This is a genomic window from Streptomyces sp. NPDC056628, assembly GCF_042792555.1.
In the GTDB taxonomy this organism is placed as follows: domain Bacteria; phylum Actinomycetota; class Actinomycetes; order Streptomycetales; family Streptomycetaceae; genus Streptomyces.
Genome location: NZ_JBHTWG010000010.1, coordinates 1 through 195,994, shown reverse-complemented (window position 1 = coordinate 195,994; position 195,994 = coordinate 1). Strand labels below are relative to the sequence as shown.

The window sequence follows — 195,994 nt, the reverse complement described above, 5'->3', positions numbered from 1 at the left end:
CCCCGCGGATCATCCGCGGGGCGCCCCACCCCGTCGCTCTGCTGTCCCTAGGCGTCGCCCCCGGCCGCTCCCGGGTCCGCCGCCGTCACGTCGAGCAGCTGGTACCGGTCGATGGCCTGCTTCAGGGCCGAGCGGTCCACCTTGCCCTCCTTGGCCAGCTCGGTGAGCACCGCCAGCACGATCGACTGCGCGTCGATGTGGAAGAACCGCCGCGCCGCGCCCCGCGTGTCCGAGAAGCCGAAGCCGTCGGCACCCAGGGACTGGTACGTGCCCGGCACCCAGCGGGCGATCTGGTCCGGCACCGACCGCATCCAGTCGGAGACGGCCACGAACGGCCCCTCGGCACCGCTCAGCTTGCGCGTCACGTAGGGCACGCGCTGCTCCTCCTCCGGGTGCAGCAGGTTGTGCTCCTCGCAGGCCACCGCCTCGCGCCGCAGCTCGTTCCAGGAGGTCGCCGACCAGATGTCCGCCTTGACGTTCCACTCCTCGGCGAGGATCTTCTGCGCCTCCAGGGCCCACGGCACGGCCACACCGGACGCCATGATCTGCGCCGGCACCGAGCCGGCGGTGCCCTCGCTCAGCCGGTACACGCCCTTGAGGATGCCCTCGACGTCGACGTCCGCGGGCTCGGCCGGGTGCTGGATCGGCTCGTTGTAGACGGTCAGGTAGTAGAAGACGTCCTCGCCGTGGGGGTGCTCGGCGTCGCCTCCGTACATCCGGCGCAGACCGTCCTGGACGATGTGCGCGATCTCGTAGCCGTACGCCGGGTCGTAGGCGACACAAGCCGGGTTGGTCGAGGCGAGCAGCTGCGAGTGCCCGTCGGCGTGCTGCAGTCCCTCACCGGTCAGGGTCGTACGCCCGGCGGTGGCGCCCAGGGCGAAACCGCGCGCCATCTGGTCCGCCATCTGCCAGAACTGGTCACCGGTGCGCTGGAAACCGAACATCGAGTAGAAGACGTACACCGGGATCAGCGGCTCGCCGTGCGTGGCGTACGCCGAGCCCGCCGCGATCAGCGAGGCGGTGCAGCCCGCCTCCGAGATGCCGTCGTGCAGCATCTGGCCCTGCGGGGACTCCTTGTAGGCGAGCAGCAGGTCCCGGTCGACCGCCTCGTACTGCTGCCCGAGCGGGTTGTAGATCTTCGCGCTCGGGAAGAACGAGTCCATGCCGAAGGTGCGGTACTCGTCCGGCGCGATCAGCACGAACCGCCTGCCGATCTCCTTGTCCCGCATGAGGTCCTTCAGGAGGCGGACGAACGCCATGGTCGTGGCGATCGACTGCTGACCCGAGCCCTTCTTCACGGTCGCGTACGTCTTGTCGTCCGGCAGGGCCAGCGGCTTCGACCGCACGACACGGGTGGGCACATAACCGCCGAGGCCCTTGCGGCGGTCGTGCATGTACTGGATCTCCTCGGAGTCGCGCCCCGGGTGGTAGTACGGCGGGAGGCCGCTCTCCAGCTCCTTGTCGGCGATCGGCAGGTGCAGCCGGTCGCGGAAGCGCTTGAGGTCGTCGACCGTCAGCTTCTTCATCTGGTGCGTGGCGTTGCGGCCCTCGAAGTTCGGGCCGAGGGTCCAGCCCTTGACCGTCTTGGCGAGGATCACCGTCGGCTGGCCCTTGTGCTCCTTGGCCGCCGAGAACGCCGCGTAGATCTTGCGGTGGTCGTGACCGCCGCGGCCCAGGTGCAGGATCTGGTCGTCGGTCATGCCCTCGACCATGGCCCGCAGCCGCTGGTCGTCGCCGAAGAAGTGATCGCGGATGTACGCGCCGGTCTCGGTTGCGTACGTCTGGAACTGCCCGTCCGGCGTGGTGTTCATCCGGTTGACCAGCAGACCGTCGCGGTCCTGCGCGAGCAGCGGGTCCCAGGAACGGTCCCAGATCAGCTTGATCACGTTCCAGCCGGCGCCGCGGAAGATCGACTCCAGCTCCTGGATCACCTTGCCGTTGCCCCGGACGGGGCCGTCCAGGCGCTGCAGATTGCAGTTCACCACGAACGTCAGGTTGTCCAGACCCTCGCGCGCGGCGATGGACAGCTGGCCCAGCGACTCCGGCTCGTCCATCTCGCCGTCGCCGAGGAACGCCCACACGTGCGACTTGGAGGTGTCCGCGATGCCGCGGGCCTCCATGTAGCGGTTCATCCGCGCCTGGTAGATCGCGCCGATCGGGCCGAGGCCCATGGAGACGGTCGGGAACTCCCAGAAGTCCGGCATCAGCCGCGGGTGCGGGTACGAGGACAGGCCGTACGGCGCCTTGGACTTCTCCTGGCGGAAGGCGTCCAGGTTCTGCTCGCTGAGGCGGTCCAGCAGGAACGCGCGCGCGTAGATGCCCGGCGAGGCGTGCCCCTGGAAGAAGACCTGGTCGCCGCCGTCGCCCTCGTCCTTGCCGCGGAAGAAGTGGTTGAAGCCCACGTCGTACAGGGAGGCGGAGGAGGCGAACGTGGCGATGTGGCCGCCGACGCCGATGCCGGGGCGCTGGGCCCGGGACACCATGACCGCGGCGTTCCACCGGGTCGCGTTCAGGATCTTGCGCTCGATCTCCTCGTTGCCCGGGAAGAACGGCTCGTCCTTGGTGGCGATCGTGTTGACGTAGTCCGTGCTGCGCATCTCGGGCACCGCGACGCGCCTCGCGCGGGCCCGCTCGATCAGGCGCAGCATCAGATAGCGGGCCCGCTCCCGGCCGCGCTCGTCCACGGCGGCGTCGAGGGAGTCGAGCCACTCCTGGGTTTCCTCGGGATCGAAGTCAGGAACCTGACTCGGAAGGCCGCCAATGATGATCGGGTTGCGATCTGAACCGGAAGCCACGCTGGTCCTTACCTGTCAGAGGGCCGTGTTTCTGGAGTTTCTGGGTGCGCTGCACCGCTCCCCATCGTGTACCTCGGGGGACCGGACGTCATCTCTACTGCTGGGTAATCGGGGTCTGGACAACGGTCGAGTGCCTCTGAAGGGTTCCCAAACTCACAAAGGGGGCACATTGGTGTGGTGCACGTCACCACGGAGCCAAGTTCGTGTGCCAGGAGTTGCGGTGACACGTTCCGGATCGTCACCGTTTCGGCGGTCCGGACGGCCGGGTACTTGCGCGATCCGCCCCGCCCGTGTGGACTACGGCCAATGCTTCGCGCACGCGCGTGGCTGAGTTATTCCCAAGACATGATCAGGAGGCAACCCGTGAGCGCGACCGCGGACCACGCGGAGGAGCGGACGAGCCCTGCCGTCAGGCTGGGGTTCCAGCCCGAGCAGGTGGTCCAGGAGATCGGCTTCGACGACGACGTCGACCAGGAGCTCCGCGAGGCCATCGAGGAAGTCATCGGCAGCGAGCTGGTGGACGAGGAGTACGACGACGTCGCCGACGCCGTGGTGCTGTGGTTCCGCGACGAGGACGGCGACCTGACGGATGCGCTGGTGGACGCCACCACGTACATCGAGGAGGGTGGCTCGATCCTTCTCCTGACGCCGAAGACGGGCCGTGACGGCTACGTGGAGCCCAGCGACATCTCTGAAGCCGCGACCACGGCGGGTCTGTCGGCGTCCAAGAGCGTCAGCGTCGGCAAGGACTGGAGTGGCAGCCGGCTGGTGACGCCCAAGGCCGCGAAGTCCAAGAAGTAACCGGTGGCTGAGCCGGGCCGGACCCCAGGGCCCGGCCCGGCCTTCTGCGCGGTCCCCGGTGGATGCTGCGTAGGGTGGACACCACCCGGACAGCCCACCGAAGGGACACGACGACGATGGCGATCCAGGTCGGCGACAAGGCCCCGGACTTCGCGCTCAAGGACAACCACGGCCGCACCGTACGGCTCTCCGACTTCCGCGGCGAGCAGAACGTCGTCCTGCTCTTCTACCCCTTCGCCTTCACCGGCGTCTGCACCGGCGAGCTCTGTGCCGTACGGGACAACCTGCCGCGGTTCACCGACCGCGACACCCAGATCCTCGCCGTGTCCAACGACTCCATCCACACCCTGCGCGTCTTCGGCGAGCAGGAGGGGCTGGAGTACCCGCTGCTCAGCGACTTCTGGCCGCACGGCGAGGCCAGCCGCGCCTACGGGGTCTTCGCCGAGGACAAGGGCTGCGCGGTGCGCGGCACCTTCGTCATCGACAAGGAGGGCGTCGTCCGCTGGACCGTCGTCAACGCCCTGCCGGACGCACGCGACCTCGAGGAGTACGTCGAGGCGCTCGACGCGCTCTGATCCCCTTGCGTCACCGACTCGGCACCGATACCCGCGATCGGTGGGTACAACCCCTGCGAGCGACGGGAACCCGTCACTAGGATCGAGTCGTTGATCCGATATCGAACGCACGGCGGGGCTCCCAGCCCCCGGACATCAATGGAGGACTCGTGGGAGTCAGCCTCAGCAAGGGCGGCAACGTATCACTGACCAAGGAGGCCCCCGGCCTCACCGCGGTCATCGTCGGTCTGGGGTGGGACGTCCGCACCACGACCGGCACCGACTTCGACCTCGACGCCAGCGCTCTGCTGCTGAACAACACGGGCAAGGTCGCCAACGACCAGAACTTCGTGTTCTTCAACAACCTCAAGAGCCCCGACGGCTCCGTGGAGCACACCGGTGACAACCTGACCGGTGAGGGCGAGGGCGACGACGAGCAGATCAAGGTCAACCTGGCGGGCGTCCCGGCCGACATCGAGAAGATCGTCTTCCCGGTCTCGATCTACGACGCCGAGAACCGTCAGCAGTCCTTCGGCCAGGTGCGCAACGCCTTCATCCGCGTGGTCAACCAGGCCGGCGGCGCCGAGATCGCCCGCTACGACCTCTCGGAGGACGCGTCCACCGAGACGGCGATGGTCTTCGGCGAGCTGTACCGCCACGGCGCGGAGTGGAAGTTCCGCGCCATCGGCCAGGGCTACGCGTCGGGTCTTCGCGGGATCGCGCAGGACTTCGGGGTCAACGTCTGACATCACCGGGCGGGTCCGTCCAGGACACGTCCGGCCGATTCCGGCGCCGTACCGTTTCGGTGCGGCGCCGGACGCGCAGAACAACCGAGAAGCACCACCTGGGGAGGACCAGCATCATGGGCGTCACGCTCGCCAAGGGAGGAAACGTCTCCCTGTCCAAGGCCGCACCGAATCTCACCCAGGTGATGATCGGGCTCGGCTGGGACGCGCGTTCCACCACCGGAGCACCCTTCGACCTCGACGCCAGCGCCCTGGTGTGCAGCGGCGGCCGGGTCATGGGCGACGAGTGGTTCGTCTTCTACAACCAGCTCAAGAGCCCCGACGGCTCGGTGGAGCACACCGGTGACAACCTGACCGGTGAGGGCGAGGGTGACGACGAGTCGATCCTGGTCGACCTGTCCAAGGTGCCCGCCCAGTGCGACAAGATCGTCTTCCCGGTCTCCATCCATATGGCCGACGAGCGCGGCCAGACCTTCGGCCAGGTCGCCAACGCCTTCATCCGGGTCGTCAACCAGGCCGACGGCCAGGAACTCGCCCGCTACGACCTCAGCGAGGACGCCTCCACCGAGACGGCGATGATTTTCGGCGAGGTCTACCGATACCAGGGCGAGTGGAAGTTCCGCGCGGTCGGACAGGGGTACGCGTCGGGTTTGCGCGGCATCGCTTTGGACTTCGGGGTCGACGTCTCCTGACGCGATATGGGCAAAACCCGGGTCCGGGTGGGGCGGGCCACGACGCCGACATAGACTCCGGGTTCAAAGTTTCGTAAAGCCGAGTACGGCGCGGCGGAGCCCCGTACACACAGGATTGGGTAGCCAGTGGTTCTGAAAACCTTCGGCTGGTCGTTCGCGGTCACCGCGCTCGGCTTGGTCGCAGCGGTCCTCTTCGGGGGGTGGACCGCCCTCGGCATCGTGGCGATCCTCTCGGTCCTGGAGATCTCGCTGTCCTTCGACAACGCGGTGGTCAACGCCGGGATCCTGAAGAAGATGAATGCCTTCTGGCAGAGGATCTTCCTCACCATCGGCATCCTGATCGCCGTGTTCGGCATGCGGCTGGTCTTCCCCGTCGTGATCGTGGCGATCAGCGCCCAGCTCGGACCGATCGAGGCCGTCGACCTCGCGCTCAGCGACAAGGACCGCTACCAGGAGCTCGTCACCGACGCCCACCCGGCGATCGCCGCGTTCGGTGGCATGTTCCTGCTGATGATCTTCCTGGACTTCATCTTCGAGGACCGGGACATCAAGTGGCTGGCCTGGCTGGAGCGGCCGCTGGCCAAGCTCGGCAAGGTCGACATGCTGTCGGTCTGCATCGCGCTCATCGTCCTGCTGATCTCCGCGCTGGCCTTCGCGACCCACGCCCACCAGCACGGCGGCGCCCACGTCGACAAGGCCGAGACGGTCCTGCTGTCCGGTATCGCCGGTCTGATCACCTACATGATCGTGGGCGGTCTGTCCGGGTTCTTCGAGGACCGCCTCGAGGAAGAGGAGGAGCGCGAGCACGAGGCCGAGGAGGAGGCCGAGCGCAGCGGCAAACCCCGCTCCGCCGTCGCCCTGGCCGGCAAGGCCGCCTTCTTCATGTTCCTGTACCTGGAGGTCCTGGACGCCTCGTTCTCGTTCGACGGCGTGATCGGCGCCTTCGCGATCACCAACGACATCGTCCTCATGGCGCTCGGCCTCGGCATCGGCGCGATGTACGTCCGGTCGCTCACGGTCTACCTGGTCCGCCAGGGCACCCTCGACGACTACGTGTACCTGGAGCACGGCGCCCACTACGCCATCGGCGCCCTCGCCATGATCCTGCTGGTCACCATCCAGTACCAGATCAACGAGATCATCACCGGCCTGGTCGGCGTCGTGCTGATCGGCGCCTCCTTCTGGTCCTCGGTCCGCCGCAACCGCGCCCTGGCGGCGGCGGAGGGAAAAGCGGGGACCCCGGACAAGACTGAGGTGTCGTCCGGGGTGTGACACCCCCGAGGGTGAGGAACGCTCTGAGCGGGGCGGCCGGACGTCCGGCCGCCCCGCCGGTTTGTGCAGGGACACGAACGTCCTGCGGGACGTGGGGGGCGGACATGGGCTTCTTGGACGGGCTCTGGCGTGGACGGGCGGCCGAGTTCGACTCGGGCAGCGCGTCGTCGAACGCGATCGAGCTGACGAAACGGCACGACCGGGTCTCGCTCACCCGGCAGGGAGCGGCCACCGGCCATCTGCGGATCAACCTGACCTGGCGCATGCGGACCTCCGACATCGGGGGGTCCCAGCGGGACAGCCTGCTGCGGCACCCCTTCAAGGCGCTGCGGCCCCCGGAGGTCCTCGGGCACAGCCAGAGCATGGTCAACGTCGACCTCGACCTCGGCTGCCTGTACGAGCTGGCCGACGGCACCAAGGGCGTCGTCCAGCCGCTCGGTGGCTTCCTCGGCGACGTCAACGCGCCGCCGTACGTCAAGCTCAGCGGCGACGACCGGTTCGGCTCGGCGTCCGGCGAGACGATCTACGTCAACCTCGACCACCGGGAGGCCATCAAACGGCTGCTGGTGTTCGTCTACATCTACGACCAGACACCGGCCTTCGACCGCACCCACGCCATCGTCACGCTCTACCCCAGCAACGGGCCCCGCATCGAGATCGGCCTGGACGAACGGCACCCGCAGGCCCGGTCCTGCGCGGTGGTGACCATCGAGAACGTCAAGGGCGAACTGTGGGTCCGCCGCGAGGTGAAGTTCGTCTACGGCTTCCAGGCCGAGCTGGACCGCCTCTTCGGCTGGGGCCTGCAGTGGGGCCGCGGCTACAAGACCAAGGCCGAGCACTAGACGCCGGAGGACGGCGCCTGATCAGCGCCCGATGAACTGCGGGCCCTGCGGAGGCAGGCGCACCTCCGGCACCAGGCCGGGCGCGGTCGCCGGGGGCGGATAGCCGTACCCCGCGGCGGCGGCCGTCCCGGCCGGCTGGGGATAGCCGTACGCGGACTGGGTCGGCGGGGGCTGCTGCGGATAGCCGTACGACGGCTGGGGCGGCACCACCGTCGTGGGCTGCTCCGGAGGCAGGGGCTGGGACGCCTCGGGGGCCGGGGCCGCCGGCGGCTCCTGCGCGGCCGCCTCCGACTCGTCCACCGAGATCCCGAAGTCCGTGGCCAGCCCCTTCAGGCCGTCCGAGTAGCCCTCGCCCAGGGCGCGGAACTTCCAGCCCTCACCCCGGCGGTACAGCTCGCCGCAGATCAGCGCGGTCTCCTCGCCGGTCTCCGGCTTGATGTCGAAAGAGGCCAGCGGCTCGCCCTCGGCCGCCGAGGCGTCGTACAGCGTGATACGCAGGTCCCGTACGCGGTCGAACGGGACACCGTCCGCCGACGCGACGAGCAGAATCTGGCCGACGGCGGACTCGACAGCGGTCAGGTCCGTCTGGATGGTGTCGGTGAGGCCCTCGGCGCCTTGTTTCTTGCCGAGCCGCCATACCGTCCCCGAGGGGTGCCGGGGCTGGTTGTAGAAGACGAAGTCCTCGTCGGAGCGCACACGACCGTCGGGGCCGAGGAGCAGAGCAGAGGCATCGACGTCGGGGACCCCCTGCCCGGGCGTCCAGCGCAGCACGGCGCGTACCGTGGTGGCCTCCAGCGGGATGTTCGACCCCTTCAGCATCGCGTGCGTCATACGGTCATCCTGCCCTCTCCGTCCTGGTCACGACAACGCGGGGTGCACGGTGTGCGCGCAGATGTGTAGGTCCGCGTTACCAGAAATTCATGCCCGTCGGGAACCCCCGACATGGGTACCTACGTACTATTACCGGCCACCTGTGAACAGGTCACAGGGGCCCACTGAGTCACCGCGGGGGAGCTCCATGCGTCATTTCGGGCACATCGCCCCGGAGGTGCGTCAGCGCCTCTTCCACCAGGAGCCGGGCGCTTTCACCGCCGACTCCCCGGCCCGGCTGCTCTCCGCCGCCCTGGGGGCCACGCTCTACAGCCCCGCCACCCGGCCGCGCCTGACCGACGACATCGTCAAGCAGAGCGGCCGGGGCGTGGTCTCGATGGTGCTGTGCCTGGAGGACTCCATCGGCGACGAGGACGTGACGGCCGGCGAGGAGAACCTCGTCGCCCAGCTCACCAAGCTCGCGGACCGGCCCGACGCCGACGATCCTCCACTGCTCTTCATCCGCGTCCGCACCCCCGAGCAGATACCCGACCTCGTGCGCCGCCTCGGCTCCGCCGTCCGGCTGCTGTCCGGTTTCGTCCTGCCGAAGTTCACCGGGGAACGCGGCATGCCGTTCCTGGAGGCCCTCTCGAGCGCCGAGACCGACAGCGGACGCCGGCTGTTCGCCATGCCCGTCCTGGAGTCGCCCGAGCTGCTCTACCGCGAGTCCCGCGTCGAGACCCTGGAGGGCATCTTCCGGGCCGTCGACAAGTACCGCGACCGGGTCCTCGCGCTGCGCCTCGGCGTCACCGACTTCTGCTCCTCGTACGGACTGCGCCGCGCCCCCGACATGACCGCCTACGACGTCCAGGTCGTCGCCTCCGTCATCTCCGACGTGGTCAACATGCTCGGCCGCGCCGACGGCACCGGCTTCACCGTCACCGGGCCGGTCTGGGAGTACTTCCGCGTACAGGAACGCATGTTCAAGCCGCAGCTGCGCCGCAGCCCCTTCCTCGAAGGCCAGGCGGAGAACCTGCGCGAGGCCCTCCTCGAGCACGCCATGGACGGCCTGCTGCGCGAGATCACCCTCGACCACGCCAACGGCCTGCTCGGCAAGACCTGCATCCACCCCTCCCACGTCCTGCCCGTGCACGCGCTGTCCGTCGTCAGCCATGAGGAGTTCAGCGACGCCCAGGACATCCTGAAGCCCGAGCGTGGCGGCGGGGGTGTACTGAGGTCGCAGTACACGAACAAGATGAACGAGGTGAAACCGCACCGCGCCTGGGCCGAGCGCACCCTCCTGCGCGCCGAGGTCTTCGGCGTGGCCCACGAGGACACCGGCTTCGTGGAACTGCTCGCCGCCGGCATACCGGCCTGACCGGACCGGCATCCGCACGGCCGGGCCCCACGCCGGGACGCCCGGCCCCTCGATCCAAGGGACGCATGAACAACGCAGTGAACAACGGGGTCTGGTCCGGAAGCTGGGTCGCCGAACGGCTCGGGGTCCAGCTCGTGGGCGACGACACGCTCACCTCCCTGCTGGGCCTCGCCCTGCGCCGCAACCCGAAACGAGCCCACCTGCTCGTCTCGAACGTGCTCGGCAAGCACGTACCCCAGTCACCGACCGTGGTCCACGGCGTCGGCCACGGCCTCGGCCGCCGCGTCCGCGACCTGCTGGGCGACGAGGACGCCGCCGCCGCGGTCGTCCTCGGCTACGCCGAGACCGCCACCGGCCTCGGCCACTGCGTCGCCGACGGCCTCGGCCTCGCGCCCTACCTGCACTCCACCCGCCGCCCCGTCCCCGGTGTCGCCCGCGCCGGCGGCTTCGAGGAGTCCCACTCCCACGCCACCTCCCACCTGCTGCTCCCCGAGGACCCCGCCCTCCTCGTCGGTGACGGACCCCTCGTCCTCGTCGACGACGAGTTCTCCACCGGCAACACGGTGCTGAACACCATCCGCGAACTCCACGAGCGCTACCCGCGCCGCCGCTACGTCGTCGTCGCCCTCGTCGACATGCGGTCCCCGGCCGATGCCGGCCGGCTGGACGACCTCGCCCGCGACATCGGCGCCCGCGTCGACCTCGTCACCGCCGCCACCGGCACCGTACGGCTCCCCGACGGAGTGCTGGAGAAGGGCCAGGAACTCGTCGCACGCCACGAGACCGCGCCCCCGGCCCCCACCGGCGCCGGCGCCCCCCGGCCCACCCGCGTCGACCTGCACTGGCCCGCGGGCCTCCCCGACGGCGGCCGGCACGGCTTCACCCCCGCCCACCGCGCCCGGCTGGAGAACGCCCTGCCCGCCATGGCCGCCCGCCTGGCCCAGGCCCTCCCGGCCGGCGCGCGCCGCGTCCTCGTCCTCGGCTTCGAGGAACTCATGTACGCACCCCTCCGGCTCGCCCGCGAACTGGAGCGGACCACAGGCGTCGAGGTCCGCTACTCGACCACCACCCGCTCACCCGTCCTCGCCGTCGACGACCCCGGCTACGCGATACGCACCCGCCTCCTCTTCCCCGCCCACGACGACCCCGCCGACGGCCCCGGCGAGCGCTACGCCTACAACGTCGCAGGCGCCGGCTTCGACGCCGTCGTCACCGTCGTCGACTCCGTCGCCGACACCCCCGCCCTGCACGCCCCTGACGGACTCCTCGCCCAACTCGCCGCCCAGACCCCGCACGTCCTGCTGGCCGTCGTCCCCTCGTACGTCCCCGGACCCCTCGCCCTGCCCGAAAGGCCCCCGATGCTGCCCGAGCCCCTGCGCGGCCCCGCCTTCTCCTCGTACGCGCCCGAGGAGGTCGGCTGGCTGCTCCAGGACCTCTCGGACGTCACCCTGGAGGCACCCACCGAGGAACGCGAGGAGGCCATCCAGAGCGGCGGCGCGCACTACGCCGAATCCCTGCCCGTCGAGTACCAGCCCAGCGAGCAGTACCAGGCGATCTTCCACAGCGCCCTAGAGGAGTCCGCCGCCCGCCTCGCCCAGGCGGTCGGCGCGGTCACCGAGATCGTCCTCGCCGAGCGCTCGCCCCGCCCGGTGCTCGTCTCCCTCGCCCGCGCCGGCACCCCCGTCGGCGTCCTCATGCGCCGCTGGGCCCAGTTCCGGCACGGCCTCGAACTGCCCCACTACGCCGTGTCCATCGTGCGCGGCCGCGGCCTCGACGCCAACGCCCTGCGCTGGCTCGCCCGCCACCACGACCCCCGCGACGTCGTCTTCGTCGACGGCTGGACCGGCAAGGGCGCCATCACCCGCGAACTCGCCAGCGCGATACGCGAGTTCGAGGCGACCGACGGCATCACCGGCTTCGACCCGGAGATCGCCGTGCTCGCGGACCCCGGCTCCTGCGTCCGCACCTACGGCACTCGCGACGACTACCTCATCCCGTCCGCCTGCCTCAACTCCACCGTCTCCGGCCTGATCTCCCGCACGGTGCTGCGCGCCGACCTCGTCGGCCCGCACGACTTCCACGGCGCCAAGCACTACCGCGAACTCGCCGGATCGGACGTCTCCGTCGCCTTCCTCGACGCCGTCTCCGCCCGCTTCCCGGAGGTCACCGACGCCGTCGACGCCACCGCCAAGGAACTCCTCTCCGCCGACCGCACCCCCACCTGGGAAGGCTGGGCCGCCGTCGAACGCATCAGCGAGGAGTACGGCATCCACGACGTGAACCTCGTCAAGCCCGGCGTCGGCGAGACCACCCGCGTCCTGCTGCGCCGCGTGCCCTGGAAGATCCTCGCCCGCGCCGGAGCCGGCGCCGACCTCGACCACGTCCGCCTGCTCGCCGAACAGCGCGGCGTACCCGTCGAGGAGGTCCCCGACCTCCCCTACACCTGCGTCGGCCTGATCCACCCCAAGTACACCCGGGGCGCCACCGGCGCCGACGGCCGGGCGGTGAACCTCTGATGCCCGTCCTCGTCGCCAGCGACCTCGACCGGACCCTGATCTACTCCTCCGCCGCGCTCGCGCTCACCATGCCCGACGCCCGTGCGCCGCGCCTGCTCTGCGTCGAGGTGCACGAGAGCAGACCGCTGTCCTACATGACGGAGACGGCCGCCCACCTGCTCACCGACCTCGGCGACCGCGCCCTCTTCGTCCCCACCACGACCCGCACCCGCAAGCAGTACCAGCGCATCAACCTGCCCGGGCCGCCCCCCACCTACGCCATCTGCGCCAACGGCGGCCACCTCCTCGTCGACGGCGTCTCCGACCCCGACTGGCACGCCCAGGTCACCGCCCGCCTCGCCGAGCGGTGCGCACCCCTCGCCGAGGTCCAGGACCACCTGATGGCCACCGCCTCCCCGGCCTGGGTGCGCAAGCACCGCGTCGCCGAGGACCTCTTCGCCTATCTGGTCGTCGAACGCGAACTGCTGCCCGAGGAATGGGTGAAGGAACTCGCCGTCTGGGCCGAGAACCGCGGCTGGACCGTCTCCCTCCAGGGCCGCAAGATCTACGCCGTCCCCAAACCGCTCACCAAGAGCGCCGCCCTGCGCGAACTCGCCCGTCGCACCGGCGCCGAACTCACCCTCGCCGCAGGCGACTCCCTGCTCGACGCGGACCTGCTGCTCGCCGCCGACCGGGGCTGGCGCCCCGGCCACGGCGAACTCGCCGACACCGACTTCACCGCCCCCGCGGTCACCGCCCTGCCCGAACGAGGCGTCCTCGCGGGCGAACGCATCCTGCGGGAGTTTTTGAAGGCGGCCCGCACCACGACGGCCCCCGGAACGGAACGACAGGGCTAGCCGCAGCAGCCCCCACCGCAGCAGCCGCCACCGCCCCCGCCGGACGCCCTGGGCGCCGCGGGGGCGCTCGCCGTCCCGCCGACGGCCACCGTCGACAACAGCTTCACCGTGTCGTCGTGCCCGGCCGGGCAACTCGCCGGAGCGGACGACTCCGCCATCGGCCGGCTCAGTTCGAACGTGTCGCCGCAACTGCGGCAGCGGTACTCGTAGCGAGGCATGAGCACAGGTTAGCCCGGCCCGTGACCGCCGCCCCGCTCCTCACGGATCTGCGCGACCACCCGCGCCACCGACCGCCGCACCGCCTCCGTCTCCGACAGGAAGTGCCAGTAGTCCGGATGCCGGCCCTCCAGCGTGCCGACCGCCCGCTCCAGCCGCGCCACCGACTCGTCCAGCGGACGCGCGTGCCGCGGATCCGGCGTGTTCCGCCCCGCCATCGCCAGCCGCTGCGCGTCCCGGATCGCGAAACGCGTCCGGTCGATCTCCTGCTGCGGATCCTTCTGCACCGCGTTCAGCCGGCGCAGCCGGTCGCCTGCCGCCGACACCGACTCGTCCGTCGCGTTCAGCAGCGCCCGCACCGTGGACAGCAACGCCGTCGCGTCCGGCCAGCGCTGCTCGTCCCGCGCCGCCCGCGCCTCCCGCAGCTTCGCCTCGGCCTGCCGCACGTTCTCCGCGGCCACCTCGGGCACCCCCTGCAGGTCCTGCCAGCACGCCACCGTGAACCGCCGCCGCAACTCGCTCAGCACCGGCTCCACCTGCTCGGCCCGCGTCGTCAGCGCCTCGGCCCGCGTCCGCAGCGACACCAGCCGGTGATCGATCTCCGCCGCCCGCTCCGGCAGCCGCTCCGCCTCCGCCCGGATCGCCCCGGCACTCCGCGCGACCCGCTCCGCCCGCTCCAGCGTCTGCGGCACACCATGCCGGCCCGCGCCCTCGTTCAGCAGCGTCAGCTCCGGCCCCAGAGCCGCCAGCCGCGCCGCCAGATCGTCCGCCCGCAGGCCCGAATCCCGCACCGCGTCCAGCGCGTTCGACGCCGCGAGCAGCCCCTGCCGGGCCCGCTCCACCGCCGGCGCCAGCCGCGCCAGCTGCGTCTCCGCCTTCCCCAGCAGCGGCCCCAGCCCGTCCTCGAACCGCTCCAGCTCCCGCCGTACGCCGTCGAGATCGTCCTTCGCCCGGCTCAGCTCGGCACGGGCCCGGCCCGCCGCCGCGGCCTCCAGGTCGTCACGGTCCAGATCGTGCGCGTCGACGGCCTGGATATAGCGGTGGCTCGCCTCGTCGATCCGCCGGCCCAGCGCGTCGAAGTCGTCGATCGCCCGCCGGGCCGCCGGCGAGTCGTCCACGGCCGCGATCGTCTCTATCGAGATCCGCAGATCCCGCTGCGCGGTGTCCAACTCGTAGAAGGCGGCCGCGGCGGCGTCCTTCGCGGCCTGCGCCTCCGCCCGCTGGTTCTCCGCCCGCCCGCCGAACCAGCGCCGGGTCCCCCCGCCCGCGAACGCGGCGGGCAGCGCGAGGACGGCGACGACGGGAAGGGCGACGGCCAGCACCAGCTGGTCCAGCAGTGGAAGCGCTCCGGGCCTGGCCCGGCGCTCAGGACGGTGCCGCCGGCTCACGGGCGGCACGGACGGCGAGTTCGGCTGCGGAGGTGTCGCCGTCACATCCCTCTCCCGTGCTGTCATTCACCCTGCCGGTGTCATTCTCCCACCGGTGAAGGACGAACACACGGGCCGGTCAGTTCGCCGTTCGCACCGTGATGCTCCCGTCGCCGCTGCGGGCACTGATCCGGCGGGAGCTGGAGGGGTCCCGCGGCACGGACACGTCGACCGCACCGTCCCCGGCCTTCGCCTCCACCCGGTAGCCGGCCCGCGGGACCTCGACGGTCACGGAACCGTCCCCGCTGCGGGTCTCCACCAGGTCCGGGACGCTCCCGAGCGACAGGCGCACCGAACCGTCGCCCGACGTCGCCCGCACCTCACGCGACGAGACGTCGAACACCCGCACGGAACCGTCCCCCGTCTCCAGGTCCAGGGGCCCACTGGACTCGCTGACCTGCACCGAACCGTCCCCGGTACGGATGTGCAACGGGTCCTCGAACCCCCTCGCCCGCACACTCCCGTCCCCGTCCAGCACCCGCACGGTGACCCCGCGCGGCACCTCGATCCGGTGCCTGGCCGAGCAGTCGGCGACCACTCCGGAGCACTTCTCCCGCAGCACCAGCCGGTCGTCCTTCATCGCCCAGGTCACCTTCGGGCCGTCGCCGAACACCACCGAGCCCTCGAACCACCGCGTCACCTCGACCGACCCCGCCTCGTGCCCCTCGGCGGCGACGATCTCCAGCGCCGAGTCGTCCGAGTCCACGGTCAGCGTCCGCCCCCCGAGCGCGAACGACCGGTGCTCCGGCTGCTCGTCGTCCCCGGCGGACGCCCCGCACGCGCTCACCCCCGCGACCAGCGCCACGAGCACTCCGGCGACGGCGATCCGAGCGGGAACGGTACGGGCCATGACGATCTCCCCCAGAGCTGATCCGGACCCTTCGCGGCCCGCTGTGCGACGACGCTCCGACCGTACGGACCAAAGGCCCCCGAGAGGATCCGGCCCACCACCGGACCGGGGGTGGGGGTAGCCCCCGGATTCCCCGCCGGTGGACGCCTGCGGACCCGGATATGGGTTTGCGGCTCGGCGCCCGGGACAATGTAGGCTGTCGACTCGTTCTCGGGTGCGTAGCTCAGGGGTAGAGCGCCTGCCTTACAAGCAGGATGTCGGCGGTTCGAAACCGTCCGCGCCCACACGTGGGAAGGACCCCGGTCGGATGACCGGGGTCCTTCCGCGTGTCAGGGCGTCTCCTCCGGGGTCCCGCGCGCGTGCTTGAGCTTCATCCGGGCGTCGACCCGGGCCGCCCCGTCGAGCTGCGACCAGAAGCGGTGGCCGCTGACGAACACCGCGAGTTCGTGTTCGCGGCGGCGCAGCTTCTCCACCTCGGCCTGTTCGTCCTCCGTCCAGCCCGGGGAGGCCGGGCGCTCGATCTTGCGCCAGCCGTTGTCGTCGCTGAAGCCGTCCAGGGGCACGACCGACCAGGGCAGCCGTCTCAGCAGGGCCGACAGCTCGGCCCGGACCTGATGCAGCTCCTCCTGACCGGCGCGAAGGTCACTCGGAAAGTCATAGGGCGTAGCCACGGCTCAATGCTACGCCTGTTCGATTTTGGGTGGCGAGTCGCTTCGGGAGGTTCATGCGAACGGGTGTGTGGCAGTCGCTCCTCAACGCGGAAATCCAGTGGTCGGGCCGTGGCCCCCGCGCCTACGTTCGGGCGCATGGTGGACGACTGCTTCGGGCATCCGCGGCTCGCCGCGGTCTACGACCCGCTCGACCCCGACCGCAGTGATCTCGACGCCTACGTCGCGATCGCCGAGGAGTCCGGGGCGCGGCGTGTGCTGGACCTCGGCTGTGGCACGGGGGTGTTCGCCCTGCTGCTGGCCGATCGGGGGATCGAGGTCGTCGGCGTCGATCCCGCCCGGGCGTCCGTCGACGTGGCCCGGGCCAAACCGGGCGCGGACCGGGTGCGCTGGATCCACGGTGACGCGACGGCGCTTCCGCCGCTGCGGGTGGACCTCGTGACGATGACGGCGAACGTGGCGCAGGCCATCGTCGAACCGGCCGCCTGGCGGGGGACGTTGCGGGGAGCCCACGACGCGCTGCGGCCGGGCGGGCGGCTGGTGTTCGAGACCCGTGATCCGGCCCGGCGCGCCTGGGAGGAGTGGACGCGTGAGCGGTCCCGTCAGGTGACGGAGGTTCCGGAGACCGGGCCGGTCGAGACGTGGTTCGAGGTGCTGGAGGTGCGTCTGCCGCTGGTGTCCTTCCGCACGACCTTCGTGTTCGCCGCGGACGGGCAGGTGCTGACCTCGGACTCGACGCTGCGGTTCCGGGAGCGCGGCGAGGTGGAGGCGGATCTGGTCGCGCGGGGGTTCGTGGTCGAGGAGGTGCGGGACGCGCCCGACCGGCCGGGTCGGGAGTTCGTCTTCCTCGCGCGGCGTCCGTGAGCGGGCCCGGTCCGCGCGGTTCACGGGCCGGGCCGGTTCGGGGGAGACTGGGCGCATGTGCCGCAGCATCAAGACGCTCCGTCCGCCCGTGTTGCCCGAGGAGGCGACGGAGGACGAGATCCGCGCCGCCGCGCTCCAGTACGTGCGCAAGGTGTCGGGTTTCCGTGCCCCCGCCGCGCACAACCGCGAGGTCTTCGACCGCGCCGTCGACGTGATCGCGCAGGCCACGGCCGAGCTGCTCGACGGCCTGGAGGTCAGAGGGCAGGCCGCCCGGCAGGCGGGCTGAGCCGGCTCGGCGTCAGTAGCGCTGGGCCTTGGCGATCTCGGCGGTCGGACGGGGCTCGGGGGGCTTGCGGCTGATGGCGACGGGTTCGGCGCGTTCGCCGGGTTCGAGGTCCTCGGCGCCGACGAACCGGGACTCGACGACCTTGCCGTCCGGGTCGCGGAAGTCGACCTGCACGGCGTAGGACGCGGTGTCGTCCGTGCGGTTGGTGATGGCCACGACGACGGCCGGCAGGTTGCCGGTGTCGGCACGGGGCTTGCCCGTGAGGGAGACGTCGGCGGTGGCGTTGCCGCGCCCCTCGACGTGCTTGAGCCGCTCCCGCGCCGCGTCGTTGGCCCGTTTGATCTCCGCCGACACCGATGCCTCGAACTCGGAGGCGCGGGCGGAGGCCGAGGAGGCGGCGGCCGAGGCGCGTTCGCGGGCGGACGCCTCCAGGGAGGACAGGCCGGGCGCCGGTGAGCCGGAGAAGGAGGCCGTGACGGGGGGTGCCGGGGACGCGGCGCCGCCGCCGTCGTCGCCGCCGCACGCGACGAGCCCCGTCGCGCTCAGCGCTATGAGGAGGAGTGCGGCCAGGGTGGTGCGTGCGCGGGGCCGGCGGGGTGATGTCCTCGCCTTCGGCGCGCGAGCGCTCATGGGAGTCCCTTTCGGACGCGAACACATCGGCCGGGCCAGGCGGCCTTTCGATGTCACTTATCGTGCACGCACGGGCATCTCCCGGCCACTCAGGGTCACGGACGGGGCTGCCCGAACGCGTCCTGGGGGTGTGTGCCGATCAGGCCGACGCCGGGAGCCCGGCGTGATCGGCGAGAGACCCCCTAGGCGGGGTTGCGGCGCATCAGGAACGTGGCCACGGCACCGGCGCCGAAGAGTGCCGCCACGGAGACGAGCGCGGCCACCCAGGTGGCGCCCAGCCACTGGGCGCCGAGGTAGCCGAGGGCGACGCTGTAGACGGCCCAGGCGAGGCCGGCGACGGCGGACCAGGGCAGGAAGTCGCGGGGGCTGCGACGGGTGGCGCCGGCGCCGAAGGAGACCAGGGAGCGGCCGGCCGGTGCGAAGCGGGCGAGGACGACGAGTGCGCCGCCGCCGCGGGACAGTGCGGCGCCGAGACGTTCCTGCGCGGAGGCGAGCCGGCGGGAGCGGGCGAGGGCGCGGTCCAGCCGGGGTCCGCCGCGCCAGGCGAGCCGGTAGGCGACGAGGTCGCCGAGGACGGAGGCCGTGGCGGCGCACAGGATGAGGGCGAGGATGTCGGGGACGTCGTCGGGGACCTGCCCGGTCGCGGCGCCGGAGCCGGCGGCCGCCGCCGTGGCCGCGGTGATGACGAGGACGCCGCTGGGCAGGACCGGCAGGAACACGTCCAGCAGGACCGACAGCCCGACGGCCGCGTAGATCCATGGGGCCGCCGTCAGCGATCCCACGTCCCCGAGACTTTCGAGCACCGCAACTCCCCGGTTCGCCCCCGTGGCCAACCGTGCCGCGGTGTCGCGGGGGAGCGGCAGGAGCGGCCTGTGTCAGCCATACAGCGTACGCGGCTGGTGTGACATCCGGTTCATCGGGGGCTTGCGTGTTCCACGTGGCGTGTTCACCGTCGTCGGACCGGCGGGGTCAGCGGGTGAGGTCCGTTTCCATGACCGTCCGCAGCTGTGCCGGGGCGCGGCGTCTCGCCCGGGCCTGGTCGAGCCGCAGCCGTGCCGTGCGTCCGCTGAGTGTCAGGGTCATCAGCTGGTTGCCGAACCAGGGGCCGCCGGTGCGCCGCCACTTGATCCTGGGACGCCGGGAGCGGCCGTGCCCGGCGATCCAGCCCCCGAGGCCGCGCGCGAGTCCGCTCCAGCCGAAGCGGAAGCCGAACCGGATGGCCGCGGGGACCGCGTTGTGCACGGGGGAGCAGGTGAGCTGGAGGATCCTGGCGCGGGGGCCGTCGCCGCCGGGCCAGGTGGGTTCGGCGACGTAGGCGTGGTGGACGTCGCCGGACAGGACGCACACGGTCGCCGGGGCGTCCGGGCCGGACCCGGCCTCGGCCAGGAGGTCGGCCAGGGCGTCGAAGGACTCCGGGAAGGCCGCCCAGTGCTCCAGGTCGCCCGCGCGGCGCAGCTTCTCCCCGAATCGGGCCCAGCGCTCCCCGCGGGCGCCCCGGCACAGCGCGGCGTCCCACGCCTCGACGTCGTGCACGAGGTGCGGCAGGAGCCAGGGCAGCGAGGTGCCGATCAGCAGGTGGTCGCAGGTCTCGGGCGCGTCGAGCGCCTGCTCGCGCAGCCAGCGCGCCTCGCCGGGGTCGAGCATCGAGCGGGCCTGTTCGTCGAGGACGCGGGCGGCCCTGCTGTCCACCATGAGCAGGCGTACGCGGCCGAAGTCGCGCCGGTAGCTCCAGCGCACGGAGGCCGGGTCGGTGTCCGCCACGCAGGCGAAGTCGCGCAGCAGCTCGGTGCCGTCGGGGACCTCTCGGACGGCGGCGTAGAGGGGGTCGGCGGCGAGTTCGCCGGGGGGCAGGTTCCCGAGGTGCTGGTACACCCAGTACGACATGAGGCCGCCGAGCAGGCGTTCGCGCCACCACGCGGTGGCCCGCATGTCGGCGAGCCACGCGGCGGAGGTGTTCCAGTCGTCGATGACGTCGTGATCGTCGAAGATCATGCAGCTGGGCACGGTGGACAGCAGCCAGCGCACCTCGGGGTCGAGCCAGGACTCGTAGTAGAGGTAGGTGTACTCCTCGTAGTCCGCGACCTGGGCGCCGGGCGGGTCGTCCAGGTCGCGGCGGGCGGCGAGCAGGCGCTGGGTCGCCTTGGAGGTCTCGTCGGCGTACACCTGGTCGCCGACGAGGACCAGGACGTCGGGGCGTTCGCCGTGGGACCCGGCGGCGATGCGGGCGGCCAGGGTGTCCAGCGCGTCGGGGCCGACGGGGTCCTTCTCGCCGACGGGGGCGGCGGCCCAGCGGCAGGAGCCGAAGGCGAGGCGGACGGGGTCGCCGGGCGCGGGCGTGCGGATGACGGAGGGCGGGAACGGGGAGCCGGGCAGCGGCCATACGGGGGTGTCGCCGAGGAGCACCTCGTAGGGGTGGTCGGTGCCGGGGGCGAGTCCGGTCACGGGGATCAGCGCGTAGTGGTGGCCGGCGATCTGGAAGGTGTGCGCGGTGCCGGCGGACCGGCCGGCGACCCGTACCTCCGCGGTGCAGGGGCGGCTCGCCTCGACCCATACGGTCGCGGCCGAGCCGTCGGCGTACCTCAGCAGTGGACCCAGGCGCAGTTCCGCCACGTGATGCCTCCTCCGTCGCTCCGTACGGTACGGAACGACGGAGGGGGACGGACAGGCCCCCGGGATCACGGTTTCACCGGGGCCGTCGAGCGGCGGGTGCGTCAGCAGTTCGCGAGGTACGACGTGAGGGCGGACTTCTCGGCCGAGTCGACGGAGAGGTCGTAGTAGTACTTCACCTGCACCCAGGCGCGGACGTAGGTGCAGCGGTAGGCGGTGCGGGAGGGCATCCAGGTGGCGGGGTCCTGGTCGCCCTTGGCCTGGTTGACGTTGTCGGTGACGGCGATGAGCTGGGGCTGGGTCAGGTCGTTGGCGAACGCCTGGCGCAGGGAGGTGGTCCAGGAGCCGGCGCCGGAGTCCCAGGCCTCGGCGAGCGGGACGACGTGGTCGATGTCGAGGTCGGAGGCGGCGGTCCAGGTGGCGCCGTCGTAGGGGGAGTACCAGCTGCCGCTGGTGGCGGCGCAGGAGGAGTCGGTGACGACGCCCGAGCCGTCGCGCTTGAGGACGGTCTCGCGGGTGTTGCAGGCGCCGGACTGGGTGATCCAGTGCGGGAAGAGGTCGCGGTCGTAGCCGGTGCGGTTCTCGGTGGCGACGGTGAGCTGGGAGAGGTAGCTGCGCGCGGTGGCGGCGCTGACCGGGGTGGGGAGGGCGGCGGAGGCCGACGGGCCGGTGAAGAGTCCGACGGAGGCGATGACGCCGGTCAGCGCCGCGAGTATGCTGACGCGTCGACGCGCGTAGAACGTGGGCATGCGAACTCCTGTGTGGGCTGGGGGTGTTGGCGTCCGGGCACGGGAATGCTCGCGACGCCGTGTTGCGGGGAGGTGTGCGCGCGGTAAGAAGTTAGTGGCGCGTACATGACATAACAAGGTTTACGACGAAACGTTTCGCGTATGATGGGGACAGCAGAAGGGGAGTAGCTCTTCGCCGGACCGTCGACATACTGCTCAGCTCGTCTGAGCCGGCGCCCGGAGGCGGACCTCGGTCACGGGGTCGGCCAGCGAGACCTTCGGCAAGCAGTGCACGTCCGTGCCTCCGGTGCGGGCGCCCCGTGCGCTGCCGTGCCGAGGTGTCGCAGCGCAGAGCGCGTTCTCGGTGGGGCAGCCCCGACCGATTGAGGACCCTTGATCAGCCTGACCGTGATGGCCGTCGTCTTCGGCGTCGTCTTCCTCGCCGAACTGCCCGACAAGACCGCGCTCGCCGGACTCGTGCTCGGCACCCGCTACCGCGCCTCGTACGTCTTCGCCGGTGTCGCCGCCGCCTTCACCGTGCACGTCGTGCTCGCCGTGGCGGCCGGCAGTGTCCTCACCCTGCTGCCTCAGCAGATCGTGCACGCCCTGACCGGCGTCCTCTTCCTGGGTGGCGCCGCCGTGCTGCTGCTGAGGAAGGACGAGGGCGAGGAGGAGGTCCGCAAGCCGGAGAACCAGTCCTTCTGGAAGGTGTCCGGCGCGGGCTTCATGCTCATCCTGGTCGCCGAGTTCGGGGACCTGACCCAGATCATGACCGCCAACCTCGCCGCCCGCTACGACGACCCGATCTCCGTCGGCCTCGGCGCCGTGCTGGCGCTGTGGAGCGTGGCCGCCCTCGGGATCGTCGGCGGCAAGGCGCTGATGCGCCGCGTGCCGCTGAAGCTGATCACCAGGATCGCGGCGTTGCTGATGCTGGGCCTGGGCGTGTGGAGCCTCTACGAGGCGATCGCCTGAGCCCCGGCGGGTACGCGTGACCCCGGCGGGGTGAGCTGAACGGCCGGTGAACGTTCCCGGATGTGGTGGCGCGATCGGCCCTCGGTTTTGTACCGTAGAAAAACAAAGTGGCTCCGCCCGTTTTCCCTGACCGGCGGGCGGATCCACCTTGTCCTCCCGGGGGCCGTCCCGGCGCCCCCACGCCGCACCCCCCGCTTGGAGTCGCCGATGCCGGCCGCCACCCTTCCCACCGTGCTCACCGCCCGTGCCCTCCTGCTCGACATGGACGGCACCCTCGTCAACTCCGACGCCGTGGTGGAACGCATCTGGCGCCGCTGGGCCGACCGGCACGGGCTGGACGGCGACGAGGTGATGAAGGTCGTGCACGGACGGCAGGGCCACGCCTCGATGGCCCTGCTGCTGCCCGGCCGCCCCATGGAGCAGAACCACGCGGACAACGCGCGGATGCTCGCCGAGGAGACCGCCGACATGGACGGCGTGGTGCCGGTGCCCGGGGCGTCCGCGTTCCTGGCCTCCCTGCGCGGGCTGCCGCACGCCCTGGTCACGTCGGCCGACGTCGCGCTGTCCACCGCGCGGATGGCCGCCGCCGGTCTCGGGCTGCCGGACGTGCGGGTGACCGCCGAGTCCGTCGGCGCCAGCAAGCCCGACCCCGAGGGCTTCCTCAAGGGCGCCGCGGAACTCGGTGCCGCCCCCGCCGACTGCGTCGTCTTCGAGGACTCCGGCGCCGGCATCCAGGCCGGGCGCGCGGCTGGGATGCGGGTCGTCGGCGTCGGGCCGCGCGCCGGACTCCACCGGCCCGACGTGCTCGTCCAGGACCTGCGGCAGGTGCGCGTGGAGGCCGCCGGGGGCGGAGCGATCCGGCTCGTCGTCGGCTGACCGCGCGCGGGCCCGCCGCGCGGCGTCACGGCTCGCTCGTCTCCGACTCCAGCCGCTGCCGCGTCTTCAGGTCGTACACGCCCCACTCCTCCGGCGAGATGCCCCGCGCCCACTGGTACCGGGAGACCGCGTCCTGCAGATGCTGGTCGTAGGTCCCCCGGGCGGGCCGCGTGTACAGGCGCAGCTGGGTCAGGCGCAGTTCCAGCTCGACCACCTCCGGGCCCTGTGAGCCCCGGCTGAGCACGGGCGGCTCCGGGTCGGCGGCGAGGTCCCCGTCCGCGGGCGCGCTGCTCGCGGCCGTGCTGGGGCTCCGCGACGGCTCCGCCGAGGGCGACGGCGTCGGGGAGGCGCCCGACGCGGAGGGCGACGGCGACTCCGTCGGGCTGCCGGACGGGGACGCGGACACCGACGCCGACGCCGGCGGAGCGGCGCTGCTCGCACCCGGCGCCCGCGTCGTCTCCGGGGTGCCGGCCGACGGGGCCGGCACGCCCGCTCTGACGTCCTTCGGCTGCGCCTCGTCCCGTGACGGGGCGTCGTACGCGAACAACCCGCTCGCCAGGCCCGCCGCCGCGACCACGGCGACGACCGCGCCGCCCGCGCCGAGCAGGACCGTACGCCGGTGCCGCCCGCCCGCCGCCGTCCCCCGGGTGCCGTCGTCCACCACCCGGAGGGTGGCGGTGGCCGGGTCGAACAGGCTCAGGTCCTGGGCGCTCGGCGCGCTCGCCCCGGGCGCCAGCGGTGTGGGCAGCGTGGAGGCCGGCGCGGCAGGCGCCGACACCGCGCGCAGCGCCATCGTCTCCCCGACGTCCGGCGGTCCCGCGCCCTCCAACTCCACGTATGGGCGTATGCGCAGCGGATCGAAGTCCTCCGCCGCCGCGGCCTCGGCCGTACGCGCCTCACGCAGCGCGTCCGACACGTCCTGGGCGCAGTCGCACGCCGGGGTGCGGTCGGCCGCCCTCGCCGTCCCGCACCGCGGGCACGCCCGGCCGTCCGGGTGCTGTGTGCCCCCGGCCCCCTCGGTTCCCCTCGGCTCCGTCACGCGTCGGTCCCTCCCCTCGCGAGCTCCCCAGATTATGCAGACGCTCTCCACGGCTTCTTCGCATACCCCCGGAAGACCGGTTCCGCGGAGAACTCAACAGGCCATAACGGGATACAGCGATCACGATGGAGGGGATGACGAGACGGTCGGGAGGTCTTCATGGCCGGGGATGCGCACGGCGGAGCGGGGGATGTGCGTGACACGCAGCCCTCGACGAGGCGGGCCGAGCCGCACGAGAACGTGTCGGGCAACGTCCTCGTCTCCATCGGCGCGCTGCTCCTCGGCATGCTGCTCGCCGCGCTCGACCAGACCATCGTGTCGACCGCCCTGCCGACCATCGTCAGCGACCTCGGCGGTCTGGAGCACCTGTCCTGGGTCGTGACGGCGTATCTGCTGGCGTCCACGGCCGCCACCCCGCTGTGGGGAAAGCTCGGCGACCAGTACGGGCGCAAACGGCTGTACCAGATCGCGATCGTCATCTTCCTCGTCGGCTCCGCTCTGTGCGGCATGGCGCAGGACATGATCCAGCTCATCGCCTTCCGCGCCCTGCAGGGCCTGGGCGGCGGCGGCCTGATCGTGCTGTCCATGGCGATCGTCGGGGACGTCGTCCCGCCCCGCGAACGCGGCCGCTACCAGGGGTGGTTCGGGGCGGTCTTCGGCGCCACCAGCGTCCTCGGGCCGCTGCTCGGCGGCGTGTTCACCGAGCATCTGAGCTGGCGGTGGGTGTTCTACGTCAACCTCCCCGTCGGCGTCGTCGCGCTCGTCGTCATCGCCCTCGTGCTGCACATCCCGCGCCGGAGGACCAAGCACGTCATCGACTACCTCGGCACCCTCCTGATCGCCGCCGTCGCCACCGGCCTGGTGCTGGTGGCGTCCCTCGGCGGGACGACCTGGGCGTGGGGCTCGGCGCAGATCGTGGGGCTCGCGGTGGCCTCCGTCGTGCTCGGGTTCGTCTTCGTCGCCGTCGAGCGGGCGGCCGCCGAACCCGTGCTGCCGCTCAAGCTGTTCCGGGTGCGCACGTTCACGCTGTCCGCCGTCATCAGCTTCATCGTCGGCTTCGCCATGTTCGGCGCGATGACCTACCTGCCGACGTTCCTCCAGGTCGTTCAAGGCATCAGCCCCACCCTGTCCGGGGTCCACATGCTCCCGATGGTCGCCGGCATGCTGCTGTCGTCCACCGGGTCCGGGCAGATCGTCAGCCGCACCGGCCGCTGGAAGGTCTTCCCGATCGCCGGCACCGGGGTCACCGCCCTCGGGCTGCTGCTCCTGCACCAGCTCGACACCGGCACCTCCACCGCCGTGATGAGCGTGTACTTCTTCGTCTTCGGGCTCGGCCTCGGCCTGGTGATGCAGGTCCTCGTGCTGATCGTGCAGAACGCCGTCCCCTACGAGGACCTCGGCGTCGCCACCTCGGGCGCCACGTTCTTCCGCTCCATCGGCGCCTCGTTCGGCGTGGCCATCTTCGGGACCGTCTTCGCGAACCGGCTCGACGACCTCCTCGTGGACGCCTTCCGCGGCGTGGAACTGCCGCCCGGCGCCTCCCTCGAAGGTCTGGAGGCCGACCCGCGCGGCATCGCCGAACTGCCCGCCGCCCTGCGCCCGGCGGCGCTCGACGCGTACGCGACGGCCATCACCGACGTGTTCCTGTACGCCGTCCCGGTGGCCCTGCTGGGCTTCGTGCTGGCCTGGTTCCTGCGCGAGGACACGCTGCGCGGATCGGTGACCGCCCCCGACGTCACCGAGACACTGGCGAGCAACCCGGTGGAGCGCTCCTCGTACGACGAGGTGTGCCGGGCGCTGTCGGTGCTCGGCACCCGTGAGGGCCGCCGGCGGATCTACGTGACCATCACCGAGCGGGCCGGGTACGACCTGCTGCCCGCGGCGAGCTGGCTGCTGCTGCGGATCAAGCGGTACGGCTGGGTCGAGCCGGCCGTCCTCACCGACCGCGCCTCCGTGCCGTTGCGGGTCATCCTGGACGCCGCCCGGCAGGTGGAGGGACGCGGGCTGGCCGTCCGCGAAGGGGTGGACCTCGTGCTCACCGACCGGGGCCGCGAGGTCGCCGAGCACCTGGCCCGCGTCCGGGAGGAGTCGCTGGCCGTGCTGCTGGGGGACTGGTGGGGCCCCGACCGGCCCACCGACCTCGTGCAGCTGGTGAAGGAGCTCAACGACGAGCTGTGCGGCTGCGACCGGGAGCAGCCGCACAACGGGGCGCGGCCCGCCGAGGCGTGAGGCGCGCCGGACGTCAGGCCAGCGCCTTGGCGAACCAGTGCTCGGCGTACTGGTCGTCGTTGTGCGGGGCGCTCTCCGCGTAGCCGAGCCGGGCGTACAGGGCGCGGGCCTCCACCAGGTCGTGCCGGGTGTCGAGGACCACGCGGGCGGCCCCCAGGGCCCGCGCCGCGTCCTCGGCGGCCCGCACCAGCACCGGTCCGCCGCCCCGGCCGCGCAGCGCGTCGCGGACGAACACCCGCGTCAGCTCGGCCGTCCCGGCGTCCAGGAGCCGCACACCCGCCGTGCCGGACGGCTCGCCCGCCCACCGGGACACCAGCAACGTGCCGCGCGGGGGCCGCAGTTCGTCCCAGGTGGGTGCGGCGATCTCCCGCTCCAGCTCCGCCGGGTCGGTACGCCGCCCCTCGTGCAGCAGGTACCAGCGGTCGCTGACCTCCGTGTAGTACGCCCGCCAGAGCGCCATGGCGGCGGGGGAGCCGGGGGGTTCGGGGGCGACGGTCCAGGACATGGCCGCCATCGTGACACCGGGGACCGGGCGGTGGCACCTGGTTTGTGCGGGGCCGACGGCTTCCGGGAGCGTGTGGATGAACGCCGCCCAGCGTGAACTTCCGTACGCCGTATGCACCGTAGCCGTTTGAGACGCCTTTTACCGGCAACACGACGTCCATGTCAACTGGCGTGATCATTCTGATCGTGATTGCGGTCGTCGTCGTCCTCGGCGTGGCCGCCCTGGCCCTGCGCACCCGTGGTGCCCAGGGCAGCCGGGGCCTGAAGCGGCGCTTCGGGCCCGAATACGAACGGGCCGTGGCCCGCCACGACGGGGACACCAAGGCGGCCGAGCACGAGCTCGCCCAACTCGTCGAGCGGCACGGCGGGCTGAAGAAGCGCGCCCTGGACCCGGCCGACGCCGAGCGCTTCGAGACGCGCTGGGCGGCGGCCCAGGAGCACTTCGTCGACGCGCCCCGCGAGGCGGTCGCGGAGGCCGAGCGGCTGCTCGCCGAGGCGGCGGCGGCCCGCGGCTTCCCGGCCGGCGACCGGTACGAGGAGCAGCTGGAGGCGCTCGCCGTCCACCACGCTCCCCATGTGCAGGGCTACCGGCATCTGCACCACGTCGCCCGCAACGGGTCCGACACGGAGGAGATGCGCGCGGCCCTGCTGGAGGGGCGCAGCCTGTTCGAGGAACTCGTCGGAGGGTCCCGCCGGTCCTCCGAGCGCACGCACGCGGGGAGGAGCTGAGGCAGATGAAGGACGTCACCGACAACACCGACGCACGCGAGGACGCCCGGACCGGGACCGGCCCGGACCGGTGGCCCACCACCTCTGAGGACGGACGGACCGGCCCGCACGACGGCACCGCGGCCGAGGCCGCCGGCCTGCGCGACGCCCGCGAGACCGGCACCCCGGGCACCGGTTCCCCCGACGGGACGGCACGCGGGACCGACGGCACGCACGAAAGCCGCGGCACGCACGAAACGCAGGGCACCCACGAAACGCACGGCACGCACGAAACGCACGAAACGCACGGCATCCACGGGACTCACGGCACCACCGGCCACGGCACCGGTGGCGCGGCCTCCCCGCACACCGCCCTCCTGCCGCACGACGAGCGCGACCGGCTGGAGCTGCGCGTGCGGGACGCCGTGACCCACTTCGTCGACCGGCCGCAGGCCGCCGTCGAGGAGGCCGACGGCGCCGTCGAGGACCTGCTCGGCCGGCTCACCGAGGCCCTGACCGAGCGACGCCGCACCCTGCGCAGGTCCTGGCAGGACTCCGACGGGGCCGCCGACACCGAGCAGCTGCGTCTGGCGCTGCGCGACTACCGCGAGCTGGCCGAACGGCTCCTACACGTCTGACGCACCCGTCCCGTCCGCCGCCCGGCGTCCCTCCCGGCGCAGCCGCCACTCCCGTACGACCTCGTCGACGTCGTACGGCCGGCGGCCCAGGGGAGGGCCGGGCGGCGGCTTCAGCAGCATGTCCCGGATCTTGACGTTCACGTCCGTGATGATCTTCCGGGCGGCGCGCTCCGTGGGCGCCGCGTACGCCGCGGCCAGCGCGTCCTCGGCCTCCTTGCGCAGCGCCAGCGCCGGGGGCAGCACCGACAGGCCCTCGCGGGCCATCTTCCGCTTCACCCACCACAGTTCGTCGTACGGCGCCTCCAGGTCGCGCGGCAGCGGCCGGCCGGCGCCGGGCAGACGGTCGAAGTCGCCGCGCCCCTGCGCCTCGCTGATCTGGTGGTCGACCCAGGACTCGAACGGCACACCGGGAGGCTTTCGCTCGGTCATGAGTTCATTGTGCCGGACACGACCGCGCCGGGCGATTTATCATGCGGCGTCGATGGTCGAACCGGCCGTCGGGCAAGGACGTTTCAGAAGGAGCGCACGTGCTCGAACTCACCATGGCCGCCGTGTCCGCGGCGGACGAGGGCGCCACGGCCGGCATGCTCATGGCCGACGCGCCCAGCGAGCCGGGCGCCGTGCTCCGGGTCGGCCGGGACCGGTCCGTGTGCCGGCTGGCGACCCCCGACGACTGGCTGTTCGTCTCGCGCGTCCACCTGGAGTTCCAGTGCGCCGCCGACGGCAGCTGGCACGTGACCTGGCTGCGCGGCTCGCAGGCCGACCCGTCCTCCGAGGTGCGGCTGACCGTCGCCGGCCAGGTCCAGCCCATCGGGTACGGCCAGACGGTGTCGCTGCCCAGGGGCGGCAGCGGTGAGATCGTCGTCCACGACCGCACCGCCCCGCGCAGCGTCAACGTCGGCTTCTACCACGAGGGCTGAACCGGCCCGGCCCGGTCACGCCCGCACCCGGGCCAGCAGGAACCCGTCGTAGCCCTTGGCGCCCACCGTCTGCACCGCCGTGCCGCTCAACCGGGGGTGCCGGCCGATCAGTTCCACCGCGGCGCGGGTGCCCCGTACGTCCGGCGCGTCGCTGTCCGCGTCCAGGACGGCGCCGCCCCGCACCACGTTGTCGACGACGATCAGGCTGCCCGTGCTGGTGAGCCGCAGCGCCCACTCCACGTAGTGCGGGTTGTTGGCCTTGTCGGCGTCGATGAACACCAGGTCGAAGGGCGCGGGGTTCTCGTCGGCCAGCTTGGGCAGCGACTCCAGGGCCGGGCCGACCCGCACCTGCACGATCCGGTCCAGGCCCGCCCGCGCCAGGTTGCGGGTGGCGACCTCGGCGTGCCGGGCGTCGTACTCCAGCGTGACCAGCCGGCCGTCGGCGGGCAGCGCGCGGGCCAGCCAGATCGTGGAGTACCCGCCGAGGGTGCCGATCTCCAGGATGTTGCGGGCGCCCTGGATCTCGGCGAGGAGCCGCAGCAGCTTCCCCTGGGGCGCGGTGACATTGATGCTCGGCAGACCCGCCGCGTCGCTCTCGCGCCGGGCCGCCTCCAGGGCGTCGTCCTCCCGGGCGAGCTGTTCGGTGAAGTACGCGTCGACATCGCCCCAGAGCTGAGACTCGCTCATCGCATCGCCTTTCGGACAGCCGGCCGGGTGTTCCGGCCGGATCGCGGCTGACGTTCCAGGATCCCCCGGTGAGGCGGCGGCCGGGGCCCGCCCGCCCGCCGCGTCACCGGAGGCGAACGGGCGGACCGCCGACTATGGTCACGGAAAAAGGCGAAGATGTCAGGCGAAATGGGCTGTGCCTGCGTTTCCCCGGAGGACGGTCCGAGCCGTCCTGCGTTTCGAAGATTCCCCGTCGGACACGCGGGGCGCATCGGGGCGGGAGGCCGACGAGGCGTGGCGAAGGCGGAGCACCGAGGGCGACCGGCCGAGGCAGCCGGAGCCACGGCGGCCGGAACCGTCCACGCACGCGTGCGGGTCCTCCGGCTCGGCCTGTGGCTGATCGCCGCGTCCCTCGGCGTCCGCCAGGTGGCCGCCGTCCTCGCCACCCCGCGCGGCGAGCGGCTGACCGACCTGGAGATCTGGGTCGGCCCGGCCGGCGTCCTGCACCTCAAGGGCTCGCTGTACGACTCCGAGCGGTTCACCGGCACCCCGTTCGGCGGACTCGCCCTCAAGCCGCTGACCCGTGCCGCCGAGGAGGCGCTCGGCTGGGGCTGGACCTTCGGCACCCTCCTGCTCGTCGTCGCCCTCGGACTGGTGGCCGCCCGCGCCCTGCCACCGCCGGTCGGCCGGCGCACCTCGGTGCTGGCCGCGCCCGTCGCGATCAGCCTGCTGACGGTGTCGCTGCCGGTGCGCAACGCCCTCCACCTGGGCCAGACCAGCATCATCCCGGTCCTGCTCGTCCTCCTCGGGTGCTTCGCCGTGCGCGGGGAGCGGTTCAGCGGGGTCCTCATCGGTCTCGCGGCCGCCCTCCAGCCGACCCTGCTGCTGTTCACGCCCCTGCTGTGGTGCACCGGCCGGCGGCGGGCCGCCCTGTCCACCGGGGCCGTGTTCACCGGGTGCACGCTGCTGGCCTGGGCGGCGATGCCCCGTGACTCGGCCACCTACTGGGTCCGCCATACCGCCGGCCTCGGTCTGGGCGGGCCCGCCGACGGCCTCGCCAACCAGTCCCTGCACGGCGCCCTGCTCCGGTTCGGCCTGTCCGGGCCCCTCGAGATCGCCCTCCTGCTGGTCCTCGGCGCCGCCGTCGCCGTGCTCGCGCTGCGCCGCGCCGTGCGCTACGCCCGCGACGGTCAGCTCCTGCTCGCCGTCGCCGTCACCGGCTGCGCGGTGATCGCCGTGTCGCCCACCGCCTGGCAGCACCAGCTGCTGTGGGTGCTGCTCACGGTCGTCGGCCGCGTCGGCCGGCGGGCCGGCGACCGGTACGCGTGGCCGGTCGCGATCGTGCTGGTCATGACGCTGCCGGCGGACACGCTGGTGCCGGACAAGGTGGTCCTCCAGCCGCTGCGCGCCGACCTCGTGCTGTGCGCCGCGCTCGCCACGGCCGTCGTCGTGCCGTTCCTGCCGCGCACCCCGCCGTACTGGCGGACGCCGGTGCCGACGCGGTACGCGGACCCGGTCCCGTCCCGGTTCCGGCACATTCCGCTCGTGTCCTTCCCGCGCCGGGCGGTCAGCCGGCCCAACCTGCTCTTCGAGCTCGTGCTGATCCGGGTCACCTACTCCGCCTACGCGCAGATCCGCCTCGCCATGGCAGGCCCCTCCTCCGGGTCGGGCCGGGCCACCGCCGAGGGGAACGGGGCGCGGATCCTCTCCGTGGAACGCGCGCTGGGCATCGACATCGAGCGCTGGGCCAACCACGCCGTCGTCGCGGCCGGCGGCCTGCGGGACTTCTTCGACTTCTACTACGAGTCGTTCCACTTCGGCGTGCCGCTGGTGATCCTGGGCCTGCTGTACTGGCGGCGGCCCGTCGACTACCGCTGGGCCCGCACCGCGATCGGCTTCGCGACACTCTTCGCCCTGGTCGGCTTCTGGCTCTACCCGCTCGCGCCGCCCCGGCTGATGCCGGGCCTCGGCGTCGTCGACACGGTCAACGGCCCGCAGGACTTCACGCAGCCCGACTACGGCACGCTCACCGAGCTCACCAACCAGTACGCGGCGATGCCGTCCCTGCACTTCGGCTGGTCGCTGTGGTGCGGTGTGGTCGTCGCCGTGCTCGCCGCGAGACGGTGGACGAAGGCGCTCGGGCTGCTGCACCCACTGCTCACGGCGACCGCGATCGTCGTCACCGGCAACCACTGGGTGCTGGACGCGGTGGGCGGCGCGCTGGTCGTGGCGGCGGGCTTCGGGGTGACGTACGTGTTCCAGGGCCCGCGCGCGCGGAGCGTCACTTCGGGGGAGAGGCGGCCCCGCAGCGATCCGCGGGCCGCGGTGAGGGACCGTACTCCGAGCTGATCCGGTACTCGCCGGGCGCGGAGACCGTCAGCCGGGTGAACTCGCCGCTCGGCGCCAGGCATCCGGCGCCGTCGACCCGCAGCCACGGCGAGTGGGCGACGCGCACGGTGGCGCCGCCCGCCCGCGGCATCCGTACGACGAGGTCGGCGCCGGACGTGGAGACGACCCGTCCGGGCGCGGAGACCAGCGGCACGGCGTCCCGCACCCGGAACACCCGCCAGTGCGCGTCCCGCCACACCGGCTCCAGCCAGTCGGGCCGGTCCTCGCGTATCAGGCGGGCCTCGTCCTCGGCGTAGCCGTCCGGCTTGCCCAGCGGCAGCACCACGAAGCCGACGGCCCAGTGGTCCAGCCAGGCCCGGTAGGTGCCGGCCGAGAAGGAGCCGTCGTAGAACAGCCGGGCCCGCTCCATGTCGAGCTGCCGGTTCCAGCCGCGGGCCATGTTGACGTACGGGGCGAGCCCGCTGGCCTCGCGGTGGTTGCGGGCCGGCACGACCTCGACGCGGGTGCGGCCGGCGCCCAGGTCCTCCAGCGCCCGCACCACCCCGTGCGTCTCGGCGGCCCAGGCGGGCACCCTCGTCGACACGTACAGGTCGTCGCCGGTCTTCTTGCCGACCCAGCCGACGGACAGCACCAGCAGGCCGACCAGGGTCCTGCGGCGCCACCCGGCGAGCTCGGGGCGGGCCAGCAGCACGGCGAGCAGCGCGGCGGGCGCGAACAGCTCGGCGAACCGCTCGACGTTCGTGCCGACCGGCGAGGGGACGAGATACGTCACGACGGTCCCGGCGGCGTACACGGCACCGCTCCGGCGGGCGACCCGCCAGTCGCGCGGCGCGAACGCGGTGACGGCCAGGCCCAGCAGGAACGGCGGCCATATCCGGTCGGCGAACATCAGCTGCTCGCCCTGGAAGGGGAACAGCAGGGTCGTCGCCCCCACGGTGACGGCGGGCGGAAGCAGCAGCGCGAGGGCGCGCGGACGGTCCCGGGCGAGCAGGAAGCCGGCGCCGACGACGGCCAGGAAGAGCCCGGCCACGGGGCTCGCCATCGTCGCGAGCGCGGCGAGGACGGCGGCGAGGACGACCCGCCGTCGCCCGGTCAGCAGCAGGCAGGCGCCGAGCCCGAAGGCCACGCCCAGCGCGAACGTGGTGCGGCCGGAGGCCACGTTGCACCACAGGGCGAACGCCGCGAGGAGGGCCGGGCCCTCCTCGCGGCGCAGGCCCTCGACCCGGGTGAGCAGCACCGCGGCCAGCCAGGTCGCCACGACCCCGGAGACGACCGTGACGGCCCGGACGCCGACCGCGGACATCAGGTACGGGGAGATGAGGCTGTAGTTGGCGGTGTGGGTGCCGCCGTACCAGAACAGGTTGTAGGCCGACCCGGCGTGCCGGGCCGTGAACCCGGCCCAGGCGTACTGGGCGGCCAGGTCCCCGCCGCCGGTGGCGAGGAAGCCCCACCACAGCGCGTAGAGCGGGAGGACGGGCAGGGTGGCGGTCAGCGGGACGCGGTGACGGTCCCGGAACCGGAACAGCCACGGCGGGAGGGCGGGGGGTGCCGGCGCGGGGCCGGCGGGACGCGTGCGGCTGCTGACGAGTTCGGTCTCGGGCACGTGTTCGTAGACGCCGGACCGGGTGAGAACGTTCACCGGCGGCCCGGCGTGGGCCGCCGGGACGGGGTGCCTACAGGCGCTGGATGATGGTGCCGGTGGCCAGGCCGCCGCCCGCGCACATCGTGATCAGGGCGAACTCCTTGTCCGCGCGCTCCAGTTCGTGCAGGGCGGTGGTGATCAGGCGGGCCCCGGTGGCGCCCACGGGGTGGCCGAGCGCGATCCCGCCGCCGTTGACGTTGACCTTCTCCAGGTCCTGCTCGAAGACCCGCGTCCAGCTCAGCACCACCGACGCGAACGCCTCGTTGATCTCGACGAGGTCGATGTCCTTCAGCGTCATCCCGGCCCTGCCCAGCACGGCCCGGGTGGCGTCGATCGGCCCGTCGAGGTGGAAGTGCGGGTCGGAGCCCACCAGCGCCTGTGCCACGATCCGGGCCCGGGGCCGCAGCTTCAGGGCGCGGGCCATCCGCCTGGACGCCCACAGCAGCGCCGCCGCGCCGTCGCTGATCTGCGAGGAGTTGCCCGCGGTGTGGATCGCCCGCGGCATGACCGGCTTGAGCCGGGACAGCGCCTCCGGGGACGTGTCGCGCAGCCCCTCGTCCCGGTCGACGAGCCGCCACATGCCCTGGCCGGTGTGCTGCTCCTCCTCGGTCGTCGGGACCTGCACGGCGAACGTCTCCCGCTTGAAGCGCTCCTCCGCCCAGGCCGTGGCGGCCCGTTGCTGCGACAGCAGGCCGAGCGCGTCGACGTCCCGCCGGGTCAGCCCGCGGTGCCGGGCGATGCGCTCGGCCGCCTCGAACTGGTTGGGCAGGTCGACGTTCCACTCGTCGGGGAACGGCTTGCCCGGCCCGTGCTTGGAGCCCGACCCCAGTGGCACCCGCGACATGGCCTCCACGCCGCAGCTGATCCCGACGTCGATGACCCCGGCGGCGATCATGTTCGCCGTCAGGTGGGCCGCCTGCTGCGAGGACCCGCACTGGCAGTCGACGGTCGTCGCCGCCGTCTCGTACGGCAGGCCCATGGTCAGCCAGGCCGTGCGCGCGGGGTTCATGGACTGCTCGCCGGCGTGGGTCACGGTGCCGCCGACGATCTGCTCGACGCAGTCGGCGGGGATACGGGTACGGCCCAGGAGTTCGCGGTAGGTCTCGCCCAGCAGATAGGCGGGGTGGAGGTTGGCGAGCGCGCCGCCGCGCTTGCCGATGGGGGTGCGCACTGCTTCGACGATGACGGGTTCGGCAGCCATGGGTGCGGGTCCTCTCGGCTCTCCTCCGGAACTGGTACGTGTTCTAGTTCTCCCCGCAGTCTGCTGACGCGCGGTCCGTCACCGCAAGGGTCTTGCAGCCTCCGAAGTCGTGATCCGCGCGGATTCCGGCCCGGATTCGGCCTGTCGTGCCCCTTGCCTCTTGTAGAACCCGTTACTACCTTCGCCGCGACCATGTTCTGATGAACCGTCAGATGGCTGGAGCCGCCGATGCCCTGTCCAGCGCTTCCCGACGGGTTCGACTTCACCGATCCCGATGTGCTGCACCACCGCGTGCCCCTCCCGGAGTTCGCCGCGCTGCGCCGGGCCGAACCGGTCCGCTGGATCGCGCAGCGGGGGAACGTCGCCGGGTTCCAGGACGACGGCTACTGGGCCGTGACCCGGCACGCCGACGTGAAGTACGTGTCGACGCACCCCGAGCTGTTCTCCTCGTCCGTCAACACCGCGATCATCCGCTTCAACGAGCACATCGAGCGCGACGCCATCGACGCCCAGCGGCTGATCCTCCTCAACATGGACCCGCCCGAGCACACCCGGGTCCGCCAGATCGTGCAGCGGATGTTCACCCCGCGCGCCATCCGCGCCCTGGAGGACCGCCTGCGCGACCGGGCCCGGGCCATCGCCGCCGGCGCCCGCGGGCACGCCGGCACCTTCGACTTCGTCACCGAGGTCGCCTGCGAACTGCCCCTGCAGGCCATCGCCGAGCTCATCGGCGTCCCGCAGGAGGACCGGACGAAGATCTTCGACTGGTCCAACAAGATGATCGCCTACGACGACCCCGAGTACGCCATCACCGAGGAGGTCGGGCAGGAGTCGGCCACCGAGATCATCGCCTACGCGATGAACATGGCCGCCGACCGCAAGCGGTGCCCGGCGAAGGACCTCGTCACCACGCTGGTGGCGGCCGAGGACGAGGGGAGCCTGCGCCCCGACGAGTTCGGCTTCTTCGTGCTGATGCTCGCCGTCGCGGGCAACGAGACCACCCGCAACGCCATCACCCACGGCATGCACGCCTTCCTCACCCACCCCGCGCAGTGGGAGCTGTTCAAACGGGAGCGCCCGACCACGGCCGCCGAGGAGATCGTCCGCTGGGCGACCCCGGTGGTGGCCTTCCAGCGCACCGCCACCCAGGACACCGAGCTGGGCGGCCGGCGGGTGCGCAAGGGGGAGCGGGTCGGCCTCTTCTACTCCTCGGCCAACCACGACCCCGAGGTCTTCGACGACCCGGACGTCTTCGACATCACCCGCGACCCCAACCCCCACCTCGGCTTCGGCGGCGGCGGACCGCACTACTGCCTGGGCAAGTCCCTGGCGGTCCTGGAGATCGACCTGATCTTCGACGCGGTGGCCGACGCGATGCCCGGCCTCACCCTCGCCGGGGACCCGCGCCGGCTGCGCTCGGCGTGGATCAACGGGGTGAAGGAGCTGCGGGTCGGCGTCGGCTGACGGGCGAAAGCGGCGACCCGGGGATCGGGGGTCGCCGCTTTCGGTACGTGGGCCGGCCGGATCAGTACCAGCCGTTGGACTGCCAGAAGCCCCAGGCGCCGCACGGGCTGCCGTAGCGGTCCTTCATGTAGTCGAGGCCCCACTTGATCTGGGTGGCCGGGTTGGTCTTCCAGTCCGAGCCCGCCTCGGCCATCTTGTTGCCCGGCAGCGCCTGGACGAGGCCGTAGGCGCCGGAGGAGGAGTTGGTGGCGCGCGGGTTCCAGTCGCTCTCGTGGTCGACGATCTTGGAGAAGCACCGGAACTGCGCCGAGTCCGCGATCATCTTCTGCGCGACCCGCCGGGCCGAGGAGGCGTCGCTCGTCGCGGCCTGGGCGGGCGCCGAGGCGAGCAGGGTGCCGGCCGCGGCGGCTGCCAGGACCGTACCGGCGAGGGCCTTCTTCGGGGCGGAGAGGCGGCGGAAGGGGGAGACGGCGGACACGGAGGACCTTTCGTTCGGGGACGGGGGGCCGCGGGCGTGCCGGACGCGGGGGTGCCGGCCTGGCATGCGTCGGCGCCGAGGCCCTGAGGGCACGTCGGCGCCGTGCGACGTCCTCCACGAAAACAGGCGCGGAGGATGTCCGCAATGAGCACATTTGCTAGTTGTGGCCGTATGCCGGGGATGGGGTGTCCCTGTGACGGGGATCTCAATGTGCAGGTCAAAGGCCCTTTTGGTGCAGCCATGACAGTCCTGCGGTCCACTAGGGCGCTTCGTAGGTGACGGGCGTCATGTGGGGCGGTTCACCGCGGCGCTGACGCCCGGCGCACGAGCGCTCACGGTCCGGGTGCGTCGAACGTGACCGGGCTCTCGAAGGCCGCCCGCCGTGTCGCCCGGCGCAGCGCCTTCAGCACCGCCGGACCCAGCACGACCGTGAGCACCACGGTCACGATCGCCCGCCCGAGGTCCCAGCCGAGCGAGGTGGCCACGCAGTAGGCGGCGAACCGGGCCAGATTGGCGAGGGGGCCCAGCTCCGGCGCCGGGGAGATCGTCGAGGTGTCCCGCGGCAGATAGGGCCAGCCCGCCATGTTCATCACCGTGCCGTAGGCGAAGGCGGCGAGGAAGCCGTACCCCGCCAGCAGCGCCACCTCCGCGCGGCCCCGCAGCCGCTCCGCACCCGGCAGCAGCCCCGCCCCCATGGTGAACCAGCCCATCGACAGCATCTGGAACGGCAGCCACGGCCCCACCCCGCCCGTGAGCAGGGCCGACGCGAACATCGTCACCGCGCCCAGGACGAAGCCGAAGCCCGGTCCCAGCACCCGTCCGCTGAGCACCATCAGGAAGAACATCGGCTCCAGCCCGGCCGTCCCCGCGCCGATCGGGCGCAGCGCGGCACCCGTCGCCGCGAGCACGCCGAGCATCGCCACCGCCTTCGGGCCGAGCCCGGACTCCGAGATCGTCGCCGCCACGACCGCGACCAGAAGCATCAGCAGCCCCGTGAACAGCCACGGCGCGTCCTGCGCGTGGGCGTTCACCTGGGAGGCGGGCACGGCGAGGAACGGCCAGCCGAGCGCGGCGGCCCCCACCGCGCCGACCAGCACGAGCGCCGCCACGGACCGGGGTCCCAGCCGGACGGGGCGGGTCCGCCGCCCGGTGCCGCTCACGACAGGGCCTTTCGGACCTGGGCGACGGTGAGCCACCGCCGCGGGGCGAGGATCTTGGTGACCTGCGGGGCGAAGGACGGGGAGGAGACGACCACCTCGGCGGTGGGACCGTCGGCGATCACCTCGCCCTCCGCGAGCAGCACCACCCGGTGGGCCAGCTCCGCCGCCAGCTCCACGTCGTGCGTGGCCAGCACGATGGCGTGCCCCTGCCCGGCGAGATCCCGCAGCAGGGCGACGAGGTGGGCCTTCGCCGCGTAGTCCAGCCCCCGGGTCGGCTCGTCCAGCAGGAGCAGCGGCGGACGGGCCGTGAGGACGACGGCCAGCGCGAGCGTCAGCCGCTGGCCCTCGGACAGGTCCCGGGGGTGGATGTCGTCGGGGACGTTCGGCAGCAGCGTGGACAGCAGCGCCCGGCAGGTGCCCGCCTCGGCCCCCGCGTCGGCGTCGGCGGCCGCGCACTCGCCGGCGACCGTGTCCGCGTACAGCAGGTCGCGGGGTTCCTGCGGGACGAGGCCGACGCGGCGGACCAGGTCGCGCGGCGGTGTGCGGTGCGGCGCGGACCCGCCGGTCAGCACGGTCCCGGACGACGGCGTCACGAGGCCCACCAGGGCGTTGAGCAGGGTGGACTTCCCGGCGCCGTTGCGGCCCATGAGGGCGACCGTCTCACCGGGGGAGACCGTGAGGTCCACCCGCCGCAGCGCCCGGACCCGGTCCCGGGTCACGGCGAGTGCCCTCACCTCGGCCGCGTACGGGGAGGCGGGGGCCGCCTCCGCCGCGGCGCGGGAGCGGCCGAACCAGCGGCGGGCTGGGGTAGGGGCCGTGGTAGGGGCCGGCGGCGGGGCCTGGACCTCGGAGCGCGCGGGTCCGGGCAGGGCGTCGTGGTCGCCGAGGCGCCGGCGCAGGTCGGCCGCCCGGCGCCGGGCGTCCCGGACCGTCAGCGGGAGCGGGGTCCAGCCCGCCAGCCGGCCCAGGGCCACCACCGGCGGGTACACCGGGGACTTCGCCATGATCTCCGCCGGGTCGCCGAGGACCGGCGGTTCGCCCGGCGCGGGGAGCAGGGCGACACGGTCCGCGTACTGCACGACGCGTTCCAGCCGGTGCTCGGCCATCAGGACCGTCGTGCCGAGGTCGTGGACCAGACGCTGCAGGACGGCCAGGACCTCCTCGGCGGCGGCCGGGTCCAGCGCCGACGTCGGCTCGTCCAGCACCAGCACCCTCGGGTGCGGGGTGAGGACCGAGCCGATCGCGACGCGCTGCCGCTGCCCGCCGGACAGGGTGGCGATGGACCGGTCGCGCAGATCGGCCAGGCCCAGCAGGTCCAGCGTCTCCTCGACCCGGCGGCGCATGACGTCCGGGGCCAGGCCCAGCGACTCCATGCCGTAGGCGAGCTCCTCCTCGACGGTGTCGGTCACGAAGTGGGAGAGCGGGTCCTGGCCCACCGTGCCCACCACGTCGGCGAGTTCACGCGGCTTGTGGGTGCGGGTGTCCCGCCCGGCCACCGTGACCCGGCCGCGCAGGGTGCCGCCGGTGAAGTGCGGCACGAGCCCGCTGACCGCGTTCAGCACGGTCGACTTGCCGACCCCCGACGGCCCGACGAGCAGCACCAGTTCACCCTCGGGCACCTCGAAGTCCACCCCGTTCACGGTGGGTCCGGCGGCGCCGTCGTAGGTCACGGAGACGTTCTCGAAGCGGATCACGACGGCTCCTTGCGGGCGGCACCGCGCGGCGCCGGCTTCCTCGGTGCGGGGCTGACGAAGGCCGGGAGCAGCCCGAGCAGGACGGCGGCCGCCGGCCACAGCGGAAGGGTGGGCGCGACCAGCGGCACCACACCCGGGTTCAGGGCCGCCGGCTCACGGCTGGCGGCCAGGGTCAGCAGGGCGGCGACCGCCGCGCCCGAACCGGCGACCAGCCAGGCGCGCGGACCCCAGCGGTCGGGCCGGTACCGGGTGCGCGGGGAGCGGCGCCCGCCCAGGCGCAGCCCCGCCAGCGCCGCCACCAGACCGGCGAGCAGCACCGGCAGTCCGTAGGTGCCGCCCGCGGCGGTCAGCAGCCCGTACGTGCCCGCGCACACGCCCAGCAGTCCGCCCAGGGTGAGCGCGGCGGTCGTGCGCCGCACCCGGTCCGGGACGTCGGCGGTCCGGCCGTAGCCGCGCGCGTCCATCGCGGCGGCCAGCGCGACCGAGCGCTCCAGCGCGCCCTCCAGTACGGGCAGTCCGACCTGGACCAGGCCGCGCAGGCCCCGGTCGGGCCGTCCGCGCAGCCGGCGGGCGGCCCGCAGACGCTGCACGTCGGCGATCAGATGGGGGGCGTAGGTCAGGGCCACCACCACCGCGACGCCCATCTCGTACAGGGCGCCGGGCAGGGACTTCAGCAGGCGGGCGGGGTTGGCGAGGGAGTTCGCCGCGCCCACGCAGATGAGCAGGGTGGCCAGCTTCAGACCCTCGTACAGGGCTCTGACGAGGGTCTCCGCGGTGACCGGTCCGCCCAGGCGGATGCCCTGCGCCCACTCGGGCAGGGCCACCTCGGGCAGGGTGACGAGCACATGGGTGCCGGGGATGGGGGAGCCGAGGGCCACCGCGAAGAACAGCCGGATCACGAGGACGGCCAGGGCGAGCTTGACGAAGGCGCCGTAGGAACGGGCCCAGGGGGCGTCGGGGCGGCAGGTCGCCACCACATAGGCGGACGTCGCGGTCAGCAGGGCGAGCAGCAGCGGGTTGGTGGTGCGGGTCGCCGCGGTGCCCAGCGCCAGCGCCCAGACCCACCAGGCGCCGGGGTGGAGAGGGTCGCGAACGGCCCGCGCCGTGTCCGGCTCGGCCGGGCCGGGGGCGATCGCCCCCTCCGGGCCGCCCCCGCTCCGCGTACCGCTGCGCCCGCCTGCCATCAGCCGCGCCGCCGTCGGGCCTGCCAGACCGCCGCACCCGCCAGGACCACGACCGCCGCGACCCCCGCCACCAGGCCGACCGAGGGGCCGCCCTCCGCGTCGTCCTCGGGCGCGGCCGCCGCCGCGCTCCCGGTGGCCGCGGGCTTCTCGCCCTGCGCGACCTGCTCGCCGCAGCCCTTGCGCGGGTAGCCGTCGATCGCGCACAGCAGGGCGTTGGAGTCGTACCGCAGCGGACCGGCGACGGCCGCGAGGGCGTCCGCGGTCGTCGCGTCCGGGTCCACGCGCGCGCAGACCGTGCGCCGCACCGGCGGCGTCTCGCCCGACGGGGCGTCGGCGGCCGTACCGAAGTCCAGGACCAGCGCGACCCGCTTCCTGCCCTCCTGCGCGGGCGTACGGGCGCAGATCACGGAGAACTCGGCCGCGCCCCGGGGCCGCGTGGCGTCCTGGGAGTCCTCGCTGACGGCGAAGCGGAAGCCCTGCACGGCCCCGTCGTCGGGACGGGACAGCGAGGGGCCGACGGAGGCGTACGACCAGGAGCCGCCGTCGCGCTCCCAGAACGACCAGTAGCGGTACCCGGCGGCCTGGGCGGCCTGGGCCGCGCCGGCCGTCAGGACCAGCGCGGCCACCAGGACCGCGAGGGCGCGCCGGATCACGCCCGCCCGCCCTTGGTGCGGCGGCTCAGCAGGAAGCCGATGCCGACGCCCACCACGAGGAAGACACCGACGTACCACCAGACGCCGAACGGGCTGTCGTCGTCCTTCTCCTCCTGGGCGTCCGCGCTCGGCTCGGCCGCCTTCTGCGGCGCCGGGCCCGTCGCGTTCAGCTTCGCGACCAGGTCGGTGCCGCCGAAGTCCCGCGGGTCGGTGCCGGTGGCGTGCGCGGCGAAGACCAGCTGGGCGTAGGCGGCGGGGCCGTTCTGCTCCGCCCACGCGCCGGCGTTGCCCTCCAGCCAGCGCAGGGGCTTCGCGGCCGCGCCGGCCCCGCCCCGCGCGGCGAGCGCGACGACCGCGTCGGCCGTGTTGCCGTAGTCCGGCTGGTCGTCGGCGCCGGGCAGCGCGGAGACCAGGTGACCGTCCTCGGCGAGCACCCGCGTCAGATAGGCGGCGCCGTTGGCGGCGGCCTGCTCCGGGGAGCCGGCCTTCGCACAGGTGGCCTCCGCCTTCGCGCCGGGTCCCGCGACCAGGCCCTTGCCGAGCGCGCCGATCACACCGGCCGCGGTCGCGTCGGCGTTGGCGGCCAACTTGCCCTTCTTGTCCGGCTGGTAGGCGAACGCGCCCGCGTCGTCGCCCTCGCACGGCAACGCGAGGGAGAGCAGGGCGTCGTAGGGCGACCTGCCGTCCTTGGTGACCTCGGCCGGCTTCTCGCCCGCGGCGGCCAGCGCGCCGACGACGACCGACGTCGAGTTGGTGTCGCTGGCCCCGCCCGGCGTGTAGCCCCAGCCGCCGTCCTTGTTCTGGACGGACTTCAGCCAGGTCACGGCCTTGCCGGTGACGGCGTCGTGGCCGCCGAGCGCCGTCAGGGCCTGCACGGCGGCGGCGGTGCTGTTGCTGTCGACCATCACCTTGGCGTCACACGCCTCGGCGGTGTCGGCGCGGTACGCGGCGAACGCCCCGTTCGGGCACTGCTGCCCGGTCAGCCAGTCCACGGCCGACGCGGCGGGCCGCACCTTCGCGGTGTGCTGGGCGAGCAGGGCGAGGGACTGGCGCCAGACCCCGTCGTACGTCGGATCGGTGGTGCCGTACAGCCCCTTGGGAAGGGCCGCCGACGGCGACGGGGACGGTGAGTCGGCGGCCATGGCGGGCGCGGTCGCGCCGAGCACGACAGTGGCGGCCAGGGCCGCGGCGCTGCGGCGGACGTTCATGATCGGGGGGTGCCCTCTCCCTTGGGGAGCCGGACAGCACGGGAGGACCCCCGGGCGGCTCGGCTCCGTATACCTCGACGGTGCCGTGCTCCGGCAGGCTGCCGGGACACGTGAGCCGGTCACGATCCGTCCAGGGCGGTCCGGCTCACCGGCCTCGGACCGTCCGCCACGGGAGGCGGGGATGCGGGACCGGTTCACGGTTGCGGGTCAGCGCCGGAGTTGCACCGGCTTTCCCCCGAACGGGTGTGTGATGACGACCGGGCCACTCTACCCGCCCGTAACCCGGGCCCTCCGGGGCACCTCGCACCGGGTACCGTCCTGCCGACACGAGGGGGGCCGGACAGTGGGGCGACTGATCGGTTCGGGGCGGACCGCCGACGTGTACGAGATCGACCGGCACTGGGTGCTGCGCCGGGACCGGGAGGGACACGGCGACGCGCTCGCCGACGGCGAGGTGACGGCGCACGTCCGCGGCCACGGCTACCCGGCGCCCCGGGTCCGCCCCGACGGCTCCTCGCGGACCGAGCTGGTGAGGGAGCGCCTGACGGGACCGACGATGCCGGGCGCGCTCATCGAGGGCACGCTCACCCCGGACGAGGCGGGTGCGGAGCTCGCCCGCCCGCTGCGCCGGCTGCACGGCCTGCCCGGGCACCGGCCGGAGACCCGTGTCCTCCACCCGGACCTGCACCCCGACAACGTGATCCTCACCCGCGACGGGCCGTTCGTCATCGACTGGAGCAACGCCCGCGACGGCGACCCCGGCCTCGACTGGGGCTCCTCCGCGGTGATCCTCGCGCAGGCCGCGGTCGGTGACGGAAGTCTCGCCGAGGCCGCACGCGCTCCTGGCCGCCCTGCCGGCCGACCCCTCGGACCGCACCGAGGCCGGCCTCGGTCAGGCCCTGCGCGACCGGGCGGCCAACCCGACGATGACCGAGCGGGAGACCGGGCTCCTCGGCGCCGCCGAGAAGCTGATCCGCACGGTGGTGCCCGCCTAGGTCTCAGACCGCCACGTACGCCACCGGTTCGCTCCCCGCCATCGCCTCCGCCCGGCCCAGCTTCACCAGGCGGCGCAGATGCGCCTCCGCCTCCGCGACCGCGATGGTGCGCGAGCCCGGCGGGATCTGCTCCCAGGGGCGGTTCCACTCCATGCGCTCGGCGAGCTGCCACGGCGTCAGCGGGGTGGTGAGCAGCGCCAGCAGACCGGTCAGCCGCGCCTCGTGGTGGGCGAGCAGGTCCCGTACGCGCGCGGGCGCGTCGGTGAACGCGTGCTGGTGCGCGGGCAGCACCTCGGCGGGGCGGAGGGCGGCGACGCGCTCCAGGGAGGCCAGGTAGTCGCCTAGGGGATCGGTGGCCGTGGTGTCGTCGGGGTCCTCGTACAGGCCGATGTGCGGGGTGATCCCGGGCAGCAGGTGGTCGCCGGAGAACAGCCGGCCGTGGCCGGGCAGCCCGGCCGGGTGGTCCTCCTCCAGGTGCAGGCAGACATGGCCCGGGGTGTGGCCCGGCGTCCAGACCGCGCGCAGCCGGCGGCCCGGCAGGTCCAGCAGGTCGCCGGGGACGATCTCCCGGTCGGGGTCGGCGGGGGAGAAGCCCGGCAGCGAGCCGGGGCGGCGGGCGCCGCGCAGAGGGGCCACGTGCTCCTCGGGGGCGCCGGCCGCCGCGAGCTTGTCGGCCATGTACGCGCGCCACGTCTCGGGGCGCGTCGACCGGGTGCGCCGGACGATCGCCGCGTCCGCCGCGTGCATCGCGATCCAGGCGCCGGACGCCTCGCGCACCCGGCCGGACAGGCCGTGGTGGTCCGGGTGGTGATGGGTGATCACCACCCCGTGGATCTCACCGGGCGCGGTGCCGCAGACCGCGAGGCCGTCGGTGAGGGTGTCCCAGGAGTCCGGGTCGTCCCAGCCGGTGTCGACGAGCACGGGACCGCGGTCGGTGTCGACGACGTGCACGAGGGTGTGGCCGAGGGGGTTGTCCGGGATCGGCACCCGGAGGGACCGCACCCCGCCGCCGTGGTCGTACACCTGCGTCATGGGCTCCCCCATCGCCGCGACCGTCGCGCGGCACGGACCGGCCGCCCGGCCATGATAACTAGAACGAGTTCCGATGGGAGCCCGAGTCATCCACCGGGCCCGCAGGTGACGGGGAAGGCGCGTGCGCCGGGGGGCGGCCGGTCGTGCACGCTCCGTGGACTCCTCGGGGTGGAACTGGTATCAGTTCCCTGTATCTGATGGGCCGTCAGGGCCGGTGGGCCGGGCCGTCAGTGCGTCAGGCGCGTCCAGGTGCGGCTCCGGGGAGGCAGTCGGTCATGACCGAACTCGTGGAACACGGACGGCTGTTCATCGGCGGGCAGTGGGCCGACCCGCTGGGCGGGGACGTCATCGAGGTGGTCTCGCCGCACACGGAGGAGGTCATCGGCCGGGTGCCGCACGCCTCCCGGGCCGATGTGGACCGGGCCGTCGGCGCGGCGCGCCGGGCCTTCGACGACGGGCCATGGCCCCGGACGAGCCTCGAGGAGCGCATCGAGGTCGTCAGCCGCATCAAGGACGGGATCGCCGCCCGGCACGACGAGATCGCCCGCGTCATCTCCGCCCAGAACGGCTCCCCGTACTCCTGGAGTGTCCTCGCCCAGGCCCTCGGCGCGATGATGGTGTGGGACGCGGCGATCACCGTCGCACGCGGCTTCCCCTACGAGGAGCCGCGCGACGGCGTCCTCGGCCGGATCCTCGTGCGCCGCGAGCCGGTCGGGGTCGTGGCGGCCGTCGTCCCCTGGAACGTCCCGCAGTTCGTCGCCGCCGCCAAGCTCGCGCCCGCCCTGCTCGCCGGCTGCGCGGTCGTCCTCAAGCCGTCCCCCGAGTCCCCGCTCGACGCCTATCTGCTGGCCGAGATCGCGGCCGAGGCCGGGCTGCCCGAGGGCGTGCTGTCCATCCTGCCCGCCGACCGCGAGGTCGGTGAGCACCTGGTCGGGCACCCCGGCGTCGACAAGGTCTCCTTCACCGGCTCCGTCGCCGCCGGCAAGCGCGTCATGGAGGTCGCCGCCCGCAACCTCACCCGCGTCACCCTGGAACTCGGCGGCAAGTCGGCGGCCGTGGTCCTGCCCGACGCGGACGTCGAGGCGACGGTGGCGGGAGTGGTCCCGGCCGCCTGGATGAACAACGGCCAGGCGTGCGTGGCCCAGACGCGCATCCTGCTCCCGCGCTCCCGCTACGACGAGTTCGCCGAGGCGTTCGCCGCCGCGGCCGGCGCCCTCGTGGTCGGCGACCCGCTGGACCCCGCGACCCAGGTCGGGCCGCTGGTGGCGCGGCGCCAGCAGCGGCGCAGCCTCGACTACATACGCGTCGGGCAGGAGGAGGGCGCGAAGATCCTCACCGGCGGTGGACGCCCCGCGGGCCTGGAGAAGGGCTGGTACGTCGAGCCGACCCTCTTCGGCGACGTCGACAACTCCATGCGCGTCGCCCGCGAGGAGATCTTCGGCCCGGTCATCTGCCTGCTGCCCTACGGCGACCAGGACGAGGCCGTCACGATCGCCAACGACTCGGACTACGGGCTGTCCGGAAGCGTGTGGACCGGCGACGTCGAGCGCGGCATCGAGGTCGCCCGGCAGGTGCGCACCGGGACCTACTCCGTCAACACCTTCAGCCTGGACATGCTGGGCCCCTTCGGCGGTTACAAGAACTCCGGGCTGGGGCGGGAGTTCGGGCCCGAGGGGTTCGGCGCGTACCTGGAGCACAAGATGATCCACCTGCCCGCCGGCGGGGAGGCCTGAGGATGGGCGACCGCTGGCACGTCGAGGTCGACCGGTCGCTGTGCGTCGGCTCCGCCCAGTGCCTCCACCACGCCCCCGGCGCCTTCCGGCTCGACGGCGCCCGCCAGTCCCATCCGGCCGACCCCGAGACCGACGCCGACGAGTCGGTCCTCGCGGCGGCCGAGAGCTGCCCCGTGGAGGCCATCGCGATCACCCTGCTGGGCACCGGGGAGCCCGTCTTCCCGCCCGAGGAGTAGCTCAGCGGCGCCGCGGCTCCTCGGGGGCCGTCAGGTCGATCAGCCGGCACACCGTCTCGATGTCGATCTTCACCTGGGCGATCGAGGCACGCCCCGACAGCCAGGTGATCAGGGCCGAGTGCCAGGTGTGCTCGATGACGCGGACGGCGGACAACTGCTGCGGCGTCGGGTCCTCCAGACCCATCGCGTCCAGGATGATCATCGTGGTCTGGCGGGAGACCTGGTCGACCTCGGGGGACACGCTGCGGTCCGCGAACGTCAGCGCCCGCACCATCGCGTCCGCCAGATGCGGCTCGCGCTGGAGGGCGCGGAACGCCCGCATCAGGGTCTCCGCGACCCGTTCGGCCGCCGTCGCGCCCTGCGGCGGCTTCTTGCGCAGCGTGCCGTGCATGTGCTCCAACTGCGCCTGCATCGTGGCGACCAGCAGATGCACCTTGGACGGGAAGTAGCGGTACAGCGTGCCGAGCGCCACCTGGGAGGACTCCGCGACCTCGCGCATCTGCACGGCGTCGAAGCCGCCCCGGCTCGCGAGCTGCGCGCTGGCGTGCAGGATGCGTCGGCGGCGGGCCTCCTGCCGCTCGGTGAGAGGCGGTGAGGAGGGGTTCGCGCTACTGACTTCCGCAGGCATGGATCCCGTTCCGTGACAGTCGGTGAGGGTGGGTGACCGGACAGAGCATGCCAGGGGTCCGCCGTGGCGTGAATCACCTGATCCATCGCTCACAGCGGCTCTACCTGCCGGTAGATTCAGAGCCTCCTGAACGATCAAGTCTGAAACTTGTTCTAGATTAGCGTCCCGGCGTAACCTCGCGGGGCAGAGCAGGGAGAAGGGGGCCCGGAGTGACCGCTGAGGCCAGGGAGGCCGGGTCTCCGACGGACCTTGCCGCCGACGGCGGGCGACCGCTCGACATCGCGCTCCTCACCTACAAGGGGAACCCGTTCTGCGGTGGCCAGGGCGTCTACGTCCGGCACCTCTCCCGCGAACTCGCCCGCCTCGGCCACCGCGTCGAGGTCATCGGCTCCCAGCCCTACCCCGTGCTCGACGAGCACGAGGACTACGCGGGCCGCCTCACCCTCACCGAGCTGCCCAGCCTCGACCTCTACCGCCAGCCGGACCCCTTCCGCACGCCGAAGCGCGGCGAGTACCGCGACTGGGTCGACGCGCTGGAGGTGGCGACCATGTGGACCGGCGGTTTCCCCGAGCCGCTGACGTTCTCGCTGCGCGCCCGCCGCCTGCTGCGCGCCCGCCGCGGCGACTTCGACGTCGTGCACGACAACCAGACCCTCGGCTACGGCCTCCTCGGCGACGTCGGCGCCCCCCTCGTCACCACCATCCACCATCCCATCACCGTGGACCGCCGGCTGGAGCTGGAGGCCGCCACGACCTGGCAGCGGCGGATGTCGGTACGCCGGTGGTACGCCTTCACCCGGATGCAGAAGCGGGTCGCGCGCTGCCTGCCGTCCGTCCTCACCGTCTCCGGCACCTCCCGCCGCGAGATCGTCGACGACCTCGGCGTACGGCAGGACCGCGTCCACGTCGTCCACATCGGCGCCGACACCGGCCTGTTCTCACCGGACCCGTCGGTGCGCCGGGTGCCCGGCCGGATCGTGACGACGTCCAGCGCCGACGTCCCGCTGAAGGGCCTGGTGTTCCTCGTCGAGGCGCTCGCCAAGGTCCGCACCGAACACCCCGACGCCCATCTCGTCGTCGTCGGCAAGCGCCCCGAGGAGGGCCCGGTCGCCCGGGCCGTCGAGCGCTACGGCCTCGAAGGCGCCGTCGACTTCGTCAAGGGCATCTCCGACGCCGAACTCGTCGACCTGGTCCGCTCGGCGGAGGTGGCCTGCGTGCCGTCGCTGTACGAGGGCTTCTCGCTGCCCGCCGCCGAGGCCATGGCCACCGGCACCCCCCTGGTCGCCACGACCGGCGGGGCGATCCCCGAGGTCGCCGGACGCGACGGCGAGACCTGCCTCGCGGTGCCGCCCGGCGACTCCGGCGCGCTGGCCGCCGGCCTGACCCGGCTGCTGGGCGACGCCGGCCTGCGCGACCGGCTCGGAGCGGCCGGACGCGAGCGGGTGCTCGAGCACTTCACCTGGGCCAAGGCCGCCGAGGGCACGGTGGCCCGGTACCGCGAGGCGATCGCCGCCGGCCGGCGCCCCCGCGCCACGGCCGCGGACACCGTCCCGGCCGCCCCTCTCCGCTCCACGACCCCACCCGTCACCGCCACGACCTCCCCCCTCGTCGAGGGCGCCGACACCGAAAGCAGGGCCACGTGCTGACCGTCGACTTCTCCCGGTTCCCGCTCGCCCCGGGCGACCGTGTTCTGGACCTCGGCTGCGGTGCCGGACGGCACGCGTTCGAGTGCTACCGGCGCGGCGCCCAGGTCGTCGCGCTGGACCAGAACGGCGAGGAGATCCGCGAGGTCGCGAAGTGGTTCGCGGCGATGAAGGAGGCCGGCGAGGCCCCCGAGGGCGCCACCGCCACCGCCATGGAGGGCGACGCCCTCGCGCTGCCCTTCCCGGACGAGTCCTTCGACGTCGTGATCATCTCCGAGGTCATGGAGCACATCCCCGACGACAAGGGCGTCCTCGCCGAGATGGTCCGGGTCCTCAAGCCCGGCGGGCGCATCGCCGTCACCGTCCCGCGCTACGGCCCCGAGAAGGTCTGCTGGGCGCTGTCCGACGCCTACCACGAGGTCGAGGGCGGCCACATCCGCATCTACAAGGCGGACGAACTGCTCGCGAAGATCCGCGAGGCGGGCCTGAGGCCGTACGGCACCCACCACGCCCACGCGCTGCACTCCCCCTACTGGTGGCTGAAGTGCGCGTTCGGCGTGGACAACGACAAGGCGCTGCCGGTGAAGGCGTACCACAAGCTCCTCGTCTGGGACATCATGAAGAAGCCGCTGGCCACCCGGGTCGCCGAGCAGGCGCTGAACCCGCTGATAGGCAAGAGCTTCGTGGCGTACGCGACCAAGCCGCACCTGCCCCGGGTGGACGCGCGGTGACCACTCCCCGGACAGAACACCTCGTCCTGACCGGGGTCCTCACCGCCGAGCAGGCCGCCGCGACCGTGGCCGGCATCCTCGCGGTACAGCGGGAGGACGGGGCGATCCCGTGGTTCCGCGGACACCACCTGGACCCGTGGGACCACGTCGAGGCCGCCATGGCGCTGGACGCCGCCGGGGAACACACCGCCGCCGAGCGGGCGTACACCTGGCTGGCCACCCACCAGAACGACGACGGCTCCTGGTACGCCGCCTACCGCGACGGCGCCCACGACGACGTCACCGACTCCGGGCGCGAGACCAACTTCGTCGCCTACGTGGCGGTGGGCGTCTGGCACCACTACCTGTCCACGGGCGACGACACGTTCCTGGACCGCATGTGGCCCAGCGTGTACGCGGCGATCGAGTTCGTGCTGCGGCTCCAGCAGCCGGGCGGGGAGATCGGCTGGCGGCGCGACGACGACGGCACCCCCACCGAGGACGCCCTGCTCACCGGCTCCTCCTCGATCCACCACGCGCTGCGGTGCGCGCTGGCCATCGCCGAGCAGCGGGAGGAGCCCCAGCCGGACTGGGAGCTCGCGGCGGGCGCGCTGCGCCACGCCATCCGCCGGCACCCCGAGCGGTTCCTGGACAAGAACCGCTACTCGATGGACTGGTACTACCCGGTGCTCGGCGGGGCGCTCACCGGCGCCGCGGCCGAGGCCCGGATGCGCGAGGGCTGGGGCCGGTTCGTCGTGCCCGGCCTCGGGGTGCGGTGCGTCGTGCCCAACCCGTGGGTCACCGGCGGCGAGTCCGCCGAACTCGCCCTCGCGCTGTGGGCGATGGGCGAGTCCGACCGTGCGCTGGAGATCCTCCAGTCCATCCAGCATCTGCGGGACGCCGAGAGCGGCCTGTACTGGACGGGGTACGTCTTCGAGGACGACGCCATCTGGCCGCGTGAACTCACCACGTGGACAGCGGGATCCGTCCTGCTGGCCGTCGCCGCGCTCGGCGGCCACGAGGCCACCTGCGCGGTGTTCGGCGGGGACCGCCTGCCGGCCGGCCTGGACCCGGACTGCTGCGCCTGACCGCCGGAGCCGGGTGTCAGTGCCGGTGCACCCGGCCGGCGATGGCGTGCCCGACGAACAGGTAGACCACGGCGGCCAGGCCGTACCCGGCGACCACGCGGGCCCACTCCTCGTCGAAGGTGAACAGATCGTGCGACCAGCCCGCCAGCCAGCGGGCGGCGTCGTGGACGAACTGCACGAAGTCGTTGCCGGGGTTGGCCCCCAGCAGGTACATGAGGATCCACAGGCCCAGGATGAGGGCCATGACATCGGCGACGATCGCAATGACCGTGCCGGCCTGGTTCGCACCGTTGCGATATCTAGGGGACATGCTCCTCGCTTGACCCCTGAACCCGGCTTGAAACCCGGCCCGTGCCTATGAGTTGATTTCGGCCAGCACCCGCAGGGTGTGCGGGTCCGGGGCCAGCGCCAGCAGATCCGTCACCGGTCCCGCACGCCACAACTCCAGGCGTTCCCTGATCCGTTCCCGCGGACCGACCAGGGAGATCTCGTCGGCGAAGGCGTCGGGCACCGCCCGCACGGCCTCCTCCCTGCGCCCCTCCAGGAACAGGCGCTGGACGCGCCGGGACTCCTCCTCGTACCCCATGCGCGCCATGAGGTCGGCGTGGAAGTTGCGGGCCGCGTGGCCCATGCCGCCGATGTAGAACCCGAGCATGGCCTTCACCGGGAGCAGTCCCTCGGCCACGTCGTCGCAGACCCGCACCTGGGCCAGCGGGGCGATCCGGAACCCGGGCGGGAGGTCGCGCACCGCGTCCCCGTACACCCCGGGCCTGCTCGGCGACCAGTACAGCGGCAGCCACCCGTCCGCGATCCGCACCGTCTGCGCCACGTTCTTCGGCCCCTCGGCGCCGAGCAGGACGGGCAGATCGGCACGGAGCGGGTGGGTGATCGGCTTCAGGGCCCTGCCGAGGCCGGTGGCGTCCGGACCGCGGTACGGGTGCGCGTGGAACCGCCCGTCGAGTTCCACCGGAGCCTCGCGCCGCAGCACCTGCCGTACGACGTCGACGTACTCGCGGGTCGCGGTCAGCGGCGAGGCGGGGAACGGCCGCCCGTACCACCCCTCCACCACCTGCGGCCCCGACAGCCCGAGCCCCAGCAGCACCCGTCCGCCCGAGAGGTGATCCAGGGTCAGGGCGTGCATCGCGGTGGCCGTGGGGGAGCGGGCGGCCATCTGCGCGACGGCCGTCCCCAGCCCGATCCTCGACGTGCGCGCGGCGATCCAGGTCAGCGGCGTGAAGGCGTCGGACCCCCAGGACTCCGCCGTCCACACCGTGGCATAACCAAGGCGCTCGGCCTCCACGGCGAGCGGCACGTGGCCGGCGGAGGGGCCGCGGCCCCAGTATCCGAGAGCGAGCCCGAGCCGCATACCAGCCTCCTGACGGTCCGTCAGCCAAGGGGCGAGGGTACGGCAACGGCCCCCCACCCGGAAGGGCGAGGGGCCGTCGTACGGCGTCGGGGCTCAGCCGCGCTGGATGCCGCTCGTGTCCTGGAGGACACCGCGGCGGCCGTCCTGCGTCTGCGCGACCAGGGCCGCGCCGCGCTGCTCGACGGCCAGGTACCAGGTGCCCGGCGCCAGTTCGGCGATCGGGTTGGGCGAGCCGTCCTCCGGGAAGAGGGGGCGCGCCACCGGTACGGCGAACCAGAACGGGGAGAAGTCACCGGCCGGCGCGGGCGCCTGCGGCTGACCGCCCCCGAACGGCGGCTGCTGCTGCCCCGGCGCACCCGGGTAGCCGTAACCGGCCTGCGGCTGCCCGCCGTAGGGCTGCGGCGCGGCCGGACGCGGCGCCGGCACGAGCGCGGCCTGCAGCGCCGGCACGAGCGGCGTCGCGACGGCGGCGGCGGCGAGGATCAGGGCGGCGAGGAAGCCGAGGATGAGACCGGCGCCGGCCTTGTCGGCGTCGATCAGGTACCACAGAAGGACCCACGCCGAGGAGATGCTGAGGGCGACACCGACCTGCCCGAGGTCGAGGCCGGCGACCTTCCGGGGCTGAGGCAGCAGCCGACCGACCACGACGAGGCCGGCGCCGATCACGCCGCCCAAGTAGGTGCCGATACCGAGCCCGAGGTTGTCCCAGGAGTTGGGAAGCTCGACGGAACTGCAAAAGCTGCCACTGCAGCCGACAATATCGAGGAACGACGCGATGAACAGCAATACCGCTGCTCCGATCACCACGCCGTCGCCTCGAGTGAGGGAGCGGATATTCACTTCAGGTCCTTCGTCAGTCGTCTCAACATCGGCATCGTTGGAGGCGCCGCTGTCACCATGTCGCCGTCTGGCCGCGGTGTGAAGCGCGGGGGTGGCCCCTCATCGTAAGGACGACCTTATCGTCCGTCCGACGAGGCTGTCCGCCGGGATCAACCCCAAGACCCCTACCCTCGCAGGAAACTCACGATTCCCTCAGAGATTCCCTGCGCCGCCTTCTGGCGCCAGGCGCCGCTGGTGAGCAGTGCCGCGTCCTTGCTATCGCGCATGTTGCCGCACTCGATGAACACCTTGGGAACCGTTGACAGATTGAGACCGCCGAGGTCCTGACGCGTGACGAGACCGGTGCCGTCGCCGACGTAGTTGGAGGGCGCGCTTCCGGTCACGCGGACGAACGCGCCCGCGACGCGCTCGCCGAGGGCCCGCGACGGGGCGACGATCGGGCCGGTGTTCGCGTCGCCCTTGGACACCTTGCCGGGCAGGATGACGTGGAAGCCGCGCTGCCCGGCGCCCGCGCCGTCCGCGTGGATCGAGACGACGGCGTCCGCGTGCGCCTTGTTGCCGATCCGGGCCCGCTCGTCCACGCAGGGGCCCCACGGCCGGTCGCCGTCCTGGGTGAACTTCACCGTTGCGCCCTGCTTCTCCAGCAGCGTGCGCATCCGGCGCGCGACGTCGAGCGTGAACTCGGCCTCCGCGTAACCCGCGTTGGTGGCCGTCCCCGTCGTGTCGCACTCCTTGCGGTTCGTGCCGATGTCCACCTGGCGGTTGATCTCGGCCGTGTGGCGGAAGTTGCCGGGGTTGTGGCCCGGGTCGACGACGACGACCTTGCCCGCGAGCGGGCCGGTGCCCGGGGCGGATGGGGCCGGGCCCGGCTTCTCGTCGTCGTGCGTGGAGGAGGCCGCCGGCCGGGTGTTCGCGGGCGACGGACGTACCGCCGCCTCACCGGAACCGCCTCCGCCGTCGCCCACCGTCGCGTACACCAGCCACCCGAGCAGGGCCCCCGGGACGAGGGCGGCGGCGGCCACGGTCAGGGCGCGGCGACGGCCGCGGCGGGGCTGCGGAGGATCGAAGTCCGGACCTAGGTACGACACGCCTGCCACCTTACGGGCCGGGTCCGGGCCGTGCCGTCGCGGCGCATCAGAGGCCGTCACCCGTCCGTCGCAGCACCCGCAGCGAGTCGGTCGCCGACACCTCCGTGAAGGCGCCTGAGGCGAGGGCCCGCAGGTAGACGCGGTACGGCGCCTGGCCGGTGAACTCGTCGGCCGGGTCCGGGAACACGTCGTGGATGACGAGCAGGCCGCCCTCGGCCACATGCGGGGCCCAGCCCTCGTAGTCGGCGTTCGCGTGCTCGTCGGTGTGACCGCCGTCGATGAAGACCAGGCCGAGGGGCGTGCCCCAGACCTTCGCGACCTGCGGGGAGCGGCCCACCAGTGCGACCACGTGGTCCTCCAGGCCCGCCCGGTGCAGGGTGCGGCGGAACGTCGGCAGGGTGTCCATCAGGCCGAGTTCGGGGTCGACGGTCTCCGGGTCGTGGTACTCCCAGCCGGGCTGCTGCTCCTCGCTGCCGCGGTGGTGGTCGACCGTGAGGGCCGTCACCCCGGCCGCGCGGGCCGCGTCGGCGAGCAGGATCGTGGAGCGCCCGCAGTACGTGCCGACCTCCAGCAGGGGGAGCCCCAGCCGTCCGGACTCGACGGCCGCCGCGTACAGGGCCAGGCCCTCACCCGTGGGCATGAAGCCCTTCGCGGCCTCGAAGGCGGCCAGGATGTCGGGCTGGGGGGCGGGGGCCATGGGGGTCCTCTCCGTCGTACGACCGTATGGGCGCCCATGGTGCACCACACCCCCCGCCACCTGGGCGACGGGGGGTGCGGGCGGGCCGGGGAGGCGGGTGTCAGGCGGTGACGGCCTCGCCCGGCAGCGCCAGGTCGACGTCCACCGCGCCGTCCTCGCCGGGATGCGTGGCCGACGAGGCGAGCGGCGCGTGCCCCTCGGCGCGGGCGGCCAGGACGTAGGCGCCCCGGTTGGGGACGGTGAGGGCGTAGCTGCCGTCCTCTGCGGAGAGCGCGGCGCCCGCCTGCCGGCCGCGGCGGTCGATCAGGGTGACCTTGGCGCGGGCCACCGGGGTTCCGGCCGCGTCCAGGACGCGCCCGCGGAAGCCGCGCAGGGCCTCCTCGGCGCGCTCCAGGTTGGCGTCCTCCTCGCTGCTGGCGCGCAGCTGCGGGTGGCCGGAGGGGCGCTGCCGGGGCAGGAGCAGGGCGAACGCGAGGCCGAGGACGACGGCGCCGGTCGCGATGAGGAAGGACAGCCGGAAGCCGTGCAGGGAGGGCACCGCCACCCCGCCGGCGTCGTTCGCGGTGTTCGCCAGCACCATGCCGATGACGGCGCTGGACACGGACGTGCCGATGGACCGCATCAGGGTGTTCAGGCCGTTCGCCGCGCCCGTCTCCGAGGCCGGCACCGCGCCGACGATCAGCGCGGGCAGCGAGGAGTACGCGAGCCCGATGCCCGCGCCGAGCACCACCGAGATCACCAGGCTCTGCCACGCCGCGCTCATCAGGCCGAGACCGGCGCCGTAGCCGATCGCGATGATCAGCATGCCGAGGATGAGGGTGGTCTTGGGGCCGTACCGCGCGGACAGACGGGCGTAGACCGGGGCGGTGACCATCATGGTCAGGCCGAGCGGGGCGACGAGCAGGCCCGCCACGACCATCGACTGGCCGAGGCCGTAGCCGGTCGCCGTCGGCAGCTGGAGCAGCTGGGGGAGGACCAGCGAGACGACGTAGAAGCTGACGCCGACCATGATCGACGTGAGGTTGGTGAACAGGACGGCCGGGCGGGCGGTGGTGCGCAGGTCGACCAGCGGCGCCTTGATGCGCAGCTCGTACACGCCCCACAGGAGCAGGACGGCCGCCGCGGCGCCGAACAGCCCGAGTGTCATGCCGGACGTCCAGCCCCAGTCGCTGCCCTTGGTGATGGGCAGCAGGAACAGTACGAGACCCGCGGAGAGGCCGAGCGCCCCCGGGAGGTCGAAGGTGCCCGCCGCGCGGGCCTCGGACTCGGGGACGACGAGGAGGGTCAGGCCGATGGAGAGGACGCCGAGGGCGGCGGCGCCGTAGAAGAGGGCGTGCCAGCTGGCGTGCTGGGCGACCAGGGCCGCGGCCGGCAGGGCCAGACCGCCGCCGACGCCGATCGAGGAGCTCATCAGGGCCATCGCCGAGCCGAGCCGCTCGCGGGGCAGCATGTCCCGCATCAGGCCGATGCCGAGCGGGATGGCGCCCATCGCGAAGCCCTGGAGGGTACGGCCGACGATCATGGGGAGCAGGGCGCTGGTGACGGCGCTGAGCAGGGCGCCGGCCACCATCACGGAGAGGCTGGCTATCAGCATGCGCCGCTTGCCGAAGAGGTCGCCGAGACGGCCCATGATCGGGGTGGCGACGGCGCCGGAGAGCAGGGTCGAGGTCAGTACCCAGGTGGCGTTGCCGGGCGTCGTGTCCAGTAGCTGCGGCAGGTCCTTGATGATCGGGACGAGCAGCGTCTGCATCACCGCGACCACGATGCCCGCGAAGGCCAGGACGGGGACCACGGCTCCGGAGGTCGCTCTGCCGGCGGGCCGTTCGATGCTCGTTCGTGTCATGTGTACGTCGAACTCCGTCTGCCCGGGCAACTATTCCGATGCTTTGGCACACTAACGAAATCTTGACCTTCTCTTGAGAGAGGGGGCTGCCAAAATCCGTGCGGGCCGGGAGGCAACGGTTCCAGGGGCTCATGGACTCCTTCGGACATCAAGGAGGTGCCCATGGGGGATCGCAAGGCGGTCCGGGACGCGGAGTTCCAGAGATTCGTCACCAGCCGCTGGCCACGCCTGCTGCGGACGGCCTTTCTCCTCACCGGCGAGCAGCACGCCGCGGAGGACCTGACACAGACGACGCTGGAACAGGCCTACGTGGCCTGGCGCAGGGTGGGGACGGCCGACGACCCGGAAGCCTATGTACGGCGCGTGATGATCAACGCGCACGCGCGCAGACACCGGCGGCGGCTCAGGGAGTTCCTGGCGCCGAAGGACGACTCGGGCCTGGCCCGCGAGGTGCCGGACAGCGGTGACCGCATCGCCCAGGCCGACGACCGCGGCGCCCTGCTGGCGGCGCTGGCCCAACTGCCGCCCCGGCAGCGGGAGGCCGTCGTGCTGCGTTACTGGGAGGACCTGACCGAGACACAGACGGCCGAGGCGATGGGCTGCTCCGTCGGCACCGTGAAGAGCAATGCGGCCAAGGGCATCGCGAAACTCCGCGCCCTGCCGGGACTGGCGGAGACGGTCACGCAGGGAGGGCGGAGCCGATGAGCGCGAAGCGGGAGACGAACCACCACATGACGATCCACGGCCTGACCGTCCACGACCCGGCGGACTCCGGCCTCACCCCCTCCGACATCGCACTGCTGCTCGCCGGCGCCACGGACGGCGTCGACGTCGGTGCCGCCCCGTATGCGGCGGTCCTGCGGGGCGGACGCCGCCGCAAGGCCCGCCGCTGGGCGGCGGCGACGGCGACCGCCCTGGCCCTGGCCGCCTCGGCCGGCACCCTCGCGGTGGCCGGGCTGCCCGCGGCGGACGGCTCCGGGGACTCCTCGGTGGCCGCCGGCCCGGCCACCCCGCCCCCGCCCCCCGGCCCGGACGTGCGCACGCCCTCGCGGACCCTGCTCGCGAGCGGGACCGACCACGGCACGAAGTGGCGGGTCCTCCTCGACCTCTGGGACGCCCCGCGCACCGAGCGCCAGGCCGCCGCCGAGCTCGCCGCGATGCGCTCCTTCGGGCAGCGGCCGGCGGACGTGGACGACGCCGCCGACCTCGTCGGCAGGAGCTCCTACTTCGTGCTGCGCGAGTACGGCGAGCCGGGCACGGCACGCGTCGTCAGCGAGGGCGCGTTCACCGACGGGGACCGCTCGTCCGGCGACGACGTCGAGGCCGTCGCGCTGCCGCTGAAGCCCGGCGCGAAGGGCGCCGGCGGCGCCCAACGGCTCGTCGTCGGCAAGGTCGCCCTGGACGCCCGGAAGGTCACCTGCACCTGGAAGGACGGTACGACGACCGAGGTGCCGTCGTTCCTCGAGGCGGCCGGCGGGCCCACCCCCACGAAGTCGGTCGACATGGGCGGCGCCGACCCGCTGATCCGGGTGGTGGAGGGCTCACCGGCGGCCTGGTTCACGTGTCTGGCCCCCCCGGGCACGGCGTTCGGGTCCGTGGCGGTCACCGAGTAGCGGCGGGCGGTTGCGGGGGCACGGCGGCCCGGTCACAGCCACCCCTGCTGCCGTGCCTCGCGCAGCGCCTCCGTCCGGTTGCGCGTGCCCGTCTTGCCGATGGCCGAGGACAGGTAGTTGCGGACCGTCGACTCCGACAGATGGAGCCGGGCGGAGACGTCGGCGACCGTGGCGCCGTCCGACGAGGCGTTCAGCACGTCGCGCTCCCGTGCGGTGAGCGGGTTGGGACCCGCGCTGAGGGCGGCCGCGGCGAGGGCCGGATCGATCACCGTCTCGCCGGTCAGCACCCGGCGGACGGCGACCGCCAGATCCTCCACGGGCCCGTCCTTGACCAGGAAGCCGGCGGCACCGGCCTCCATGGCCCGCCGCAGATAGCCGGGGCGGCCGAACGTCGTCAGGATCAGCACCCGGCACCCGGGTACCTGGTCGCGCAGCTCGGCGGCGGCGTCCAGGCCGCTCAGGCCCGGCAGTTCGATGTCGAGGAGGGCCACGTCGGGCCGGTGCGTGAGGGCGGCGTCCACGATCGTGTCACCGGCCGACACCTGCGCCACCACCTCGATGTCCGGCTCCATCCCGAGGAGCAGGGCGAGCGCCCCGCGCATCATGCCCTGGTCCTCGGCGAGCAGCACCCGGATGTGTTTCCCGGGCCGGCGATCCCGCGGCATCTCGTTCACGGCCCCAGCGTAGGAGGGCGGGCGGCCGAAGGCACCGGCCGTGACGGGGGAGAGCGGGCCGGGGGCGGCAGCGTGAGGAATGGGGCCCGCGCCGCCTCCGCGCCCGTCACGGTCACTCCCCGGCACCGGTTCAGTGGGCCCGGGGGTAGGCGGTGACCGGAGTGTCGCCCGCGTCGGTGGCGCCTGTCGGCCGGACCGTGTGCCCCGGCTCGTCGCGTCCCCGGGAAGTCCGGCGGTCCCCGCGACGCCCCCGCGCCCGGCTTCCGTCACCGGTTGAGCGTCCCGGCGGCGACCGGAGCGTCACCCGCGTCCGTGGCGTCCGTGGGCCGGACCGTGTGCCCCGGCTCGTCCGGGTTCGCGGGAAGTTCCGCCGTCACCACGAACCCGTCGCGCTCCGCCCCGGCCGTCAGCGTGCCCCCGGCGGTCGCCAGGCGCTCGGCGAGCCCCCGCAGGCCCGTGCCTCCGGCGGTCCGAGGGCGGTCGCCGCCGCGGCCGTCGTCCGTCACCGTCAGCCGCGCGCGCTCACCGTCACCGCTCACGGCGATCTCGCAGCGGTTCGCGGCGCTGTGCCGGACGACGTTCGTGGCCGCCTCCCGCACCACCCAACCCAGCAGGGCCTCCGTCTGCGGGGCGAGCGGCGGCCCCGAGCGGCGTACGACCGGGTCGACGCCGGCCGCCCGCAGCGCCGAGACCGCGCCGTCGATCTCCCGGCTCAGGCTGCCCTGCCGGTAGCCGGTCACGGCCTCGCGGATCTCCGTGAGCGCCTGCCGGCCGACCGACTCGATGTCGGCGAGCTGCGCCTGTGCCGCGTCCACGTCCCGGGTGGTCAGCCGCCGGGCCGCCTCGGCCTTCACCACGATCACCGACAGCGTGTGCCCGAGGAGGTCGTGCAGATCGCGGGAGAAGCGCAGCCGCTCCTGCTCGACGGCCCGGTGCGCCAGCTCCTCGCGGGCGGCCCGCAGCTGCCGTACGGCGTCCGAGAGCGACAGGATCGCCGCCGTCACCATGGTCGAGATCCAGGTGGCGTAGGCGATGCCGAGTCCGCCCCAGCCGTCGCGGGAGACGGCCACCGCACCGGCCAGCACACCCAGGGCCACCCCGGTCAGGCGCAGGTGCGGGAAGCGCACGGCCGCGCCGGTGGCCAGCCCGAGCAGGGGGAAGAACAGCAGCCAGGTGCCGCCGTAGGCCAGCGCCAGGGCACAGGTCACCCCGGTCATGAGCACCAGGGCCACCCTGGTCGAGAGCGCCTCCCGGGTCTCCTTCACGAAGGAGCGGAACGCGACGTAGACGTACAGCGAGTTGAACGTCAGCAGCCCCAGCCCGCCGATCAAGGGGTCCGCGGTCTCGCCCTGGAAGAGGTTGGAGAGGGAGCCCAGGCCCATGAGCAGCCACGGCAGCAGGCTGTAGCCGTTCGGCGCGCGCGTCTCCTCCCGGGCGGGCGCGCACGAGGTCCCATGGTGCTTGAACAACCAGGCCATGTCCGTGTCCCCTGCCGCCGACGTCCGATGTCCTCGACGGTACGGACTCGGGCGGCCGTCCGGCAGGGGCGGGTGTCCGGCGTCCGGCAGGACGAATGTCCCGGGTGCCGGTCCACGGCGGCGACGCACCCGTCTGACGCGACGTCAGGAGTCTTCACAAGTGGCGGGGCCTCGGCTATACAGAGGGCGCCGCACTGGAACGCGTTCTAGAACCGGCGGGTTCCGCGGCCCCGTGACGACCTCGGTGCGGCCGACGGTGCGGACGGCCGTACCGGGGTCTCGACCCGCCCCGCACGACCCCGCGCGCGGTCCGCCGCCCCCGCCGGCCGTCACTGTCAGGAGCCGTATGCCCATCGACGCAGCCAAGGCCCTCGCCGCCGGACCCCGGACCGGCGGGATCTCCTGGAACTCCAAGGACGTCCAGCTCTACCACCTCGGCATCGGCGCCGGTGTCCCCGCCACCGACCCCGGCGAACTGCGCTACACCCTGGAGTCGAGGCTGCACGTGCTGCCCAGCTTCGCCACCGTCGCCGGGTCCGGGGCGCCCGGCGTCATCGGCGGACTGTCCATGCCCGGCATCGAGGTCGACCTCGCCCGCGTCCTGCACGGCGGCCAGCACCTCACCGTCCACCGCCCCCTCCCGGCCGAGGGCACGGCCACCGCCGTCCACCGGATCGCCGGCCTCTACGACAAGGGGAAGGCGGCCGTCCTGGTGCTGCGCACCGACGTGGCGGACGCCGACGGGCCGCTGTGGACCAACGACGCCGAGATCTTCATCCGCGGGGAGGGCGGCTTCGGCGGCGACCGCGGCCCCTCGGCCCGCCCCGAGCCGCCCACCGGGGAGCCGGACCGCGTCCTGGAACGGCCGCTCCGCGAGGACCAGGCGCTGCTCTACCGCCTCTCCGGCGACTGGAACCCGCTGCACGCCGACCCGGACTTCGCCAAGCGCGCCGGGTTCGACCGGCCCATCCTGCACGGGCTGTGCACCTACGGCATCACGCTCAAGGCGGTCGTCGACACCCTGCTCGACGGCGACGTGACCCGTGTGCGCTCCTACCGCACCCGTTTCGCCGGGGTCGCCTACCCGGGCGAGACCCTGCGCATCCGCGCCTGGTCCGGGGAGGGCTCCGTGCGCGTCGCCGTGAGCGCGGCCGACCGGAACGACGCACCCGTCCTCACCGACACGACCGTGGACCACACCTGACCCGTCCCAGCCACGCCAGCCCGCCCGAGGGGAGCCGCACGATGCGCGCAGCCGTCCTGCACGAGACCGGCCAGGACAAGCTCGAGGTCCTCGACGACGTCGAGGCGGTGGGCTTCGGCCCCGGCAAGGTGAGGGTCCGGGTCCGGGCCACCGGGCTGTGCCACTCGGACCTGTCCGCGATGTCCGGGGTACTGCCCCAGCCGGCGCCCTTCGTCCCCGGGCACGAGGGCGCCGGGGAGATCCTCGACGTCGGGGAGGGCGTCCGCGGCCTGCGGCCCGGCGACCGGGTCGTCCTGTGCTGGCTGCCCGCCTGCGGCGCCTGCCCGGCGTGCCGGCGCGGCCAGACCGAGCTGTGCCTGGCCGGGTTCATGAACGCGGGCACCCCCAACTTCCGGCGGCCCGGCGGCGACGTGTTCGGCTTCGCCGGCACCGGCACCGGCACCTTCGCCGAGGAGGTCGTCGTCGACGCCGGCTGCGCGGTGCCCATCCCCGACGACGTGCCCTTCGACATCGCCGCGCTGATCGGCTGCGGCGTCACCACCGGGCTCGGCGCGGCCCTCAACACGGCCGACCTGCAGGCCGGTTCGTCGGTCGCCGTGATCGGCTGCGGAGGCGTCGGCGTCTCCGCGATCCAGGGCGCGCGGCTGAAGGGCGCCGCCGAGATCGTCGCCGTGGACCCGGTCGCCGCCCGCCGTGAGGCCGCGCTGCGGTTCGGGGCCACCCGGGCCGTGGCCCCCGACCAACTGGCGGACGCCAAGCAGCAGATCACGGCGGGCGAGGGATTCGACTACGTCTTCGAGGTCGTCGGCAGGTCGGCCACGGCCCGCACGGCGTACGAGTCGACACGGCGCGGCGGCACGCTGGTGATCGTCGGCGCCGGGGCCATGGACGACGTCCTCCAGCTCACCATGTTCGAGCTGTTCTTCGACGAGAAGCGCATCCTGCCGTCCCTGTACGGCGGCGGTGACGTCCTGCGCTCGTACGAACGGGCCATCGCGCTGTGGCGGGCGGGCCGCATCGACCTCGCGGGCCTGATCACCCACCGGGTGCCGCTGTCCGAGATCAACGAGGCGCTGGACCACATGCGGACCGGCAGCGCGCTGCGCACCTGCATCGAGATCTGAACCCACCGGCCGTGGAAGGGGCGCCGATGTCACTGCCACTGGAGGGGCGCACGGCGATCGTCACGGGCGCGGGCCGCGGCCTGGGCCGCGCCGAGGCACGGGAGCTGGCCCGGCTGGGCGCGGCCGTCGTCGTCAACGACCACGGGCAGCCCGGCCGGGACGGCACCGGCGCCGCGTCGGCCGGGCCCGCCGAGGAGGTGGCCGCCGAGATCCGCGCGGCGGGCGGCCGGGCCGTCGCCCACACCGGGGACGTCGCCGATTTCGAGCAGGCGGGCGGGCTGGTCACCACGGCGATCGCCGAGTTCGGGTCGCTGGACGTACTGGTGAACAACGCGGGCATCCTGCGCGACCGCATGGTCTTCTCCATGGCGGAGGAGGAGTGGGACGCGGTGGTCCGGGTCCACCTCAAGGGCCACTTCAACACGGTCCGGCATGCCGCCGCCCACTGGCGGGAGCGGGCCAAGGCGACCGGCACACCGGTGTACGGGCGGATCGTGAACACGTCCTCGGAGGCGTTCCTCGCCGGGTCCGCCGGGCAGCCCAACTACGCGGCGGCCAAGGGCGGGATCGTCGGGCTCACCACGTCCACCGCGCTCGCGCTCGGCAAGTACGGCGTCACCGTCAACGCCATCTGCCCGCGCGCCCGCACCCGGATGACCGAGGACGTCTTCGCCGGGCTCGCCCCGCCCGAGGAGGGGCTCGACCCGCTCGCGCCCGAGCATGTGGCCCCGCTCGTCGGGTATCTGGCGTCCCCGGCCGCAGCCCACATCACCGGGCAACTCCTCGTCGTCCACGGCGGCATGGTGGCGGTCGTGGAACGGCCCAGGGTGGCGGCCAAGTTCGACAGCAAGCAGGAGGCGTTCACCCACGACGAGCTGGACGCCCTGCTCACCGGGTACTTCGCGGGCCGGCCGGCCGGCGAGACGTTCGCGGCGGCCGAGGTGCTGGGCCTGCGGCGCGGCTAGCGCACGTCAGGGGACGTCCGGACAGGGGTACGGCCCCGGTCCTCCGGGAGGACCGGGGCCGTACGCTGTGGCCGGTGCGGCGTCAGGCCGCCGTCCCGTTCTCCTCGACCGGCTTGCGGTGACGGCCGCGGGGGGCCGCCTGGTGGTCGATCGCCGAGACGTCACTGGCCGAGACCGGGCCCCGGTGCCGGCCGTGACCGGCGGCCTCCTGGACCTCGGACGACGGCTGGGTCGTGGTGGCGTTGCTCATCGGTAAGGTTCACCCCGTAAACATGATCTTTCCAACAGCCGGGTGAGTCTAACCAACCCCGCTAGGGCCCGATCCACGCGTCGCGCCGACCGGCACTACTTCGTTACAAGACCGCCCAAGGGCGCTTGCTGCAGGGGCACGGGACGCGCCACGACAGGGCCTGGAGCGTCCGTTTCGGCGGCCGGTGACGGCTCCGGTTCCGGCTCCGGGCGAGGGTCCCCGTCCGCCTCCACCGGGGCGGCCGGCGCCTCCACCCGGGCCACCCCGCACGGGACGTCCGCGGTGGCGTACGGCAGCCGCAGCTCGCCCTCCCGGGTCCACACCCCGGTACCCGTCAACCAGCCCACGGGAGACGCGAAGTGACGGACGGTCCGCTCGGCGGGCCGCCACACCCCGACCCAACAGGCCACCGGCCCGTCGACGCGCAGCGCCACCCCGCAGCTCTCCGGCGTCAGCACCTGGCCCGGCTGGATCGCGAACGGCGTGAGCTCGCAGTCCGGCATCCGCAGCGATTCCGGGAAGCGCACCGGCAGGGTGCTGCCGAGGACGCCCCAGCCGAGCCTCGGCCGCCCCGGAGAGGGGGCGTCCGAGCGGATCAGCAGCAGCCCGCTGTCCGGGTCGGCGAGCAGGAGCCGGTCGTCGCTGTCCGTCGTGATCTGCAGCAGCGGCGACACCTCGCCGTCCCGCTCCAGATCCACCACGACGGCCTTCGTCCGCCCGCCGGACTCCCGGTCGAGGGCGAGCATCCGCCCCTCCCGGTCCAGCCACACCCCGCCCGAACAGCGCCCCGGGATCTGCGCGAGCCGCTCCGGCCCGAAGGCGCCGCCCGCCACCCGCCACACCGTGCTGGAGCGCCGCCCCACCGCCAGCGCGTACGCCCGCTCACCGCCCGGGGCCGGCGGCAGCATCCGCAGCCGGGTCCCGTCGTCCGGGCACTCGACCGCGCCCAGCAGCAGCTCTCCGGTGCCGGGGCCGGTGGGGTACAGCAGGGAGAAGACATGGCGTCCGTCGGTCGGGCGGCGGACGAGGACCCGCCCGTCGCCCATCGGCTGCACCTCCGTGCCCGGCTCCTCCGGCTGATGGCCGGGCAGGGGCACGGCGTAGGGCTCGGGGCCGTCCAGGGTCCAGCGCTCCGGGAACCAGCAGTCGCCGTCCAGCGCGAGGCGGGCGGCGTAGGAGCCGTCCGCGGTGATGACGCACTCCGCCCGAGGCGTGTCGCCGTTGTCGGACTCCGCGGACTCGATCGCACAGGCCGTCATGGTCCGGTCACCTCCGGTCACGACGCTAGTTTTCGCCCGCACAGACGAGGCGCGGGCCGGGTTGCGCTTCACACAAAGGGGTGGCACAGGAACGATTCGCCTGAGGAAACGGGGACCGGTGTGCTGGACGGCGCCGCCCGCGGCGGGGGAGGACCCGCGCGACCGGCCCGAATGGCGGGCGCGGACGCCGTACCGGCCGCCCCGGAGCCGGTACGCCCCCCGACAACGGCCAGGTAGCCTGTCCTTCGTGCCCCGTCTGTCTGAAGTCATCGCCGCGCTGGAGACCCTGTGGCCCGCCGAGCGGGCCGAGTCCTGGGACGCGGTCGGCACCGTCGTGGGCGACCCCGGCCAGGAGGTCTCCCGGGTCCTGTTCGCCGTCGACCCGGTCCAGGAGATCGTGGACGAGGCGGTCGAGCTCGGCGTCGACCTGCTGGTCACCCACCACCCGCTCTATCTGCGCGGGACGACGACCGTCGCGGCCTCCCACTTCAAGGGCCGCGTCGTGCACACCCTGATCAAGAACGACATCGCGCTGCACGTCGCGCACACCAACGCCGACACCGCCGACCCGGGCGTGAGCGACGCCCTCGCCGGAGCCCTGGACCTGCGCGTCGTACGCCCCCTGGTGCCCGACCCGACCGACCCGCAGGGCCGCCGGGGCCTCGGCCGCGTGTGCGAGCTGGACCAGCCGCTCACCGTGCGCGCCCTGGCCGCCCGCGCCGCCGAGCGGCTGCCCGCCACCGCGCAGGGCATCCGCGTCGCCGGCGACCCGGAGGCCGTCGTCCGCACGATCGCCGTCAGCGGCGGTTCCGGCGACAGCCTCTTCGACCAGGTGCGAGCCGCCGGCGTCGACGCCTTCCTCACGGCCGACCTGCGCCACCACCCGGCGTCCGAAGCGGTCGCCCACAGTCCTCTCGCGCTGCTCGACGCGGCGCACTGGGCCACCGAGTGGCCCTGGTGCGAGCTGGCCGCAGCCCAGCTCGACGAGATCTCCGACCGTCACGGATGGGGCCTGCGCGTCCACGTCTCCGCGACGGTCACCGACCCCTGGACCGCCCACGCGGCGTCCACCACCACCGATTCCACGGGAGCCCCCAACTGAACGCCGCGTCCGCCGACCAGATCCGCCTCCTGGACGTCCAGGACCTCGACGTCCGACTCCAGCAACTCGCACACCGGCGGAAGTCGCTGCCCGAGCACGCCGATATCGAGTCCCTCACCAAGGACCACACCCAGCTGCGCGACCTGCTCGTGGCCGCGCAGACCGAGGAGAGCGACTGCGCCCGCGAGCAGACCAAGGCCGAGCAGGACGTGGACCAGGTGCGCCAGCGCGCCGCCCGCGACCAGCAGCGCCTGGACTCCGGTGCCGTCACCTCCCCGAAGGACCTGGAGAACCTCCAGCGGGAGATCGTCTCCCTCGCCAAGCGTCAGGGCGACCTCGAGGACGTCGTCCTGGAGGTCATGGAGCGCCGCGAGTCCGCGCAGGAGCGGGTCGCCGAGCTGACCGAGCGCGTCGGCTCCGTGCAGGGCAAGGTCGACGACGCCATCGCCCGCCGGGACGCCGCGTTCGAGGAGATCGACGCCGAGGTGGCCACGGTGACGAAGGAGCGCGAGGTCGTCGCCGCCGCCGTCCCGGCCGACCTGCTGAAGCTCTACGAGAAGCTGCGCGAGCAGCAGGGCGGCGTCGGCGCGGCCAAGCTGTACCAGCGCACCTGCCAGGGCTGCCGCCAGGAGCTCGCCATCACCGAGCTCAACGAGATCCGCGGGGCCGCCCCCGACACCGTGGTGCGCTGCGAGAACTGCCGCCGCATCCTGGTCCGCACGGCCGAGTCCGGCCTCTAGGAGCCGGAGCCGTGCGGGAGCTCATCGTCGAGGCCGACGGCGGGTCACGGGGCAACCCGGGGCCCGCGGGCTACGGCGCGGTCGTGATCGACGCGGTCACGGGCCAGACCCTGGCCGAGCGCGCCGAGTACATCGGCATCGCCACCAACAACGTCGCCGAGTACCGGGGCCTGCTGGCCGGGCTGCGCGCCGCGCACGACCTGGACCCGGCCGCCAAGGTCCACGTCCGCATGGACTCCAAGCTCGTCATCGAGCAGATGTCGGGCCGCTGGAAGATCAAGCATCCCGACCTGAAGCCGCTGGCCTTCGAGGCGGCGCGGATCTTCCCGCCCGGCCAGGTGACGTACGAGTGGATCCCGCGCGAGCAGAACAAGCACGCCGACCGGCTCGCCAATGAGGCGATGGACGCGGGCAGGCGCGGGGAGCAGTGGAGCGCGCAGGACTCCACGGCGGAGCTGGAGGCGGCCGACGCGAAGGCCGCCGCCGGGCTGGGCGGCGGTGACACGGGCTCCGATGCCGGGACCGGTACGGCTGCCGGGCACGCCCCTATGACTGCCGCGCCCTCGGCCGGCTGGGCCCCCGCCGACATGGGCGCGCCCACCACCTTCGTGCTGCTCCGGCACGGCGAGACTCCCCTCACCCCGCAGAAGCGGTTCTCGGGCAGCGGCGGCACCGACCCGGCCCTGTCCGCCGTCGGCCGGGAGCAGGCCGAGCGCGTGGGCGCCGCCCTCGCCCGGCGGGGCACCGTCCAGGCCGTCGTGGCCTCGCCGCTCGCCCGCACCCGGGAGACCGCCGAGATCGTCGCGGGCCGCCTCGGTCTGGAGGTCGCCGTCGACGAGGGCCTGCGCGAGACCGACTTCGGCGCCTGGGAAGGGCTCACCTTCGGCGAGGTCCGCGAGCGGTACCCCGACGACCTGACCGCCTGGCTGGCCGACCCGCAGGCCCGCCCCACCGGCGGCGGCGAGAGCTTCGCGGCGACCGCGGACCGGGTCGCCGCCACCCGCGACAGGCTGATCGCGGCGTACGCGGGCCGCACGGTCCTGCTCGTCACCCACGTCACCCCGATCAAGACACTCGTACGCCTGGCCCTGGACGCACCGCCGAAGTCCCTGTTCCGCATGGAGCTGTCCGCGGCCTCGCTGTCCGCGATCGCGTACTACGCGGACGGCAACGCGAGCCTGCGGCTCTTCAACGACACCTCACACCTGCGCGGGTGACCGGCCGAGACCGGCCGCCTCGCGGGCCAGCGTCTCGACCCGCCCCCAGTCCCGGGCGGCCACCGCGTCCGCCGGGAGCATCCAGCTTCCGCCCACGCAGGCCACATTGGGCAGGGCGAGATACTCCGGAGCCGAACCGGGGCCGATGCCGCCCGTCGGGCAGAACCGCACCTGGGGCAGCGGCCCGTACAGCGACCTGAGGTACGCCGTGCCGCCCGCCGCCTCGGCCGGGAAGAACTTCAGCTCCCGCACCCCGCGCTCCAGCAGCGCCACGACCTCCGACGCGGTCGACACCCCCGGCAGATACGGCACCCCGGACGCCCGCATGGCGTCGAGCAGGGCGTCCGTCCAGCCGGGGCTGACCAGGAACCGCGCCCCCGCCTCCACCGACCGCGTCACCTGCTCGGGCGTGAGCACCGTGCCGGCCCCGACCACGGCGTCCGGCACGGCGTCCGCGACCGCCCGGATCGCGCCGAGCGCGGCCGGGGTCCGCAGGGTCACCTCGATCGCGCGCAGCCCGCCCGCGACCAGCGCCCGGGCCAGCGGTACGGCGTCGGAGGGGTCGTCCACCACGACCACGGGGACGACGGGCGCGAGATCCAGGACCGATGTCATGGCGCACATCCTGCCGACGCGAAGCAGTGTGCGCAAAGCCCGTTGCGCCCTGTGCAATGGCGGGCTGTCGGTGCGGGCCGGCGGGCTGTCGGTGGGGGCTGGTGGGGTGTCGGTGGGGGCTAGTGGACCTCGTCCACCAGCACGTCCAGCGCCCAGGGCCTCCCGGCCCCGGCCGGCGCCCCGGCCTCCACCTCGTACCCGAGGTCCCGCAGCGCCTCGACCAGCTCGGCCGGGCCCTTGGGCGCGGCCCCGTCCGTCAGCAGGCTCCGCACGATCCGGCCCTTCGTCGCCTTGTTGAAGTGGCTGACGACCTTCCGCGTCGGCGCGTGCAGCACCCGGACCGTCGCCGTCCGCCCGGCCACCTCCCCCTTCGGCTTCCACGCCGCCGCGTACGCCGCCGACCGCAGATCCAGCACCAGCCCGTCCCCGGCGGCCTCGGGCAGCACCTCGGCCATCGGCGCCCGCCAGTGCCCCGCGAGCGCGCCCAGCCCGGGCAGCCTCACGCCCATCGAGCACCGGTAGGAGGGGATGCGGTCGGTCACCCGGACGGCACCCCACAGTCCCGAGAACACCAGCAGCGACCGGGCCGCCCGCCGCTTCGCCGCCGCGTCCAGGGACGCGAGGCCCAGCGCGTCGTAGAGCACCCCGGTGTAGATCTCCCCGGCGGGCCGGGCCCCCGCCGTCCGCAGCCCGGCGTTCTTCGCGACCTCGCCGCGCAGCCCCTCGCTGAGCCCGAGCACGTCCCGCGCCTTGTCCTCGTCGCCCGTGCACAGGTCGACCAGCTCGGTCAGCACGGCCTCCCGTGCCGCCCCCAGCCCCGGCAGGGACAGCGACTCCGGCTTCAGCGGCGCACCCCGGCCGGACGCGGCCTTGCCTTCGGACGGCGGCAGCAGGACAAGCACAGACACTCCTTCGATCGAACCCCGCTCAGGGTACGGCGTGCCCACCCGCCCCCCTCGCCCTACGCTCGACTCATGCCCCGCCGCCACATCCGCGTGACCGGCGCCCCCGAGGCCCCCCTGCGTGCCGCCCTCACCGCGCTGCGCGACCGGCTCGACGTCCCCGCGAGCTTCCCGCCCGAGGTCCTGGCCGAGGCCGAACGCGCCGCGAAGGCCCCCGTCCTCCCCACGCGCGACGCCACCGACATCCCCTTCCTCACCATCGACCCGCCCGGCTCCACCGACCTCGACCAGGCCCTGCACCTGTCCCGGCGGGGCACCGGCTACCGCGTCCGGTACGCCATCGCCGACGTCGCCGCCTTCGTCGTACCGTCGGGCGCGCTCGACCAGGAGGCGCACCGGCGCGTGACGACCCTCTTCTTCCCGGACACCCGTATCCCGCTGCACCCCGGGCAGCTCAGCGAGGACGCCGCCAGCCTGCTGCCCGGCCGGGACCGCCCCGCCGTGCTGTGGACCACCGACCTCGACGCGGACGGCCGTACGGTCGCCGTCGACGTCCACCGCGCCCTGGTGCGCAGCCGGGCCCAGCTGGACTACGCGGGCGCGCAGCGGCAGATCGACGCGGGCACCGCCGAGGAACCGCTCGCCCTGCTGAAGGAGATCGGGGAACTGCGGGAGCGCCTGGAGGCGGAACGCGGCGGGATCTCCCTGAACGTCCCCGAACAGGAGATCGTCGAGCACGACCACTCCTACGAGCTCGCCTACCGCGCGCCCCACCCCGCCGACGGCTGGAACGCCCAGCTCTCCCTGCTCACCGGCATGGCCGCCGCCGACCTGATGCTGACCCACGGCACCGGGATCCTGCGCACCCTGCCCGCCGCCCCCGACGGTGCGGTCGGCCGGCTGCGCCGCACCGCCCGCGCCCTGGGCATCGACTGGCCGCACCACATGTCGTACGCCGCGCTCGTCCGCTCCCTCGACCTGCACCCGCCGCACCACGCGGCCTTCCTCCAGGAGTGCACGACCCTGCTGCGGGGCGCCGGCTACACCCCGTTCCGCGACGGCGACCTGCCCGCCCTCACCACCCACGCCGCCGTGGCCGCCCCCTACGCCCACTGCACGGCCCCGCTGCGCCGCCTCGTGGACCGGTACGCCGCCGAGATCTGCCTCGCGGCCACCGCCGGACAGCCCGTTCCCGACTGGGTCCTGGCCGCCCTCGACGCCCTGCCCGCCCGGATGGCCGAGGGCGCGGGGCGCGCGGGTACGGTCGAGCGGGAGTGCGTCGACCTCGTGGAGGCGGCGGTGCTGAAGGACCGGGTGGGGGAGGAGTTCGACGGCCACGTGATCGACGTGGACGACCACCGCCCCACGACCGGCGTGGTCCAGCTCCGCACCCCGGCGGTCATCGGCCGCGTCGACGGCCGGTCCCCGCTGCCCCTGGGAGACCCCCTCCGCGTCCGCCTCACCCAGGCGGATCCGGCGACGGCGAAGGTGCGCTTCGAACCGGTGTGAGGGAGCCGGTGCGAGGGCGGGGGCCCAACTGCGGACCCCGGCGGTCATCGGCCGGGTTCCGCTCCCGCTCCGCGAACCGGCGACGGCGGAGGTGCGTTTCGTGCCCGCGTGAGGGCGGTGACGAGACCGTCGGCGTCCTCGGCGTGGAACCGGACCACCCGCACCTCCCGCCGCCGCCCGAGGAGACCGGCGTGCACGACGGGCTCCGCGAGCTCCACCGTCACGGTGGTCTGCGCGCCGACGGCCAGATCCAGCTCGCCCTCGGCCCCCGCATGGGTGGTCCGCAGCTCACGCCGTACCCGTGCGACGGTCGCGACCGGTATCCGCAGATCGACGTGCGCGGCCCGCCGGACCCGCAGCGCGTCCGGCATGAGCACGTGAGGGCGTACGACGGACGCGGCGTGCATCCCGAGGACGAGCAGCAGGGTGTACACGTCCATCGCGAACCACACCCCCCGCACGACCGGATGGCCCCGCAGCAGCAGGGACATCATGACCGACTCGATCACGATCACGAACCCGAAGCCGAGCATCATCGCCCCCTGCCCCCGCGCGTACGGGAACGCCACCCCGCCGCGGACCCCCTGCCGCCGCCGTGCCACCCACAGCCCGATGCAGGCCAGCAACCGCAGCTCATGCCGGACCAGGGCGAGCACGGCCCTCACTCCCGCTCCCCGATCATCGCCAGCGCCCGGCGGACGGCCTCGGCCTGAGCCGGCGGGAAGTCGGCGTAGAAGGCCCGCAGAAAGCTGTCGCCGGAATCCACCTCGAACGCCTCGGGCAGCACCTCACGGGGCAGGCAGTCCGCGAGGGCACGCGCCGCCTCGTCCACCCGGGGATCGGCCGGATCGGCGTCGGCGATGCCGTCGAGCAGGGCGTACGCGGCGACGGCCCGCTCCTGCCCGCCCGGCACGGCGAACGCCTCGCCCAGCGCGGCCACGACCCGCTCACCGGCCTCGGGACCGGCCGCCGTCTCGATGAGGGCGAGCAACTCCCGGTCCTTGGCCGCCATCGGCGAGTCGGTCACCTGGGCCATGTCACGGAAGAGCGCCGCCAGCCGGGGCGACACCGGCCCCTCGGCGGGCAGCCCGTCCTCCATGTCCAAGAGGGCCCTCAGCCGTGCCCGCCGCTCCCGGACGGCCGCCTCCTGCCGAGCGAGGTCCGCGTCGAGCTCGCCCAGCACCTCGACGAGGTCCTTCCCCGCGTCCTCGGCCAGCACGTCCCGCACCTCCGTGAGCCCCAGCCCCAGCTCCGTCAGCCGCCGGATCCGCGCCAGCACGACGGCGTGCCGCAGGGTGTACTCCCGGTACCCGTTGGCGCGCCGCTCCGGCTCGGGCAACAGCCCCTGATGGTGGTAGTGCCGCACGGTCCGCGTGGTGACCCCGACCGCGGCGGCGAGTTCTCCGATCCGCATGGGACCAGTACAGACGTTGACGTCGCGGCAAGGTCAAGCGACGGCGGGCCGGGGCCGACTTCGCTCGGACCTCCTGCTCGACGACCGACCTCCTCCGACCCCGCCCGGCGACGGCCGCCCCCTTCCGGCCGGTACCATGGCCGATACGGCAGACGAGCCGGGCGGGCGGCCGCGTGAAGTCCCTCAGGGGGCTTCCCGAGGAACGTCCGGGCTCCACAGGGCAGGGTGGTGGCTAACGGCCACCCGGGGTGACCCGCGGGACAGTGCCACAGAAAGCAAACCGCCCGGCACTCAGGTGCCGGGTAAGGGTGAAACGGTGGTGTAAGAGACCACCAGTGCCTGGGGTGACTCAGGCAGCTAGGTAAACCCCACCCGGAGCAAGGTCAAGAGGAGCGCTGTAACAGGCGCTCTGCGCGGACGATCGAGGGCTGCCCGCCCGAGTCCGCGGGTAGACCGCACGAGGCCGGTGGCAACACCGGCCCTAGATGGATGGCCGTCGCCCCGGCTCCCGCGAGGGAACCGGGGAACAGAACCCGGCGTACAGCCCGGCTCGTCTGCCGCTTTCTGCGGCCTCGGGGTGCGTCGCGCTCTGTGGACCGCCGCTTCCGGAACGAACAGCCCTCGTCCTGGAAGTGGAGAGGTCTCGGCCGTTCGCGGAACGACAGGTGCCCTTCTATTGATCACCGTCATCGATCTGCTCGGCCTCGTCGACCGGCTGAGGGAGAAGACCGGCGCCCCGGCCGTCCACCTCGTGGCCCACTCCATGGGCGGGCTGATCTGCCGGTGCCTGCTGCAGAAGGTGCTGCCCGACCGAGGGCGTGACGCCGCCGAGTGCATCGGCAAGCTGTTCACCTACGGCACCCCGCACGGCGGTATCGCCTCGACGTCGGCGGTGGGTGGCTGGAGCGGATCCGGGACGCCGTCGGGCTCCAGGGCGCCGACATCTTCGGGCTGCGGCGGATGTACGAGTACCTGACCCCACAGGTCGAGTTCGACCCCGGCGGCCCGCCCGAGGGGTGGGACGCCGCCGGATGCCCCAGGGGCCCGGCGCGCTCCCGCTGGAGCGGGTCTTCTGTCTTCGGAGATCGAGGGCGCCATCCGCGACCATCGCGTCGCCGGGACTCCACGCTCCGACGAGGACCCCGCCCCCGGCCGCTGGGTCGCGCACATCCCGCTGCCCGGGAGCACCGTCCCCCTGGTCGGCGACGGCGCCCGCATCCGGCTCGTCGCCACGCCCTGGACCTGAGCGGAGCCCGCGCCTCTGCTGAACAGAGCCCGGGCCTCCGTCGTGGGCTCTGTGCACCACTCCTGGACCTGAACAGGCCTGAGCCCCTACGACCCCGGCCCCAGCGACCGCTGCGCCACCCGCGCCAGGTGCCGCTCGAAGACCTCGCGCGCGTCCGGTGTCAGCGTGCGCAGGGCGACCATGGCCGTGATGACCACGTCGCAGAGCTCCGACTGCACGTCGTCCCAGGTGTGGGTGACGCCCTTGCGCGGGTTCTGGCCGGTCGCCCCGATGACGGCCTGCGCGACCTCGCCGACCTCCTCCGACAGCTTCAGCATCCGCAGCAGCAGGCCCTCCGTACCGCCGAGCGGCCGGTCCTTCTCCAGCCATGCCCACAGGGCGTCGACGGCTTTCCACGGGTCGGCGGCGGCCTTGTCAGTCGTCATGCGGGGCAGCTTGGCACAGGGCGGGTGTGCCCCGGGTCGCGCTCACTCCTCGAACAGTGCTTCCTGGTCCGCGAGTTCGCCGTCCTTGTCCGGGCGGTCCAGCCGCCGGTTGCGGGCGCCCACCACCAGCGCGGTCGCCGCCGCCGTCACACCGAGGGCCGTGGGGACCATCCAGCCGCGGTCCAGGACGTGGCCGAGCGCGTGGTCGAGGGAGAGCCGGCCGGGGCCGGTGATCGCGAGGCTGGCCGCGGTGAGGCCGAGGATGGCGGCGTGCTCGTAGCCGCCCTCCTGGTTGAAGAAGCCGTTCGGGGCGTGCACCGCGGCCGCCCCCGCCATGGCGCCGGCCGCCGCCGCGCCCGCGGCGGGGGTGGCGAGGCCCAGGGCCAGCAGGGCGCCGCCGCCGGTCTCCGCGAGGCCGGCCGCGGTCGCGCTCGCCTTGCCCGGCTTGTAGCCGACCGACTCCATGAACTGGCCGGTGCCCTCGATGCCGTGGCCGCCGAACCAGCCGAACAACTTCTGCGTGCCGTGCGCCATCAGGACGCCGCCGGCTCCCAGCCGGAGCAGCAGCAGGCCCAGATCGTGTCGGTTGAAAGCACTCACAGCGACTCCTGGAACAGGTCGGCAAGGACAGATCCCCTCCCGCGTATTCACCATGACACCCGGGACACCCGCCTGCCCTGTCTCGGCGCCGTTAGGGTGGCGGGCCGGTGGGGCCGGTGTGAGGCTGCCGGTATGACCATTCAGACGTCCAAGCTCAGCGACCCCACGGTCCGTGCCTTCGTCGCGGCGGTCAACGCCCACGACCGCGAGGGCTTCATGAGTGTGCTCGCGCCCGGCGCGACCATGGCCGACGACGGCACCGACCGAGATCTGACCGACTGGGTGGACCGGGAGATCTTCTCCTCCCGCGGGCACCTGAAGGTCGACAACGAGTCGAACCAGGGCCGCGATCTCGTCGCCTCGTACCGCAACGACACCTATGGCGAGATGCGTACCCGCTGGCACTTCGAGGTCGAGGACGACGGCCGGATCTCCCGCTTCGAGACCGGGCAGGCCTGAGCGGCCCTGGACCGATCCGCGGCACCCCGTACATGCACGGCAGCCGTTCCACCCACCGGTGCGTCCCTCGCGGTCCCACGCGAGGTCCACCCCCACCCCGGTGCGGTGGAACGGCTGCCGCGTCCCCCTCGGTATGGCATGCGAACCCTGCTGCTCCGAATGTGAAGCTCTCGTGCAGGAGGATCTCAGCATAAGCCGCACACCGGGGGTGATGTGACGGAATTACAGATTCCAGTTGTGCACATTGTGAAGGGGGCGGCGCCTCAGCCGCGTCCCACGTACGGCATCGCCGTCGCGAGGACCGTCGCGAACTGGACGTTGGCGGCCAACGGGAGCTCCGCCATGTGCCGCACCGTGCGGGCCACGTCGGCCACGTCCATGACCGGCTCCGGCACCACGGAGCCGTCCGCCTGGAGGGCGCCCTGCCGCATGCGGGCCGTCATGTCGGTCGCCGCGTTGCCGATGTCGATCTGCCCCACCGCGATCCCGTACGGCCGCCCGTCCAGCGACAGCGACTTCGTCAGCCCGGTCAGCGCGTGCTTGGTCGCCGTGTAGGCCACCGAGTGCGGCCGGGGTGTGTGGGCCGAGACGGAGCCGTTGTTGATGATCCGGCCGCCCTGCGGGTCCTGCTCCTTCATCTGCCGGTACGCCGCCTGCGCGCACAGGAACGCCCCGTTGAGGTTGGTGTCCACCACGTGCCGCCAGGCGTCGTACGGCAGTTCCTCGACCGGCACCCCGCCGGGGCCGAACGTGCCCGCGTTGTTGAACAGCAGGTCCACCCGCCCGAACCGCTCCACCGCGGCGGCGAACAGCGCGGTGACGTCCTCCTGCCGCGCCACGTCCGTCCGTACGGTGAGCGAGGCGCCCTCCGGCGCCAGCCCCGCCGTCTCCTGAAGCGTCTCCACGCGCCGCCCGGCCAGCGCCACCGACCAGCCAGCGCGCAGCAGTTCCACGGCGACCGCGCGGCCGATGCCCGAGCCGGCGCCGGTCACCACGGCGATCCTCGTCCCCGTCTGCTTGTCGTCCATGGAGCGGCAGCGTAGGGGACGGTCCGCCATTCGGAACTCGGCTGTCCGCCATCCGGGTGTTGTGTACGCGCCAAGCCCGTGTCGTCCCGGTCCGCCCCCACACCCCGTGCCTCCATCGGGCAGGGGAGGACCGGATGACCACCACGACACACCTGTCCCAGCACGGCCCCGAACTGCGCGCGGCGGCCCGGCACATCGGCCGCCGCCGTTTTCTGACCCTCACCGGCGCGGCCGCCGCGCTGGCCTTCTCCGTGCAGCTGCCCGCCCCGGTCGCCGCGAGCGCGGCCGCGCGCGGCGCCCGCCGGATCGCCGACGACCCCTTCACCCTCGGCATCGCCTCCGGCGACCCGCTGCCCGACTCGGTGGTCCTGTGGACCCGGCTGGCGCCCGTGCCGTTCCAGGCGGACGGCGGGATGCCCGCGGAGCCGGTCGCCGTGCGATGGGAGGTGGCGCACGACGAGGCGTTCACGCAGGTCGCCGCGAGCGGCGAGACCGTCGCCCACCCCGAGTACCACCACTCCGTCCACGTCGACGTCCCCGGCCTCCAGGCCGGCCGCGTATACCACTACCGCTTCCGCACCGGCGGCTGGATCAGCGAGACCGGCCGCACCCGCACCGCCCCCGCGGCCTCGGCGACGACCGCGCTGACCTTCGCCGCCGTCTCCTGCCAGGCGTACGCCGACGGCTACTACACGGCGTACCGGCATCTCGCGCAGGACGACGTGGACGTCGTCCTGCACCTCGGCGACTACCTGTACGAGTACGCCGTCAACTCCGCCGGCGGCTACCGCAACTACACCGACCGCACACTGCCCGCCGTGTTCAACCGGGAGACCGTGACCCTGGAGGACTACCGGCTGCGCTACGCCCTGTTCAAGTCCGACCCGGACCTCAGGGCCGCGCACGCCGCGCACCCCTTCGTCGTCACCTGGGATGACCACGAGACCGAGAACAACTACGCGAACGACACCCCGGAGAACAGCGTCCCACCCGCCGAGTTCCTGCTGCGCCGGGCCTCCGCGTACCGCGCCTACTGGGAGAACCAGCCCCTGCGCCTGCCGCAGCGGCCCACCGGCCCCGACATGCAGCTCTACCGGCGGCTGCACTGGGGCCGGCTCGCCCAGCTCGACGTCCTCGACACCCGGCAGTACCGCTCCAACCAGGCGTACGGCGACGGCTCCCAGATCCCCGGACCGGAGATCGACGACCCGGCGCGCACGATGACCGGCGCCCCGCAGGAGCGGTGGCTGCTCGACGGCTGGCGCGCCTCCACGGCCCTGTGGAACGTCGTGCCGCAGCAGGTGACGTTCTCCCAGCGCAAGTTCGACCTGACCGAGCCGTCACGGGTGTCCATGGACGCCTGGGACGGCTACCGCGCCTCGCGGCGCCGGGTGCTGGACGGCGCGAAGGCCGCCGGCGTCGAGAACCTCATGGTGCTCACCGGGGACGTCCACGTCGGCTACGCCTTCGACATCAAGGACGACTTCGACGACGCCGCGTCCGCCACCCTGGGCACGGAGATCGTGGCGACGTCCATCGCCAGCGGCCGGGACGGCACCGACAGGCCCGCCAACTGGGACACGTACATGGCGGCCAACCCGCACCTGCGGTTCTACAACGGCCGGCGCGGCTATGTGCGGGTCGCGCTGGGGGAGCGGCTGGCGCGGGCCGACTTCCGGACCGTGCCGTACGTGACCACGCGGGGGGCGCCGGTCACGACGGCCGCGTCCTTCGTCACCGAGGTCGGGAACCAGGGGCTCACGCCGGCGTGAGCGCGGGCGCCCGGTCCTCCTCGGGGGTCTCGCCGGGGTAGCGGACGCCCACGCGGTCCCGGATGGCGTCGAGCGTCCGCATCACGGCGAGGGTGCCCTCCAATGGCACCAGCGGGGACTCGGTCTCCCCGGCGCGCAGGGCCCGCATCACCTCGGTCGCCTCGTGCCGCAAGCTGGTGCGGGGCCCGTCCGCCGGGTCGGCCGTGAACTCCTCGGGGCCGCGGCCGTCGCGGTGCAGCACGAAACGCTCCGGGTGGAAGAAGCCCTCCGGCACGTCGATGCGGCCCGCGGAACCGGTCACGGACGCCACGGTCGGCGTACCGCCCGCGATCGAGCAGTGCAGGGAGGCGAGCGCGCCGCCGTCCCACGACAGCAGGGCGCCGGTCTGCAGGTCGACGCCCTCCGGGGACAGCGTCGCGCGGGCCGTCACGTCCGACGGCTCCCCGAGCAGCAACTGGGCGAAGGACACCGGGTACACGCCGAGGTCCAGCAGGGCGCCGCCGCCCTGCGCCGGGTCGCGCAGCCGGTGCGCGGGCGGGAACGGGCCCGCCAGGCCGAAGTCGGCCTGGACGTGCCGGACCTCGCCGATGGCGCCGTCGTCGACCAGGGCCTTCAGGCGCCGCACGAGCGGGTTGCAGTACATCCACATCGCCTCCATGAGGAAGCTGCCGCGCTCCTTGGCCAGCGCCACCAGTTCCCCGGCCTCGCGGGCGTTCAGCGTGAACGCCTTCTCGCAGAGGACGTTGCGGCCCGCCTCCAGGCACAGCCCGGCCGCCTCGCGGTGCGCCGCGTGCGGGGTGGCGACGTACACGACATCGATGTCCTCGTCCCGCGCGAGGGACGCCCAGTCGCCGTAGGCGCGCGGGATGCCGAAGCGCTCGGCGAAGGCGTCGGCCGAGGCCCGGGTCCGCGACGCGACCGCGACCACCTCGGCGTCCGGCAGGTCCACCAGGTCCGCCGTGAAGGCGGCCGCGATCCCGCCGGTCGCCAGGATCCCCCACCGCACGCTCTGTTCCGCCACTGCGGCCCGCCCCTCGCTCATGTGACCATCGGCACTCTGTTCGAGCTGAGAGCATAGAGGGCGGATCACTCGGAGAGGGAGGGGCTCATGAGCGACCGTGGGGGACCGGCACGGGGGGACACGGCGCGGCCGGCGCCGCCCGTGCGGCGATCAGGCGTCGCGGCACAGCGCCGCACCGGCCTGCTCGTCACGTTCGTCCTGGGCGGGCTGACGGCGACGCCCCCGCTCGCGATGGACATGTACCTCCCGGCGCTCCCGGAGGTCACCCGCTCGCTGCACGCGCCCGCCGCCACCGTCCAGCTCACGCTCACCGCGTGCCTGGCCGGCATGGCGCTCGGGCAGCTGCTGGTCGGCCCGATGAGCGACCGCTGGGGCCGCAGACGCCCGCTGCTCGCGGGTCTCGCCGTGTACGTCGTCGCCACCGCGCTCTGCGCGTTCGCGCCCACCGTGGAGGCGCTGGTCGCCTGCCGGCTCGCCCAGGGCCTCGCCGGGGCGGCCGGCATCGTCATCGCGCGGGCGGTCGTCCGCGACCTCCACGACGGCGTGGCCATGGCCCGTTTCTTCTCCACCCTCATGCTGATCTCCGGCGTCGCCCCGATCGTGGCCCCGCTCATCGGCGGGCAGATCCTGAGGGTGACGGACTGGCGGGGCGTGTTCGTCGTCCTCACCGTGGTCGGGGTGCTGCTGGTTGCCCTCGTCTGGTTCCGGCTCCCCGAGACCCTGCCGGGACAGGAGCGGCACGCCGGAGGCGTCGGCGAGACCCTGCGCGCGATGCGCGGGCTGCTCGCCGACCGCGCCTTCACCGGGTACGCGCTCACCGGCGGCTTCGCCTTCGCCGCGCTGTTCGCCTACATCTCCGCCTCGCCCTTCGTGATCCAGGAGATCCACGGCGCCTCGCCGCAGACGTTCAGCCTGCTGTTCGGGCTCAACTCGGTCGGACTCGTGGCCGTCGGCCAGCTCAACGGCAAGGTGCTGGTGGGCCGGGTCAGCCTGGACCGGGTGCTCGGGATCGGCCTCGGGGTCGTCGTCCTCGCGGCCACCGCGCTGCTGCTGATGTCCCTGGGCGTCTTCGGCGAGACCGGGCTCGCCCCCGTGGCCGCGGCGCTGTTCGTGCTGATGTCCGCGATGGGCGTCACGATGCCCAACACGCAGGCGCTCGCGCTGCAGCGCACCAAGCGTTCCGCGGGCTCCGCCTCCGCGCTCCTCGGCACCTCCTCCTTCCTCATCGGCGCGGTCGCCTCGCCCCTGGTGGGCGTCGCCGGGGAGGACACCGCCGTCCCGATGGCGGTCGTCCAACTGGCCGCGGGCCTGGTGGCGCTCGCCTGCTTCATGGGAATGTGCCGTCCCTGGAGGACACCACCAGGTACGGGCGCACGGGACGGGGCTCCCCCCGCCCCCGGCGCGGCCGCGAGCACGGGGGAGGACAGCTGAGCGCGCCGAGACTGCGCGGGGACGCACCGGAGAGGGCCGGACTCGACCCCGAGGAGATCCGACAGCTCGTCAGCGAGGTCCGCGACCTCACCACCGGCCCGCGCCCCTGGGCCGCCGGGACGGTGCTGGCCGTCGGGCGGGGCCCCTACCTGGCCGTCGAGGAGGCGGCCGGCTGGGCGGTGCGCTACGCGTCCTACGACGAGGACACCGACTCCGGCGTCGAACTGCCCGCCGGGGCCCGGGTGCCGGTGACCACCGCCACCCCGTTCGACCTGGCCTCCCTCACCAAGCTATTCACCTCGGTCGCCGCCGTTCAGCAGATCGAGCGCGGCACGCTCGGCATCGACGCGCGCGTCGGGGCGTACCTGCCGGACTTCCGGGCCGCCGCACGGCACGACGTCACCGTGCGGCAGCTGCTCACCCACACCTCCGGGCTGCGCCCCGAACTGCCGCTGTACGACTGCGCGGACGACGCGGAGCGCCTGGACCGGCTGCGCGCCGAGGCGCCCATCGGGGTGCCCGGCACGTACTGCTACTCCGACCTGAACATGCTGCTGCTCCAGCACGTCCTGGAACGCGTCACGGGCCGCCCGCTCGACGTCCTGGTCCACGACGGCATCACCCGCCCGCTGGGGATGACCGCGACCCGGTTCGGCCCCTGCCCGGGCGCCGCCGCGACCGAGGACCAGCGGCGGCCCTGGGCGAAGGCCGACCGGGGGATGCTGCGGGGCGTCGTCCACGACGAGAACGCCTGGGCGCTGGGCGGGGTCGCCGGGCACGCCGGCCTGTTCTCGACGGGCCGCGACCTCGCCGTCTTCTGCCGTGCCCTGCTGTCCGGCGGCGCCTACGGGCCCGCCCGCGTCCTCGGCCCCGACTTCGTGGAGCTGCTGCTGACGCCGCCCGGCCTGGGCTTCGCGGTCGACCAGCCGTGGTTCATGGGGGAGCTGGCCGGGCGGGGCGCGGCCGGCCACACCGGCTTCACGGGCACGTCGCTGGTGCTCGACCCGGCCAGGGACACCTTCCTGATCCTGCTGGCGAACACCGTCCACCCGCGCCGCGGGCGCCCCGACAGCGGCCCGAGGGCGGCGGCGGGCACCCGGGTGGCCCGGGCCCTGCGGGGCCGGTAAGGGGCCTCCCCAGGGACGGAGGGCCGTCCGGGGCCTCGTAGAATCTCCGGGTGAACGCCGCTGTCCCCCCGTCCGCCGAGACCCTGCGCGCGGCTCTCGCCGCCCTGCTCGACGGGCTTCCGCCGCGCCGGGCCGCGCAGGCCGTCGAGCGGCTGATCTCCGCGTACCGGGGCGCCACCCCGACCGACAGCCCCATCCTGCGGGACCGCGCCGACGTGGCCGCCTACGCCGCGTACCGGATGCCCGCCACCTACGCGGCCGTCCGCTCCGCCCTGGAGGCGTTCGCGCGGACCGTGCCCGGCTGGGCGCCGGAGCGGCACATCGACGTCGGCGGCGGGACCGGGGCGGCGACCTGGGCGGTCGCCGCGACCTGGCCCGGCCGGCGCGAGGTCACCGTGCTGGACTGGGCGGAGCCCGCCCTGGCCGTCGGCCGGGAGATCGCCGAGACCGACCCGGTGCTGCGCGGGGCCCGCTGGCAGCGCGCCCGGATCGGCGCGGGACTCACCCTCGACGCCGCCGACCTCGTCACCGTCTCCTACGTCCTCAACGAGCTCACCGCCGCCGACCGGGGCACCCTCGTCGACACCGTCGCGGACGCCGCGCGGACCGTCGTGATCGTCGAACCGGGCACCCCGGACGGCTACGCCCGCGTCATCGAGGCCCGTGACCGGCTGATCGCCGCCGGGTTCCGCGTCGCCGCGCCCTGCCCGCACAGCGCCGCCTGCCCCATCGCGCCCGGCACGGACTGGTGCCACTTCTCGGCGCGGGTCCCTCGCTCCTCGCTGCACCGCCAGATCAAGGGCGGCTCCCTCGCCTACGAGGACGAGAAGTTCAGCTATGTCGCCGCCACCCGGCTGCCGGCCGAGCCGGCCCCCGCCCGGGTCGTGCGCAGGCCCCAGATCCGCAAGGGGCAGGTCCTGCTCGACCTGTGCGAGACCGAGCCGGCGCTGCGCCGGGTCACGGTCACCAAGCGCCACGGGGACCTCTACCGGGCGGCCCGCGACACGGACTGGGGCGACGCCTGGCCGCCGGCCCCCGCCGGGGAGGCCTCCTAGGAGGCCCCCTCGACGTCCGGGCCTCCTAGGAGGCCTCCTCCGTCCGGGCCTCCTCGGCCCGCCTCTCCCGCAGCCGGCGCAGCAGCTCCTGCTTCTGCGCCGCCGGGTCGGTCCCGCCGCCGACGCGGCCGCTCCGGGCGCCGCCGCGCAGCGCCGTACGGCCGAGGTGACGGCGCGTCCCGCCGACGCCCAGCATGTCTCCGGCTCCGCCTCGCGTCATGGTGAGGCTCCCTTCGTTCTGGCCATCGAGCTGAACGAGACGTATCGTCTCGCTTCCTGACCGCCTCAGGATCTGGCGAGACGCAGCGTCTTGTCAACTGATAAGTTCAGGCCATGCCAGCACGTGAACCCGCCCCGCCCGCCCCCAACGCCGGCCGCCGCAGCGAGCGGTCCCGGCGGGCCATCTACGACTCCGCCCTCGCCCTGGTCGCGGAGGTCGGCTACCCCCGCACCACCATCGAGGGCATCGCCGCCCGGGCCGGCGTCGGCAAGCAGACGATCTACCGCTGGTGGCCCTCCAAGGCGGAGGTGCTGATGGAGGCGTTCCTCGACCTCGCCGAGCGCTCCGCGCGGGAGGCCGGGGAACAGCCGTACACCTTCCCCGACACCGGCGACCTCGCCGCCGACCTTAAGGCGGTCCTGCGCGCCACCGTCGACGAGCTCCAGGACCCCCGCTTCGACGCGCCCTCCCGCGCGCTGGCCGCCGAGGGCCTGGTCAACGAGGAGCTGGGCCGCCAGTACGTGGCCAAGCTGCTGGAACCCTCCCTCCAGCTCTACGTCGAGCGGCTGCGCTCCGCCCAGGAGGCCGGCCAGGTGCGCCCCGACGTCGACCCGCGCATCGCGCTGGAGCTCTTCGTCTCGCCGCTGGCCCAGCGCTGGCTCCAGTACACCGGCCCGATCTCCCACGACTACACGGACACCCTGGTCGACTACGCGCTGTACGGCATCGCCCCGCGCTCGACGCCGTGACGAAAAACGTATCCACGACCCCATTACCCCTGATCACGGCATTGTGCGTGGCTCGCCCCACCTGGCCCGCTTGTCCGCTACGGCCCCCCGGGGCGCACGGTGGTGGGACCATAGGGCATGCTGGTCCGCACGACAGCGAGGCGAGGGGATAGATGAGCGCGGAGTTGGGCGGCCGGTCCGGCCTTCAGGGCAAGCTCTCCCAGTGGCTGCGAGGTCGCCGCCCGAAGGACACCGCCGACGACGGCGGCCGGGAGACCCTGCTGCTCGCCGCCGCCGCGGCGGGACTGCCCCTCGCGCCCGCCGCGCACCCGGCCGGATACCGCTGCTCCTGCGACCGCGTCGGCTGTCCCACCCCCGCCCGGCACCCGATGTCCTTCGCCTGGCAGACGCAGTCCACCACCGACCGCGGCCAGATCGAGCGCTGGGCCCGCCACCATCCGCAGGCCAACTTCATCACCGCGACCGGCATGGTCCACGACGTCCTGGACGTACCCCTCGAACCCGGTCGCGAGGCGCTGGAGCGGCTGCTCGCCGCCGGTATCGAGGTCGGGCCGGTCGCCGAGAGCGGCGACGGGCGACTGCTGTTCTTCACCCTCACCCGGGGCACCCCCGAGGACGAGGACGAGTGGTGGCCCTGCGAGCTGGACTGCCACCCCGAGACCATGGACGAGCACCCGGGACTGCGCTGGCACTGCCGCGGCTCCTACGTCCTCATGCCGCCCTCCCGGCTGCCCGGCGACGGCCAGTCCGTGCACTGGGTGCGCGGCCCCGAGCACCCGCTGCCCGACCCGCTCAGCATCCTCGAGGTCCTCACCGACGCCTGCGCCCGCCATGTCGGCGAGGAGCCCGACCACATCTCCGCGTCCTGGCCCCTGAGCCACTGACCCGGCCGGGGGGCTACTCGCCCTTCGCGGCCGTCATGCCCTGGATACGGCCCAGGACGTCCACCTTGCCCGAGCCCTTCGGGACCAGCGCCACCTCGTTGGAGACGAACTCCAGCGTCAGCGACTGCTTGATCTCGCCCTCCGTCAGGGCCTGCACCGACTTGCCCGGGACCGGCACGGACGCGCCCGGCGCCGCCGTCTGCTTCTCGAAGTGACGCGAGGCGAAGAACGCCAGCGCGCCCCCGTCGGCCGTACGCAGCGCGAGCGGGGCGAAGTCGCCGTTCGTCAGCGGCTCGTCGATGAACTGCCGGACCAGACCCGGGCGTTCGGCCTGCTTCCTGCGTACCTCCCGCCACCCGCTGGTCTGGCCGCCGGCCGCGAAGGCGTCCCCGCCGTCCTTCAGGTAGGACACGTACCGCTCGCTCAGGTCCCCGGGCGGCACGGCCAGTTGGCGCGAGTCCGCCGGGACGGCCTCCGCGAAGCCGTCCGCGTCCGTCTTGAACTCGGGCACGTCCCCGGGGGCCATCAGCGTCAGATACGCGGCCTTCCACGGCCGGTCCAGGTCGTGCCGGGTGAACACGAAGACCCAGCGTGCCCGGCCGCCCTTGTTGGCGGCCGCGTCGGCGACGAACCAGCGGGGCCAGCCCGCCTTCTTGGGGATGGCGAACCTGGTGTCCGACAGCTCCAGCGGGCTGTGCGACGGGTTGCCGCCGGGGTTCGTCGCCCGGCCCGCCTTCAGCCGTGCCGCGTCGATCGCGCCCAGGGCGCCCGTGACCCGGCCGGCGTCCAGGGCGCTGTCGTAGGCCTTGTCCGCCGCGTTGTACGCGGTGGTGAACTCCTTCAGTGCCTTCGCCGCCTCCGCCTTGGTCGCCGAGGGAAGGGCCTCCTTCTCCCCGTGGACCACCACACATCCGCTCGCCATCAACGACAAAGCGGTCAAGGAGGCCGCAATCAGCGCGCTCCGGTCAAGCCTGCGGAGCCTTCGAGGGCCGCGATCCCTGCTCATCCGGTTCCTTCACCTTCCCCTTCCCGGAGGCGAACCCTACCGGGGCGAGGAACAGCGCGAGCGTCGGGATGAGGTACAGCAGCCACACCGTGACCTGGAGGACGGTCGGGTCCGGCTGGAAGTTGAACACACCCTTCAGCAGGGTGCCGTACCAGCTGGACGGATCGACGGTGTCGCTGATGTCGAACGCCTTGTCGCCCAGCCCCGGCAGCCAGCGCGCCTCCTGCAGGTCGTGCATGCCGTACGCGAGCACGCCCGCGGCGACGACCACCAGCATGCCGCCGGTCCAGGTGAAGAACTTGGCGAGGTTGATGCGCAGGGCCCCGCGGTAGAACAGCCAGCCCAGCAGGATGGCCGTGGCGATGCCGAGCGCGACACCGGCCAGCGGGCGCGGGGTGCCGTCCCCGGCCGCCCGCACCGACGCCCACACGAACAGGGCCGTCTCCAGGCCCTCCCGGCCGACGGCCAGGAACGCGGTGGCGACCAGGGCGCCCGTGCCCATCCGCAGGGCCGCGTCCAGCTTGCCGTGCAGCTCGCTCCGCAGATGCCGGGCGGTGCGCCGCATCCAGAAGACCATCCACGTCACCAGGGCGACCGCGAGGACCGACAGGGAGCCGCCCAGCGCCTCCTGCGCCTCGAACGTCAGCTCCTGCGAGCCGAATTCGAGCGCGGAGCCGAAGCCCAGCGCGAGGGCGACCGCGACGCCGATGCCGGCCCAGACGGGCCGCAGGGCGTCCCTGCGCCCGGTCTTCACCAGGTAGGCGATGAGGATGCAGACGACGAGGCTGGCCTCGAGCCCCTCGCGCAGACCGATCAGGTAGTTGGAGAACACGCCTCACGCCTCCTTGCCGAACAGCGTGCTGCCCCACCAGTCGTCCTTGTCGCGGACGCCCGGCGGGATGGCGAACAACGCCGAACCCACGTGCTGGATGTATTCGTTGAGCGCGTCCTTGGCCAGGTTGCGCTGAATGCGGATGAACCCGGTGCGCGGGTCACGCTGGTAGGCGAGGAAGAACAGGCCCGCGTCCAGACGGCCGAGGCCGTCGGTGCCGTCCGTGAAGGAGTAGCCGCGGCGCAGGATCGTCGCGCCGCCGTTGGAGCCGGGGTGCGCGAGCCGTACGTGCGCGTCGGGCAGCATCGCCTTCAGGAACGGCTCGTCGCGTTCCTTCGCCTTGCCCACCGGTGCGCCCTCGCCCTTGTCCCGGCCGAAGACGTCCTCCTGCTCCTGCAGGGAGGTGCGGTCCCAGGTCTCGATGTGCATGCGGATGCGCCGGGCGACGAGGTAGGAGCCGCCGGCCATCCACCGCGGTCCGTCCTTCTCGCCGACCCACACGAACTTCTCCAGGCGGTCGGTCTCGGTGCCCGCGATGTTGCGGGTGCCGTCCTTGAAGCCGAACAGGTTGCGCGGGGTCTGCGCGTCGGGCGTCGTCGACGAGGTCTTGCCGAAGCCGAGCTGCGACCAGCGCACCACGACCTTGCCGAACCCGATGCGGGCCAGGTTGCGGATGGCGTGCACGGCGACCTGCGGGTCGTCCGCGCACGCCTGGACGCACAGGTCGCCGCCGCTGCGGGCGCGGTCCAGGTTGTCGCCCGCGAACTGCGGCAGCTCGGCGAGGGCTTCGGGGCGCGCGTCCGCGATGCCGAACCGCTCCCCGAACTTCTCGAAGAACGACGGCCCGAACCCGATCGTCAGCGTGAGCCGGGACGGCTTCAGGCCCAGCGCCTCCCCGGTGTCGTCCGGCGGGGCCTCGGCGAGACCGCCGTACGCGCCGTCGCCGACCGCGTGCCCCGCGGTCATCCGGCGCGCGGCCTCCGTCCACTCCTTCAGCATCCCGACGAACGCGTCCCGGTCCTCGGTCCGCACGTCGAACGCGGCGAAGTGGAGCCGGTCCTGGACCGGGGTGGCGATGCCGGCCTGCCGCTGCCCGTGGAAGGGGACCGCGGCTCCGGTGTCGGTCGCGGCCGGCTCGGCGTCGTCGCCGGGCCGGGTCGCCGCGACGGCACCGCCGGCCGCGACGGCGCCGAGCGCGAGCCCGGCGCCGCCCCAGCCGAGCAGCGCGCGCCGGGAGGTGGTCTTCTCGGACGGTTCCGTCATGACGGCGCCCCTACTTGACGACGACGGCGGCGGCGAGCTTGGACAGCGGCTCCGCCAGGGCGTTGACCCCGTCCGAGAGCTGCTTGCGGTCGGCGTCGCCGACCTTGTCGTAGGAGGTGAACTCGTACGACTCCTTGTCGGCGCGGTACGTGTCCAGCAGGCCGTTCAGGGCGGCGAACTGCTTGTCCAGCTCGGTGACGAGCGCCGGCTCGTTGGCCCGGGCGACGGGCTTCAGCAGCTCGTACGCCTTCTGCGCGCCCTCGACGTTGGCCTTGAAGTCGACCAGGTCGGTGTGCGAGTAGCGCTCCTCCTCGCCGGTGACCTTGCCGGTGGCGACCTCGTCGAGGAGTTCCTTGGCGCCGTTGGCCATGGAGGTCGGGGTGATCTCGGCCTTGCCGACCCGGTTCTGCCAGTCCTTCAGATCCTTGATCAGCAGGCCGGCGAGCTCCTTCTCCCGGTCGCCGATCTTCTTGTCCTTCCACAGCGACTTCTCCAGCCGGTGCCAGCCGGTCCAGTCGGCCGCCGGGTCCTGGCCGTCCTCCAGGCCGTCCTCGCGGACGTCGACCTTCGGGTCGATGTCGCCGAAGGACTCCGCGACCGGCTCGGTGCGCTCCCAGCCGAGGCGGGACGGGGCGTACGCCTTCTTCGCGGCCTCGACGTCCCCGGACGTGACGGCCGCGGCGAACTTCTCGGCGAGCGGCAGCGTCTCGTCGGCCTGCTGCTGGGCGTACTCGCGGTAGGCGGCCACGGCCTTGTCCAGGCGGGGGTCGCGCTGGGCGGCCGAACCGCCGCCGGTGGCCTTGACGGACTGACGGATGCCGTCGCCCTTCATGCCGGGCTTGCAGACGATGGTGTAATCACCGGCCTTCACCTCGGCGGTGACGGTCTGCCTGGTGCCGGGGCCTATGTTCTCGCGCTCGGTGACGATGCGGTCGTCGGGGAAGAGGACGTAGACCTCGGTGACCTTGGAGCCCTTGTTCTCCACGGCGAGCGCGATGTGCCCGGCCGGGAACTCCTTCTTCGACACCTCGCACTTGTCGTCCGTCGAGGTCACCCGGACGACCTGGTCGGACCCGGCCGTGCTGCCTTTCTCGGTGCACCCGGTGACGGCGGCCAGGGCCGCCACGGCGGTGGCGGCGACGGCGGGGAGTCGGGCGGGTCGCATGAAAGCTCCAAAGAGGGTGGCCGGAAAGGACGCATGACGTGCCTCACAGCCCAGCAAGGTGAGGCTCACCTAACGAACCTAAGGATTACCTAAGTGGCTAAAAACGTCTCCATGGAAAGGTCAAGGGAAAGTCAAAGGTTCCGGCGGGGCGTCACCGGGGCGGTTCCCGTTCGAGGATGCGACAGCACGTCGACCGGCCGGTCGTGGACCTCCTACAGGGGCTCCTCGGCGAACACCTCCGCGGGTCCCGCAGCCCGCGGCCCGGTCGCAGTGCGGGATCGCCACCCGGTGCGCGTACGCCGCCGCGAGCCCCCGACGGGCGCCGGCACCCCACCCCCGGCGGGCGCCCGGCGTCCGGCGTGCGCGGCGATGCTTCAATGCCCTGGTGACTGACTACGACGTCCTCCGCGTGTTCTGCGGCCCCAGGGGCGGATACGGCAACGAACTCGGTGTCGTGCGCGACGGCTCGGTGCTCCCGGACGGCCGGGACCGGCAGGCGCTGGCCGGGAAACTCGGGTTCAGCGAGACCGTGTTCGTGGACGACCCCGAGCGCGGGGTCGTCGACATCTACACGCCGTCCACCCGGCTGCCCTTCGCCGGATATCCCTGCGTCGGCGCCGCCTGGCTGCTGGACGTGCCCGAACTGGTCACGCCCGCCGGGGTCGTCGGCACCCGGATCGACGGGGAGTTCTGCTGGATCGAGGCCCGCCCCGAGTGGGCCCCGCCGCGCACGCTGCGGCAGTACGGCTCCGCCGCCCAGGTCGACGACCTGGAGGTGCCGCCGCCGGGGGAGTGGATCTACGCGTGGGCCTGGGAGGACGAGGCCGCCGGGCGGATCCGCGCCCGCGGCTTCCCCGGCCGGGGGGACGGCATCGAGGAGGACGAGGCGACGGGCGCGGCGGCGATGCAGCTCACCCATCGCCTGGGCCGCGCCCTCAACATCACCCAGGGCGCCGGCTCCCAGCTGCTGACCGCACCCCAGCCGGGGGGCTGGGTCGAGCTGGGAGGCCGGGTCGTCCTGGAACGCTGACCCGACTCAGGCGCTCAGCGGGAACTCCTCGCCGAGCGCCTGGAACATCGCGGTGTTCAGCGCGAACGCCTTCTTGCACTCGGCGACGATCCGCTGCTTCTCCAGGTCGTCCGCCGGGACGCCGTCCAGCAGCGCGCGGTACTCCCGCTTGAACGCGGCGGGGTTCGTGATCCCCTCGAAGACGTAGAACCGGACCCCGTCGCCCTTGCGCGCGAAGCCCCAGGTCCGCTCCGCCCGGTCGCGGATGATCTGGCCGCCGGAGAGGTCGCCGAGGTAGCGGGTGTAGTGGTGGGCGAGGTAGCCGCCCGGCCACTCCCGCACGCAGGAGCGCACCCGGTCCGCGTAGGCCCGCGTCGCCGGCAGGGCCGTCAGGCCGGACCGCCACTCAGGGCCCCGCAGATGGGCCAGGTCCTGTTCGAGCGCCTGGAGCCGGAACAGCTCCGGCCGGACGAAGGGGCCGGCCACCGGGTCCGCCGCGAGTCCGTCGGCGCCCGTCTCCAGCGCCTCGTAGACGAACCACAGCTGCTCCGTGTACCGCGCGTACGCGTCCACACCGAGGTGGCCGCCGAGCAGGTCGCTCATGAACGTCGAGGTCTCGGCCTCGGTGTGCTGCTCCTGGGAGGCGGTGCGAATGACGGTCGAAAAGGAGTCCATGGTGGCATTTTCTGAAGTGAGGTTTACCTAAGTCAATAGGTTTGCCGACGTGGTGTCGGTAAAAGGGTACCGAGAAAACCCGCCCTCCGCAGAGGACGGGTCGTGGACGGACGCGCGGGGGGCCGGACCGGGTCAGGGCAGGGTGAGAATCTCCGTGCCCGTCTCCGTCACCACCAGCGTGTGCTCGAACTGCGCGGTGCGCTTGCGGTCCTTCGTCACGACGGTCCAGCCGTCGTCCCACATGTCGTACTCGTGGGTGCCCAGCGTCAGCATCGGCTCGATCGTGAACGTCATCCCGGGCCGGATCACCGTCGTCGCGTGCGGGCTGTCGTAGTGCGGGATGATCAGGCCCGAGTGGAACGAGGAACTGATGCCGTGACCGGTGAAGTCCCGCACCACGCCGTAGCCGAAGCGCTTGGCGTACGACTCGATCACCCGGCCGATGACGTTGATCTGCCGGCCCGGCCTGACCGCCTTGATGGCGCGGTTCAGCGACTCGCGGGTGCGCTCGACCAGCAGCCGGCTCTCCTCGTCCACGTCACCGACCAGGTACGTGGCGTTGTTGTCACCGTGCACCCCGCCGATGTACGCCGTCACGTCCAGGTTGACGATGTCGCCGTCGCGCAGCACCGTCGAGTCCGGGATGCCGTGGCAGATGACCTCGTTGACGCTGGTGCACAGCGACTTGGGGAAACCGCGGTAGCCGAGCGTGGAGGGGTAGGCGCCGTGGTCGCACATGTACTCGTGCGCCACCTTGTCCAACTCGTCCGTCGTCACACCGGGCGCGATCAGTTTCGCCGCCTCGGCCATCGCGCGGGCGGCGATGCGGCCGGCGACACGCATCGCCTCGATGGTCTCCGGCGTCTGCACCTCCGGACCCGTGTACGGGGTCGGCGCGGGCTTGCCGACGTACTCGGGGCGGCGGATGGAGCCGGGTACGGAACGGGTGGGGGACAGCTCCCCGGGAACGAGCAGCGACTGGCCAGACATGCCAGCGAGTCTAACCAGCGGTCATGGGGGAACATGTCGGTGGCGAGAGGAGCTGGTCATGGCCTTGTTCAAGAAGCGCACGGACGGCAAGCCCGGCGAGTGGTACTACTGCCTGGTCCACAAGAAGGTCGAGGAGGGGCCGGACTGCCCGGCCAAGGACCGCTTCGGCCCGTACCCCACCCGCGAGGAGGCCCAGCACGCCATGGACCTCGCACGCGAGCGCAACCTGGAGTGGGAGAACGACCCCCGCTGGCACGACTCCCGGACGGGCCCGGCGGACGGCGACTGATCAGCCTTCCACCGGTGCCGGTGCGGCTGCTGCCGCCGCCCGCCGCTCGCGCAGCCGTACCGCGTGCTCGTTCGTGCGCGCGTCGTACGTCATCAGCTTCGGCAGGCACAGCGCCAGCAGCCCCACCGCGCCCACGCACAGCAGTCCGCCCGACCACACCGAGGTCCGCACGCCCTTCCACGCCGCGACCCCGCCCATGGAGGTCTGGCCCACCTGCGGGCCCACCGAGTACGACAGCAGCTCGATCCCGGCGAGCCGGCCCCGCAGCTCGTCGGGGATCGTCTGGTTCCACATCACCCCGCGGAACAGCCCGCTGACCATGTCCGCGGCGCCGCCCAGCGTCAGGAACAGCAGCACCAGCCAGACCTCGTGGGACAGGCCGGCCGCCGTGATCGCCGCCCCCCACAGCGCCGCCGCCAGCACCACCGCCCGCCCGTGCCGGTGCACCCGCGCGGTCCAGCCGCTCGTCAGGCTCACCAGCATCGCGCCGGCCGGGACGGCGGCGTACATCAGGCCCAGCGCCCAGGGCGCGCCCAACTCGTCGGCGAGGAACGGCAGGACGGCCAGCGGCAGCGCGAAGAGCATCGCCGCGATGTCGATGACGTAGGTGCCCAGCAGCTCCTTGCGGCTCCACGCGTACCGGGCGCCCTCGGCGATCGCCCGCAGGGACGGTTTCGCCGCCTCGTGCGAGGGCGGCGAGGGGGCCAGGCCGATCACGCACAGCACGGAGACCACGAAGGTCACCAGGTCCGCCGCGTACGCCCAGCCGAGCCCCGCGTACGCGACGACCACCCCGGCCAGCGCGGGACCCGCCACCCCGCCCACCTGCCAGCGCAGCGCGTTCAGGGAGGCGGCGGCCGGCAGGTGGTCGTGGGCCACGATCCGGGGCAACAGGGCGTCCAGCGCCGGGCGTTGCACCGACACCAGCGCCGACGACAGGGCGGCCACGGCGTACAGCGGCCAGACGGAGGGCCGCGGCAGCAGCGCGTTCAGCAGCAGCACCGCGCTCAGCACGGCCTGACCGGCTTCCGTCCACACGATCAGCCCGCGCTTGTCGAGCGCGTCGGCGAGCGCGCCGCCGTACAGCCCGCACACGACCAGCGGCACCAGCTCCACCGCGCCGATCGCGCCGACCGCCGCGGCCGACCCGGTCAGCTCCTTGATCTGCACGGGCAGCGCCACGAACGTCAGGAAGCTGCCGAAGGTGGAGATCAGCCCCGCCAGCCACACCTTGCGGAAGTCGGCCGAGGCCCGCCAGGGCGTGAGGTCGGGGAGCACGGCGCGCAGCCGCGACGCGGGCGCGCTGTCGGTGAGGGAGTCGTCGGTCACGACAGGTCATGGTCGGCCGGGCCGGTGACGCGGGCAAACGGTTTTCACCAGCGCGGGGGCGGCGGCGCCGTCAGGGCGTCCGCGAGGCGCGACAGCCGGTCCCGCAGCCGGCGGCGCCCCCGGCGGGACGGCAGCGGATTCTCGCCGGCCGCCGCGCTCACCAGGTGCTGCACGGTGTCCAGGTCCAGCTCGGCGCCCTCCGGCACGATCAGCCGCTCATGGGACATCGCCGTCAGCTCGCCCTCGCCGGTGCCGAGCACCAGCACCGTCGCACCCGCCCGCCGGGCGTCGTACACCCGCTCCAGAAGCGGCGCCCCCCGCCCGGACCCGTCCGGACACGGCGCCGCCGACGGCGCCACCACCAGCAGGGTCTCCCCGCGCCGCGCCGCCGCCAGCCGGCCGAGCCCCACCGCCAGATGGGCCGGGTCCGAGGCGCGCGCGTCGTGCCGCACCAGGGTCGGGGCCAGCTCGGGCGTCCCCGACCACGCGGCCTCGTCCACCAGGTGCGCCGCCAGGTGCCACGGCTCGTACTCCCGTGTGCCGACCAGCAGCAGCCCGCCGCCGTGCGCCACCGCCGAGGTCCGCAGCGTCCCGGCGAACCGCCGCGTCGCCCCCAACCACTCGGTCCCGGCGAGCACTTCCCGCAGCAATGCGACCCGTACGGCATCCATAGGGCCGCATCCTGCCCCAGCCGCCTCCGCGTGGCCCGCCGTTCACCCCGGATTCGCCCGCCCCGGGGGTATCCGCTCGCACACCTGTCCGACCCGCCTCACCACCTCGTCCTCCGCCGTCGGCCCTACGGACGTAAAGTCGGCCCATGACCTCTAGCGACAGCGCACAGCAGTCCGCCGGGACCCCCGCCAAGGCACCGGCCAAGGATCCCTGGGACCTCCCCGACGTCTCCGGGCTCGTCGTCGGTGTGCTCGGCGGCACCGGACCGCAGGGCAAGGGCCTCGCGTACCGGCTCGCCCTGGCCGGCCAGAAGGTGATCATCGGGTCCCGGGCTGCCGAACGCGCGCAGGCCGCCGCCGAGGAGCTCGGTCACGGCGTCGAGGGCGCCGGCAACGCCGCATGCGCCCGGCGCAGCGACGTCGTGATCGTCGCCGTGCCGTGGGAGGGACACGGCAAGACGCTGGAGTCCCTGCGCGAGGAGCTGACCGGCAAGCTCGTCGTCGACTGCGTCAACCCGCTCGGCTTCGACAAGAAGGGCGCCTACGCGATCAAACCCGAGGAGGGCAGCGCCGCCGAGCAGGCCGCCGCCCTGCTCCCGGACTCCCGGGTCACCGCGGCCTTCCACCACCTGTCGGCGGTCCTCCTGGAGGACCCCGAGATCGACAGCATCGACACCGACGTGATGGTCCTCGGCGAGGAGCGGGCCGACGTCGAGATCGTCCAGGCGCTGGCGGGCCGTATCGCCGGGATGCGGGGCGTCTTCGCGGGGCGGCTGCGCAACGCCCACCAGGTGGAGGCGCTGGTCGCGAACCTGATCTCGGTGAACCGCCGCTACAAGGCGCACGCGGGACTCCGCGTCACGGACGTATGAGGCGATGGGGGACACTGGGCACAGCAGTGTCCCCCGACCAGGAGCCGACCCCATGCCCCGCCTCGCCTACTACACCCTCGTCGTCTGCCTGCTCTCCGTGGCCGCGGCGGTCGTCGCCTTCGCCCGGGGCAGCTGGCTCGGGATCGTGTGGATCCTGCTGGCGGGCCTGTCGTCGAACATGACCTGGTACTACGTGAAGCGCGCCCGGGACGCCCGGCGGGACTCCGTCACCGGATGACCGAGCACAGCTCGTTCCCGTCCCGCCAGAAGCGGAACAGGTCGTAGCCGCAGTAGGTGTCGATCTCGCCGATGCCCAGGGCGCGCAGCACGGCGTCGACCATGTCGAAGAACCCGCTGTTGATCTCCGGCACCCACAGCAGCGCGAAGACGAACAGCAGCCCGAACGGGGCGAACGGCTCCACCTGGCGCCGGACGTCCCGCGACAGCCAGGGCTCGATCACGCCGTACCCGTCCAGACCCGGCACCGGCAGGAAGTTCAGAACGGCCGCCGTGACCTGGAGCAGGGCGAGGAACGCCAGCGCGAACCGGAAGTCGCGCGGGACGCCGTCGAGCGCGCCCAGCCAGAACGGGGCCGTGCACACGACGGCGAACAGCACGTTGGTCAGCGGCCCGGCCGCGGAGATCAGGCTGTGCCGCCAGCGGCCCCTGATCCGCCCGCGCTCGATGAACACCGCACCGCCGGGCAGACCGATGCCGCCCATGATCACGAAGACGACCGGCAGGACGATGCTGAGCAGCGCGTGCGTGTACTTCAGCGGGTTCAGCGTGAGGTAGCCCTTCGCGCCGACCGATATGTCGCCGCTGTGCAGCGCCGTGCGCGCGTGCGCGTACTCGTGCAGGCACAGCGACACGATCCAGGCGGCCGTCACGAACAGGAACACGGCGAGGCCCGGCTGCTGCGCGAACCCGGTCCAGGTGGCCCACCCCGTCACCGCGGTGACCGCGACGATCCCGAGGAACACGGGGCTGATCCGCCGTTCGCTGTGGCGGCTGAGGGCGGTGGTCATGGGGCTCCCTGGATCTCGGGCGTGCGGGCCTGCCCGACCGTACCGGGCGCAGGCCGTGTCCGTCGGACCGGCCCGGGGTCGCGGGGCTCACGGCACCGACAAGGCGCCGCCGGTCGGAGCCGGGCTGATCCGACAGACACGGCCCACCCGGAAAACGTCTCGCGGTGGGCCGGGGTTCCGGGGAGGCTGGACCCCGGCCCCCGCACCCCGGGGCCGCCGCGCCTCCTCCGCCGGCCCCGTGACCCGCCCCGAGCCCACCAGAGACAATGGATCCCGTGCGCTATCGCATCCTCGGCACCACCCAGGCACTCCGCCCCGACGGCCGGGCCGTCCCGCTCGGCGGGGCCCGGCTGCGGGCCCTGCTCACCGTGCTCGCGCTGCGCGCCGGCCGGGCCGTGCCCGTGGGGCTGCTGGCCGACGAGGTGTGGGGCGCGGAACCGCCCGCCGACGCCACCGGGGCGCTCCAGGCGCTCGTGGGCCGGCTGCGGCGGGCCCTGGGCGCCGACGCCGTACGGTCCGAGGACGGCGGGTACCGGCTCGCCGCCGCGCCCGACGACGTCGACCTGCACCGGTTCGAACGGCTCACCGGCGAGGGCCTGCGCGCGCTGGCCGACGACGACCCCGCCAAGGCGGCCGGTGTCCTCGACGACGCCCTCGCCCTGTGGCGGGGCCCCGCCCTCGCCGATCTGCCCGACCACACCGCCGAGGCGGCCCGCGTACGGACCCGGCACCTCGACGCGCTGCGCGCCCGGCACACGGCGGCCCTCGCGCTCGGCCGCGCCGAGCAGGCGCTGCCCGAGCTGACCGCGCTGTGCGACGCCCACCCCCTGGACGAACCCCTCCAGGCCCTGCGGCTGCGCGCCCTGCGCGACACGGGCCGCCCCGCCGAGGCCCTGGCCGCCTACGACGACGTACGCCGGCTGCTGTCCACCCGCCTCGGCTCCGACCCCGGACCGGAACTGCGGGCCCTGCACGGTGAGTTGCTGCGCCCCGGACCGGACGCCCGGCCCGCCCCGGCGCGCACCGGCGACGGCCCGCGTCCGCCGGCCGCCCCGGCCGGAAACCTCCGGGCCCGGCTCACCTCCTTCGTCGGACGCGAGCCCGACATCGCGGCCATCCGCGGGGACCTGGCCACCGCCCGGCTCGTCACCCTGCTCGGCCCCGGCGGCGCCGGCAAGACCCGGCTGTCCCAGGAGGCCGCGGAGAGCGTGCGCGACGCCGCCCCGGACGGCGTGTGGCTGGCCGAGCTCGCCCCGGTCGACGACCCCCGGGCCGTCCCCGAGGCCGTCCTCACCGCGCTCGGCGCCCGCGAGACCGTCCTGTACGGTGCCGGCGCCGAGGCCATGCGGGCCGGTACCGAACGGCACGACGACCCCGTCGACCGGCTCTCCGAGTACTGCGCCCCACGCCGCATGCTGCTGATCCTCGACAACTGCGAGCACGTCGTCGACGCCGCCGCCCGCCTCGTCGAGCGGCTGCTGGAGCGCTGCCCCGGCCTGACGGTGCTCGCCACCAGCCGTGAACCCCTGGGCGTCCCCGGCGAGTTGCTGCGCCCCGTCGAGCCGCTGCCCGAGCCGTTCGCGCTGCGCCTGCTCGCCGACCGGGGAGCCTCCGCGCGGCCCGGCTTCCGCGTCGAGGCCGACGAGGAGACCGCCGCGGCCTGCGCCGAGATCTGCCGGCGCCTGGACGGCCTGCCCCTCGCGATCGAACTCGCCGCCGCCCGGCTGCGGATGCTCACCCCCCGGCAGATCGCCGACCGGCTCGACGACCGCTTCCGGCTGCTCACCTCCGGCAGCCGCACCCTGCTGCCCCGCCAGCAGACCCTGCGGGCCGTCGTCGACTGGTCCTGGGAGCTGCTGGACGACGAGGAACGCGAGGTGCTGGGCCGGCTGTCGGTCTTCGCGGGCGGCTGCGACCTCGCCGCCGCGGAGGCCGTGTGCGGCCCTGCGGCGCTGGAGGCGCTGGGCTCGCTCGTCGACAAGTCCCTCGTGGTGGCGTCCGCCACGGACGACGGCCGGATGCGCTACCGGCTCCTGGAGACCGTCGCCGAGTACGCCGCCGAACGGCTCGACGGGACCGGCCGGCGGGCCGAGGCCGAACGCGCGCACCTGACGTACTACCGCGAACTCGCCCGCACGACCGAGGCGTCGCTGCGCGGCCACGGCCAGCTCGCCGCCATCGGCCGGCTGGAGCGCGAGAGCGAGAACATCCGGGCCGCCCTCCACCACGCGGTCGCCGCGCGGGACGAGGAGGAGGCGCTGTGCCTGGTGCTGTCCATGGCCTGGTACTGGCAGATGCGCGACCTGCGGATCGTCGCCCGCACCTGGTCGCGCGAGGTGCAGGACCTCGGGCCCGACCCGTTCACCGAACCGGTCCGCCGCGCCGAGCCCCTGTGGGAGCGCTGCATCGACACCCCGCCGCCCTGGACCGGCCAGGTCCGCGACGAGGCCCGGCGTGAGCTGCACCTGATCCACCTCGCCTGCATGGACACCGAGCTGGACGCCTGGCAGACCCCCGAGGCGCAGTCCAAGCTGCGGATCATCGCCGAGACCTACGAGCCGGGCCACCCGCAGGTCTGCCGCTCCCCGGGCTCCCTGTGGTTCTTCGCCGTCATGCTCACCGGCGACATGGACCGGCTGCGGTACGTCGTCGACGCCGCGATCCGCACCTGCCGTGAGCATCCCGGCTACCGCTGGGACCTCGCCGCCGGCCTGCAGCTGCGGGCCAACCTGCTGGCCAACCGCGCCGACTGGGCGGGCGACGCCATCGCCGACGCCGACGAGGCGCTGGAGATCTTCCAGGACCTCGGCGACCTGTGGGGGACCGCCGAGGCGTACTCGGCGCGGGCCGAGGCCCACGAGCGCCGGGGCGCCTACCTCCGGGCCGCCGCCGACTACGAGGCCGGCATCGACCACGCCGAGCGGCTCGGCGCCCACGCCCAGGTGGGTGTCCTCGAGGCCCGGCTCGCCGGCGCCCTGATCGAGGCGGGGCAGGGGGAACGGGGAGAGAGTCTGCTGCGCCGGGTCATCGAGCAGGGGAGCGGGGTGAGCGAGCACGCCATGCCGTTCGCCCGGCTCGTCCTGACCGGGTGGCTCAGCATGACCGACCGGATCCCCGAGGCACGGGAGCAGCTGCGGCTGCTGCGCGAGGAGTTCAAGATCGCCCACTTCATCGTCTTCGACGCGTTCATCCTCGGTTCCGAGGCCTGGCTGGACGCCCTCGACGGGCGGGCCGACGAGGCCCTGGAGACGATCAGGAAGGCACTGGAACGCGCCGAGGACCCGCTCGCCGTGGCCATCGCGCCCCAGATGCGGGCCGCCTACCTGACCACCGCCGCGTTCGCCCTGGTCCATGCCGACGGCGGCCGCCGGGCCCGGGACGCCGCCGTCTGCCTCGGCGCCGCCGAACGGCTCCAGCCGGACCGGCACGTCCCGAGCTGCCAGGAGCGGGAGGTGCGCCGCAAGGCGGTGGCGGGCGCGCGCGCCGTGCTCGGCGACGCCGCCTACGAGGCGGCGTACGCGGAGGGCGGCGGCCTCTCCCCGCTGGAGGCCGCCGCCCTCGTGTGACGAGTTCCGGACGGGGACGTCAGGTCTTGGTGCGGAACTTGTGGATCGCGACCGGCGCCATCACGGCCGTGATGAGCACCGACCAGCCGAGCGTCACCCACAGGTCGTGGGCGACCGGCCCGCCCACCATCAGCCCGCGGGCCGCGTCGGCGAGCGTGGACAGCGGGTTGTAGTCGGTGAACGCCTGGAGCCAGCCCGGCATCGACGTCGTCGGCGCGAAGATCGACGAGCCGAACTGGAGCGGGAACAGCACCAGGAAGCCCATCGCCTGTACGGACTGCGCGCTCTTCATCATCACGCCCAGGGTGAGGAACACCCACATGATGGACGAGGCGAACGCGGTGGACAGGGCGACCGCCGCGAACAGCCCGGCCCAGTGCGTGATCTCGAAGCCGACCAGGACCGCGACGACCATCAGCACCGCCGTCGCGAACAGCATCCGCAGCAGCTCCACGGAGATCTTGGCGAAGAGCACCGAGCCGCGCCCGATCGGCAGCGACCGGAAGCGGTCCATGACACCGGAGTTGAAGTCCTGGCTGAACCCGGTGCCGACGCCCTGCGACAGCGTCATGCTCATCATCGCGATCATGCCGGGGATCACGTACTGGACGTACTGGTCCTGCCCGCCGCCCAGGGCCTGGCCGATCGAGCCGCCGAAGACGAACACGAACAGCAGGGTGAAGATGACCGGCATCAGCAGCGCGTCGGCCATCGACTCGGGGTCCTGCCGGATCCACAGCAGGTTGCGGCGGACGAGCGCGCCGGTGTGCCGCAGGTGCCCGCGCAGCGGGATCCGCGCGTCGTCGGTGGGACGGGTCTCGGTGGTGATGGTGGCGGCGCTCATACGGCGACCTCCTCGCGGTCGTCGGCGGGCACGGCGTCCTGGGGCGCACTGGCGCGGTGGCCGGTGAGCGAGAGGAACACCTCGTCCAGGCTGGGCAGTTCGGTGGTGATGGAGGCGAGGGTGACCCCGCGCGCGGTGACGGCGCCGACGATCGCGGTCAGCTGCTCGTCGCTGAGGACGGGGACGAGCAGGGTGCCCGTCTCGGCGTCGACGGTGGTGCTGGCGAGCCCGGTGATGCCGAGGTCGTCCAGGTACCCGGCGAGCGGCCGCAGTTCGAGGGCGTCGGTCGGCCGGATCCGCAGGGTGCGGCCCCCGACCTTCGCCTTGAGCTCGTCGATCCCGCCACCCGCGATGACCTTGCCGCGGTCCACGACCGTCAGCTCCGAGGCGAGCTGCTCGGCCTCCTCCATGTACTGGGTGGTGAGCAGGACGGTCACCCCGTCCCCGACCATCGCCTTGACCTCGTCCCACACCTCGTTGCGGGTGCGCGGGTCGAGGCCCGTCGTCGGCTCGTCGAGGAACAGCACGGCCGGCCGGCCGATCATGGAGGCGGCCAGGTCGAGCCGGCGGCGCATACCGCCCGAGTAGGTGGAGGCGGGCCGCTTGGCCGCCTCCGTCAGCGAGAAGCGCTCCAGGAGCTCGTCGGCGCGGGTGCGGGCCTCCTTGCGGGGCAGGTCCAGCAGCCGTCCGATGAGGTACAGGTTCTCCCAGCCGGGGAGCTTCTCGTCGACGGAGGCGTACTGCCCGGTCAGGCCGATGACCCGGCGGAGCTGCCGGGGCTGCCGCACGACGTCGTAACCCGCGACGGTGGCCTGCCCGGCGTCCGGGGTCAGCAGGGTGGACAGGATGCGTACGAGGGTGGTCTTGCCGGCGCCGTTCGGCCCCAGCACGCCCATGACGGTGCCCTCGCGGACCTCCAGGTCCACACCGTCCAGTGCCTTGGTCTCGCCGTAGTGCTTGACCATCCCCCGTACGGAGACGGCGCCGCTCGCGCCGCCCGGCGTGTTGTCGATTCGCGTCATGGCACCGACAGTGGCAGACGCCACCGACAAACCGCCGACAGCCCGCCTACACCCCGCCGGCCGCTCTGTCGGCGGCCCCGTTCCCGCTCAGGAGACGGACGGGCCGACCTCGACGCGCGCCGCGACCGGCAGGTGGTCGCTCCCGGTCCTGGGCAGCGTCCACGAGCTGGACGGCTCCACACCCTTGACCATGATCTGGTCGATCCGGGCCATGGGGAACCGCGCCGGCCAGCTGAACCCCATCCCGGTGCCGGACGCGCCCTGCGTCGAGCGCATCTGGGCGGTGACGGCGTTGAGCGCGCGGTCGTTCATCGTGCCGTTCAGGTCGCCGAGCAGGACCACCCTGTCCACCCGCTCGTCGGCGATGGCCTCGCCCAGCGCGTCGGCGCTCTTGTCGCGCTGACGGGCGGTGAACCCGGCCTCCATCTTCACGCGCACCGACGGCAGATGGGCGACGTAGACCGCGACCTCGCCGGACGGTGTGTCCACCACCCCGCGCATGGCGCGGGTCCAGCCCAGCCGGATGTCGACCGGCCGCACCCCGGTCAGCGGGTACCTGCTCCACAGCCCGACCGTGCCCTGCACCGAGTGGTACCGGTACGTCGAGGCGAGCGCCTTCTCGTACGCCGGCACCGCCGAGGCCGTCAGCTCCTCCAGGGCCACCACGTCCGCGCCGGACGCGGCGACGTCCCGGGCCGTGCCGGACGGGTCGGGGTTCCCGGCGTTGACGTTGTGCGTGGCGACCGTCAGATCGCCGCCGGTGCCGGTCTTGTCGGTGAGCAGTCCGCCGAAGAGGTTCAGCCAGACGATCGCCGGGACCAGCACGGCGATCAGCGCGGTCGCCGACCGGCGCACCACGCCCAGCACCAGCAGCAGCGGGACGAACACGCCGAGCCAGGGCAGGAACGTCTCGGTGAGGCTGCCGAGGTTCCCGATCGCGTTGGGGATCTGCGCGTGCAGCACCATCACCAGGGCCAGCGCGAGGGCGAGGACCGCCGGCACCAGTCCGCGGCGCCAGACGCCCGGATCGCGCCACCATCCGGCGGTCAGGCGGTCCGTCAGGCGCCGGAGCCCGGGCCTGCGGCGCTCGTGCCCCGGGCCGCCGTCGTCCGTCTCCGTCACGTACGCCTGTTGCGCCATACCGTCGCCTCACTACCTGCCGTGCAACACCGTCGTCCCCCCGCGCCCAGAGAAAACCCTAGGGGATGATCGGCTCCGTTCCCGCCGTCCTGAAGACGGCCGTACGGGGGCGAGGACGTGGAAGCGGGCCCGGGCAGTTCCGCCGTCCTGGGAAGAACGCGCGTTCTGTGACGGAACGCGCACCACCTCCTAGGTCCTGGGCGGGCTGACGGGCCGTAGGCCATCGAGCACGGCGTCGGCCATCTGCTCCGCGAGACCCTCCGGGAGGTCGGCGTCCGGGCGCATCACGGCGCGCACCAGCATCGGGCCGAACACCATGTCGTTCATCACGTCGATACCGACGTCCGTGCGCAGCTCGCCGGTCTCCTGGCCGCGCCGCAGGATCGCGTGCTGCTTGCGGCGCCGCGGCTCGATCACGTTCGTCCGGTAGGCCTCCCAGAGCTTCGGGCTGGTCTTCATCTGGGCGATCACGTTGTGCAGCAGCACCGACGAGCGGGTCATCAGGCCGCGCTGCCTGACCTGTTCGAGCAGAGCCACCACGTCGTCGCGCAGCGAGGTGCCGGGCAGTTCGGGGGACTGCGGCTCGGCGGCCCGCACGATGTCGACGAACAGCTCCTCCTTGCCGCTCCAGCGACGGTAGATGGCGGCCTTGCCGACGCCCGCGGTGCGCGCGATGCGCTCGATGGACAGCTCCGCGAGCGGCACGCCGTCCTCCAGGAGCTTCAGCACGCCCTCGGTGATGGCCCGCTCCACGGCCTCGCTGCGGGGGCGGCCCCGGGCGGGGCCGTCCTGCGGGGGACGACTGTCGGCGACGCTCACTGGGGTCGCTCCTTTCCGTGGGGCCGGGCCGATTCTCCCCCGGTGCGGACGCCGCCGGAACGACGGCGTCCGCGCGTCCGCGCTATTCGGACGTCACGAGCTCCTTCTCCCCCTCGTCCTCGCGCGGGCCGGCGGGCCGCCCCGGCAGGAACAGGGCCACGACGACCGCGCCGAGCACCGCGACGCCGGCTCCCCACAGCGCCGTGACATGCATGGCGTGCAGGAACGCGTCGTGGGCCGGGCCGATGAGGGCCTCCCCGCGCGGGCCGAGCCTCTCGGCGACCCCGAGGGTGGCCTCGATGGACTCGCCCGCGGTGTGCCGCACGCCCTCCGGGAGCGCGGTGAGCCGGTCCTCGATGCCGCCCCGGTAGGCGGTGGACAGCACCGAGCCGAGCACCGCGATGCCGAGGGCGCCGCCGACCTGCCGGAAGGTGTTGCTGAGCGCGGAGGCGGAACCGGCCTTCTCGCGCGGCAGGGCCTGCATGATGACGACGCTGATGGGCGTCATGATGTGCGCCATCGCGGCGCCCATCACGAAGAAGACGACCTCCAGGAGCCAGATCGGGGTGTCCGCCTCGAAGGTGGCGAAGGAGGCCAGTGTGGCGGCGATGAGGACCATGGCGCCGGTGGTGGTGGCCCGGTGGCCGATCCGGTCGACGAGGAGCCGGGCCCGCGGGGCGAAGATCATCTGGGCGGCGGCGAGCGGCAGCATCAGCAGGCCGGCCTCCAGCGGCGAGTAGCCGCGCACGCTCTGGGTGTAGAAGACGGAGAAGAACGTCACGCCCATGAGGGCGAAGAAGACCAGCGCGATGACGCCGACCGCGGCCGAGAAGACCTTGTTGCGGAAGTACCCGACGTCGATCGACGGGTGGTCGCTGCGCTTCTCGAAGATCACGAAGGCGGCGAGGACCACGAGGCCGGCGGCGATCGTCAGCAGGACCGCCGGATCGGTGAAGTCGGCGAGCTGGCCGCCCTTGATGATGCCGTACACGAGCAGGACCAGGCCGACCACGGAGAGCACCACACCGACGGGGTCGATCCGGCCGGGCCGCGGGTCGCGCGAGTCCGGGACGAGCCACAGCATCAGCGCGAGCGCGAGCAGCACGATCGGCACGTTGATCAGGAAGACCGAGCCCCACCAGAAGTGGTCGAGCAGCAGACCGCCGGTGATCGGCCCGATGGCGATGGCGAGGCCGACGCCGCCGGCCCAGATGCCGATGGCCTTGGGCTGCTCGTCCCGCTCGAAGACGTTCATCAGCACCGCGAGCGTGGCCGGCATGACGAACGCGGCGCCGAGGCCCATGACGGCACGGAAGACGATCAGCTCGCCCGGCGAGCCGGAGAACGCGGCGAGCGCCGAACCGATGCCGAACACGGTGAGACCGCCGAGCAGCACCTTCTTGCGGCCGAGCCGGTCCCCGAGGACGCCCGCGCTGAACAGCAGCCCGGCGAAGACGAGGGTGTAGGCGTTGATCGCCCATTCCAGCTCGCTCTGGGTGGCGCCGAGGCCGGTCGGCGCGGGCGTCGAGATGGTCTTGATGGCGACGTTGAGGATGGAGTTGTCCAGCACGACGATCAGGAGGCTGAGCATCAGCACACCGAGGATCGCCCAACGGCGCCGGTGCACCGCCTCCGGTATGCGGGTGACTGGGGCGGGAGAAGTCATGGTGCCGACCGTAGCGTCATAACGATACGGGTCCGTCTCGTATCGTAAATTCTTACCCGAACCTTACGTGACGAAACGGTCACGGGCGCGGGGCGGAACTCACATGCGGCGGTCTGGCCCCGCCCGGCACGAAGTGCCACCATGGACCTGGTCCGGGGACGCCGTCAGGGCGCCTCGAGATGACATGAAGGAGCCGTTGCCATGACGCAGCTCTCGGCTGCCCAGACGCCTCAGGGGAAGCCCTCCGACGCCGGAAAGGCGCTGTACGGAGGCAAGAGCACCCGCCGCATCACCGTCCGCGACATCGCCCTCGCCAAGGAGCGGGGCGAGAAGTGGCCCATGCTCACCGCGTACGACGCGATGACCGCGTCCGTGTTCGACGAGGCAGGCATCCCGGTCATGCTCGTCGGCGACTCGGCGGGCAACTGCCACCTCGGCTACGAGACCACCGTGCCCGTCACCCTCGATGAGATGACCATGCTGTCGGCGGCCGTCGTCCGGGGCACCTCCCGCGCCCTGATCGTCGGCGACCTGCCCTTCGGCTCCTACCAGGAGGGCCCGGTGCAGGCGCTGCGCTCGGCGACCCGGCTGGTCAAGGAGGCCGGCGTCGGCGCGGTCAAGCTGGAGGGCGGCGAGCGCTCGCACCGCCAGATCGAGCTGCTGGTCGAGTCCGGCATCCCGGTGATGGCCCACATCGGCCTGACCCCGCAGTCCGTCAACGCCATGGGCTACCGCGTCCAGGGCCGCGGCGAGGAGGCGGCCGCGCAGCTCCTGCGCGACGCCAAGGCCGTCCAGGACGCCGGCGCCTTCGCGGTCGTCCTGGAGCTGGTGCCGGCCGAACTGGCCGCCGAGGTCACCCGCGTCCTGCACATCCCGACCGTCGGCATCGGCGCCGGCCCCGAGACCGACGCCCAGGTCCTCGTGTGGACCGACATGATGGGCCTGACCGGCGGCCGCGTCCCGAAGTTCGTCCAGCAGTACGCCGATCTGCGCCGGGTCATGGGCGACGCGGCGAAGGCCTTCGCCGAGGACGTCGTCGGCGGGACCTTCCCGAGCGAGGAGCACTCCGTCCACTGACGGCCCGCCCCCTGAACCACTGCGGCACCGAGCGCCCCGCCGATCTTCCCCCGTCGGCGGGGCGCTTTCCGTGCGCGGCGAACCGTGCACGCCCGGGAACCCGCGTCCCCGGAAGGTCCGTCAACCACGTGGACCAGCACGCCACTTCGACGGCTACGGCCGGGGCTTCGCGCCCCGTTCGCGCAGCATGTCGGCCATCAGGTCGATCTCCGCATGCTGCCCGTTCACCATCGTCCGCGCGAGCCTCTTCTCCACGCCGACCGCGCACTTGTCCAGACAGCCCTCGGCCATGTGGATGCCACCCTTGTGATGGGCCGTCATCAGCTGCAGGAAGAAGACCTCCGCCTGCTTGCCGTTCAGCGTGCCGAGCCTCTTCATCTCCGCGTCGGTCGCCATGCCCGGCATCAGCGAGCCCTCCCCGGCGGAGGGCATGTCACCCATGCCCATCCAGGTCATCGGCGCGTCCGCCGACACCTTCGGCAGCTCCCACAGGTCCAGCCAGCCCAGCAGCATGCCGCGCTGGTTGGCCTGGGTCTGCGCGATGTCGTACGCGAGCCGGCGCACGTCCTCGTCGTCCGTGCGGTCGCGCACGACGTACGCCATCTCCACGGCCTGCTGGTGGTGCACGGCCATGTCCCGCGCGAACCCCGCGTCCGCCGAGCCGGCGTCCGGGACCGTGTCGTTCGAGCCGTCCCCGGCGGCCGCGTAGGTGATCGCGCCGGCGGCGACGAGGACGGCCGCCGCGGTCCCCGCCATCCAGCCGATGTGCCGCCTCACTCCGGCAGACCACCCGTGCAGGCCGCGCCCGGCTCGGGCGTCTGCTTGCCCTGGACGTAGGTCTCGAAGAACTTCCCGACGGCCGGGTCGTCCGCGCTCTTCACCGTGCGCTGGTGCCCCCACGCGCTCAGCATGATCGGGTCCTTCTGCTTCTCGTCCGGGCTCATCAGCGTGTACGGCGTCTGCTTCACCTTCGCCGCCAGCGCGTCGACGTCGGACTTGGACGCCTTGGACGTGTACGTCACCCACACCGCGCCGTGCTCCAGCGAGTGCACGGCGTTCTCCCGCCGCAGCTCCTTGGTGTAGACGTCGCCGTTGCAGTTCATCCAGGCCCGGTGGTGGTTGCCGCCGACCGGGGGCTCCATCGGGTACGTCACGCTCGTCTCGACGTGGGTGCTGGCCAGCTTCCCCTTCCAGGTGTTCACGCCGTCGTCGCCGGCGACGAACTTCCCGGAGGTCTTGTCGGGCTTCGCGGCCTCGTCGTCACCGGTCTGCGAGCGGACGAGGACGACCCCGCCGACGACGAGAGCGGCGACGATCACCGCGGAGACGCTGATCGTGATGACGCGGCCGCGGCGCTCGCGGGCCCGCTCGGCCCGCCGCATCTCCTCTATCCGCGCCTTGCGCTCGGCACTGTTCCTGTTCTTGGCGGAGCCCATGAGGTCATGTCCTTCGGCGAAAGGGGCGGTCGGGTTCGCTGATCGTAATGGGGAAGGGGTGGCCTCTCGTAGGGAGGTGACGACAACGGCCGGATCACGGGGACGGCCGCCTCGATTGTCCCGGCACCGGGCCGCCGTCGGCCGGGCGCACCTAGGAGGTGACGGCCTCGCCACGGGGGTGACCGCTCACCCTCATCACAACATGCATACGGTATGCAAATGGTAGCGGGGCCGGTCCGGCAGGGGCAGCGATTACGGAAGTCGGTGCGAGCAGGCAATATGGGCGGCAGAGCGGTTCACCCGACACCGCGGCGGCACCCCTGCCGACCGCCGGGCGTTCGGCCGGGGTCGATCCCACGATCAAGGCCCGCAACGCGCCGGAAACCGTGGTGTGGTGGGATGCTCAGGTGCCCGACCGCCTTCCGCAGCACCGGGGACAGGCGGCCTGACCAGCAAGGATGGGGAAGCGGAAGATGGACAAGCAGCAGGAGTTCGTGCTCCGGACGTTGGAGGAGCGCGACATCCGGTTCGTACGGCTGTGGTTCACGGACGTGCTGGGCTTCCTCAAGTCCGTGGCCGTGGCCCCCGCCGAGCTGGAGCAGGCCTTCGACGAGGGGATCGGTTTCGACGGGTCCGCGATCGAGGGCTTCGCCCGCGTCTACGAGTCCGACATGATCGCCAAGCCCGACCCGTCGACCTTCCAGATCCTGCCGTGGCGCGCCGAGGCCCCCGGCACGGCCCGGATGTTCTGCGACATCCTCATGCCGGACGGCTCCCCGTCCTTCGCGGACCCGCGCTACGTCCTCAAGCGCGCCCTCGCCCGCACCTCCGACCTGGGCTTCACGTTCTACACGCACCCGGAGATCGAGTTCTTCCTGCTGAAGGACAAGCCCGTCGACGGCACCCGCCCCACCCCGGCCGACAACTCCGGGTACTTCGACCACACCCCGCAGAACATCGGCATGGACTTCCGCCGCCAGGCGATCACCATGCTGGAGTCCATGGGCATCTCGGTGGAGTTCTCCCACCACGAGGGCGCCCCCGGCCAGCAGGAGATCGACCTGCGCTACGCCGACGCGCTCTCCACGGCCGACAACATCATGACGTTCCGCCTGGTCATGAAGCAGGTGGCGCTGGAGCAGGGCGTCCAGGCGACGTTCATGCCGAAGCCGTTCTCCGAGCACCCGGGCAGCGGCATGCACACGCACCTCTCCCTCTTCGAGGGCGACCGCAACGCGTTCTACGAGTCCGGCGCCGAGTACCAGCTCTCCAAGGTCGGCCGCTCCTTCATCGCGGGCCTGCTGCGGCACGCGGCGGAGATCTCCGCGGTCACCAACCAGTGGGTGAACTCCTACAAGCGCATCTGGGGCGGCTCCGAGCGCACCGCGGGCGCCGGCGGTGAGGCCCCCTCGTACATCTGCTGGGGCCACAACAACCGCTCCGCCCTGGTCCGCGTCCCGATGTACAAGCCGGGCAAGACCGGCTCGGCCCGCGTCGAGGTCCGCTCCCTGGACGCGGGCGCCAACCCGTACCTCGCCTACGCGGTCCTGCTCGCCGCCGGCCTCAAGGGCATCGAGGAGGGCTACGAACTCCCGCCCGGCGCCGAGGACGACGTGTGGGCCCTCTCCAACGCCGAGCGCCGCGCGATGGGCATCGAGCCCCTCCCGCAGAACCTCGGCGAGGCCCTGACCCTCATGGAGAACAGCGACCTGGTCGCCGAGACCCTCGGCGAGCACGTCTTCGACTTCTTCCTGCGCAACAAGAAGAGCGAGTGGGAGGAGTACCGCAGCGAGGTCACGGCCTTCGAGCTGCGGAAGAACCTGCCGGTGCTGTAGGCACCTCCGGGAAAACAGGGGCCGGCGGTCACGGACCGCCGGCCCCTTCGGCGTCCCGGGGGCCTACTCCGCGGCCGCCGCCTGCTCCGCCAGCACCGCGTGCAGCGGCTGGTTCGTACGGCGGCGGTACTCCTGGACGGACCAGCCGTTGCCGTCGGGGTCCTTGAAGTACATGAAGGTGGCGCCGTCGTCCGGCGCGTACTGCACCGGCTCCGACACGTCCAGGCCCCGCTCGCGCAGCTCCGCGTACGCCGCCTTGATGTCGGCCACGCAGAGCTGGAGGCCCTGGTAGGAGCCGGGCTGCGGCACGGTCTCGCCTTTGGTCATGTCCCAGATGCTGTCGCCCAGGGCGATCGAACAGCCGGAACCCGGCGGGGTCAGCTGGACGATGCGCATGCCCGGCATGACCTCCTGGTCGATGTCGACGTGGAAGCCGACCTTGTCGCGGTAGAAGTCACGGGCCCGGTCGATGTCGGTCACGGGCAGCGGGATCACTTCGAGGGTGAAGTCCATCAGCGGTCTCCAGGGTCGACGGCGGCGGGTCTGGCTGAACGGCTCCCCCTTACCGAAGCCGAAATCGGTACGAGGCGCCACCGAAACGCCCGGACTGGACACATCCGCCCGCCGGCGACCGCGTGAGGACGCGTCGGCGCCGACGGCCGGGACTGCGGCTAGGCTCGATCACGTACGGCCTTGATCGGACGCGTACACCCCTGATCGGAACGGGAGGGCGAGCATGACGGCGCCGGGACGCAGGAGCAGTACGTTCACTCGGCTGCTGCGGCACGGTTTCACCGACCCGTCGGCCGCCGAACGCCTCCTGGACAGCCCCGACCTCACCCCCCTCAGGAACGACCCGGTCCTCCTGGAGGCCCTGGGCGCCACCGCCGACCCCGACCTCGCGCTCAACGGCCTCGTCCGGCTCACCGAGGCCCAGCCCGGCCCCGCCGACCGGCGCGAACTGCTCGACACGCTGATAGCGGCCAAGCCGCTGCGCGACCGGCTGCTCGGCGTGCTCGGCGCCTCCGCCGCCCTCGCCGACCACCTCGCCCGGCACCCCGGCGACTGGCAGACCCTGGTCACCTACGAGCCGCGCGACCTGCACCCCGGGGTGGAGGAGTTCGAACGGGCCCTCGCCGAGGCCGTCGACCCCGTCACCCTGCGCGTCGCCTACCGGCGCTGCCTGCTGTCCATCGCCGCCCGCGACGTCTGCGGCACCACCGACCTCGCCCAGACCGCCGCCGAGCTCGCCGACCTCGCCACCGCCACCCTGCGCGCCGCCCTCGCCCTCGCCATGGCCGACGCCCCGCAGGACGCCGCGCAGTGCCGGCTCGCGGTGATCGCGATGGGCAAGTGCGGCGGCCACGAGCTCAACTACGTCTCCGACGTCGACGTCATCTTCGTCGCCGAGACCGCCGACGGCGCCGACGAGGGCAAGGCCCTGCAGGCCGCCACCCGGCTCGCCTCGCACATGATGCGGATCTGCTCCGAGACCACCGTCGAGGGCTCCATCTGGCCCGTCGACGCCAACCTGCGCCCCGAGGGCCGCAACGGCCCCCTGGTGCGCACCCTCAGCAGCCACCTCGCCTACTACCAGCGCTGGGCCAAGACCTGGGAGTTCCAGGCGTTGCTGAAGGCCCGCCCGGTCGCGGGCGACCTGGAGCTGGGCGCGGAGTACGTCGCCGCGCTGCGGCCCCTGGTGTGGAAGGCCGCCGAACGCGACAACTTCGTCGCGGACGTGCAGAAGATGCGCCGCCGCGTCGTCGAGAACATCCCGGCGTCCGAGGTCGACCGCCAGCTCAAGCTCGGCCCCGGCGGGCTGCGGGACGTCGAGTTCGCCGTGCAGCTGCTCCAGCTGGTGCACGGCCGCGACGACGCCGCCCTGCGCAGCGGCACCACCCTGGACGCCCTCCATGCCCTCGCCGCCGGCGGCTACGTCGGCCGGGCCGACGCCGCCCAGCTCGACGCCGCCTACCGCTTCCTGCGCTCCATGGAGCACCGCATCCAGCTCCACCGGCTGCGCCGCACCCACCTGGTCCCCGAGGACGACGCCGACCTGCGCCGCATCGGCCGCTCCCTCGGCCTGCGCGCCGACCCGGTCGCCGAGCTGACCCGTGAGTGGAAGCGGCACACCAGCGTCGTACGGCGGCTGCACGAGAAGCTCTTCTACCGGCCGCTGCTGGACGCCGTCGCCCAGCTCGCCCCCGGCGAGGCCCGGCTCAGCGCGGGCGCGGCCCGCGAACGGCTCGTGGCCCTCGGTTACGCCGACCCCGCGTCGGCGCTGCGGCACCTGGAGGCGCTGGCCTCCGGGGTGACCCGCGCGGCGGCGATCCAGCGCACCCTGCTGCCCGTCCTGCTGGGCTGGTTCGCGGACTCCGCCGATCCGGACTCCGGGCTGCTGAACTTCCGCAAGGTCTCCGACGCGCTCGGCAAGACCCCCTGGTACCTGCGGCTGCTGCGCGACGAGGGCGCCGCCGCCGAGAACCTCGCCCGGGTCCTGTCGGCGGGCCGGCTCGCCCCGGACCTGCTGATGCGGGCCCCGGAGGCCGTCGCGCTCCTCGGCGACGGCGACGGCGGTCTGGAGCCGCGCACGCGGGCCCACCTGGAGCAGGAGGTGCTGGCGGCGGTGCGCCGCGCCGACAACGCCGTCCAGGGCGTCACGGCGGCCCGTGGCGTCCGGCGCCGCGAGCTGTTCCGCACGGCCGCCGCCGACATCGTCGACTCCTACGGCACCGAGACCAAGCCGGCCGAGGCCGACCAGGGCGCCCTCGTGGACCGGGTCGGCGCCGCGGTCTCCGACCTCACGGCGGCGACGCTGGCCGGCACCCTGCGCGCGGTCGTCCGCGAGGGCTGGGGCGACACCCTGCCCACCCGCTTCGCGATCATCGGCATGGGCCGTTTCGGCGGGCACGAGCTCGGCTACGGCAGCGACGCGGACGTCCTGTTCGTGCACGAGCCGCGCGAGGGCGTCGACGACCAGGAGGCCGCCGCCGCGGCCAACCGCGTGGTGGGGGAGATGAGGCGGCTGCTCCAGATCCCCAGCGCGGATCCGCCGCTGCTGATCGACGCCGATCTGCGCCCCGAGGGCAAGTCCGGGCCACTGGTGCGCACCCTGAACTCGTACGCGGCCTACTACCGGCGCTGGTCGCTGGGGTGGGAGTCGCAGGCGCTGCTGCGGGCCGAGCCGGTCGCGGGCGACGCGGAACTGGCTGGACGGTTCGTCGAGCTGATCGACCCGCTGCGCTATCCCGCGCGGGGGCTCGACGAGGAGGCCGTACGGGAGATCCGGCGGCTGAAGGCGCGCATGGAGTCCGAGCGCCTGCCGCGTGGCGCCGACCCGAAGCTGCACACCAAGCTCGGCCCCGGCGGGCTCTCGGACGTCGAGTGGACCGTCCAGCTGCTCCAGCTGCGGCACGGGGCCGAGGAGCCGGGACTGCGCACCACCCGAACCCGCGAGGCGCTGGCCGCGGCCCTCGCGGCCGGGCTCATCGGCGAGGAGGACGCCGGGATCCTGGACGAGGCGTGGGTGCTGGCGACCCGGGTGCGCAACGCCGTGATGCTGGTGCGCGGACGCGCCGGCGACACCTTCCCGTCGGACCCGCGCGAGCTGGCGGCGGTCGGCCGGTACCTGGGGTACGAGCCCGGTCACGTGGGCGACATGCTGGACGACTACCGCCGTACGGCCCGGCGGGCACGCGGCGTGGTGGAGGAGCTGTTCTACGGCGGATGAGCGGCGGCCGGATCGTGGCCGTGACGTCGCGTCGTCCGCCCGGACGGCAGGCGGGACGTGACGGACCCGGCCTACGGCGCCGACGGCGCGGCCGGTACCGGCGGGCTCTGCTCGTCCTCGGCGGCCACCGGAGCGGGGAGGCGCGCGCCGACGGCCGGTGACGGCGGCTTCGGGGCCCCGGCCCAGCCGGGAACCGCCCGGGGCAGCGCGTAGGGCTGCGCCCCGTACCAGAGGCGGGCCACCCCGTAGCCGAACGCCAGGCAGACCAGACCGCCGACCGCGTCGAGCCAGAAGTGGTTGGCCGTCGCGACGATCACGACGAGGGTCGCGGCCGGGTAGAGCAGGCCGAGGACGCGGACCCACGGTGTCCTCGCCAGAATGAAGATCGTCAGACCGCTCCACACCGACCAGCCGATATGCATGGACGGCATGGCGGCGTACTGGTTCGACATGTTCTTCAGGTCCCCGGAGGCCATCGAGCCCCAGGTGTCGTGGGCCTGGACCGTGTCGATGAAGCCGGTGTTCGTCATCAGCCGCGGGGGAGCGAGCGGATACAGGTAGTAACCGACCAGGGCCACGCCGGTGGTCGCGAAGAGGACCAGGCGGGTCGCCGCGTAGCGGCCGGGGTGCCGGCGGTACAGCCAGACCAGGACTGCGAGCGTCACCACGAAGTGCAGGGTGGCGTAGTAGTAGTTCATCCCGACGATGAGCCAAGTCACGCCGTTCACCGCGTGGTTGACGGACTCCTCGACGGCGATGCCGAGACGGTACTCGAGCCGCCACAGCCAGTCGGCGTTGCTCAGGGCCTCGGCGCGCTGCTCCGGGACGGCGTTGCGGATCAGGGAGTACGTCCAGTAACTCACCGCGATCAGCAGGATCTCGAACCACAGGCGCGGTCGTCGGGGCGCGCGCATCCGGCGCGGGAGTCCCGGCCCCGTCCTCTCCGCGACGGGCTGCGGAACGGCTTCTTCAGGGCCTTCGCGTGTCGTCACGGTAGCGTCACCCATGGGCACAGAGTCTGCCAGAAAAGACTTCTCCGACCGATCATCCTCCGGTCGGGTCCGTGACGCACTTTCCGCCGCTGCTCTCCTCCCGGGGGAGTAGGCCGCAGGTCCCGGACACCCCTAGGGGGTGTCCCGCCGATCGGGCCGGGCTGCCGGCGTCCGGCACCGCGCCTCGCCGCGTTGCCTACGGTCGCCGATTCCCCCGCTGCATCGACTCCCTCCGAGGCCTTGCGACGCACGGCGCCGGACGCCGCTCACCGATCCGGCTCGGTCGACAAGGACGCCCTCAGGAGCGGGCGCGGTCGCCGGGGGCAGAGGCCGTCGAGCCGCGCACGACCAGCTCGGGCATGAACACGAACTCGCTGTGCGGCGCCGGGGTTCCGCCGATCTCCTCCAGGAGCGTCCGTACGGCGGCCTGGCCCATGGCCGGGACCGGCTTGCGCACCGTGGTGAGGGGCGGGTCGGTGAAGGCGATCAGCGGGGAGTCGTCGAAGCCGACCACCGAGATGTCGGTGGGGACCTCCAGTCCCTGCTGACGGGCCGCCCGTATCGCGCCCAGCGCCATCATGTCGCTGGCGCAGACGACGGCCGTGCAGTCACGGGCGATGAGGGCGGTGGCGGCGGCCTGCCCGCCCTCCAGGGTGTACAGGGAGTGCCGCACCAGGTCCCGCTCGATGACGTCCGGCGCCAGGTTCAGCTGCTCCTGCACGGTCCGGACGAACCCCTCGATCTTGCGCTGCACCGGCACGAACCGCTTCGGGCCGAGGGCCAGGCCGATCCGGGTGTGCCCGAGGGAGACGAGGTGGGTCACCGCCAGCGACATCGCCGCCCGGTCGTCGGGGGAGATGAAGGGCGCCTGGACCTTGGGGGAGAAGCCGTCGACCAGGACGAAGGGGACGCCTTGGGCGCGCAGTCGCTCGTAGCGCTGCATGTCCGCGGTGGTGTCCGCGTGCAGACCGGAGACGTAGATGATGCCCGCGACCCCCCGGTCCACGAGCATCTCGGTGAGTTCGTCCTCGGTGGACCCGCCGGGCGTCTGGGTGGCCAGCACGGGCGTATAGCCCTGCCGGGTCAGCGCCTGGCCGATGACCTGGGCGAGCGCCGGGAATATCGGGTTCTCCAGCTCGGGGGTGATCAGGCCGACCAGGCCCTCGCTGCGCTGGCGGAGCCGCACCGGACGCTCGTAGCCGAGCACGTCGAGTGCGGCCAGCACGGACTGGCGGGTGGTGGCGGCGACGCCCGGCTTCCCGTTGAGGACGCGGCTGACGGTCGCTTCGCTCACCCCCGCCTGAGCAGCGATGTCGGCAAGCCGTGTGGTCACGGCACTGGACTGTACCTGTCGTATGCCGCCTTGCACACCAATCGGACGCCGAGGGCGACCCGTTGGCCGGCCCGTGCGGGGCTGCTGCGTCATCGCGCTCCCTCGTGGAAGTCATAGCAAGAGCTTGCAGAGTCTTGCACAAGTGGACCGCGCGCCGCTCCACCCCTGCAAGGAAGCGTCTCACGGCGGTCGCTGGACGGTCACGCCGGGATAACTTCCGCGCTCCCTTGCACTTTTTTGCTGCAAGGTCTTTCGCAAGGATTGCATCGCTGTTACGTTCTCGTCGCCCGGCGGCCGCAAAGGCGCAGTCGGCACGACAGCAGGGGCAGGCAGACGGGGCCGCCCCCGCATCACACGGGCTTTCACCCTCAAGGAGAACTCATGCGGCGTGGCATAGCGGCCACCGCGCTGGTGGCGTCCCTCGCCCTCGCGGCGACGGCCTGCGGCGGAGACGACAGCGGCAGCGACTCGAGCGGTCCGGTGACCATCACCTGGTGGGACACCTCCAACGCGACCAACGAGGCGCCGACGTACAAGGCCTTGGTCAAGGAGTTCGAGGCCGCCAACAAGGACATCAAGGTCAAGTACGTCAACGTCCCCTTCGACCAGGCGCAGAACAAGTTCGACACCGCCGCCGGTTCCAAGGGTGCCCCGGACATCCTGCGCTCCGAGGTCGGCTGGACCCCGGCCTTCGCGAAGAAGAGCTTCTTCCTGCCGCTGGACGGCACCGAGGCCCTCGCCGAGCAGGACAAGTTCAAGGCCAACCTGCTGGAGCAGGCCAAGTACGAGGGCAAGACGTACGGCGTCCCGTTCGTCACGGACACCCTCGCGCTGGTCTACAACAAGCAGCTCTTCGAGAAGGCCGGCATCACCGAGGCCCCCAAGACCTGGGACGACCTCAAGAAGGCCGCCGCCACGATCAAGGGCAAGACCGGCGTCGACGGCTACTGGGGCTCCACCCAGGCCTACTACGCCCAGTCCTTCCTCTACGGCGAGGGCACCGACACCGTCGACGCCGACGCCAAGAAGATCACCGTCAACTCGGCGGAGGCGAAGAAGGCGTACGGCACCTGGCTCGACCTGTTCGACGGCAAGGGCCTGCACAAGGCCGACACGACCGCCGACGCGTACGCCCACATCCAGGACGCGTTCGTCAACGGCAAGGTCGCCGCGATCGTCCAGGGCCCCTGGGAGATCACGAACTTCTACAAGGGCTCCGCGTTCAAGGACAAGTCCAACCTGGGCATCGCCACCGTCCCGGCCGGCTCCAGCGGCAAGGCGGGCGCCCCGACGGGTGGCCACAACCTGTCGGTCTACGCCGGCTCCGACGAGGCCCACCAGAAGGCCGCGCTGAAGTTCGTGAACTTCATGACGTCGGCGAAGTCGCAGGAGACCATCGCGCTGAAGAACAGCACGCTGCCCACCCGTGACGACGCCTACACCGACCAGGTCAAGGCCGACCCGGGCATCGCCGGCTACCAGGGTGTCCTCGCCGCCGCCCAGCCGCGTCCGGCGCTGCCGGAGTACAGCTCCCTGTGGGGTCCGCTCGACACCGAGCTGCCCAAGATCGCGGGTGGCAAGGAGTCCCTGGACAAGGGCCTGAGCACCGCCGAGACGGCCATCGCCAAGCTGGTGCCCGACTTCAGCAAGTGAGCCCCGCGTGGCCGCCGGACCGCCCTGTTGGGGCGGGGCGATCCGGCGGCCGCCCGGCCGTCCCACCGGTCCTTCCCCGGACTTCCTGAACTCCCAGAAGGTGTCGAACCATGACAGTCGCCATCGACCGCGCGACGGGCAAGCGCCGCGGTGACCGTGCGCCCCGGCCAGGGCTCGGGCAGCGCCTGAAGAACAGCTACCAGAAGCACTGGTACGCGTACGCGATGATCGCCCCGGTGATCGTCGTGCTCGGCATCCTCGTGCTGTACCCGCTGGCCTACGGTCTGTACCTCACGCTGACCGACGCCAACAGCCTCAACACCGCGCGCACGATCGGCGTCAACGAGATCGAGGCGACGTACAAGTTCATCGGCTTCGACAACTACGCCGACATCCTCTGGGGCGACACCTCCTACGACCGCTTCTGGTCGCACTTCATCTGGACGATCGTGTGGACGGCCGCGTGTGTGGTCCTGCACTACGCGATCGGCCTCGGCCTCGCCCTGCTGCTCAACCAGAAGCTGCGCGGCCGCACCGTCTACCGCCTCGTCCTGGTCCTGCCGTGGGCCGTGCCCACATTCGTCACCGTGTTCGGCTGGCGGTTCATGCTCGCGGACGGCGGCGTCATCAACTCCGCGCTGGAGGCCCTGCACCTGCCCGCCCCGCTGTGGCTGGAGGACACCTTCTGGCAGCGGTTCGCGGCGATCATGGTCAACACCTGGTGCGGTGTGCCGTTCATGATGGTCTCCCTGCTCGGCGGCCTGCAGTCCATCGACGCCTCCCTCTACGAGGCCGCGGAGATGGACGGCGCCAGCGCCTGGCAGCGCTTCCGGTACGTCACCCTGCCGGGCCTGCGGACGGTCAGCTCCACCGTGGTGCTGCTGGGCATCATCTGGACGTTCAACCAGTTCGCCGTGATCTTCCTCCTCTTCGGCAACACGGCGCCCGACGCGCAGATCCTCGTCACCTGGGCCTACTACCTCGGCTTCGGACAGCAACCGCGTGACTTCGCCCAGTCCGCCGCCTACGGCATCCTGCTGCTGGGCATCCTGATCGTCTTCACCTCGTTCTACCGCCGCTGGCTGAACCGCAACGAGCAGCAGCTCGCGATCTGAGGCAGGAGTTCTTCATGAGTACCACCACAGCCCAGACCTCCGCCGCGGCGACCGGACCGGAGAGCACGGAGAGGAAGCCCCGCCGCACCCGCCGGCGCGGTGAGCCGGGCCTCGCCGGCTCCCTCGCCTCCCATGGCATGCTCACCGTCGCGAGCCTGATCGCCCTGTTCCCCGTCCTGTGGCTGGTGTTCCTGTCCCTGGGCCCGGACAAGGACGACTATCTGCACCCCGGGCGCATCTGGTCCAAGATGACGTTCGACAACTACGCCTTCGTCCTGTCGGACACGAACTTCTTCGACTGGCTGAAGAGTTCGCTGATCGTGTCGCTGGGCACCACAGTGATCGGCGTGATGATCGCCGCCACCACCGGCTACGCGGTCTCCCGCATGCGCTTCCCCGGCTACCGGAAGTTCATGTGGGTGCTGCTGGTCACCCAGATGTTCCCGATCGCGGTCCTGATCGTGCCGATGTACCAGATCCTCTCGGAGCTGGGCCTCATCGACACCTACCTCGGCCTGATCCTCGTCTACTGCTCGACGGCGGTGCCGTACTGCGCCTGGCTGCTCAAGGGCTACTTCGACACCATCCCGTTCGAGATCGACGAGGCCGGGCGCGTCGACGGCCTCTCCCCGTTCGGCACCTTCGCGCGGCTGATCCTGCCGCTCGCCAAGCCGGGTCTCGCGGTGGCGGCCTTCTACAGCTTCATCACCGCCTTCGGCGAGGTGGCCTTCGCCACCACCTTCCTGCTCGACGACCAGAAGTACACGCTGGCCGTCGGCCTGCAGAGCTTCGTCAGCGAGCACGACGCCCAGCGCAACCTCATGGCGGCCACGGCCGTGCTGATCGCGATACCGGTCTCCCTCTTCTTCTACCTCGTGCAGAAGAACCTGGTCACCGGCCTCACCGCCGGCGGCACGAAGGGCTGAGCCGGCCCCGAGAACCCGAGGCGGCCGCCGTGTCCATCCGACCCCGCTGTCACTGCGGCCGCCTCGTCGTCCGCCGCCCGCGCGCGCACGACGCAGACCCGACGACTCCTTCTCCGCCCGTGACACCCACCGTCCGGGCGGGAGACCCCCACCGCATCAAGGAAGCCATGAGCCAGTACCCCACCGCCCCGGCCGAGACCGCTGCCGTCGCCACCGTCGCCAAGCGCCGCGACTGGTGGCGCGACGCGGTGATCTACCAGGTCTACCCGCGCAGCTTCGCCGACAGCAACGGCGACGGCATGGGCGACCTGGAAGGCGTCCGCTCCCGCCTGCCGTACCTGGTCGCTCTCGGTGTCGACGCCGTATGGCTGAGCCCCTTCTACGCCTCCCCGCAGGCCGACGCCGGCTACGACGTCGCCGACTACCGGGCCGTCGACCCGATGTTCGGCAACCTGCTGGACGCCGACGCGCTGATCCGCGACGCCCGTGAACTGGGCCTGCGCGTCATCGTCGACCTGGTCCCCAACCACTCCTCGGACCAGCACGAGTGGTTCAAGCGCGCCCTCGCCGAGGGCCCGGGCTCGCCGCTGCGCGACCGCTACCACTTCCGCCCCGGCAAGGGCGCGAACGGCGAGCTTCCGCCGAACGACTGGGAGTCCATCTTCGGCGGCCCCGCCTGGACCCGGGTCACCGAGCCCGACGGCACCCCCGGCGAGTGGTACCTGCACCTGTTCGCGCCCGAGCAGCCCGACTTCAACTGGGAGCACCCGGCGGTCGGCGACGAGTTCCGCTCCATCCTGCGGTTCTGGCTGGACATGGGCGTGGACGGCTTCCGCATCGACGTCGCCCACGGCATGGTCAAGGCCGAGGGCCTGCCCGACCTGGGCTCCCACGACGAGATGCGGCTGCTGGGCAACGATGTCACCCCGTTCTTCGACCAGGACGGCGTGCACGACATCTACCGGCAGTGGCGGCGCATCCTCGACGAGTACTCCGGTGAGCGGATCTTCGTCGCCGAGGCGTGGACCCCGACCGTCGAGCGCACCGCGAACTACGTCCGCCCGGACGAGCTGCACCAGGCGTTCAACTTCCAGTACCTGGCCACCCACTGGGACGCCGCCGAGCTGCGCGAGGTCGTCGACCGCACCCTGGAGGCCATGCGCCCCGTCGGCGCCCCGGCCACCTGGGTGCTGTCCAACCACGACGTCACCCGGCACGCCACCCGCTTCGCCAACCCGCCCGGCCTGGGCACCCAGATCCGCACCGCCGGCGACCGCGCGCTCGGCCTGCGCCGCGCCCGCGCCGCCACGCTGCTGATGCTGGCCCTGCCCGGCTCGGCCTACGTCTACCAGGGCGAGGAGCTGGGCCTGCCGGACGTCGTCGACCTGCCGGACGAGGTGCGCCAGGACCCCGCGTACTTCCGCGGCGAGGGTCAGGACGGCTTCCGCGACGGCTGCCGGGTGCCGATCCCGTGGACGCGCTCCGGATCGTCGTACGGCTTCGGCGCGGGCGGCAGCTGGCTGCCGCAGCCGGAGGGCTGGGGCGAGCTGAGCGTCGAGGCCCAGACCGGCGACCCGGACTCCACCCTGGAGCTGTACCGCGCCGCGCTGGCCGCCCGGCGCGCCCACCCCGACCTCGGCGCCGGGGACGCGGTGGAGTGGCTGCGGGCCCCCGAGGGCGTTCTCGCGTTCCGGCGCCGGGAGTTCGTCTGCGTGGCGAACACCGGCACCGAGTCGGTGACGATCCCGGCGTACGGGCGGCTGCTGCTCGCCAGCGGTGAGGTCACCGAGACGGACGGCGAGGCGAAGCTGCCGGGCGACACCACGGTGTGGTGGACCGCGGCCTCCTGACGGCCGTTCTGCCAGAATTTTCATCCAACTTCGGACGGCCCGCTGCCTTTTCAGGCGGCGGGCCTTTAACATCTCCGTCACCGCAAGGTAATTGAAAGTTTTCAGCAAGAGCCTTCAACGGTGAAGGAACCCCACATGCACCGCAGATCCCTTCCCTGGGCGGCCGCACTCGCGTCGGCCCTCACCGCCTCCACCCTTGTCATGCACCCGACCGAGGCGGCGGCCTCTCCCCCCGGCACCAAGGACGTCACCGCCGTCCTCTTCGAGTGGAAGTTCTCCTCCGTCGCCAAGGAGTGCACCACCACCCTCGGCCCGGCCGGCTACGGCTACGTGCAGGTCTCCCCGCCCGCCGAGCACATACAGGGCTCCCAGTGGTGGACGTCGTACCAGCCCGTGAGCTACAAGATCGCCGGACGGCTCGGCGACCGCGCCGCCTTCCAGAGCATGGTGAACACCTGCCACGCGGCCGGTGTGAAGGTCGTCGTGGACACCGTCGTCAACCACATGGCGGCGGGCAGCGGCACCGGCACCGGCGGCTCGTCGTACACGAAGTACGCCTACCCCGGCCTGTACTCGTCGTACGACTTCGACGACTGCACCGCCCAGGTGAGCAACTACCAGGACCGCTGGAACGTCCAGCACTGCGAACTCGTCGGACTCGCCGACCTCGACACCGGCGAGGACTATGTCCGCGGCGCCATCGCCGGCTACATGAACGATCTGCTCACGCTCGGCGTCGACGGCTTCCGCATCGACGCGGCCAAGCACATCGACACCGCCGACCTGGCGAACATCAAGTCCCGCCTGTCCAACTCCAACGCCTACTGGAAGCAGGAGGTCATCTACGGCTCCGGCGAGGCCGTCCAGCCCACCGAGTACACCCGCAACGGCGACGTCCAGGAGTTCCGCTACGCCTACGACCTCAAGCGGGTCTTCAACAACGAGAACCTCGCCTACCTCAAGAACTACGGCGAGGGCTGGGGCTACCTGAGCAGCTCCAGCGCCGGTGTCTTCGTCGACAACCACGACACCGAGCGCAACGGCTCCACCCTCAACTACAAGGACAACGCCAACTACACCCTGGCCAACGTCTTCATGCTGGCCTGGCCCTACGGCGCGCCCGACATCAACTCCGGCTACGAGTTCTCCGACATCGACGCCGGACCGCCCAACGGCGGCTCGGTGACCGCCTGCTGGCAGAACGGCTGGAAGTGCCAGCACAACTGGCCGGAGATCAAGTCCATGGTCGCCTTCCGCAACGCCACGCGCGGCCAGGCCGTCACCAACTGGTGGGACAACGGCGGCGACGCCATCGCGTTCGGCCGGGGCTCCAAGGGCTTCGTGGCCATCAACCACGAGTCCGGCTCGCTGAGTCGCACGTACCAGACGTCGCTGCCCGCCGGCACGTACTGCAACGTGCAGAACAACACCACCGTGACGGTGAACTCCGCCGGTCAGCTCACCGCGACCCTCGGCGCGAACACGGCCCTGGCCGTATACGCCGGCAAGTCGGGCTGCTGAGCGGGCAACTGAAAGTTTTTGCCGGTGGTTTCAAGCCTCTTGCTGTAAGCGTTGCGACGGCGATACGGTCGCGCGGGGTCGGACCCGAAGAGCCGCAATCGCAAGGAGCCCCTCTGTGATACCGAGATGGCCGTCGCCGTGGAGGCGCCGAACCACCCATGCCGGACGGGTCGCTGCGGTCACCGTGACCACGCTGGCCGCAGCGCTCGTCCAGCCACTCGCCGCGCGGGCGGCGACCCCGCCGGCGCCGCCGTCCGACGCGAAGCTCGCCGCCGAGCCCGCCCGGCACGACGCGACCCGCGAGCAGTTCTACTTCGTCCTGCCGGACCGGTTCGCCAACGGCGACACCGGCAACGACAAGGGCGGCCTGACCGGTTCGCGCCTGTCCACCGGCTACGACCCCACCGACAAGGGCTTCTACCAGGGCGGCGACCTCAAGGGCCTGACCCAGCGCCTGGACTACATCAAGGGCCTGGGCACCACCGCCATCTGGATGGCGCCGATCTTCAAGAACCGGCCCGTGCAGGGGACGGGGAACAACGCCTCCGCCGGCTACCACGGCTACTGGATCACCGACTTCACCCAGGTCGACCCGCACTTCGGCACCAACAAGGACCTCGAGACCCTCATCTCCAAGGCCCACGCCAAGGGCATGAAGGTCTTCTTCGACGTCATCACCAACCACACGGCCGACGTCGTGGACTACGAGGAGAAGTCCTACGACTACCTCTCCAAGGGTGCCTTCCCCTACCTGACCGAGGACGGGCGGCCGTTCGACGACGCCGACTACGCGGACGGCACCCGGCGCTTCCCCGCCGTGGACGCCGACTCCTTCCCGCGCACCCCTGTCACCGGCCCGACGAAGAAGGTCCCGTCGTGGCTCGACGACCCGACGATGTACCACAACCGCGGCGACTCCACCTTCGCCGGGGAGAGCTCCGGGCACGGTGACTTCTCCGGCCTGGACGACCTGTGGACCGAGCGTCCCGAGGTCGTCAGCGGCATGGAGAAGATCTACCAGCGCTGGGTGCGCGACTTCGACATCGACGGCTTCCGCATCGACACGGTCAAGCACGTCGACATGGAGTTCTGGACCCAGTGGGCCACCGCCCTGGACTCCTACGCCGCCCAGCGCGGCCGCGACGACTTCTTCATGTTCGGCGAGGTGTACACCTCCGACACGGACATCACCGCGCCCTACGTCACCCAGGGCCGCCTCGACGCCACGCTCGACTTCCCCTTCCAGGAGGCGGCACGCCAGTACGCCTCCCAGGGCGGCAGCGCGCGCAAGCTCGCGTCCGTCTTCGGCGACGACTACAAGTACACGACCGACAAGGCCAACGCCTACGAACAGGTCACCTTCCTCGGCAACCACGACATGGGCCGCATCGGGTCCTTCCTCAAGCAGGACAACCCGAAGGCCACCGACGCCGAGCTGCTGAAGAAGGACCGGCTCGCCAACGAGCTGATGTTCCTCAGCCGGGGCAACCCGGTCGTCTACTACGGCGACGAGCAGGGCTTCACCGGCGCCGGCGGCGACAAGGACGCCCGCCAGACCCTGTTCGCCTCGAAGACCGCCGACTACCTCGACGACGACCAGATCGGCACCGACCGCACCCACGCCGCCGACGCCTACGACACCAAGGCCCCGCTGTACCGGCAGATCAGCGCCCTCGCCGAGCTGCGCAAGGCGAACCCGGCCCTCGCCGACGGAGTCCAGACCGAGCGGTACGCCGCCGACGGCGCCGGCGTCTACGCCTTCTCCCGCACCGACGCCCGCAAGGGCACCGAGTACGTCGTCGCCTTCAACAACGCGGACGACGCCCGCACCGCGACCTTCGCCGTCGGCTCGGCGAACACCACCTACACCGCCCTCCACGGCACGAAGGACGCCGCCCGCTCCGACGCCGACAAGAAGCTCACCGTCACCGTTCCGGCGGGCGCGGCGATCGTCCTGAAGGCCCCCGGACGGCCCGCGCGGCCCGCGGCCGAGCCGACGCTCACCCTGAAGGCCCCCGCCGCGGGCGCCACCGGCACCGTGGAGATCTCCGCCGACGTCGACGGCGGGCAGCTCAACCGCGTCGTCTTCGCCGCGCAGACCGGCAACGGCAAGTGGCGGGTCCTCGGCTCCGCCGACCACGCCCCCTACAAGGTCCGCCAGGTCGTCGGCGCGGACGTGGCGCCCGGCACCGCCCTGCGCTACAAGGCCGTCGTCGTCGACGCCGCAGGCCGCACGGCCTCGGCCACCGCGTCCTCCACGACCGGCACCCCGCCGGCCCCGGAGACCCCCACCGCCGCCTCCCGCGACTACGCGATCGTCCACTACAAGCGCACCGACGGCGACTACGCCGACTGGGGCCTGTACGCCTGGGGCGACCTCGCCGACGGCGAGGCCACCGAGTGGCCGGCCGGCCACCCCTTCACCGGCCGGGACGCCTACGGCGCCTTCGCCTACGTCAAGCTGAAGCCGGGCGCCTCCAGCGTCGGCTTCCTGGTCGTCGACAAGGACGGCACCAAGGACGTCTCCGCCGACCGCACGATCGACGTCACCAAGACCGGCGAGATCTGGATCGAGCAGGGCAAGGACACCGTCCGCACCGAGCGGCCCGCGGCCGACTACCCGGCCCCGGACAAGAGCAAGGCCGTCCTGCACTACCACCGCGCCGACGGGAACTACGACGGCTGGGGACTGCACACCTGGACCGGTGCCGCGAACCCCACCGAGTGGTCGAACCCCCTGAAGCCGGTCAAGACTGATACGTATGGTGCGGTCTTCGAGGTACCGCTCACCGACGGTGCCACCAGCCTCAGCTACATCCTCCACAAGGGCGACGAGAAGGACCTGCCCGCCGACCAGTCGCTCGACCTCACGGCGAACGGCCACGAGGTGTGGCTGGTGAGCGGCCAGGAGAAGTACCTGCTCCCGCAGCCCGCGGGCTCGGCCGCCGCGCTCGACCCGACCACCTCCAAGGCCGTCTGGATCGACCGGAACACCGTCGTCTGGAACGGCTCCGAGGGCGCCGCCTCCACCCAGCTGCTCTACAGCCGCGACGGGGGCATCGAGGCGAAGGACGGCGCCCTGACCGGCGACGCCCGGTGGCTGCGCCTGGCGAAGACCTCCCTCACCGACGCCCAGAAGGCGAAGTTCCCGCACCTGAAGGACCACACCGCCTGGTCCGTCGACCCGCGCGACCGCGACCGCGTCCGCGAGGCCCTGCGCGGCCAGGTCGTCGCCTCCCAGCGCGCCGCCAACGGTGCCGTGCTCGCCGCGACCGGTGTGCAGCTCGCCGGTGTCCTCGACGACCTCTACCGCGCCGCGACCCAGGCCGACCTCGGCCCGGTCTTCGCCAAGGGCCGTCCGACGCTGTCCGTCTGGGCGCCCACCGCCCACTCGGTGAAGCTGGAGATCGGCGGCGCCACGGTCGCCATGCACCGCGCCGACAGCACCGGCGTCTGGTCCGTCACCGGACCCGCGTCCTGGAAGAACAAGCCCTACCGGTACGTCGTGAAGGTCTGGGCGCCCAGCGTCCGCAAGATCGTCACCAACAAGGTCACCGACCCCTACTCGGTGGCCCTCACGACCGACTCCCGGCGCAGCGTCCTCGTCGACCTCGGCGACCGCTCGCTGGCACCGCGCGGCTGGACCACCTACACCAAGCCGAAGGCGGTGCCGCTGAAGGACGCCCAGATCCAGGAGCTGCACGTCCGGGACTTCTCGGTGGCCGACGAGACCGTCCCCGCGAAGGACCGCGGCACCTACCGCGCGTTCGGGGACAAGCTCAGCGACGGCTCCCGGCACCTGCGGAAGCTGGCCGAGGCGGGCACGTCGTACGTCCACCTGCTGCCCGTCTTCGACATCGCCACCATCCCCGAGAAGAAGTCCGAACAGGCCGTCACCGACTGCGACCTGGCCTCCCTGCCGGCCGACTCCGACCAGCAGCAGGAGTGCGTGGCGAAGACCGCCGCGAAGGACGCCTACAACTGGGGCTACGACCCGTACCACTACACGGTCCCGGAGGGCTCCTACTCCTCCGACCCCGACGGCACCACCCGCACCGTCGAGTTCCGCCAGATGGTCAAGGCGCTCAACGAGGACGGCCTGCGCGTCGTCATGGACGTCGTCTACAACCACACGGCGGCGGCCGGCCAGGCGGACACCAGCGTCCTGGACCGGATCGTGCCCGGCTACTACCAGCGGCTCCTGGCCGACGGCTCGGTCGCCAACAGCACCTGCTGCGCCAACACGGCCACCGAGAACGCCATGATGGGCAAGCTCGTCGTGGACTCCGTCGTCACCTGGGCCAAGGAGTACAAGGTCGACGGCTTCCGCTTCGACCTCATGGGGCACCACCCCAAGGCCAACATCCTCGCGGTCCGCAAGGCCCTCGACGCCCTGACCCTCGCCAAGGACGGTGTCGACGGCAAGAAGATCATCCTGTACGGCGAGGGCTGGAACTTCGGCGAGGTCGCCGACGACGCCCGGTTCGTCCAGGCCACGCAGAAGAACATGGCCGGCACCGGCATCGCCACCTTCTCCGACCGCGCCCGTGACGCCGTGCGCGGCGGCGGCCCCTTCGACGAGGACCCGGGCGTCCAGGGCTTCGCGTCCGGGCTCTACACCGAGCCCAACACGTCGAAGAACAACGGCACCGAGGCCGAGCAGAAGGCCCGCCTGCTGCACTACCAGGACCTGATCAAGGTCGGCCTGTCCGGCAACCTCGCCGGCTACCGCTTCACCGACACCGACGGCAAGGAGGTCAAGGGCTCCGAGGTCGACTACAACGGCGCCCCCGCCGGCTACGCGGCCGCCCCCGGCGACGCCCTCGCCTACGCGGACGCGCACGACAACGAGTCGCTGTTCGACGCGCTGACGTACAAGCTGCCCGCCGGGACGAGCGCGGCCGACCGCGCCCGGATGCAGGTGCTCGCCATGGCCACGGCCACCCTGTCGCAGGGCCCGGCGCTCTCCCAGGCCGGCACCGACCTGCTGCGCTCCAAGTCGCTGGACCGCAACTCCTACGACAGCGGCGACTGGTTCAACGCCATCCACTGGGACTGCGCGGACGGCAACGGCTTCGGCAGGGGCCTGCCGCCCGCGGCTGACAACGCCTCGAAGTGGCCGTACGCCAAGCCGCTGCTGGGCGGCGTCAAGGTCGGCTGCCCGCAGATCGAGGGCGCCTCGGCGGCCTACCGCGACCTGCTGCGGATCCGTTCGACGGAGAGCGCCTTCTCCCTCGGCACCGCCGCCCAGGTGCAGGCGAAGCTGTCCTTCCCGCTGTCCGGCAAGGACGAGACGCCCGGCGTGATCACCATGCGCCTCGGTGACCTCGTCGTCGTCTTCAACGCCACGCCCGAGCGGCAGAAGCAGAAGGTCGCCCCGCTCGCGGGCACCGGCTACCGGCTGCACCCGGCCCAGGCCGAGGGCGCCGACCCGGTCGTCAGGTCCGCGTCCTACACGGCGGGCTCCGGCACCTTCGACGTCCCGGCCCGCACGGTCGCCGTGTTCAGCCGGACCAGGTGACACCGAGCTGAACGAAGGGGCGGTCCGGTCACCGGGCCGCCCCTTCGCACGCCGAGGTTAGGGTGGGAGCCGCCGACCCGGAACAGGAGCGCCCATGCCGCAGATCACCGTCGACTACTCGCAGCAACTGGCGGACGACTTCGACCGCCCCGCGTTCGCGCGGGCGCTGCACGCCGCCGTGGTCGACATCGCGGCCGCCAAGCCGCCCGCCTGCAAGACACAGTTCCGCCGCACCGAGGACACCACGGTCGGCGACGACACCGCCGGGCACGCCGTCGTGCACGTCACCCTGGGCCTGCTCGCGGGCCGCACCGAGGGGACCAAGGCGCGGCTCACCGAGGCCGTGCTCGACCTGCTGCGGACCCATGTGCGGCCCGCCGGGGGCCTCGCCCTGCACGCCTCCGCCGAGGTCCGCGACCTCGACCCGTCGTACCGCAAGGACGAGAGCTGACCGCGGCTACGACGCCAGCGCGACCAGCCGGCCGACCAGGTCGCTGAAGGGGCCCTCGGCCGGCTCGTCCGCCAGCACGCCGCGCAGAAGCGCTCCCATCTCCTCGTCGTGGGCCGCGCTCACCGCGGCCAGCGCGGCGAAGTCGTGCACCAGCTGGACCTCCAGTTCACGGCGCGGGATACGCCGGCCGTCCAGCCAGATCAGGGCCGTGGACTCCGCCAGCGAGATCCACGAGCGGACCACCAGCTCCAGCCGCGCGGGCGGGTCCGTCACGCCCAGGTGCGCAAGGATCTGGACATACGCGGCCTGCCGCACGGAGTCGATGAGCGCGTTCGTCGCCGTCGAGCCGACGGCCGGGCCGCCCCGCATCAGCGCCGAGAAACCGGGCCCGTGCTCGTCGACGAAGTCGAAGAAGCGGTGCATCACCCGCAGCAGCCGGGCGCCCAGCGGACCCTCCCGCGGCTCCACGAACCGGCCCGCCAGCTCCTCGGCCGCGCGCCTCAACGCGGCCTCGTACAGGCTGAGTTTGCCGGGGAAGTAGTGATAGACCAGCGGCCGGGAGATCCCGGCCGCCGACGCTATCTCGTCGATGGAGACCTCGTCGGGCGAGCGCTGGCTGAACAGTTCGAGGGCGACGCCGATCAACTGCTGGCGCCGCTCGTCGACTCCCATTCTTCGGCGTACCCCGGTAGTCATACGAACACCTTACCGATCGATTCCGGCCCTGAACGGACGGGACCGACCACGGGTGTTCATCTCAGGACGCCGACCCGCCCCCGCCGGCCCTCACTTGAGGCCGCCGATCGTCCGCCCGTCCTCCAGCGTCCCCTTCAGCTCCGCCCGCGCCCCCTGCCGCGCCGGAAGCGCCAGCAGGCTCCCCGTGGAGGAGCCGCGCACGCCGCCCGACGCCCGGACGGCCTCCGTGTCCCGGGCGCCGGCCGCCAGCAGGTACCAGCCGCCCGACTGGGCCTTCCACAGCACCCCGGCCAGCACATGCGGTTCCCGCGGCCCGCACGCCGGCACGTTCTGCGCCTTCGCCACCACCGCCGCCTGCGCGGTGCCCGGCGTACGGAACTGCGCCAGCACCCGCTCGCCGCCGCCCCGCCAGGTCTCGGCACGCGTGCACACCCAGTCCCCGTCACCGCTGCCGTCCGGCAACGGCTGGTGCGCGTACGGCCAGGCGTTCACCGACCGCACGCCCGCCGAGCCCAGGGCGCCCAGCCAGCACGCGTTCGGTGCCCAGGCACGCAGCGCCCGCGCCCCGGTGACGTCCCGCGCCTGCCCGGGACGCCCGGCGGTGAGCCGCGCCGGGACCAGCTCGGCGAGGTCGGTCAGCAGCCGGGTGCCCGTGCCGTCCGTCACCTGCAGCACGTTCCACGAGGTGCAGGAACCGCCGCCCGGCCGGGCCGCCGGGCTCGACATCGGCGAGGTGACCCCGCCGGTCACCGTGAGGCCCATCGCCCCGGAGCCCGGCTCGACCAGGTCCCGCTCGGCCGCCTCGCGCACCCAGGGGGCCAGCAGATAGCGGACGTTGCCGTCGGCGCGGCTCAGCACCACCGCGCTCGCCTCGGCCCGGGTCGCGCCGTCGACACGGGAGAAGTCCAGGGCGGCGCCCGCCGTGCCGTCCGTCGGCTCGGCGTAACGGGCCACGCGCAGGCCGTCGTACAGGAGCACCACGCGCACCGAGTCGACGGTGCCCGCGTACAGCAGCTGCGGCGCCCCGGGCGGGCCGCCCGCCGGGGTGCCCGGGGTCGCCGACACCGCGACCGTCTCACCGGGGCGGGCCCACACCGCGAGGGCGCGGCGCAGCAGCGCCGAGTCGTCGGTGAGGTCGCCGCGCGCGGGCCACACCGAGAAGTCGGTGCGGGCGGACGACTGCCAGGCCGCCACCGGCACCTTCGTCAGCTGGGCGGGGTCGAGGGCCGCCTCCGCCGACGGGTTGCGCGCGTACGGGGGAGCGGCCGGGCCGTCGGGCGCCCAGCCCTCGCCCGGCAGGCCGAGCAGCGCCCCGCACACCAGCAGGGCCGCCCCCGCGGCCAGCACGGCCCGCAGATGCTGACGGCGCCGCATCAGATCGGTCGGCCGGGCCTGCAGCGAGCAGGGGTCGAACTCCGGGGACTCCAGGAGCGCGTACCGCGCCTCCACGCCGTCGGCCTCGTCGAGCGCGTCGTCCGGGTCCTCGACCCCGGCCGCCTCCAGGACGGCCCGTACGCCGCCGTCCGGCAGCTTCTCCAGGCCGCGCAGCACATAGGCGGCGCGGGCCGGGGCGGACAGCGCCGACAGCTGCTGGTCCAGGGCCAGTTCGTCGGCGCCGCCCGACCGGGGGAACAGACGCAGGCCCCAGACCTGGGGCAGCAGGGGCGGCAGCTGGGAGCGGCGGGGCCAGACCGCCCGCTTCAGCGGACGGCCCGCCTCCAGGGCCGCCCGCAGCAGCCGCGCGCGCAGGAACGCGTACCCGGGGTCGCCGTCCCGGCCGCTCGACTGGGCCGGGATCGCGGGCGTCGGCGCCGAGCGGCCGCGGGGCAGCGCCCGCTGGGTGAGGGAGTGCGCGGTCAGGACGCGCCGGTTGCGCCCGAGACCCGGTGGCAGCACCAGGTAGGCGAGGCGGACCAGACGCGGGTAGTGCTCGACGAGCGCGGCCTCGGCCCGCTCGACGTCCACGACCGGGCCGACCGAACTGGCTGCGGGGCGGGAGGCGACATCCTGTGACTGCACGTTCAGCAGAACGAGCGAATCGGCGGTTGGTCACCGCGGCCCCGGCCACTGCCGGTGCCCGGACGGCCCGGGTCACGCCTCCTGCGGCTGCGGCTCCGTGAGCGCACGCGCGTAGTTCGCCATCGACCGCTGGTAGCGCGGCAGATGAGGGGCGAGCGCGCCCAGCACCAGCGCCAGCCCCTCCCGGTCCCGGCCGAGGCTCGACAGGCACAGCGCCAGCGTCGCGCGCACGGCGTCGTCCAGCTCGTCGGACGGCCCGTCCAGCTCCGGCGTCAACAGCGCGACGCCCTCCTCCGCCCGCCCCACGTTCCTGAGCGAGCTCGACATCTGGATCTTGGCCCGACGCCCCTTGTATCCGCTCAGCCCGCGCGCCAGCGCGTCCCGGTACAGCGGCACGGCGCGGTCCGAGTGTCCCGTGGAGTCCCAGGCGCAGGCCTGCTCGAAGGGGCCGAGCGGGCTGCCCTCCGGCAGTTCGGCCACCAGCGCGTCGATGAGCGCGCGGAACTCGGCCGCCCGCTCCTCGGGGTAGTCGTCGAAACTCGCCCATGCCGCGGTGACGCGGTCCTCCCAGTGCTGGTCCATCGGATCACCCTCGCACACCCGTTCCGTGAGAGCCTCCTGTTTTGAGCGCATCGCACACCGCAGCCGTATGGGAGACGAGGGCCCGGCCGGGCTCTGTGCGGCATGGACCGGAGGACGAGATGAGACTGACCCGACCGATGCTCGCGCTGACCGGCGCGGTGGCGGTGCTCGCGCTGGCCGGGTGCGGCGCCGGCGGCGACGACGAGGCGAAGGCGCCGCGGACGGCGACCGGCAGTCTGGAGCAGCTGGCCGCCAAGGCGAAGTGCGACCCGAACATGCAGACCGACGCCGACGAGATCCGGCAGGCGATCTGCACGGCGGGCAAGGACAAGTACATCCTCGCCACCTTCGCCACGGACCGCGGTCAGGCCGAGTGGCTGAGCGGCGCGAAGGACTACGGCGGCTACTACCTCGTCGGCCGCAAATGGGTCGCCGTCGGCCAGGAGAAGACGGTCACGGCCCTCCAGGGCAAGCTCGGCGGAACGATGGAAGAGGGCTCCGAGCACATGAATCCCGGCGGCAGCCACAACAAGGGCGGTCACCACGGCTGATCCTCACCGAGCACGGAAAAGGCCGGCGGCGGTATTACCCGCCGCCGGCCTTTTCCGGTGGGCCGGGGACTAGTCGCAGTCCTGGCCGCTGTTGATGCAATCGACCATCTGGTTCATCAGGTTCTCGTCGAAGAAGTTGATGAAGTCGTTGTGGTCGGTGATCGGCTTGTGCAGCTGGTCCGGGAAGGAGTCGATCGCGAAGGCGTTCTGCACCTGCCCGTTCTCGATCTGCGGGGCCTGGATGTCGTACTCCAGGCGGACCTGGAGCTGCGGGATGGCCTTGAAGCCGTTGGCGCAGCTGCCGTCCGCCTGCACGAACGCGACGTGCGTGCGGTGGTTGGCGCTGTCGATGTTCTGCCCGTCCCAGCAGCTCTGGAAGTTGGACGTGCGCACCACGTTGCTGCCGTCCGGGCAGATCGGGTACTTGTCCGTCACCTGGCGGTCCTCGAAGCCGGTGCAGCTCCAGGCCGTGTTGGCGTTGTTCAGGCCGTTGACGAAGGACTTGGCGTCACCGGTGATGATGCGCAGCGCCTTCGGCATCGCGACGACGTCGCCGGTCCGGTTGCCCACGAACTTCAGCTGGGCCTCGGCGGGCGCGACGATCTTGCCGACGTTGCCGTCCTGACCGCCGCCGGGCTGGCCGGCGTCGATGTCCTGCGAACCGTCCTGGATCCGGATGACCGGCCAGAAGTACGACGACTTGTCGCCCTGGTTCTGGCAGGTGGTGTCCGCGCCGGCCAGGTCCTGGTCGCTCGCGAAGGCGTTGTTGCTCTGGTTGCCGACGTAGTCGTGCTGGTGCTGGGCACCGTTGCTGACGCCGGGCGCCACGATCACGTTGTCCGAGTTGCGGTTCGCGTTCTCGTTGGTGCCGCACCGCGTGGTGAAGCTGCCGGTCGAGCCGCCGTCACCGTTCGCGGCCAGACCGTTGGGCAGGTTGCGGGAGTTCGGCTGGACGTCCTCGATCTTGATGAAGTCGTCCGCCACGGGGCCGTTGCCGGCCTGCCCGCCGTTGTCCTGCTGCCCGCCGCCGTTGTCCTGTCCGCCGCCGTTCTGCCCGCCGTCCTGCTGGCCGCCGTTCTGCTGCCCGCCGTTCTGCTGGCCACCGTCGTTCTGGCCGCCGTCCTGCTGACCGCCGCCGGTCGGCTGCTCCGCCGGGACGCCCTGGCACTGCGCCCACCGGTTCAGATCGCGCGGGGCCTGCCCGCCGCCCCGGTTGATGCTGACGCGGATCCGGTCGAGCGTGGCGACGCGCTTGGACTTCAGCGGGCTGAGGATGGCGTTGCCGACGTAGTTGGCGTCACCCGCCTGCGCCTGCCGCGTCTGCGCGAGCCGGGTGTAGGCCGCCGTGATCTGCCGGTCGAGCAGCGCCAGCTCCTTGGCGACGGTCCTGCGCGCGCTTCTCGGCACCTTGGTCAGCCGCTGGCCGACGTCCGGGCAGTTGATCGTCGCGACGCGTGCGGACGTGGACTTGGTCCGGTTCCAGCCGGAGTTGTTGTCCTCGTGCGCCGATGCATAGAAGTTGGCCCAGACAAGCCCGCCCCCACCGAGCGCTAGGGCCGCCGATGCGGCAATGGCCTTGGTGGCCAGTGGCGTACGGCGTTTTCTTGTGTTGCGTCCCATGGAACTCCTCTGACTTCCTTTTTCGGGGGCATCGAGGCGCCCGACAGGAGTGAAGCGGCGCCCTCTCATACGGAGGGCGCCCCATGGGTGTTCAGCCGTCCCGGAAATCCGTCACAGATTCATATGTACGGCGGGTGCTCAACAGCCCCTGCAATACTGCGAGTTGTTGATCCCGTACGACGGGTGAAGGGGCAGGTCAGGCGGCGGAGCCGTCTTCGGCGGCCGCGAGGGCCTTCGCCTCCAGCTGCGGGTCCAGGCCCTTGACGGTGCGGTCCGCACGCTGCGGCGCGGTGCCGCCGAGGCCCTGGAGCCACCGCCAGGTGTCGGCCACCGTCTCGGCGACGGGACGGCACCGCAGCCCGCTCGCCACGGCCCGGGAGACGTCCGCCGCGTGCAGCGCGTCGTGCAGGTCGCTGCCCGGAGGCACCCACACCGGGAGCTGGGTCCAGGGCTCGATGCCCGCGCCGAGGACGACGCCCGGGTCGACCCAGCGCAGCTCGGCGTCCGGCCCGGCCACCGCCGCGCAGGCGTCGAGGAGCTCGCCCATGGTGCTGTGCCCCTGGGGGCTCATCAGGTTGTACGGGCCGCTCAGCCCGGCCTCCACCGCGCCGAGGATCCACTCCGCGAGGTCCCGGACGTCGACGTACTGGAGCGGAAGGTCGCGCGGGCCGGGCGCCAGGACCGGTCCGCCGCGCGCCATCCGGTTCAGCCACCACGGCAGCCGGCCCACGTTCTCGTACGGCCCGAGGAGCAGTCCCGCCCGCACCAGCAGCGAGCGGCCGGCCCCGAAGCCCTCGACGGCGGCCAGTTCGCCGCCCCGCTTGTCCCGCGCGTAGTCGGTCGGCCCGGCCCCCGCGTCGGCGCCCTCGACCACCGGCGCCTCCTCGCTGTACCCGGCGGGCGGGGCCCACGTGTACACCGAGCAGCTCGACACGTACACATACCGCCCGGCGCGGTCCCGCAGCAGCCGCGCCGCGTCCCGGACCGGGCGCGGCGCCGCCGACCAGGTGTCGACCACGGCGTCCCACGTCTCGTCCCCGGCGAGGGCGGCGAGCCCGCCGGGCGCGGTGCGGTCGCCGTGCAGCGACCGCACCCCGGCCGGGGGTTCGTGCCGCCCCCGATGGAGGACGGTCACCTCCCAGCCACGCCCGAGCGCCGCCTCCACGACCGCCCGTCCCGCGAACTCCGTACCACCCAGCACCAGAAGTCTCATACCGCCGACTCTGCACGCCCAGGGCGCGGGACGGAACGGCGCTCTGCCGAGGGCAGAGAGCGCGGCGTGCGGTCAGCGCCCCGCCGGCGGGGCGTACTTGTAGCCGACGCGGCGGATCGTGCGGATGGTGTCCCGGTGCTCGGCGCCCAGCTTGCGGCGCAGCCGGGCGATGTGCACGTCGACGGTCCGGCCGTCGCCGACATGGCCGTACCCCCACACCGTGGTGACCAGCTGGTCGCGGGTGTGCACCCGGTGCGGGTGCGCCACCAGATGCGCGAGCAGCTCGAACTCCAGGTAGGTCAGGTCGAGTTCACGTCCGTCGACGGCGGCGGTGCGGCGTACCGGGTCGATGGCGACCAGCGGGTCGTCGACGGGCTCGGCGGCCGGCACGAGCGCCGGCTGCCGGTCGGCCGGGACGAGCACCAGGTAGCCGACCATCGGCGGCTGCCCCGGCAGGGCCGGCAGGGAGTGCTGGGGGGCGGGCAGCCAGGTGGCGCCCGGCGGCAGGAGGTCCGCGACGTCGATCACCTCGTCCCGGTCGACGGCACGCAGATGCTGCCGGACACCGGTCGACGAGGGGGAGGGGAGCGTGGGGGCGGAGGACAGGGAACGGGTGGTCGCCATGGGAGGTCAGCTCTTTCGCGCGAGAGGTCCGTGGGAAGACGTACGTCGTGTCGCGCTGGCCGAGGGCCGGGGTGACGGCTCTACCGGGCCGGCGCGGTCAGCGCGCGGCAACACACCCGGTCGAAGTCGTGGTGCTGACGGGAAGGCCAGAACGGCTCCAGGTCGAAACGACCCGTCGCGGAGAGGTTCTGGAAGCCGGCCATGTACCCATTGAAGCAGACACCCGCCCCCGAGGGGACCCTTCGGAACAACCCCCGGACCGTTTCCCGCTGGTCACCGGCGTGACGTTGATCGCTTTCCCGCACGGGAAAGGGGCGCCCACCGGTGACGGTGGGCGCCCCTTCGCACAGCCGGGCGGCGGCCGGTCAGACCTGGCCGGCCTTCTCCAGCGCGGAGCAGCAGGTGTCGACCAGTAGACGGGTCACCGTGTAGGGGTCGACGTTGGCGTTCGGGCGGCGGTCCTCGATGTAGCCCTTGCCGTCCTTCTCGACCTGCCACGGGATGCGGACCGAGGCGCCGCGGTTGGAGACGCCGTAGGAGTACTCGTTCCACGGGGCGGTCTCGTGCAGACCGGTGAGGCGGTCGTCGATGCCGGCGCCGTAGTTCTTGACGTGGTCGAGCGGCTTGGAGCCCTCACCGAGGGACTCGCAGGCGGTGATGATGGCGGCATACCCCTCGGGTCCTTCACGCATCGCCTTGGTGGAGAAGTTGGTGTGCGCGCCGGCGCCGTTCCAGTCGCCCTTCACCGGCTTCGGGTCCAGGGTCGCCGCGACACCGAAGTCCTCGGCCGTGCGGTACAGCAGCCAGCGGGCCACCCACAGCTGGTCGGAGACCTCCAGCGGGGACAGCGGGCCGACCTGGAACTCCCACTGGCCGGGCATGACCTCGGCGTTGATGCCGGAGATGCCCAGGCCCGCCTTGAGACAGTTGTCCAGGTGGGCTTCGACGACGTCACGGCCGAAGATCTCGTCGGCGCCGACACCGCAGTAGTAGCCGCCCTGGGGGGCCGGGAAGCCGCCCTTGGGGAAGCCGAGCGGGTAGCCGTCCTTGAAGAACGTGTACTCCTGCTCGATGCCGAAGATGGGCTCCTGCGCGGCGAACTTCTCCGCGACCTCGGTGAGCGCGGCACGGGTGTTGGACTCGTGCGGCGTCATGTCTATGTTCAGGACCTCGCACATCACGAGGAGGTCGTCGCCGCCGCGGATCGGGTCGGGGCAGGTGAAGACCGGCTTCAGCACGCGGTCCGAGGCGTGACCCTCGGCCTGGTTGGTGGAGGACCCGTCGAAGCCCCAGATCGGCAGCTCGGCACCCTTGGCGTCGTCCGCCAGGATCTTCGTCTTGGAACGGAGCTTGGCCGTCGGCTCGGTGCCGTCGATCCAGATGTACTCAGCCTTGAAGGTCACGGGCCACTTCCTTCGGGGTGGGTCAGGGCGCGTACTGCGGGTACTGCGGCGCCGCGGCACGGGGGCGCCGCTCTCTCGCTGTCCGGGAGCCTGTCAACAGGCGATTTCCCGGCCATTGCCCAGGTGTGAACCCCGTGTTACCGGGTGCCGGTGTGGCCCGATCGACGCGGTGAGCACCCGCGCGAAGCACACCGGGCGGGGTCCGGCGCCGGGGGAGGGGCGCCGGACCCGCACTCGTATGCGATGCCGGGGGCCCCGCCCGGACGGCACACGCGGGGCCCCGCCGCTCGTGACCGCGAGCGGCGGGGCCCCTGACACGTACGGCGTCGTGGTCGCCCGGTCCTCACCCCACCTTCTCGATCACGGCCCGGCGGATGAGGAACTTGCCGGGCTCACGGACCTGCTCGAAGGCCGCGTTGTTCAGCAGCACACAGCTGCCCGAGACCGAGGTGACCTCCACCGTCGTGGACTTGTTGTTGTCCAGGTTGGTGACCTTCAGCTTGGTGCCCGCCGGGAACTGGTTGCTGGACGCGGCGGGTGCCCCGCCCTCGCCGGACAGCGTGACGGTCGAGCCGTTGCAGACCTGCTGGCCCGCGGCGGCGCCGCCACCGGCGTTGCCGTTCCCCGCGTTCTGGCCGTTCCCCGCGCCGCCGGCGTTCTGCCCGGCGCCCGCGTTACCGGCCGCCTGGCCCCCGTTTCCGGCCGCCTGGCCCCCGTTCCCGGCCGCGCCGCCCGCCGGAGCGCTCGGCTGTGCCGCCTGGGAGCCCTGAGCCGACTCCCCGACGGCGCACCCGGACGCCTCCTGCTGGACCTTGATCTGCTTGATGACGGCTTCGCGGTTGGCGATGCGGGCCTGCGACTGCGCGTCCGGGTTGGCCCGCTGCCCGTCGATGAACCGCTGGTTGTTGCCGAGCGCCGTGGCGAGGCCCTGGCACACCGTCGAGTCCGCGGCGGACTTGACGGTCGCCGTGGGCGTCTGGGAGGCGTTCGAGGTGCTCGCCATGACAAATGCACCGCCTCCCGCCACCGTCGCCGCACTCACCAGCAGGGCGAGCTTCTTCTTCGTGCTGACAGTTCTCCTGCGCGACATCCGCGCCTCCTGGGAGGTAGGGGAGCGTACGCCGCTATGTACGAGATACCGAACGCTGTTACTCAGCGGTTACCGAAGGAGTCGGCGTAACGTACGTCACAGAGGCCGGAGTCGGGCGTCCGGCGAGGAGTCAGCCCTCGCGGGTCAGTGCGTCCCGCACGGCCTCCTCGGACCGTCCGACCACGGCCGTGCCGTCCCGCGCGGTGATGATGGGCCGCTGGATCAGCCGGGGGTGCCCGGCGAGGGCCGTCACCCACCGGTCCCGGGCGTCCGCGTCCCGCGGCCAGTCCTTGAGCCCGAGTTCCCCGGCGTCGGCCTCCTGGGTGCGGGTGATGTCCCAGGACTCCAGTCCGAGCCGGTCGAGGACGTCCCGGATCTCGTCCTCGGTCGGGACGTCCTCCAGGTAGCGGCGGACCGTGTAGTCGGCGCCCTCGGCGTCCAGCAGACTCAGCGCGCTGCGGCACTTGGAACAGGCCGGGTTGATCCAGATCTCCATGCCGCGCAGGGTATCCCCACACCCCCGATGTTCGATTTCCCGGCCGGTGTGCACAGTTCGCTCCCCACGCGGCTGACGGATCGACAACTTCCGCTCTGACCAGGTGATTTCCTGGACGTCTGGAACCCCCGACTGTCAGTGGGGGACAGTAGACTGGAGTCAGTGTTCGAGAGCGTCACCGGACCCGTCCGGAGGGCGCTCGTCCGCGACAGGAGGATGCCTGTGCCCGCTGCCGCACTGAAGCCGAAGCCCGCCCGCAAACCGCCGCGCACCCAGTCCACCGCCCAGCACCCGGTCCTGCTCGATCTGCCGTACGCGCCCGTACAGAAGCGGGCGCTGCCGCCGGGCCGGCCCCGCGAGTGGTACGTCACGCACAACCGCCGTCTCAAGGCCATGCGCCTCGCGATAGCGCTGCTCGACTCGGGGGTCTACCTGCCCGACCAGGCCCGCAACGAGCGGATCCGCAGCGCCGCGGAGACCATCGGCGTGCACCCGCCGTCCGAGACGACCTGCCACATGGTCCGGGCACTCATGAGGTACGCCCGCTAGGGGGCGCCCTTTCGGGGCCAGGCCGCCGGGGGTCCCCGCCGAGGGGAGGGCACCCGGCGGCCGTCACCCGTTCGCCGTACCCGGCATGCGTACTCCCCGCGGCCCGCCTTCACTGCCAGACAGGGGTCACGACCGCGTTCGGCACCGGGGGCGGCAGCGGGAGGCTCGATGGACAGGGACGGCACAGGGCGGCTGACGGGCCCGCGCGCATCGCCCACGGGGCCCCGCCCGCCTCGCGGGGCCCGGCACGCACCCGTGGGCCGGAGTTCCGGATGACCGCCGCCGGCAGCCCCGCCGAGCGGGCCGAGCGGGGCCGGGCCGCCCGGCAGCGCGTCCGCCGTTCCGGCCACGCCGGCTGGGTCCCGCCCTTCGGCCGGCCCGACCCGGTCGCCGTACTGGAACGCCAGGGACGCGACCTGCTGGCCGAGCTGCTGCCCATCCGGCACGGGCGGATGGCGTCCTCCCCCTTCGCGTTCCTGCGCGGCGCCGCCGCCGTGATGGCCGCCGACCTCGCGGCCCTCCCGCACACCGGCCTGACCGTGCAGCTGTGCGGCGACGCCCATCTGCTCAACTTCGGCCTGTACGCCTCACCGGAACGCTCCCTGCTGTTCGACCTCAACGACTTCGACGAGACGCACCCCGGCCCGTTCGAGTGGGACGTCAAACGGCTCGCCGCCTCGATCGTGGTGGCCGCCCGCGAGAACGGCCACCCGGACGCCAAGGCCGGGCGCGCCGCCCAGGAGGCCGTCGCCGCGTACCGCACCGCCATGCGCCGGCTCGCCCGGCTCGGCGAACTCGACGTCTGGCACATGCGCATCGACACCGAAGAGCTCCTGCCGCCGGCCCCCTCCGCGCGCGACCGGCACCGCGTCGAGGCCACCCTCGGCCGGGCCCGACGGCGCACCAGCCTGCGGGCCTACGGCAAGCTGACCGAGGTGGTGGACGGCCGCCGGCGCATCATCCACGACCCGCCGCTCCTGGTGCCCGCCGGCGCCTCCGACATGGCCTGCCTGCGGAAGGTCTTCAGCGACTACCGTTCGACCCTCTCGGAGGAACGCCGGCTGCTGCTGGACCGCTACCGCTTCGTCGACGCCGCCCGCAAGGTCGTCGGCGTCGGCAGCGTCGGACTGCGCTGCTTCATCGTGCTGCTCACCGGGCGGGACGCCGAGGACCCGCTCTTCCTCCAGATCAAGGAGGCCCGGCAGTCGGTCCTGGAGGAGCATCTGCCCGGCGGGCCGTACACCCACCCCGGGCACCGGGTCGTCGCCGGGCAGCGCCTGCTCCAGGCCGCGAGCGACATCTTCCTCGGCTGGATGTCGGGGCCGCAGGGCCGCGCCTTCTACTGGCGTCAGCTGCGGGACATGAAGGGCGGCGCGGACGTCGCCGGGATGAGCCCGGGAGACCTGCTGGCCTACGCGCGGCTGTGCGGCACCGCCCTCGCGCGCGCCCACGCCCGCTCCGGCGACCGCATCGCCATCGCCGCCTACCTCGGCGCCTCCGACACCTTCGACCGCGCGGTGACCGACTTCGCGTTCTCCTACGCCGACCAGACGGTCACCGACCATACGACGCTGGGCGCGGCCATAGCGGCGGGGGTGATCGCGGCGGCGCCGGGCGTGTGACGCCGGACCGGGCCGGCGGCCGTCGTACGCCGCGGGGCCGGGCGGCGCCTCAGGCGTCCGGCCCCGCGGGACCGGACCAGCCGTCCAGGACCGCGTCCACGAACGTCCGCCGGTCCTCCGTGTGGCTCTCGAACCACAGACCCAGCATGTGCTCCGCGCCCCGTACGTCGAACCGCGTGAACCGGGCACGGGCGCTCAGCGCGTCCTGCACCGCCCCCGTCACCTCCGGCGAGATCACGGCGTCCGTCTCCGGGACCGCGAGCACGGCCCGTCCGGCGTACGCCCGCAGCGCCCGGAGCGCGGGCGCCCCGCGCCAACCGCCCGGCCTGCGGATGATCTCGCTGAACGGCCCGTCCCCGGTACCGAAGGGCACGTCCCACGCCTCGGCGGCGTACACGGCCGGCGCGCACAGCCCCAGCGCCGCCACCCGCTCCGCGTAGCGCGCGACGACGTCCGCGGCCGTCTGCCCGCTCATGCTGAACCCGACCACCACCAGCGGGGCTCCCGCGGGAACGCGCGCGTCGATCACGGCGACCGCCTGCTCCAGGCGCCTGCGCAGACTCAACTCCTTCTGCTCGCCGGTGCTTTCGCCGTGCCCGGAGAAGTCGAAGGCCAGGGCGTGACAGCCACGGGCGGCGAAGTCGGCGAGCAGCGGCAGCAGCCGGTCCTTGGTGCCGGGACCGGCGCCGTGCAGCAGCACGACCGCGGGCAGCCGGGGATCACCGGCGGGACCGCCGTGCACCCCGCTGAGCAGCTCGCCGTCGTGGGCGCAGGTGAAGGAGGAGAGTCCGGTCACGCGCCCCATTCATTCACGGCGCACGCGCCCCCCGGGAAAAGGAGGTGCACGCCGCGTGACCGGATCCCTACCCTGGAGACGCGTAACGGAGCAGCCCACGCCGTTTCCCGCAGGACGGGCGCCACCCCGCGGACTCGGGGCTACTCTCTACGGCACCGACGGACGGCCGCCCGCCCCCAGCGCCCCGCCGGGGACATCCCGATCACCGCTCAGACCTACGCACGCCCACGGAGGCCCGTGATGGGCACCATCGTCATGTCCGGGACCGTCGTCCTGGTGATACTCGGATTCGGAAACCACGTCTACTGGCTGGCCGCGGTCGCCGTGCTCTTCCTCTACGTCCAGTACGGCCGTGGCTCCTCCGCGCCGAGCGGCGGAGCCGGGGGAGGCCCGGCGGCGGGCGGCAGCGCACCGGCCGACTACCGCAGCTACCGCCGGCGCCGCGACATGCAGGCCAAGTGGGAGCGCCGCTACCGTCGCGAGCGCCCCCTGGAGGCCCGCCGTCAGGAGCGCGAGAAGGCCAACTGAGACCACCCGCGGTGGTGACCGCGGGTGGTCGGGGCGCCCCCGGTCACAGCCCGGGGGCGCCCCACACCGGGAACCAGCGGGAAAGGTCCTGCTCCATCCGCAGGTCGCCCGCCAGCGCGGCCTTCACCCGCAGCTCCAGCGCGTTGTCCCGCCGCTCCGGCCGGCCGGGCAGCGGGGCGAACGGGTAGAAGGTCCCTCGCTTGTACAGATAGACGAGGGCGAGACGGCGGTTTCGCTCGCCGTCCTCATCCGTCCCCTCGAAGCCCGCCAGCGAGCACAGCAGTTGCGGGCCGAACCCGTTGACCTCCATCGCGCTGTTCACCGCGTGCAGATCGTTGACCAGGTCCGGCAACCGGTCGGGGGCGCGCCGGGAGACCAACCACGAGTAGCCGTAGGCGTCCCGGGTCAGCTCGACCGGGAGGCCCCGCCCGGCGTCCGCGTCCAGCAGCGCCTGCACCTCCCGGTGCGTCTGTACGAACGCCGCGCCCTCGACCGTGGCGAAGCACACCGCGCCGCTCCCGGTCGGCCGGAACCCGGTCGCCGCCTCCAGCGTCACGGCCGCCGACGGCAGCGCGAACAGCTGGTCGAGATCGGGTGCGACCGGCTTGCTGCGGCCCAGCAGGATGTCCAGCAGCCCCATGCTCACACCCCTCCGGGAGTCGTCGCCTCACCCAGCTCGGCGGAGATCCGCCCCAGCTGGTCGAGCCGCTGCTCCAGGCTCGGGTGGGTGGAGAAGATCCGCGCCAGACCGGGGTCGCGGCCCAGCGCCGGGGTGAAGTAGAAGGCGTTGAACGCCTGGGCCGTCCGCAGATCCTTCGTCGGGATGCGGGCGAGGTCGCCGGAGACCTTGGTGAGCGCGGAGGCCAGCACTGAGGGGCGCCCGGTGAGCAGCGCCGCGGCCCGGTCGGCGGCCAGCTCGCGGTACCGGGACAGGGCCCGGATCAGCAGGTAGCTGAGCGCGTACACGGCGGCCGACACGCCCATGACGGCGGCGAACACGATCGCGGTGTTCTGGTCGCGGCGGCCCCCGAAGAGCTGCGAGTAGAAGGCGAACCGGACGACCAGTCCGGCGATCACCCCGAGGAACGAGGCGACGGTGATCACGGCGACGTCCTTGTGCGCGACGTGCGCCAGCTCGTGCGCGAGGACCCCCTCCAGCTCGCCCCGCTCCAGCCGGCGCAGCAGCCCCGTGGTCACGCAGACCACGGCGTGATCGGCGTTGCGGCCGGTGGCGAAGGCGTTGGGCATCTCCAGGTCGGACACCGCGACCACCGGCTTCGGCATGTCGGCGATGGCACAGAGCCGGTCGACGACGCCGTGCAGCTCGGGATACGCCTCACGCTCCACGGGCCGCCCGTGCATCGCGAACAACGCGACCCGGTCGGAGAACCAGTACTGGGCGCCCAGCAGACCGGCGGCGATCACCACGACCAGCACCCAGGACTTCAGGAGCACGATCAGCGCGGCGACGAAAGCCACGTACAACAACCCGAGCAGAAACAGCGTGACGCCCATCCGGGCGGTCAACCGCCGGTCACTGCGGAAGCGGCTCTGCATGGTGCACCATCCCGCACTCAGGCACTCGTCCCACTGCCCAGTGTGCACCCGCCCCTTCCCATGAACGGGTCGCGGTCGCCCCCAGGAGCGGCAAAGCCCCGCCCTCGCTACGGCGCGGTGAACCGGAAGTAGCCGAGCAGCAGGATGACGGCGGCGACGCCGCCGAGGACGACGACCGTGGACACCCATCCGGACCGGCGGTGCCGGCGGGCCACATGATCGGGTTCGGGCCGGAACGGCACCGGGCCGGGCGGATCGTGCCTCCACCGCGCGGCGAGCATCCGCGCCCGCGCCGACGGCTCCTTGTGCTCGGCGGCCTCGGCCCACCGGATGTCGAACTCGCGCTCGTGCTCGTGCTCGTCGTGCCCCGACTCAGCCATGGCCTCCACCCCCGTGCGATCCCACGCCCTCAGAATAGAACACACGCCCGCGCCCCCACCGTCCATCGGGACGGCGGGGGCGCGGGCGTGAATACTGCTCGGCTCAGGCGCCGATCACACGTCGAAGTAGAGCTCGAACTCGTGCGGGTGCGGGCGGAGCTGGAGCGGGGCGATCTCGTTGGTGCGCTTGAAGTCGATCCACGTCTCGATCAGGTCCGGGGTGAAGACGTCACCCTGGAGCAGGAACTCGTGGTCGCGCTCGAGGGAGTCGAGGACGGCCGGGAGGGACGTCGGGACCTGCGCGACGTTGGCGTGCTCCTCGGGAGCCAGCTCGTAGAGGTCCTTGTCGATCGGCTCGGCCGGCTCGATCTTGTTCTTGATGCCGTCGAGGCCCGCGAGCAGCAGGGCCGAGAAGGCCAGGTACGGGTTGCCGGAGGAGTCGGGCGCGCGGAACTCGACGCGCTTGGCCTTCGGGTTGGAGCCCGTGATCGGGATGCGCATCGCGGCGGAGCGGTTGCGCTGCGAGTACACCAGGTTGATCGGCGCCTCGAAGCCCGGGACCAGGCGGTGGTACGAGTTCACCGTCGGGTTGGTGAAGGCCAGCAGCGACGGGGCGTGCTTGAGGATGCCGCCGATGTAGTAGCGGGCCAGGTCCGACAGGCCCGCGTAGCCGGCCTCGTCGTAGAAGAGCGGGGAGCCGCCCTGCCACAGCGACTGGTGCACGTGCATGCCCGAGCCGTTGTCACCGAAGATAGGCTTCGGCATGAAGGTCGCGGTCTTGCCGTTGCGCCAGGCCACGTTCTTCACGATGTACTTGAAGAGCTGGAGGTCGTCGGCGGCGGCGAGCAGCGTGTTGAACTTGTAGTTGATCTCGGCCTGGCCGGCGGTGCCCACCTCGTGGTGCTGGCGCTCGACCTGCAGTCCGGACTTGGCCAGCTCCAGGGAGATCTCGGCGCGCAGGTCGGCGAAGTGGTCGACCGGCGGGACCGGGAAGTAGCCGCCCTTGTAGCGGACCTTGTAGCCGCGGTTGTCCTCGAGGGCGCCGGTGTTCCAGGCGCCGGCCTCGGAGTCGATGTGGTAGAAGGACTCGTTCTCCGAGGTCCGGAAGCGGACGCTGTCGAAGACGTAGAACTCCGCCTCGGGGCCGAAGAACGCGGTGTCCGCGATGCCCGTCGACGCCAGGTAGGCCTCGGCCTTCTTCGCCACGTTGCGCGGGTCACGGGAGTACTGCTCGCCCGTGATCGGGTCGTGGATGAAGAAGTTGATGTTGAGGGTCTTGTCGCGGCGGAAGGGGTCCACCCGCGCGGTCGACAGGTCGGCGCGCAGCGCCATGTCGGACTCGTGGATGGCCTGGAAGCCGCGGATCGACGAACCGTCGAACGCCAGCTCCTCGTCGGGGTCGAACGCCTCGACGGGCAGCGAGAAGTGCTGCATGACGCCCGGCAGGTCGCAGAAGCGGACGTCGATGAACTTGACGTCCTCGTCCGCGATGAACTTCTTGGCCTCGTCGGCGTTCTGGAACATCCAGCTCCTCCTACTCCCGACCGTCCCGCCGGGGTGGTAGATCGTTCGTGCAGCCAGTGCGGGTGGCACACGCTGCACTCGACCCTAGGGATGGGTGATTTCTCGGGCGTGACCCGTTTGTTTCGCACACGTTAACCGGACATCCCCCACCTCACCCCACCTGTCCACATCCCAGAACGGGCCCAGTACCGTGGTGGCGTGGACAAGAGGCAAGCAATCGGATCCTGGCTCTCCGGCCCGCGCGCGGCCGCCGAGGAAGCCGGGGTCGACTTCGGGTACCGGGGGGAACAGCTCGGCCTTCCGCAGGACGGCCCGGGCTCCATCGCCCGCCCCGGACGGCGGCTCGGCGCCCTCGTCGTGGACTGGGGGCTCTGCGTCCTGATCGCATACGGCCTTCTCACCGACGGCTACGGCCAGGCCACGAGCAACTGGGCGCTGCTCATCTTCTTCGTGATGGGCGTGCTGACGGTCGGCACCCTCGGCTCCACCCCCGGAAAGCGCCTCTTCGGGCTGCGCGTGGTCGCCCTGGACAGCGGCACCGTCAACCCGCTGCGCGCCCTGCTGCGCACGGCCCTGCTCTGCGTCGCCCTCCCGGCCCTGATCTGGGACCGCGACGGCCGCGGACTGCACGACCGGCTGGCCGGCACCGTCGAGGTCCGCGCCTAGAGTCCGGCCTCCGCCCGCGTCCGCGTACGACGAAGGGGGCGCCCCGGAATCACTCCGGGGCGCCCCCTGTCTCGTCGGGGTGCGGCGCGATCAGCGTCGGAAGTTGCCCCTCGGCAGCTTCATGCCCTTGGGCATGGGGCCCTTCGGCAGCGGCATGTTGCTCATCAGGTCGCCCATGGCCTTCAGCCGGTCGTTGGTGGCGGTCACCTGGGGACCGGTGAGCACGCGCGGCAGCTTGAGCATGGTCGTCCGCAGCTTCTTCAGCTCGACCTGGCCCTCGCCCGTGCCCACGATCAGGTCGTGCACCGGCACGTCCGCCACGATGCGGTTCATCTTCTTCTTCTCGGCGGCCAGCAGGCTCTTCACCCGGTTCGGGTTGCCCTCGGCGACCAGCACGATGCCGGCCTTGCCGACGGCCCGGTGCACCACGTCCTGGCTGCGGTTCATCGCCACCGCGGGGGTCGTCGTCCAGCCCCGGCCGATGTTGTCCAGCACGGCCGCTGCGGCGCCCGGCTGGCCCTCCATCTGGCCGAAGGCCGCCCGCTCGGCCCGGCGCCCGAACACGATCGCCGTCGCGAGGAAGGCGAGCAGCAGGCCCAGGATGCCGAGATAGATGGGGTGCCCGATCAAGAAGCCGATCGCGAGGAAGACACCGAAGGTGACGATTCCGACAGCCGCGAGCACAAGACCGATCTTCTTGTCGGCCCTGCGGGTCATCTTGTAGGTCAGAGCGATCTGCTTGAGTCGCCCGGGATTTGCAGCGTCCGCTGCCGTGTCCTTCCTCGCCATGCCACGAAGTCTACGTGGCCCCGCGAGCGCCTTCGACGGCGAGTGGCCTCAGAGCCGGGGAGCGGGCGCCCGGTCCAGGACGCGCTCCGCCTCGACGCGGTCCTTCGCGCGGCGGCGGTCCTCCAGGACGGAGGTCCAGGCGTTGCGGCGGGCCGTGCGCTGGCCGCTGCTCATCAGCAGCGACTCGACGGCACGCAGTGCATTGGTGAACGACGGGATGGCGGTGGCGCGAACGGGCGCGGCCTGCATGGCAGAGGTCCCCCCTCGGAAACGACTGGTTCGGTGAACGGAGCACAGCGTGTGCAACCAGGGTCACTGATTGGTGTTACCAGGGCGTGACCGACCGGTCAAACACCGATGAAGACCGGATGTGGTGCCGGAACGACCGGACGCGGCCCGGACGTGGTCGCCAACTGCGACGACGTACCGGACCGCGTCGACCGACCGGAAACCCGGGAAGTTCCGCCTGTGTGCGGATTCACATCCGCACAGTGACACTGCGTGCCATCAGACGGCCTGGGAGGCGACGAACGCGCCGCGCTTCTCGACCGCCATCTGGTACAGCCGGCCGGCGCGGTACGAGGACCGCACCAGCGGGCCGGACATCACACCGGAGAAGCCGATCTGCTCGGCCTCCTCCTTCAGCTCCACGAACTCCTGCGGCTTGACCCAGCGCTCCACGGGGTGGTGGCGCACGCTCGGGCGCAGGTACTGCGTGATGGTGATCAGCTCGCAGCCGGCCTCGTGCAGCTGCCGCAGCGCCTCACTGACCTCCTCGCGGGTCTCGCCCATGCCGAGGATCAGGTTGGACTTGGTCACCAGGCCGAAGTCGCGGGCATCGGTGATGACCCTGAGGGAGCGCTCGTAGCGGAAGCCGGGGCGGATGCGCTTGAAGATCCGGGGGACCGTCTCGACGTTGTGCGCGAAGACCTCGGGGCGGGACTCGAAGACCTCCCGCAGCAGCTCCGGGACCGCGTTGAAGTCGGGGGCGAGCAGCTCGACCTTGGTGCGGCCGGCCTCGCGGGCGGCGGTCTGCTCGTGGATCTGGCGGACCGTCTCGGCGTACAGCCAGGCACCGCCGTCGGGGAGGTCGTCACGGGCGACGCCGGTGATGGTGGCGTAGTTCAGGTCCATGGTGACCACGGACTCGCCGACGCGGCGCGGCTCGTCGCGGTCCAGCGCCTCGGGCTTGCCGGTGTCGATCTGGCAGAAGTCGCAGCGCCGGGTGCACTGGTCGCCGCCGATGAGGAAGGTGGCCTCGCGGTCCTCCCAGCACTCGTAGATGTTCGGGCAGCCGGCTTCCTGGCAGACCGTGTGCAGTCCCTCGCTCTTCACGAGGCTCTGCATCTTGGTGTACTCGGGGCCCATTTTCGCCCGTGTCTTGATCCACTCGGGCTTGCGCTCGATGGGGGTCTGACTGTTGCGGACCTCCAGGCGCAGCATCTTGCGTCCGTCCGGTGAGACTGCGGACACGTCGGCTCCCTGTGCTTCGATTCTTCGGCGTACACCAGGGTACGCCCGTGCTTACCGAGCCCTGCGGTCAGGCCAACCCCGTGACCGCGGGGCCCATTCCCGCTCTCAGACGGCTGCCTTCTCGATCTCCCGCGGCTTGAGGTCCGCGTCCTCCAGCACGTCCCGCAGATGCCGCTCGACGACCGGCAGCACCTCCTCGATGGTGACGTCCCGGCCGAGCTCCGCCGCCAGGGAGGCGACCCCGGCGTCCCGGATACCGCACGGGATGATCTTGTCGAACCACTTGTTGTCCGGGTTCACGTTGAGGGCGAAGCCGTGCATGGTCACGCCCTTCGCCACCCGGATCCCGATGGCCGCGATCTTGCGGTCCTCGCGCCGCTGCCCGGCGTTGGAGGGTGCGTACTCGGGGCCGTTCAGCCTCGGGTCGAACTCCTCGTCCGTGAGGCGGGGGTCGAAGTCCAGGGACAGGCCGCCGAGCGCCGGGCGCCGGTCCACGGGGTCGCCGAGGACCCAGACGCCGCTGCGGCCCTCGACCCGGGTGGTCTCCAGGCCGAACTCCGCGCAGGTGCGGATCAGGGCCTCCTCCAGCCGCCGTACGTGCGCCACGACGTCCACCGGGCGCGGGAGCTTCTGGATGGGGTAGCCGACCAGCTGGCCGGGGCCGTGCCAGGTGATCTTGCCGCCGCGGTCCACGTCGATGACGGGCGTGCCGTCCAGAGGGCGCTCGTTGTCGGCGGTGCGCCGGCCCGCCGTGTACACCGGGGGGTGTTCGAGCAGCAGGACGGTGTCGCCGATCTCGTCCGCGAACCGGGCCGCGTGCACGCGGCGCTGCTCGTCCCACGCCACCTGGTACTCGACGGCATCCGCGCCGAACCCCATGCGGACGAACCGCAACTCACTCACGGCAAGCGCCTCCCTAGAAGCACCGGAAAGTCGTAAGGCACGAAGCGTGCCTACGCCACTGTACGACCGGTCCGTTCGAGTGGGCTCCCACGGCCCACGTCAGCCCGCTGGCGCAATCCTCACACGATCGGATGAATGGGCGGGGTAATGTGCGATCGGCTGCTTACTCTCCGCTACATTCGCGCCGTTCGAGAGGCCAAAAGGGCTGCTCACCGGCAAATCCGGGCGTTCGGCGGCCGCACGGCCACGCGACGCCCGAAAGGCAGGAGACCGCACCGCAGATGACGGAACGACCCGCGCAGCGCACTCCCAATCGACAGCTCGCCGCGCTCATCGCAGAAGCGGGATTCTCCAACGCGGGTCTCGCCCGCCGGGTGGACCAGCTCGGACTCGAACACGGGCTTGACCTGAGATACGACAAGACGTCGGTCACCCGCTGGCTGCGCGGGCAGCAGCCGCGCGGCACGACCCCGGCCCTGATCGCCGAGGTCTTCACCCGGCGCCTCGGCCGCCGGCTCACCGCCCAGGACCTCGGCCTGGACGCCTGTGCGCCCGTGTACGCCGGGCTGGAGTTCGCCGCGACCCCCGACGAGGCCGTCGACATCGTCAGCGGCCTGTGGCGCAAGGACTCGGGCAGCCATGCCGAGCTGCGCAAGATCGCGTTCACCCCCGCCGGCCTGGTCGTGCCCAGCCGGGACTGGCTGATCGGCCGCGCCGACGAGAAGGTCGCGCGCGGCGAGCCGGTCACCCGTGTGCAGGTCCCGGGCCGGCCGATGGTGCCGCGCCAGCGCGGCCAGGCCGAGCGCGGGCCCGGCCAGAAGGTCACCGGCGGGGACATCGCCGCGCTGCGCTCGGTCGGCGACCTGTTCCGCTCCCTGGACGACATGTACGGCGGCGGCCACGCCCGCCAGGCCCTCGTGCGCTACCTGGAGCACGAGTGCGAGCCGATGCTGCGCGGCGCCTACGGCGAGCAGACCGGCCGCCGCCTGTTCGCCGCCGCCGCGGACCTCACGCGGCTCGCGGGCTGGACGTCGTTCGACATCGCCGCGCACGGCCTCGCGCAGCGCTACTTCGTGCAGGCGCTGCGGCTGGCCCAGGCCGCCGGGGACCGGCCGTTCGGGTCGTACGTCCTGGCGACCATGAGCCGGCAGGCCGTCTACCTCGGGCACGGCCGGGAGGCCGTCCAGCTCGCGCGCGTCGCCCAGCAGGGCGTCGGCACCGGCGCCCCGCCTGTCGTGCTGGCCCTGCTGCACGCCTGCGAGGCGCGCGGGCACGGCGTGCTCGGCGAGGTGCGCGCCTGCACGGCCTCCCTGGTCCGGGCCGAGCGCGCCATGGAGGCCGCCCGCCCCGGCGACGACGTCCCGCACTGGACGCGGTTCTTCGACGAGGCGCAGCTCGCCGACGAGTTCGGCCACTGCCACCGGGACCTCCAGCAGTTCCGGGCGGCCGCGCAGCACGCCGAGCGCTCCCTGCAGCTGCGGGCCCCCGCCTTCGCCCGCAGCCGCCTGTTCTGCCGGCTCGTGCTGGCCAGCGCCCGCCTCGGCCTCGGCGAGCTCGACCAGGCGTGCGCCCTGGGCGCCGAGGCCGCGGGCCAGGCCGTGGAGATGCGGTCCGTCCGGGCGATCGAGTACGTCCGGGACTTCGAGCGCAGGCTGGAGCCCTACCGTGACGCGGCCCCGGTCCGGGGCTACCGGGACAAGGTCGCCGCGCTGCTGTGACGGGGGTGCGGGTGGCCGTCCGCACGGGCCCCGCCCCGCCCGGAACGGCCACCCGCCCCAGGCTTGGTCCGTAAGGGTGCCGCTGCGCTCAGGCCGCCGTCCGTAAGGGTTCCGCCCGGTTCAGGGAGCCCGCCGCGCCCAGGTCCGTCAGGATCGCCGTCGCGGCCCGGCGGGCCGAGTGCAGGGCGCCCTGGACGGTGCTGGTGTCGCGGTGGTCACCGCACACGTACAGGCCCGCCAGCAGCCGCACCGGGCGGCGCAGGTCGTGCGGCGCGGTCATCGCGGGCACGGCCTCGGGCGTGTGGTGCACGGCCAGCGTCTCCCAGCGGGCCGTCGAGGTGCCGTACAGGCGGGCCAGGTGCGTCCGTACGGCCGTGTCGACGTCCGGGGGCGGGGTGCCGAGGACCGTCGAGGTGACGAGGGCGCGGCCGGCCGGGGCGCGGCTCGGGTCGACGCGGCTGATCACCGCCGTGTGCGCCACCGGGCCGCTCCGGTCGGAGTCGAGCAGCAGCGAGGCGCCGGTCTCCGGTGCCTCGTCCATCGTGTGGTGGAGGACCGTCACCGGGTGGAAACCGGGCACGCGCAGCCCCGGCAGCAGCTCGCCGGCGGTGCGCGCGTCGGTGGCCAGCAGCACCGCCCGGCACCGTATCGCGCCGTGCTCGGCGGTCGTCACGGCCGTCGTGGCGATCGAGGTGACCCGCACCCCGGTGTGCACGGTGCCCGGCGGCAGCGAGCGCGCGAGCAGGTCGGGCAGGGCCTCGGCGCCACCCTCGGGCAGACACAGCCGGCCGCCCGCGAAGGCGTGCAGCGCGAGGTCCGCGCACCGGCTGGACGTCGTCAGCTCGGGGTCGTGCAGCAGGGCGGCGAGCAGCGGCCGCAGGAAGCCGTCGATCGTGCGCGGCGGGATGCCGCGTTCCGCGAGGGCCTGCGCGGCCGGGGCCTCCGGGCGGTTCAGCAGCCGCTCGACGGGCGCGGAGGCCAGCCGGGCGAGCGCGGCGCCGAGGCGTGCCTGGTCGACTGCGGTGCCCAGCGAGGCTCCGGTTCGCGCCCGGGGGACGGCGGAGGCCCTGGGGGCGCTCGCCAGGGCGCGTACCGCATGGAGTGCGCCCCTCGCGCGCCGCGCACTCGCCGGGCCGGTGAGCGCGCCGGCGCGGTGCCGGCGCCCGTCGCTGTGCAGCAGCACCCCCGGGGCGAAGGACCGCAGCGCGAGCGCGTCCAGGGCCGGTGTCCGGCGGAGCTCGGGATACGACGTCGACAGAAGCTGCCCGATCCGGTCCAGCCGGAAGCCGTCGACCTTCTCGGTCGACATGCGGCCACCCGGGTAGGGGGCCGCCTCCAGGACCGCGGTGGTTATTCCTGCGCTGGTCAGCCGGTGCGCCGCGGCGAGCCCGGCGACCCCGGCTCCCACGATGACGACGTCCGCCTGGTACGCGGGCTCAAGCACGTGCCCCTCCTCGAGGTTGCGCGGCCGGTGGAGACGTGATGCCCCCAACTGGCCCAGGAAATACCCGAGTTCGGCACGAGGTTACGGACGCGACGGGTCAGGGACAGTCGCGCATCGACAGAGCACGGTCGCACGGCGGTCGCATACGGACACCCGGTCCGATCCGTCCCGCTACCGCAGGGCCGCCCGGATCGCCCCCTCGATGTCCGGGAACGCGAAGGTGAAGCCCGACTCCAGCAGCCGCTTCGGCAGCACCCGCTGACTGCCGAGGACGTCCCCGGCCATCTCGCCGAGCACGGTCCGCAGGACGGGCGCCGGGACCGGCAGCAGCGCCGGCCGGCGCAGCACCCGCCCCATGGCCGCGGTGATCTCGCGGTTCGTCACCGGCTCGGGAGCGGTCACGTTGAACGGCCCCGACCACTCCTCGGCGTCCAGCAGATGCCGGATCGCCGCCACCTCGTCGTGCAGCGACACGAACGACCAGTACTGCCGCCCGTCCCCCAGCGGTCCCCCCAGCCCCGCCCGGAACAGCGGGAACAGCCGCCCCCACGCGCCGCCCTCCCGGGCCACCACCAACCCGGTGCGCACGAACACCGTCCGCACCCCCGCCTCCCGCGCGGGCGCCGCCGCGGCCTCCCACTCCACGCACAGCTCCGGCAGGAAGCCCTCCCCCGGCGGACTCGACTCGTCGACGGCCCGCTCGCCGGTCTCGCCGTAGTAGCCGATCGCGCTGCCGTTCACGAAGGCCCGCGGCCGCTCCCCGGGCTTCAGCGCCGCCATCGCGGAGGCCAGCGCCGCCGTGCCCCGCACCCGGCCGCGCCGCAGGCTCTCCTTGTACGCCTCGGTCCAGCGCCGCGCCCCCACGTTCGCACCGGCCAGATTGACCACCGCGTCGCACCCGGCGAGCACCTCGGCCGGCACCTCACCGCCCTCGGGGTCCCAGCGGACCTCGTCCGCCGCGCGGGGCGCCCGGCGCACCAGGCGGACCACCTCGTGCCCGTCCGCGACGAGCGAGCGCACCAGGGCTGCACCGATCAGACCGGAGGAACCGGCGACCACGATTCTCGACAGATCCATGCACGCCATCCTGCCCTGAACCCGCCCTGATGCCTCCTCGTACGCTGTGGGCATGTCCGACTCCCGACGGCACCCCCTGCTGCGCACCGCCCGGCCCGAGGACGACGAGGAGCTGGGCCGGCTCGACCGCCTCACCTGGTCGCCCCTGCACGCCGTCGTGCCCAGGCCGCGCCCGCCCTACCCGCCCTTCTTCGACGCACGCCACGCCTGCGAGGACACCCTCGTCGCGGAGCTGGGCGGCCGCGTCGTCGGCTACATCCGCGTGGTCCCGCCGACCCGGCTCGCCTCCAACGCGCACGTACGGCAGATCCAGGGGCTGGCGGTCGCGGACGAGGCCCGGGGGCACGGCGTCGGGCGGGCGCTGATCCGCGCGGCCGTCGAGGAGGCCCGCCGCCAGGGCGCCCGCCGCCTCACCCTGCGCGTCCTCGGCCACAACGCCCCGGCCCGCGCGCTGTACGCGTCCGAGGGGTTCGTGGTGGAGGGCGTCCTGCCCGGGGAGTTCCACGTGGACGGGACGTACACCGACGACGTGCTCATGGGGCGCGCCCTGTGACGCGCCCCGGTCTCACGAGGTGACCAGGTCCCCGGTGTCCACCGGGACGGTCGAGGTCGCCGCGCGCCGGGCGGACGAGGCCACCTCGTCCGCGGTCAGGGCGTAACCGGTCTCGTCGTCGGTGGTGGAACGGGCGAAGACCACCCCGTACACCCGGCCGCCGGTGGTCAGCAGCGGTCCGCCCGAGTTGCCGGGGCGCACGGTGGAGCGGACCGAGTAGATCTCGCGGGTCACGGTCTCGTCGTTGTAGATGTTCTGGCCGGTGGCCTGGACACGGCCGGCGACCGTCGCCGCCTGGAGGTCCAGCGCGCCGTCCTCCGGGTAGCCCGCCACGACCGCGGAGTCGCCGCGCGTGGCCTCCTCGTCGAAGCGCAGGACGGGGGCGCTCAGCTCCGGCACGTACAGCACGGCCACGTCGCGCCGGGGGTCGAAGAGCACCACCCGCGCGGCGTACGACGGCCCGACGCCGCCCACGCGGACGTCCGGCCGGTCGATGCCGGCCACCACATGGGCGTTGGTCATCACGCGCTGCGGGGCGTACACGAAGCCGCTGCCCTCGCGGCCCTGGGTGCCGGCGGACCCCTCGATCTTGACGGTGCTGCGCCTGGCGGCCTCCGTGGCGGCCGGGGTGACGCTGTCGCCGGTGGGCCGGGCGACCTCGGCCGTCGACTCGTTCTCGAACGGGTTGAAGACCTGCGGGAAACCCGCCTCCGTCAGCGCGGACGTGGCCCGCGAGAACCAGGCCGGGGTGGTGTCCGGCATCGCGTCCTGCACGCTGCCCAGCAGCCGGGAGTCACGGATCGCCGACGTCAGCAGCGGCGAGGAGGACGCGGCCAGCACGCTCGCCGCCACCCAGGCCACGATCAGCACGGCCACCGCGTTGGCCACCGACCCGCCGATGCCGTCGGCCACCCGCAGCGGCCCGCGGTCCAGCTCCCGGCGCAGCCGCAGGGCCAGCCGCCCGGCCAGCTCGTGCACCAGCACGGCGGGCAGCAGCACGGTCAGCACCGCGGCCACCGTCGCCCTGGTGGTGCCCGGCGTGACCAGGTCCATCACCCACGGCAGCAGCCACACGCCGATCGCCGCGCCGCCCACGAAGCCGGCCAGCGAGACACAGCCGGCCACCAGCCCCCGCCGGTAGCCGGACGCCGCGTACGCCACCATCACGAGCAGCAGCAGGATGTCGAGCAGGTCCACTGAGCCGCCTTTCTCTCGGACCTCTTGGTACGCGTGCGGAGCGCGCCTCGATCAGCGCGCGGCGGCGTGTCCCGGGGGATCCGGCCACGCTGCGTACACCTGGGGGAACGCCCCGGACCCGGGTGATGGTTCCACCCGGTGTCACACCACACATCGCGGGCGGACCCGATCCGTCGGACAGTAGGACCATGTGTGCCATCCGACGGGTCACGGCGGAACGGGTGCGGGGTCGCCCCGGGGGACGGGGAGCCCTCGTGGTCCTCGGCTGCGTACCGGGACTGGCCGCCGCGCTCGCGCTCGTGCTGTGCGCCGACGGGGTGGAGCGAAGCGTCGAGCGGGAGAAGCGGCCCGTCGCGGCGCGCCCCGCCTCGTACCACGCCGCCCGGCCGCCCATCGTGCCCCGGGACGTCTGGCTCGACGAGGACAGCCTGCACACCCAGCCGCCCCCTCGCTACGACGACAAGGTCATCGCCGTCTTCGTCCACCACACCGACTCGCCCAACGACTACGACTGCGCCGACTCGCCCCGCATCATCCAGCACCTCTACGCCGGCCAGACCGGCGGCCGGCACTGGGACGACCTCGGCTACAACTTCGTCGTCGACCGCTGCGGCACGATCTACGAGGGCCGGGCCGGCGGCACCGACCGGCCCGTCACCGGCGCCCACACCCAGGGTTTCAACCACCGCACCGCCGGCGTCGCCGCCCTCGGCACCTTCACGGCCGGGGTGCCCGTCCCCAAGGCGATGACCGACGCGGTCGCGGCGGTCGCGGCGTGGAAGCTGGGGCTCTCCGGGACGGACCCCCGTGCCACGGTGCGTTTGACCTCCAGCAACGACCTCAGCCGCTACGCGTCCGGCACCACCGCCACGCTGCCCGCCGTGGCCGGTCACAACGACGGCTTCTCGACGAGCTGCCCCGGCGCCGCCCTCAGCGCCCGCCTCCCGGAGATCAGGGCCACCGCGGCCCGCCTCCAGGGCCGGCCCGAAGGGCACGGCGGCGCGCCGGGCCGGTCCGGCGCGGACGGTTTCCGGGCGGCCCTGAGGCACCCTCTGGGCGTCCTCAGCCCCTGAACCGCTCCCACAGCCGGGGGAAGCGCTCCGCCAGCGCCCGCGCGTCCTCGAAGTCCACGGGGGTGCCGGACGGCTCCGGAGGCGCCGGCGGAAGGCCGAGATCGGGGGCGACGGCACCGGTGAGCTGTTCGTACGCCTCGTCGGCGGCGTACCCCAGCTCCTCCGCGTCGCCGTCGAACTCCTCGTCGAAGTCGTCCAGCAGCTCGGCCAGCGCGTCCGGGTCGTGCACCGCGCCCTCGTACACCTCGCGGCCCTGGCCGATCAGCCAGCAGCGGAAGAAGTCGAAGGCGTCGTCGCTGGCCCCGTCGAGCAGGACGTACGCGGCACCCCACACGTCCCAGGTGTACGCCCGGTTGTAGCGGGCCTCGAAGTGGCGGGCGAAGTCGAGCACGGCGTCCGGGTCCAGCTGGACCAGCCGCTCCACCAGCAGATCGGCCTGCTCCTCGGGGTCGCCCTCGGCGGCCTCGCGGGCGGCGTCCACCAGCTCCCAGAACTCCGTCTCGTCCATCACGGGTCCAGCATCGGCCCTGGACCGGTGGGGCGCACGTGGAGTGCGACGGATTGTTATGGGGCGCGCGCTCAGTCGGCGTACAGGGCGGCCAGGCGCAGCGCGTCGGCGGCGAACCGCTCCCGCAGCGAGGGCGGGGCCAGCACCTCCACCTGCGGGCCGAGCGCCGCGAGCTGGCTGCGGGCGACCTCCTCGGACTCCACCGGTACGGTCACCGTCACCCAGCCGTCCCCGTCCGGGGCGCCCGCGGCCTCCAGCGCCTCCCGCGCGGCCCGCGGATCGACGGCGTACCGCAGGGCGCGCGCCCCCTCGGGGGACACCCGCAGCACGACCTCGGCGCGCAGGATCGAGCGCGCGAACTGCTCGGCCCGCTCCTCCCAGAACCCCGGCAGGTCGAACGCCTCGTCCCGCTCGAACCGCCCGTCACCGGCGTCGACGGCGGTGAACCGGTCGATCCGGTACACCCGGTGGGCACCGGCCCCGGCGACCCGGGCGCACAGGTACCAGACGCCGGCCTTCAGCACGAGCCCGTACGGCTCCAGCTCCCGCTCGACCTCGTCCTCCCCGCGCCGGTAGCGGGCGACGATCCGGCGGTCGTCCCACACGGCGTCCGCGACGGCCGGCAGCAGCTCGGGGGCCTTCGGCTCCGTGAACCAGTTCGGCGCGTCCAGATGGAAGCGCTGGGCCGCCGTACGGGAGGCGTCGCGCAGCGAGGGCAGCAGGGCGGCCGACACCTTCAGCCGCGCGGCGGACGCGGCGTCCTCCAGACCCATCTCCCGCAGCGCCCCCGGCACACCGCTGAGGAAGAGCGCCTCGGCCTCGCCGCGCGCGAGCCCCGTCAGCCGGGTCCGGTACCCGCCGACCAGCCGGTACCCGCCGGCGCGGCCCCGCTCGGCGTAGACCGGGACACCGGCCTCCGACAGGGCCTGCGCGTCCCGGGTGACCGTCCGTTCGGACACCTCCAGCTCCCGCGCCAGCTCGGCGGCGGTCATGGAGGGCCGGGACTGGAGCAACAGCACCATCTTGATCAGACGAGCGGCACGCATACGGTCATCATGCCGGGGCCCACCGACAGCGAAGGGGTACGGCGAGTGCCGTACCCCTTCGTCGTTCCTCGGCCGCTTACAGGCCGTACTTCTCGCGGGCTTCCTTCACCGCGCTGGCCTGGACCTCGCCGCGCTTCGCGAGCTGGGCCAGGGCCGCGACGACGATCGACTCGGCGTCGACCCCGAAGTGGCGGCGGGCCGCGTCACGGGTGTCGGAGAGACCGAAGCCGTCGGCCCCGAGCGAGGACCAGTCCTGCTCGACCCACTGCGCGATCTGGTCCGGGACCTGGCGCATGTAGTCGGAGACCGCGAGCACCGGGCCCTCGGCGCCCTGGAGCGCCTGACGGACGTACGGGGTCCGCTCCTCGCCGCGCAGCAGGGCCGCGTCGGCCTCCAGCGCGTCGCGGCGCAGCTCCGTCCAGGAGGTCGCGGACCACACGTCGGCGGCCACGCCCCACTCCTCGGCGAGCAGCCGCTGCGCCTTCAGCGCCCAGTGGATCGCGGTGCCGGAGCCCAGCAGCTGGATGCGCGGGGCGTTCGCCGCCGGGGACAGCCCGGCCGTCTCCGCCGTGTTGAAGCGGTACAGGCCCTTGACGATGCCCTGGTCGATGCCGTCCACCGCGGGCTTCGCGGGCTGCGGCAGCGGCTCGTTGTAGACGGTCAGGTAGTAGAAGACGTCCTGGTCCTCGCCGGGGGCCGCCTCGCCGTACATCCGGCGCAGACCGTCCTTGACGATGGCCGCGACCTCGTAGGCGAAGGCCGGGTCGTACGTCAGCGCCGCCGGGTTGGTCGCCGCGATGACGGGGGAGTGGCCGTCGGCGTGCTGCAGGCCCTCACCGGTCAGGGTGGTGCGGCCGGCCGTCGCGCCGACGAGGAAGCCGCGGCCGAGCTGGTCGCCGAGCTGCCACATCTGGTCGGCCGTGCGCTGCCAGCCGAACATCGAGTAGAAGATGTAGAACGGGATCATCGCCTCGCCGTGCGTCGCGTACGACGTCGAAGCGGCGATGAAGTCGGCCATCGAACCGGCCTCGGTGATCCCCTCGTTGAGGATCTGCCCGTTCTTGGCCTCCTTGTAGTACATGAGCTGGTCGCGGTCGACCGGCTCGTACGTCTGGCCCTTCGGCGAGTAGATGCCGAGGGACGGGAAGAGGCTCTCCATGCCGAAGGTGCGCGCCTCGTCGGGGACGATCGGCACCCAGCGCCGGCCCGTCTCCTTGTCGCGGACCAGGTCCTTGACCAGACGGACGAAGGCCATGGTGGTGGCCACGTTCTGCGAGCCGGAACCCTTGTCGAAGGCGGCGAACGCCTTGTCGGCGGGGGCCGGCAGCGGGGCCACCGGGTGGAGGCGGCGGGCCGGGGCGGGACCGCCGAGCGCCGCGCGGCGCTCCTGGAGGTAGCGCACCTCGGGGGAGTCGGCGCCCGGGTGGCCGTAGGGCACCACGCCGTCGACGAAGTCGCTGTCCTTGACCGGCAGGTCCAGGCGGTCGCGCATCGCCTTGAACTCGTCCACCGTCAGCTTCTTCATCTGGTGGTTGGCGTTCTTCGACGCGAAGCCCTCACCGAGGGTGTGGCCCTTGACCGTCTGGGCCAGGATCACGGTCGGCGCGCCCTTGAACTCGACGGCGGCCTTGTAGGCGGCGTACACCTTGCGGGCCTCGTGGCCACCGCGGGAGAGGTGGAAGCACTCGAGGATCTTGTCGTCGCTCAGCAGCTTCGCCATCTCGGCGAGCGCCGGGTCCTTGCCGAAGAAGTCCTCGCGGATGTAGGCGGCGTCGCGCGTCTGGTACGTCTGCACCTGCGCGTCCGGTACCTCACGCAGGCGGCGTACGAGCGCGCCCGTGGTGTCGAGCTGGAACAGCTCGTCCCAGGCCGTGCCCCACAGCGTCTTGATCACGTTCCAGCCGGCGCCGCGGAACTGGGCCTCCAGCTCCTGCACGATCTTGAAGTTGGCGCGGACCGGGCCGTCGAGGCGCTGCAGGTTGCAGTTGATGACGAAGGTCAGGTTGTCCAGGCCCTCGCGGGAGGCGAGTGCGAGGGCGGCCGTCGACTCCGGCTCGTCCATCTCACCGTCACCGAGGAACGCCCAGACGTGGGAGGACGAGATGTCCTTGATGCCACGGGCGGTCAGATAGCGGTTGAAGCGCGCCTGGTAGATCGCCGACAGCGGGCCGAGGCCCATGGACACCGTCGGGAACTCCCACAGCCAGGGCAGCCGGCGCGGGTGCGGGTACGACGGCAGGCCGTTGCCGCCGGCCTCCTGGCGGAAGTTGTCCAGGTGCTGCTCGGTGAGGCGGCCGTCGAGGAAGGCGCGGGCGTAGATGCCCGGCGAGGCGTGGCCCTGGATGTAGAGCTGGTCGCCGCTGCCGTCGCCCTCCTTGCCCTTGAAGAAGTGGTTGAAGCCGGTCTCGTAGAGCCAGGCGGCGGAGGCGAAGGTGGCGATGTGGCCGCCGACGCCGTGCTTGGAGCCCCGGGTCACCATCGCGGCCGCGTTCCAGCGGTTCCACGCGGTGATCCGGCGCTCCATCTCCTCGTCACCGGGTACGCCGGGCTCACCTGCGGTCGGGATGGTGTTGACGTAGTCGGTCTCGAGGAGCTTCGGCAGCGCGATGCCGGTGCCCTCGGCCCGCTCCAGCGTGCGGCGCATCAGGTATGCGGCGCGGTGCGGGCCAGCCGCCTTGGCGACCGCGTCCAGCGAGGCCTGCCACTCGGCGGTCTCCTCCGGGTCACGGTCGGGGAGCTGGTCGAGCGCGCTCGGCTGGATGGCGTTGGGGTCGGTCATGTCGCCGCCTTCCTCAGTCGAAGGGGGTTCCCTCATCGGCAAGGGTTCAGGGTTGCCCTTTGTCTTTGGCAGGACAGGGCGGGGACCTCGGTAGAGGTCCAGCGGTGACAATAACTCCCTGATCGATGATCGATCAAAGGGTTCCGGGGTAAAACATCGCGATCCGGGGAAAGTCGGCATGCGGTGCCTCGGTGAATGGCACCGGGTGCCGCGTTTTCGAAGGATCTCCGCAGGTGAGCGGGGTGATGCTCGCCTGTCGGATCAGGCCCTGGGGGCGCAGCCGAGCACGTGCGCCTTCACCAGTTCAGCGATCCGCGGGTCCCGCCGGCGGAACGCCTGGACGAGCTCCTCGTGCTCCTCCGCGTACGACTGCTGAACGGTGCCGAGCCAGCGGATGGACAGAGCGGTGAAGACCTCGATGCCGAGGCCCTCCCAGGTGTGCAGCAGCACCGAGTTGCCCGCGGCCCGCACCAGCTCGCGGTGGAAGCCCACGGTGTGCCGCACCTGCCCGGTGCCGTCGGCGTCCCGGTCGGCCTCGTACAGGGCCGCCACGTGCGGTTCCAGCGCGGAGCAGTCCTCGGCGAGGCGGTCCGCCGCCAGCTCGGCGGCTATGGCCTCGAGGCCGGCCCGGACCGGGTAGCTCTCCTCCAGATCGCCCGCGGTCAGGTTCCGCACCCGCACGCCCTTGTTCGGGGCGGACTCGATCAGCCGCAGCGACTCCAGCTCGCGCAGTGCCTCCCGCACCGGGGTCTGGCTGACCTCCAGCTCGGTGGCGATGCGCCGCTCGACGATCCGCTCACCCGGCTGCCAGCGCCCGCTGATGATCCCCTCGAGGATGTGCTCGCGGATCTGTTCGCGCAGCGAGTGGATGACGGGGGCGGTCATGAAAGCTCCTTAGGGCGCGTTGACGTTTAGACAATACGGCGGTTGCGCTCCACGGGGTGGGGTGACGGCGGCGCTTTGGTGCAGGTGAGACGAGACTTACACGGGGTTCGGCGCGAAGGGCGCCCAGGAGCCCGGTGTGCGGGGTCGACGGGCGGTGGCGCGGGCTCGTCGTGCCGGCGGCGCCGTTCCCCGCGCCGCTCGGGGGCGTTGCGGTTCGGCCCTGCCGAACAAGCGGCGCCCCGCCCGGGTGAGCCCGGACGGGGCGCCGTACTGCCGATCAGAAGGGCTCAGAGGCCGAGCTCGACCTCGAACTCGCCCGCCTCGAGGATCGCCTTGACCGCCGTCAGGTAGCGGGCCGCGTCGGCGCCGTCCACCAGGCGGTGGTCGTAGGACAGGGTCAGGTACGTCATGTCGCGGACGCCGATGACCGTGCCCTCCTCGGTCTCGATGACCGCCGGGCGCTTGACCGTGGCACCGATGCCGAGGATCGCGACCTGGCCCGGCGGCACGATGATCGTGTCGAAGAGCGCACCGCGCGAACCGGTGTTGGAGATGGTGAAGGTCGCGCCGGACAGCTCGTCGGGCGTGATCTTGTTGCTGCGGACCTTGCCCGCCAGCTCCGCCGTGGCCTTGGCGATGCCCGCGATGTTGAGGTCGCCGGCGTGCTTGATGACCGGGGTCATCAGGCCCTTCTCGGAGTCCACCGCGATTCCGACGTTCTCGGTGTCGAAGTAGGTGATCGTGCCCTCGGCCTCGTTGATCCTGGCGTTGATGACCGGGTGGGCCTTCAGCGCCTGGGCCGCCGCCTTCACGAAGAACGGCATCGGGGAGAGCTTGACGCCCTCGCGCGCGGCGAAGGAGTCCTTGGCCTGGGCGCGCAGGCGCATCAGGCGGGTGACGTCGACCTCGACGACCGAGGACAGCTGCGCCTGCTCGTGCAGCGCCTTGACCATGTTGTCGCCGATGACCTTGCGGATGCGCGGCATCTTGACGGTCTGGCCGCGGAGGGGGGAGGCCTCCAGGGTCGGCGCCTTCTTGGCGGCCGGGGCCGCGGCGGCCGGAGCCGGCGCGGCGGCGGCCTTCGCGGCCTCGGCGGCGGCGACGACGTCCTGCTTGCGGATCCGGCCGCCGACGCCGGTGCCCTTGACGGAGCCCAGGTCGACGCCGTGCTCGGCGGCCAGCTTGCGCACCAGCGGGGTGACGTAGGCGCCCTCGTCGGTGGCCTGGGCGGCCGGAGAGGCGGGGGCGGCGGGGGCCTTGGCCGGAGCCGGAGCGGCCGGGGCCGCCGGAGCGGGGGCCGGGGCGGCGGGCTGGGCCGGTGCCGGGGCGGCAGCGGCGGGCGCGGCCGGAGCGGCGGGGGCCGGGGCGGGCGCGGCAGGAGCCGGGGCGGGCTGGGCCGGCTCCGCGGGGGCGGCCGGAGCCTGCGCGGCGGGGGCCGGGGCCTCCTGTGCCGGGGCGGCCGCCGGAGCGGCACCCGCGGCACCGATGACGGCGAGCTTGGCGCCGACCTCGGCCGTCTCGTCCTCGCCGACCACGATCTCCAGCAGGGTGCCGGACGCGGGGGCGGGGATCTCGGTGTCGACCTTGTCGGTGGAGACCTCGAGCAGCGGCTCGTCGGCCTCGACGGAGTCGCCGACCGACTTCAGCCAGCGGGTGACGGTGCCCTCGGTGACGGACTCGCCGAGCGCGGGCAGGACGACGTCCGTGCCCTCGGCGGAGCCGCCGCCGGACGCGGCCTCGGCGGTCGGAGCGGGCGCCGGGGCGGCCTGCTCGGTGGACGGCGCGGCGGCGGCCGGCTCCGGAGCCGCGGCGGGCTCGGGCTCGGGCTCGGCGGCCGGGGCCGGGGCGGCGGCCGGGGCGCCGGAGCCGTCGTCGATCACGGCCAGCTCGGCACCGACCTCGACCGTCTCGTCCTCGGCGACCTTGATGGAGGACAGCACGCCGGACGCGGGCGAGGGGATCTCGGTGTCGACCTTGTCGGTGGAGACCTCGAGCAGCGGCTCGTCGGCCTCGACGCGCTCACCCTCGGCCTTCAGCCAGCGGGTGACAGTGCCCTCGGTGACGCTCTCGCCGAGCGCCGGAAGGGTTACGGAAACCGCCATGGTTTCGGTTGCTCCTTACGAATTGCGGAAGTCTGTGGGCGTCGCTGGGACGCGGAGTCGCTTCGTCGGCCGAGGGTCAGTCGTGCGCGTGCAGCGGCTTGCCCGCCAGGGCCAGGTGCGCCTCGCCGAGCGCCTCGTTCTGCGTCGGGTGGGCGTGGATGAGCTGGGCGACCTCGGCCGGCAGCGCCTCCCAGTTGTAGATCAGCTGGGCCTCGCCGACCTGCTCTCCCATGCGGTCGCCGACCATGTGGACGCCGACCACGGCGCCGTCCTTGACCTGGACGAGCTTGATCTCGCCCGCGGTGTTCAGGATCTTGCTCTTGCCGTTGCCCGCGAGGTTGTACTTCAGAGCGACGACCTTGTCCGCACCGTAGATCTCCTTGGCCTTGGCCTCGGTGATGCCGACGGAGGCGACCTCCGGGTGGCAGTAGGTCACGCGGGGGACACCGTCGTAGTCGATCGGGACGGTCTTCAGACCGGCCAGCCGCTCGGCCACCAGGATGCCCTCGGCGAAGCCGACGTGCGCGAGCTGGAGGGTGGGGACGAGGTCACCGACGGCGGAGACGGTCGGCACGTTGGTGCGCATGTACTCGTCGACGAGGACGTAGCCGCGGTCCATCGCGACGCCCTGCTCCTCGTAGCCGAGGCCCTGCGAGACCGGGCCGCGGCCGACGGCGACCAGCAGCACCTCGGCCTCGAACTCCTTGCCGTCGGCGAGGGTGACCTTGACACCGTCCTGGGTGTACTCGGCCTTCTGGAAGAAGGTGCCCAGGTTGAACTTGATGCCGCGCTTGCGGAAGGCGCGCTCCAGGAGCTTGGAGCTGTTCTCGTCCTCGACCGGGACGAGGTGCTTCAGGCCCTCGATGACCGTGACGTCGGCGCCGAACGACTTCCACGCCGAGGCGAACTCGACGCCGATGACGCCGCCGCCCAGGATGATCGCGGACTTCGGCACGCGGTCCAGGACGAGGGCGTGGTCCGAGGAGATGATCCGGTCGCCGTCGATGTCCAGGCCCGGCAGGGACTTCGGCACGGAGCCGGTCGCGAGCAGCACGTGGCGGCCCTGGATCCGCTGTCCGTTCACGTCGACGGAGGTGGGGGAGGACAGCCGGCCCTCACCCTCGATGTACGTCACCTTGCGGGAGGCCACGAGACCCTGGAGTCCCTTGTACAGACCGGCGATCACGCCGTCCTTGTACTTGTGGACCCCGGCGATGTCGATGCCCTCGAAGGTGGCCTTCACGCCGAACTGCGCGCTCTCGCGGGCCTGGTCGGCGATCTCGCCCGCGTGCAGCAGGGCCTTGGTGGGGATGCATCCCCGGTGCAGGCAGGTGCCGCCGACCTTGTCCTTCTCGATCAGGGCGACGTCCAGGCCCAGCTGCGCTCCGCGCAGGGCCGCGGCGTAACCGCCACTACCACCGCCGAGGATCACTAGGTCGAAAACGGTGCTGGCGTCGTTCGCCACGTCACGTCCTCCATGCATGTGCGCCGTACGCCGGTCAGCGTTGACCGGGCGGCGGCTGGTGTCCGGCCGCTCTTTCTCCGGCCCTGTGGTGGGGGCCCTGTCCTGCCGAGCCCCATCTTCGCACCTGTCCACACCGAACGAGACGCCGGGCCGGTGTGTGAGACGTCCCACTCACCGCCGTCCGGTGGGCCGTGAACCGGACGGCGACGGGGCCTCGCCCTACCCGCGTGCGAGGCCCCGTCGGCCGGGAACCGGGTGTCAGCCCAGGTCGCCCGCGGCCGTCAGCTCGGCCAGCCGCACCAGCGTCCGCACCGCGGAGCCCGTGCCGCCCTTGGGCGTGTACCCGAAGGGGCCGCCCTCGTTGAACGCCGGGCCGGCGATGTCGAGGTGCGCCCAGGTGATGCCCTCGCCCACGAACTCGCGCAGGAAGAGACCCGCGACCAGGCCGCCGCCCATCCGCTCGCCCATGTTCGCGATGTCGGCGGTCGGGGAGTCCATGCCCTTGCGCAGGTGCTCCGGCAGCGGCATCGGCCACGATGCCTCGCCGACCTCCTCGGCGGCCTCCACGACGGCCGCGCGGAACGCGTCGTCGTTGGCCATCACGCCGAAGGTGCGGGAGCCGAGCGCCAGCACCATCGCGCCGGTCAGGGTCGCCACGTCCACGATGGCGTCCGGCTTCTCCAGGGAGGCCGCCCACAGCGCGTCGGCCAGCACCAGCCGGCCCTCGGCGTCGGTGTTGAGGACCTCGACGGTCTTGCCGCTGAACATGCGCAGCACGTCACCGGGACGGGTGGCGGAGCCGGAGGGCATGTTCTCGGCCAGCGCCAGCCAGCCGGTGACGTTGACCTCGAGGCCGAGGCGCGCGGCGGCGACGACGGCGGCGAACACGGCGGCCGCGCCGCTCATGTCGCACTTCATCGTCTCGTTGTGCCCGGCCGGCTTCAGCGAGATGCCGCCCGAGTCGTAGGTGATGCCCTTGCCCACGAGGGCGAGGTGCTTGGCGTTGCGCGAGTGCGTGTACGACAGCTTCACCAGGCGCGGGCCGGAGACGGAGCCGGCCCCCACGCCGAGGATGCCGCCGTAGCCGCCCTTGGCGAGCGCCTTCTCGTCGAGCACCTGCACCTTGATGCCGTGCTCCTTGGCGGCCGCCGCGGCGATCGCGGCGAAGGACTCCGGGTTGAGGTCGTTCGGTGGGGTGTTGATGAGGTCCCGGGCGCGGTTGAGCTCCTCGGAGACGGCCGTGGCGCGCTCGAGCGCGGCCTTGTGCGCCTTGTCGCGGGGCTTGGCGCCGAGCAGCACGGCCTCGGCGAGGGGCGCCTTGCCGTTGCCGCGCTCCCCGGAGGTGCTCTTGTAGGCGTCGAAGGAGTAGGCGCCGAGCAGGACTCCCTCGGCGATCGCGCCGAGGTCGGCGGCGTCGGCCAACGGCAGCGCGAACGCGGCCTTCTTGGAACCGGCGAGGGCGCGCCCGGCCACACCGGCCGCCTTGCGCAGGACCTCGCCGTCGAAGCCGGCCTCCTCGTCCTCGGGCAGGGCGCCGAGGCCGACCGCCACGACGACCGGGGTCTTGAAGCCGGACGGGGCGGGGAGCTTCGTCACCTCGCCCTCGGAGCCGGAGGCGCCGAGGGTCTCCAGGACGCCGCCGAGCTTGCCGTCGTACGCCTGGTCCACGGCCTCGGCGCCGGGGGCGACGACCAGGCCCGCGCCCTTGGAGCCGGCGCCCTTGGCGACACCGATCACGAGCACGTCGGCGCGCAGGCCAGGCGCCGCTGCGGTGCTGAGAGTCAGAGCAGTCACGGTGGTGATTTCTCGCTTCCGATGTGAAGTTGCGGTGGCCGAAAGGTGTGGGTCGGCCGGGCCCGAGGGCCGACCCTAGTTCCGACCTGGCGGTGCGGGTGTCAGCGGGGCCTTCCCCGGTACGGCACGAACCTGCGGCTGAGCCTACGCTCGCAAGGGCATTCGCTCATTCCTGCGGTCGTTCACCCGTCTGTGGCGTCGCGCCGCTTCCCGATCCCCGGCACCGGTGAGCTGAGTCACACTCGTGTGGTTTCCGGCGAGCGATCCGCTCGCCGTTTCGCATGATTTCCACGGATCCTCCGCGGCTCCCACACGCGGAGTGCCCGGGGATCCTCTGGGGGGAAGGACGAACCATGGCGCACGGAGCGCACCGTTGGAGAGACACGGCCGCCGTCTCGGTGGCCGCCGGTCTGCTGGCGCTGGGCCTGGGCGTGCCCGGTGCCTCGGCCGCGGCCGAACCGCGCGTCGACCTCAAGGTGCTCGTCGTGGACGACGGCGGCAGCGCGGTCCAGGCCATCACCGCACAGCTCGGCAGCACCGGCGTCCCGTACACCACCGTCGACCTGAACGACACGAACCGCCCGGCCGTCACCCAGGCGTTCCTCAGCGACAGCGTCGGCGGCACCCCGCGCGCCAAGTACCAGGGCGTCGTGCTGCCCCACGAGGCGCCCTTCGGCGCGGGCTCGGCCGAGCAGACCGCGCTGGAGGACTTCGAGCGCGCCTTCGGCATCCCACAGGTGGACGCCTACACCTGGGCCCACCCGGGCGTCGGCCTCGACTACACCACCGAGGGCGGCTGGGCGGGCAGCCTCGACGGACACGAGGCCGCGGTCACCGCCCAGGGCCGGGCCGGTGCCTTCGGCTATCTCGACGGCGCCTTCACCTTCGAGGACAACGACCCGTCCGTGCCGGAGAGTTACGGCTACGCCGCCCGGCCCCGCGCCGGCTTCACCAGCTACGTCGACGTCCCGGTGCCGGGGGGCTCCGGGCGGGGCAGCCTGGTCGGCGAGTACGCCGCCGACGGGCGCCGCCGGCTCGTCGTCACCTTCGCCTACAACCAGTACCAGCAGCAGTTCCGGCTGCTGGCCCGCGGCATCGTCGAGTGGCTGACCCAGGGCGTCCACCTCGGCCAGGCGCGCAACTACCTCGCCGTGCACGTCGACGACGTCTTCGCGCCCGACGCCCGCTGGGACACCGAGCGCGACTGCACGCCAGGGGACATCGACTGCGCCGGGGGCGGCGGCGAGGAGGCCCCGCCGATCCGGATGACCGAGCAGGACGCGGTCCGGGCGGCGCAGTGGCAGCGCGAGAGCGGCTTCCAGCTGGACATGGTCTACAACGCGGGCTCGGGCGAGGAGTGGAGGACCGAGCACGGCGGCACCGACGCCCTCGCCGCGCGGCTGCTCGCCGACCGCGACCAGTACCGCTGGATCAACCACACCTACACGCACCCGTTCCTCGGGTGTGTGCAGGACACCTCGACCGTGCCGTGGAGCTGCGCCAGGAACGCCGACGGCTCGGTCCGGTACGTGAGCCGGTCCGAGATCTCCGCCCAGATCCGGGACAACCACACCTGGGGCGTGGCCAAGGGCCTCCCGCTCGACCGCACGGAACTGGTCACCGGCGAGCACTCCGGCCTGAAGACCCTGCCGCAGCAGCCCGCGGACAACCCCGACCTGGCCGGCGCCCTCGCCGACAACGGGGTCAGGTGGATCGCCTCGGACAACTCCCGCGAGGCCGCCCAGCGCCCGGTCGGCTCCGCCCTCACCGTGCCCCGCTACCCGATGAACGTGTACTACAACACGGGCACCGCTCAGGAGATGGCCGACGAGTACAACTGGATCTACACCTCGAAGGCCGACGGCGGCAGCGGCATCTGCGAGTCCAGCCCTTCCTCCACCTGCCTCGACGAGCCGCTGGACGTCGCCACCGGATACGCGCAGCACATCGTGCCGCAGGAGGCCCGGGCCGCCCTCGGGCACGTCATCTCCAACGACCCGCGCCCGCACTACGTCCACCAGTCCAACCTGGCCGAGGACCGGATCCTCTACCCGGTCCTGGACAAGGTGCTCGCCGACCACCGCGCCCTGTTCGCGGACAACACCCCGCTGGAGAATCTCCGCCAGAGCGCCATCGGCACCGAGTTCAAGCGCCGTGACGCCTGGCGGACCGCCCTCTCCCAGGGCCGGGTGACCGCGTACCGCGTCGGCTCCAAGGTCACCGTGAGCGCGCCCTCCGGGGTGCAGATCCCGGTGACCGTGCCGGAGGGCACCCGCAGGCAACTCCTGCTCGGGACCTCCGTGTTCGGCGCCCCGTACGCGGGTCTGCGCTCGGCGTGGACGACGCCGGAGCCGCTCCAGACGGCGGTGACGCTGCGGCTGCCGTAGCCGTCCGTCCGTGGGGACCGCCCGCCCGGTGACGGGCGGCGGTTGCCCGGGGCTCAGCCCAGCGACAGCACGACGAGCGCGGTCGTGGCCGCCGTCTCCGCGAGCCCGCCGAAGACGTCCCCGGTGACCCCGCCGAAGCGGCGGACGCAGTGCCGCAGCAGCAGTTCGGCGCAGCCGAGCGCGGCGAGGACCGCGACCGCGGCGCGTACGGCACCGTCCGTGCCGAGGGTCGCCCCCGCGGCGGCGGCCACCGCGGTCACGGCCAGGGCGGCGCCGGCCGCGGCCCGTACCGGGACGACCCCGGCGACCGCGGCCCCCAGTCCCTCCGGGCGGGCGGGGGGCACGCCCGTGCGGGCGGCGAGGGTGAGCGCGAGCCGGGCGGTGACGGCCGCGACGGCGGTGGCCAGAGCGCCCCGGGCCCACGAGTCGTCGTACAGCCGGGCCAGCGCGGCGACCTGCGCGAGCAGGACGAACAGCAGCGTGATCACACCGAACGGCCCGATGTCCGACTGCTTCATGATCCGTAGCGCGTCCTCGGCCGGCTTGCCGCTGCCGAGCCCGTCCGCGGTGTCGGCGAGCCCGTCCAGGTGCAGCCCCCGGGTGAGGACGGCCGGGACGGCGGCCGCCGCGACGGCGGCGAGCAGGGGACCGGCGCCGAGGAACAGCGGCACCAGGGCGACGGCCGCCGCCCCGCAGCCCACCACCACCCCGACCAGCGGGGCGCACAGCATCCCGCCGCGCGCCGCGTCCCGGTCCCAGCGCCCCACCCGCACCGGGAGCGCGCTCAGCGTGCCGAAGGCGAACCGGAGGCCGTGCGGGGGCGGTGGGGTCATGGACACGCCCGCAGACTAGCCCGGACGTCCGTCCCGCCGGGCAGCCCACCCCCGTCCCGCCCACACTGAGGACATGGGTGACTGGTGGCAGCGCAACATCGTCGAACCGGGGAAGCTCCCCCTGCTCCTGGCCCTGACCGCCTTCGTGGTGACGTTTCTCGTCACCCGGCTCGTCACCCGCCTCATCCGGGCGGGCAGGGGCCCCTTCCGGAACATCAGCAGCGGCTCCGTCCACATCCACCACGTCGTCCCCGGGATCGTCCTCACCGTGGTCGGCGGCTTCTGCGCGGTCGCGGGCGGCCAGCGCGGCTTCGGCTCGGCCCTGGCCGCCGTGGTCTTCGGGGTGGGCGCCGGCCTGGTGATGGACGAGTTCGCCCTGATCCTGCACCTGGACGACGTGTACTGGAGCGAGGACGGCCGCAAGAGCGTCGAGGTGGTCGTGCTCACCACCGCTCTCGTCGGCCTGCTCCTGCTCGGCTACGCGCCCTTCGGCGTCAACGACCTCAATCAGGACGAGATGCAGAACCGCGGGGCGGCGCTCGGCACCATCGGCGGGAACTTCCTGGTCGCCCTGCTCGCCCTGTACAAGGGCAAGGCCAAGACGGCGCTCTTCGGCGTGGTCATCCCGTTCGTCGCCCTGTTCGGCGCCGTCCGTCTGGCCCGGCCCACGTCCCCCTGGGCGAGACGCTTCTACCGCCGCCGGCCGCGCGCCCGCGCCAGGGCCCTGCTGCGCTCCTACCACCACGACCGGCGCTGGCTGGGCCCCAGCCGCAGATTTCAGGACTGGCTCGGCGGCGCCCCCGACGTGGAGCCCGCCCGCGCCCTGGAACGCCGCTGACGCCCGGCCGCCACCGCGCACAGCACCGCCACGGCCACGACGGCCGCCCCATGCTCCCGGCCGGCGAGGTCGTCCTTCAGGACGACCTCGACGACCATCGCCCCCGCCACCGCACCCGCCGTGAGGTACGCCCCGTGCCGCCAGCCGGCGAACAGGGCCAGCCCCACGACGGCGGCCGACGGGCCGGTGTCCACGACCCGTGCGTCCGAACCGGGCAGCCCCAGCGGGTGGTCCGGCCCGAGCGCGATGCCCAGGCGCGCGTAGAGGGTCCCGGCGAGGGTCGCCGCGTAGGCGACGGCCAGGGTCCGCCACCGCCCCAGGGACAGCTCGGCGATCCCGAAGACGACCAGGATCTGCGCGAGCGCGCCCCACACCGGCAGGCCGGCGGCGGGCACGAACGGGGACAGCGGGGTACGCGCGAGCGCCTGCCACAGCGGGTCCTCGGCCCGTACGCCCCCGAGGTCCCGGACGACCGGCCGCCCCCAGGACCGCTGCTGGACCACCTGCGCGAGCCCGGTGAGACAGACGGCGGCGAGCGTCAGCGACACCCCCCGCCACCGCCGCCGCGCCCAGCCGGCCCGCACGGCCCGGTACAGCGGGCCCCACTCGGCGCGGGCCAGGCGACCGAGCCTGTCAGCTCTCACGAACCGTGATCCTATGTCCCGGTTCGTCCTGCTCTCTGCTCAGCCGCCCGCCGACCGCCCTACTCCGCGGCGGCCCCCTGCGGCTCGTCCGTCTTCGCCGGATCCTCCGGCAGCTCCGCCGCCAGCGCCGCGGCGGCCTGCACCAGCGGCAGCGCCAGCAGCCCGCCGGCCCCCTCGCCGACCCGGACGCCATGGTCGAGCAGGGGCTCCAGGGCCATCCGGTCCAGCGCCTTCGCCTGGCCCGGCTCCCCGCTGACGTGCGCGGCCAGCCACCAGTCCGGCGCCCGGAACGCGACCCGCTGCCCCACCAGCGCGCAGGCGGCGACCACGACCCCGTCCAGCACGACCGGCAGCTTGCGCACCGCGCTCTGCAGCAGGAACCCGGTGATCGCGGCGAGGTCCGCCCCGCCCACCGTCGCCAGGAGTCGCAACTGGTCCCCGAGCACCGGCCTCGCCCGGCGCAGGGCGTCCCGGATCGCGGCGCACTTGCGCATCCACGCCAGGTCGTCGATGGCCACCCCGCCCCGTCCGGTGACCACCGAGGCGTCCGTGCCGCACAGCGCGGCGACCAGCACCCCGGCCGCGGTGGTCCCGCCGACGCTCACGTCGCCCAGCACCACCAGGTCCGTACCGGAGTCGGCCTCCTCGTCGGCGACCGCCATCCCCGCCCGGAAAGCGGCCTCGGCCTCCTCGGGGGTCAGCGCGTCCTCGATGTCGATACGGCCGCTGCCGCGCCGCACCCGGTGCCGTACGACGTCCTCCGGGAGCGAACCCGGGTCGCAGTCCAGCGCCATGTCGACCACCCGGACCGGGACGCCGAGCCGGCGCGCCAGCACGGACACCGGCCGGGCGCCCTCCAGGATCTCCCGCACCAGCTCCGCGGCGCTGCCCGCCGGGCGTGCCGACACACCGAGCTCGGCGACCCCGTGGTCCCCGGCGAACAGCACGGCCTTGGGCCGTTCGACCGGCCGCACCGGCACCGCGGACTGGGCGGCCGCCAGCCACTCGCCCAGCTCGTCGAGGCGGCCCAGCGCCCCGGGCGGCACGGTCTGGCGCTCACGGCGTGCCTCGGCCTCACGGCGTACCCCCGCGTCGGGGCGCTCGATCAGATCACTGAAGTCGTCGAGTTGAAGCGAGCTCATTCGCCGAACAGTACCGGCACCGCTCGAACGGATCGGCCCCCCTGTCGGCTCCGGTGCCGGCGCCGCGCGCCCACCACGCCCGGGTGACGTCGTTGCACCCACCATCGGTATCCCATACGTTCCGTTTTGCAGTGGATTGTCGGGGCATGCTCGCACCGTCTCCGCCGTACGCCCCTGCCGTACGCCCACGCCCGGGAGCCCCTCATGACCGCGACCGCACCCGCCGAACGCCCGGACATCACCTGCGCGTTCACCCTCGCCGCGTGCCGGGAGCACACCTTTGTCCCCCGCCACCTCGGGCTCACCCGGCGCGGCCCCCGCCATCTGCGGGCCGCCGCCCGCGCGGCGCTCGGCCTGCCCGAGCCGGAGAGCTGGCTCGACGTGGGCACCGGCTACGGCCGCTTCCCCGAGACGGCCAAGGAGGTCTTCCCCTACACCGCGTTCGACGGCCTCGACGCCGGCCACCGGGTGCTGCAGGCGCGTGTCGCCGAGCGCGTGGAGGAGGCCCACGTCGGGCATCTGACGGACCCCCGCGTCACGGACCGGCTGCGCGCCCGCTACGACGTCGTCAGCATGTTCCGGCACCTGGAACACGCCCCCGACCCGCTCGCGGAACTGCGCGCCGCGCTGACCGTGCTGCGCCCCGGTGGCCATCTCGTCCTCGAACTGCCCAACCCCCGCTGCGTGTTCGCGACGCTCCTCGGCCCGGCCTGGGTCCCGCACAGCCGCCCCGGCCATCTGCACCTGATGCCGGCCGACGCGCTCCGCGAGACGCTGGAGGCCCACGGCTGCACGGTCGTCGCCACGGACCACCGCGCCGCCCACCTGCCGTACGACCTCGCGGCCATGACGTCGCTGATCCTGTGCCGGCTGCTGCCGTCCCCGCTCGACCGCCTCGGCGCCCCCCTGGTGGCCGTCGCCTGGGCCCTGGACCACCTCCTGGCCCCGCTGCTGCGCCGCACCCACCGCTCGAACGCCTACCGGATCATCGCCCGAAAACACCACACCTGACCCCGAGAAGCACGGGCGACGGCAGTGCCGTCAGGGGCGCGGGGAACCGCGCGACCGGCCACGCGACACCCGCACCCGCCGGACGGCAGCACCCGGCACTCTCAGCCGCGCAGCACGACCGCCTGCCCCGCCACCACCAGGACGACCTGCTCGCACTCACCCGCGAAGGCCGCGTTCAGCCGTCCCAACTCGTCCCGGTACCGCCGTCCGGAGGCCGTGGCCGGCACGATCCCCGACCCCACCTCGTTCGAGACGGCCACCACGGTCCGCCGCGTCGCCCGGACCGCCTCGACGAGCGCGCGCACACGCTCCCGCAGCGCCCGCTCCCCGCCGTCCGCCCACACCGCGTCGTCCCACGCCCCGACCGCGTCCATCGCGTCCGTCAGCCACAGCGACAGACAGTCCACCAGCAGCGGCGCCCCCTCCTCGGCCAGCAGCGGCACCAGGTCGCAGGTCTCGGTCGTCCGCCACGACCCCGGCCGCCGCTCCCGGTGCGCGGCGACCCGCTGCGCCCACTCGGTGTCCCCGCCCCGGGTGCCGCCCGTCGCCACGTACAGCACGTCGGGGAACGACTCCAGGCGCCGCTCCGCCTCCACCGACTTCCCGGACCGCGCGCCGCCCAGCACCAACGTCCGCCGGGGCACGTACGGCACGTCGGCGCCGTTCTCGTAGGCCCCCACCACCAGCGTCGTCCCGTCCGGCACCGCCCGCGCCCCCGCCGCCGCCAGCCGCCGCCGCAGCTCGGGGCCCGGCGGGACGTCGTGGTCCAGATGGACGGCGACGACGTCCGTGGCCGGCCCGACCGCCCCCACCGCCCGCAGCTTCGCCAGGGCGTCCGGCCGCCCCACGACATCGGCGGCCACCATGTCGTACGGCCCCGTCGAACCCTCCTCCAGCCCGGCCGGCGCGCACCCGGGCGGCAGGTACAGCAGGCGCCGCCCGTCCGGCCCGGTGACCTCGTAGCCGGTGCCCGGCGCGTCCATGGCCACCGCCCGCACCCGATGCCCCGTCAGCAGCGCCAGCTCCCGCCCGTCCGGCACCCGGCCCGGCTGCGGCACGCCCGCCGGCACCTCCACGGCGGGCCCGTTGTGCGGGTGGGTCAGCAGCACCTGCCGCACGGACCCCAGCGAACGCCCGGCCCGCGCCGCGGCGAACGCCGCCCCCGGCGTCAGGTCGAGCATCAGCGTCCCGTCCACGAGGAGCGCGGTGGCGGCCCGCGGGCCCTCGCGGAGGGCGCTCGCGCACGCCGCGCACGGACAGTCGGGGCGGGGGAGTCCCGCAGGGGCGCCGGTGCCGAGAAAAGTGATTTCCACGCCCCGATTTTCGCCTGTCCGCGCAGGTCTCGCGCAGCCGACTAGGCTCAGCGCAGGAGCCGGACCTCGTTCCGGCTCCCCTTTGCATGTGCTGACACCTTGGAGGCGTAGATGGCGGCATGGACGTGGCGGTTCGAGAAGGCCGACGGGGCGGAGGTCCAGCCCGCGGTGCAGCCCGAGGAGTTCACCACCCAGGGGGACGCCGAGTCATGGATCGGGGAGCACTGGAAGGAACTTCAGGAGGGCGGTGCGGACCAGGTCCGCCTGTTCGAGGACGCCACCGAGATCTACGGGCCGATGAGCCTGCACGCCGAGGCGTGACGCGACCGGGGGCGGGGGCCGTACGCCTCCGCCCCCGTCACTGCTCGCCCAGCTTCACTTTCACCTTCTTCTCGTCCCCGTCGCGGGTGAACGTCACCGACGTCCGCTGCCCCGGTTCGTCCGCGGCCAGCGCCTCCGAGAGCGACGCGATGGTGGTGATGTCCTTGTCCCCCAGCCGGGTGATGACATCCCCCGGTCTCAGCCCGGCCTTGTCGGCGGCGCCGCCCGGCCGCACCGCGACGACGGCCACCCCCGCCGGCTCCAGGTCGGCGTCCACGACCGTCCGGCCGGTGATGCCGAGCGCCGCCCGGCCCGAGTCGGTGACCCGGCCCTTCTCGATGATCTGATCGGTGATCTTCCGCACCGTCGACGCCGGGATCGCGAACCCGATCCCCGGCGCCGCGCCGCCCGCGCCGGGATCGACGGCGGCCAGGGTCGGGATGCCGACGACCCGGCTGTCCAGGTCGACCAGGGCGCCGCCGCTGTTGCCCGGGTTGATGGCCGCCGACGTCTGCACCATGTTGGCGATCGTCGCGCCCGTCCCGCCGTCGTCCCCGCCCTCGGTGACGGTCCGTCCGGTCGCCGAGACGATGCCCTGGGTCACGCTGGACGACAGCCCGAGCGGCGACCCCATGGCCAGCACGATCTGCCCGACCCGCACCTTCGAGGAGCCCCCGAACCTGGCCGGCCGCAACCCGTCCGGCGGGTCGTCCAGCCGGACGACGGCGAGGTCCTGAGGGGGATACGACGCCACGAGCCGCGCGGTCAGCTCGCGCTCGCTGCCCGCGGTCGTCACCCGGAAGGTCTTCTCGCTCCCGACGACGTGCGCGTTGGTGACGATGTGCCCCTGGTCGTCGTAGACCACGCCGGACCCGAGGTCACGCCTGGCCCGGATCTGCACGACCGACGGCAGGACGTCCCGGATCACCAGCAGAAAACCGTCCTGCAGGGCCTCGGCGGCCCCCCTCGCCCGGCGCGCCGCGGCCTGGCTCGTCGCGTCGCGCGGATCACGGGGCGACGACGGCCCGGAGCAGCCGGCGAGGAGCAGCGCGGCACTCAGCAGCACGGCCGCCGCGACGGACGGCCGCGAGGTGGTGGCACGGCGAACATCCATGGCCCCGAGTCTCGCCCCGGCCCGCGCGCACGGCCCCCGGAGCGCACCCGAACGGGCTCAGCCGCGCACCCCGCACAGGTGCAGCAGCGCCGCCACACCCCGGTACGGGTCGGTCTTCCCGGCCCGCTCCTCGACCGCGAGAAGGGTGTCCAGGTCCTCGGGGACGTCCGCCCCGTCGGCGGCCGTGTCCGTGCACACCCGCACGCCGTACCAGGTGTGCAGCGGCGCCCCGATCCCGGCGAGCGTCGCCCTCAGATCGGACAGCCGGTCGGCCCGTACGTCCAGCCCCAGGCGGGTGGGGGTCCCCCCGTTCGAGTCTGTTCGAGAATGGGGGAGGTGCGCACTGGTGTCGAAGGCGGCCAGCGCCGTCTCCCAGTCGCCGGCCAGACCGGGCCGCAGGGCGAGCGCGTCGCCGTTGCGGACGAGCAGCGACAGCAGCCCGCCGGGTGCCAGCATCCGCGCCAGCCCGGCCAGCAGCGGATCGGGCTCGTCGACGTACATGAGCACGCCGTGGCACAGCACGACGTCGAAGCTGCCCGGCAGGAAGTGCACGCCGGTGTCCCGCCCGTCGCTCTGGACGAGCCGCACCCGCTCGCGGATGCCCTCCGGCTCGCCGGCCAGCCGGGCGCGGGCCGCCGAGATCATCGTCGCGTCCCGCTCGACACCTGTCACCTGGTGACCGGCGCGGGCCAGCCGCAGCGCCTGCGTGCCCTGGCCCATGCCCACCTCGAGCACCCGCAGCCGCTTGCCGACCGGGAACCGTCCGGCTATCTGCTCGTCGAGCTGCCGGGTCACCAGCTCCTGCCGTACGACCTCACGCAGACCGCCCACCTTGCTCAGCCAGGCGTCGGCCGCACCCCCGGAGAAGTCAGCAGCGCTCAGGGCCGCTCTCCGCGCTTGACCTGGGGCTTGGGCAGCCGGAGCCGGCGCATCTGGAGGGAACGCATCAGCGCGTACGCGACGGCGCCCCGGCGGTTGACGTCCGGGAAGCGCTCGGCGAGCCGCTTCTTCAGCCGGAAGGCCGTGACGACCGAGTCGAGCACGATCAGCACGATCACGATGAGCCACAGCAGCAGCGCGATGTTCTGCAGCGCGGGCACCCGCACCATGCTCAGCACGAGGATGACCACGGCCATCGGGAGGAAGAACTCCGCGATGTTGAAGCGCGAGTCGATGAAGTCACGCGCGAACTTGCGGACCGGGCCCTTGTCACGGGCGGGCAGATAACGCTCGTCACCCGTGGCCAGCGCCTGGCGCTGGCGCTCCAGGGCGGCACGGCGCTCCTCGCGCTGCCGCTTGGCGGCGTCCTTGCGCGTCATCGACGTGTTGGCCACGCTGCGACGCTGCGACTGGGTCGCACTGCGCTTGGGCGTGGGGCGGCCCTTCGGGGCCTCGGGATGGCGGGTCTGAGTGGAGTCGGTCACCGGCGCCTTGTCGGCGTCCTGGGCCTTCTCGTCCTTGGCACGGCTACGGAACACAAAACCCAAGGGTACGGGGTGCCCGGGGTTGGACCCCAGCCCCGTGGGGAACGATCCGGCAACACCGCTCGTCGTAGGGGGACAGAGGGGACGGGGTGGACGGTCCCTCCGGCGGTCACGGGGGAGTGTCACCGGGGCGGCACCGGGACCGGCCGGTCACGGCCACACCCGGGGGTCACCTACTCCTCACGCCGGAGCGCGGGCGTACGCAGTCGTCCTTGGGGATGAGCGCATCCGTCCCCGAACAGTGCGGTAATGGATGCAGGGCCCGTACTGTGGGTTCTGTCGCAGGTGCTGGAGCTGGAGTCCGTCAGAAGGGGGCGCGCGAAGCCCATGAGCGGTGTCATGAAGCGTATGGGGATGATCTTCCGCGCGAAGGCGAACAAGGCCCTTGACCGGGCCGAGGACCCGCGCGAGACCCTCGATTACTCGTATCAGAAGCAGTTGGAGCTGCTCCAGAAGGTGCGCCGGGGCGTGGCCGACGTGGCCACCTCCCGCAAGCGCCTGGAGCTCCAGCTCAACCAGCTCCAGCAGCAGTCGTCCAAGCTGGAGGACCAGGGCCGCAAGGCGCTCGCGCTGGGCCGCGAGGACCTGGCCCGCGAGGCGCTCTCGCGGCGCGCCGCCCTCCAGCAGCAGGTGACGGACCTGGAGACCCAGCACGCGACCCTGCAGGGCGAGGAGGAGAAGCTCACCCTCGCGGCCCAGCGGCTGCAGGCCAAGGTCGACGCCTTCCGCACCAAGAAGGAGACCATCAAGGCCACGTACACCGCGGCCCAGGCCCAGACCCGGATCGGCGAGGCGTTCTCCGGCATCTCCGAGGAGATGGGCGACGTCGGCCTGGCGATCCAGCGGGCCGAGGACAAGACGGCCCAGCTCCAGGCCCGCGCGGGCGCCATCGACGAACTCCTCGCCTCCGGCGCCCTGGACGACCAGTCCGGCATGCGCAAGGACGACATCCAGGCCGAGCTGGACCGGCTCTCCGGTGGTACGGATGTAGAGCTGGAGCTGCAGCGCATGAAGGCGGAGCTGGCGGGAGGCCCCTCGGCCGGCCAGCAGGCCATCGAGGGCGGTACCGGCCGGCAGCAGTCCCAGCAGCAGCCGCAGGACACCCCGCGCCTCGACAAGCAGTAGCGGACGGCCGGGGTCCCACGCCGAGGAGGCCGAGATGGGCGACATGATCGTCCGGATCATGGGTGAGGGGCAGGTACGGCTGTCCGACAGCCACCTGCCCGAGCTGAACAAGCTGGACGACGAGCTCCTCGCGGAGATGGAGGGCGGCGACGGCCCCGGCTTCCGCCGCACCCTCACCGCCCTGCTCGCCGCGGTCCGCGGGCGGGGGACCCCGCTGCCCGACGACTCCCTGGAGCCCTCGGACCTCATCCTGCCGTCCCCGGACGCCACCCTGGAGGAGGTCCGGGAGCTGCTGAGCGACGACGGACTCATCCCCGGCTGACCCCGCCGGCGCGCCCCGTGCGGGCCGGCGACCGCACCGACGAAACCGGACACCGGGCACGTTCACCCAAGGAAAACCGAGTTGGCCCCCGTTTCGAGCTCCGCAGGGGCGCGCGTCCGCCGGCACCTCACGGCGCACCCCCTGGCCCTGGACGCGGCGCTGGCCGTCGCCGTCCTGACCTGCATGGTGGCCGGCTCGTTCGTCGACCCGCACGGCGAGGACGGCGTCACCTGGGGGCTGCGCACCCCGGACGCCCTCAGCCTGCTGCTGATGACGCTCGGCGCCGCGGCCCTGGTGCCGCGCCGCCGCGCCCCCATCACGGTCCTCGCCGTGACCGGCACGCTCTCCCTCGTGGAGTTCGCCGCCGGCGACCCCCGTGCCCCCGTCGCCATGGCCGCGGTCGTCGCGCTCTACACCGTCGCCTCCACCACCGACCGCTCCACGACCTGGCGGATCGGCCTGCTCACCGTCACCGTCCTGACGGGCTCCGCGATGCTCGCCGGACCGCTGCCCTGGTACTCCCAGGAGAACCTGGCCATCTTCGCCTGGACCGGCATCGGCGCCACCGCCGGAGACGCGGTGCGCAGCCGCCGCGCGGTGGTCACCGCCATCCGCGAGCGCGCCGAGCGGGCCGAGCGCACCCGCGAGGAGGAGGCCCGCCGCCGGGTCGCCGAGGAGCGCCTGCGCATCGCCCGCGACCTGCACGACGTCGTCGCCCACCACATCGCCCTGGTCAATGTGCAGGCCGGCGTCGCCGCCCACGTCATGGACAAGCGGCCCGACCAGGCCAAGGAGGCCCTCGCCCACGTGCGGGAGGCCAGCCGCTCCGCCCTCGACGAACTGCGGGCCACCGTCGGCCTGCTGCGGCAGTCCGGCGACCCCGAGGCCCCCACCGAACCGGCGCCCGGCCTGGACCGTCTCGACGAACTCGCCGGAACCTTCCGCAGCGCGGGACTCCGGGTGGATGTCGCCCGCGCCGACCAGGACACGACCCTTCCCGCCGCCGTCGACCTCGCCGCCTACCGTGTCATCCAGGAGGCCCTGACCAACGTGCAGAAGCACGCCGGACCGGGCGCCAGGGCCGAGATCAGCGTCGTCCGCGTCGGCCCGAACGTCGAGGTCACCGTCCTCGACGACGGCTCCGGACAGGACGGCGGCACCGCGGGCGGCGGTCACGGCCTGCTCGGGATGCGCGAGCGCGTCTCGGCCCTGCGCGGCACCCTCACCACCGGGCCCCGCTACGGCGGCGGGTTCCGCGTCCACGCGATCCTCCCCGTCGGGACCGGCGCCCGGGCCACGGAGGACGCGGTGTGACGGCCCGGCGGGAACTCGCCGGGACCTCCCGGCAGTTGTCGTGGCACCAGCTCCGCCCCTCCAGCGCCCCGCCAAGGAAGCCGTATGCCGATCCGTGTCCTGCTCGCCGACGACCAGGCCCTGCTGCGCAGCGCCTTCCGCGTGCTCGTCGACTCCGAACCGGACATGGAGGTCGTCGGCGAGGCGTCCGACGGTGAGGAGGCGGTGCGGCTGGCGAAGCAGGAGCGGGCCGACGTCGTCCTCATGGACATCCGGATGCCCGGCACCGACGGCCTCGCCGCCACCCGCACGATCAGTGCCGACCCGGCCCTCGCCCACGTCCGCGTCGTCATACTGACCACCTTCGAGGTCGACGACTACGTCGTGCAGTCGCTGCGGGCCGGCGCCTCCGGCTTCCTCGGCAAGGGCTCCGAACCCGAGGAACTCCTCGCCGCGATCCGGGTCGCGGCGGGCGGCGAGGCCCTGCTGTCCCCGGCCGCCACCAAGGGCCTCATCGCCCGCTTCCTCGCCCACGGCGACGGCGCCGACCTCGACCCCGCCCGCGGCGAGCGGCTCGGCACCCTGACCGTCCGCGAGCGCGAGGTGCTGGTCCAGGTCGCCGGCGGGCACTCCAACGACGAGATCGCCGAGCGGCTGGAGGTCAGCCCGCTCACCGTGAAGACCCACGTCAATCGGGCCATGTCCAAGCTGGGCGCCCGCGACCGGGCCCAGCTCGTCGTCATCGCGTACGAGTCCGGGCTGGTACGTCCAAGGGTGGAGTGAGCTCCACCCCGCGTACTGCGCCCGGAGTAGACGCCCGGTGAGAAATGGACCTGGGGGCTAGGGAACGGGCTTCCGCGATGGCCCAGGGTGTAGGGGCGGGCGCCCACCTGTGCGCCGCACCACCGCGGCTCGACCGCGCGCCCCTGCCCGCCGCCCACAGGAGAGAGACCTTCCACCCATGTCCTGGCTGTCCCGATTCAGCCTCGCGCAACGTGCGCTGATCGGCCTGATCTCGATCATCGCGCTGGTCTTCGGCGCGATCGCGATACCCCAGCTCAAGCAGCAGCTGCTGCCCTCCATCGAACTGCCCATGGTGTCCGTGATCGCCCCCTACCAGGGCGCGTCGCCGGACGTGGTCGAGAAGCAGGTCGTCGAGCCGATCGAGGACAGCCTCGAAGCCGTCGACGGCATCACCGGCGTCACCTCCACCGCCGCCGAGGGCAACGCCGTGATCATGGCGTCCTTCGACTACGGCCCCGACACCCAGCAGCTCGTCGCCGACGTCCAGCAGGCCGTCAACCGGGCCCGCGTCCAGCTGCCCGACGCGGTCGACCCGCAGGTCGTCGCGGGCTCCACGGACGACATCCCGACCGTCGTCCTCGCCGTCACCTCCGGCAAGGACCAGCAGGCCCTGGCCGACCGGCTCGACCGGACGCTCGTGCCCGGCCTCAAGGGGATCGACGGCGTCGGACAGGTCACCGTCGACGGTGTGCGCGACCTCCAGGTCACCGTCACGCCGGACGACGGCAAGCTGGCCAAGGCCGGTCTGACCTCGGCGGACCTCGCCAAGGCCCTCCAGGCCGGCGGCGCCACCCTGCCCGCCGGCTCCTTCGACGAGGGCGGCGCCAACCGCACCGTCCAGGTCGGCGGCGGCCTCACCTCGCTCGACCAGATCAAGGACCTGCGGGTCAGGGGCGCGGGCAAGGGCAAGCCCGTACGCCTCGGCGACGTGGCCACCGTCGAGCAGGAGCAGGCCCCGGCCGACTCCCTCACCCGCACCGACGGCAAGCCCTCCCTGGCCGTCGCCGTCACCATGGACCGGGACGGCAGCGCCGTCGCCATCTCCGACGCCGTCGAGGACAAGCTGCCCAAGCTGCGCGCGGACCTCGGCTCGGACGCCACGGTCACCGTGGTCAGCGACCAGGGTCCCGCGGTGGCGAAGTCCATCGACGGGCTGACCACCGAGGGAGCGCTCGGCCTGCTCTTCGCGGTCCTGGTCATCCTGGTCTTCCTCGCGTCGATCCGCTCGACGCTGGTGACCGCGGTGTCCATCCCGCTGTCGGTCGTCCTCGCCCTGATCGTGCTGTGGACGCGGGACCTCTCCCTCAACATGCTGACGCTGGGCGCGCTGACCATCGCGATCGGCCGGGTCGTCGACGACTCCATCGTGGTCCTGGAGAACATCAAGCGGCACCTCGGCTACGGCGAGGAGCGCCAGGACGCCATCCTCAAGGCGGTCCGCGAGGTCGCCGGCGCGGTGACCTCCTCGACGCTCACCACGGTGGCCGTCTTCCTGCCGATCGGACTGGTCGGCGGCATGGTGGGCGAGCTGTTCGGCTCGTTCAGCCTGACGGTGACGGCGGCCCTGCTGGCGTCGCTGCTGGTGTCCCTCACGGTCGTGCCGGTGCTGTCGTACTGGTTCCTGCGCGCCCCGAAGGGCATCCCCGAGGACGCCGACGAGGCGCGCCGCGCGGCCGAGGAGAAGGAGGCCCGCAGCCGTCTGCAGCGGATCTACGTGCCCGTCCTCCGGTTCGCGACCCGCCGCCGGCTGACCAGTGTGCTGATCGCCGTCGCCGTCCTGTTCGGCACGTTCGGCATGGCACCGCTGCTGAAGACGAACTTCTTCGACCAGGGCGAGCAGGAGGTCCTCACCGTCAAGCAGGAGCTCGCGCCGGGCACCAGCCTCGCGGCGACCGACGCGCAGGCCGAGAAGGTCGAGCGGCTGCTCGCCGACACCGAGGGCGTCAAGAACTACCAGGTCACCATCGGCTCGTCCGGCTTCATGGCCGCCTTCGGCGGCGGCACCGACACGAACCAGGCGTCGTACCAGGTGATGCTGGAGGACTCGGCGTCCTACGACGACGTGCAGGACCGGATCGAGTCCGGTCTGAAGAAGCTCGACGGCATCGGTACGACCACCATCTCCGCCGGTGACGGCTTCGGCGCCCAGGACCTGAGCGTCGTCGTCAAGGCGGCCGACGCCGGCGTGCTGCGCACCGCGTCCGAGCAGGTCCGCCAGGCCGTGGCCGGCCTGGACGACGTCACCGACGTCACCAGCGACCTGTCGCAGAGCGTGCCGCGCGTCTCGGTGCGGGCCGGCGCGAAGGCGGCCGCCGCCGGCTTCGACGACCAGACCCTCGGCATGGCCGTCGCCCAGGCCGTCCGCGGCACCACCGCTGCGCAGGCGACCCTCGACGACACCGAGCGGGACGTCGTCATCAGGTCGGCCGAGCCGGCGACCACCGTGAAGGAGCTGCGGGAGCTGCGCCTCGGCCCGGCGAGGCTGGGTGACATCGCGGACGTGAAGCTCGTGGACGGCCCGGTGTCGATGACCCGGATCGACGGGCAGCGCGCCGCCACGATCACGGCCAAGCCGACCGGCGACAACACCGGCGCGGTCAGCGCGGACCTCCAGTCGAAGATCGACGGACTGAAGCTCCCGGCGGGCGCGACGGCCGACATCGGCGGTGTCTCCCAGGACCAGGACGAGGCGTTCGCCAACCTGGGCCTGGCGATGCTGGCGGCGATCGCGATCGTCTTCATGCTGCTGGTCGCCACCTTCCGCTCGCTCGCCCAGCCGCTGATCCTGCTCGTCTCCGTCCCGTTCGCGGCGACCGGCGCGATCGGCCTGCTGGTGGCGACCGGCACCCCGATGGGCGTCCCCGCGATGATCGGCATGCTGATGCTGATCGGCATCGTGGTGACCAACGCGATCGTGCTGATCGACCTCATCAACCAGTACCGCGCCCAGGGGTACGGCGTCGTCGAGGCCGTGATCGAGGGTGGCCGGCACCGGCTGCGCCCGATCCTCATGACGGCGCTGGCGACGATCTTCGCCCTGCTCCCGATGGCGCTGGGCGTCACCGGCGAGGGCGGCTTCATCGCCCAGCCGCTGGCCGTGGTCGTGATCGGCGGTCTGATCACCTCCACCCTGCTGACCCTGCTCCTCGTCCCGACGCTCTACGCGATGCTCGAACTGCGCAAGGAGCGGCGGGCGAAGAAGCGCGCGGCGAAGCGGGCCAGGAAGGCGGGCCCGCCCGAGCCGGCGCCGGACGCCTCCGCGGACGAGACGCAGCCCGCGTCCGTCTGACCGCGTGACCCACGACGGCCGGGTCCCGAACCGGAACATTCGGTTCGGGAACCGGCCGTCGCCGTTGCGCCGTTACATATGCTGGGGCCTCGAACTGGCTCACGGGGGAGGGGCTCGGGCGTGCCGCTGCGCAAGGACGACCCGAAGTCGGTCGGTGGCTACCGGCTGCTGGACCGGCTCGGCGCCGGAGGCATGGGCGCCGTCTACCGGGGCAGAGCGCGGTCCGGCCGGGAGGTCGCCGTGAAGGTGGTGCACGCCCAGTACGCCGAGGACCCCGTCTTCCGGACCCGCTTCCGCCAGGAGATCGCCGCCGTCCGCAAGGTGAGCGGTGTCTTCACCGCCCCCGTCGTGGACGCCGACCCGGACGCCGAACGCCCCTGGATGGCGACGCAGTACGTGCCCGGCCCCTCGCTCGCCGCCCGCATCCGCGACGACGGCCCGCTGCCCCGCACCGAGCTGCGGCGGCTGGCGCTCGGCCTGGTGGAGGCGCTGCGGGAGATCCACCGCGCCGGCGTCGTCCACCGCGACCTCAAGCCCGCCAACGTGCTGATGGCCGACGACGGCCCCCGGGTGATCGACTTCGGCATCTCGCGCGCGGTCGAGAACCACAACACCCTCACCGAGACCGGCCAGATGATCGGCACCCCGCCGTTCATGTCCCCGGAGCAGCTGACCGACGCCCGTTCGGTGGGCCCGGCCTCCGACGTCTTCTCGCTGGGCGCCCTGCTCGTCTTCGCCGCCACCGGGTGCGGCCCCTTCGACGCGGACAGCCCCTACCTCACGGCGTACCGGGTGGTCCATGACGCCCCGGTCCTGGACGGCGTGGCGGACCCCCTGCGCCCGATCCTGGAGCGCTGCCTGGCCAAGGACCCCCAGGAGCGGCCCGAACCGGGTTCCCTGGCCGCCGAGTTCGTCACCGCCCTGCCCGAGACCGGCGACGAGGACGGCGGCACGGTCCGGCTGCGGGCCGACGAGCTGGCCCTGGTCAGCACCCGTCCCGCCGGGCCCCCCGACTCCGACTCCGACGCCGCGTCCGGTGCCGAGCCGCCCGCGCGCCGCCGGGGCCGTGCCCGCAGGCGGTGGGCCGTGGCCGGGACCGCCGGCGCCCTCGCGCTCGGGCTGACGGCCTATGTCCTCGCCGGCTCCGGGGCCCTGGACGACGGCGACGGGAAGGACCCGGACCCCGCCGTGGCCGCGCCCTCCCGATGGGCCGCCCCGCCGGCCGGGTGGCGTCCCTGGCAGACGACCGTCGAGGCGACGGCCGCGAGCGGGGTGAAGCGGGCCCCCGATGTGTACGGCGTGGGAATCAACTCGGCCCCCCGGTGCGCGGCGCACGAGGGAGCCGTCTTCTGCGCGGGCGACGGGACGCTGCCCCTGCGGGTCGACGCGCTCACCGGAAAGGTCGTCTGGCGTGCCGACGGGGTGCCGTCCGTCGCGGATAAGGGCTCGTTCGGCTTCACGATCCTCGGGGCCGTGGACGGCACGGTGGTGGTCGAGCAGCAGTACCGCCCCGGCAGGGACGGAGACGTCCGGTTCTCGGTCAGCGCCCTCGACGCGCAGACCGGGAAGCGGCTCTGGCACCGCGCGCTGAACGCCGGTCAGGCCCGCCCGCACCTGTCGGGCGGCCTCGTGCTCGTCCCGGACGACGACGGCGGCCGGTCGCTGGTCGCCCGGTCGGCACGCACCGGGGCCGCGCGCTGGAGGGCCGCCCTGCCGGAAGGGCAGTACTGCGACTGGGTACCTGCCGAGCGCGGCCTCCCCCTGGTGTGCGGGCCGGCCGCGTGGGCCGCGAAGAATCGGCTGCTCCTCGGCCTGGACCCGGCCGACGGCACGGCGCGCACCGCCCGGGTGCCGTACGACTCCGTGCTCCTCGGGACGGACGACGGGCGGGTCCTCCTCCTCGACCGGTCCGAGGAGGGGCGCGACACGTTCGTCGGGATCCGGCGGGTCGACCCGGACACGGGCAGGAGCACCGTCACGAAGCTCGCGCGGGAACTCGAAGGGGATGTGACGCTGGCGGACGGCGTCCTGTGGTCGACCTCGTCGTCGGGCCGGCTGACCGCCGTGTCGGCGCGGACGGGCGAGCGGCTGTGGACCACCCCGACCAGCCTGGAGCAGCCCTCCGGTGCCGTCCACGACCCGCGCGCCCGCACGGTCTACCTCTCCACCGCCAGCGGCCGGGTCGCCGCCCTCGACGCCACGAAGGGCACCCTGCTGTGGGAGACCATGCCGCGTGCCGAGCGGGCGGAGAACCTGGGCCAGGACTCGTCACAGGTGCTGCTGCACGACGGTGCCCTGGTCGTCAGCACGTCCGAGGGCGGTCTGTTCACGCTGGACCCCGCCCACCCCGACCGGAAGCCCGTGTCGGGGTGAGCGCGGGGCGGCCGCCGGTTACGGCAGGGCCAGCATCCGCTCCAGCGCCAGCTTCGCGAACGCCTCGGTCTCCTTGTCGACCTCGATCCGGTTGACCAGGGTGCCCTCGGCCAGCGACTCCAGCGTCCACACCAGGTGGGGCAGGTCGATGCGGTTCATGGTCGAGCAGAAGCAGACCGTCTTGTCGAGGAAGACGATCTCCTTGCCCTCGGGCGCGAAACGGTTCGCCAGGCGGCGCACCAGGTTCAGCTCCGTGCCGATGGCCCACTTGGAGCCGGCCGGGGCGGCCTCCAGGGCCTTGATGATGTACTCGGTCGACCCGACGTAGTCGGCGGCCGCCACGACCTCGTGCTTGCACTCGGGGTGGACCAGGACGTTCACGCCCGGGATGCGCTCGCGCACGTCGTTGACGGAGTCCAGGCTGAAGCGGCCGTGCACCGAGCAGTGGCCGCGCCACAGGATCATCTTCGCCGCGCGCAGCTCGTCGGCCGTCAGTCCGCCGTTGGCCTTGTGCGGGTTGTAGACGACGCAGTCCTCCAGGGACATGCCCATGTCCCGCACCGCGGTGTTGCGGCCGAGGTGCTGGTCGGGCAGGAAGAGGACCTTCTCGCCCTGCTCGAAGGCCCAGTCCAGGGCGCGCTTGGCGTTGGACGACGTGCAGATCGTGCCGCCGTGCTTGCCCGTGAACGCCTTGATGTCCGCCGAGGAGTTCATGTACGAGACGGGAACGACCTTCTCGGCTATGCCGGCCTCGGTCAGCACGTCCCAGCACTCGGCGACCTGCTCGGCCGTCGCCATGTCGGCCATCGAGCAGCCGGCGGCCAGGTCGGGCAGGACGACCTTCTGGTCGTCGGAGGTCAGGATGTCCGCGGACTCCGCCATGAAGTGCACACCGCAGAACACGATGTACTCGGCCTCCGGGCGCGCGGCGGCGTCCTTGGCCAGCTTGAAGGAGTCACCGGTCACGTCCGCGAACTGGATGACCTCGTCGCGCTGGTAGTGGTGGCCGAGCACGAAGACCTTGTCGCCGAGCTTCTCCTTGGCCGCGCGGGCCCGCTCGACCAGGTCCGGGTCGGAGGGCGAGGGCAGGTCACCGGGACACTCGACGCCGCGCTCGCTCCTCGGGTCGGCCTCGCGGCCGAGGAGCAGCAGGGCGAGGGGCGTCGGCTGTACGTCGAGCTCCTGGGTCTGGGCGGTGGTCACGACACGCACCCTTTCTGTTCTGCGGCTCGCCGGCGCCGGAAATCCGGTCCGGCGGGTCAAGCGGGACACCTTCTCCGACTTCTCGTCGGATTGACGTTATCCATCATAACCGGTTCACGTCAGTTTGACGATGGCGGTCGTGTCGATGTGACGGGAATCCCGGAGCGGCTTGCTCGCGGCCCGTCAACAGGGCGCTGTCCGCGCTGCCGGGCATGTGCGAGCATGAAGAGGACGAGCATGAGAAGCGGAAAAAGCACGCTCGGCCCGGAATGAATCCGCGGCCTTGCCGGTTGCACTCGTCGGCAAGCAGTCTCCGTACAACCCGGGAGAGATGTAGATGTCCGTATCGGACGAGACCAGCACCGCCACCGACGGCATCATTCTGAGCGACGCCGCCGCGGCCAAGGTCAAGGCCCTGCTGGACCAGGAAGGCCGTGACGACCTGGCTCTGCGTGTCGCCGTTCAGCCGGGTGGCTGCTCGGGCCTGCGCTACCAGCTCTTCTTCGACGAGCGCTCGCTCGACGGCGACGTCGTGAAGGACTTCGGCGGGGTCAAGGTCGTCACCGACCGTATGAGCGCCCCGTACCTGGGCGGCGCGTCCATCGACTTCGTCGACACCATCGAGAAGCAGGGCTTCACGATCGACAACCCCAACGCGACGGGCTCCTGCGCCTGCGGCGACTCGTTCAGCTAGCCGGACCGGCCGAGCCCGGCCGGCCCGTGGAAAGGCGGCGACCCCCTCCGACGGGGCCGCCGCCTTCCTGTGTCCGGGGCCCCTTACCGGGCCCCGGACGTCTGCGGTGTCGCGGGCAGCCGCGCGCCGGGCTTCTCCAGCGGCACGCCCTGTCCGTCCGTGCCCACGACCCTCCGGTCGCCGAGCGGCTCGTCCAGCCGCACGGTCCGGTGGAACACCTTGGCGATGAGGATGCAGACCTTCTCCGGCCGGGTCGTCTCCGTCACCCGGACCGTCACGGTGTCGCCGCCCTCGCTCGCCGTCACGTCGTAGTCGGCGCACACCCCGCCCGTGAAGGCCACGGTGAGCTCCTTGCCGTCGGCCTTGTAGCCCTCCACCGTCACGTTCCGGGTGACCGGCGACGCGGACGGGTCGTCCTTCGGGCCGGACGGACGCGGGCTCGGCCCGCCCGTCGGCTCCTCCGACGGCGTGGCCAGATACTCCGGGTCGACCGCCGGATACGTCACCGTGAAGCCGTCCCGCGCGTCCTGCGCCCGCACCTGGAACAGCCAGGACGGCACCAGCGCCTGCCGGCCGTCCACCGCGTGCGCGGCCAGGCCGAACACCGCCTTCTCCACCGTGACCGTGTCCTTCGCCGACGAGTCCGCCGCCGCACCGCAGGGCTCCTGTGGCCGGTCCTTGAGCGGTACGGGGTCGGCGCAGCCCCCGATGCCCACGCGGCCGTCGCCGCCGCCGGGGGCCTTGTTCATCAGGCCGAGCGTCTTCTCCGCGCTCAGCACCGGGTAGGTGTCGCTCTTCACCGGTGCCGCGAGCAGACCGCTGCCGCCGACCACCTCGCCCTGGGCGTCCACGGTCACCCCGGTGGTCCAGCCGTAGGTGGGCAGCCCGTCCACCACCGGCTCGGCGTGCACCACCCGCTGAGCGCCCATGACCTGCCCGGCGTCCAGCTTCGCCTCGTCCTGCCCCACCGCCTTCAGCACGGGTGCCGCCGCCTTCTTCGCGGCGTCCTCGGCCGGCGGGTCACCGGCCCGCGCCGACGGCGTCTTCGTGCACCCGGCGACGCCGCGGCAGTCGTCGGTGCCGGCGGAGAACCGCTGGAACGTCCAGGCGCCCGGCCCCTGCTTGTCCACCTGGAGCGTGGGCCCCGTGCCGTCCTTCACGCCGATGTGCCAGGCCTGCCCGCGGGACACGGGGGCGCCGTCCACGCCGAGCGCCTCGGCCAGCCGCGCCACGTCGTCCGCGCCGACCTGCCCCGTGGCCCGGTACACCGGCGCCGACCCCGGCCCGTCCGGGAGCTCGCCGCCCGCCCGGTAGCGCACGCCGTACGGGTTGGGCTCCCCGGGCGCGATGCCGTTCGAAGCGCCGCCCTCGGTGGCGCCGTCCAGGTGCAGCGGTGGGGGAGTGGAGCCGCCGGGCGCCCCGGTCGCCGCGGAGCCGTCCGACCCGCCCGAGGCGTTCGCGGCGAGATAGGCGCCGCCCCCACCGACGAGCAGGACGGCCGCGGCGACGGAGGCGATGACCGCGGGCGACCGCCGCCGCCCGGACCCGACGCCGCCGTCCCCGTCCGGTTCCGACCGCGTCCCGGCCCCGACGGCGGCCACGGGGTCGCCATGCGCCTCGGTGACTCGGCCGTGTTCACCTTCGGCGTCCGCAACCTCGGCAGGAGCGCCCTCGGCATCCGGTGCCCCGGCACCGGCATCAGCACCTACGGCCTCCGGCGCCCGACCCTCACCGCCGGCGTCCTCGCCGTCCGTCACCTCGGCTTCGGCGTCGGCGCCCACGGTGTCCGGGCCCTCGCCCCCGGCCGGGCCGCCGGTGCCGGGCGTACCCGCGTCCTCCCGCTCACCGCCGGAGGCACCCTGCTCCTCGGCGGAGCCCTCGGCGCCCGTGTCGTCGTTCTCGGGTCGCTCGGTGTTCACCGCATCGCTCCTTCGGCTGCGCACATGTCCCAAGGACCCTGACCCGGCCCTGTCAAAGGCGGGTCCGTCGGGTCGTATCCCGCATCCCCTCTACGGGGGACGCCGATGGGACGCAGCGGGGGAGCGCACGGTTCCCCGATGGGCGCCGGTCCGGGCGCGGAGCGCCGGACGGTCGGTCGGTCAGTCGCCGTAGTCGGACATCGCGTCCAGCAGGCGCGCCGACCTCGGCGGCACCGAGACCCCGTGGATGCGTGCGGGGGAGACCGGACGGGAAAGCACCCGGTCGGGGACGGCCCAGTGAGGTGCCATCCGCGCGCAGTCGCCGAGCAGGGATGCCAGGCCGGCCTCCTGGTCGGCCGGGGCGGGGGCGCGGACCTCGAATTTCGTCATAGCGGCACCGTAAGCACCCCGGGGCCCGAGAAGAAAGATCTACTATCGGGTAGTTTCGGCCACTTCAGAGAGCCGGTCACGGAAGGTAGCGTGGACTGTCAACCCAACCTCCCCCCAGGAGACTCCCCGCCGTGCGCATCGCAGTCACCGGCTCCATCGCCACCGACCACCTCATGACCTTCCCGGGTCGCTTCGCCGACCAGTTCGTCGCGGACCAGCTGCACACGGTCTCGCTCTCCTTCCTGGTCGACAACCTGGACGTGCGCCGGGGCGGCGTGGGCGCGAACATCGCCTTCGGCATGGGCCAGCTGGGCACCGAGCCGATCCTGGTCGGCGCCGCCGGCCCCGACTTCGACGAATACCGGGCCTGGCTGGACCGGCACGGCGTCGACACCGGCTCGGTCCGTATCTCCGAGACCCTGCACACCGCCCGCTTCGTCTGCACCACGGACGCCGACCACAACCAGATCGGCTCCTTCTACACCGGCGCCATGAGCGAGGCCCGCCTGATCGAGCTGAAGACCGTCGCGGACCGTGTGGGCGGCCTCGACCTGGTCCTGATCGGCGCCGACGACCCCGAGGGCATGCTCCGGCACACCGAGGAGTGCCGCTCCCGGCAGATCCCCTTCGCCGCCGACTTCTCCCAGCAGATCGCCCGGATGAACGGCGACGAGATCCGGATACTGCTGGACGGCGCGACCTACCTCTTCTCCAACGAGTACGAGAAGGGCCTCATCGAGTCGAAGACCGGCTGGAGCGACGAGGAGATCCTGTCCAAGGTCGGCCACCGCGTCACGACGCTCGGCTCGCGCGGGGTGCGCATCGAGCGGCAGGGCGAGGACCCGATCGAGGTCGGCTGCCCCGAGGAGGAGCGCAAGGCCGACCCCACCGGCGTCGGCGACGCCTTCCGCGCCGGCTTCCTGTCCGGTCTGGCCTGGGGTGTCTCCCTGGAGCGGGCCGCCCAGGTCGGCTGCATGCTGGCGACGCTCGTCATCGAGACCGTCGGCACGCAGGAGTACCAGCTGCGCCGGGCCCACTTCATGGAGCGGTTCGCCAAGGCGTACGGGCACGACGCGAGCGAAGAGGTGCGGGCGCACCTGGGCTGAGCCCGGCCCGCCCGCCGGCACGCCGCCTCCGGGCGGTCAGCCGATCCGGCGGACCAGGTAGGCCGTCCCCTGTTCCGCCGGTTCCTCGCCCACGTACTCCTGCCCCCGCATCTCGCACCACGCCGGGATGTCCAGCCGGGCCGCCTCGTCGTCGGACAGGACCCGGACCAGCCCGCCCACCGGGACCTGTCCGATGACCTTGGCGAGCTCGATGACGGGGATGGGGCACCGCTTGCCCAGCGAGTCCACGACCAGCACGTCGTCCCCGTCCTCCCGGGCCACCGGTCCCGCGGCCGGCGCGTCCAGCTTCTCCCGGACCCCCGCCACCGCCCCCGGCAGCACCTCCAGGAACCGCTCGACGTCCTCGGCGCTCGTCCCGGGTGGCAGCGACACCCGGATGTTCCCCTCGCTCAGCACCCGCATGGCCTTCAGCACATGGCTGGGCGTCAGCGTGCTGCTCGTACAGGACGAACCGGACGACACCGAGAACCCGGCGCGGTCCAGCTCGTGCAGCAAGGTCTCCCCGTCGACATAGAGACACGAGAAGGTGACGATGCCGGGCAGCCGCCGTACCGGATCGCCGACCACCTCCACGTCCGGCACCAGCCGCGGCACCCGCGACCGGATCCGCTCCGTCAGCTCCCGCAGCCGTACGGCCTCTTGGGCCGCCTCCGCCCGCACGGCCCGCAGCGAGGCCGCCGCCGCCACGATCGCCGGGATGTTCTCGAAGCCGGGCGACCGCCCCGACTCCCGCTCGTCCACGGGCCCTTGCGCGGCGAACCGCACCCCCTTGCGGACGACGAGGAGCCCGACGCCCGGCGGGCCGCCCCACTTGTGGGCGCTGCCGGTCAGCACCGACCAGTCGCCTTCGACCCGCCCCCAGCCGAGCGACTGCGCCGCGTCCACCAGCAACGGCACCCCGGCCTCCCGGCACACGGCGGCCACCTCGGCCACCGGCTGCTCGGTGCCCACCTCGTGGTTGGCCGACTGCAGGCACGCCAGCGCGGTGTCCGGACGCAGCGCCTCCCGGTAGGCGCCCGCGGTCACCGCCCCGTTGCGGTCCACCGCCACCTGGCTGACCGAACCCCCCGCCACTTCGTGCGCGTCAGCCGCATGGAGCACACAGGAGTGCTCGACGGCCGACACGATCAGGTGACGTCCGGCCCGCCGCCGCCCGCCCAACACCCCGGCGACACCGGTGTGGACGGCCCGCGTGCCGGACGGCGTGAACGTCAGCTCGTCCGGCCGGCAGCCCACCGCGTCGGCGGCCGCCTCCCGGGCGGCGTCCAGCAGCAACCGGGCCCGCCTGCCCTCCCGGTGGAGCCGCGAGGGATCGGCCCACCCCTCGTCGAGGGAGGCCTGCAGGGCCTGCCGGGCGACGGGGTGGAGAGGAGTGCTGGAAGCAGCGTCGAAGTAGCCCACACCGCAACGCTAGAGCGTCCGTTCGGCGGGCCGCCTCCCAGGGGCGCCCGCACCACGCGGCCGGCCGCGGACGACCCGCCGCCGCCAATCCAGCGAACCCCCCACCCCACTAGGCACCCCTCCCCGCGAACCCCCGGAAGACGTCGGCTAGGGTTTGGTCCGCATAAACATCCAAACCCCTGCCCGACGCAGGGCGGCGACCTACCAGCGAGAAGGCCAGGCCGCAGCCGAACCGCGCGGGCGAGACTCTCGGGAAGGCGCTACGTGAGTCCCAACGGCTCCGACCGCTCGCCGCGGCGCCCGATGCGGCGGAAGCTGCTGCAGGCAATGACCGCGGGCCTGGTCCTGGCGACAGCCACCGGTTGCTCGTACAACTGGGAAGACTTCCCCCGCCTTGGTATGCCCACCCCGACCACGGAAGAGGCTCCGCGGATCCTCTCCCTGTGGCAGGGTTCCTGGGCGGCTGCGCTCGCCGTCGGCGTGCTGGTGTGGGGTCTGATCATCTGGAGCGCGATCTTCCACCGGCGCAGCCGGACGAAGGTCGAGGTCCCCCCGCAGACCCGGTACAACATGCCCATCGAGGCGCTGTACACCGTGGTCCCGCTCATCATCGTCTCCGTGCTGTTCTACTTCACGGCACGCGACGAGTCGAAGCTCCTCGAGCTCAAGGACAAGCCCGACGTCACGGTGAACGTGGTCGGCTTCCAGTGGAGCTGGTGCTTCAACATGGTCGCCGACGTCCAGGGCTCCACCGGCGACGCGAAGACGTCCAAGGAACTGGCCGCCATCCCGGACCGGTACAAGGACGACTTCCCGGCGAACGCCGGCGGCGTCTACGACTGCGGCACCCCCGGCACCCGGAACCCGCAGACGGGCAACCCGGGTCCGACCCTGTGGCTGCCGAAGGGCAAGACCGTCCGCTTCGTGCTCACCTCGCGTGACGTCATCCACTCCTTCTGGGTGGTGCCGTTCCTCATGAAGCAGGACGTCATTCCGGGCCACACCAACGCCTTCGAGGTGACCCCCAACCGTGAGGGCACCTTCCTGGGCAAGTGCGCCGAACTGTGCGGCGTCGACCACTCCCGGATGCTGTTCAACGTGAAGGTCGTCTCCCCCGAGCGGTACGAGCAGCACCTCAAGGACCTCGCGAAGAAGGGGCAGACCGGTTACGTTCCCGCCGGCATCGCGCAGACGAGCCACGAGAAGAACCGGGAGACGACAAACCTGTGAGCATCGTCAACGAACCCTTGGGTGCCGCCGAGGCGGGCACCTATGAGAACGAACTGCCGGTCCGTCGCCGACAGCCCGGCAACGTCGTGGTCAAGTGGCTCACCACCACCGACCACAAGACGATCGGCACGCTGTACCTCGTCACGTCGTTCGCGTTCTTCGTGATCGGTGGCGTGATGGCGCTGCTCATGCGCGCCGAGCTGGCTCGACCCGGTCTGCAGATCATGTCGAACGAGCAGTTCAACCAGGCGTTCACGATGCACGGCACGATCATGCTGCTGATGTTCGCGACGCCGCTGTTCGC

General features: G+C 72.9%; 180 protein-coding genes, 1 tRNA gene, 1 other RNA gene, 1 pseudogene and 1 riboswitch. Of the genes and pseudogenes, 81 read left to right on the top strand and 102 right to left on the bottom strand.

Going from position 1 to position 195,994, the window contains the following annotated elements:
- Positions 1 to 47: 47 nt before the first annotated feature.
- The gene (gene aceE / locus ACFRAC_RS16215; RefSeq protein WP_382924526.1) at positions 48 to 2,795 is read right to left on the bottom strand and encodes a pyruvate dehydrogenase (acetyl-transferring), homodimeric type; all 2,748 of its coding nucleotides are present in this window, start codon (positions 2,793 to 2,795) and stop codon (positions 48 to 50) included.
- Positions 2,796 to 3,158: 363 nt separating this feature from the next.
- On the opposite strand from aceE (ACFRAC_RS16215), the gene ACFRAC_RS16210 reads away from it, so the two are divergent.
- The 6 genes from ACFRAC_RS16210 to ACFRAC_RS16185 all read left to right on the top strand — a co-directional run bounded on the left by ACFRAC_RS16210 (position 3,159) and on the right by ACFRAC_RS16185 (position 7,702).
- Complete coding sequence (locus ACFRAC_RS16210) at positions 3,159 to 3,596, top strand: DUF3052 domain-containing protein (RefSeq protein ID WP_055620756.1); 438 nt, start codon at positions 3,159 to 3,161, stop codon at positions 3,594 to 3,596.
- A gap of 116 nt (positions 3,597 to 3,712) precedes the next feature.
- On the top strand, positions 3,713 to 4,171 hold the full coding sequence (locus ACFRAC_RS16205; protein ID WP_382924525.1) for a peroxiredoxin: 459 nt from the start codon (positions 3,713 to 3,715) through the stop codon (positions 4,169 to 4,171).
- A 149-nt stretch (positions 4,172 to 4,320) separates the two neighbouring features.
- A complete protein-coding gene (locus ACFRAC_RS16200; protein WP_361344352.1) occupies positions 4,321 to 4,896 on the top strand; it encodes a calcium homeostasis/redox stress adaptation protein in 576 nt (191 codons plus the stop codon).
- Between the two features lie 116 nt (positions 4,897 to 5,012).
- Positions 5,013 to 5,588, top strand: coding sequence for a TerD family protein (locus ACFRAC_RS16195; RefSeq protein WP_382924524.1), 576 nt, complete (start codon positions 5,013 to 5,015; stop codon positions 5,586 to 5,588).
- Positions 5,589 to 5,714: 126 nt separating this feature from the next.
- A complete protein-coding gene (locus ACFRAC_RS16190) occupies positions 5,715 to 6,860 on the top strand; it encodes a DUF475 domain-containing protein (RefSeq protein WP_382924523.1) in 1,146 nt (381 codons plus the stop codon).
- Positions 6,861 to 6,964: 104 nt separating this feature from the next.
- Positions 6,965 to 7,702 carry a Tellurium resistance gene (locus ACFRAC_RS16185; protein ID WP_382924522.1) on the top strand — a complete coding sequence of 246 codons (738 nt, stop codon included), beginning with the start codon at positions 6,965 to 6,967 and terminating at the stop codon, positions 7,700 to 7,702.
- A 21-nt stretch (positions 7,703 to 7,723) separates the two neighbouring features.
- Here the strand turns inward: ACFRAC_RS16185 and ACFRAC_RS16180 are convergent, their stop codons facing one another.
- A complete protein-coding gene (locus ACFRAC_RS16180; protein ID WP_382924521.1) occupies positions 7,724 to 8,533 on the bottom strand; it encodes a TerD family protein in 810 nt (269 codons plus the stop codon).
- Positions 8,534 to 8,720: 187 nt separating this feature from the next.
- Between ACFRAC_RS16180 and ACFRAC_RS16175 the strand changes: the two genes are divergently transcribed.
- The 3 genes from ACFRAC_RS16175 to ACFRAC_RS16165 all read left to right on the top strand — a co-directional run bounded on the left by ACFRAC_RS16175 (position 8,721) and on the right by ACFRAC_RS16165 (position 13,242).
- Positions 8,721 to 9,890, top strand: a complete 1,170-nt coding sequence (locus tag ACFRAC_RS16175; protein WP_382924520.1) for an HpcH/HpaI aldolase/citrate lyase family protein — start codon at positions 8,721 to 8,723, stop codon at positions 9,888 to 9,890.
- 65 nt (positions 9,891 to 9,955) lie between these two features.
- A complete protein-coding gene (locus ACFRAC_RS16170) occupies positions 9,956 to 12,406 on the top strand; it encodes a phosphoribosyltransferase (RefSeq protein WP_382924519.1) in 2,451 nt (816 codons plus the stop codon).
- The gene (locus ACFRAC_RS16165; protein ID WP_382924518.1) at positions 12,406 to 13,242 is read left to right on the top strand and encodes an HAD family hydrolase; all 837 of its coding nucleotides are present in this window, start codon (positions 12,406 to 12,408) and stop codon (positions 13,240 to 13,242) included. The genes ACFRAC_RS16170 and ACFRAC_RS16165 overlap by 1 nt, the downstream gene beginning before the upstream one ends.
- Here the strand turns inward: ACFRAC_RS16165 and ACFRAC_RS16160 are convergent.
- From ACFRAC_RS16160 to ACFRAC_RS16150, 3 genes are all read right to left on the bottom strand, one after another.
- Complete coding sequence (locus tag ACFRAC_RS16160; protein ID WP_361932233.1) at positions 13,239 to 13,460, bottom strand: zinc ribbon domain-containing protein; 222 nt, start codon at positions 13,458 to 13,460, stop codon at positions 13,239 to 13,241. The two genes, ACFRAC_RS16165 and ACFRAC_RS16160, sit on opposite strands and share 4 nt — an antisense overlap.
- 9 nt (positions 13,461 to 13,469) lie before the next feature.
- On the bottom strand, positions 13,470 to 14,891 hold the full coding sequence (locus ACFRAC_RS16155; RefSeq protein ID WP_382924517.1) for a hypothetical protein: 1,422 nt from the start codon (positions 14,889 to 14,891) through the stop codon (positions 13,470 to 13,472).
- A gap of 73 nt (positions 14,892 to 14,964) precedes the next feature.
- Positions 14,965 to 15,735, bottom strand: a complete 771-nt coding sequence (locus ACFRAC_RS16150; RefSeq protein ID WP_382924516.1) for a DUF4097 family beta strand repeat-containing protein — start codon at positions 15,733 to 15,735, stop codon at positions 14,965 to 14,967.
- Positions 15,736 to 15,947: 212 nt separating this feature from the next.
- Here ACFRAC_RS16150 and ACFRAC_RS16145 point away from each other — a divergent pair.
- A tRNA-Val gene (locus ACFRAC_RS16145) sits at positions 15,948 to 16,019 on the top strand.
- Between the two features lie 45 nt (positions 16,020 to 16,064).
- Here the strand turns inward: ACFRAC_RS16145 and ACFRAC_RS16140 are convergent.
- Positions 16,065 to 16,406: a hypothetical protein gene (locus tag ACFRAC_RS16140; protein ID WP_382924515.1), complete on the bottom strand. Its 342-nt coding sequence runs from the start codon at positions 16,404 to 16,406 to the stop codon at positions 16,065 to 16,067.
- Between the two features lie 135 nt (positions 16,407 to 16,541).
- On the opposite strand from ACFRAC_RS16140, the gene ACFRAC_RS16135 reads away from it, so the two are divergent.
- Both ACFRAC_RS16135 and ACFRAC_RS16130 read left to right on the top strand, forming a co-directional pair.
- On the top strand, positions 16,542 to 17,267 hold the full coding sequence (locus ACFRAC_RS16135) for a class I SAM-dependent methyltransferase (RefSeq protein WP_382924514.1): 726 nt from the start codon (positions 16,542 to 16,544) through the stop codon (positions 17,265 to 17,267).
- Between the two features lie 55 nt (positions 17,268 to 17,322).
- On the top strand, positions 17,323 to 17,553 hold the full coding sequence (locus ACFRAC_RS16130; RefSeq protein WP_108706675.1) for a DUF2277 domain-containing protein: 231 nt from the start codon (positions 17,323 to 17,325) through the stop codon (positions 17,551 to 17,553).
- A 12-nt stretch (positions 17,554 to 17,565) separates the two neighbouring features.
- On the opposite strand, the gene ACFRAC_RS16125 is transcribed toward ACFRAC_RS16130, so the two are convergent.
- The 4 genes from ACFRAC_RS16125 to ACFRAC_RS16110 all read right to left on the bottom strand — a co-directional run bounded on the left by ACFRAC_RS16125 (position 17,566) and on the right by ACFRAC_RS16110 (position 21,539).
- Positions 17,566 to 18,183 (bottom strand): hypothetical protein, encoded by a 618-nt coding sequence (locus ACFRAC_RS16125; RefSeq protein ID WP_382924513.1) that lies wholly within the window; start codon positions 18,181 to 18,183, stop codon positions 17,566 to 17,568.
- 182 nt (positions 18,184 to 18,365) lie between these two features.
- A complete protein-coding gene (locus tag ACFRAC_RS16120) occupies positions 18,366 to 18,986 on the bottom strand; it encodes a DedA family protein (RefSeq protein WP_382924512.1) in 621 nt (206 codons plus the stop codon).
- Positions 18,987 to 19,152: 166 nt separating this feature from the next.
- Positions 19,153 to 20,793, bottom strand: a complete 1,641-nt coding sequence (locus tag ACFRAC_RS16115; protein ID WP_382924511.1) for an alkaline phosphatase D family protein — start codon at positions 20,791 to 20,793, stop codon at positions 19,153 to 19,155.
- A 101-nt stretch (positions 20,794 to 20,894) separates the two neighbouring features.
- Entirely contained in the window at positions 20,895 to 21,539 is a 645-nt protein-coding gene (locus tag ACFRAC_RS16110) for an HNH endonuclease family protein (RefSeq protein WP_382924510.1), read from the bottom strand.
- Positions 21,540 to 21,911: 372 nt separating this feature from the next.
- On the opposite strand from ACFRAC_RS16110, the gene ACFRAC_RS16105 reads away from it, so the two are divergent.
- Positions 21,912 to 22,490 carry a TMEM165/GDT1 family protein gene (locus ACFRAC_RS16105; RefSeq protein ID WP_382924509.1) on the top strand — a complete coding sequence of 193 codons (579 nt, stop codon included), beginning with the start codon at positions 21,912 to 21,914 and terminating at the stop codon, positions 22,488 to 22,490.
- Positions 22,491 to 22,697: 207 nt separating this feature from the next.
- The gene (locus ACFRAC_RS16100) at positions 22,698 to 23,366 is read left to right on the top strand and encodes an HAD family hydrolase (RefSeq protein WP_382924508.1); all 669 of its coding nucleotides are present in this window, start codon (positions 22,698 to 22,700) and stop codon (positions 23,364 to 23,366) included.
- A gap of 25 nt (positions 23,367 to 23,391) precedes the next feature.
- Here the strand turns inward: ACFRAC_RS16100 and ACFRAC_RS16095 are convergent, their stop codons facing one another.
- On the bottom strand, positions 23,392 to 24,405 hold the full coding sequence (locus ACFRAC_RS16095) for a peptidoglycan-binding domain-containing protein (protein ID WP_382924507.1): 1,014 nt from the start codon (positions 24,403 to 24,405) through the stop codon (positions 23,392 to 23,394).
- 159 nt (positions 24,406 to 24,564) lie between these two features.
- Here ACFRAC_RS16095 and ACFRAC_RS16090 point away from each other — a divergent pair, with 159 nt between their 5' ends.
- A complete protein-coding gene (locus ACFRAC_RS16090; RefSeq protein WP_382924506.1) occupies positions 24,565 to 26,634 on the top strand; it encodes an MDR family MFS transporter in 2,070 nt (689 codons plus the stop codon).
- Positions 26,635 to 26,647: 13 nt separating this feature from the next.
- Here the strand turns inward: ACFRAC_RS16090 and ACFRAC_RS16085 are convergent, their stop codons facing one another.
- A complete protein-coding gene (locus ACFRAC_RS16085) occupies positions 26,648 to 27,139 on the bottom strand; it encodes a GNAT family N-acetyltransferase (RefSeq protein WP_382924505.1) in 492 nt (163 codons plus the stop codon).
- Positions 27,140 to 27,297: 158 nt separating this feature from the next.
- Here ACFRAC_RS16085 and ACFRAC_RS16080 point away from each other — a divergent pair, with 158 nt between their 5' ends.
- Both ACFRAC_RS16080 and ACFRAC_RS16075 read left to right on the top strand, forming a co-directional pair.
- On the top strand, positions 27,298 to 27,867 hold the full coding sequence (locus ACFRAC_RS16080; protein ID WP_382924504.1) for a hypothetical protein: 570 nt from the start codon (positions 27,298 to 27,300) through the stop codon (positions 27,865 to 27,867).
- Positions 27,868 to 27,872: 5 nt separating this feature from the next.
- A complete protein-coding gene (locus tag ACFRAC_RS16075; protein ID WP_382924503.1) occupies positions 27,873 to 28,484 on the top strand; it encodes a hypothetical protein in 612 nt (203 codons plus the stop codon).
- Here the strand turns inward: ACFRAC_RS16075 and ACFRAC_RS16070 are convergent.
- Positions 28,473 to 28,913 carry a DUF1992 domain-containing protein gene (locus tag ACFRAC_RS16070; protein ID WP_382924502.1) on the bottom strand — a complete coding sequence of 147 codons (441 nt, stop codon included), beginning with the start codon at positions 28,911 to 28,913 and terminating at the stop codon, positions 28,473 to 28,475. The two genes, ACFRAC_RS16075 and ACFRAC_RS16070, sit on opposite strands and share 12 nt — an antisense overlap.
- A gap of 98 nt (positions 28,914 to 29,011) precedes the next feature.
- On the opposite strand from ACFRAC_RS16070, the gene ACFRAC_RS16065 reads away from it, so the two are divergent.
- Complete coding sequence (locus ACFRAC_RS16065) at positions 29,012 to 29,404, top strand: hypothetical protein (RefSeq protein ID WP_382924501.1); 393 nt, start codon at positions 29,012 to 29,014, stop codon at positions 29,402 to 29,404.
- 15 nt (positions 29,405 to 29,419) lie between these two features.
- On the opposite strand, the gene ACFRAC_RS16060 is transcribed toward ACFRAC_RS16065, so the two are convergent.
- On the bottom strand, positions 29,420 to 30,091 hold the full coding sequence (locus tag ACFRAC_RS16060; RefSeq protein WP_382924500.1) for an O-methyltransferase: 672 nt from the start codon (positions 30,089 to 30,091) through the stop codon (positions 29,420 to 29,422).
- Between the two features lie 273 nt (positions 30,092 to 30,364).
- On the opposite strand from ACFRAC_RS16060, the gene ACFRAC_RS16055 reads away from it, so the two are divergent.
- On the top strand, positions 30,365 to 32,419 hold the full coding sequence (locus tag ACFRAC_RS16055; protein WP_382924499.1) for a phosphatase PAP2 family protein: 2,055 nt from the start codon (positions 30,365 to 30,367) through the stop codon (positions 32,417 to 32,419).
- Here ACFRAC_RS16055 and ACFRAC_RS16050 read toward each other — a convergent pair.
- The gene (locus ACFRAC_RS16050) at positions 32,352 to 34,058 is read right to left on the bottom strand and encodes a hypothetical protein (protein WP_382924498.1); all 1,707 of its coding nucleotides are present in this window, start codon (positions 34,056 to 34,058) and stop codon (positions 32,352 to 32,354) included. The two genes, ACFRAC_RS16055 and ACFRAC_RS16050, sit on opposite strands and share 68 nt — an antisense overlap.
- A 34-nt stretch (positions 34,059 to 34,092) precedes the next feature.
- Complete coding sequence (locus ACFRAC_RS16045; RefSeq protein WP_382924497.1) at positions 34,093 to 35,262, bottom strand: steroid 3-ketoacyl-CoA thiolase; 1,170 nt, start codon at positions 35,260 to 35,262, stop codon at positions 34,093 to 34,095.
- Between the two features lie 228 nt (positions 35,263 to 35,490).
- Between ACFRAC_RS16045 and ACFRAC_RS16040 the strand changes: the two genes are divergently transcribed.
- Entirely contained in the window at positions 35,491 to 36,726 is a 1,236-nt protein-coding gene (locus ACFRAC_RS16040; RefSeq protein ID WP_382924496.1) for a cytochrome P450, read from the top strand.
- A 61-nt stretch (positions 36,727 to 36,787) separates the two neighbouring features.
- Here the strand turns inward: ACFRAC_RS16040 and ACFRAC_RS16035 are convergent, their stop codons facing one another.
- The 6 genes from ACFRAC_RS16035 to ACFRAC_RS16010 form a co-directional block, all read right to left on the bottom strand.
- Positions 36,788 to 37,204 (bottom strand): transglycosylase SLT domain-containing protein, encoded by a 417-nt coding sequence (locus tag ACFRAC_RS16035; RefSeq protein WP_382924495.1) that lies wholly within the window; start codon positions 37,202 to 37,204, stop codon positions 36,788 to 36,790.
- A gap of 332 nt (positions 37,205 to 37,536) precedes the next feature.
- Complete coding sequence (locus tag ACFRAC_RS16030; protein ID WP_382924494.1) at positions 37,537 to 38,364, bottom strand: ECF transporter S component; 828 nt, start codon at positions 38,362 to 38,364, stop codon at positions 37,537 to 37,539.
- Positions 38,361 to 40,058, bottom strand: coding sequence for an ABC transporter ATP-binding protein (locus tag ACFRAC_RS16025; RefSeq protein ID WP_382924493.1), 1,698 nt, complete (start codon positions 40,056 to 40,058; stop codon positions 38,361 to 38,363). The genes ACFRAC_RS16030 and ACFRAC_RS16025 overlap by 4 nt, the downstream gene beginning before the upstream one ends.
- Entirely contained in the window at positions 40,055 to 41,242 is a 1,188-nt protein-coding gene (locus ACFRAC_RS16020; RefSeq protein ID WP_382924492.1) for an energy-coupling factor transporter transmembrane component T, read from the bottom strand. The genes ACFRAC_RS16025 and ACFRAC_RS16020 overlap by 4 nt, the downstream gene beginning before the upstream one ends.
- Positions 41,242 to 41,895, bottom strand: coding sequence for an SCO2322 family protein (locus ACFRAC_RS16015; protein WP_382924491.1), 654 nt, complete (start codon positions 41,893 to 41,895; stop codon positions 41,242 to 41,244). Before ACFRAC_RS16015 ends, ACFRAC_RS16020 begins: the two co-directional genes overlap by 1 nt.
- Positions 41,892 to 43,103, bottom strand: a complete 1,212-nt coding sequence (locus ACFRAC_RS16010) for a prenyltransferase/squalene oxidase repeat-containing protein (protein ID WP_382924490.1) — start codon at positions 43,101 to 43,103, stop codon at positions 41,892 to 41,894. Before ACFRAC_RS16010 ends, ACFRAC_RS16015 begins: the two co-directional genes overlap by 4 nt.
- 137 nt (positions 43,104 to 43,240) lie before the next feature.
- Positions 43,241 to 43,338: riboswitch (cobalamin riboswitch) on the bottom strand.
- Between the two features lie 108 nt (positions 43,339 to 43,446).
- On the opposite strand from ACFRAC_RS16010, the pseudogene ACFRAC_RS16005 reads away from it, so the two are divergent.
- A pseudogene (locus ACFRAC_RS16005) lies at positions 43,447 to 44,098 on the top strand (phosphotransferase).
- A 3-nt stretch (positions 44,099 to 44,101) separates the two neighbouring features.
- On the opposite strand, the gene ACFRAC_RS16000 reads toward ACFRAC_RS16005, so the two are convergent.
- Positions 44,102 to 45,130, bottom strand: a complete 1,029-nt coding sequence (locus ACFRAC_RS16000; protein WP_382924537.1) for an MBL fold metallo-hydrolase — start codon at positions 45,128 to 45,130, stop codon at positions 44,102 to 44,104.
- 275 nt (positions 45,131 to 45,405) lie between these two features.
- Here ACFRAC_RS16000 and ACFRAC_RS15995 point away from each other — a divergent pair, with 275 nt between their 5' ends.
- Complete coding sequence (locus ACFRAC_RS15995) at positions 45,406 to 46,863, top strand: aldehyde dehydrogenase (protein ID WP_382924489.1); 1,458 nt, start codon at positions 45,406 to 45,408, stop codon at positions 46,861 to 46,863.
- A 2-nt stretch (positions 46,864 to 46,865) separates the two neighbouring features.
- Complete coding sequence (locus tag ACFRAC_RS15990; RefSeq protein ID WP_382924488.1) at positions 46,866 to 47,099, top strand: ferredoxin; 234 nt, start codon at positions 46,866 to 46,868, stop codon at positions 47,097 to 47,099.
- A 1-nt stretch (position 47,100) separates the two neighbouring features.
- On the opposite strand, the gene ACFRAC_RS15985 is transcribed toward ACFRAC_RS15990, so the two are convergent.
- On the bottom strand, positions 47,101 to 47,727 hold the full coding sequence (locus ACFRAC_RS15985) for a TetR family transcriptional regulator (RefSeq protein WP_382924487.1): 627 nt from the start codon (positions 47,725 to 47,727) through the stop codon (positions 47,101 to 47,103).
- Positions 47,728 to 47,936: 209 nt separating this feature from the next.
- Here ACFRAC_RS15985 and ACFRAC_RS15980 point away from each other — a divergent pair, with 209 nt between their 5' ends.
- Genes ACFRAC_RS15980 through ACFRAC_RS15970 form a run of 3 tightly spaced genes read left to right on the top strand, consistent with a single transcriptional unit; the run spans position 47,937 to position 51,168 of the window.
- The gene (locus ACFRAC_RS15980; protein ID WP_382924486.1) at positions 47,937 to 49,373 is read left to right on the top strand and encodes a glycosyltransferase family 4 protein; all 1,437 of its coding nucleotides are present in this window, start codon (positions 47,937 to 47,939) and stop codon (positions 49,371 to 49,373) included.
- The gene (locus ACFRAC_RS15975; RefSeq protein ID WP_382924485.1) at positions 49,367 to 50,101 is read left to right on the top strand and encodes a class I SAM-dependent methyltransferase; all 735 of its coding nucleotides are present in this window, start codon (positions 49,367 to 49,369) and stop codon (positions 50,099 to 50,101) included. The genes ACFRAC_RS15980 and ACFRAC_RS15975 overlap by 7 nt, the downstream gene beginning before the upstream one ends.
- Positions 50,098 to 51,168: a prenyltransferase/squalene oxidase repeat-containing protein gene (locus ACFRAC_RS15970; RefSeq protein ID WP_382924484.1), complete on the top strand. Its 1,071-nt coding sequence runs from the start codon at positions 50,098 to 50,100 to the stop codon at positions 51,166 to 51,168. Before ACFRAC_RS15975 ends, ACFRAC_RS15970 begins: the two co-directional genes overlap by 4 nt.
- Positions 51,169 to 51,184: 16 nt before the next feature.
- On the opposite strand, the gene ACFRAC_RS15965 is transcribed toward ACFRAC_RS15970, so the two are convergent.
- From ACFRAC_RS15965 to ACFRAC_RS15940, 6 genes are all read right to left on the bottom strand, one after another.
- The gene (locus tag ACFRAC_RS15965) at positions 51,185 to 51,478 is read right to left on the bottom strand and encodes a hypothetical protein (protein ID WP_361343901.1); all 294 of its coding nucleotides are present in this window, start codon (positions 51,476 to 51,478) and stop codon (positions 51,185 to 51,187) included.
- A gap of 45 nt (positions 51,479 to 51,523) precedes the next feature.
- Positions 51,524 to 52,534 (bottom strand): LLM class F420-dependent oxidoreductase, encoded by a 1,011-nt coding sequence (locus ACFRAC_RS15960; RefSeq protein WP_382924483.1) that lies wholly within the window; start codon positions 52,532 to 52,534, stop codon positions 51,524 to 51,526.
- Positions 52,535 to 52,627: 93 nt separating this feature from the next.
- Entirely contained in the window at positions 52,628 to 53,374 is a 747-nt protein-coding gene (locus ACFRAC_RS15955; protein ID WP_382924482.1) for a DUF5336 domain-containing protein, read from the bottom strand.
- A gap of 164 nt (positions 53,375 to 53,538) precedes the next feature.
- The gene (locus tag ACFRAC_RS15950) at positions 53,539 to 54,462 is read right to left on the bottom strand and encodes an N-acetylmuramoyl-L-alanine amidase (RefSeq protein ID WP_382924481.1); all 924 of its coding nucleotides are present in this window, start codon (positions 54,460 to 54,462) and stop codon (positions 53,539 to 53,541) included.
- Between the two features lie 46 nt (positions 54,463 to 54,508).
- The gene (locus ACFRAC_RS15945) at positions 54,509 to 55,159 is read right to left on the bottom strand and encodes a class I SAM-dependent methyltransferase (RefSeq protein WP_382924480.1); all 651 of its coding nucleotides are present in this window, start codon (positions 55,157 to 55,159) and stop codon (positions 54,509 to 54,511) included.
- A 100-nt stretch (positions 55,160 to 55,259) separates the two neighbouring features.
- Positions 55,260 to 57,002 (bottom strand): MFS transporter, encoded by a 1,743-nt coding sequence (locus tag ACFRAC_RS15940; protein ID WP_382924479.1) that lies wholly within the window; start codon positions 57,000 to 57,002, stop codon positions 55,260 to 55,262.
- Positions 57,003 to 57,164: 162 nt separating this feature from the next.
- Here ACFRAC_RS15940 and ACFRAC_RS15935 point away from each other — a divergent pair, with 162 nt between their 5' ends.
- On the top strand, positions 57,165 to 57,707 hold the full coding sequence (locus ACFRAC_RS15935) for a SigE family RNA polymerase sigma factor (RefSeq protein ID WP_382924478.1): 543 nt from the start codon (positions 57,165 to 57,167) through the stop codon (positions 57,705 to 57,707).
- Complete coding sequence (locus ACFRAC_RS15930; protein ID WP_382924477.1) at positions 57,704 to 58,615, top strand: hypothetical protein; 912 nt, start codon at positions 57,704 to 57,706, stop codon at positions 58,613 to 58,615. The genes ACFRAC_RS15935 and ACFRAC_RS15930 overlap by 4 nt, the downstream gene beginning before the upstream one ends.
- Positions 58,616 to 58,647: 32 nt before the next feature.
- Here ACFRAC_RS15930 and ACFRAC_RS15925 read toward each other — a convergent pair whose 3' ends face one another.
- Both ACFRAC_RS15925 and ACFRAC_RS15920 read right to left on the bottom strand, forming a co-directional pair.
- Positions 58,648 to 59,280, bottom strand: a complete 633-nt coding sequence (locus ACFRAC_RS15925) for a response regulator (RefSeq protein ID WP_382924536.1) — start codon at positions 59,278 to 59,280, stop codon at positions 58,648 to 58,650.
- A 275-nt stretch (positions 59,281 to 59,555) separates the two neighbouring features.
- On the bottom strand, positions 59,556 to 60,671 hold the full coding sequence (locus ACFRAC_RS15920; protein ID WP_382924535.1) for a sensor histidine kinase: 1,116 nt from the start codon (positions 60,669 to 60,671) through the stop codon (positions 59,556 to 59,558).
- Between the two features lie 442 nt (positions 60,672 to 61,113).
- On the opposite strand from ACFRAC_RS15920, the gene ACFRAC_RS15915 reads away from it, so the two are divergent.
- From ACFRAC_RS15915 to ACFRAC_RS15905, 3 genes are read left to right on the top strand one after another with little or no spacing between them, the layout of a single operon-like run.
- The gene (locus ACFRAC_RS15915; protein ID WP_382924476.1) at positions 61,114 to 61,971 is read left to right on the top strand and encodes a MaoC/PaaZ C-terminal domain-containing protein; all 858 of its coding nucleotides are present in this window, start codon (positions 61,114 to 61,116) and stop codon (positions 61,969 to 61,971) included.
- 41 nt (positions 61,972 to 62,012) lie between these two features.
- Entirely contained in the window at positions 62,013 to 63,095 is a 1,083-nt protein-coding gene (locus tag ACFRAC_RS15910; RefSeq protein ID WP_382924475.1) for a Zn-dependent alcohol dehydrogenase, read from the top strand.
- 26 nt (positions 63,096 to 63,121) lie between these two features.
- Complete coding sequence (locus ACFRAC_RS15905; protein ID WP_382924474.1) at positions 63,122 to 64,060, top strand: 3-oxoacyl-ACP reductase; 939 nt, start codon at positions 63,122 to 63,124, stop codon at positions 64,058 to 64,060.
- 82 nt (positions 64,061 to 64,142) lie between these two features.
- Here ACFRAC_RS15905 and ACFRAC_RS15900 read toward each other — a convergent pair whose 3' ends face one another.
- Both ACFRAC_RS15900 and ACFRAC_RS15895 read right to left on the bottom strand, forming a co-directional pair.
- Positions 64,143 to 64,310 (bottom strand): hypothetical protein, encoded by a 168-nt coding sequence (locus ACFRAC_RS15900; protein WP_382924473.1) that lies wholly within the window; start codon positions 64,308 to 64,310, stop codon positions 64,143 to 64,145.
- Positions 64,311 to 64,405: 95 nt separating this feature from the next.
- A complete protein-coding gene (locus ACFRAC_RS15895; protein ID WP_382924472.1) occupies positions 64,406 to 65,569 on the bottom strand; it encodes a hypothetical protein in 1,164 nt (387 codons plus the stop codon).
- 247 nt (positions 65,570 to 65,816) lie between these two features.
- On the opposite strand from ACFRAC_RS15895, the gene ACFRAC_RS15890 reads away from it, so the two are divergent.
- From ACFRAC_RS15890 to ACFRAC_RS15880, 3 genes are read left to right on the top strand one after another with little or no spacing between them, the layout of a single operon-like run.
- Positions 65,817 to 66,671 (top strand): Nif3-like dinuclear metal center hexameric protein, encoded by an 855-nt coding sequence (locus tag ACFRAC_RS15890; protein ID WP_382924471.1) that lies wholly within the window; start codon positions 65,817 to 65,819, stop codon positions 66,669 to 66,671.
- Positions 66,668 to 67,411 (top strand): zinc ribbon domain-containing protein, encoded by a 744-nt coding sequence (locus ACFRAC_RS15885; RefSeq protein ID WP_382924534.1) that lies wholly within the window; start codon positions 66,668 to 66,670, stop codon positions 67,409 to 67,411. The genes ACFRAC_RS15890 and ACFRAC_RS15885 overlap by 4 nt, the downstream gene beginning before the upstream one ends.
- 11 nt (positions 67,412 to 67,422) lie before the next feature.
- Positions 67,423 to 68,628 carry a bifunctional RNase H/acid phosphatase gene (locus tag ACFRAC_RS15880; protein WP_382924470.1) on the top strand — a complete coding sequence of 402 codons (1,206 nt, stop codon included), beginning with the start codon at positions 67,423 to 67,425 and terminating at the stop codon, positions 68,626 to 68,628.
- On the opposite strand, the gene eda is transcribed toward ACFRAC_RS15880, so the two are convergent.
- Both eda and yaaA read right to left on the bottom strand, forming a co-directional pair.
- Positions 68,611 to 69,243, bottom strand: coding sequence for a bifunctional 4-hydroxy-2-oxoglutarate aldolase/2-dehydro-3-deoxy-phosphogluconate aldolase (gene eda, locus ACFRAC_RS15875; protein WP_382924469.1), 633 nt, complete (start codon positions 69,241 to 69,243; stop codon positions 68,611 to 68,613). The genes ACFRAC_RS15880 and eda overlap by 18 nt on opposite strands.
- A gap of 119 nt (positions 69,244 to 69,362) precedes the next feature.
- The gene (yaaA, locus tag ACFRAC_RS15870; RefSeq protein ID WP_382924468.1) at positions 69,363 to 70,145 is read right to left on the bottom strand and encodes a peroxide stress protein YaaA; all 783 of its coding nucleotides are present in this window, start codon (positions 70,143 to 70,145) and stop codon (positions 69,363 to 69,365) included.
- A gap of 72 nt (positions 70,146 to 70,217) precedes the next feature.
- On the opposite strand from yaaA, the gene ACFRAC_RS15865 reads away from it, so the two are divergent.
- A complete protein-coding gene (locus ACFRAC_RS15865; RefSeq protein WP_382924467.1) occupies positions 70,218 to 71,654 on the top strand; it encodes an RNB domain-containing ribonuclease in 1,437 nt (478 codons plus the stop codon).
- A gap of 44 nt (positions 71,655 to 71,698) precedes the next feature.
- Here the strand turns inward: ACFRAC_RS15865 and ACFRAC_RS15860 are convergent, their stop codons facing one another.
- Both ACFRAC_RS15860 and ACFRAC_RS15855 read right to left on the bottom strand, forming a co-directional pair.
- Positions 71,699 to 72,319 (bottom strand): hypothetical protein, encoded by a 621-nt coding sequence (locus ACFRAC_RS15860; RefSeq protein WP_382924466.1) that lies wholly within the window; start codon positions 72,317 to 72,319, stop codon positions 71,699 to 71,701.
- On the bottom strand, positions 72,316 to 73,068 hold the full coding sequence (locus tag ACFRAC_RS15855; protein WP_382924465.1) for a MerR family transcriptional regulator: 753 nt from the start codon (positions 73,066 to 73,068) through the stop codon (positions 72,316 to 72,318). Before ACFRAC_RS15855 ends, ACFRAC_RS15860 begins: the two co-directional genes overlap by 4 nt.
- Before the next feature lie 153 nt (positions 73,069 to 73,221).
- Between ACFRAC_RS15855 and rnpB the strand changes: the two genes are divergently transcribed.
- Both rnpB and ACFRAC_RS15845 read left to right on the top strand, forming a co-directional pair.
- Positions 73,222 to 73,625, top strand: an RNA gene (gene rnpB / locus ACFRAC_RS15850) — RNase P RNA component class A.
- A 119-nt stretch (positions 73,626 to 73,744) separates the two neighbouring features.
- Entirely contained in the window at positions 73,745 to 74,044 is a 300-nt protein-coding gene (locus ACFRAC_RS15845; RefSeq protein ID WP_382924464.1) for an esterase/lipase family protein, read from the top strand.
- A gap of 356 nt (positions 74,045 to 74,400) precedes the next feature.
- Here the strand turns inward: ACFRAC_RS15845 and ACFRAC_RS15840 are convergent, their stop codons facing one another.
- Both ACFRAC_RS15840 and ACFRAC_RS15835 read right to left on the bottom strand, forming a co-directional pair.
- On the bottom strand, positions 74,401 to 74,739 hold the full coding sequence (locus ACFRAC_RS15840) for a MazG-like family protein (protein ID WP_382924463.1): 339 nt from the start codon (positions 74,737 to 74,739) through the stop codon (positions 74,401 to 74,403).
- Positions 74,740 to 74,781: 42 nt separating this feature from the next.
- On the bottom strand, positions 74,782 to 75,393 hold the full coding sequence (locus ACFRAC_RS15835; protein WP_382924462.1) for a DoxX family protein: 612 nt from the start codon (positions 75,391 to 75,393) through the stop codon (positions 74,782 to 74,784).
- Positions 75,394 to 75,471: 78 nt separating this feature from the next.
- On the opposite strand from ACFRAC_RS15835, the gene ACFRAC_RS15830 reads away from it, so the two are divergent.
- Positions 75,472 to 75,798 carry a nuclear transport factor 2 family protein gene (locus tag ACFRAC_RS15830; RefSeq protein ID WP_382924461.1) on the top strand — a complete coding sequence of 109 codons (327 nt, stop codon included), beginning with the start codon at positions 75,472 to 75,474 and terminating at the stop codon, positions 75,796 to 75,798.
- Positions 75,799 to 76,061: 263 nt separating this feature from the next.
- Here ACFRAC_RS15830 and ACFRAC_RS15825 read toward each other — a convergent pair whose 3' ends face one another.
- Positions 76,062 to 76,826, bottom strand: coding sequence for an SDR family oxidoreductase (locus ACFRAC_RS15825; RefSeq protein ID WP_382924460.1), 765 nt, complete (start codon positions 76,824 to 76,826; stop codon positions 76,062 to 76,064).
- A 134-nt stretch (positions 76,827 to 76,960) separates the two neighbouring features.
- Between ACFRAC_RS15825 and ACFRAC_RS15820 the strand changes: the two genes are divergently transcribed.
- Positions 76,961 to 78,598 (top strand): alkaline phosphatase D family protein, encoded by a 1,638-nt coding sequence (locus ACFRAC_RS15820; protein ID WP_382924459.1) that lies wholly within the window; start codon positions 76,961 to 76,963, stop codon positions 78,596 to 78,598.
- Here the strand turns inward: ACFRAC_RS15820 and ACFRAC_RS15815 are convergent.
- Positions 78,585 to 79,640: a Gfo/Idh/MocA family protein gene (locus ACFRAC_RS15815; protein ID WP_382924458.1), complete on the bottom strand. Its 1,056-nt coding sequence runs from the start codon at positions 79,638 to 79,640 to the stop codon at positions 78,585 to 78,587. The genes ACFRAC_RS15820 and ACFRAC_RS15815 overlap by 14 nt on opposite strands.
- A gap of 66 nt (positions 79,641 to 79,706) precedes the next feature.
- Here ACFRAC_RS15815 and ACFRAC_RS15810 point away from each other — a divergent pair, with 66 nt between their 5' ends.
- The 3 genes from ACFRAC_RS15810 to ACFRAC_RS15800 are packed head-to-tail and all read left to right on the top strand — an operon-like array spanning position 79,707 to position 83,232.
- Positions 79,707 to 81,050, top strand: a complete 1,344-nt coding sequence (locus ACFRAC_RS15810) for a multidrug effflux MFS transporter (RefSeq protein ID WP_382924457.1) — start codon at positions 79,707 to 79,709, stop codon at positions 81,048 to 81,050.
- Positions 81,051 to 81,061: 11 nt separating this feature from the next.
- Positions 81,062 to 82,177 (top strand): serine hydrolase domain-containing protein, encoded by a 1,116-nt coding sequence (locus ACFRAC_RS15805; RefSeq protein WP_382924533.1) that lies wholly within the window; start codon positions 81,062 to 81,064, stop codon positions 82,175 to 82,177.
- A 50-nt stretch (positions 82,178 to 82,227) separates the two neighbouring features.
- Positions 82,228 to 83,232 (top strand): small ribosomal subunit Rsm22 family protein, encoded by a 1,005-nt coding sequence (locus ACFRAC_RS15800; protein WP_382924456.1) that lies wholly within the window; start codon positions 82,228 to 82,230, stop codon positions 83,230 to 83,232.
- 25 nt (positions 83,233 to 83,257) lie between these two features.
- Here ACFRAC_RS15800 and ACFRAC_RS15795 read toward each other — a convergent pair whose 3' ends face one another.
- Entirely contained in the window at positions 83,258 to 83,452 is a 195-nt protein-coding gene (locus ACFRAC_RS15795; protein WP_382924455.1) for a DUF6243 family protein, read from the bottom strand.
- Between the two features lie 113 nt (positions 83,453 to 83,565).
- On the opposite strand from ACFRAC_RS15795, the gene ACFRAC_RS15790 reads away from it, so the two are divergent.
- Together ACFRAC_RS15790 and ACFRAC_RS15785 are read left to right on the top strand one after the other, a co-directional pair.
- Positions 83,566 to 84,201: a TetR/AcrR family transcriptional regulator gene (locus tag ACFRAC_RS15790; protein ID WP_382924454.1), complete on the top strand. Its 636-nt coding sequence runs from the start codon at positions 83,566 to 83,568 to the stop codon at positions 84,199 to 84,201.
- Positions 84,202 to 84,353: 152 nt separating this feature from the next.
- Positions 84,354 to 85,085 carry a bifunctional DNA primase/polymerase gene (locus ACFRAC_RS15785; protein ID WP_382924453.1) on the top strand — a complete coding sequence of 244 codons (732 nt, stop codon included), beginning with the start codon at positions 84,354 to 84,356 and terminating at the stop codon, positions 85,083 to 85,085.
- Positions 85,086 to 85,098: 13 nt separating this feature from the next.
- Here ACFRAC_RS15785 and ACFRAC_RS15780 read toward each other — a convergent pair whose 3' ends face one another.
- From ACFRAC_RS15780 to efeO, 4 genes are read right to left on the bottom strand one after another with little or no spacing between them, the layout of a single operon-like run.
- A complete protein-coding gene (locus ACFRAC_RS15780; RefSeq protein ID WP_382924452.1) occupies positions 85,099 to 86,091 on the bottom strand; it encodes a hypothetical protein in 993 nt (330 codons plus the stop codon).
- A complete protein-coding gene (gene efeU / locus ACFRAC_RS15775) occupies positions 86,051 to 86,923 on the bottom strand; it encodes an iron uptake transporter permease EfeU (protein ID WP_382924451.1) in 873 nt (290 codons plus the stop codon). Before efeU ends, ACFRAC_RS15780 begins: the two co-directional genes overlap by 41 nt.
- 3 nt (positions 86,924 to 86,926) lie before the next feature.
- Complete coding sequence (efeB, locus tag ACFRAC_RS15770; protein WP_382924450.1) at positions 86,927 to 88,186, bottom strand: iron uptake transporter deferrochelatase/peroxidase subunit; 1,260 nt, start codon at positions 88,184 to 88,186, stop codon at positions 86,927 to 86,929.
- Positions 88,187 to 88,196: 10 nt separating this feature from the next.
- Positions 88,197 to 89,351 (bottom strand): iron uptake system protein EfeO, encoded by a 1,155-nt coding sequence (gene efeO, locus ACFRAC_RS15765; protein WP_382924449.1) that lies wholly within the window; start codon positions 89,349 to 89,351, stop codon positions 88,197 to 88,199.
- 385 nt (positions 89,352 to 89,736) lie between these two features.
- On the opposite strand from efeO, the gene ACFRAC_RS15760 reads away from it, so the two are divergent.
- The gene (locus ACFRAC_RS15760) at positions 89,737 to 90,381 is read left to right on the top strand and encodes a PhzF family phenazine biosynthesis protein (RefSeq protein WP_382924448.1); all 645 of its coding nucleotides are present in this window, start codon (positions 89,737 to 89,739) and stop codon (positions 90,379 to 90,381) included.
- 6 nt (positions 90,382 to 90,387) lie between these two features.
- On the opposite strand, the gene ACFRAC_RS15755 is transcribed toward ACFRAC_RS15760, so the two are convergent.
- Together ACFRAC_RS15755 and map are read right to left on the bottom strand one after the other, a co-directional pair.
- Positions 90,388 to 91,035 (bottom strand): heme oxygenase (biliverdin-producing), encoded by a 648-nt coding sequence (locus ACFRAC_RS15755; RefSeq protein WP_382924447.1) that lies wholly within the window; start codon positions 91,033 to 91,035, stop codon positions 90,388 to 90,390.
- Between the two features lie 132 nt (positions 91,036 to 91,167).
- The gene (gene map / locus ACFRAC_RS15750) at positions 91,168 to 92,025 is read right to left on the bottom strand and encodes a type I methionyl aminopeptidase (protein WP_382924446.1); all 858 of its coding nucleotides are present in this window, start codon (positions 92,023 to 92,025) and stop codon (positions 91,168 to 91,170) included.
- Positions 92,026 to 92,083: 58 nt separating this feature from the next.
- On the opposite strand from map, the gene ACFRAC_RS15745 reads away from it, so the two are divergent.
- Positions 92,084 to 92,314, top strand: a complete 231-nt coding sequence (locus ACFRAC_RS15745) for a hypothetical protein (RefSeq protein WP_361343794.1) — start codon at positions 92,084 to 92,086, stop codon at positions 92,312 to 92,314.
- Here ACFRAC_RS15745 and ACFRAC_RS15740 read toward each other — a convergent pair whose 3' ends face one another.
- Together ACFRAC_RS15740 and ACFRAC_RS15735 are read right to left on the bottom strand one after the other, a co-directional pair.
- Positions 92,315 to 93,643: an MFS transporter gene (locus tag ACFRAC_RS15740; protein WP_382924445.1), complete on the bottom strand. Its 1,329-nt coding sequence runs from the start codon at positions 93,641 to 93,643 to the stop codon at positions 92,315 to 92,317.
- A gap of 44 nt (positions 93,644 to 93,687) precedes the next feature.
- The gene (locus tag ACFRAC_RS15735; RefSeq protein WP_382924444.1) at positions 93,688 to 94,314 is read right to left on the bottom strand and encodes a hypothetical protein; all 627 of its coding nucleotides are present in this window, start codon (positions 94,312 to 94,314) and stop codon (positions 93,688 to 93,690) included.
- Positions 94,315 to 94,460: 146 nt separating this feature from the next.
- On the opposite strand from ACFRAC_RS15735, the gene npdG reads away from it, so the two are divergent.
- Positions 94,461 to 95,186, top strand: a complete 726-nt coding sequence (npdG, locus tag ACFRAC_RS15730; RefSeq protein WP_382924443.1) for an NADPH-dependent F420 reductase — start codon at positions 94,461 to 94,463, stop codon at positions 95,184 to 95,186.
- A 4-nt stretch (positions 95,187 to 95,190) separates the two neighbouring features.
- Positions 95,191 to 95,424, top strand: a complete 234-nt coding sequence (locus tag ACFRAC_RS15725) for a hypothetical protein (RefSeq protein WP_382924442.1) — start codon at positions 95,191 to 95,193, stop codon at positions 95,422 to 95,424.
- Here ACFRAC_RS15725 and ACFRAC_RS15720 read toward each other — a convergent pair.
- Positions 95,414 to 96,214 carry a site-2 protease family protein gene (locus tag ACFRAC_RS15720; protein ID WP_382924441.1) on the bottom strand — a complete coding sequence of 267 codons (801 nt, stop codon included), beginning with the start codon at positions 96,212 to 96,214 and terminating at the stop codon, positions 95,414 to 95,416. The genes ACFRAC_RS15725 and ACFRAC_RS15720 overlap by 11 nt on opposite strands.
- A gap of 266 nt (positions 96,215 to 96,480) precedes the next feature.
- Here ACFRAC_RS15720 and ACFRAC_RS15715 point away from each other — a divergent pair, with 266 nt between their 5' ends.
- Positions 96,481 to 99,780 (top strand): BTAD domain-containing putative transcriptional regulator, encoded by a 3,300-nt coding sequence (locus tag ACFRAC_RS15715; RefSeq protein ID WP_382924440.1) that lies wholly within the window; start codon positions 96,481 to 96,483, stop codon positions 99,778 to 99,780.
- Positions 99,781 to 99,799: 19 nt separating this feature from the next.
- Here the strand turns inward: ACFRAC_RS15715 and ACFRAC_RS15710 are convergent, their stop codons facing one another.
- The 5 genes from ACFRAC_RS15710 to ACFRAC_RS15690 form a co-directional block, all read right to left on the bottom strand.
- Positions 99,800 to 100,624 (bottom strand): ABC transporter permease, encoded by an 825-nt coding sequence (locus ACFRAC_RS15710; protein ID WP_382924439.1) that lies wholly within the window; start codon positions 100,622 to 100,624, stop codon positions 99,800 to 99,802.
- The gene (locus tag ACFRAC_RS15705; protein WP_382924438.1) at positions 100,621 to 101,646 is read right to left on the bottom strand and encodes an ATP-binding cassette domain-containing protein; all 1,026 of its coding nucleotides are present in this window, start codon (positions 101,644 to 101,646) and stop codon (positions 100,621 to 100,623) included. Before ACFRAC_RS15705 ends, ACFRAC_RS15710 begins: the two co-directional genes overlap by 4 nt.
- A gap of 87 nt (positions 101,647 to 101,733) precedes the next feature.
- A complete protein-coding gene (locus tag ACFRAC_RS15700; protein WP_382924437.1) occupies positions 101,734 to 102,786 on the bottom strand; it encodes an endonuclease/exonuclease/phosphatase family protein in 1,053 nt (350 codons plus the stop codon).
- 189 nt (positions 102,787 to 102,975) lie between these two features.
- On the bottom strand, positions 102,976 to 103,605 hold the full coding sequence (locus tag ACFRAC_RS15695; protein ID WP_382924436.1) for a TetR/AcrR family transcriptional regulator: 630 nt from the start codon (positions 103,603 to 103,605) through the stop codon (positions 102,976 to 102,978).
- An 82-nt stretch (positions 103,606 to 103,687) separates the two neighbouring features.
- Positions 103,688 to 105,271 (bottom strand): MFS transporter, encoded by a 1,584-nt coding sequence (locus ACFRAC_RS15690; RefSeq protein WP_382924435.1) that lies wholly within the window; start codon positions 105,269 to 105,271, stop codon positions 103,688 to 103,690.
- A gap of 201 nt (positions 105,272 to 105,472) precedes the next feature.
- On the opposite strand from ACFRAC_RS15690, the gene panB reads away from it, so the two are divergent.
- Positions 105,473 to 106,348 carry a 3-methyl-2-oxobutanoate hydroxymethyltransferase gene (gene panB / locus ACFRAC_RS15685; protein WP_382924434.1) on the top strand — a complete coding sequence of 292 codons (876 nt, stop codon included), beginning with the start codon at positions 105,473 to 105,475 and terminating at the stop codon, positions 106,346 to 106,348.
- A gap of 153 nt (positions 106,349 to 106,501) precedes the next feature.
- Here panB and ACFRAC_RS15680 read toward each other — a convergent pair whose 3' ends face one another.
- Entirely contained in the window at positions 106,502 to 107,104 is a 603-nt protein-coding gene (locus tag ACFRAC_RS15680) for a DUF305 domain-containing protein (protein ID WP_382924532.1), read from the bottom strand.
- A gap of 17 nt (positions 107,105 to 107,121) precedes the next feature.
- Positions 107,122 to 107,784 carry a DUF3105 domain-containing protein gene (locus ACFRAC_RS15675; RefSeq protein WP_382924433.1) on the bottom strand — a complete coding sequence of 221 codons (663 nt, stop codon included), beginning with the start codon at positions 107,782 to 107,784 and terminating at the stop codon, positions 107,122 to 107,124.
- Between the two features lie 473 nt (positions 107,785 to 108,257).
- Between ACFRAC_RS15675 and glnA (ACFRAC_RS15670) the strand changes: the two genes are divergently transcribed.
- Entirely contained in the window at positions 108,258 to 109,619 is a 1,362-nt protein-coding gene (gene glnA / locus ACFRAC_RS15670; RefSeq protein WP_382924432.1) for a type I glutamate--ammonia ligase, read from the top strand.
- A gap of 63 nt (positions 109,620 to 109,682) precedes the next feature.
- Here the strand turns inward: glnA (ACFRAC_RS15670) and ACFRAC_RS15665 are convergent, their stop codons facing one another.
- On the bottom strand, positions 109,683 to 110,132 hold the full coding sequence (locus tag ACFRAC_RS15665; protein ID WP_382924431.1) for a VOC family protein: 450 nt from the start codon (positions 110,130 to 110,132) through the stop codon (positions 109,683 to 109,685).
- Between the two features lie 223 nt (positions 110,133 to 110,355).
- Here ACFRAC_RS15665 and ACFRAC_RS15660 point away from each other — a divergent pair, with 223 nt between their 5' ends.
- A complete protein-coding gene (locus ACFRAC_RS15660) occupies positions 110,356 to 113,349 on the top strand; it encodes a bifunctional [glutamine synthetase] adenylyltransferase/[glutamine synthetase]-adenylyl-L-tyrosine phosphorylase (RefSeq protein ID WP_382924430.1) in 2,994 nt (997 codons plus the stop codon).
- Positions 113,350 to 113,420: 71 nt separating this feature from the next.
- Here the strand turns inward: ACFRAC_RS15660 and ACFRAC_RS15655 are convergent, their stop codons facing one another.
- Together ACFRAC_RS15655 and ACFRAC_RS15650 are read right to left on the bottom strand one after the other, a co-directional pair.
- On the bottom strand, positions 113,421 to 114,356 hold the full coding sequence (locus tag ACFRAC_RS15655) for a phosphatase PAP2 family protein (protein WP_382924429.1): 936 nt from the start codon (positions 114,354 to 114,356) through the stop codon (positions 113,421 to 113,423).
- Between the two features lie 283 nt (positions 114,357 to 114,639).
- Entirely contained in the window at positions 114,640 to 115,674 is a 1,035-nt protein-coding gene (locus ACFRAC_RS15650; protein WP_382924428.1) for a LacI family DNA-binding transcriptional regulator, read from the bottom strand.
- A 381-nt stretch (positions 115,675 to 116,055) separates the two neighbouring features.
- On the opposite strand from ACFRAC_RS15650, the gene ACFRAC_RS15645 reads away from it, so the two are divergent.
- From ACFRAC_RS15645 to ACFRAC_RS15615, 7 genes are all read left to right on the top strand, one after another.
- Entirely contained in the window at positions 116,056 to 117,327 is a 1,272-nt protein-coding gene (locus ACFRAC_RS15645) for an extracellular solute-binding protein (protein WP_382924427.1), read from the top strand.
- 110 nt (positions 117,328 to 117,437) lie between these two features.
- Positions 117,438 to 118,442, top strand: coding sequence for a carbohydrate ABC transporter permease (locus ACFRAC_RS15640; protein ID WP_382924426.1), 1,005 nt, complete (start codon positions 117,438 to 117,440; stop codon positions 118,440 to 118,442).
- 14 nt (positions 118,443 to 118,456) lie between these two features.
- A complete protein-coding gene (locus ACFRAC_RS15635; protein WP_382924425.1) occupies positions 118,457 to 119,368 on the top strand; it encodes a sugar ABC transporter permease in 912 nt (303 codons plus the stop codon).
- Positions 119,369 to 119,535: 167 nt separating this feature from the next.
- On the top strand, positions 119,536 to 121,218 hold the full coding sequence (locus tag ACFRAC_RS15630; protein WP_382924424.1) for a glycoside hydrolase family 13 protein: 1,683 nt from the start codon (positions 119,536 to 119,538) through the stop codon (positions 121,216 to 121,218).
- 135 nt (positions 121,219 to 121,353) lie between these two features.
- Complete coding sequence (locus ACFRAC_RS15625) at positions 121,354 to 122,739, top strand: alpha-amylase family protein (RefSeq protein ID WP_382924423.1); 1,386 nt, start codon at positions 121,354 to 121,356, stop codon at positions 122,737 to 122,739.
- Between the two features lie 115 nt (positions 122,740 to 122,854).
- Positions 122,855 to 128,260 (top strand): pullulanase-type alpha-1,6-glucosidase, encoded by a 5,406-nt coding sequence (pulA, locus tag ACFRAC_RS15620; RefSeq protein WP_382924422.1) that lies wholly within the window; start codon positions 122,855 to 122,857, stop codon positions 128,258 to 128,260.
- 94 nt (positions 128,261 to 128,354) lie between these two features.
- Positions 128,355 to 128,711, top strand: a complete 357-nt coding sequence (locus ACFRAC_RS15615) for a 5-carboxymethyl-2-hydroxymuconate Delta-isomerase (protein ID WP_382924421.1) — start codon at positions 128,355 to 128,357, stop codon at positions 128,709 to 128,711.
- Positions 128,712 to 128,717: 6 nt separating this feature from the next.
- Here ACFRAC_RS15615 and ACFRAC_RS15610 read toward each other — a convergent pair whose 3' ends face one another.
- The 3 genes from ACFRAC_RS15610 to ACFRAC_RS15600 all read right to left on the bottom strand — a co-directional run bounded on the left by ACFRAC_RS15610 (position 128,718) and on the right by ACFRAC_RS15600 (position 132,008).
- Positions 128,718 to 129,407, bottom strand: a complete 690-nt coding sequence (locus ACFRAC_RS15610; protein ID WP_382924420.1) for a TetR/AcrR family transcriptional regulator — start codon at positions 129,405 to 129,407, stop codon at positions 128,718 to 128,720.
- Between the two features lie 90 nt (positions 129,408 to 129,497).
- Positions 129,498 to 131,426, bottom strand: coding sequence for a hypothetical protein (locus ACFRAC_RS15605; RefSeq protein ID WP_382924419.1), 1,929 nt, complete (start codon positions 131,424 to 131,426; stop codon positions 129,498 to 129,500).
- A gap of 72 nt (positions 131,427 to 131,498) precedes the next feature.
- The gene (locus tag ACFRAC_RS15600) at positions 131,499 to 132,008 is read right to left on the bottom strand and encodes a tetratricopeptide repeat protein (protein ID WP_382924418.1); all 510 of its coding nucleotides are present in this window, start codon (positions 132,006 to 132,008) and stop codon (positions 131,499 to 131,501) included.
- A gap of 119 nt (positions 132,009 to 132,127) precedes the next feature.
- Here ACFRAC_RS15600 and ACFRAC_RS15595 point away from each other — a divergent pair, with 119 nt between their 5' ends.
- On the top strand, positions 132,128 to 132,559 hold the full coding sequence (locus ACFRAC_RS15595; RefSeq protein ID WP_382924417.1) for a hypothetical protein: 432 nt from the start codon (positions 132,128 to 132,130) through the stop codon (positions 132,557 to 132,559).
- A 69-nt stretch (positions 132,560 to 132,628) separates the two neighbouring features.
- Here ACFRAC_RS15595 and ACFRAC_RS15590 read toward each other — a convergent pair whose 3' ends face one another.
- The 7 genes from ACFRAC_RS15590 to ACFRAC_RS15560 all read right to left on the bottom strand — a co-directional run bounded on the left by ACFRAC_RS15590 (position 132,629) and on the right by ACFRAC_RS15560 (position 139,005).
- Positions 132,629 to 134,179 carry a DUF1996 domain-containing protein gene (locus tag ACFRAC_RS15590; RefSeq protein ID WP_382924416.1) on the bottom strand — a complete coding sequence of 517 codons (1,551 nt, stop codon included), beginning with the start codon at positions 134,177 to 134,179 and terminating at the stop codon, positions 132,629 to 132,631.
- Between the two features lie 196 nt (positions 134,180 to 134,375).
- Positions 134,376 to 135,392, bottom strand: a complete 1,017-nt coding sequence (locus ACFRAC_RS15585) for an SDR family oxidoreductase (protein ID WP_382924415.1) — start codon at positions 135,390 to 135,392, stop codon at positions 134,376 to 134,378.
- A gap of 72 nt (positions 135,393 to 135,464) precedes the next feature.
- Positions 135,465 to 136,016, bottom strand: a complete 552-nt coding sequence (locus tag ACFRAC_RS15580) for a winged helix-turn-helix domain-containing protein (RefSeq protein WP_361343705.1) — start codon at positions 136,014 to 136,016, stop codon at positions 135,465 to 135,467.
- An 80-nt stretch (positions 136,017 to 136,096) separates the two neighbouring features.
- On the bottom strand, positions 136,097 to 136,219 hold the full coding sequence (locus ACFRAC_RS15575; protein WP_382924414.1) for a hypothetical protein: 123 nt from the start codon (positions 136,217 to 136,219) through the stop codon (positions 136,097 to 136,099).
- A 162-nt stretch (positions 136,220 to 136,381) separates the two neighbouring features.
- A complete protein-coding gene (gene glnII / locus ACFRAC_RS15570) occupies positions 136,382 to 137,419 on the bottom strand; it encodes a glutamine synthetase (protein ID WP_382924413.1) in 1,038 nt (345 codons plus the stop codon).
- A 343-nt stretch (positions 137,420 to 137,762) separates the two neighbouring features.
- The gene (locus ACFRAC_RS15565) at positions 137,763 to 138,509 is read right to left on the bottom strand and encodes a hypothetical protein (protein WP_382924412.1); all 747 of its coding nucleotides are present in this window, start codon (positions 138,507 to 138,509) and stop codon (positions 137,763 to 137,765) included.
- A 130-nt stretch (positions 138,510 to 138,639) separates the two neighbouring features.
- Positions 138,640 to 139,005: an ArsC/Spx/MgsR family protein gene (locus tag ACFRAC_RS15560; RefSeq protein ID WP_382924411.1), complete on the bottom strand. Its 366-nt coding sequence runs from the start codon at positions 139,003 to 139,005 to the stop codon at positions 138,640 to 138,642.
- A 222-nt stretch (positions 139,006 to 139,227) separates the two neighbouring features.
- Here ACFRAC_RS15560 and ACFRAC_RS15555 point away from each other — a divergent pair, with 222 nt between their 5' ends.
- Together ACFRAC_RS15555 and ACFRAC_RS15550 are read left to right on the top strand one after the other, a co-directional pair.
- Positions 139,228 to 139,554 carry a hypothetical protein gene (locus ACFRAC_RS15555; RefSeq protein ID WP_382924410.1) on the top strand — a complete coding sequence of 109 codons (327 nt, stop codon included), beginning with the start codon at positions 139,228 to 139,230 and terminating at the stop codon, positions 139,552 to 139,554.
- A gap of 272 nt (positions 139,555 to 139,826) precedes the next feature.
- Positions 139,827 to 141,176, top strand: coding sequence for a DUF2252 domain-containing protein (locus tag ACFRAC_RS15550; RefSeq protein WP_382924409.1), 1,350 nt, complete (start codon positions 139,827 to 139,829; stop codon positions 141,174 to 141,176).
- 49 nt (positions 141,177 to 141,225) lie between these two features.
- On the opposite strand, the gene ACFRAC_RS15545 is transcribed toward ACFRAC_RS15550, so the two are convergent.
- Positions 141,226 to 141,981 carry an alpha/beta hydrolase gene (locus tag ACFRAC_RS15545; protein WP_382924408.1) on the bottom strand — a complete coding sequence of 252 codons (756 nt, stop codon included), beginning with the start codon at positions 141,979 to 141,981 and terminating at the stop codon, positions 141,226 to 141,228.
- Positions 141,982 to 142,212: 231 nt separating this feature from the next.
- On the opposite strand from ACFRAC_RS15545, the gene ACFRAC_RS15540 reads away from it, so the two are divergent.
- Positions 142,213 to 142,500: a hypothetical protein gene (locus ACFRAC_RS15540; RefSeq protein WP_382924407.1), complete on the top strand. Its 288-nt coding sequence runs from the start codon at positions 142,213 to 142,215 to the stop codon at positions 142,498 to 142,500.
- Positions 142,501 to 142,543: 43 nt separating this feature from the next.
- Here the strand turns inward: ACFRAC_RS15540 and ACFRAC_RS15535 are convergent, their stop codons facing one another.
- The 4 genes from ACFRAC_RS15535 to glnA (ACFRAC_RS15520) form a co-directional block, all read right to left on the bottom strand.
- Entirely contained in the window at positions 142,544 to 143,140 is a 597-nt protein-coding gene (locus ACFRAC_RS15535) for a hypothetical protein (RefSeq protein ID WP_382924406.1), read from the bottom strand.
- A 2-nt stretch (positions 143,141 to 143,142) separates the two neighbouring features.
- The gene (htpX, locus tag ACFRAC_RS15530; RefSeq protein ID WP_382924405.1) at positions 143,143 to 144,057 is read right to left on the bottom strand and encodes a zinc metalloprotease HtpX; all 915 of its coding nucleotides are present in this window, start codon (positions 144,055 to 144,057) and stop codon (positions 143,143 to 143,145) included.
- Positions 144,058 to 144,164: 107 nt separating this feature from the next.
- Complete coding sequence (locus tag ACFRAC_RS15525) at positions 144,165 to 144,437, bottom strand: hypothetical protein (RefSeq protein ID WP_382924404.1); 273 nt, start codon at positions 144,435 to 144,437, stop codon at positions 144,165 to 144,167.
- A gap of 114 nt (positions 144,438 to 144,551) precedes the next feature.
- Positions 144,552 to 145,961, bottom strand: coding sequence for a type I glutamate--ammonia ligase (gene glnA, locus ACFRAC_RS15520; RefSeq protein WP_361343679.1), 1,410 nt, complete (start codon positions 145,959 to 145,961; stop codon positions 144,552 to 144,554).
- A gap of 198 nt (positions 145,962 to 146,159) precedes the next feature.
- Here glnA (ACFRAC_RS15520) and ACFRAC_RS15515 point away from each other — a divergent pair, with 198 nt between their 5' ends.
- A complete protein-coding gene (locus tag ACFRAC_RS15515; RefSeq protein ID WP_382924403.1) occupies positions 146,160 to 146,627 on the top strand; it encodes an RDD family protein in 468 nt (155 codons plus the stop codon).
- Between the two features lie 90 nt (positions 146,628 to 146,717).
- Here the strand turns inward: ACFRAC_RS15515 and ACFRAC_RS15510 are convergent, their stop codons facing one another.
- The 4 genes from ACFRAC_RS15510 to lipB all read right to left on the bottom strand — a co-directional run bounded on the left by ACFRAC_RS15510 (position 146,718) and on the right by lipB (position 149,792).
- Entirely contained in the window at positions 146,718 to 147,416 is a 699-nt protein-coding gene (locus tag ACFRAC_RS15510) for a DUF4191 domain-containing protein (protein WP_382924402.1), read from the bottom strand.
- Between the two features lie 48 nt (positions 147,417 to 147,464).
- Complete coding sequence (locus ACFRAC_RS15505) at positions 147,465 to 147,665, bottom strand: hypothetical protein (protein ID WP_382924401.1); 201 nt, start codon at positions 147,663 to 147,665, stop codon at positions 147,465 to 147,467.
- Positions 147,666 to 147,923: 258 nt separating this feature from the next.
- Entirely contained in the window at positions 147,924 to 148,889 is a 966-nt protein-coding gene (lipA, locus tag ACFRAC_RS15500; protein WP_361343668.1) for a lipoyl synthase, read from the bottom strand.
- A gap of 105 nt (positions 148,890 to 148,994) precedes the next feature.
- Positions 148,995 to 149,792 (bottom strand): lipoyl(octanoyl) transferase LipB, encoded by a 798-nt coding sequence (gene lipB, locus ACFRAC_RS15495; protein ID WP_361343665.1) that lies wholly within the window; start codon positions 149,790 to 149,792, stop codon positions 148,995 to 148,997.
- A gap of 281 nt (positions 149,793 to 150,073) precedes the next feature.
- Between lipB and ACFRAC_RS15490 the strand changes: the two genes are divergently transcribed.
- Positions 150,074 to 151,510 carry a regulator gene (locus ACFRAC_RS15490; RefSeq protein ID WP_382924400.1) on the top strand — a complete coding sequence of 479 codons (1,437 nt, stop codon included), beginning with the start codon at positions 150,074 to 150,076 and terminating at the stop codon, positions 151,508 to 151,510.
- Positions 151,511 to 151,598: 88 nt separating this feature from the next.
- Here the strand turns inward: ACFRAC_RS15490 and ACFRAC_RS15485 are convergent, their stop codons facing one another.
- Together ACFRAC_RS15485 and ACFRAC_RS15480 are read right to left on the bottom strand one after the other, a co-directional pair.
- The gene (locus tag ACFRAC_RS15485; RefSeq protein WP_382924399.1) at positions 151,599 to 152,954 is read right to left on the bottom strand and encodes an NAD(P)/FAD-dependent oxidoreductase; all 1,356 of its coding nucleotides are present in this window, start codon (positions 152,952 to 152,954) and stop codon (positions 151,599 to 151,601) included.
- A 171-nt stretch (positions 152,955 to 153,125) separates the two neighbouring features.
- Entirely contained in the window at positions 153,126 to 154,031 is a 906-nt protein-coding gene (locus tag ACFRAC_RS15480) for a TIGR01777 family oxidoreductase (protein ID WP_382924398.1), read from the bottom strand.
- Between the two features lie 52 nt (positions 154,032 to 154,083).
- Between ACFRAC_RS15480 and ACFRAC_RS15475 the strand changes: the two genes are divergently transcribed.
- Entirely contained in the window at positions 154,084 to 154,584 is a 501-nt protein-coding gene (locus tag ACFRAC_RS15475; protein WP_382924397.1) for a GNAT family N-acetyltransferase, read from the top strand.
- Between the two features lie 12 nt (positions 154,585 to 154,596).
- On the opposite strand, the gene ACFRAC_RS15470 is transcribed toward ACFRAC_RS15475, so the two are convergent.
- Positions 154,597 to 155,781, bottom strand: a complete 1,185-nt coding sequence (locus tag ACFRAC_RS15470) for a MarP family serine protease (RefSeq protein WP_382924396.1) — start codon at positions 155,779 to 155,781, stop codon at positions 154,597 to 154,599.
- Between the two features lie 254 nt (positions 155,782 to 156,035).
- Between ACFRAC_RS15470 and ACFRAC_RS15465 the strand changes: the two genes are divergently transcribed.
- Positions 156,036 to 156,854, top strand: a complete 819-nt coding sequence (locus tag ACFRAC_RS15465) for a peptidoglycan recognition protein (protein ID WP_382924531.1) — start codon at positions 156,036 to 156,038, stop codon at positions 156,852 to 156,854.
- Here ACFRAC_RS15465 and ACFRAC_RS15460 read toward each other — a convergent pair.
- The 7 genes from ACFRAC_RS15460 to ACFRAC_RS15430 all read right to left on the bottom strand — a co-directional run bounded on the left by ACFRAC_RS15460 (position 156,844) and on the right by ACFRAC_RS15430 (position 167,433).
- Positions 156,844 to 157,362 carry a DUF4240 domain-containing protein gene (locus ACFRAC_RS15460; protein ID WP_382924530.1) on the bottom strand — a complete coding sequence of 173 codons (519 nt, stop codon included), beginning with the start codon at positions 157,360 to 157,362 and terminating at the stop codon, positions 156,844 to 156,846. The two genes, ACFRAC_RS15465 and ACFRAC_RS15460, sit on opposite strands and share 11 nt — an antisense overlap.
- A 71-nt stretch (positions 157,363 to 157,433) precedes the next feature.
- A complete protein-coding gene (locus ACFRAC_RS15455; RefSeq protein WP_382924395.1) occupies positions 157,434 to 158,408 on the bottom strand; it encodes a helix-turn-helix transcriptional regulator in 975 nt (324 codons plus the stop codon).
- Positions 158,409 to 158,484: 76 nt separating this feature from the next.
- Positions 158,485 to 161,187: a pyruvate dehydrogenase (acetyl-transferring), homodimeric type gene (aceE, locus tag ACFRAC_RS15450; protein ID WP_382924394.1), complete on the bottom strand. Its 2,703-nt coding sequence runs from the start codon at positions 161,185 to 161,187 to the stop codon at positions 158,485 to 158,487.
- A 261-nt stretch (positions 161,188 to 161,448) separates the two neighbouring features.
- The gene (locus ACFRAC_RS15445) at positions 161,449 to 162,072 is read right to left on the bottom strand and encodes a GntR family transcriptional regulator (RefSeq protein WP_361343645.1); all 624 of its coding nucleotides are present in this window, start codon (positions 162,070 to 162,072) and stop codon (positions 161,449 to 161,451) included.
- A 287-nt stretch (positions 162,073 to 162,359) separates the two neighbouring features.
- On the bottom strand, positions 162,360 to 164,174 hold the full coding sequence (gene sucB / locus ACFRAC_RS15440; RefSeq protein WP_382924393.1) for a 2-oxoglutarate dehydrogenase, E2 component, dihydrolipoamide succinyltransferase: 1,815 nt from the start codon (positions 164,172 to 164,174) through the stop codon (positions 162,360 to 162,362).
- Between the two features lie 76 nt (positions 164,175 to 164,250).
- A complete protein-coding gene (gene lpdA / locus ACFRAC_RS15435; protein WP_361343639.1) occupies positions 164,251 to 165,639 on the bottom strand; it encodes a dihydrolipoyl dehydrogenase in 1,389 nt (462 codons plus the stop codon).
- A 258-nt stretch (positions 165,640 to 165,897) separates the two neighbouring features.
- Positions 165,898 to 167,433, bottom strand: coding sequence for a leucyl aminopeptidase (locus tag ACFRAC_RS15430; RefSeq protein WP_382924392.1), 1,536 nt, complete (start codon positions 167,431 to 167,433; stop codon positions 165,898 to 165,900).
- Between the two features lie 353 nt (positions 167,434 to 167,786).
- Here ACFRAC_RS15430 and ACFRAC_RS15425 point away from each other — a divergent pair, with 353 nt between their 5' ends.
- Entirely contained in the window at positions 167,787 to 169,820 is a 2,034-nt protein-coding gene (locus ACFRAC_RS15425; RefSeq protein ID WP_382924391.1) for a hypothetical protein, read from the top strand.
- A gap of 53 nt (positions 169,821 to 169,873) precedes the next feature.
- Here the strand turns inward: ACFRAC_RS15425 and ACFRAC_RS15420 are convergent, their stop codons facing one another.
- Positions 169,874 to 170,653: an adenosylcobinamide-GDP ribazoletransferase gene (locus ACFRAC_RS15420; RefSeq protein ID WP_382924529.1), complete on the bottom strand. Its 780-nt coding sequence runs from the start codon at positions 170,651 to 170,653 to the stop codon at positions 169,874 to 169,876.
- Between the two features lie 73 nt (positions 170,654 to 170,726).
- Here ACFRAC_RS15420 and ACFRAC_RS15415 point away from each other — a divergent pair, with 73 nt between their 5' ends.
- Positions 170,727 to 171,491 (top strand): hypothetical protein, encoded by a 765-nt coding sequence (locus ACFRAC_RS15415; protein ID WP_382924390.1) that lies wholly within the window; start codon positions 170,727 to 170,729, stop codon positions 171,489 to 171,491.
- On the opposite strand, the gene ACFRAC_RS15410 is transcribed toward ACFRAC_RS15415, so the two are convergent.
- Positions 171,431 to 172,135, bottom strand: a complete 705-nt coding sequence (locus tag ACFRAC_RS15410; RefSeq protein WP_382924389.1) for a hypothetical protein — start codon at positions 172,133 to 172,135, stop codon at positions 171,431 to 171,433. The two genes, ACFRAC_RS15415 and ACFRAC_RS15410, sit on opposite strands and share 61 nt — an antisense overlap.
- 59 nt (positions 172,136 to 172,194) lie before the next feature.
- On the bottom strand, positions 172,195 to 173,277 hold the full coding sequence (gene cobT / locus ACFRAC_RS15405) for a nicotinate-nucleotide--dimethylbenzimidazole phosphoribosyltransferase (protein WP_382924388.1): 1,083 nt from the start codon (positions 173,275 to 173,277) through the stop codon (positions 172,195 to 172,197).
- 204 nt (positions 173,278 to 173,481) lie between these two features.
- Here cobT and ACFRAC_RS15400 point away from each other — a divergent pair, with 204 nt between their 5' ends.
- A complete protein-coding gene (locus tag ACFRAC_RS15400) occupies positions 173,482 to 174,288 on the top strand; it encodes a class I SAM-dependent methyltransferase (RefSeq protein ID WP_382924387.1) in 807 nt (268 codons plus the stop codon).
- A 101-nt stretch (positions 174,289 to 174,389) separates the two neighbouring features.
- Here ACFRAC_RS15400 and ACFRAC_RS15395 read toward each other — a convergent pair whose 3' ends face one another.
- The gene (locus ACFRAC_RS15395; RefSeq protein ID WP_382924386.1) at positions 174,390 to 175,601 is read right to left on the bottom strand and encodes a bifunctional adenosylcobinamide kinase/adenosylcobinamide-phosphate guanylyltransferase; all 1,212 of its coding nucleotides are present in this window, start codon (positions 175,599 to 175,601) and stop codon (positions 174,390 to 174,392) included.
- Positions 175,602 to 175,712: 111 nt separating this feature from the next.
- Here ACFRAC_RS15395 and ACFRAC_RS15390 point away from each other — a divergent pair, with 111 nt between their 5' ends.
- A complete protein-coding gene (locus tag ACFRAC_RS15390; RefSeq protein WP_062667600.1) occupies positions 175,713 to 175,922 on the top strand; it encodes a hypothetical protein in 210 nt (69 codons plus the stop codon).
- Positions 175,923 to 175,959: 37 nt separating this feature from the next.
- Here ACFRAC_RS15390 and ACFRAC_RS15385 read toward each other — a convergent pair whose 3' ends face one another.
- The 3 genes from ACFRAC_RS15385 to ACFRAC_RS15375 form a co-directional block, all read right to left on the bottom strand.
- A complete protein-coding gene (locus ACFRAC_RS15385) occupies positions 175,960 to 177,036 on the bottom strand; it encodes a S1C family serine protease (protein WP_382924385.1) in 1,077 nt (358 codons plus the stop codon).
- 57 nt (positions 177,037 to 177,093) lie between these two features.
- Positions 177,094 to 177,831: a class I SAM-dependent methyltransferase gene (locus tag ACFRAC_RS15380; protein ID WP_382924528.1), complete on the bottom strand. Its 738-nt coding sequence runs from the start codon at positions 177,829 to 177,831 to the stop codon at positions 177,094 to 177,096.
- An 83-nt stretch (positions 177,832 to 177,914) separates the two neighbouring features.
- Complete coding sequence (locus ACFRAC_RS15375) at positions 177,915 to 178,553, bottom strand: DUF3043 domain-containing protein (RefSeq protein WP_382924527.1); 639 nt, start codon at positions 178,551 to 178,553, stop codon at positions 177,915 to 177,917.
- Positions 178,554 to 178,859: 306 nt separating this feature from the next.
- On the opposite strand from ACFRAC_RS15375, the gene ACFRAC_RS15370 reads away from it, so the two are divergent.
- From ACFRAC_RS15370 to ACFRAC_RS15345, 6 genes are all read left to right on the top strand, one after another.
- Positions 178,860 to 179,645, top strand: a complete 786-nt coding sequence (locus ACFRAC_RS15370) for a PspA/IM30 family protein (protein WP_361343617.1) — start codon at positions 178,860 to 178,862, stop codon at positions 179,643 to 179,645.
- Between the two features lie 43 nt (positions 179,646 to 179,688).
- Positions 179,689 to 179,967: a hypothetical protein gene (locus ACFRAC_RS15365; protein ID WP_062667645.1), complete on the top strand. Its 279-nt coding sequence runs from the start codon at positions 179,689 to 179,691 to the stop codon at positions 179,965 to 179,967.
- Between the two features lie 81 nt (positions 179,968 to 180,048).
- A complete protein-coding gene (locus ACFRAC_RS15360; protein WP_382924384.1) occupies positions 180,049 to 181,281 on the top strand; it encodes a sensor histidine kinase in 1,233 nt (410 codons plus the stop codon).
- Between the two features lie 84 nt (positions 181,282 to 181,365).
- The gene (locus tag ACFRAC_RS15355) at positions 181,366 to 182,043 is read left to right on the top strand and encodes a response regulator (RefSeq protein ID WP_382924383.1); all 678 of its coding nucleotides are present in this window, start codon (positions 181,366 to 181,368) and stop codon (positions 182,041 to 182,043) included.
- 178 nt (positions 182,044 to 182,221) lie between these two features.
- On the top strand, positions 182,222 to 185,353 hold the full coding sequence (locus tag ACFRAC_RS15350; RefSeq protein WP_382924382.1) for an efflux RND transporter permease subunit: 3,132 nt from the start codon (positions 182,222 to 182,224) through the stop codon (positions 185,351 to 185,353).
- Positions 185,354 to 185,473: 120 nt separating this feature from the next.
- Entirely contained in the window at positions 185,474 to 187,726 is a 2,253-nt protein-coding gene (locus tag ACFRAC_RS15345) for a PQQ-binding-like beta-propeller repeat protein (RefSeq protein WP_382924381.1), read from the top strand.
- Between the two features lie 18 nt (positions 187,727 to 187,744).
- Here ACFRAC_RS15345 and nadA read toward each other — a convergent pair whose 3' ends face one another.
- Entirely contained in the window at positions 187,745 to 188,929 is a 1,185-nt protein-coding gene (nadA, locus tag ACFRAC_RS15340) for a quinolinate synthase NadA (protein WP_382924380.1), read from the bottom strand.
- Positions 188,930 to 189,266: 337 nt separating this feature from the next.
- On the opposite strand from nadA, the gene ACFRAC_RS15335 reads away from it, so the two are divergent.
- Positions 189,267 to 189,623 carry an iron-sulfur cluster assembly accessory protein gene (locus ACFRAC_RS15335; protein WP_030951236.1) on the top strand — a complete coding sequence of 119 codons (357 nt, stop codon included), beginning with the start codon at positions 189,267 to 189,269 and terminating at the stop codon, positions 189,621 to 189,623.
- Between the two features lie 83 nt (positions 189,624 to 189,706).
- Here the strand turns inward: ACFRAC_RS15335 and ACFRAC_RS15330 are convergent, their stop codons facing one another.
- Together ACFRAC_RS15330 and ACFRAC_RS15325 are read right to left on the bottom strand one after the other, a co-directional pair.
- The gene (locus ACFRAC_RS15330) at positions 189,707 to 191,542 is read right to left on the bottom strand and encodes a hypothetical protein (RefSeq protein WP_382924379.1); all 1,836 of its coding nucleotides are present in this window, start codon (positions 191,540 to 191,542) and stop codon (positions 189,707 to 189,709) included.
- Positions 191,543 to 191,722: 180 nt separating this feature from the next.
- Positions 191,723 to 191,932: a hypothetical protein gene (locus ACFRAC_RS15325; RefSeq protein ID WP_062667612.1), complete on the bottom strand. Its 210-nt coding sequence runs from the start codon at positions 191,930 to 191,932 to the stop codon at positions 191,723 to 191,725.
- 131 nt (positions 191,933 to 192,063) lie between these two features.
- On the opposite strand from ACFRAC_RS15325, the gene ACFRAC_RS15320 reads away from it, so the two are divergent.
- Positions 192,064 to 193,038: a carbohydrate kinase family protein gene (locus tag ACFRAC_RS15320; RefSeq protein ID WP_382924378.1), complete on the top strand. Its 975-nt coding sequence runs from the start codon at positions 192,064 to 192,066 to the stop codon at positions 193,036 to 193,038.
- 36 nt (positions 193,039 to 193,074) lie between these two features.
- Here ACFRAC_RS15320 and ACFRAC_RS15315 read toward each other — a convergent pair whose 3' ends face one another.
- Positions 193,075 to 194,460: a cysteine desulfurase/sulfurtransferase TusA family protein gene (locus ACFRAC_RS15315; RefSeq protein ID WP_382924377.1), complete on the bottom strand. Its 1,386-nt coding sequence runs from the start codon at positions 194,458 to 194,460 to the stop codon at positions 193,075 to 193,077.
- 264 nt (positions 194,461 to 194,724) lie between these two features.
- Here ACFRAC_RS15315 and coxB point away from each other — a divergent pair, with 264 nt between their 5' ends.
- Both coxB and ACFRAC_RS15305 read left to right on the top strand, forming a co-directional pair.
- On the top strand, positions 194,725 to 195,690 hold the full coding sequence (gene coxB, locus ACFRAC_RS15310) for a cytochrome c oxidase subunit II (RefSeq protein WP_382924376.1): 966 nt from the start codon (positions 194,725 to 194,727) through the stop codon (positions 195,688 to 195,690).
- A partial coding sequence (locus ACFRAC_RS15305) for a cbb3-type cytochrome c oxidase subunit I (protein WP_382924375.1) occupies positions 195,687 to 195,994 on the top strand: 308 nt, incomplete at its 3' end. The genes coxB and ACFRAC_RS15305, both read left to right, overlap by 4 nt.

Excerpts from the sequence above, each read along its gene's own strand:
- ACFRAC_RS16205 (WP_382924525.1), top strand. The coding sequence starts at position 3,713 with ATGGCGATCCAGGTCGGCGACAAGGCCCCGGACTTCGCGCTCAAGGAC.
- ACFRAC_RS16195 (WP_382924524.1), top strand. The coding sequence starts at position 5,013 with ATGGGCGTCACGCTCGCCAAGGGAGGAAACGTCTCCCTGTCCAAGGCC.
- ACFRAC_RS16185 (WP_382924522.1), top strand. The coding sequence starts at position 6,965 with ATGGGCTTCTTGGACGGGCTCTGGCGTGGACGGGCGGCCGAGTTCGAC.
- ACFRAC_RS16180 (WP_382924521.1), bottom strand. The coding sequence starts at position 8,533 with ATGACGCACGCGATGCTGAAGGGGTCGAACATCCCGCTGGAGGCCACC.
- ACFRAC_RS16175 (WP_382924520.1), top strand. The coding sequence starts at position 8,721 with ATGCGTCATTTCGGGCACATCGCCCCGGAGGTGCGTCAGCGCCTCTTC.
- ACFRAC_RS16170 (WP_382924519.1), top strand. The coding sequence starts at position 9,956 with ATGAACAACGCAGTGAACAACGGGGTCTGGTCCGGAAGCTGGGTCGCC.
- ACFRAC_RS16165 (WP_382924518.1), top strand. The coding sequence starts at position 12,406 with ATGCCCGTCCTCGTCGCCAGCGACCTCGACCGGACCCTGATCTACTCC.
- ACFRAC_RS16160 (WP_361932233.1), bottom strand. The coding sequence starts at position 13,460 with ATGCCTCGCTACGAGTACCGCTGCCGCAGTTGCGGCGACACGTTCGAA.
- ACFRAC_RS16150 (WP_382924516.1), bottom strand. The coding sequence starts at position 15,735 with ATGGCCCGTACCGTTCCCGCTCGGATCGCCGTCGCCGGAGTGCTCGTG.
- ACFRAC_RS16135 (WP_382924514.1), top strand. The coding sequence starts at position 16,542 with ATGGTGGACGACTGCTTCGGGCATCCGCGGCTCGCCGCGGTCTACGAC.
- ACFRAC_RS16130 (WP_108706675.1), top strand. The coding sequence starts at position 17,323 with ATGTGCCGCAGCATCAAGACGCTCCGTCCGCCCGTGTTGCCCGAGGAG.
- ACFRAC_RS16125 (WP_382924513.1), bottom strand. The coding sequence starts at position 18,183 with ATGAGCGCTCGCGCGCCGAAGGCGAGGACATCACCCCGCCGGCCCCGC.
- ACFRAC_RS16110 (WP_382924510.1), bottom strand. The coding sequence starts at position 21,539 with ATGCCCACGTTCTACGCGCGTCGACGCGTCAGCATACTCGCGGCGCTG.
- ACFRAC_RS16100 (WP_382924508.1), top strand. The coding sequence starts at position 22,698 with ATGCCGGCCGCCACCCTTCCCACCGTGCTCACCGCCCGTGCCCTCCTG.
- ACFRAC_RS16090 (WP_382924506.1), top strand. The coding sequence starts at position 24,565 with ATGGCCGGGGATGCGCACGGCGGAGCGGGGGATGTGCGTGACACGCAG.
- ACFRAC_RS16085 (WP_382924505.1), bottom strand. The coding sequence starts at position 27,139 with ATGTCCTGGACCGTCGCCCCCGAACCCCCCGGCTCCCCCGCCGCCATG.
- ACFRAC_RS16080 (WP_382924504.1), top strand. The coding sequence starts at position 27,298 with ATGTCAACTGGCGTGATCATTCTGATCGTGATTGCGGTCGTCGTCGTC.
- ACFRAC_RS16075 (WP_382924503.1), top strand. The coding sequence starts at position 27,873 with ATGAAGGACGTCACCGACAACACCGACGCACGCGAGGACGCCCGGACC.
- ACFRAC_RS16070 (WP_382924502.1), bottom strand. The coding sequence starts at position 28,913 with ATGACCGAGCGAAAGCCTCCCGGTGTGCCGTTCGAGTCCTGGGTCGAC.
- ACFRAC_RS16060 (WP_382924500.1), bottom strand. The coding sequence starts at position 30,091 with ATGAGCGAGTCTCAGCTCTGGGGCGATGTCGACGCGTACTTCACCGAA.
- ACFRAC_RS16045 (WP_382924497.1), bottom strand. The coding sequence starts at position 35,262 with ATGGCTGCCGAACCCGTCATCGTCGAAGCAGTGCGCACCCCCATCGGC.
- ACFRAC_RS16040 (WP_382924496.1), top strand. The coding sequence starts at position 35,491 with ATGCCCTGTCCAGCGCTTCCCGACGGGTTCGACTTCACCGATCCCGAT.
- ACFRAC_RS16020 (WP_382924492.1), bottom strand. The coding sequence starts at position 41,242 with ATGGCAGGCGGGCGCAGCGGTACGCGGAGCGGGGGCGGCCCGGAGGGG.
- ACFRAC_RS16010 (WP_382924490.1), bottom strand. The coding sequence starts at position 43,103 with ATGAACGTCCGCCGCAGCGCCGCGGCCCTGGCCGCCACTGTCGTGCTC.
- ACFRAC_RS16000 (WP_382924537.1), bottom strand. The coding sequence starts at position 45,130 with ATGACGCAGGTGTACGACCACGGCGGCGGGGTGCGGTCCCTCCGGGTG.
- ACFRAC_RS15995 (WP_382924489.1), top strand. The coding sequence starts at position 45,406 with ATGACCGAACTCGTGGAACACGGACGGCTGTTCATCGGCGGGCAGTGG.
- ACFRAC_RS15990 (WP_382924488.1), top strand. The coding sequence starts at position 46,866 with ATGGGCGACCGCTGGCACGTCGAGGTCGACCGGTCGCTGTGCGTCGGC.
- ACFRAC_RS15985 (WP_382924487.1), bottom strand. The coding sequence starts at position 47,727 with ATGCCTGCGGAAGTCAGTAGCGCGAACCCCTCCTCACCGCCTCTCACC.
- ACFRAC_RS15965 (WP_361343901.1), bottom strand. The coding sequence starts at position 51,478 with ATGTCCCCTAGATATCGCAACGGTGCGAACCAGGCCGGCACGGTCATT.
- ACFRAC_RS15960 (WP_382924483.1), bottom strand. The coding sequence starts at position 52,534 with ATGCGGCTCGGGCTCGCTCTCGGATACTGGGGCCGCGGCCCCTCCGCC.
- ACFRAC_RS15945 (WP_382924480.1), bottom strand. The coding sequence starts at position 55,159 with ATGGCCCCCGCCCCCCAGCCCGACATCCTGGCCGCCTTCGAGGCCGCG.
- ACFRAC_RS15940 (WP_382924479.1), bottom strand. The coding sequence starts at position 57,002 with ATGACACGAACGAGCATCGAACGGCCCGCCGGCAGAGCGACCTCCGGA.
- ACFRAC_RS15935 (WP_382924478.1), top strand. The coding sequence starts at position 57,165 with ATGGGGGATCGCAAGGCGGTCCGGGACGCGGAGTTCCAGAGATTCGTC.
- ACFRAC_RS15930 (WP_382924477.1), top strand. The coding sequence starts at position 57,704 with ATGAGCGCGAAGCGGGAGACGAACCACCACATGACGATCCACGGCCTG.
- ACFRAC_RS15925 (WP_382924536.1), bottom strand. The coding sequence starts at position 59,280 with ATGCCGCGGGATCGCCGGCCCGGGAAACACATCCGGGTGCTGCTCGCC.
- ACFRAC_RS15920 (WP_382924535.1), bottom strand. The coding sequence starts at position 60,671 with ATGGGCCTGGGCTCCCTCTCCAACCTCTTCCAGGGCGAGACCGCGGAC.
- ACFRAC_RS15915 (WP_382924476.1), top strand. The coding sequence starts at position 61,114 with ATGCCCATCGACGCAGCCAAGGCCCTCGCCGCCGGACCCCGGACCGGC.
- ACFRAC_RS15910 (WP_382924475.1), top strand. The coding sequence starts at position 62,013 with ATGCGCGCAGCCGTCCTGCACGAGACCGGCCAGGACAAGCTCGAGGTC.
- ACFRAC_RS15905 (WP_382924474.1), top strand. The coding sequence starts at position 63,122 with ATGTCACTGCCACTGGAGGGGCGCACGGCGATCGTCACGGGCGCGGGC.
- ACFRAC_RS15900 (WP_382924473.1), bottom strand. The coding sequence starts at position 64,310 with ATGAGCAACGCCACCACGACCCAGCCGTCGTCCGAGGTCCAGGAGGCC.
- ACFRAC_RS15895 (WP_382924472.1), bottom strand. The coding sequence starts at position 65,569 with ATGACGGCCTGTGCGATCGAGTCCGCGGAGTCCGACAACGGCGACACG.
- eda (WP_382924469.1), bottom strand. The coding sequence starts at position 69,243 with ATGACATCGGTCCTGGATCTCGCGCCCGTCGTCCCCGTGGTCGTGGTG.
- ACFRAC_RS15865 (WP_382924467.1), top strand. The coding sequence starts at position 70,218 with ATGCCCCGCCGCCACATCCGCGTGACCGGCGCCCCCGAGGCCCCCCTG.
- ACFRAC_RS15855 (WP_382924465.1), bottom strand. The coding sequence starts at position 73,068 with ATGCGGATCGGAGAACTCGCCGCCGCGGTCGGGGTCACCACGCGGACC.
- ACFRAC_RS15840 (WP_382924463.1), bottom strand. The coding sequence starts at position 74,739 with ATGACGACTGACAAGGCCGCCGCCGACCCGTGGAAAGCCGTCGACGCC.
- ACFRAC_RS15835 (WP_382924462.1), bottom strand. The coding sequence starts at position 75,393 with ATGGTGAATACGCGGGAGGGGATCTGTCCTTGCCGACCTGTTCCAGGA.
- ACFRAC_RS15830 (WP_382924461.1), top strand. The coding sequence starts at position 75,472 with ATGACCATTCAGACGTCCAAGCTCAGCGACCCCACGGTCCGTGCCTTC.
- ACFRAC_RS15825 (WP_382924460.1), bottom strand. The coding sequence starts at position 76,826 with ATGGACGACAAGCAGACGGGGACGAGGATCGCCGTGGTGACCGGCGCC.
- ACFRAC_RS15820 (WP_382924459.1), top strand. The coding sequence starts at position 76,961 with ATGACCACCACGACACACCTGTCCCAGCACGGCCCCGAACTGCGCGCG.
- ACFRAC_RS15815 (WP_382924458.1), bottom strand. The coding sequence starts at position 79,640 with ATGAGCGAGGGGCGGGCCGCAGTGGCGGAACAGAGCGTGCGGTGGGGG.
- ACFRAC_RS15810 (WP_382924457.1), top strand. The coding sequence starts at position 79,707 with ATGAGCGACCGTGGGGGACCGGCACGGGGGGACACGGCGCGGCCGGCG.
- ACFRAC_RS15795 (WP_382924455.1), bottom strand. The coding sequence starts at position 83,452 with ATGACGCGAGGCGGAGCCGGAGACATGCTGGGCGTCGGCGGGACGCGC.
- ACFRAC_RS15790 (WP_382924454.1), top strand. The coding sequence starts at position 83,566 with ATGCCAGCACGTGAACCCGCCCCGCCCGCCCCCAACGCCGGCCGCCGC.
- ACFRAC_RS15785 (WP_382924453.1), top strand. The coding sequence starts at position 84,354 with ATGAGCGCGGAGTTGGGCGGCCGGTCCGGCCTTCAGGGCAAGCTCTCC.
- ACFRAC_RS15780 (WP_382924452.1), bottom strand. The coding sequence starts at position 86,091 with ATGAGCAGGGATCGCGGCCCTCGAAGGCTCCGCAGGCTTGACCGGAGC.
- efeB (WP_382924450.1), bottom strand. The coding sequence starts at position 88,186 with ATGACGGAACCGTCCGAGAAGACCACCTCCCGGCGCGCGCTGCTCGGC.
- efeO (WP_382924449.1), bottom strand. The coding sequence starts at position 89,351 with ATGCGACCCGCCCGACTCCCCGCCGTCGCCGCCACCGCCGTGGCGGCC.
- ACFRAC_RS15755 (WP_382924447.1), bottom strand. The coding sequence starts at position 91,035 with ATGGACTCCTTTTCGACCGTCATTCGCACCGCCTCCCAGGAGCAGCAC.
- map (WP_382924446.1), bottom strand. The coding sequence starts at position 92,025 with ATGTCTGGCCAGTCGCTGCTCGTTCCCGGGGAGCTGTCCCCCACCCGT.
- ACFRAC_RS15745 (WP_361343794.1), top strand. The coding sequence starts at position 92,084 with ATGGCCTTGTTCAAGAAGCGCACGGACGGCAAGCCCGGCGAGTGGTAC.
- ACFRAC_RS15735 (WP_382924444.1), bottom strand. The coding sequence starts at position 94,314 with ATGGATGCCGTACGGGTCGCATTGCTGCGGGAAGTGCTCGCCGGGACC.
- npdG (WP_382924443.1), top strand. The coding sequence starts at position 94,461 with ATGACCTCTAGCGACAGCGCACAGCAGTCCGCCGGGACCCCCGCCAAG.
- ACFRAC_RS15725 (WP_382924442.1), top strand. The coding sequence starts at position 95,191 with ATGGGGGACACTGGGCACAGCAGTGTCCCCCGACCAGGAGCCGACCCC.
- ACFRAC_RS15720 (WP_382924441.1), bottom strand. The coding sequence starts at position 96,214 with ATGACCACCGCCCTCAGCCGCCACAGCGAACGGCGGATCAGCCCCGTG.
- ACFRAC_RS15715 (WP_382924440.1), top strand. The coding sequence starts at position 96,481 with ATGGATCCCGTGCGCTATCGCATCCTCGGCACCACCCAGGCACTCCGC.
- ACFRAC_RS15710 (WP_382924439.1), bottom strand. The coding sequence starts at position 100,624 with ATGAGCGCCGCCACCATCACCACCGAGACCCGTCCCACCGACGACGCG.
- ACFRAC_RS15705 (WP_382924438.1), bottom strand. The coding sequence starts at position 101,646 with ATGACGCGAATCGACAACACGCCGGGCGGCGCGAGCGGCGCCGTCTCC.
- ACFRAC_RS15700 (WP_382924437.1), bottom strand. The coding sequence starts at position 102,786 with ATGGCGCAACAGGCGTACGTGACGGAGACGGACGACGGCGGCCCGGGG.
- ACFRAC_RS15690 (WP_382924435.1), bottom strand. The coding sequence starts at position 105,271 with ATGACTTCTCCCGCCCCAGTCACCCGCATACCGGAGGCGGTGCACCGG.
- panB (WP_382924434.1), top strand. The coding sequence starts at position 105,473 with ATGACGCAGCTCTCGGCTGCCCAGACGCCTCAGGGGAAGCCCTCCGAC.
- ACFRAC_RS15680 (WP_382924532.1), bottom strand. The coding sequence starts at position 107,104 with ATGGCGGGGACCGCGGCGGCCGTCCTCGTCGCCGCCGGCGCGATCACC.
- ACFRAC_RS15675 (WP_382924433.1), bottom strand. The coding sequence starts at position 107,784 with ATGGGCTCCGCCAAGAACAGGAACAGTGCCGAGCGCAAGGCGCGGATA.
- glnA (WP_382924432.1), top strand. The coding sequence starts at position 108,258 with ATGGACAAGCAGCAGGAGTTCGTGCTCCGGACGTTGGAGGAGCGCGAC.
- ACFRAC_RS15665 (WP_382924431.1), bottom strand. The coding sequence starts at position 110,132 with ATGGACTTCACCCTCGAAGTGATCCCGCTGCCCGTGACCGACATCGAC.
- ACFRAC_RS15660 (WP_382924430.1), top strand. The coding sequence starts at position 110,356 with ATGACGGCGCCGGGACGCAGGAGCAGTACGTTCACTCGGCTGCTGCGG.
- ACFRAC_RS15655 (WP_382924429.1), bottom strand. The coding sequence starts at position 114,356 with ATGGGTGACGCTACCGTGACGACACGCGAAGGCCCTGAAGAAGCCGTT.
- ACFRAC_RS15645 (WP_382924427.1), top strand. The coding sequence starts at position 116,056 with ATGCGGCGTGGCATAGCGGCCACCGCGCTGGTGGCGTCCCTCGCCCTC.
- ACFRAC_RS15640 (WP_382924426.1), top strand. The coding sequence starts at position 117,438 with ATGACAGTCGCCATCGACCGCGCGACGGGCAAGCGCCGCGGTGACCGT.
- ACFRAC_RS15635 (WP_382924425.1), top strand. The coding sequence starts at position 118,457 with ATGAGTACCACCACAGCCCAGACCTCCGCCGCGGCGACCGGACCGGAG.
- ACFRAC_RS15630 (WP_382924424.1), top strand. The coding sequence starts at position 119,536 with ATGAGCCAGTACCCCACCGCCCCGGCCGAGACCGCTGCCGTCGCCACC.
- ACFRAC_RS15625 (WP_382924423.1), top strand. The coding sequence starts at position 121,354 with ATGCACCGCAGATCCCTTCCCTGGGCGGCCGCACTCGCGTCGGCCCTC.
- ACFRAC_RS15615 (WP_382924421.1), top strand. The coding sequence starts at position 128,355 with ATGCCGCAGATCACCGTCGACTACTCGCAGCAACTGGCGGACGACTTC.
- ACFRAC_RS15610 (WP_382924420.1), bottom strand. The coding sequence starts at position 129,407 with ATGACTACCGGGGTACGCCGAAGAATGGGAGTCGACGAGCGGCGCCAG.
- ACFRAC_RS15600 (WP_382924418.1), bottom strand. The coding sequence starts at position 132,008 with ATGGACCAGCACTGGGAGGACCGCGTCACCGCGGCATGGGCGAGTTTC.
- ACFRAC_RS15595 (WP_382924417.1), top strand. The coding sequence starts at position 132,128 with ATGAGACTGACCCGACCGATGCTCGCGCTGACCGGCGCGGTGGCGGTG.
- ACFRAC_RS15590 (WP_382924416.1), bottom strand. The coding sequence starts at position 134,179 with ATGGGACGCAACACAAGAAAACGCCGTACGCCACTGGCCACCAAGGCC.
- ACFRAC_RS15585 (WP_382924415.1), bottom strand. The coding sequence starts at position 135,392 with ATGAGACTTCTGGTGCTGGGTGGTACGGAGTTCGCGGGACGGGCGGTC.
- ACFRAC_RS15580 (WP_361343705.1), bottom strand. The coding sequence starts at position 136,016 with ATGGCGACCACCCGTTCCCTGTCCTCCGCCCCCACGCTCCCCTCCCCC.
- ACFRAC_RS15575 (WP_382924414.1), bottom strand. The coding sequence starts at position 136,219 with ATGGCCGGCTTCCAGAACCTCTCCGCGACGGGTCGTTTCGACCTGGAG.
- ACFRAC_RS15565 (WP_382924412.1), bottom strand. The coding sequence starts at position 138,509 with ATGTCGCGCAGGAGAACTGTCAGCACGAAGAAGAAGCTCGCCCTGCTG.
- ACFRAC_RS15560 (WP_382924411.1), bottom strand. The coding sequence starts at position 139,005 with ATGGAGATCTGGATCAACCCGGCCTGTTCCAAGTGCCGCAGCGCGCTG.
- ACFRAC_RS15550 (WP_382924409.1), top strand. The coding sequence starts at position 139,827 with ATGACCGCCGCCGGCAGCCCCGCCGAGCGGGCCGAGCGGGGCCGGGCC.
- ACFRAC_RS15545 (WP_382924408.1), bottom strand. The coding sequence starts at position 141,981 with ATGGGGCGCGTGACCGGACTCTCCTCCTTCACCTGCGCCCACGACGGC.
- ACFRAC_RS15540 (WP_382924407.1), top strand. The coding sequence starts at position 142,213 with ATGGGCACCATCGTCATGTCCGGGACCGTCGTCCTGGTGATACTCGGA.
- ACFRAC_RS15535 (WP_382924406.1), bottom strand. The coding sequence starts at position 143,140 with ATGGGGCTGCTGGACATCCTGCTGGGCCGCAGCAAGCCGGTCGCACCC.
- htpX (WP_382924405.1), bottom strand. The coding sequence starts at position 144,057 with ATGCAGAGCCGCTTCCGCAGTGACCGGCGGTTGACCGCCCGGATGGGC.
- ACFRAC_RS15525 (WP_382924404.1), bottom strand. The coding sequence starts at position 144,437 with ATGGCTGAGTCGGGGCACGACGAGCACGAGCACGAGCGCGAGTTCGAC.
- glnA (WP_361343679.1), bottom strand. The coding sequence starts at position 145,961 with ATGTTCCAGAACGCCGACGAGGCCAAGAAGTTCATCGCGGACGAGGAC.
- ACFRAC_RS15510 (WP_382924402.1), bottom strand. The coding sequence starts at position 147,416 with ATGGCGAGGAAGGACACGGCAGCGGACGCTGCAAATCCCGGGCGACTC.
- ACFRAC_RS15505 (WP_382924401.1), bottom strand. The coding sequence starts at position 147,665 with ATGCAGGCCGCGCCCGTTCGCGCCACCGCCATCCCGTCGTTCACCAAT.
- ACFRAC_RS15490 (WP_382924400.1), top strand. The coding sequence starts at position 150,074 with ATGACGGAACGACCCGCGCAGCGCACTCCCAATCGACAGCTCGCCGCG.
- ACFRAC_RS15480 (WP_382924398.1), bottom strand. The coding sequence starts at position 154,031 with ATGGATCTGTCGAGAATCGTGGTCGCCGGTTCCTCCGGTCTGATCGGT.
- ACFRAC_RS15475 (WP_382924397.1), top strand. The coding sequence starts at position 154,084 with ATGTCCGACTCCCGACGGCACCCCCTGCTGCGCACCGCCCGGCCCGAG.
- ACFRAC_RS15460 (WP_382924530.1), bottom strand. The coding sequence starts at position 157,362 with ATGGACGAGACGGAGTTCTGGGAGCTGGTGGACGCCGCCCGCGAGGCC.
- ACFRAC_RS15455 (WP_382924395.1), bottom strand. The coding sequence starts at position 158,408 with ATGCGTGCCGCTCGTCTGATCAAGATGGTGCTGTTGCTCCAGTCCCGG.
- aceE (WP_382924394.1), bottom strand. The coding sequence starts at position 161,187 with ATGACCGACCCCAACGCCATCCAGCCGAGCGCGCTCGACCAGCTCCCC.
- ACFRAC_RS15445 (WP_361343645.1), bottom strand. The coding sequence starts at position 162,072 with ATGACCGCCCCCGTCATCCACTCGCTGCGCGAACAGATCCGCGAGCAC.
- sucB (WP_382924393.1), bottom strand. The coding sequence starts at position 164,174 with ATGGCGGTTTCCGTAACCCTTCCGGCGCTCGGCGAGAGCGTCACCGAG.
- ACFRAC_RS15425 (WP_382924391.1), top strand. The coding sequence starts at position 167,787 with ATGGCGCACGGAGCGCACCGTTGGAGAGACACGGCCGCCGTCTCGGTG.
- ACFRAC_RS15420 (WP_382924529.1), bottom strand. The coding sequence starts at position 170,653 with ATGACCCCACCGCCCCCGCACGGCCTCCGGTTCGCCTTCGGCACGCTG.
- ACFRAC_RS15415 (WP_382924390.1), top strand. The coding sequence starts at position 170,727 with ATGGGTGACTGGTGGCAGCGCAACATCGTCGAACCGGGGAAGCTCCCC.
- cobT (WP_382924388.1), bottom strand. The coding sequence starts at position 173,277 with ATGAGCTCGCTTCAACTCGACGACTTCAGTGATCTGATCGAGCGCCCC.
- ACFRAC_RS15400 (WP_382924387.1), top strand. The coding sequence starts at position 173,482 with ATGACCGCGACCGCACCCGCCGAACGCCCGGACATCACCTGCGCGTTC.
- ACFRAC_RS15390 (WP_062667600.1), top strand. The coding sequence starts at position 175,713 with ATGGCGGCATGGACGTGGCGGTTCGAGAAGGCCGACGGGGCGGAGGTC.
- ACFRAC_RS15385 (WP_382924385.1), bottom strand. The coding sequence starts at position 177,036 with ATGGATGTTCGCCGTGCCACCACCTCGCGGCCGTCCGTCGCGGCGGCC.
- ACFRAC_RS15370 (WP_361343617.1), top strand. The coding sequence starts at position 178,860 with ATGAAGCGTATGGGGATGATCTTCCGCGCGAAGGCGAACAAGGCCCTT.
- ACFRAC_RS15365 (WP_062667645.1), top strand. The coding sequence starts at position 179,689 with ATGATCGTCCGGATCATGGGTGAGGGGCAGGTACGGCTGTCCGACAGC.
- ACFRAC_RS15355 (WP_382924383.1), top strand. The coding sequence starts at position 181,366 with ATGCCGATCCGTGTCCTGCTCGCCGACGACCAGGCCCTGCTGCGCAGC.
- ACFRAC_RS15350 (WP_382924382.1), top strand. The coding sequence starts at position 182,222 with ATGTCCTGGCTGTCCCGATTCAGCCTCGCGCAACGTGCGCTGATCGGC.
- ACFRAC_RS15335 (WP_030951236.1), top strand. The coding sequence starts at position 189,267 with ATGTCCGTATCGGACGAGACCAGCACCGCCACCGACGGCATCATTCTG.
- ACFRAC_RS15325 (WP_062667612.1), bottom strand. The coding sequence starts at position 191,932 with ATGACGAAATTCGAGGTCCGCGCCCCCGCCCCGGCCGACCAGGAGGCC.